The sequence below is a fragment of the Roseiflexus sp. RS-1 genome (assembly GCF_000016665.1).
In the GTDB taxonomy this organism is placed as follows: domain Bacteria; phylum Chloroflexota; class Chloroflexia; order Chloroflexales; family Roseiflexaceae; genus Roseiflexus.
Genome location: NC_009523.1, coordinates 576,542 through 807,227, shown reverse-complemented (window position 1 = coordinate 807,227; position 230,686 = coordinate 576,542). Strand labels below are relative to the sequence as shown.

At 60.9% G+C, this 230,686-nt stretch carries 199 protein-coding genes, 2 tRNA genes, 3 pseudogenes, 1 CRISPR repeat array and 1 riboswitch (2 of these 206 cut by a window edge); of the genes and pseudogenes, 98 read left to right on the top strand and 106 right to left on the bottom strand.

Translation table 11 applies throughout. The annotated features are described in order from the left end of the window. The 11 genes from ROSERS_RS03375 to ROSERS_RS03325 all read left to right on the top strand — a co-directional run. A protein-coding gene (locus ROSERS_RS03375; protein ID WP_011955427.1) for a helix-turn-helix transcriptional regulator crosses the window boundary here: on the top strand, positions 1 to 144 show its end. The gene continues 855 nt to the left of window position 1, outside the view; the window shows 144 of its 999 coding nt (coding positions 856-999); its start codon lies off the left edge, out of view; its stop codon occupies positions 142 to 144. Further along, positions 144 to 2,927, top strand: a complete 2,784-nt coding sequence (locus ROSERS_RS03370; protein WP_011955426.1) for a CRISPR-associated helicase/endonuclease Cas3 — start codon at positions 144 to 146, stop codon at positions 2,925 to 2,927. Before ROSERS_RS03375 ends, ROSERS_RS03370 begins: the two co-directional genes overlap by 1 nt. Further along, the gene (gene casA, locus ROSERS_RS03365) at positions 2,924 to 4,501 is read left to right on the top strand and encodes a type I-E CRISPR-associated protein Cse1/CasA (protein ID WP_011955425.1); all 1,578 of its coding nucleotides are present in this window, start codon (positions 2,924 to 2,926) and stop codon (positions 4,499 to 4,501) included. The genes ROSERS_RS03370 and casA overlap by 4 nt, the downstream gene beginning before the upstream one ends. Continuing rightward, a complete protein-coding gene (casB, locus tag ROSERS_RS03360; RefSeq protein ID WP_011955424.1) occupies positions 4,494 to 4,997 on the top strand; it encodes a type I-E CRISPR-associated protein Cse2/CasB in 504 nt (167 codons plus the stop codon). The genes casA and casB overlap by 8 nt, the downstream gene beginning before the upstream one ends. Positions 4,998 to 5,063: 66 nt before the next feature. After that, positions 5,064 to 6,272, top strand: a complete 1,209-nt coding sequence (cas7e, locus tag ROSERS_RS03355; protein WP_011955423.1) for a type I-E CRISPR-associated protein Cas7/Cse4/CasC — start codon at positions 5,064 to 5,066, stop codon at positions 6,270 to 6,272. After that, positions 6,269 to 7,057, top strand: coding sequence for a type I-E CRISPR-associated protein Cas5/CasD (cas5e, locus tag ROSERS_RS03350; protein WP_011955422.1), 789 nt, complete (start codon positions 6,269 to 6,271; stop codon positions 7,055 to 7,057). The genes cas7e and cas5e overlap by 4 nt, the downstream gene beginning before the upstream one ends. Position 7,058: 1 nt before the next feature. Continuing rightward, on the top strand, positions 7,059 to 7,775 hold the full coding sequence (gene cas6e, locus ROSERS_RS03345; protein ID WP_011955421.1) for a type I-E CRISPR-associated protein Cas6/Cse3/CasE: 717 nt from the start codon (positions 7,059 to 7,061) through the stop codon (positions 7,773 to 7,775). 94 nt (positions 7,776 to 7,869) lie between these two features. Then, a complete protein-coding gene (gene cas1e / locus ROSERS_RS03340; protein ID WP_011955420.1) occupies positions 7,870 to 8,817 on the top strand; it encodes a type I-E CRISPR-associated endonuclease Cas1e in 948 nt (315 codons plus the stop codon). After that, positions 8,814 to 9,089, top strand: a complete 276-nt coding sequence (gene cas2e / locus ROSERS_RS27285) for a type I-E CRISPR-associated endoribonuclease Cas2e (protein ID WP_041332919.1) — start codon at positions 8,814 to 8,816, stop codon at positions 9,087 to 9,089. The genes cas1e and cas2e overlap by 4 nt, the downstream gene beginning before the upstream one ends. A 65-nt stretch (positions 9,090 to 9,154) precedes the next feature. Further along, positions 9,155 to 10,280: direct repeats of the CRISPR family, unit length 29 nt; unit sequence ATTGTCCCCACGCCCGTGGGGGTGAACCG. 857 nt (positions 10,281 to 11,137) lie between these two features. After that, positions 11,138 to 11,554, top strand: a complete 417-nt coding sequence (locus ROSERS_RS03330) for a DUF3592 domain-containing protein (protein ID WP_011955418.1) — start codon at positions 11,138 to 11,140, stop codon at positions 11,552 to 11,554. Positions 11,555 to 11,683: 129 nt separating this feature from the next. Beyond that, positions 11,684 to 12,739, top strand: a complete 1,056-nt coding sequence (locus tag ROSERS_RS03325; RefSeq protein WP_011955417.1) for a proline racemase family protein — start codon at positions 11,684 to 11,686, stop codon at positions 12,737 to 12,739. Between the two features lie 141 nt (positions 12,740 to 12,880). Here the strand turns inward: ROSERS_RS03325 and ROSERS_RS03320 are convergent, their stop codons facing one another. Continuing rightward, on the bottom strand, positions 12,881 to 15,781 hold the full coding sequence (locus tag ROSERS_RS03320) for a tetratricopeptide repeat protein (RefSeq protein ID WP_011955416.1): 2,901 nt from the start codon (positions 15,779 to 15,781) through the stop codon (positions 12,881 to 12,883). A 372-nt stretch (positions 15,782 to 16,153) separates the two neighbouring features. Between ROSERS_RS03320 and ROSERS_RS03315 the strand changes: the two genes are divergently transcribed. Beyond that, positions 16,154 to 16,843 (top strand): zinc ribbon domain-containing protein, encoded by a 690-nt coding sequence (locus tag ROSERS_RS03315; protein WP_011955415.1) that lies wholly within the window; start codon positions 16,154 to 16,156, stop codon positions 16,841 to 16,843. A gap of 255 nt (positions 16,844 to 17,098) precedes the next feature. Then, positions 17,099 to 17,587 (top strand): hypothetical protein, encoded by a 489-nt coding sequence (locus tag ROSERS_RS24660; RefSeq protein ID WP_157040954.1) that lies wholly within the window; start codon positions 17,099 to 17,101, stop codon positions 17,585 to 17,587. Between the two features lie 45 nt (positions 17,588 to 17,632). On the opposite strand, the pseudogene ROSERS_RS26655 reads toward ROSERS_RS24660, so the two are convergent. Further along, positions 17,633 to 18,165, bottom strand: a pseudogene (locus ROSERS_RS26655) (IS5 family transposase); the annotation flags it as partial. An 83-nt stretch (positions 18,166 to 18,248) separates the two neighbouring features. On the opposite strand from ROSERS_RS26655, the gene ROSERS_RS03300 reads away from it, so the two are divergent. The 5 genes from ROSERS_RS03300 (at position 18,249) to ROSERS_RS03285 (ending at position 22,629) form a co-directional block, all read left to right on the top strand. After that, complete coding sequence (locus ROSERS_RS03300) at positions 18,249 to 18,575, top strand: hypothetical protein (RefSeq protein ID WP_011955413.1); 327 nt, start codon at positions 18,249 to 18,251, stop codon at positions 18,573 to 18,575. A gap of 131 nt (positions 18,576 to 18,706) precedes the next feature. After that, positions 18,707 to 18,898, top strand: a complete 192-nt coding sequence (locus tag ROSERS_RS25790) for a hypothetical protein (protein WP_157040953.1) — start codon at positions 18,707 to 18,709, stop codon at positions 18,896 to 18,898. 224 nt (positions 18,899 to 19,122) lie between these two features. Next, a protein-coding gene (locus ROSERS_RS24655) for an IS5-like element ISRfsp3 family transposase (protein ID WP_085979421.1) occupies positions 19,123 to 20,180 on the top strand; the annotation gives its coding sequence in 2 pieces (ribosomal slippage) (positions 19,123 to 19,654 and positions 19,654 to 20,180; 1,059 coding nt in all). Continuing rightward, positions 20,135 to 21,448 (top strand): hypothetical protein, encoded by a 1,314-nt coding sequence (locus ROSERS_RS25785; protein WP_157040952.1) that lies wholly within the window; start codon positions 20,135 to 20,137, stop codon positions 21,446 to 21,448. The genes ROSERS_RS24655 and ROSERS_RS25785 overlap by 46 nt, the downstream gene beginning before the upstream one ends. 227 nt (positions 21,449 to 21,675) lie before the next feature. Next, a complete protein-coding gene (locus ROSERS_RS03285; RefSeq protein ID WP_011955411.1) occupies positions 21,676 to 22,629 on the top strand; it encodes a fibronectin type III domain-containing protein in 954 nt (317 codons plus the stop codon). Positions 22,630 to 22,989: 360 nt separating this feature from the next. Here ROSERS_RS03285 and ROSERS_RS03275 read toward each other — a convergent pair whose 3' ends face one another. From ROSERS_RS03275 to ROSERS_RS03260, 3 genes are all read right to left on the bottom strand, one after another. Continuing rightward, a complete protein-coding gene (locus tag ROSERS_RS03275) occupies positions 22,990 to 23,184 on the bottom strand; it encodes a hypothetical protein (RefSeq protein ID WP_157040951.1) in 195 nt (64 codons plus the stop codon). A 330-nt stretch (positions 23,185 to 23,514) separates the two neighbouring features. Continuing rightward, the gene (locus ROSERS_RS03265) at positions 23,515 to 24,225 is read right to left on the bottom strand and encodes an IS630 family transposase (RefSeq protein ID WP_157040950.1); all 711 of its coding nucleotides are present in this window, start codon (positions 24,223 to 24,225) and stop codon (positions 23,515 to 23,517) included. Then, positions 24,222 to 24,644 carry a helix-turn-helix domain-containing protein gene (locus ROSERS_RS03260; RefSeq protein ID WP_011955408.1) on the bottom strand — a complete coding sequence of 141 codons (423 nt, stop codon included), beginning with the start codon at positions 24,642 to 24,644 and terminating at the stop codon, positions 24,222 to 24,224. The genes ROSERS_RS03265 and ROSERS_RS03260 overlap by 4 nt, the downstream gene beginning before the upstream one ends. Before the next feature lie 375 nt (positions 24,645 to 25,019). On the opposite strand from ROSERS_RS03260, the gene ROSERS_RS26650 reads away from it, so the two are divergent. Together ROSERS_RS26650 and ROSERS_RS03245 are read left to right on the top strand one after the other, a co-directional pair. Continuing rightward, positions 25,020 to 25,295, top strand: a complete 276-nt coding sequence (locus tag ROSERS_RS26650; RefSeq protein ID WP_041332904.1) for a helix-turn-helix domain-containing protein — start codon at positions 25,020 to 25,022, stop codon at positions 25,293 to 25,295. Continuing rightward, complete coding sequence (locus ROSERS_RS03245) at positions 25,219 to 26,184, top strand: IS630 family transposase (RefSeq protein ID WP_332249094.1); 966 nt, start codon at positions 25,219 to 25,221, stop codon at positions 26,182 to 26,184. The genes ROSERS_RS26650 and ROSERS_RS03245 overlap by 77 nt, the downstream gene beginning before the upstream one ends. Before the next feature lie 403 nt (positions 26,185 to 26,587). Here the strand turns inward: ROSERS_RS03245 and ROSERS_RS03240 are convergent, their stop codons facing one another. The 7 genes from ROSERS_RS03240 to ROSERS_RS03210 form a co-directional block, all read right to left on the bottom strand. Then, positions 26,588 to 27,811, bottom strand: coding sequence for a phenylacetate--CoA ligase family protein (locus tag ROSERS_RS03240; protein ID WP_011955406.1), 1,224 nt, complete (start codon positions 27,809 to 27,811; stop codon positions 26,588 to 26,590). A gap of 15 nt (positions 27,812 to 27,826) precedes the next feature. Beyond that, positions 27,827 to 28,618: an ABC transporter ATP-binding protein gene (locus ROSERS_RS03235; protein WP_085979444.1), complete on the bottom strand. Its 792-nt coding sequence runs from the start codon at positions 28,616 to 28,618 to the stop codon at positions 27,827 to 27,829. A 99-nt stretch (positions 28,619 to 28,717) separates the two neighbouring features. Then, entirely contained in the window at positions 28,718 to 29,950 is a 1,233-nt protein-coding gene (locus tag ROSERS_RS03230; protein ID WP_011955404.1) for an ABC transporter substrate-binding protein, read from the bottom strand. A 21-nt stretch (positions 29,951 to 29,971) separates the two neighbouring features. Beyond that, complete coding sequence (locus tag ROSERS_RS03225) at positions 29,972 to 31,030, bottom strand: branched-chain amino acid ABC transporter permease (RefSeq protein WP_011955403.1); 1,059 nt, start codon at positions 31,028 to 31,030, stop codon at positions 29,972 to 29,974. Positions 31,031 to 31,045: 15 nt separating this feature from the next. Beyond that, on the bottom strand, positions 31,046 to 31,927 hold the full coding sequence (locus ROSERS_RS03220; protein WP_011955402.1) for a branched-chain amino acid ABC transporter permease: 882 nt from the start codon (positions 31,925 to 31,927) through the stop codon (positions 31,046 to 31,048). A gap of 17 nt (positions 31,928 to 31,944) precedes the next feature. Then, the gene (locus tag ROSERS_RS03215; protein WP_011955401.1) at positions 31,945 to 33,888 is read right to left on the bottom strand and encodes a long-chain fatty acid--CoA ligase; all 1,944 of its coding nucleotides are present in this window, start codon (positions 33,886 to 33,888) and stop codon (positions 31,945 to 31,947) included. 6 nt (positions 33,889 to 33,894) lie between these two features. Next, positions 33,895 to 34,704, bottom strand: a complete 810-nt coding sequence (locus ROSERS_RS03210; protein WP_011955400.1) for an ABC transporter ATP-binding protein — start codon at positions 34,702 to 34,704, stop codon at positions 33,895 to 33,897. Between the two features lie 932 nt (positions 34,705 to 35,636). Here ROSERS_RS03210 and ROSERS_RS27110 point away from each other — a divergent pair. From ROSERS_RS27110 to ROSERS_RS25780, 8 genes are all read left to right on the top strand, one after another. Continuing rightward, entirely contained in the window at positions 35,637 to 35,765 is a 129-nt protein-coding gene (locus ROSERS_RS27110; protein WP_269627250.1) for a hypothetical protein, read from the top strand. A gap of 33 nt (positions 35,766 to 35,798) precedes the next feature. Continuing rightward, complete coding sequence (locus ROSERS_RS03205; RefSeq protein ID WP_041332897.1) at positions 35,799 to 36,038, top strand: hypothetical protein; 240 nt, start codon at positions 35,799 to 35,801, stop codon at positions 36,036 to 36,038. Beyond that, the gene (locus ROSERS_RS03200) at positions 36,026 to 36,472 is read left to right on the top strand and encodes a type II toxin-antitoxin system VapC family toxin (protein ID WP_011955399.1); all 447 of its coding nucleotides are present in this window, start codon (positions 36,026 to 36,028) and stop codon (positions 36,470 to 36,472) included. Before ROSERS_RS03205 ends, ROSERS_RS03200 begins: the two co-directional genes overlap by 13 nt. Positions 36,473 to 36,707: 235 nt before the next feature. Further along, the gene (locus ROSERS_RS03195; RefSeq protein WP_332249093.1) at positions 36,708 to 37,742 is read left to right on the top strand and encodes a CHAT domain-containing protein; all 1,035 of its coding nucleotides are present in this window, start codon (positions 36,708 to 36,710) and stop codon (positions 37,740 to 37,742) included. 167 nt (positions 37,743 to 37,909) lie between these two features. After that, positions 37,910 to 38,872 (top strand): IS110-like element ISRfsp2 family transposase, encoded by a 963-nt coding sequence (locus tag ROSERS_RS03190; protein ID WP_011955397.1) that lies wholly within the window; start codon positions 37,910 to 37,912, stop codon positions 38,870 to 38,872. Between the two features lie 19 nt (positions 38,873 to 38,891). After that, complete coding sequence (locus ROSERS_RS03185) at positions 38,892 to 40,181, top strand: tetratricopeptide repeat protein (protein ID WP_041332892.1); 1,290 nt, start codon at positions 38,892 to 38,894, stop codon at positions 40,179 to 40,181. 797 nt (positions 40,182 to 40,978) lie between these two features. Further along, positions 40,979 to 41,236, top strand: a complete 258-nt coding sequence (locus ROSERS_RS03175) for a hypothetical protein (protein ID WP_011955395.1) — start codon at positions 40,979 to 40,981, stop codon at positions 41,234 to 41,236. After that, positions 41,236 to 41,388 carry a PIN domain-containing protein gene (locus ROSERS_RS25780; RefSeq protein ID WP_157040948.1) on the top strand — a complete coding sequence of 51 codons (153 nt, stop codon included), beginning with the start codon at positions 41,236 to 41,238 and terminating at the stop codon, positions 41,386 to 41,388. The genes ROSERS_RS03175 and ROSERS_RS25780 overlap by 1 nt, the downstream gene beginning before the upstream one ends. Positions 41,389 to 41,637: 249 nt before the next feature. Here ROSERS_RS25780 and ROSERS_RS03170 read toward each other — a convergent pair whose 3' ends face one another. The 5 genes from ROSERS_RS03170 to ROSERS_RS03150 form a co-directional block, all read right to left on the bottom strand. Further along, the gene (locus tag ROSERS_RS03170) at positions 41,638 to 42,864 is read right to left on the bottom strand and encodes a M24 family metallopeptidase (protein WP_011955394.1); all 1,227 of its coding nucleotides are present in this window, start codon (positions 42,862 to 42,864) and stop codon (positions 41,638 to 41,640) included. 306 nt (positions 42,865 to 43,170) lie between these two features. Beyond that, the gene (locus tag ROSERS_RS03165) at positions 43,171 to 43,971 is read right to left on the bottom strand and encodes a DUF5679 domain-containing protein (RefSeq protein ID WP_041332887.1); all 801 of its coding nucleotides are present in this window, start codon (positions 43,969 to 43,971) and stop codon (positions 43,171 to 43,173) included. Between the two features lie 6 nt (positions 43,972 to 43,977). Continuing rightward, positions 43,978 to 44,859: a deoxyribonuclease IV gene (locus tag ROSERS_RS03160; RefSeq protein WP_011955392.1), complete on the bottom strand. Its 882-nt coding sequence runs from the start codon at positions 44,857 to 44,859 to the stop codon at positions 43,978 to 43,980. Between the two features lie 695 nt (positions 44,860 to 45,554). Next, a complete protein-coding gene (locus ROSERS_RS03155) occupies positions 45,555 to 46,982 on the bottom strand; it encodes a sensor histidine kinase (protein WP_011955391.1) in 1,428 nt (475 codons plus the stop codon). Then, positions 46,975 to 47,658, bottom strand: coding sequence for a response regulator transcription factor (locus ROSERS_RS03150; RefSeq protein ID WP_011955390.1), 684 nt, complete (start codon positions 47,656 to 47,658; stop codon positions 46,975 to 46,977). The genes ROSERS_RS03155 and ROSERS_RS03150 overlap by 8 nt, the downstream gene beginning before the upstream one ends. A 165-nt stretch (positions 47,659 to 47,823) precedes the next feature. Between ROSERS_RS03150 and ROSERS_RS03145 the strand changes: the two genes are divergently transcribed. The 5 genes from ROSERS_RS03145 to ROSERS_RS03125 all read left to right on the top strand — a co-directional run bounded on the left by ROSERS_RS03145 (position 47,824) and on the right by ROSERS_RS03125 (position 51,403). Continuing rightward, on the top strand, positions 47,824 to 48,576 hold the full coding sequence (locus ROSERS_RS03145; RefSeq protein WP_011955389.1) for a PepSY domain-containing protein: 753 nt from the start codon (positions 47,824 to 47,826) through the stop codon (positions 48,574 to 48,576). A gap of 44 nt (positions 48,577 to 48,620) precedes the next feature. Further along, positions 48,621 to 49,034 (top strand): hypothetical protein, encoded by a 414-nt coding sequence (locus tag ROSERS_RS03140; protein ID WP_041332884.1) that lies wholly within the window; start codon positions 48,621 to 48,623, stop codon positions 49,032 to 49,034. Positions 49,035 to 49,044: 10 nt separating this feature from the next. Beyond that, positions 49,045 to 49,995 carry an FAD:protein FMN transferase gene (locus ROSERS_RS03135; RefSeq protein WP_011955387.1) on the top strand — a complete coding sequence of 317 codons (951 nt, stop codon included), beginning with the start codon at positions 49,045 to 49,047 and terminating at the stop codon, positions 49,993 to 49,995. Beyond that, a complete protein-coding gene (locus tag ROSERS_RS03130) occupies positions 49,988 to 50,827 on the top strand; it encodes a ferric reductase-like transmembrane domain-containing protein (RefSeq protein WP_011955386.1) in 840 nt (279 codons plus the stop codon). Before ROSERS_RS03135 ends, ROSERS_RS03130 begins: the two co-directional genes overlap by 8 nt. A gap of 78 nt (positions 50,828 to 50,905) precedes the next feature. Beyond that, positions 50,906 to 51,403 (top strand): heme-binding domain-containing protein, encoded by a 498-nt coding sequence (locus ROSERS_RS03125; RefSeq protein WP_157040947.1) that lies wholly within the window; start codon positions 50,906 to 50,908, stop codon positions 51,401 to 51,403. A gap of 61 nt (positions 51,404 to 51,464) precedes the next feature. Here the strand turns inward: ROSERS_RS03125 and ROSERS_RS03120 are convergent, their stop codons facing one another. Beyond that, positions 51,465 to 53,147 (bottom strand): acyl--CoA ligase family protein, encoded by a 1,683-nt coding sequence (locus ROSERS_RS03120; RefSeq protein ID WP_011955384.1) that lies wholly within the window; start codon positions 53,145 to 53,147, stop codon positions 51,465 to 51,467. A gap of 538 nt (positions 53,148 to 53,685) precedes the next feature. On the opposite strand from ROSERS_RS03120, the gene ROSERS_RS03115 reads away from it, so the two are divergent. Beyond that, positions 53,686 to 54,954 (top strand): hypothetical protein, encoded by a 1,269-nt coding sequence (locus ROSERS_RS03115; RefSeq protein ID WP_011955383.1) that lies wholly within the window; start codon positions 53,686 to 53,688, stop codon positions 54,952 to 54,954. 47 nt (positions 54,955 to 55,001) lie between these two features. Here the strand turns inward: ROSERS_RS03115 and ROSERS_RS03110 are convergent, their stop codons facing one another. The 3 genes from ROSERS_RS03110 to ROSERS_RS03100 form a co-directional block, all read right to left on the bottom strand. Beyond that, on the bottom strand, positions 55,002 to 56,288 hold the full coding sequence (locus ROSERS_RS03110; RefSeq protein ID WP_011955382.1) for a PAS domain S-box protein: 1,287 nt from the start codon (positions 56,286 to 56,288) through the stop codon (positions 55,002 to 55,004). Positions 56,289 to 56,394: 106 nt separating this feature from the next. Further along, positions 56,395 to 56,595, bottom strand: coding sequence for a hypothetical protein (locus ROSERS_RS03105; protein WP_041332879.1), 201 nt, complete (start codon positions 56,593 to 56,595; stop codon positions 56,395 to 56,397). A 204-nt stretch (positions 56,596 to 56,799) separates the two neighbouring features. Further along, positions 56,800 to 57,666, bottom strand: a complete 867-nt coding sequence (locus ROSERS_RS03100; RefSeq protein ID WP_011955381.1) for a class I SAM-dependent methyltransferase — start codon at positions 57,664 to 57,666, stop codon at positions 56,800 to 56,802. A gap of 123 nt (positions 57,667 to 57,789) precedes the next feature. On the opposite strand from ROSERS_RS03100, the gene ROSERS_RS03095 reads away from it, so the two are divergent. The 4 genes from ROSERS_RS03095 (at position 57,790) to ROSERS_RS26645 (ending at position 59,548) form a co-directional block, all read left to right on the top strand. Next, complete coding sequence (locus tag ROSERS_RS03095; protein ID WP_011955380.1) at positions 57,790 to 58,023, top strand: hypothetical protein; 234 nt, start codon at positions 57,790 to 57,792, stop codon at positions 58,021 to 58,023. 23 nt (positions 58,024 to 58,046) lie between these two features. Then, positions 58,047 to 58,322 (top strand): 50S ribosomal protein L28, encoded by a 276-nt coding sequence (gene rpmB / locus ROSERS_RS03090; RefSeq protein WP_011955379.1) that lies wholly within the window; start codon positions 58,047 to 58,049, stop codon positions 58,320 to 58,322. 23 nt (positions 58,323 to 58,345) lie between these two features. Continuing rightward, positions 58,346 to 58,585 carry a 30S ribosomal protein S18 gene (gene rpsR / locus ROSERS_RS03085; protein WP_041334701.1) on the top strand — a complete coding sequence of 80 codons (240 nt, stop codon included), beginning with the start codon at positions 58,346 to 58,348 and terminating at the stop codon, positions 58,583 to 58,585. Positions 58,586 to 59,365: 780 nt separating this feature from the next. Continuing rightward, positions 59,366 to 59,548, top strand: coding sequence for a hypothetical protein (locus ROSERS_RS26645; RefSeq protein WP_232282752.1), 183 nt, complete (start codon positions 59,366 to 59,368; stop codon positions 59,546 to 59,548). Between the two features lie 700 nt (positions 59,549 to 60,248). Here the strand turns inward: ROSERS_RS26645 and ROSERS_RS27280 are convergent. The 5 genes and pseudogenes from ROSERS_RS27280 to ROSERS_RS03055 form a co-directional block, all read right to left on the bottom strand. Beyond that, positions 60,249 to 60,389 (bottom strand): annotated as a pseudogene (locus ROSERS_RS27280) (zinc-ribbon domain-containing protein); the annotation flags it as partial. Positions 60,390 to 60,654: 265 nt separating this feature from the next. Continuing rightward, a complete protein-coding gene (locus tag ROSERS_RS03070; RefSeq protein ID WP_011955375.1) occupies positions 60,655 to 61,854 on the bottom strand; it encodes a hypothetical protein in 1,200 nt (399 codons plus the stop codon). A gap of 3 nt (positions 61,855 to 61,857) precedes the next feature. Further along, a complete protein-coding gene (locus ROSERS_RS03065; RefSeq protein ID WP_011955374.1) occupies positions 61,858 to 63,264 on the bottom strand; it encodes a c-type cytochrome in 1,407 nt (468 codons plus the stop codon). A 313-nt stretch (positions 63,265 to 63,577) separates the two neighbouring features. Beyond that, on the bottom strand, positions 63,578 to 64,264 hold the full coding sequence (locus ROSERS_RS03060; protein WP_011955373.1) for a Crp/Fnr family transcriptional regulator: 687 nt from the start codon (positions 64,262 to 64,264) through the stop codon (positions 63,578 to 63,580). Between the two features lie 92 nt (positions 64,265 to 64,356). After that, on the bottom strand, positions 64,357 to 65,091 hold the full coding sequence (locus ROSERS_RS03055) for a hypothetical protein (RefSeq protein ID WP_011955372.1): 735 nt from the start codon (positions 65,089 to 65,091) through the stop codon (positions 64,357 to 64,359). A 98-nt stretch (positions 65,092 to 65,189) separates the two neighbouring features. On the opposite strand from ROSERS_RS03055, the gene ROSERS_RS03050 reads away from it, so the two are divergent. Beyond that, entirely contained in the window at positions 65,190 to 65,654 is a 465-nt protein-coding gene (locus tag ROSERS_RS03050) for a Fur family transcriptional regulator (protein ID WP_011955371.1), read from the top strand. A gap of 103 nt (positions 65,655 to 65,757) precedes the next feature. Here the strand turns inward: ROSERS_RS03050 and ROSERS_RS03045 are convergent, their stop codons facing one another. After that, the gene (locus ROSERS_RS03045) at positions 65,758 to 66,891 is read right to left on the bottom strand and encodes a permease (RefSeq protein ID WP_011955370.1); all 1,134 of its coding nucleotides are present in this window, start codon (positions 66,889 to 66,891) and stop codon (positions 65,758 to 65,760) included. Positions 66,892 to 67,143: 252 nt separating this feature from the next. Here ROSERS_RS03045 and ROSERS_RS03040 point away from each other — a divergent pair, with 252 nt between their 5' ends. Next, positions 67,144 to 67,746, top strand: a complete 603-nt coding sequence (locus tag ROSERS_RS03040) for an HAS-barrel domain-containing protein (protein WP_011955369.1) — start codon at positions 67,144 to 67,146, stop codon at positions 67,744 to 67,746. 90 nt (positions 67,747 to 67,836) lie between these two features. Here the strand turns inward: ROSERS_RS03040 and larC are convergent, their stop codons facing one another. Further along, positions 67,837 to 69,072 (bottom strand): nickel pincer cofactor biosynthesis protein LarC, encoded by a 1,236-nt coding sequence (gene larC / locus ROSERS_RS03035; RefSeq protein WP_011955368.1) that lies wholly within the window; start codon positions 69,070 to 69,072, stop codon positions 67,837 to 67,839. A gap of 7 nt (positions 69,073 to 69,079) precedes the next feature. Then, a complete protein-coding gene (locus ROSERS_RS03030; protein WP_011955367.1) occupies positions 69,080 to 69,997 on the bottom strand; it encodes a sensor domain-containing diguanylate cyclase in 918 nt (305 codons plus the stop codon). Between the two features lie 351 nt (positions 69,998 to 70,348). Between ROSERS_RS03030 and ROSERS_RS03025 the strand changes: the two genes are divergently transcribed. From ROSERS_RS03025 to ROSERS_RS03010, 4 genes are all read left to right on the top strand, one after another. Further along, positions 70,349 to 71,113: an MBL fold metallo-hydrolase gene (locus tag ROSERS_RS03025; RefSeq protein ID WP_011955366.1), complete on the top strand. Its 765-nt coding sequence runs from the start codon at positions 70,349 to 70,351 to the stop codon at positions 71,111 to 71,113. Positions 71,114 to 71,123: 10 nt separating this feature from the next. After that, positions 71,124 to 72,074: an AAA family ATPase gene (locus tag ROSERS_RS03020; protein WP_011955365.1), complete on the top strand. Its 951-nt coding sequence runs from the start codon at positions 71,124 to 71,126 to the stop codon at positions 72,072 to 72,074. Between the two features lie 64 nt (positions 72,075 to 72,138). Continuing rightward, positions 72,139 to 73,296 (top strand): DUF58 domain-containing protein, encoded by a 1,158-nt coding sequence (locus ROSERS_RS03015; RefSeq protein WP_011955364.1) that lies wholly within the window; start codon positions 72,139 to 72,141, stop codon positions 73,294 to 73,296. A 48-nt stretch (positions 73,297 to 73,344) separates the two neighbouring features. Then, positions 73,345 to 76,347, top strand: a complete 3,003-nt coding sequence (locus ROSERS_RS03010) for a hypothetical protein (RefSeq protein WP_011955363.1) — start codon at positions 73,345 to 73,347, stop codon at positions 76,345 to 76,347. 128 nt (positions 76,348 to 76,475) lie between these two features. Here ROSERS_RS03010 and ROSERS_RS03005 read toward each other — a convergent pair whose 3' ends face one another. After that, the gene (locus ROSERS_RS03005) at positions 76,476 to 77,438 is read right to left on the bottom strand and encodes an IS110-like element ISRfsp2 family transposase (RefSeq protein ID WP_011955362.1); all 963 of its coding nucleotides are present in this window, start codon (positions 77,436 to 77,438) and stop codon (positions 76,476 to 76,478) included. 1,600 nt (positions 77,439 to 79,038) lie between these two features. On the opposite strand from ROSERS_RS03005, the gene ROSERS_RS03000 reads away from it, so the two are divergent. Next, positions 79,039 to 83,028 (top strand): tetratricopeptide repeat protein, encoded by a 3,990-nt coding sequence (locus ROSERS_RS03000; protein WP_041332868.1) that lies wholly within the window; start codon positions 79,039 to 79,041, stop codon positions 83,026 to 83,028. 1,811 nt (positions 83,029 to 84,839) lie between these two features. Here the strand turns inward: ROSERS_RS03000 and ROSERS_RS02990 are convergent. Further along, positions 84,840 to 86,111 (bottom strand): S41 family peptidase, encoded by a 1,272-nt coding sequence (locus ROSERS_RS02990; protein WP_011955360.1) that lies wholly within the window; start codon positions 86,109 to 86,111, stop codon positions 84,840 to 84,842. A 583-nt stretch (positions 86,112 to 86,694) separates the two neighbouring features. On the opposite strand from ROSERS_RS02990, the gene upp reads away from it, so the two are divergent. Both upp and ROSERS_RS02980 read left to right on the top strand, forming a co-directional pair. After that, positions 86,695 to 87,321 carry a uracil phosphoribosyltransferase gene (gene upp, locus ROSERS_RS02985; RefSeq protein ID WP_011955359.1) on the top strand — a complete coding sequence of 209 codons (627 nt, stop codon included), beginning with the start codon at positions 86,695 to 86,697 and terminating at the stop codon, positions 87,319 to 87,321. Between the two features lie 41 nt (positions 87,322 to 87,362). Then, positions 87,363 to 88,490, top strand: coding sequence for a glycosyltransferase family 4 protein (locus tag ROSERS_RS02980; protein ID WP_011955358.1), 1,128 nt, complete (start codon positions 87,363 to 87,365; stop codon positions 88,488 to 88,490). Between the two features lie 3 nt (positions 88,491 to 88,493). Here ROSERS_RS02980 and ROSERS_RS02975 read toward each other — a convergent pair whose 3' ends face one another. The 37 genes from ROSERS_RS02975 to ROSERS_RS02795 form a co-directional block, all read right to left on the bottom strand. Further along, positions 88,494 to 89,048: a YbhB/YbcL family Raf kinase inhibitor-like protein gene (locus tag ROSERS_RS02975; RefSeq protein WP_011955357.1), complete on the bottom strand. Its 555-nt coding sequence runs from the start codon at positions 89,046 to 89,048 to the stop codon at positions 88,494 to 88,496. An 84-nt stretch (positions 89,049 to 89,132) separates the two neighbouring features. Beyond that, complete coding sequence (locus ROSERS_RS02970) at positions 89,133 to 90,815, bottom strand: ABC1 kinase family protein (RefSeq protein ID WP_011955356.1); 1,683 nt, start codon at positions 90,813 to 90,815, stop codon at positions 89,133 to 89,135. 63 nt (positions 90,816 to 90,878) lie between these two features. Continuing rightward, a complete protein-coding gene (locus tag ROSERS_RS02965; protein ID WP_011955355.1) occupies positions 90,879 to 92,351 on the bottom strand; it encodes a cobyric acid synthase in 1,473 nt (490 codons plus the stop codon). Beyond that, positions 92,348 to 93,421, bottom strand: coding sequence for a pyridoxal phosphate-dependent aminotransferase (locus tag ROSERS_RS02960; RefSeq protein WP_011955354.1), 1,074 nt, complete (start codon positions 93,419 to 93,421; stop codon positions 92,348 to 92,350). Before ROSERS_RS02960 ends, ROSERS_RS02965 begins: the two co-directional genes overlap by 4 nt. After that, positions 93,400 to 93,954 (bottom strand): bifunctional adenosylcobinamide kinase/adenosylcobinamide-phosphate guanylyltransferase, encoded by a 555-nt coding sequence (gene cobU / locus ROSERS_RS02955; protein WP_011955353.1) that lies wholly within the window; start codon positions 93,952 to 93,954, stop codon positions 93,400 to 93,402. Before cobU ends, ROSERS_RS02960 begins: the two co-directional genes overlap by 22 nt. Next, complete coding sequence (locus ROSERS_RS02950; protein ID WP_011955352.1) at positions 93,951 to 95,354, bottom strand: cobyrinate a,c-diamide synthase; 1,404 nt, start codon at positions 95,352 to 95,354, stop codon at positions 93,951 to 93,953. The genes cobU and ROSERS_RS02950 overlap by 4 nt, the downstream gene beginning before the upstream one ends. After that, the gene (gene cobA, locus ROSERS_RS02945) at positions 95,354 to 96,133 is read right to left on the bottom strand and encodes a uroporphyrinogen-III C-methyltransferase (protein WP_011955351.1); all 780 of its coding nucleotides are present in this window, start codon (positions 96,131 to 96,133) and stop codon (positions 95,354 to 95,356) included. The genes ROSERS_RS02950 and cobA overlap by 1 nt, the downstream gene beginning before the upstream one ends. Before the next feature lie 143 nt (positions 96,134 to 96,276). Next, positions 96,277 to 98,679 carry a precorrin-3B C(17)-methyltransferase gene (cobJ, locus tag ROSERS_RS02940; protein WP_011955350.1) on the bottom strand — a complete coding sequence of 801 codons (2,403 nt, stop codon included), beginning with the start codon at positions 98,677 to 98,679 and terminating at the stop codon, positions 96,277 to 96,279. Then, a complete protein-coding gene (cobM, locus tag ROSERS_RS02935; protein ID WP_011955349.1) occupies positions 98,676 to 99,494 on the bottom strand; it encodes a precorrin-4 C(11)-methyltransferase in 819 nt (272 codons plus the stop codon). The genes cobJ and cobM overlap by 4 nt, the downstream gene beginning before the upstream one ends. Continuing rightward, positions 99,491 to 100,219: a precorrin-2 C(20)-methyltransferase gene (gene cobI, locus ROSERS_RS02930; protein ID WP_011955348.1), complete on the bottom strand. Its 729-nt coding sequence runs from the start codon at positions 100,217 to 100,219 to the stop codon at positions 99,491 to 99,493. Before cobI ends, cobM begins: the two co-directional genes overlap by 4 nt. Then, the gene (locus ROSERS_RS02925) at positions 100,212 to 101,438 is read right to left on the bottom strand and encodes a bifunctional cobalt-precorrin-7 (C(5))-methyltransferase/cobalt-precorrin-6B (C(15))-methyltransferase (RefSeq protein WP_011955347.1); all 1,227 of its coding nucleotides are present in this window, start codon (positions 101,436 to 101,438) and stop codon (positions 100,212 to 100,214) included. Before ROSERS_RS02925 ends, cobI begins: the two co-directional genes overlap by 8 nt. Then, entirely contained in the window at positions 101,435 to 102,676 is a 1,242-nt protein-coding gene (locus ROSERS_RS02920) for a cobalt-precorrin-5B (C(1))-methyltransferase (protein ID WP_011955346.1), read from the bottom strand. Before ROSERS_RS02920 ends, ROSERS_RS02925 begins: the two co-directional genes overlap by 4 nt. Then, positions 102,676 to 103,344, bottom strand: coding sequence for a precorrin-8X methylmutase (locus ROSERS_RS02915; RefSeq protein ID WP_011955345.1), 669 nt, complete (start codon positions 103,342 to 103,344; stop codon positions 102,676 to 102,678). The genes ROSERS_RS02920 and ROSERS_RS02915 overlap by 1 nt, the downstream gene beginning before the upstream one ends. Continuing rightward, a complete protein-coding gene (locus ROSERS_RS02910; protein WP_011955344.1) occupies positions 103,344 to 103,862 on the bottom strand; it encodes an NAD(P)H-dependent oxidoreductase in 519 nt (172 codons plus the stop codon). The genes ROSERS_RS02915 and ROSERS_RS02910 overlap by 1 nt, the downstream gene beginning before the upstream one ends. A gap of 83 nt (positions 103,863 to 103,945) precedes the next feature. Next, positions 103,946 to 105,361, bottom strand: coding sequence for a sirohydrochlorin chelatase (locus tag ROSERS_RS02905; protein ID WP_011955343.1), 1,416 nt, complete (start codon positions 105,359 to 105,361; stop codon positions 103,946 to 103,948). Then, positions 105,328 to 106,332, bottom strand: coding sequence for an adenosylcobinamide-phosphate synthase CbiB (gene cbiB / locus ROSERS_RS02900; protein WP_011955342.1), 1,005 nt, complete (start codon positions 106,330 to 106,332; stop codon positions 105,328 to 105,330). The genes ROSERS_RS02905 and cbiB overlap by 34 nt, the downstream gene beginning before the upstream one ends. Positions 106,333 to 106,519: 187 nt before the next feature. After that, on the bottom strand, positions 106,520 to 107,251 hold the full coding sequence (locus tag ROSERS_RS02895) for an energy-coupling factor ABC transporter ATP-binding protein (RefSeq protein ID WP_011955341.1): 732 nt from the start codon (positions 107,249 to 107,251) through the stop codon (positions 106,520 to 106,522). Continuing rightward, a complete protein-coding gene (gene cbiQ, locus ROSERS_RS02890) occupies positions 107,248 to 108,018 on the bottom strand; it encodes a cobalt ECF transporter T component CbiQ (RefSeq protein ID WP_011955340.1) in 771 nt (256 codons plus the stop codon). The genes ROSERS_RS02895 and cbiQ overlap by 4 nt, the downstream gene beginning before the upstream one ends. Before the next feature lie 15 nt (positions 108,019 to 108,033). Further along, a complete protein-coding gene (locus tag ROSERS_RS02885; RefSeq protein WP_011955339.1) occupies positions 108,034 to 108,330 on the bottom strand; it encodes an energy-coupling factor ABC transporter substrate-binding protein in 297 nt (98 codons plus the stop codon). After that, positions 108,327 to 109,076: an energy-coupling factor ABC transporter permease gene (locus tag ROSERS_RS02880; protein WP_011955338.1), complete on the bottom strand. Its 750-nt coding sequence runs from the start codon at positions 109,074 to 109,076 to the stop codon at positions 108,327 to 108,329. The genes ROSERS_RS02885 and ROSERS_RS02880 overlap by 4 nt, the downstream gene beginning before the upstream one ends. 140 nt (positions 109,077 to 109,216) lie before the next feature. Further along, on the bottom strand, positions 109,217 to 110,278 hold the full coding sequence (gene cobT / locus ROSERS_RS02875) for a nicotinate-nucleotide--dimethylbenzimidazole phosphoribosyltransferase (RefSeq protein WP_011955337.1): 1,062 nt from the start codon (positions 110,276 to 110,278) through the stop codon (positions 109,217 to 109,219). A gap of 226 nt (positions 110,279 to 110,504) precedes the next feature. Further along, the gene (gene cobN, locus ROSERS_RS02870; protein ID WP_011955336.1) at positions 110,505 to 114,866 is read right to left on the bottom strand and encodes a cobaltochelatase subunit CobN; all 4,362 of its coding nucleotides are present in this window, start codon (positions 114,864 to 114,866) and stop codon (positions 110,505 to 110,507) included. A gap of 94 nt (positions 114,867 to 114,960) precedes the next feature. Continuing rightward, positions 114,961 to 115,641, bottom strand: a complete 681-nt coding sequence (cobO, locus tag ROSERS_RS02865) for a cob(I)yrinic acid a,c-diamide adenosyltransferase (RefSeq protein WP_011955335.1) — start codon at positions 115,639 to 115,641, stop codon at positions 114,961 to 114,963. A 217-nt stretch (positions 115,642 to 115,858) separates the two neighbouring features. Next, a riboswitch (cobalamin riboswitch) is annotated at positions 115,859 to 116,003 on the bottom strand. A gap of 235 nt (positions 116,004 to 116,238) precedes the next feature. Beyond that, positions 116,239 to 116,493 (bottom strand): FeoC-like transcriptional regulator, encoded by a 255-nt coding sequence (locus ROSERS_RS02860; RefSeq protein ID WP_011955334.1) that lies wholly within the window; start codon positions 116,491 to 116,493, stop codon positions 116,239 to 116,241. A 153-nt stretch (positions 116,494 to 116,646) separates the two neighbouring features. Next, entirely contained in the window at positions 116,647 to 118,383 is a 1,737-nt protein-coding gene (gene feoB / locus ROSERS_RS02855; protein WP_232282751.1) for a ferrous iron transport protein B, read from the bottom strand. Then, positions 118,380 to 118,910, bottom strand: coding sequence for a FeoB small GTPase domain-containing protein (locus ROSERS_RS02850; protein WP_011955332.1), 531 nt, complete (start codon positions 118,908 to 118,910; stop codon positions 118,380 to 118,382). The genes feoB and ROSERS_RS02850 overlap by 4 nt, the downstream gene beginning before the upstream one ends. Then, complete coding sequence (locus tag ROSERS_RS02845) at positions 118,907 to 119,164, bottom strand: FeoA family protein (protein WP_011955331.1); 258 nt, start codon at positions 119,162 to 119,164, stop codon at positions 118,907 to 118,909. The genes ROSERS_RS02850 and ROSERS_RS02845 overlap by 4 nt, the downstream gene beginning before the upstream one ends. Continuing rightward, complete coding sequence (locus ROSERS_RS02840; RefSeq protein WP_011955330.1) at positions 119,151 to 119,405, bottom strand: FeoA family protein; 255 nt, start codon at positions 119,403 to 119,405, stop codon at positions 119,151 to 119,153. The genes ROSERS_RS02845 and ROSERS_RS02840 overlap by 14 nt, the downstream gene beginning before the upstream one ends. A gap of 592 nt (positions 119,406 to 119,997) precedes the next feature. Continuing rightward, a complete protein-coding gene (locus tag ROSERS_RS02835) occupies positions 119,998 to 120,762 on the bottom strand; it encodes a metal-dependent transcriptional regulator (protein WP_041332858.1) in 765 nt (254 codons plus the stop codon). Between the two features lie 68 nt (positions 120,763 to 120,830). Continuing rightward, on the bottom strand, positions 120,831 to 121,331 hold the full coding sequence (locus tag ROSERS_RS02830; protein ID WP_041332856.1) for a maleylpyruvate isomerase N-terminal domain-containing protein: 501 nt from the start codon (positions 121,329 to 121,331) through the stop codon (positions 120,831 to 120,833). A gap of 60 nt (positions 121,332 to 121,391) precedes the next feature. Continuing rightward, on the bottom strand, positions 121,392 to 121,556 hold the full coding sequence (locus tag ROSERS_RS02825) for a DUF2283 domain-containing protein (RefSeq protein WP_198136349.1): 165 nt from the start codon (positions 121,554 to 121,556) through the stop codon (positions 121,392 to 121,394). 133 nt (positions 121,557 to 121,689) lie between these two features. Beyond that, a complete protein-coding gene (locus ROSERS_RS02820; RefSeq protein WP_011955326.1) occupies positions 121,690 to 122,034 on the bottom strand; it encodes a HepT-like ribonuclease domain-containing protein in 345 nt (114 codons plus the stop codon). Beyond that, positions 122,024 to 122,326, bottom strand: a complete 303-nt coding sequence (locus tag ROSERS_RS02815) for a nucleotidyltransferase family protein (RefSeq protein ID WP_011955325.1) — start codon at positions 122,324 to 122,326, stop codon at positions 122,024 to 122,026. The genes ROSERS_RS02820 and ROSERS_RS02815 overlap by 11 nt, the downstream gene beginning before the upstream one ends. Positions 122,327 to 122,409: 83 nt before the next feature. Continuing rightward, positions 122,410 to 122,673, bottom strand: coding sequence for a hypothetical protein (locus ROSERS_RS02810; protein ID WP_157040945.1), 264 nt, complete (start codon positions 122,671 to 122,673; stop codon positions 122,410 to 122,412). Between the two features lie 106 nt (positions 122,674 to 122,779). Next, positions 122,780 to 123,916: a methylmalonyl Co-A mutase-associated GTPase MeaB gene (meaB, locus tag ROSERS_RS02805; protein WP_011955324.1), complete on the bottom strand. Its 1,137-nt coding sequence runs from the start codon at positions 123,914 to 123,916 to the stop codon at positions 122,780 to 122,782. Beyond that, positions 123,913 to 126,135, bottom strand: a complete 2,223-nt coding sequence (gene scpA / locus ROSERS_RS02800; protein ID WP_011955323.1) for a methylmalonyl-CoA mutase — start codon at positions 126,133 to 126,135, stop codon at positions 123,913 to 123,915. Before scpA ends, meaB begins: the two co-directional genes overlap by 4 nt. Further along, positions 126,132 to 128,303, bottom strand: a complete 2,172-nt coding sequence (locus ROSERS_RS02795; protein WP_011955322.1) for a methylmalonyl-CoA mutase family protein — start codon at positions 128,301 to 128,303, stop codon at positions 126,132 to 126,134. The genes scpA and ROSERS_RS02795 overlap by 4 nt, the downstream gene beginning before the upstream one ends. Positions 128,304 to 128,560: 257 nt before the next feature. Between ROSERS_RS02795 and ROSERS_RS02790 the strand changes: the two genes are divergently transcribed. Beyond that, positions 128,561 to 128,636: transfer RNA gene (locus ROSERS_RS02790), tRNA-Gly, on the top strand. Positions 128,637 to 128,685: 49 nt separating this feature from the next. Further along, positions 128,686 to 129,162 (top strand): cyclic pyranopterin monophosphate synthase MoaC, encoded by a 477-nt coding sequence (gene moaC / locus ROSERS_RS02785; protein ID WP_011955321.1) that lies wholly within the window; start codon positions 128,686 to 128,688, stop codon positions 129,160 to 129,162. Here the strand turns inward: moaC and ROSERS_RS02780 are convergent. Then, entirely contained in the window at positions 129,159 to 129,887 is a 729-nt protein-coding gene (locus tag ROSERS_RS02780; protein WP_041332847.1) for an SDR family oxidoreductase, read from the bottom strand. The genes moaC and ROSERS_RS02780 overlap by 4 nt on opposite strands. A 365-nt stretch (positions 129,888 to 130,252) precedes the next feature. Next, a complete protein-coding gene (locus ROSERS_RS02775; protein WP_011955319.1) occupies positions 130,253 to 131,104 on the bottom strand; it encodes a BtpA/SgcQ family protein in 852 nt (283 codons plus the stop codon). Positions 131,105 to 131,890: 786 nt separating this feature from the next. Between ROSERS_RS02775 and tcmP the strand changes: the two genes are divergently transcribed. Further along, complete coding sequence (gene tcmP, locus ROSERS_RS02770) at positions 131,891 to 132,178, top strand: three-Cys-motif partner protein TcmP (protein ID WP_041332844.1); 288 nt, start codon at positions 131,891 to 131,893, stop codon at positions 132,176 to 132,178. A 6-nt stretch (positions 132,179 to 132,184) separates the two neighbouring features. Here the strand turns inward: tcmP and ROSERS_RS24645 are convergent. Further along, a protein-coding gene (locus tag ROSERS_RS24645; protein ID WP_085979421.1) for an IS5-like element ISRfsp3 family transposase occupies positions 132,185 to 133,242 on the bottom strand; the annotation gives its coding sequence in 2 pieces (ribosomal slippage) (positions 132,185 to 132,711 and positions 132,711 to 133,242; 1,059 coding nt in all). 60 nt (positions 133,243 to 133,302) lie between these two features. Between ROSERS_RS24645 and ROSERS_RS02755 the strand changes: the two are divergent. The 5 genes and pseudogenes from ROSERS_RS02755 to ROSERS_RS02735 form a co-directional block, all read left to right on the top strand. Next, a pseudogene (locus tag ROSERS_RS02755) lies at positions 133,303 to 133,758 on the top strand (DUF5131 family protein); the annotation flags it as partial. 412 nt (positions 133,759 to 134,170) lie between these two features. After that, positions 134,171 to 135,022, top strand: coding sequence for a metallophosphoesterase family protein (locus ROSERS_RS02750; protein WP_011955318.1), 852 nt, complete (start codon positions 134,171 to 134,173; stop codon positions 135,020 to 135,022). 14 nt (positions 135,023 to 135,036) lie between these two features. Next, entirely contained in the window at positions 135,037 to 136,017 is a 981-nt protein-coding gene (locus tag ROSERS_RS02745; protein ID WP_011955317.1) for an AAA family ATPase, read from the top strand. A gap of 12 nt (positions 136,018 to 136,029) precedes the next feature. Then, the gene (locus ROSERS_RS02740) at positions 136,030 to 137,418 is read left to right on the top strand and encodes a VWA domain-containing protein (RefSeq protein WP_011955316.1); all 1,389 of its coding nucleotides are present in this window, start codon (positions 136,030 to 136,032) and stop codon (positions 137,416 to 137,418) included. Between the two features lie 552 nt (positions 137,419 to 137,970). Further along, positions 137,971 to 139,044, top strand: a complete 1,074-nt coding sequence (locus ROSERS_RS02735) for a DUF3782 domain-containing protein (RefSeq protein WP_011955315.1) — start codon at positions 137,971 to 137,973, stop codon at positions 139,042 to 139,044. 92 nt (positions 139,045 to 139,136) lie between these two features. Here the strand turns inward: ROSERS_RS02735 and ROSERS_RS02730 are convergent, their stop codons facing one another. Next, on the bottom strand, positions 139,137 to 140,153 hold the full coding sequence (locus ROSERS_RS02730; RefSeq protein ID WP_011955314.1) for a polyprenyl synthetase family protein: 1,017 nt from the start codon (positions 140,151 to 140,153) through the stop codon (positions 139,137 to 139,139). A gap of 173 nt (positions 140,154 to 140,326) precedes the next feature. Here ROSERS_RS02730 and ROSERS_RS02725 point away from each other — a divergent pair, with 173 nt between their 5' ends. Beyond that, positions 140,327 to 140,746, top strand: coding sequence for a BlaI/MecI/CopY family transcriptional regulator (locus tag ROSERS_RS02725; RefSeq protein WP_011955313.1), 420 nt, complete (start codon positions 140,327 to 140,329; stop codon positions 140,744 to 140,746). A 58-nt stretch (positions 140,747 to 140,804) separates the two neighbouring features. Here ROSERS_RS02725 and rimO read toward each other — a convergent pair whose 3' ends face one another. The 4 genes from rimO to ROSERS_RS02705 all read right to left on the bottom strand — a co-directional run bounded on the left by rimO (position 140,805) and on the right by ROSERS_RS02705 (position 144,952). Then, positions 140,805 to 142,223 (bottom strand): 30S ribosomal protein S12 methylthiotransferase RimO, encoded by a 1,419-nt coding sequence (gene rimO / locus ROSERS_RS02720; RefSeq protein WP_011955312.1) that lies wholly within the window; start codon positions 142,221 to 142,223, stop codon positions 140,805 to 140,807. Positions 142,224 to 142,226: 3 nt separating this feature from the next. Continuing rightward, positions 142,227 to 142,724: a YajQ family cyclic di-GMP-binding protein gene (locus ROSERS_RS02715; RefSeq protein ID WP_011955311.1), complete on the bottom strand. Its 498-nt coding sequence runs from the start codon at positions 142,722 to 142,724 to the stop codon at positions 142,227 to 142,229. 15 nt (positions 142,725 to 142,739) lie between these two features. After that, positions 142,740 to 143,537: a helix-turn-helix domain-containing protein gene (locus tag ROSERS_RS02710; RefSeq protein ID WP_011955310.1), complete on the bottom strand. Its 798-nt coding sequence runs from the start codon at positions 143,535 to 143,537 to the stop codon at positions 142,740 to 142,742. A 119-nt stretch (positions 143,538 to 143,656) separates the two neighbouring features. After that, positions 143,657 to 144,952: a family 16 glycoside hydrolase gene (locus tag ROSERS_RS02705; protein ID WP_011955309.1), complete on the bottom strand. Its 1,296-nt coding sequence runs from the start codon at positions 144,950 to 144,952 to the stop codon at positions 143,657 to 143,659. 426 nt (positions 144,953 to 145,378) lie between these two features. Here ROSERS_RS02705 and ROSERS_RS02695 point away from each other — a divergent pair, with 426 nt between their 5' ends. Continuing rightward, positions 145,379 to 147,001, top strand: coding sequence for a hypothetical protein (locus tag ROSERS_RS02695; protein WP_011955308.1), 1,623 nt, complete (start codon positions 145,379 to 145,381; stop codon positions 146,999 to 147,001). A gap of 124 nt (positions 147,002 to 147,125) precedes the next feature. Here the strand turns inward: ROSERS_RS02695 and ROSERS_RS02690 are convergent, their stop codons facing one another. Genes ROSERS_RS02690 through ROSERS_RS02680 form a run of 3 tightly spaced genes read right to left on the bottom strand, consistent with a single transcriptional unit; the run spans position 147,126 to position 149,672 of the window. Further along, positions 147,126 to 147,494, bottom strand: coding sequence for a nitroreductase family deazaflavin-dependent oxidoreductase (locus ROSERS_RS02690; RefSeq protein ID WP_011955307.1), 369 nt, complete (start codon positions 147,492 to 147,494; stop codon positions 147,126 to 147,128). Between the two features lies 1 nt (position 147,495). Further along, on the bottom strand, positions 147,496 to 148,599 hold the full coding sequence (locus ROSERS_RS02685) for an ABC transporter ATP-binding protein (protein ID WP_011955306.1): 1,104 nt from the start codon (positions 148,597 to 148,599) through the stop codon (positions 147,496 to 147,498). A gap of 53 nt (positions 148,600 to 148,652) precedes the next feature. Then, positions 148,653 to 149,672: a LacI family DNA-binding transcriptional regulator gene (locus tag ROSERS_RS02680; protein WP_011955305.1), complete on the bottom strand. Its 1,020-nt coding sequence runs from the start codon at positions 149,670 to 149,672 to the stop codon at positions 148,653 to 148,655. Positions 149,673 to 149,821: 149 nt separating this feature from the next. Here ROSERS_RS02680 and ROSERS_RS02675 point away from each other — a divergent pair, with 149 nt between their 5' ends. Continuing rightward, positions 149,822 to 150,361 (top strand): VUT family protein, encoded by a 540-nt coding sequence (locus tag ROSERS_RS02675; protein WP_011955304.1) that lies wholly within the window; start codon positions 149,822 to 149,824, stop codon positions 150,359 to 150,361. A 102-nt stretch (positions 150,362 to 150,463) separates the two neighbouring features. Here the strand turns inward: ROSERS_RS02675 and ROSERS_RS02670 are convergent, their stop codons facing one another. Beyond that, positions 150,464 to 150,958 carry a PspC domain-containing protein gene (locus ROSERS_RS02670; RefSeq protein ID WP_011955303.1) on the bottom strand — a complete coding sequence of 165 codons (495 nt, stop codon included), beginning with the start codon at positions 150,956 to 150,958 and terminating at the stop codon, positions 150,464 to 150,466. Between the two features lie 158 nt (positions 150,959 to 151,116). Between ROSERS_RS02670 and ROSERS_RS02665 the strand changes: the two genes are divergently transcribed. The 31 genes from ROSERS_RS02665 to ROSERS_RS02510 all read left to right on the top strand — a co-directional run bounded on the left by ROSERS_RS02665 (position 151,117) and on the right by ROSERS_RS02510 (position 184,394). Then, complete coding sequence (locus ROSERS_RS02665) at positions 151,117 to 152,262, top strand: hypothetical protein (protein WP_011955302.1); 1,146 nt, start codon at positions 151,117 to 151,119, stop codon at positions 152,260 to 152,262. Between the two features lie 19 nt (positions 152,263 to 152,281). After that, a complete protein-coding gene (locus ROSERS_RS02660) occupies positions 152,282 to 153,952 on the top strand; it encodes a sensor histidine kinase (RefSeq protein ID WP_011955301.1) in 1,671 nt (556 codons plus the stop codon). 20 nt (positions 153,953 to 153,972) lie between these two features. After that, positions 153,973 to 154,938: a response regulator gene (locus ROSERS_RS23900; protein WP_011955300.1), complete on the top strand. Its 966-nt coding sequence runs from the start codon at positions 153,973 to 153,975 to the stop codon at positions 154,936 to 154,938. A gap of 173 nt (positions 154,939 to 155,111) precedes the next feature. Continuing rightward, positions 155,112 to 156,086, top strand: coding sequence for a F0F1 ATP synthase subunit A (gene atpB, locus ROSERS_RS02645; RefSeq protein WP_011955299.1), 975 nt, complete (start codon positions 155,112 to 155,114; stop codon positions 156,084 to 156,086). Between the two features lie 83 nt (positions 156,087 to 156,169). Continuing rightward, positions 156,170 to 156,403 carry a F0F1 ATP synthase subunit C gene (gene atpE / locus ROSERS_RS02640; RefSeq protein WP_011955298.1) on the top strand — a complete coding sequence of 78 codons (234 nt, stop codon included), beginning with the start codon at positions 156,170 to 156,172 and terminating at the stop codon, positions 156,401 to 156,403. A gap of 30 nt (positions 156,404 to 156,433) precedes the next feature. Next, a complete protein-coding gene (locus ROSERS_RS02635; RefSeq protein WP_011955297.1) occupies positions 156,434 to 156,925 on the top strand; it encodes a F0F1 ATP synthase subunit B in 492 nt (163 codons plus the stop codon). Positions 156,926 to 156,968: 43 nt separating this feature from the next. Further along, positions 156,969 to 157,445 (top strand): ATP synthase F1 subunit delta, encoded by a 477-nt coding sequence (gene atpH / locus ROSERS_RS02630; protein WP_011955296.1) that lies wholly within the window; start codon positions 156,969 to 156,971, stop codon positions 157,443 to 157,445. Between the two features lie 47 nt (positions 157,446 to 157,492). Then, a complete protein-coding gene (gene atpA, locus ROSERS_RS02625; protein ID WP_011955295.1) occupies positions 157,493 to 159,076 on the top strand; it encodes a F0F1 ATP synthase subunit alpha in 1,584 nt (527 codons plus the stop codon). Between the two features lie 30 nt (positions 159,077 to 159,106). Next, positions 159,107 to 159,979 (top strand): F0F1 ATP synthase subunit gamma, encoded by an 873-nt coding sequence (locus ROSERS_RS02620; RefSeq protein ID WP_011955294.1) that lies wholly within the window; start codon positions 159,107 to 159,109, stop codon positions 159,977 to 159,979. 29 nt (positions 159,980 to 160,008) lie between these two features. Then, positions 160,009 to 161,424: a F0F1 ATP synthase subunit beta gene (gene atpD / locus ROSERS_RS02615; protein WP_011955293.1), complete on the top strand. Its 1,416-nt coding sequence runs from the start codon at positions 160,009 to 160,011 to the stop codon at positions 161,422 to 161,424. Between the two features lie 6 nt (positions 161,425 to 161,430). Further along, positions 161,431 to 161,850, top strand: coding sequence for a F0F1 ATP synthase subunit epsilon (locus ROSERS_RS02610; RefSeq protein ID WP_011955292.1), 420 nt, complete (start codon positions 161,431 to 161,433; stop codon positions 161,848 to 161,850). 121 nt (positions 161,851 to 161,971) lie between these two features. Next, positions 161,972 to 162,982, top strand: coding sequence for a rod shape-determining protein (locus ROSERS_RS02605; RefSeq protein WP_011955291.1), 1,011 nt, complete (start codon positions 161,972 to 161,974; stop codon positions 162,980 to 162,982). 119 nt (positions 162,983 to 163,101) lie between these two features. After that, complete coding sequence (locus tag ROSERS_RS02600; RefSeq protein ID WP_011955290.1) at positions 163,102 to 163,800, top strand: methyltransferase domain-containing protein; 699 nt, start codon at positions 163,102 to 163,104, stop codon at positions 163,798 to 163,800. A 75-nt stretch (positions 163,801 to 163,875) separates the two neighbouring features. Then, entirely contained in the window at positions 163,876 to 164,358 is a 483-nt protein-coding gene (locus ROSERS_RS02595; protein ID WP_011955289.1) for a DUF402 domain-containing protein, read from the top strand. Beyond that, positions 164,355 to 165,470 (top strand): Gfo/Idh/MocA family protein, encoded by a 1,116-nt coding sequence (locus ROSERS_RS02590; RefSeq protein WP_011955288.1) that lies wholly within the window; start codon positions 164,355 to 164,357, stop codon positions 165,468 to 165,470. The genes ROSERS_RS02595 and ROSERS_RS02590 overlap by 4 nt, the downstream gene beginning before the upstream one ends. A gap of 16 nt (positions 165,471 to 165,486) precedes the next feature. Continuing rightward, the gene (locus ROSERS_RS02585) at positions 165,487 to 166,764 is read left to right on the top strand and encodes a glycosyltransferase family 4 protein (protein WP_011955287.1); all 1,278 of its coding nucleotides are present in this window, start codon (positions 165,487 to 165,489) and stop codon (positions 166,762 to 166,764) included. Between the two features lie 139 nt (positions 166,765 to 166,903). After that, a complete protein-coding gene (locus ROSERS_RS02580) occupies positions 166,904 to 167,866 on the top strand; it encodes a hypothetical protein (RefSeq protein WP_011955286.1) in 963 nt (320 codons plus the stop codon). Between the two features lie 661 nt (positions 167,867 to 168,527). Beyond that, complete coding sequence (locus ROSERS_RS02575; RefSeq protein WP_011955284.1) at positions 168,528 to 170,645, top strand: polysaccharide deacetylase family protein; 2,118 nt, start codon at positions 168,528 to 168,530, stop codon at positions 170,643 to 170,645. A 15-nt stretch (positions 170,646 to 170,660) separates the two neighbouring features. Further along, complete coding sequence (locus ROSERS_RS02570; RefSeq protein WP_011955283.1) at positions 170,661 to 170,975, top strand: XdhC family protein; 315 nt, start codon at positions 170,661 to 170,663, stop codon at positions 170,973 to 170,975. Positions 170,976 to 171,146: 171 nt separating this feature from the next. Continuing rightward, positions 171,147 to 171,881: an XdhC family protein gene (locus ROSERS_RS02565; protein ID WP_011955282.1), complete on the top strand. Its 735-nt coding sequence runs from the start codon at positions 171,147 to 171,149 to the stop codon at positions 171,879 to 171,881. Between the two features lie 12 nt (positions 171,882 to 171,893). Further along, positions 171,894 to 173,369, top strand: a complete 1,476-nt coding sequence (locus ROSERS_RS02560) for a Mur ligase family protein (RefSeq protein ID WP_011955281.1) — start codon at positions 171,894 to 171,896, stop codon at positions 173,367 to 173,369. Positions 173,370 to 173,522: 153 nt separating this feature from the next. Continuing rightward, on the top strand, positions 173,523 to 174,350 hold the full coding sequence (locus ROSERS_RS02555) for a 5-deoxy-glucuronate isomerase (RefSeq protein WP_011955280.1): 828 nt from the start codon (positions 173,523 to 173,525) through the stop codon (positions 174,348 to 174,350). An 8-nt stretch (positions 174,351 to 174,358) separates the two neighbouring features. Beyond that, positions 174,359 to 175,117: a 2-dehydro-3-deoxy-D-gluconate 5-dehydrogenase KduD gene (kduD, locus tag ROSERS_RS02550; protein ID WP_011955279.1), complete on the top strand. Its 759-nt coding sequence runs from the start codon at positions 174,359 to 174,361 to the stop codon at positions 175,115 to 175,117. 82 nt (positions 175,118 to 175,199) lie between these two features. Beyond that, on the top strand, positions 175,200 to 176,306 hold the full coding sequence (locus tag ROSERS_RS02545; RefSeq protein ID WP_011955278.1) for a hypothetical protein: 1,107 nt from the start codon (positions 175,200 to 175,202) through the stop codon (positions 176,304 to 176,306). Between the two features lie 183 nt (positions 176,307 to 176,489). Next, positions 176,490 to 176,918 (top strand): hypothetical protein, encoded by a 429-nt coding sequence (locus ROSERS_RS02540; protein ID WP_157040944.1) that lies wholly within the window; start codon positions 176,490 to 176,492, stop codon positions 176,916 to 176,918. Between the two features lie 526 nt (positions 176,919 to 177,444). Next, positions 177,445 to 179,256: an ABC transporter ATP-binding protein gene (locus ROSERS_RS02535; protein ID WP_011955276.1), complete on the top strand. Its 1,812-nt coding sequence runs from the start codon at positions 177,445 to 177,447 to the stop codon at positions 179,254 to 179,256. Positions 179,257 to 179,407: 151 nt separating this feature from the next. Beyond that, entirely contained in the window at positions 179,408 to 181,243 is a 1,836-nt protein-coding gene (locus ROSERS_RS02530) for an ABC transporter ATP-binding protein (RefSeq protein ID WP_011955275.1), read from the top strand. Positions 181,244 to 181,599: 356 nt separating this feature from the next. Continuing rightward, positions 181,600 to 182,628, top strand: a complete 1,029-nt coding sequence (locus ROSERS_RS02525; protein WP_011955274.1) for a vitamin K epoxide reductase family protein — start codon at positions 181,600 to 181,602, stop codon at positions 182,626 to 182,628. A 3-nt stretch (positions 182,629 to 182,631) separates the two neighbouring features. After that, the gene (locus ROSERS_RS02520) at positions 182,632 to 183,606 is read left to right on the top strand and encodes a zinc ribbon domain-containing protein (protein ID WP_011955273.1); all 975 of its coding nucleotides are present in this window, start codon (positions 182,632 to 182,634) and stop codon (positions 183,604 to 183,606) included. After that, positions 183,599 to 184,174 (top strand): NUDIX hydrolase, encoded by a 576-nt coding sequence (locus tag ROSERS_RS02515; protein WP_011955272.1) that lies wholly within the window; start codon positions 183,599 to 183,601, stop codon positions 184,172 to 184,174. The genes ROSERS_RS02520 and ROSERS_RS02515 overlap by 8 nt, the downstream gene beginning before the upstream one ends. A 145-nt stretch (positions 184,175 to 184,319) precedes the next feature. Continuing rightward, positions 184,320 to 184,394: transfer RNA gene (locus tag ROSERS_RS02510), tRNA-Thr, on the top strand. Between the two features lie 62 nt (positions 184,395 to 184,456). Here the strand turns inward: ROSERS_RS02510 and ROSERS_RS02505 are convergent. The 6 genes from ROSERS_RS02505 to mtnA form a co-directional block, all read right to left on the bottom strand. Further along, on the bottom strand, positions 184,457 to 185,320 hold the full coding sequence (locus tag ROSERS_RS02505) for a hypothetical protein (RefSeq protein ID WP_011955271.1): 864 nt from the start codon (positions 185,318 to 185,320) through the stop codon (positions 184,457 to 184,459). 198 nt (positions 185,321 to 185,518) lie between these two features. Continuing rightward, the gene (metK, locus tag ROSERS_RS02500; protein ID WP_011955270.1) at positions 185,519 to 186,736 is read right to left on the bottom strand and encodes a methionine adenosyltransferase; all 1,218 of its coding nucleotides are present in this window, start codon (positions 186,734 to 186,736) and stop codon (positions 185,519 to 185,521) included. Positions 186,737 to 186,747: 11 nt separating this feature from the next. Further along, positions 186,748 to 188,010, bottom strand: coding sequence for an adenosylhomocysteinase (gene ahcY, locus ROSERS_RS02495; RefSeq protein WP_041332817.1), 1,263 nt, complete (start codon positions 188,008 to 188,010; stop codon positions 186,748 to 186,750). Positions 188,011 to 188,136: 126 nt separating this feature from the next. After that, complete coding sequence (locus tag ROSERS_RS02490) at positions 188,137 to 189,120, bottom strand: carbohydrate kinase family protein (protein WP_011955268.1); 984 nt, start codon at positions 189,118 to 189,120, stop codon at positions 188,137 to 188,139. 11 nt (positions 189,121 to 189,131) lie between these two features. After that, positions 189,132 to 190,172, bottom strand: coding sequence for a hypothetical protein (locus tag ROSERS_RS02485; protein WP_011955267.1), 1,041 nt, complete (start codon positions 190,170 to 190,172; stop codon positions 189,132 to 189,134). Positions 190,173 to 190,175: 3 nt separating this feature from the next. Beyond that, a complete protein-coding gene (gene mtnA / locus ROSERS_RS02480; protein ID WP_011955266.1) occupies positions 190,176 to 191,237 on the bottom strand; it encodes an S-methyl-5-thioribose-1-phosphate isomerase in 1,062 nt (353 codons plus the stop codon). Positions 191,238 to 191,387: 150 nt separating this feature from the next. Here mtnA and ROSERS_RS02475 point away from each other — a divergent pair, with 150 nt between their 5' ends. Further along, the gene (locus tag ROSERS_RS02475; RefSeq protein WP_011955265.1) at positions 191,388 to 194,441 is read left to right on the top strand and encodes a GAF domain-containing sensor histidine kinase; all 3,054 of its coding nucleotides are present in this window, start codon (positions 191,388 to 191,390) and stop codon (positions 194,439 to 194,441) included. Positions 194,442 to 194,702: 261 nt separating this feature from the next. Here the strand turns inward: ROSERS_RS02475 and ROSERS_RS02470 are convergent, their stop codons facing one another. The 6 genes from ROSERS_RS02470 to ROSERS_RS02445 form a co-directional block, all read right to left on the bottom strand. Beyond that, positions 194,703 to 195,911 (bottom strand): hypothetical protein, encoded by a 1,209-nt coding sequence (locus tag ROSERS_RS02470; RefSeq protein WP_011955264.1) that lies wholly within the window; start codon positions 195,909 to 195,911, stop codon positions 194,703 to 194,705. Between the two features lie 148 nt (positions 195,912 to 196,059). Then, positions 196,060 to 197,037, bottom strand: a complete 978-nt coding sequence (locus ROSERS_RS02465) for a lysylphosphatidylglycerol synthase transmembrane domain-containing protein (RefSeq protein WP_011955263.1) — start codon at positions 197,035 to 197,037, stop codon at positions 196,060 to 196,062. A gap of 33 nt (positions 197,038 to 197,070) precedes the next feature. Continuing rightward, entirely contained in the window at positions 197,071 to 197,475 is a 405-nt protein-coding gene (mce, locus tag ROSERS_RS02460) for a methylmalonyl-CoA epimerase (RefSeq protein WP_011955262.1), read from the bottom strand. A gap of 67 nt (positions 197,476 to 197,542) precedes the next feature. Further along, positions 197,543 to 198,289 (bottom strand): SDR family NAD(P)-dependent oxidoreductase, encoded by a 747-nt coding sequence (locus ROSERS_RS02455; RefSeq protein ID WP_011955261.1) that lies wholly within the window; start codon positions 198,287 to 198,289, stop codon positions 197,543 to 197,545. A gap of 1 nt (position 198,290) precedes the next feature. Further along, a complete protein-coding gene (locus ROSERS_RS02450; RefSeq protein ID WP_157040943.1) occupies positions 198,291 to 199,475 on the bottom strand; it encodes an acyl-CoA dehydrogenase family protein in 1,185 nt (394 codons plus the stop codon). 104 nt (positions 199,476 to 199,579) lie between these two features. Then, on the bottom strand, positions 199,580 to 199,774 hold the full coding sequence (locus ROSERS_RS02445; protein WP_011955259.1) for a hypothetical protein: 195 nt from the start codon (positions 199,772 to 199,774) through the stop codon (positions 199,580 to 199,582). Positions 199,775 to 200,022: 248 nt separating this feature from the next. Between ROSERS_RS02445 and ROSERS_RS02440 the strand changes: the two genes are divergently transcribed. Next, positions 200,023 to 200,781, top strand: a complete 759-nt coding sequence (locus ROSERS_RS02440) for a DUF4388 domain-containing protein (protein ID WP_011955258.1) — start codon at positions 200,023 to 200,025, stop codon at positions 200,779 to 200,781. A 29-nt stretch (positions 200,782 to 200,810) separates the two neighbouring features. Here ROSERS_RS02440 and ROSERS_RS25775 read toward each other — a convergent pair whose 3' ends face one another. Further along, on the bottom strand, positions 200,811 to 201,101 hold the full coding sequence (locus ROSERS_RS25775) for a hypothetical protein (protein ID WP_157040941.1): 291 nt from the start codon (positions 201,099 to 201,101) through the stop codon (positions 200,811 to 200,813). 304 nt (positions 201,102 to 201,405) lie between these two features. Here ROSERS_RS25775 and ROSERS_RS02435 point away from each other — a divergent pair, with 304 nt between their 5' ends. Together ROSERS_RS02435 and ROSERS_RS02430 are read left to right on the top strand one after the other, a co-directional pair. After that, on the top strand, positions 201,406 to 203,259 hold the full coding sequence (locus tag ROSERS_RS02435; protein WP_011955257.1) for a hypothetical protein: 1,854 nt from the start codon (positions 201,406 to 201,408) through the stop codon (positions 203,257 to 203,259). 158 nt (positions 203,260 to 203,417) lie between these two features. Further along, positions 203,418 to 204,833, top strand: a complete 1,416-nt coding sequence (locus ROSERS_RS02430; RefSeq protein ID WP_011955256.1) for a Kelch repeat-containing protein — start codon at positions 203,418 to 203,420, stop codon at positions 204,831 to 204,833. Between the two features lie 68 nt (positions 204,834 to 204,901). Here ROSERS_RS02430 and ROSERS_RS25770 read toward each other — a convergent pair whose 3' ends face one another. The 9 genes from ROSERS_RS25770 to ROSERS_RS02390 form a co-directional block, all read right to left on the bottom strand. After that, a complete protein-coding gene (locus ROSERS_RS25770) occupies positions 204,902 to 205,735 on the bottom strand; it encodes a class I SAM-dependent methyltransferase (RefSeq protein ID WP_011955255.1) in 834 nt (277 codons plus the stop codon). Positions 205,736 to 205,750: 15 nt separating this feature from the next. Then, complete coding sequence (locus tag ROSERS_RS25765) at positions 205,751 to 206,236, bottom strand: hypothetical protein (RefSeq protein ID WP_011955254.1); 486 nt, start codon at positions 206,234 to 206,236, stop codon at positions 205,751 to 205,753. A gap of 151 nt (positions 206,237 to 206,387) precedes the next feature. Next, complete coding sequence (locus ROSERS_RS02420) at positions 206,388 to 207,923, bottom strand: hypothetical protein (RefSeq protein ID WP_011955253.1); 1,536 nt, start codon at positions 207,921 to 207,923, stop codon at positions 206,388 to 206,390. 121 nt (positions 207,924 to 208,044) lie between these two features. After that, entirely contained in the window at positions 208,045 to 209,703 is a 1,659-nt protein-coding gene (locus tag ROSERS_RS02415) for an alkaline phosphatase family protein (protein WP_041332811.1), read from the bottom strand. A 44-nt stretch (positions 209,704 to 209,747) separates the two neighbouring features. Continuing rightward, a complete protein-coding gene (locus tag ROSERS_RS02410) occupies positions 209,748 to 211,208 on the bottom strand; it encodes a flippase (protein WP_011955251.1) in 1,461 nt (486 codons plus the stop codon). A gap of 105 nt (positions 211,209 to 211,313) precedes the next feature. Further along, positions 211,314 to 211,886, bottom strand: a complete 573-nt coding sequence (locus ROSERS_RS02405) for a class I SAM-dependent methyltransferase (protein ID WP_198136348.1) — start codon at positions 211,884 to 211,886, stop codon at positions 211,314 to 211,316. 255 nt (positions 211,887 to 212,141) lie between these two features. Next, positions 212,142 to 213,071, bottom strand: coding sequence for a class I SAM-dependent methyltransferase (locus ROSERS_RS02400; protein ID WP_011955249.1), 930 nt, complete (start codon positions 213,069 to 213,071; stop codon positions 212,142 to 212,144). Then, positions 213,068 to 213,970 carry a glycosyltransferase family 2 protein gene (locus ROSERS_RS02395; RefSeq protein WP_157040940.1) on the bottom strand — a complete coding sequence of 301 codons (903 nt, stop codon included), beginning with the start codon at positions 213,968 to 213,970 and terminating at the stop codon, positions 213,068 to 213,070. Before ROSERS_RS02395 ends, ROSERS_RS02400 begins: the two co-directional genes overlap by 4 nt. Then, positions 213,967 to 215,367: an alkaline phosphatase family protein gene (locus ROSERS_RS02390; protein ID WP_011955247.1), complete on the bottom strand. Its 1,401-nt coding sequence runs from the start codon at positions 215,365 to 215,367 to the stop codon at positions 213,967 to 213,969. The genes ROSERS_RS02395 and ROSERS_RS02390 overlap by 4 nt, the downstream gene beginning before the upstream one ends. 152 nt (positions 215,368 to 215,519) lie before the next feature. Between ROSERS_RS02390 and ROSERS_RS02385 the strand changes: the two genes are divergently transcribed. From ROSERS_RS02385 to ROSERS_RS02370, 4 genes are all read left to right on the top strand, one after another. Beyond that, positions 215,520 to 216,305, top strand: a complete 786-nt coding sequence (locus ROSERS_RS02385) for a TrmB family transcriptional regulator (RefSeq protein ID WP_011955246.1) — start codon at positions 215,520 to 215,522, stop codon at positions 216,303 to 216,305. After that, positions 216,306 to 218,480 (top strand): heavy metal translocating P-type ATPase, encoded by a 2,175-nt coding sequence (locus tag ROSERS_RS02380; protein WP_011955245.1) that lies wholly within the window; start codon positions 216,306 to 216,308, stop codon positions 218,478 to 218,480. Between the two features lie 420 nt (positions 218,481 to 218,900). Beyond that, a complete protein-coding gene (locus ROSERS_RS02375; protein ID WP_011955243.1) occupies positions 218,901 to 221,861 on the top strand; it encodes a helicase-related protein in 2,961 nt (986 codons plus the stop codon). Between the two features lie 732 nt (positions 221,862 to 222,593). After that, positions 222,594 to 226,715, top strand: coding sequence for an Eco57I restriction-modification methylase domain-containing protein (locus tag ROSERS_RS02370; protein ID WP_011955242.1), 4,122 nt, complete (start codon positions 222,594 to 222,596; stop codon positions 226,713 to 226,715). A 1,476-nt stretch (positions 226,716 to 228,191) separates the two neighbouring features. Here ROSERS_RS02370 and ROSERS_RS02365 read toward each other — a convergent pair. Next, positions 228,192 to 228,965, bottom strand: coding sequence for a hypothetical protein (locus ROSERS_RS02365; RefSeq protein WP_041332807.1), 774 nt, complete (start codon positions 228,963 to 228,965; stop codon positions 228,192 to 228,194). A 403-nt stretch (positions 228,966 to 229,368) separates the two neighbouring features. Continuing rightward, positions 229,369 to 229,527, bottom strand: coding sequence for a hypothetical protein (locus ROSERS_RS25760; protein ID WP_157040939.1), 159 nt, complete (start codon positions 229,525 to 229,527; stop codon positions 229,369 to 229,371). A gap of 15 nt (positions 229,528 to 229,542) precedes the next feature. Here ROSERS_RS25760 and ROSERS_RS25755 point away from each other — a divergent pair, with 15 nt between their 5' ends. After that, complete coding sequence (locus ROSERS_RS25755; protein ID WP_011955240.1) at positions 229,543 to 230,211, top strand: hypothetical protein; 669 nt, start codon at positions 229,543 to 229,545, stop codon at positions 230,209 to 230,211. Here ROSERS_RS25755 and ROSERS_RS23895 read toward each other — a convergent pair. Together ROSERS_RS23895 and ROSERS_RS02355 are read right to left on the bottom strand one after the other, a co-directional pair. Next, positions 230,102 to 230,554: a hypothetical protein gene (locus tag ROSERS_RS23895; RefSeq protein WP_049767458.1), complete on the bottom strand. Its 453-nt coding sequence runs from the start codon at positions 230,552 to 230,554 to the stop codon at positions 230,102 to 230,104. The genes ROSERS_RS25755 and ROSERS_RS23895 overlap by 110 nt on opposite strands. Next, positions 230,539 to 230,686: the 3' portion of a hypothetical protein gene (locus ROSERS_RS02355; RefSeq protein ID WP_011955239.1), read on the bottom strand. It continues 1,241 nt past the right edge of the window; only the last 148 of its 1,389 coding nucleotides appear in the window; its start codon lies beyond the right edge, outside the window; its stop codon occupies positions 230,539 to 230,541. The genes ROSERS_RS23895 and ROSERS_RS02355 overlap by 16 nt, the downstream gene beginning before the upstream one ends.

The window sequence follows — 230,686 nt, the reverse complement described above, 5'->3', positions numbered from 1 at the left end:
ACCGTAGAAATGAAACCCTGGATCCGTCAATGGGGCGCTGCCGTGGAAGTGCTTGCTCCCGACGAACTTCGCGCCGAGATGATCGAAGAAGTCCGTGCACAGGCTCGCCTGTATGGTCTCATACCTCACAAGGAAACGCATTGATGAAAAGCATCGATCCGCTGCTCCTGCAATTCTGGGGAAAAACCCCCCGTCCAGGTACGCCGGTTACCCAATTTCATCCGGCGATCTTTCATATGCTCGATGTCGCATGTGTCGCCGAGGCGCTTCTGCGACACGGACCGCAACGGGTGCGTCAGGCGCTTCTGCATGCCTGGCGCGGCGCCGATCCAGAAGCATTGATCTCCTGGCTTCCATTTCTAATTGCGCTTCACGATCTGGGCAAACTCTCTGCTGCTTTTCAAGGGCAGGACGAAGCCCAGCGCGAACGTCTGACTCGAGCAGGGGTGCAATTTCGATCCCACTCCCCGGAGTTGCACCATGCCGCGATCAGCGCGCTCTGGATTCATGATTATCTCGCTCAGAATGAACCAGAGATCGCACAAGACCTGGTCTGGATTTTCCGTGATGCAACGGGAGGACACCACGGGCGCTTCGTTGACGAGTCGATGGAAGACCTGCGCAAGAAATTGCATTACGTGGAACGTGGCGAATCTCGCTGGCGAGACTGGCGGAAACAGGGCTACGTTCTCCTTCGCGATCTGCTGGCGCCTGAAGATAAACCGCTGCACCGCATTGGAACACCCGTCGCACCACGCCCTGCGACCGTTGCACTGACCGGACTGCTGGTCTGGAGCGACTGGATCGGTTCGAATGAACACGACTTCCCGGCTACACCCGGAATGGACATTCATTGCTACCTGTCGCTCAGTCGTCAGCGCGCGCAGAACGCCCTGACGACACATTATCTCCGGGCAAGCCGATCTCAACCGCAGTACTCGGATTTCCGCGCACTTTTCCAGGCTATCGCGCCACGTCCGTTACAGGCAGTCGTAGACCGCCTGTCCGACAATGACTTGCGGCAACCGGCGCTGGTCGTTATCGAAGCTCCCACCGGCGAGGGCAAGACAGAAGCGGCTCTGGCGCTTGCACGGCGTATCGCCGCTCTCCGAGGAATAGATGAGATCTTCTTTGCCCTGCCGACGATGGCCACCGGTAATCAGATGTTTACCCGTCTTGAACGATTCTTCCGCACCCTGTATGGCGATGGCGGCAGTGTGCGCCTGAGCCACAGTCAGGCGATTGTTGTCGAAGACGATCTGCGTCGCCGGGTGACGCTCAGCGCTGATCAGGATCGATCCGATCCTGAAGGGTGCAGCGCAGACGTGATGTTAGGGTGGTTCGTCGGACCGAAGAAGGCGATGCTTGCGCCGTTTGGCGTCGGTACGGTGGATCAGGTCGAACTCGGAGGCTTGAATGTGCGCCATTATCCGCTACGATTGTTCGGTCTGGCGAGCAAAGTGGTGATGATCGATGAGGTGCATGCCTATGATGCGTATATGAGCGTCATTCTCGAACATACCCTTGCCTGGCTGGCGACGCTGGGTTGTTCGATCATCCTCCTGTCCGCCACACTGCCGCGTCAGCGTCACGATGCATTAGCGCGCGCATTTCTTCGCGCTACAGAGCCTGCAGCCGCCCTGTCTCTTCCAGAAAAATTGCCGTATCCGGCGCTTTCACTGTATCACGCCACGGCGCAATCCCACCACACCTGTGATGTCTTCCGCGGCGAGCAGCGCTTTATCCTGCGATTCAGGAAGCAAAGCGCTCCCGAAGAGGAAGCCGGACGATTGCTGGAACTGATACGCAATGGCGGCGCAGTTGCGCGTATCTGCAACCGGGTGGATGACGCGCAGGCCATCTACCGGGCGCTGATTGCCTCCGGTGCGCGTGATGTAACGTGCGTGCTGCTCCACGCTCGCTTTCCGCTCCACGAACGGCAGCGTCGGGAGCAATGCATCAGCAATCTCGTCGGCAAAGATTCGCAGCGCACGCCTGAGCAGCGAATCATTATCGCAGGAACCCAGGTGCTGGAACAGAGCCTCGACTACGACGTTGATGTCATGGTCAGCGACTTTGCGCCGATTGATCTGCTCCTCCAACGCGCCGGTCGTCTCCATCGCCACAATCGATGCCGTCCAGACGACCATCGTGAGCCTGTGCTGGAAATCGTGATTCCATACGACGAGCAGGGCGAACCAGACTGGCGTCGCTGGCGAGCGATCTATGAGCCGTATATCCTCTGGCGCAGTCTGGCAACACTGTGTGACGGCTTAACTGACGATACACGCATCGTGACCTTACCCCGCGATTATCGAACTCTGATCGAGGCAGTCTACAGCGCGGCGCCTGTTGTCGGTCGCTACGCCGGGGAAGTTGCAAAAGCGGAGCAGGAGTATCGTAAGACCATCGATGCGCAAACTGCTAAAGCGCGCAGCCCGCTCACGCCTGATGCAATGATCCGGGCGCCGATTGTCGAACACGGCGGTCGCTCCTATATCGAAGAAGAAACGGGTGCGGAGGCTTCCTGGCAACTGGCAAAGACGCGCCTGGGCGACCGGGTGACGCTTGTGCCGGTCTACCGGGTCAATGGTGAGGTATCCCTTGATCCAGGCGGAACCTTTCGCATTCCAACCGATGTGCCGCCGACGCTGGAGCAGATGAAGGACGTGATCAACGTTGCCGTACCGGTCAGTGATCGCGCAGTTATCGCTGCCTACCGCGACGAGCATCGGGATCGCGCACTACGCTGGACCTGGAGTGTAATTCCGGCGCCGCTCCGCGGGCTGCATCCACTCCCATTGGATGTGCAGACGCACAGTATCACCATCAACAGGCGTCGCCTGCGTCTTGATAACGAACTGGGGTTGGTTATCGAGAAGGGGGATGCCGACGTGAGCGGTGATTGGTTTGAGGAGGATCTATGACAGCATCCCTGAGTTTCAATCTGTGGACTGAACCCTGGATTCGGGTCATCCGACGCGACGGGCGCGACGATGAGATCGGCATTGGCACGTGCCTGACCGACGCGCACGAACTGGCAGCGCTGAGCGACCCCTCGCCGCTGGTCGCAGGCGGGACGCATCGCTTGCTGACGGCAATTCTGCAAGCGATCCATCAACCACAAGATATAGGAGAGATAGCAGCGTTGCTGCACAACGCGAAGTTCGACATAAACCGCTTGCAAGCGTTTGAGAAGAACCATGCTGGACGCTTCGATCTCTTCGATCCTCACGCCCCGTTCCTGCAAACCGGCGATGTTCCGCTTCACAGCAATCACAACCCGCAGCCGGTCGCGCGCCTGTTTGCCGAGATACCGGTAGCAACAGAACGGGTCCACTTCACTCATGTGACCGACGACCGCCATCGCATCTGCCCAGCATGCTGCGCACGCGGGTTGGTGACAGCGCCAGCATTCGCCTCTTCTGGCGGCGCAGGCATACGTCCCTCGATTAATGGTGTACCGCCGATCTACGTCCTGCCGGCTGGCGATACGCTGTTCGAGACACTGACCCTCTCTCTGGTCAGCAGCGATTATCTGCCGCCAGGCGCCGATCCGAAGCGAGCCGATCAGGCGATCTGGAACAGCGATCCACCAGTCGTTGGCAAGAATTGCGAAGTCAGCGCGGTCGGCTACCTGGAGAGTCTTACCTTTCCTGCCCGCCGGATGCGGCTCTATCCGCAAGCAGGATCGGTGTTCTGCACGAACTGCGGGCGCCAGACCGACATTTTCGTTGCCACAATGCTTTTCGAGATGGGTCACTGGCTCAGCAAGCAGACGGGTGTCTGGGAGGATCCTTTTGTTGCGTTCCGAAAACCGTCGAAGCAGAGCAAGAATGCCGATCTCAAACCAATCCGTCCCGAAGAAGGCAAAGCCATCTGGCGCGAGTATGCTGTGTTGTTGCTGGACGAAGATGCAGCCGGTCTGCGTCCACGCATTGTGCGACAGCTGGCGCGCCTGATCGATAGAGGGACGCTCACCGGGCGCCAGCGTCTTCGCTTTCGCTGTATTGGCATTCGCACCGACGGCAAAGCCAAAATCTTCGAGTGGCTCGATGAAGCGCTTGAAGCGCCGCCAGAATTGCTCCAAGACCCCGACGCCGCCGCCTATGTCGGTGAAGCGCTCCGTCAGTCCCACGAGGTGGCAGCCATTCTCAAGAGCACCTTTGAGCGTCACTTTCGACCCGAACGCGGAACCGGCGGATCGAACGAACAGAAATTCATCCGTTTCAAAACTGTGCTCGAACGTCTGATTGCCGACTACTGGCGGCGGCTGGGACTCCATTTCCGCCAGTTTGTCAATGATTTGAGCGATGTCTGGCAGCGCGATGACACCGCACGGACATGGGTGATATTGATCATCAAGGAAGCGCAGGCATGTTTCAGAACCGCTCTCGATCAGACCGGTGACCGCGCCGATGCTTTGCGCATTCGGGTCGAAGCTCAGGCGGAATGTGAGCGTCAGCTGCATGCCAGACGAAAGGAGTGGCTGAATGAGTGAACCAACCCGACAGCAGCGCCAACAGCAGCAGGTTGATGAGTTTATCACCGCGCTCGAACGATTGGACAACGCCGGGCGCGCGCGCCTCAAACGGAACGCCGGACGGTCTTTGCACGAAGCTCGTGGTGTGCATCAGATCTTCTATCAGGCGTTGCCCTACGAGGTTGCCGGGAGATCTGAAGAAGCGATCTACTTCCTGGTCGCCACCCTCTATCCACTCGCCGACTCCCGCAATGATCAGCGCAGCCTGGGAGCGATCCTTCGCGCTGTGCGGCAAAGCCGGGCAAGCGAGAGCATCGACCGGCGGTTTCAGGCGCTGCTTGATAGCGATGGCGAAAACCTGCCCTTTCGATTGCGTCAGGCAGTACGTCTTGCTGCGGCAAGCGACCAGTCAATCGACTGGCGCCGGTTGCTGAACGATCTTCTGCATTGGGATCATCCGGATCGCTATGTCCAGTTGCAGTGGGCGCGCGATTATTTTACCGATCATTCCTGAGCGCCATCTATCATCGCAACCGAATGAAGGCACAATTCTATCCTCTAGAAGAAAGGACCCAAGACCATGCTGATCGCACTCCATCTGCTTCAGAACCATGCTCCGTCGAATCTGAACCGGGACGACAACAACGAACCGAAGGACGCGATTTTCGGCGGCGTGCGACGAGCGCGCATCTCCAGTCAGGCGATCAAGCGCAGCATCCGCTGGTCGGATCACTTTCGCGCCCCGTTTGAGACCCAGGGGTTACTGGCGATACGCACCCAACTCCTGCCTGAAAAGGTGCGTCACCATCTGGTGAATGCCGGTCTGAACGACGATGATCAACGCGCAATTGTCGAAGCAGCCGCGCGTCTCGGCAAGGGCGAGCAGAGGAGTCCCTCCGGTGAAGGCGAAGCGGGCGATGAGCGCGGTGATCAGAACCAGCCTCGCAGCAGCTCAAGGTCTCGACGCAGCAGCCGACAGAGCAACACTACCGGCGACGCAGAGAGGATCAAAACTGCCCAACTGATGTTTCTGACCGAAAACGAGATCCAACAGCTGGCTCAACGGTTGATCGAGATTGTGCGCGAGAAAGGGGCAAAGCACCTGAACGAACTTCAGGGCGATACGTTGGTTCGAGAGATCGGTGAGTATGAACCGCACTCGGTCGATATTGCCATGTTCGGACGCATGACGACCTCCAGCCCTTTCAAGGATGTGGAAGCCGCTGTTCAGGTGGCGCATGCGATCTCCACCCACGCCGTTGAGATGGAGTTCGATTTTTACACGGCAGTAGACGATATCTCCGGCGAAGCAGGCGCCGGATTCATCGGCGACACAACCTTCAACAGCGCCACCTACTATAAATATTTCTCCATCGACTGGGATGGTCTGCTCAAGAATCTGCACGGCGAGCAGAACGTCGCCCGGCAATCTGTGGAGGCGCTGATCAGAGCAGCGCTATTTGCAATTCCCAGCGGGAAACAGAACAGTTTCGCCGCGCACAACCTGCCCGACCTGGCGCTGGTCGAGGTGCGCAAGGAGAACATTGCCCTCAGTTATGCCAATGCATTTGTCAAACCCGTGCGCGCAACAGGCAAGCTCTCCCTCATCGAAGCGTCGGCGAAAGCATTGGAGGAATACATTCCCGCCATCAACGAACGCTACAATCTCAGCGCTCAGCGCGCCTTCCTGAGCACCGTTCCATTCACGCTTTCAGGAGCTGAGTGCTGCTCCGATCTGGAAAAACTGATCACCTGGCTGTCGAAGCAGATAGGGGGAGGAGTGCAATGAACACGCTCTTCCTGCGGCTGGAAGGACCGCTGCAATCGTGGGGGTTGCGAGCGCGCTGGGGCGAGCGTGACACGACTGACGCACCGACCAAATCCGGCGTCATCGGATTGCTCGGATGCGCACTGGGTCTGCGGCGCGACGATGCGCGCCTGCGCGATCTGAGCGATAACCTGCGCATGGGGGTGCGCGTGGATCTGCCAGGCATCCTCATGCGCGACTACCATACAACCGGCGGTGGACGCTATAGCACGATTGCGTCTACCGGCGGACCTCGCTACCACGACGAACCGTACATTGGCGGGGTGCTTTCAGCTGAAGTCACCAAAGGGCGCATCAAAGTCAAAATCAACCAGAAGACAGGCGAACCGGAGACCGATGTCTCCGAACGCTACTACCTGGCTGACGCTTCGTTCCTGGTTGCGCTTCAGGGTTCACCGGACTACATCGGAGAACTGGCGACTGCTATACAGTCGCCAGTCTGGCCGCTGTTTCTAGGGCGCAAAGCGTGCGTTCCTTCGACGCCAATCTTCGCTGGTACGGGGCAGTTCGACATCCTGGAAGACGCACTGAAGAACCTGCTCCTGTCGCCACGGGTTGAGACAGCATGGCAACGCTCGCGTCCCACGCAACTGCGATTACTGATCGAGACCGGACCCGGCGCCGGCAATCGTCAGTACGACAATATCGGCACACCATCCCGGCGGGTCTTTCGCGCCCGGTACGTCCGTGAAACATGGTTGCGATTAGAAGACGGTCCTGCTCCGATCAATACGATGGAGGGATGAGATGTACCTGTCACGTTTGATCCTCGACGTTCGCCAGCCACGGGTTCGACGTGATCTGAGCGATGTCTACCGGTTGCACCGCACTATTCTGAGCGCATTTCCCCAGGCGCCGGATAATGTACCGGCGCGGGCGCATTTCGGCATTCTCTATCGCATCGAACCGATCAGCGATATGCCATGGCTCGTGCGACTGCTGGTGCAATCACGCGAACAGCCCGATTGGTCACATATACCAGACCGCATGTTCGGTCCGGCGCTCGACGAACGCGGCAACCCGGCGCTACGACGGATCGATGATGAATATGCGCGCATTCGAAGCGACATGCAGTTCCTGTTTCGATTGCTCGCGAACCCGACCAGGCGACTGAGCAACCGCAGCTCTGAGCGAGATGACCGGCTTCTTGGGAAACGAGTCGCTCTCTTGCGTGAAGAAGAGCAGATTGCATGGCTTGCACACAAAGGTGAGCAGCATGGTTTTCGTCTGCTCAGCACGTCGGTCAACCCTGACGTGCCAGCCGTTCAGGCGGCAAAGCAAGCGGACGAGCACGGATGGCGGAAAGCGACGCAGACTCAGACAATGCACCTCACATTTGGCGCCGTGCTCTTCACCGGCTATCTCAAGGTCACTGATGCTGACAGATTCCGAACAGCGCTGGAGCATGGGATAGGGAGCGGCAAAGCCTTTGGGTTTGGTCTGTTATCTATCGCTGCTCAATGACCGGAAACACAGGAGAGCACTGCGCTTCTTGCCATCCGGCAGACGTGCCCATCAGCACCTTAACAACATTATTCGCTCAACAAAGGAGACGGCTATGCCAGTGCACAATCTACAAATCTTGCCCAAGGTCAGCGATAGCTGGACCTACCTGTACGTCGAGCATGCCATCATTGAGCAGGATGACAAAGCAATCGCGATTCTCAACAAGGAGGGCAAAACTCCCGTACCTTGCGCCACGCTCTCGCTCCTCATGCTGGGTCCCGGCATCAGCATCACCCATCAGGCCATCAAGACACTGGCAGAAAACGGGTGCATGGTGGCCTGGGTAGGAGAAGAAGGCGTTCGTTTTTATGCAGTTGGCATGGGAGAAACCAGATCAGCGGCCAACACACTGCGTCAGGCAGCAATGCACAGCGATCCGGATCTGCGTTTGCGAATTGTACGGCGCATGTACGAAATGCGCTTTCCTGAAAAGCTCGATCCCGGTCTCACCATTAAGCAGATTCGAGGGAAAGAGGGAGCGCGTGTTCGAGACACATATGCGCGGTGGAGCCGTGAGACCGGCGTCAAGTGGGATGGTCGATTCTACAAACAGAATGACTGGCGGCGCACCGAACCGATTAATCGGGCTATTTCGGCAGCCAACAGTTGTTTGTACGGGATCGTTCATGCTGCGATTGTCGCTGCAGGCTACTCACCTGCGCTCGGATTCATTCATACCGGCAAGATGCTCTCGTTCGTCTACGATGTCGCCGATCTTTACAAAACGGACATCGCCATTCCGGCAGCTTTTCGCTGCACAGCAGCCGGTGAGAGTCGACTAGAGAGTCGAGTGCGACATTTGTGTCGTGATCTGATCCGTGAGCAGCGCATGCTGGAACGCATTGTCGATGATCTCCACAGAATCTTTGACATCTCAACGCTCGATCAGCGCGAGTCGGAGTTGTTTGATCGATATTATGCCCGCCCTGGCAACCTGTGGGATCCGGAAGAAGGGGAGGTTGCTGGCGGCATCAATTACAGCGAAGAGGAAGTTTCATGACTGTCATCATTCTGGAGCGAGTACCTGTCGGTGTGCGCGGTGAGTTGACCCGCTGGATGCTCGAGATACATACCGGTGTTTTCGTAGGTACGCTATCGGCGCGAGTACGAGATCTCTTGTGGGATCAGGTATGCCAACATATGCGAGATGGCGCGGGTTTTCTGGTGTACCAGACCAACACTGAGCAGGGATTTGCGCTACGGAGTTGCGGACCCACAAATCGTCAACTCATACAGGTAGAGGGGCTCTTTCTGGTAAGAATACCGTCCTGATGCGGAACATGACTTCGAGGCTTGTTTTTGGAGGCGAATCGCATTAGAATGCCTGAGACGCAAGTATTGTCCCCACGCCCGTGGGGGTGAACCGTAAGCGAACACCTCCAGCGCCAAACTCGCAGCATTGTCCCCACGCCCGTGGGGGTGAACCGCCAGTGAGATGTGTAACGCAGAAGGAGCACTGATTGTCCCCACGCCCGTGGGGGTGAACCGCCAGCAGGGATGAGCGGTATATGCATGACCTGATTGTCCCCACGCCCGTGGGGGTGAACCGGCATTTCACTATATGCTGATAGCGCTCCAAACATTGTCCCCACGCCCGTGGGGGTGAACCGTCTTGTAGTGGTGGGGGTGTGCTATGGCGTTTATTGTCCCCACGCCCGTGGGGGTGAACCAGTTTTCGTTATAGCCTGCACGTGCAGGCTATATTGTCCCCACGCCCGTGGGGGTGAACCGCGGCGTTTTTATGGCGCATTGCCGGAAAACCGATTGTCCCCACGCCCGTGGGGGTGAACCGCGCGGTTGGTCGCTGCGCTCCGGCGGTTCGATATTGTCCCCACGCCCGTGGGGGTGAACCGCGCGTCGTCGGCAACGTTCTGCTGGTGGTGTAATTGTCCCCACGCCCGTGGGGGTGAACCGAGAAGCGTGTGTTGTGACAGCGGTTGCGGAACATTGTCCCCACGCCCGTGGGGGTGAACCGCGAGCCGTATCAGGAACTGGCTGAAACGCCAATTGTCCCCACGCCCGTGGGGGTGAACCGTGCGCAATCATCAGCGCGTCGATAGCGGTCAGATTGTCCCCACGCCCGTGGGGGTGAACCGTGTGATAGACCCGCCTGCTGGGATGCCCTGGTATTGTCCCCACGCCCGTGGGGGTGAACCGTGCGCAATCATCAGCACGTCGATAGCGGTCAGATTGTCCCCACGCCCGTGGGGGTGAACCGCATGCTAGTCCGGCCTGTCATCGCGTGCGCGAATTGTCCCCACGCCCGTGGGGGTGAACCGCGAGCAGCGAGCGTCACACCTAGTCGGCACGCCATTGTCCCCACGCCCGTGGGGGTGAACCGTTTCCGCAGTGTGCACGATCGCGCCAGGCGCGATTGTCCCCACGCCCGTGGGGGTGAACCGGATGTAGTCTTTCTCAAACGATGTGTCGTTGCATTGTCCCCACGCCCGTGGGGGTGAACCGTTTTACTGAAAGCATTCATGTCAGAGCATCATTTGGTCGTTCTGTCATGTTCCTGGGGCGCCGGAACCGTGCGCGTTCCTGCATCGCTTGTGTGTACGGGTGTCGTGTCCATACGCAGCGATGCGAACCATCACAGAGCGAGAGCATCTCGCCTTTGACTGCCTCGCAATGGCGGGAAGCCCTCGCTCTTCGGCAACCAGCACGGAGGGTGAACAAACTCAACGGCTCCTGTGCCATCCTCCTCCGGCAGCGCATCAATCACAACGCCGACTGCGCCGGATGCGCCAGAAGTAAGCGCCGCTGCGCCCAACCCGGAAACGCACAACACAGGACGCCACGCCGCTGCGCCAGCCAGGGAACGGGAAATCCCTGGGGTCTGGAGCCTACAGGGACAGGTTTTTTGGGAATCTCCTGCGTTCCTTCTCTCGTTTTGGGCTTCAGGACGCGCAGACTCCCCCTTCTCCCCTTGTGGGAGAAGGGGGTTGGGGGGATGAGGGGCAAAGGCGCTCACTCTCACGTGCGTTCATCAACGAACGGTCTGGCGCTTTCAGGCAACGCGGATACGATCTTGACCCGGCGCCCCAACAGTTCCGCCTCAGCGTGGCATCGCCGCAATCCTGCACCGTAGCAAACCGGAAATAATCCCGTCTTTCCGCATCCGGGTGCGCCAGCGCCCCTCTGCGTCGGCGTCACGAGCGGGAGCGATGACAGCGCTGCATCGGTTTCGTGCTTCGCCTGAATGACGACAGAACGGCGCTTGCAGCGCAGGTGTCGCCCCGGCAGTTGCGACACCCTGTATCACAAGGTACCATGTCCCTGCAACCCTGTGCTGTTGACCAACGATCAGGAGCGAAGCTATGACGGGATTACACTATATGGCTCTCTTTTTGCTGCTCATGGGCGGAGGATTTCTGGTTGGCGCCGGGTATCTCTTCTGGCAGAGTCGGCCATTTCAACACGGGATGGAATGCTCAGCCACGGTCATCGACATCGCCTCTCGACACGATGAAGATGGCCGCAGCGAGCTCTACGCGCCTGTTGTCCGATTTGTCGCCCACAATGGGCGGGAAGTGACGATTACCGGCGCTGTTTTCTCTCGTCCCTGTTCCTACGAGATCGGCCAGACCGTTACCGTTGAGTATCCGGCTCGAGCGCCGGAACAGGGCCGGATTAAGGGCGAAGACCGGTTTATGCGCACTGTTTTCGGTATCACAGGCGGTGTGATCACGGCTATTGGTCTCATCGTAGGGGTAATCGCCTTCTCGAACGGATGAAGTGCCATTCGCAGTCCGGCTGTTCCTTCGCCCGCCGGTGAAGACGAAGTACGATGTCATCACAGTGGCTGACTCTGTTACCAGCAGGCTGCGAGCCTTCGCAGTCGTACAGAAAGGGGGCAGTGTCTTATGAATCTCGATTGGGATCGGATCTCGCTACCGCCGAAAACGTTACGGCTCACTACGATAGAGGCGCATACTGCCGGTGAACCGTTGCGTATCATCACCGGCGGGTTGCCAGAAATTCCCGGCGCGACGATGCTGGAGCGACGGCGTTGTATGCGTGATCATTTTGATCACGTGCGGCAGGCATTAATGTGGGAACCACGTGGTCATTACAACATGTATGGTTGTATCATCACACCTCCCGTGAGTGCTGACGCCGATTTTGGGGTGCTGTTCATGCACAATGAAGGTTACAGCACGATGTGTGGCCACGGCGTTATTGCACTTGTCACCGTTTTGGTTGAGAGTGGAGTGGCGCCGGTGGAAGGACAGCAGGCTACCGTGACACTCGATACTCCTGCCGGATTGGTGCGCGCCACAGCACATATCGAGGATGGAAGCGTGGCGCGTGTTTCATTTCTCAACGTGCCATCATTTGTGTATGCGCGCGATCTTCAGGTGACCGTACCCGGTTATGGTCACATTGTGTGCGATATTGCCTGGGGCGGCGCATTTTATGCAGTCCTTCCGGCTTCACAGGTTGGGTTGCGGGTTGAGCCGAAACAGACCGCAGCCCTCGTTGCTGCTGGCGAAGCGATCAAGCGAGCCGTGAACGCAGTTCTGCCGATCCATCATCCCTGCGAGTCGGATCTTGGTTTTCTGTACGGAACCATCCTGACCGATCAACCGGAAGATGCCACGCATCACAGCCGCAATATCTGTGTGTTTGCAAACGCCGAAGTTGATCGCTCGCCAACGGGCACCGGAGTCTCGGCTCGTCTGGCTATTCATCACGCCAAAGGCGAAATAGAGACCGGTCAGTCTATCGTGATAGAGAGTATCCTGGGACGACGCAGCACATTTGTTGGGCGGGTCGTTGCGCACACACAGGTTGGTTCGTACCCTGCCATTATCCCTGAGGTGAGTGGTCGCGCGTTTGTGACCGGTCGGAGCGAGTTTGTTCTTGATCCGCGTGATCCTCTGGGCAGTGGCTTTCTGGTTGAACAGATCGGTTCGTAGCGATAACAATCACAACGCCGACCACGCCGGATGCGCCAGAAGGATGCGCCGCTGCGCCCGACCCGGAAACACGCGCAACGCAGGGACACAGGCCGCCGCGCCCGATCAACGTTCAAAGAGCGCGAGAGAAGAAGGGTAACGTCAGCACGCCGTAACTTGAGCCTGCCGCGCTGCCAGGGTGTACGGGTGATCGGCGCCAAGCACAGCGGTGTACACAGCAAGCGCCCGGCTCAGATAGTCACGACTGATCTCTCGTTCCCCAAGTGCAGCGCAGACCTGGCCCATGCGCAGCAGGCTGCGCGCAGTGTACGGGTGGCGCTCACCCAGGCGGGCCAGATGGCGGCGCAGCGCCGCAGCGAGCAGCGGCCGGGCCTGCCGTGGTCGTCCGGCGCTCAGCAGCAGCACGCCCAGGTGCCCCAGCGTATTGGCGGTATCGTGGTGCAGATCGCCCAGGATGCGTCGGCGAACAGCCAGCGCGGCGCGCAGGTAACGAGTGGCCATCGCGCGATCCCCAAACGCCTGGTGGAGCAACCCGAGCCGATTCATCTCGCGCGCGGTGTGGCGATGCGCAGCGCCCAGGATCCGGCGATGGATATCCAGCGCTGCTTCCAGCATCCGGCGCGCACCGGCGCGGTCGCCCATCTCCAGCGCCAGCATGCCCAGGTTGCTGAGCGCACAGGCCGTGATCGGGTGCTCGCGCCCGATGGCGGCGTCGAAGAGCCGGAGAGTTGCCTCAAGCTCCGCCCCGGCCTGCTCAAATCGCCCCTGGTAGTGGTAGACCCGCCCGATATGGTTGCGCGTGACGCCGACGAAGGAATGCATCGGACCGTAGACCTCCTCGCGGATCGCCAGCGCGCGGCGCAGGAGGGGCAGCGCCTGCCGGTATTCGCCCCGGGCCCGGTGGAGGTAGCCCAGGTTGTTGATCGCCATTGACTGGAGCGAGCGATTGGGCTGCTCATGCGCTTCCCAGATCGCCACCGCGCGCTCCGCGTAGGGTAGGGCGGCATCAAACTCGCCCATCGCGTTAAGCAAGAGCCCCAGGTTGTTGTAGAGCTCCGCCGCCCCTGGGCTATCCGGGCCGTCATGCCTGATACGGGCCGCCAGCGCCTGCTCGTAGTAGGTGCGCGCCTGCGCATAGTCGCAGACTGCATGGGCGATTTCGCCGGCGTGCAGCACGCTGGTGGCGGTATCAGGATGATCAGGCCCCAGTCGCGCGCGCCGGATCGCTAGCGCCCGCTCGTGGTACGGGCGTGCGCCGGGGTAATCGCCCAGCCAATCCAGCATCATCCCATGAAAATGCAGGTTCGCGCTGCTTGCCACGGAGTCGGCGCCGAAGATCTGATTCCGCAGGTCCAGCGAGCGCTGGTTGTAGGCAATCGCCGCTGCATACTGGTCAATCTCGCCGAGATGGCGGCTCAGTTCGTAGCTCAGGTCGGCGGCGATCGCATCGCCGCGCACGAGCGCAGCGTCGGTGACCGCGCGCAGATGCGCCTGGATGCGCAGCAGGGCCGGCTGATCGAGCGCGGCGTTGAGCATCCGCGCGTGGGCCAGCAGCGCCGTCTCGACGGCGTGCTGCGCCGCCCCATCGTTGTCGAGGCGGCGGAGAAAGGCGGCTATCAGGCGGTGCAGGCGACCGCTGTACGCTCCGGCGCTATCGAGCAGCAGGCCGATGTCCACGAGCCGCTGGAGGGCGCCGGCAAGCAGCGCAGGGTCTGGTCGGGGCGCCAGCGTGGCGCTGAGCAGCGCGCCTGGGATCGGCTCACCGGGGGCGAACCACGCGGCACGCAACAGGAGCTGGCAGGCGAGCGCGTCGATCACGCCGCCCGGATCGAGCCGCGACAGACTGAGGGCGACGACCTGTTCGAGCCGGTTATGGTGACCGGTCGGCGCTGGCAGCGGGCGGCCGCGCGGGTCGACGCCAGCCAGGGACGGGTGCTGGTCAAGCCGCGCACGCAGCTCAGCGAGGTAGCAGGTCGGCGTGAGCGTATCGGCGCCGCGCGCCAGGTGACTGCCAGCCAGGTGCAGGGCCAGCGGCAGGTCGTCGAGCTCGGCCGCGATCGCAATCAGCTCCGCATCGCTGATCTGGGGCGTCGGGCAGTAGCGACGCAGCAGCGCCAGGCTCTCGGCGCGGCTCAGCAAGCCGAGCGGCAGCGTCGCCACCGGCAGGTCGGCGTCCCAGGTGCGGCGCTGGCTGGTGATCAGCGCGCGGCAGCCGCCCCGTCGCGGCAGCCAGCGGCGGAGCAGCGCCGGGTCCTCGCAGCTGTCGAAGACCAGCAGGCGCAGCGTCTCCTCATGCCAGGCCGCCAGCACCAGTCGCACCTGCTCGTCGAGACTGAGCCGGTCGAAATCAGGACGGAGGCGCAGGCCATCCTGCCCGCCGCAGGCCGCAATCGCGGCCGGGACAGCGGCGGGGTCGGCGCAGCCCAGCCAGAAGACGCCGCCGGGGAAGGCGTGACCACAACGATGGACGATCTCAATCGCCAGCTGGGTCTTGCCGATGCCGCCGGGACCGCAGACGACGATGTGGATCGGCGCCGTGCGGCGGTGCAGATGCCCGGCGATGGTCAGCAGCTCGGCGGCGCGGCCGACAAAATGCGGGTTTGGCGCAAAGGGCGCGCGCGAGCCGGGAGGGAGCGGAACCGGCGCGGGCGAAAGGTGCGCCGGGAGCGGCGCGCCGGTGCTCGTCGAGTCAGACCTGGTGAGTTGGTAGCGCCCGGGCGTCGCACTGGCCAAAAGCTGCCCTGAGTCCAGCAACTGCCAGTCGGCGGGCTGCAGCGGCTCCCAGCCCCACTCGTGCACAAGCGTTTCCCAGACCGCAGCAAGGGTCTCACGATCGTCGGCCAGGTTGAGCGTGTGCGCGAGATAGCCGAGAAATGCGGTGCGAACGGCAGCGCGCGGCACGGCTTCGCCGCGCTCCCAGGCGCTCACCGACTCATAGGCCCGGCTGCCCTCCAGACCGCAGGCGCGGGCCATCTGCGCCAGGGTCACGCGCGCCGCTTTGCGGAGCCTGGTGAGGATGGCGAGTCGACGATGGTCGGGCATAGCACGTTCCCTCGCGCGCCGCGAGCGCGTTGCTGCGTTCGCCCGCACGGTTGCGGGCGGCGCCGGGAGGGGTCGGAGGGCGGGAATGCCGCGCGTGCAGCAGGCGCATTGCTACGTTCGATTGTGTGATTGCGGACGGCGCCGGGAGGGGTCGAAGGGCGGGCAGCCCGGGGCGGCGATGACAAATTGTTTAGCACGAATACGGGTTTTACGGGGTGACACCCCAGAGCCGCGTGTGCTACGATGAGCACCGTCACCACGAAAAACATTCTACCACACATCTTACTCCGGGCAGGGCGGCGCCGTACTGTCGTTGTTCAGGCAGGTTCAACAGAGCTATCAACATTTCTGTGAGCTGTGAGGAGGTAGTTCATGCCTGGTTATGACGCGGAGGGAACGATGAACCGGTGTAAGGCATGTGATGCAGATCTGTCGGCGGAGGCTCGCTTCTGCATGGTTTGCGGGGCGCCGGTCAGCACAGGCGACGGGTCGGCAGCCATGGTCACCCGCAGTGCGCCGCCGCAGGGCGAACTGGTGACAGCTGGCGCGGTCCAGCCAGCACGCGCCATCGTGCAGCCGCAGGGACTGGTGCGTACCATGCTGCTGGCGAGCTTCGCATTGATCTTCCTCTTCTTCTCACCCTTCGTCTCCTGCGCCAACCGCACCTTCACCGGAGTGGAGGCGTTCCAGGCATCGCTGCCATCGCAATACGAGGAACCTAAGGATGGAATCTTCCTCATTCTCTTCCCGATAGCGGGCATAGCTGGCGTACTTGTCAGCTTCCTGGCCCACGAGCGGATAAGCGCCGGTCAGTCGCTGCGCAGCGTGCGTGGCTTTGCCATCGGCGGACTCCTGAGTGGACTCATCGCACTCTGCCCGGTGGGGATTGGTATTTACGACACCGGCCGATCCGAAGGTGTGCTCAACCTGCTCTGGGGCTTCTGGTTGAGCGCGGCGGCGACCATCGTACTCGGTGGGGCATCGCTGCTCCTGCTCGTCACGCCTGAGCCGGTCACGGATTCATCACCACCACAGGCCAGCGGCCAGCCAGAAGGACCGTAGCACCGGCTTCAATCGCACAGGGGTCAAGGGCAGGCACAACTTGACGGACCCGCACCACCGGGGCATCGGTAAGCGGTGAGGCGGGAGGGATGCAGCGGTATACCTCAGACGAATGATAGGGTTTGTGAGAGCGCACGGCACAGCAATTGATTCGGTCACGGGGGAGGTACACCGATGGCTGGCTGTTCCGTATGTAAGTCCGAGTTGATGGAAGGGGCGCGGTTCTGCGTAAAGTGCGGGAATGCGGTCGGCAGCGTGATCCGAGAAACTGCAGTCGGCGACGCCGTCCAGGAGCCAGCGGCGCCGGGCCAGGCACTGAGCGCAACGACAACCGCAGTCGTCGTCAAACGCCAATCCTCCGGCCTGCTCCGCATCCTGTTGCTGATCACAGTTGTGCTGACGGTGCTGATCGCGCTGGCGTTCATCAGCGTGATCAACACCGGCGCCAGATCGGCCATCATCGGGCGCTGGCAGGCCGATCTCGGCTATGTGATGCTCTGGGGCAATGTGACGGAGAACCTTGAGTTTTTCCCGAACGGCTCAGTCACCTCGAACCGGGAGATCGCAGTTTTCACCGGCCGCTATCAGTGGCTGGATGATCAGACGCTGCGCATCGACTGGAGGGAGCAGGGGATCTTTGGTCACTCCGTCAGCGAGATCTGGCGTGTTAAGGTGAGTGGCGACACGATGGTGGTGGTGAACACGCTCTCGGGCACGACCACTGAGTACCGACGAGTGCCATAGGAGCGTCGCGGTGGCTGCGGCACGGGGCGTAAGAACCCATCCGAATAACCCGGCGGCACGCAAGGCGATCACGTCACAGGCGAAGTGGAGGAAGGCAAGATAATGCTCGGGCTTTTTCTCCCAGCGTATCAGCACGCAGCGAAACCGATTAAGCCATCTTTGTCAGCAGGGAACCGCCCAGCGCCGTGCGCGCTTGCCAGCTTCGTGCGCGATGTCTCTGGCTTCCTCGCCGCGACTGCGCATGTGCGCGGTGAGGCCAACTTCGCGCACGGTCGCGCGCACTTCTTCATCATCATAGCCTTTATCCAGGCACATGCCTTGCGGTCGCTCCTCCGTCGGCGCCGGTCGCTCCACGACGATGCGCTCGATGGTCGCAGGCGCCAGTTTCATATCGTGGCGATTGGCTCCATCAATCGCCACGCCGATGGGGACGCCATGCCCCTCGTTCAGCAACGATCACTCGATGCCCGCGTTCCCGCGGTCGGTCGGATTGGGGCCGGTTTTTTACCTCCGAGCGTCGCCCTGGTCATCGCCCCGTCTATGCTCAGCAAGTCCCAGTCAACGCCTTTCGGTTCATCAATGAGTATACCAGTTTTTCGGATAGGCTCTATAGGAATATGCTTTCGGTTAGCCAGCACTCATTGAGGGAAAGGTCGATGGCATGAACAATTCAGATTTCGGCTACACGCTGATCCATTGCATGATTGTACTCTGGGTTGGAAGTGCGCTCGCTGGCATGATCTGGATTGGGCGGAAGGGCTACTTCACGGGGATAACCTGGAACGTTGGCTGCCCGTTGTTCGTGCTGTTTGGCTGGTGGGCAATTCTACTGCTGCTGATTCTGGGGCCGATCTGGCTGCTCATCGCTGCATTTTTGAAACCGAAGCAGCGGTGCCCACACTGTAAGGAGATAATCCCCGGCGACGCCTCGCGCTGTAGCTTCTGCCAGGGCGAGGTGACCCCAGTATCAAGTCCAGAGATCCATTGAGCATCCCGACGAACGCCACGCTGGCGCTGGTTACGGTCGAGCCGGATAGCAAGGCTTCTGAGAGCGTGATCAAAAACCTGGATTTGTGGTATCGATGCTGAACATGGCGTTCTGATGCGGAGAAGGAGCGTATGCCGAAACGTGAGCGTCGATTTTATCCGACTCACGATGCGACCGATCTGACCGATGCGCAATGGGTCACCAGCGCGCCGCTCGTCACCGCTGCGTCACCGAAGGTCAGGCGCCTGACCGACGTTGATCGGCGTATGGATAAAGGCGAAAGGTTCTCTTCAGACACTGGAGTACGAGAGAGGGCAATATGATGAAAGGACAGACAAGCCGAGGTGGGCGTATCTGGACGACAATTGGTGGGTTTACTGGGCTGCTAGCAATCGTCAGTATTGTCATAGCATACCTTCAGCTTCGTCAGGCAGATAAAGCCAGTCTATCTTCAGACTTTACTCAAGCTTCAGTGATTGCAATTATTAGACATCATCAAGATTTAGTGATATACTATTTTTGTACAATCTGAAAATGGAGAAAAACGATGTGTAAGTATCGATCCATTATCGAAAATCCGGAGAAATTACGCTCTATGACCGGACTGACCGTTGAAGAGTTCCACGCGCTGGTTCCGATCTTCCACGCCGCATTTGAAGCGTATATGAAACGTCGCACGATTGATGGCCGCGTCCGATATTGTCGTCGCTACGTCTCGTATGCAAACTCGCCGCTTCCGACAACAGAAGATAAATTGCTCTTTATTTTGACCTACTTAAAACAAAACCCAACGCAAGTGATGCACGGACACCTCTTTCAAATGAGCCAATCAAACGTAAGCAAATGGGTGCATCTTTTGCACGGAGCGCTGAACTATGCGCTTTCACAGCAAAATCTCCTGCCTGCGCGCACTGCCGACGACCTGGCGAGGCGATTGCAGGAAGAACCGTCGTGTGAAGAACCGTCGTGTGAAGAACCGTCGTGTGAAGAACCGTCGTGTGAAGAACCGTCGTGTGAAGAACCGTCGTGTGAAGAACCGTCGTGTGAAGAACCGTCGCATGCGACAAAAGCGCCCCCCTTTTTATCCATGACGGCGTAGAACGTCCCATTCGCCGTCCAAGCGACAAAGTCGACCGGGAGTTGTATTACAGCGGTAAGAAGAAACGACATACGCTTAAGAACGTTCTCATCATTGATGAGTTTGGCTCTATTCACTTTTTGAGTGACACCTACGAAGGAAGGGTCCACGATAAATGTATTGCGGATGAAGCGGGATACACCCTTCCAAACGCGAGCATTCTCTATCAAGACGCCGGATTTCAAGGATTTACCCTGCCTGGCGTCCAGATTATGCAGCCAAAGAAGAAGCCGCGCAATGGAACCCTCACGCCGCAGGAAAAGGAGGAAAACCGGCGTATCTCATCCGTTCGCGTTCGTATTGAACATGTTATCGGCGATATCAAGCGGTATCGAATCATTCACGACATTATCCGCTTCAGTTGTTCCGAATTTCGGGATATGGTCATGGAAACATGTTGCGGGCTGCATAACTTCCGAATTTGGCTGAAACGCAAAAAGCAGTCCAAAAATCAAAACGAATCTTGATGAAGTCTATTAATGAACAACTTGCTGTGCAGCGTGAAATCGCAACTGCTCAAGCAAATCCTGTTCAATCCGGCCCTACGGCAACCATCGTCGCTGAGCGAATAGCACAGTTAGTGAGCACCCAAGAAGCTTTGGAGATAGCGCGCAGGCAGATTGAAGCCACACAAACGGCAATAATACGGCACGGAGTAAATACTGGTGGTTCAACACCGCAACCAACCTCACAAACTACACCTACAGTCCCTTCACAAGCATCAATTGCCACTCCCAATCCCGGACAGACTCCTGAATTGGTTCGTTGTCCCCAAAGAATTGATTTTGGCCTGACTATTCAATGTTCGATAGACGCAGCATCCGAGATCGATACGTACACTTTTGATGCTCAGGCCGACGATCGAGTTATGCTCCGGATGGCACGCGCATCAGAAACATTGCAACCCTGGATTCGTGTCTTCGCGCCAGATAAAGCGCAAGTGTGTGAATCCTATGCCGAGAGACTTGCGGATCTCCTCGATTGCCATCTACCGCGCAGTGGAACCTATTCTATCCAAGTAGCTGACTCTAGCCGAGAGAGGAAAGAAACAGGAAACTACACTCTCTATCTCCAACGGCTCAACAATCCCGGAATAACGCTGCCTATTGCCTTTGGACAGCCTCTTTCCGGCTCGATAGGACGTCCCACGCAAATCGACACCTACTCCTTCGAGGCTAATGTAGACGACAGGATACTTATTCGTATGCTGAGGGCATCAGAGACAGTCCAGCCGTGGATTCGTGTGTACGCACCTGATGGCAGGCTAACCTGTGAAGCCTATGCCGAACGCTTTGTCGAGAAGACTGATTGTATCATTCCTCGAACTGGACTCTACACGGTATTAGCCAGTGATGCAAGTCGGGCACGAACTGAAACAGGGAATTATACATTGTATATACAGCGCCTTAACAATCCAGGGAGAGCGACGTTGATTTCCCCTGGACAAGCGCTCTCTGGTACTATCGCATCACCCGCTGAGATACATACTTATACCTTCGAGGGCAGGGCCGATGACAAAGTAGTTCTCAGGATGAACCGAACATCCGAGACCATTCAACCCTGGATGAGAGTTTACGCACCCAATGGAGTATTGACCTGTGAGGGCTATAGTGAACGGCAAGCTGAGGCATATTGCACACTTCCACGAAGTGGAACCTATACTCTTTTAGTTGCGGATGCCAGTCGGGCAGGAACCGAAACAGGAGCTTATAGTTTGTCCCTGACACGCCCATAAAGCATGTGCGCACTAAACCCGTCGTGCCGTCCAACAAGCGCTTAAGGAGGGACATCGCAATCCAGAATCGATTGGAGCCTTTCTTTATCCTGGTTCTATCGCAACGCTCTATCCGAGATCATGGTTTCTGATCACGCTCTTAGAGTTGACATGCTCTGCATGCGACTTACCCGCAGGCAGTTGGGCACAACAGTTCCCAAATAGTTGAAAAAGAAAGAAGCACAGCGATGAAAGCCAGAATGTTCTCAATGTTCGCCCTCATCATTGCCTCGGCCCTTCTTCTCATTTTCACATTGACTATGGTCGCTCAAGGGGCAGAAATACAGGACCCAAGCCAGGTGGTGATGCCAGATATGGTATCTTATGGGTTGGGGGCTGACCTCTCGCAGGCTTCTCAAAACCAGGCGGGTTCAGGCTATACTTCTGAAATCACTTTCACTCCGGTCGCCGCCGCTTATCTGCCAGCAGTGTTCAGGAACTACGGGGGCTGCTCAGCAATTCCCACACTCCTTAGCCCTGCCAATGGAAGCAGTTTGAATACCATTGCCCCCTTGTTCAGGTTGGATAACGGCAATAACCCGAATGCGACGGTGTTGCGTTTGCAAGTAGCAAAGGACCCCGGTTTCACACAAGGTGTTTGGTCTTTGCGGTCTAGTCGCGCCTCTGGCGTGAGTGAATTCCGCTTTCCAAGAAACTGGAACCCCGCTGCTACTTACTACTGGCGAGCCTGGTTGATGTGTGGTGATGTCCAAGGCCCATATTCTGAAGTATGGTCTTTCACCACAGGTTCAGGGGGAACCATCTTGCCCGCTCCCACTTTGGTTGCTCCTACCAATGGGAGCACATCGCCGACCACAACGGTGAATCTGCAATGGTCACCTGTATCTGGTGCGATAGAGTACCTGGTGTATTGGCGTGAGGCTGGCGACAGGGGATACTTCTTTTGGTCGGTGAGTGCCACGCAGACCACAATTAGCCAGCTGAAAGCTAACACCACTTATGAGTGGTGGATATCTGCACGAAACGATTACGCTATCGGCACTAACTCAGAGACTTGGCGGTTCACCACACCAGCCGGGTCTTCGTCTCTCTCTCCCCAGAACCTGAACCGCAACTCTGTGGAAGAAGACGGCAGCGCAACCATTGTCTTTGAGGACAGGACAGCAAGTAATGAACGTTGAATTATAGCAGTTCCCAAATAGTTGAACGATGGTCAACTGTCGGTATGCGCACATGTGCTCTTGACCCTCGTGAACGAGTCATTGCCGCCGTCCAACAGGGGATGTCCCACCGTGCGGTGGCCGCGACCTTCGCCGTCCGTCTGTCCAGCATCAAACGCTGGCCTGGCACGGCGCGCACGGGAGCGACCCTCGCGCCAGGCCGTTCGCCACGCTTCGATCAGCACGACCCGGACGTGCTGCGCGCCCGCCTCGAAGCGGCGTGGACGCCGCACGCGACGTCCACGCCGCCTGGAGGAACCAGCCGCATCCCGACCGCCCCGTGGCACGCTCCACCCTGGATCGCGCCATCACCCGCCCTGGTTAGTCAAAAAAACGCTGCACGCCACCGAGCGTGATGATGCAGCGCGCGCCGCCGTCCGCACCCGGCGGGGCACCCGTCCCGCCGATGCATTCGTGATGGTGGACGAGTGTGGAGGGGTGCAGCGGCGCTGCGCCCTGACGCACGCCCCGGTATGCGCGCGCACTGCGCACCCAGGACGCACGTGGTTCAATCATGCTGCCCATCGCTCTCAGCAGTGAGAACGCCAGAGCCCCGCAGGGGCTTCCCCACGCTCAGGGAGGGCTTCAGCCCGACGGCGAGGGCGCATACCGGATTTATTGCTCACTCTCCATCAGCCCACAGTCTCCGCATGCGGGCGGGGACGCCCGCGCACCCAGGACGCACGTGGTTCAATCATGCTGCCCATCGCTCTCAGCAGTGAGAACGCCATAGCCCCGCAGGGGCTTCCCCGCGCTTCAGGGAGGGCTTCAGCCCGCACGAGCAGCGTCGCGCGCCCGCGCAGGCGGGCTTCGCCTCGCATAGCCGAGGGCTTATTAGTCCGTAAACTAAGTTTCCTTGTATTTTTCATTCTCGGGATGGACTTTGGTGTAGTGGCTATTGAGCTTGGTTCGAGCGGCCTGGATGGAGAACTGCCAGTTGATCTTGATCGCCTTGGCGCTGCGCTCGTTGAACAAGGCCAACACCTCCCGGCCCAAGGTCTGGATCGATGGAATGCGCCTGTTGAGGCAGAGGCGCGAGATCACTGCGAACTCGCACTCGATCATATTGAGCCAGGAGGCCGACTTGGGTGTGTAGATGAACTCGAAACGCTCTGCTAAGGCAAACGCATCTTCAGCCGGTAAATGCTCATAGAAGGCACTGGCGTTGTGGGTGTTGAGATTGTCCTGTACCAGTCGGATCTTGATCGCGTTTGGATACTGGGCGGCAAGTGCTTGGCAAAACAGCGTGTACTCTCGTTTGGTGCGCTGTGGGTGTACCTGCGCCAGGCGCTTGCCAGTCAGCGGTTCGATTGCCGCCAGCAGCGCACACGAGCCAAGCTTTTCATACTCGTAGTGCTGTTTTCGTGGCTTGCCTGGCTGCATCGCTGCCGGAACGAGGGTGTCGCCGATCAGAAAGCAGGGCCGTTCGTCATAGCAGATTACCGGATAGTGCGGGTCATACGGCAGCGCATAGAGTGCCAGAATGCGCTCCATCTGGGCCAGAAAGGCCGCAGTGAGGGCGCCAAAGCACCAGGTCTGCTGTACATGTGGCTTCAGCTCGTTTTTTTTAGAATTGTGCCAACCATAGTATGCGAGATCGTCTCACAGAAGCCAGCTTCGACGACTTTCTCAGCCAGGAGGCGCAAGGTCCAGCGGTCATGGCCTTCTGGTGCATCGCTACACGCCAATGCCGTGACTTTGGCGCGCTGAGCGCCATCAATGACAATCGGACGGCCAGAACGCGGCGCATCGTACAGACAGTCCAACCCTTTGGTGCGGTAGCCGTTGCGCCAAGCGGCGACCGTGGTGTAGGTCACATCGAGCGTTTCAGCCACCGCACGCAGGGTCTTGCCGCGATCGAGTTCGAGCAGCGCGGTCGCGCGCTTGAAAGTCTTGACCGCGAGCGTACCTTTGGCAAGCAGTCCTTCAAGCGTGGTGCGGTCGTTCTCTGTCAGAGTCAGGTGATCTTTTTTCATACCACCAGTCTATCCGATATCACCTCGGAATGCAAGAGAACTTAGTTTACGGACTACTTATGGACTTTGAATAAATAATCTGGTATAGCCCGCGCAGGCGGGCTTCGCCTCGCATAGCCGAGGGCTTTAGCCCGACGGCACAAGGCGAATACCGGATTAGCAGTTCTCACACGAGGTTGAACCTGGTGAACGAGGCTGAACACTCACGGAATCGCACCCTCCACGCGGCGACCGAAATGATGGTCTTTGAGTAAATAATCCGGTATAGCCCGCGCAGGCGGGCTTCGCCTTGGCTAGCCGAGGGCTTATGGACTTTGAATAAATATTCCGTTATACTAATATTCATCCGTGTCAAGCCTTTCTCAGGAGGTTGCGATGCTGGCACGCCGGACCCTTCACGTGTCCGTCGAGGAGCGGGAGGCCCTCGAAGACCTGCGCGATCACGCCCCCAAGCCCTATGTGCGCGAACGGGCGGCGGCATTACTGCTCATCGCGTCTGGCGTACCGCCTGCCGTCGTGGCCCGCGAACGCTTGCTGCGTCCGCGCCATCCGGAAACCGTCTATCTCTGGCTGAATCGCTGGGAAGCCGAGGGCATCGATAGCCTCCCCATCCGGGACGGACGCGGGCGCACGCCCGCTTTTTCCCCCTGACCGCCATGACCCTGAGACGGCGGCGACTGAGGTAGAGCATCTGGTCCGCCGTGACCCGCGGCCGTGCGGGCTGACCCAGACGCGCTGGACCCTGGACGCCATCCGCAGCCAGTTGGCGTGGGGGCGCGACGCCTCGCTGCGCGGGATCGCCCGTATTCTGGATCGGTTGGGCATCACCTGGCAGCGCGCCCGCAGTCATGTGCATCGCCCTGATCCCCACGATCAGGCCAAACTGCAGGAGATCGCAGACGTGGTGGAGGATGCACGCGCGCACCCCAACCAGGTGGTGACCGTGTATCTGGATGAAGTCACGGTCACCCGGCAACCGACCCTGGCCAACGGGTATGGGCGGGCGGGCGCCGATCAGGTGCGGGCGGAACGGAGTCTGGCGACCGATTGCGAACTGCGCATCGTGGGCAGTTTGGACGTTGTGACGGGCCAGGTGGTCACCCGGCGGGCGAAGACGATTGGCCTGGCGACGCTGGCGCCGTGCTTCCCGGACCGGCGCGCTGCCTATCCTGAGGCTGAGCGCATCGATGTCATTCTGGATAATTGGCCGGTCCATTTTCATCCGGATGTCCTGGTGGCGCTTGAGCCGCAAACAACCCGCTGGGCGTTTTCCCGTCCTGGCAATGGGCCGGCCACCCCCAGTGTGCGGGCCGTGCGCCGGGCTGGAGATGTCCGCCTGCCCATCCAACTGATGCCGTTGCCGACGTATGCGTCGTGGTGTAACCCGATCGAGAAGCTGTGGCGGTGGATGCGTCAGGAGGTCACCCGCGTGCATCGCTGGGCGACGGATCTCGATCAGTTGCGCAACCACCTGGATGCCTTCTTCGCGTCGTTTGCAACCGGCTCGTCAAAGCTTTTACAGTATGTCGGTCTCGGATAGCGGATTATTTATTCAAAGACCATCAGCCCCACGGCTAGCGCGGTATAGCGGAATAAATTCTCAATCTCCATAATTTCGGTCTACACTCCGCTAACGGCGGACGCCTCACGTGACAGGGCGGATAGGAACAATGGTCAACGTATCTGAGAACTGCTACAGTGCTCACTCTCCATCAGGTGCGCCCGAAGTAAGCGCCGCTGCGCCCGACCCGGAAATGCGCAACGCAGGACGCCGCGCTGCCGCGCCAACCAGGGAACGGGGAATCCCTGAGGTCTGGGGGCTGACAAGGGCGGTTTTTTGGGAGGCTCCTGCGTTCCTTCTCTCGTTTTGGGCTTCAGGACGCCCAAACTTCCCCTTCTCCCCTTGTGGGAGAAGGGGTTGGGGGGACGAGGGGCAAAAGCCCTCACTCCCACGTGCGTTCATCAACGAACGGTCTGGCGCCTTCGGGCAACGCGGATACAATCTCGACCCGGCAGTGGAGTTTGAGCGCATCGTACAGCGCCTGTTCGACAACGGTCTTCAGTTCCGTCGCATCGGCGTCAGTTGCTGGCACAATGCGGCAGATCAGGTCGTCGCGGTGGTGTTCACGAACAACGACGGCCTGGTAGCCTGCGACGCCGTTTATCCTGCGAATGGCTTCATCGACGTGCCGTGGATGAACGAAGATGCCGCGTACCTTCACGCTGTCGCCGCTGCGACCAAGCCACCCGACCAGGCGTGGCGTCGGGATGACCGTCGGTTGCCCCGGTTCCATCACTGCCGACAGATCGCCGACGGCGAAGCGCACCAGAATGTAATCGCGTCGGAACAGCGTCACCACGACTTCGCCGGTCTGTCCAGGCGGCAGCGGTTCGCCGCTGTTCAGATCGCACACCTGCACCAGCGCATCGGTCGGCAGGTGCCATCCGTGGCGCTCCGGACCGTTGTATCCCAGGTTGCCAGTTTCGGCAGTGCCGTAGCCGTCGTAGACGAGGATACCGTACTGTTCCTCGAAGAGCGCCCGCAATGAAGGGGGGAGCGGCTCGGCAGCAACGAATGCCTTGTTCAGCGACCAGGAACGCGGATCGTGCCCCTGTTCGGCGGCACGTTCCAGTAGCGCCTTCAGATAACTGGGCAACCCGGCGTATGCCGTAATCCCCAGGTGCGCCAGCGCCTCGATCTGCTGCGCCTGACCGCCAATGCCGCCCGGAATGACGGTGCATCCCACTGCCCGCGCGCCTTCCTCGAACATCACGCCGGCAGGTGTCAGGTGGTAGCCGAAGCAGTTCAGAACGAGATCGTCAGGACCGAACCCGGCGGCGCGGAATGCTGGCGCCCAACGCCACGAGTCCGGCTCATCCGGCTCCGGGTCGTAGATCGGGCCCGGCGACTGGAATATCCGTCGCAGCGCCGACAGCGGCACCGTGAGCATGCCGCCCAACCCTGGACCCTGACGCTGAATCTCCACCAGTTGCTCTTTGCGCAACACGGGCAATCTGGCAAGATCGGCGGCGGTCTGGATGGCATCCGGCGTCAGACCGGCTGCGTCCATGCGTCGCCGAAATGCGGGGGAGTGGTCGTATCCGTAGGCGACGATCTCGCGCACCTGCGCGTCGAAGCCGGCGTAGAATGTCTGGAGATCGATCATTGCTGTGTCCACGCTTTATGAGAGCCAGCGTTTGCGCCGTTTGTAGGTTTTGACCTCGCGGTAACTCTTGCGCCGCCCGACCTCGTTGAGTCCCAGATAGAACTCGCGCACGTCCGGGTTGTCCTTCAGATCGGCGGGCGATCCTTCAAGCACGATCCGACCGTTCTCCATAATGTAGGCGTAGTCGGCGGCTTCGAGCGCCAGCCGCGCATTTTGTTCCACCAGCAGGATGGTCACCCCACGATCCTGGTTGATCTGCCTGATGATGCGGAAGATCTCCTCGACCAGCAGCGGCGCCAGCCCGAGCGACGGCTCATCGAGCATGATCAGTCTGGGATGCGCCATGAGCGCCCGTCCAATTGCGAGCATCTGCTGCTCGCCGCCGCTCAGAAACCCCGAAATCTGGCGGCGGCGCTCTTTCAGGCGCGGAAAGTAGGAGTAGACCATGTCCAGGCTCTGATCGAACCCCTTCCAGCCGCTCGTATATGCTCCCGCGCGCAGATTCTCTTCGACCGTCAGATGCTCGAAGACGCGCCGCCCTTCCAGCACCTGGAAGATGCCCATGCGCACAATCTCGGCGGCATCCTTTTTGTGGATCGGTTGACCGAGGAAGCGAATCTCGCCATCGGTCACCTCACCGTTCTCCGGCTTCAGCAGACCGGAGATCGCCTTGAGCGTCGTGCTTTTGCCGGCGCCGTTGGAGCCGAGCAGAGCAACGATGCGCCCCTCCGGAACCGCGAGCGACAGTCCCTTGAGAACGAGCACCACATCGTTGTAGATCACCTCAACATTGTTGAGGGCAAGCATTGGCTGCATCTGCGTTCCATCTCCCCTGCCGTCTGCGTTGCTCCACGACAGGTGTGGTTGTGCGCATCGTCGGCACACAACCACACCGCTGTCCGGCGCCTATTTCGCGCTGATGAAGTCGGTAATCGCCACCCACTTCCCGTTCTGCACGCGGAACATCCGCAGCGACTTCACACCGGCATGGTCGGTGGTGCTGAAGACGACCGGCAGCGTCACGCCGCCGGTGTCGATCGGACCCATCGTCTCAAGCGTGGTTTTGATATTCTCGCCGGTCAACTCTTTGCCATCCTTCAGTGTTCGCTCAATGCCAGCAACCAGGATGGACATCGCCGTCCATCCCTGCACGAAGGTGCTGTCGGCGCCGCCGTAATCGATCCCCTTCTCGCGCGCGAAGTCGAGCGCCACTTTCGCGCCTTCGCCTTCCGGGCTGAACGGAACGGCGCCGACCACGCCCTCAGCATCCTGGCCGGCGAGTTTGATCAGCAGTTCATTGGCGCACCAGTTCAGGCAGACGAACTGCACGTCAAGACCCAGGCTCTTTGCATTCTTGATCGCCAGTGCTGCCGGACTCGACACATTCTGGAGGAAGACGTAATTGGCGCCAAAATCGCGGATCTGGGTCAACTGCGGCGTCAGGTCGGTGGCGCCGCGCGGCGACGGCACTTCCAGCGGCGTCTCGACGCCGTTCGCCGTGGCAAAGGCGGTGCCATCAGCCAGCGGCGACCGTCCGAAGGGGCTATCGTTGATCAGGTAGGCGAACTTCGGCGCACCGCTCTTCCCTTTCGCCTTCCAGTCGTCGAGCGCCCACTTCATGGCGATGATCAGTTGATCGGAGTAGGTAGGGGCGACCAGGAAGTTGTAAGGCGTCTCAGCCGGGTTTGCCAGCGTTGCCGAGTACGATGCCGAGATGAAGGGGATCTTATCAGCGGTGATCTTGCCCTTGAGCGCCTCGGTGTCGCCGGTGCCCCAGCCGGAGAACACCACTACCCTGTCCTGTGTGACGAACTGGGTGTAGAGTTCCTCGGCGCGCGGCACCTCATAGGCGTAATCCTGGCTGATCAGTTGCAACTGGCGACCGGCAACGCCGCCATTGGCATTCTTCCACTCGATGAAGGCAATCTGTCCTTTGGAGTAGGGTGTTCCAACGTCCGCAGTAGCGCCGGTCAGGTCGAAGATCGCGCCGATCTTGATCGGCGGTCCGCCGGATGGAGCGCCACCGCCGGTTCCGCCACCGGTGGCGGGGGGTTGCTGCTGTCCGCCGCATGCCGCCAGCAGCAGCGCCAGTGCCAGCATCAGTGCGAGCATGCTGAACCATCGTCGTTCGTTGCGCATTCCGTCCTCCTTGTCGTGAATCTAATAACTGAACGGCCATAACCGGAAATAATCCTTGACGTTGCGCCACATTTTGACAATTCCTTCAGGCTCGAAGATCAGGAAGAGGATGATCGCCAGACCAAACGCACCCTGCTGAATAAAGGGCAGATAGGAGTTGATATCCGGCACGACACCGCTTACAGAGCGCGCCAGGTTCGCCAGCATCGCTGGCAACAGCACCATGAAGGCTGCGCCGTAGATCGACCCGGACACGCTGCCCAACCCGCCGATGATGATCATCGCCAGGTAGAGAATGCTCGTATCGATGGTGAAGCGCTCCCACGAAATGACGCCGCGGTAGTGCGCTGTCAGCGCGCCGGCCAGCCCGGCGAAAAACGAGGACGTGGCGAAGGCGAGCAGTTTGTAGCGGAAGATGTCCACCCCGATAACCTGGGCGGCGATGTCCTGATCACGAATCGCCACGAATGCGCGCCCGGTACGCGAGCGGAACAGATTGCTCACAAAGACGGCTGTCAGCGCCAGGAAACCGACGGTTATCCAGTAGAAGACGAAATCATTGTTGCCGAGCGCGTTGAGCGGCACGCCAAAGAGATTATTCGTCGCAGGCGGCAGGGACAGCGATTCGCCGATGCCGAGCAATTTCCCGTGCGTGAGCAGCCAGATAATGATCTCCTGTGATGCCAGGGTTGCAATCGCCAGGTAGAGACCTTTGAGACGCGCCGACGGCAACCCGAAGAACGCGCCGACCAGCGCGGTGAACAGGCTGGCGACCGGAATGGTGATCCACATCGGCATGTCCAGGCGAACGGCGAGCAGCCCCGCAGTATACGCGCCGACCGCCAGGAATCCGCCGTGGCCGATACTGATCTGACCGGTATATCCCACCAGGATGTTGAGACCGATCGCACCGATCGCAGCGATAGCGATGGTATTCGCCAGGTTCAGCCAGTAACGGTCGGCGAACCAGGGAAAGATCAGCACGGCGATCAGCACGACGGCGATCCGCACCCGCTGCGGCCAGTAGGGTCGCAACGCCATATCGCCGGCATACGACGTATGGAAAGTTCCGCTTTGCATAGCGACGCCCCGTTTCTACACGCGCTCGATGATCCGCTGCCCGAACAGACCGTAAGGGCGCACCAGAAGTATCAGCAGGAGCACAATGAAGGGAACGACCTCGCCCATGCCGAGTTCGGGCGGCAGGTACCCGCCGGCGAACGATTGCAGCAACCCGATGATCAAACCACCGACAATCGCTCCAGGAATACTGTCGAGACCGCCCAGGATCACCACCGGGAAGACCAGCAGACCAACGCGGGCAATCTGACCGGAGACCCCGCCAAAGATGCTCATCAACAGAATACCGCCGACCGACGCGGTCACTGCTGCGATGGCCCAGGCAATCGCCCACACCCGCTTGACGCTGATCCCCATGCTCAACGCCGCCTGCTGATCGTCGGCGACGGCGCGCATAGCGATGCCTTCACGACTGTAGCGGAAGAAGAGAGTGAGCAGTGCAAAGAGAGTCAACGCCAGCGCAAACGCCCAGAGCCGGTCTACTCCGACATTCGCCCCAAACAGGGTGATCGTATCGCGGGGAAGGAACTGCGGCGCAGTTCTGGGCGTCACGCCCCAGATACCGCCGATGATCGCGCGCAGCAGCGACGACAGCCCGATGGTGACCATAATGACCGAGATGGTCGGCTCGCCGATCAGCGGGCGCAGCACCAGTTGCTCGACCAGCACGCCGACGATCGCCGCCAGCACCACGGCGATAACCACGCCGATGGGCCACCACAACCCGATCATCTCTACGGTGGTGTACGTCAGGTAAGCGCCGATCAGCAGCAACTCGCCCTGCGCAAAATTGATCACATCGCTGCTTTTGTAGATCAGGACGAAACCCAGCGCAACCAGCGCAAAGATCGCACCATTGGCGACGCCGCTCAGCGTCAGTTGGATCAATTTCTCCATACGCCTCTCCGGGAACGCTACCTGGCAAGCGCGCGCGCCATCCGACCATTGGTTTCGACCATCGCTGCTTCCTCCATGGCTTCGATGCGCAGGCGCGTTTTGATTAACGCCGTCCGACCATCCTGATAGGTGATCGTGGTCTCAACCTCGATGTCGCTCTGATCGCCGTACAACGACTCCACGATCTCGCGGTAGCGCTCGGCGATCAGGCGGCGGCGGACTTTGCGGGTGCGCGTCAGTTCGCCGTCATCCGCGTCGAGTTCCTTGTGCAGCAGGAGAAAGCGCTGGATGCGCGCTGCTGGCGGAAGATCGGCGTTCGTGCGCTCCACGTCCCTGCGGATCAGCGCGTAGACCTCCGGTTTCTGCGCCAGATCGGTGTAGGTGGTGTAGGAGATCTGCGCATTCTCAGCCCACTTCCCAACATTGGCGAAGTCGATGTTGATGATTGCGGTGACGAAGGGCCAGTTGCCGCCGAACACGACCGCTTCTTTGACATAGGGGCTGAACTTCAGTTTATTTTCGATGAACTGCGGCGAGAAGATCGTTCCATCGCTGAGTGTCATCACATCTTTCGCGCGGTCGATCACCACCAGGTGCCCGTCTTCGTCGAAGTAGCCTGCATCGCCGCTGTGCAACCAGCCATCCCGCAGCGTTTCGGCGGTCGCTTCCGGGTTCCGGTAGTACCCGATGAACACCGATGGGCCCTTGACCAGAATCTCGCCATTTGCAGCAATCCGAACCTCGGTATTGGGAAGGGGCGTGCCAACCGTCTGGAACTTGATCTGCCCGTCGCGGTGAATGACACTGAGACCGGCGCTTTCGGTCTGACCGTAGACCTGCTTCAGATTGACGCCGATGGCGTGATAGAAACGAAAGACATCAGGACCAAGCGCGGCGCCGCCGGTGTAGGCGCGCTTGATGAAGCGCAACCCCAGATGATCCTTCAGTTCCTCGAAGACGATCAGGCGCGCCAGCGCATACTTCAGGCGCAAGAGCAGACCAGGCGTCGCGCCATTGAAGCGAGCGTCCGCCATGGCGTACCCCTGCCGCAATCCCCACTCATAGACTGCTCGTTTGAGCCGTGTGCTGTCCTGGATTTTCACCTGCACCTGCGAGAGCATGTTCTCCCAGATGCGCGGCGGCGAAAACATCACCCGCGGACCGATCTCACGAATGTTCTCCTGCACTGTATCGGTCGATTCTGGGAAGTTGATCGTTAAGCCGCACTGGAGACCGGCAGCCACGGTGATCATCTGTTCGCCAACCCACGCCAGCGGCAGGAAACTCACAAACTCATCGTCCGGTCCCAGCGGATCGACCGCCAGCAGTCCGGCGCCCTGACTGATCAGGTTGCGATGGGTCAGCATCGCCAGTTTGGGCTTGCCCGTCGTGCCCGACGTGGTCGAGAGAATGGCGATGTCGTCGGGATGCCCCTGTGCCACTTCGGCCTCAAACAAACCGGGGTGCTTGCGGTCAAAGGCGCGCCCCAGTTCTTCAATGTCGGGGAAACCGGCCAGGTATGGCTCGCGGTAACTGCGCAACCCCTTCGGCTCATAGTAAATGACCTTGAGCACACCGCGCAGGTGGGACCAGATTTCGATGATTTTATCGACCTGCTCCTGATCCTCAGCCACAATCACGCGCGCATCGGACGCCTCGACCAGGTAGCGCACCTCTTCGGCGACCGAGTCCTGGTAGATGCCGATCGAGGCGCCGCCGATCGCCTGGGCGGCCAGTTCGGCGTAGAGCCACTCAGGGCGGTTGTCGCCGATAATCGCCACCTTGTCGCCACGCTCGACCCCCAGCGCGCGCAGGCCCATTGCGAATGCTCGCACATGATCGGCGAACTGCCGCCAGGTGACCGTCTGCCAGATGCCGAAATCTTTCTCACGGAGCGCAACCCGGTTGCCCAAGCGCCGGGCATTTTCGATCAACAGGCGCGGAAGCGTCGCATTGTCCATAGCACCTCATCCCTGACGAATTGCATGCTCACGTCCAAGATAGGCATCGATCACTTTCGGATCGGCGCGCACCTCTTCAGGTGTGCCGTCGGCAATCAATCGACCGAACTCCAGCACGGCCACCCGGTCGCTGATGTCCATCACCACCCCCATATCGTGTTCGATCAGCACGATGGTGGTTCCGTGCTCCTCGTTCACGTCGAGGATGAAGCGCGCCATGTCTTCCTTCTCTTCGCTGTTCATCCCGGCCATCGGTTCATCGAGCAGCAGCAGCCGTGGCGACATCGCAAGCGCGCGGCCCAGTTCGACCCGCTTCTGCAGACCGTAGGGGAGCGTCCCGACCGTTTTCTTGCGGATGGACTGAATTTCGAGCAGGTCGATCACCTGTTCCACCACCTCGCGGTGGGCGATCTCTTCACGCTGCGCACGCCCCCAGTAGAGTCCGCCGCTCAAGACGCCGCTGCGCATGTGGATGTGACGCCCCAGCATCAGGTTATCGAGAACGGTCATATGGCGGAACAGTTCGATATTCTGAAACGAGCGCGCGATGCCGAGACGGGCGATGGCGTGGGGCGCCATGCCGACAACGTTGCGCCCCTCGAAGCGAATCGCCCCGCGTTGCGGGCGGTACAACCCGCTGATACAGTTGAGCAGGCTGGTCTTACCGGCGCCATTCGGTCCGATGATGGCTTGAATAGTTCCGGGGTAGATGTTGAAGCGCACATTCGACAGAGCGCGAACCCCGCCGAAGTCAAGGCTGACGCTGTCGATCTCCAGCTGCGGTGGTGGCGGCGACGCACCATTGCCATTCGTCATACGACCCGCTCCTGACCCTGCTACGGCGGCGAAGGCTCACCCCTGAACGGGTTACCTGTCAGAACGTGCAACCGGCGAAACCAGTACACATGCCGGGCGACGACCGGCTGAGCGCGACCTGACGGGTGTTGCTGATTTGTGATGTATGCGTGACCTGGTGAACGGATGCAGAGTGACGGTTCTTTTACATTGTAGCGAGATTCATCGTTCTGGTCAATCCCGGATTCGGTGCAGCGTGCAGCGTGCCCGGTTCCCCCTGTGACCGTTCAAACCTGGGGTGACACCTCTCTCAAGGTAGATTTCTTGGGAGAGATGAGTGATGTTCTGCATTCCCGCACGCTTTTGCCCCTCATCCCCCCTGCCCCCTTCTCCCACAAGGGGAGAAGGGGGACTCTGGGCGTCCTGATGCCTGAAACGGTAGATGACACGCAGAGGCTTCCCAAAAATTCTGTAAGGGGTAACACCCTGGAAACGCGGGCGTCCCACCCGCATGCGGAGACAGCGGGCTGACGGAAAGTGAGCATTATAGCAGTTCTCAGAGACGTTGACCCTTGTCCGGATTTCTGGAGCGTTCCATCTTCGCCTCTGGCGGGCTGATGGAGATTGAGAATTTAATCCGCTCTACCGCACGAGCCGTCGGGCTAATGGAGATTGAGAATTTAATCCGCTCTACCGCGCTAGCCGTGGGGCTAAAGCCCCCGGCTATGCGAGGCGAAGCCCGCCTGCGCGGGCTATACCGGATTATTTCTTCAAAGTCCATAAGCCCTCGGCTATGGAATGCAAAGCCCGCCTGTCCGAGCGAGAGCGGATTATTTCTTCAAAGATCACAACACTTACTCCTGCCAGCGGCATTGACCACCGGCGGCACGCCGGATATACTTGCAGCAGTACGGGCACGGCATGCCGTGCCCCTCGCACCACCAGGCGCGCCGATGAACGCCGACCACGCCAGCATCGCAACCGGCGGCGACATCAGCCACAGCACTGCGCTCCAAAAGGCATTCGGGCGGATCTGCTCCCGATTGAGCACGGCATCACTGATCGGGCAGCATATGTGCTAAGCGATGGACAACGACCAGGAGAAAGGAGGATCTATGCAAGCCGCGCTCCGGCTCACTGCTCAGGTTCAGCCGGGAGGGAAGATCGAGATTGTGGACGCCCAACTCCCCGTTGGCACCCCGGTGGAAGTCATCGTCTTATTGCCCCATGCGCCTGCCGGGCCACGCCGCTCGCTCCTGGCGGTGCTGGCTGATGCGCCGGGACGCCTTGCCTTTCAGACTGCTGAAGAAGTTGATGCCTATCTGCACAGCGAACGCGACGCATGGGAACGCTAATTCTCCCTCCATCCGGCCAGGTGTATGTTGATTCAAATGCCGTGATCTACGCGATTGAGCGAATCGAGCCGTATCGAACGCTGTTGGAACCGCTCTGGCAGGCGGCACATGATGGCGGTATAGCGATCATTACGAGCGAATTGACCTGGCTCGAAACGCTTACGAAGCCGATCCGCGATCAGAACCCGCAGTTAGAAGCCCTGTTTCGAGATTTTTTGAGCGCCCAGGAGGTGACTCTTATTCCAGCCACGCTGCCAATATGGGAACAAGCGGCTCACCTGCGTGGATTGGGCTTGAAGACGCCCGACGCCCTGCATGCTGCAACCGCGCTCGCGCAGCAGTGTGCGCTGTTTATCACGAACGACCCGATCTTCCACCGCGTTCCCAACCTCCCAGTTGTGGTGCTTGCAGATATGTTGCACACCCCTGCCTGAACGGCATTGACCACCGGTGGCACGCCGGATATACTTGCAGCAGTACGGGCACGGCATGCCGTGCCCCTCGCACCACCAGGCGCGCCGATGAACGCCGACCACGCCAGCATCGCAACCGGCGGCGACATCAGCCACAGCACCCTGATCACCGGATCGCACAATGTGCTGATCCAGGCCGAGTACGGGCACGGCATGCCGTGCCCCTCGCACCACCGGGCGCGCCGAATGGCGCCGCCTGGACGCCGCCGTGCGCGACGCCCGGGCGCCCATCCTGCTGTCCCGCCTGCTGCCGCCGACCCTCGACGCGCTGCGCCGCGCCCTGTCGCCGCGCGCCTTCGATCAGCAGGCGCACCCGCACGTACTCCACGTCGCCGGGCACGCCTGGGCGCAGGGGCTGCTGCTCGAAGACGAGCACGGGCGGACGCACCGGGTGACCGCCGCCGACATCCTGGCCGCCCTGTCCCCGCCACGCTCGCTCGACCTCGTCGTGCTGAATGCGTGTGAGACGGCGGCGGACGACGCGCATGCCGCCGCGCGCGCCCTGTACGACGCCGGCATCGCCCGCGCCGTCGTCGGGCATCCCGTCCGGGTGGCGGACGACGACGCGATTAAGTTTGCCGGCGCGCTCTATGCCGACCTGTGCGACGGCGTTGCGCTGCGCGAGGCGGTCGCGCGAGCGCAACGCCATCTGGTCGGGCACGACGCGGTGCTGCTGGGAGATGGCGATCTCCGCTTTGCCGACCTGGACTGCGGCGCGCCGCTGATCCTCCCCGGCGCACCGACCGCCGACCTGCCCGGCGTGAGTGCGACGCCCTTTTTCGGGCGTGGCGCGACCCTGGTCGACCTGGCGCAGCGCCTCGCCAACCCGCCCGCCGTGATCGTGATCACCGGTCCGGCGGGGATCGGCAAGAGTCGGCTGGCGCTCGAAGCGACGCTGCGCACCGCCTGGCGCTTCCCTGGCGGCGTCGCCTATGCCCGCGTCCCCGACGACCCGCGCGCGGCGACCGCGGCGTCCCTGCTGGGCGAGCTTGCCGCCGCGCTGCGCCTCGATGCCGCGCCGACAGACGAGCGCGACCTGCGCCGCCGACTGCTGGCGCACACACGCGCCACCCCGACGCTGCTCATCCTCGACAACCTGGACGCTTTGCTGGAGCAGGACGCCGAATGCGCGGCGCTCGCCGACATCCTGCGTGACCTCGGCGCGCTCAGTGCGGCGCTGCTGACCGCTCGCCGACTGGCGGCAACGCTGGAGGAGCGCCTCCGCGCCTAGTATAATCTAACGGGACACGGTATACCGTTCTGCGCCAGGTTCACGAGATCGCCGCGGAGTGTTGGGTAGCCGTGTCCTTCAACGCGACCAAGCCGAACAGTTATCTGGGCCCTCAAACCCGCATATGCTAGCAAGGCTGGCGCCGTTTTCCTCAGGAGGTTCTGTGTATGGCTTCCCGTGAGTCGCTCTTTATCGGCATTGATGTCTCCAAACAGACGCTGGATGTGGCGTTTGGCGCCGACCCGCACGCGCCACGCGAGACGATACCGTCTACCGACGAAGGTGTCCAGCTCCTGGTCACGCGACTCCAGCGCCTGCAGCCGACCCTGATTGTGCTGGAGGCGACCGGCGGGCTGGAGCGCATGGTGTTCGCCCAACTGCTCCAGGCTGGCGTGCCGACGGCGCGGGTGCAGCCACGCCGCGTGCGCGCCCTGGCGCACGCGGAAGGACGCCAGGCGAAGACCGACCGCCTGGATGCCCGGTTGCTCGCCCGCTTTGCCGAACGGGTGCGCCCGCCGCACCACCAGGCGACGGACGAGCAGCGCGCATCCTTGCGCGACCTGCTGGTCCGGCGGGAGCAGGTGATTCAGATGCGGACGGCTGAGATCAATCGGTTGACGGCTGCCGCGCCGAACCTCCGCCCGGGCATCCAGAAGCATATTGATTGGCTGGATCAGGAGATCCGTGCGCTTGAGCAGGAACGCGACAACGAGGCGGAGCGCACCGACGAGGTGCGCCGGAAACGGGAGCTGCGCGAAAGCGTGCCCGGCATCGGCGCGATCACCGCACTGAACCTGCTGCTCCGCCTGCCCGAACTGGGGACCATCAATCGCAAGGAAGCGGCGGCCGTTGTGGGCGTTGCGCCGTATGCCAATCAGAGCGGCGCACAGCACAAACCCCGGCATATCTCCGGCGGCAGGAGGGATGTGCGCAGCGTGTTGTACATGGCGACCCTGGCGGCCACGCGGCGCCGTCTGGTCAGGCGCGCCTTCTATCAGCGCCTGTGTCAAGCTGGCAAGCCGCGCAAGGTCGCCATCGTCGCTGCGATGCGCAAGCTGCTGACTATTCTCGGCGCAATATTGCGTCAGCAAAAGCCCTGGGATCCGGCTGTGCATACGAGCGCCCCTTGACAAGCAACACAGTTACTCCGTGCTCGCGCCATGTCCGCTCCACGAGGGGCTGGAGGAACGGGCGGCGCGGGCGTTCGCCCGGACGCTGACGGCGCAGCAGCGCACGCCGCTCGCCGAGACCGATCTGGCGGCCATCGTGGAGGCGACGGACGGGCACCCGCTGCTGATCGAACGCCTGACGGCGCTGAGCCGCCTCCGCGACGGGGGTGCGCTGCTGCGCGAAGTGCGCGAGTGGAGCGGCGATGCCGCGGCGCGGTTGGAGCGGGTGTACCACTGGCACGCCGCGCAGGTGGACGCCGCCGGGGAGCGGCTCTGGGCGACCCTGCCGCTCCTCCCGGCCGGGCAGGCGCCAGAGGGGGTGCTGCAGGCGGTCGCCGGCGCCGACGGGATCGCCAATCTGCAGGCGGCGGCAGGGGTAATCGAGTTCGACCCGGAGCGGCAGGCGTGGCGCTGGCACGCCACCGTCGCCGCCTACGCCGCGCGTCGCTGGCCGCCGGACGCCGCCGCCCGCTGCGACCGGCTGGCGGGGCTGATGGACGCCTGGCGCGCCTGGCTGGCCGACGTCGATCCAGACGACGCCGAACGCCGGTTGACGGCGGAGCGGGCGAACCTGGAGTTGCTGACGGAGGAGGCGCGCAGCGTTCCGGCGGAGACCGCCCGCGCCTTCCTCGTCGCGCTGTACGCAGCGCTGCCCGCGCCCGGCCGCACGCTGGCGCTGCGCACGATCCAGGCGCCGCTCTCCCGTGCGCTGTTCGACCTGGCGCGGGACGACGGTGAACGGGCAGGGGCGTTGAACGATCTTGGCGTCGCGCTCGCCGCCCTGGGGCGGTATAACGAGGCGCTGGACGCCGCCCGGAAAGCCGCCGACCTCTATCGCGCCCTGGCGGACGAGCGCCCCGCCGCCGTCCGCCCCGACCTGGCCGCCAGCCTGCACAACCTCGGCATTCGGCTCGCCGCCCTGGGGCGCTATGACAAGGCGCTGGCGGCGACCCAGGAATCCGTCGCCATCCGCCGCGCCCTCGCCGACGCCTGCCCCGCCGCCTTCCTGCCCGACCTTGCCCGTAGTCTGAACGTCCTTGGGGATTGCTACGCGGCGCTCGATCAACACGACGCGGCGCTGGAGGCCTACGAAGCCGCCGTGCGCACATTGCTCCCCGCGTTCCAACGCCTGCTGGCAGCGTTCGCCGATCAGATGGCGTACAGCGCGCGGGATTATGCGACGGCGTGCGCACGCCTGGGGCGCGCGCCAGACGCAGCGTTGCTGGCGGCGTTGCTGGCGGCGTTGCTGGCGGCGGCGCAGCAGCAATGAGCGCCGTCTTCCGCGCAGTGCGGAACACCTGGATCGAATCGGCGCCATCGTTGCCGCGCTGCGGCAACGCCTGCGCGCCTGGTTGCGCCGGAGGAACCGGCGCCCTGCGCGCCGGTCGTTGCCATGCAGAACGGCGGCGTTGGCAAGACGACTGCGATGCCGGGCACGGTCGCGCCTGGTTGACGATGTGAACCAGGCGATGCAGATTGGCGCGTCCTGGTTCGTCTGATGAACCAGGCGATGCGTTGCAAGCGGGCTTTGCTCTGGATAGCCGATAGCCGATAACCGATAGCCGATGGTCGATAGGGGTCACCGTTGGCGTTCGAGTCCCGCGCAGGCACAGACGGGAGTCAACGTATCTGAGAACTGCTATAATTCTCAATCATCCTCAGAGCAGGTGAACTGCGACAGTGCTGTCGGCTACCCTTTGCCGTACCTGTTCAAACCTGGGGTGACACCCTGGAAGCGCGGGCGTCCCGCCCGCGTCGCGTCTCTGAGGGCAGGATGCCCTCGCTCCAGGAGAAATGTGAGCGTTTACCCTTTACCTCAACTCCTTCAGACAGCGTGCGCGTTTTCAGCCGGGCGGCAGTTTCGGTCATCGCTGGTCGGGAGCGGGCGGGGACGCCCGCGCACCCGGCAGGAACGTGGTGCAATCCTGCGGCACGTCGCTACAGAGCGAGTGGGCAACGGCGCTGCCGTTGTCCCCGCTGGCACCAGCGCCCGCAGCGCGGGGGGTTGCCGAACGTGCGCGTCTGATAGATAATGCATAGCAGATCGATGTGAGAGGAGCATGCGCAATGCGCGAGATCGTCGAAGTTGATGCACAGGGATCAATTCAGTTGCCCCGCGCCCTGCTGGACGCAGTGAAGCCGCACACCCGCTTCGTGCTTGAAGTACAGGGGGAGACGATCATCCTGCGCCGGATCACACCGTTCTGGCTGACCGCAACCCCGCAGGAGCGGGCTGAAGCTGCGCGACAATGGGCCGGGCTTGAGCGTCCGTCCGCGCCGCCTATCCCAGACGAAGCTTTGCACCGTGACCGGTTGTACGACTGATGAGCGTGTACCTCCTCGATACAAACATCTGGCTACGCGCCGTACAGCGCGAATCGCCCCATCACGCGCTCGCCGTCGATGCCCTGGCGGCGTTGCTTGCGCGTGGCGGTGAAATTGTCGTTGTTGCGCCTGCCGATGTGCTGACGGAGTAACTGTTCACACCTGGGGTGACACCCTGGGAGTGCGGGCGTCCCGCCCGCGTCGCGTCTCTGAGGGCAAGATGCCCTCGCTCCAGGAGAAATGTGAACGCTTACCCTTTACCTCCACTCCTTCAGACAGCGTGCGCGTTTTCAGCCAGGCGGCAATTTCGGTCATCTTCGGTCTGGAGCAGGCAGGGACACCCGCGCACCCGGCAGGGACGTGGTGCAATCCTGCGGCACGGAACTATCATGGCTGCGCATCTACGCAATCACCAACTCCTTCGGGAAGGGCGTCAGGCTCTCGAAGCGCCCGTCCGGTGTGCAGTAGCAGGTATCCTCGATCCGCACGCCAAACCCCCGGCTCGGATAGTACAGCCCCGGTTCGACGGTAAAGACCGCGCCGGGTTCGATGGTGTCGCCCCGGTCGACCAGCGATGAGAAACTCAGGTCTTCGTGGATCTCCAGCCCCAGCCCATGACCGAGTGAGTGGATGTACCCTTCTTCAATCGGATAAGTGCGGCGGATCGTGTCATGACCACGCTCCTCGAAGTAAGCGCACACCATATCCTGGTACGTTCTGGTCGGTGCGCCTGCCTCAAATGCGTTCATTGCCATTGTAAATGCGCCGAGCACCTCGTCGTAAGCCTGCTGGAGTTCCGGCGGGGCATACCCGATCGCAAAGGTGCGAGTCATATCGTGGAAGTACCCCCCGCCCGCTTCGCGTGGGAACATGTCGATGACAATCGCCTGCCCCGGACGCAGGGGCATGCTGTCGTCGCCGCGCGCATGCGGTAGACCGGCGTCGCGCCCCTGGGCGATGATCATGCCGGCGGGCGCTTCCAATCCAAGCGCCGCCATCTCGCGCAGCATCAACCGCCGCACATCGCCGATCGTCAGCGGCGCGCCGTCGGCGCCGCGCACGCAGTCGTCGTCGATCCGCCCTGCCCTGATGAAATCGACTGCCGCCTGCAACACTGCGCACGTCTTGCGCCCGACGGCGCGCATGCGCTCGATTTCATCCACATCTTTGGTCAACCGCGCCATCGAAATAACGTCCCGGTCGAGTTCGGCGACGATCTCCAGTCCATCGATCTGCTGCGCCAGGCGCGTCATAAGTGCGAAGAAGGGACCTGCCCTGACCGTCCCGTAAATGCCGACCCGCCCCCGGACGCCGAGATCGGCAAAGATGCGGCGGCGCTGCTCCACCCGCGCCTCCAGGCGGTCGGGAAACTGCTGGAGAATCTCGCGTATGTTCCAGCGGTTGAGCGACACGAGCGTCAGCCCGGTCTGTTCGGCTTCGTTCTGTTCCCAGGGACCGTGCAACAGCATGGCGGGTTCGCCACGCTTTTTGATGATCAGTCCGGGAATGTGTCGCCCGCCGACGAAGTAATTGTAGTCGGGATTGGCGCTCTCTAAGCCGTCGGGTCCTTCGACAACGATGGCGTCCAGGTTGCGTTCCGCCATCAATCGGTCAAGATCGCTTTTCAAGATGCCCTCCGGTGTGTTGAGAACCAAGAACCAAGAACCGAGAACCGATAGCCGATAGCCGATAGCCGAGAACTGAGCACCAGGAACTGAGAACCAGGAACTGAGAACTGAGAACCGAATCGTATCATCCAAACCTGCCGACCGATCAGGTTTCCCACCTGCCTGACGTTCAACGTTCGACGTTCAACTGAAACAGGAGCGAACGCCTTCATCAAAAACGTGACGTTCAACGTTCAACCTTCCAACCTTCAACCTTCCAACCTTCCAACCTTCAACCCTCAACCTTCGACCCTCAACCTTCAACCTTCAACCCTCCCTCTGCCCCCAGGCGACGAAGCGGGTAATGCCGGCGCCGCAGACCGGGCAGACGCCACGGGCGATGGGGCGTCCGCTGGCATTGGTTGTGTACGTTACACGCTGCATTGGATGGTGTTCACGACAGCGCGCGCACCATCCGATCAGTTCGCCGTTGCGTGTCTCCTGCGCCTCCGCTTCAGAGTCGTCCGACGCTGCAGCAGGCGCGGGGTGCTCTGCCGCTCCGATGTCCCCGTTCGCTATGGGTGGCGTCGCTTCCTCCGGTGACTCCGGCACACCGGGCGCGGCGGGCGGCGCTACGGCGGGCACGGGGTGCTCTGCCGCTCCGATGTCCCCGTTCGCTGTGGGTGGCGTCGCTTCCTCCGGCGACCCAGGCGAACCGGGCGCGGCGGGTGGCGATGCTGCGGCAGGCGCGGGTAAAGGCGGAGTGGCGGGTGGCGTCGTTTCTTCCTGCGACTCAGGTGCACCGGGAGCGGCGGGTGGCGGCGGAGCCGCGGGTGCAGGCGGCGCGGCAGGTGGCGCCAGGGGCGGTGGCGCGGGTGCAGATACTGCGCGGCGCGCTGCGATCAGCGCCTCCCGTCGCCGGGTGATTTCCCGCCACACCAGCCACAGGATCGCCACAATTGCCGCCAGGCGCAGCAGACGCCCGATGGGTGACAACCGGCGGGCGGGGGGACGCGACCGGGTTGACGGGCGCGCGGTTGCTGGCAGAGTGCGCCGCCGCCGACTGCGCCAGACCTCGCGCACGATCAGCACAGCGATGTCGATCAACAAGCCAGAAGGAACAGGCACAGCGTGTCACCTTTCGTTGTCATGCTCCGACTGCCCATTGCATAGACTGCGCAGCGTCGCCAGATTGCGCACATCATCGGCAAGGTCGTCGCCTTTGGGCGTTTCCAGCACCATCGGCAGACCGGCAAAGCGTTCGTCGTTCACCAGCGCGCGAAACCCTTCCAGCCCGATGCACCCTTCACCAATATGGGTATGGCGATCAACCCGGCTGCCCAACTCTTTCTGCGAGTCGTTAAGATGGAAAGCTTTGACGCGCGCGATACCGATCACGCGGTCGAGTTCTTCAATCGTCGCCGCGTAGGACTCAGGCGTGCGAATATCGTACCCGGCGGCAAAAATGTGGCAGGTATCGACACAGACGCCGAGACGTTCCGGGTGGCGCGAGTATTCGATAATGCGCGCCAGTTCCTCAAACCGCCGCCCCAGACTGCTCCCCTGCCCGGCGGTCGTTTCCAGCAGCACGATCACATCGCGCCCGACGCCGGTCTCGAACACCAGATCGAGCGCTGCGGCGACGCGGCGCAACCCGGCGTCTTCGCCGGAACCAACATGGGCGCCGGGATGGGTGACCAGGCAGGGGATGCCGAGCAGGGCGCAGCGTTCCAGTTCCTCGCGGAACGCCGCAATTGATTTGTGCCACAACTCATCACCCGGTGCCGCCAGGTTGATCAGATACGAATCATGTACCATAACCACCGGAACGCCTTCGGTAACCTGCGCTTCTTTGAAGCGCGCAATTTCCTCATCGGTCAGCGGTCTGGCGCGCCACTGTTGCTGGTTCTTGCTAAAAATCTGAACAACATCGCACCCCGCGCATCGTCCGCGCTCGCAGGCGGTGTGTAACCCGCCACTGATCGACATGTGCGCGCCGAACCGTCGCTGTTTCATAGATTTCCTCAATTGCGCTATGCAGGTCTGCTGGCGTCCCCACCTGCTTCCCTGAAGGAACCACGGATGGGTACGGATGATGGTCAATAACAGCTACTGTAGAGAAGGATAGCACTGTGCTCCCTGGGTACGCGGCGTCCCCCTCTCAGCGCCGCCCTGGGTACGCCTCACAGGGTAGATTTTTTGGCAAGCCCTTGTGTACCATTTCCCGTTTCATTCATCAGAACGCCCAAACTCCCCCTTCTCCCCTTGTGGGAGAAGGGGGTTGGGGGGATGAGGGGCATGGGTGCGCGGGCGTCCCCGCCCGCATCGCCGCGCCCAGGGTACGCGGGTGTCTCACTCGTATGCGCGTTCCCGCCGGTCAACCAGGCTACACTTCGCTGTATTATAAAGCAACCAGAAGATAACATCGCCTGCCGGATCGCCGTTCTGCGTCTTACCCCGGCAGGGTTCCGGCGACAGGGGAAGCGGCGATCTCACAGAGGTAGATTTTTTGGCAATCCCCTGCGTGCCATCTCCCGTTTCAGGCATCAGAACGCCCAAAATCCCCCTTCTCTCCTTGTGGGAGAAGGGGGTTGGGGGGATGAGGGGCAAAGGCGCATAAGCATGCAGAACATCGCTCATCTCTCCCAAAAACTCTACACTTGAGAGGAAGCGGCGATGGGGGCGCAGGAAGATCGCAGCTGTTCAGCGTCCTACCCCGGAATGTGTTCCGGCGACTCCGCTGGCTTGCGGTCGGGCGCGCGCGGAAGGGAGATCACGACGGTTGTACCGACACCCACCGTGCTTTCTACGGCGATACGTCCCCCCATTGCTTCTACCAACCCCTTTGCGATTGAGAGACCCAGCCCGGCGTTGCCGTTCTCCCGTCCGCGCGCCGGGTCTGCCCGGTAGAACCGATCAAAGATGTGCGGCAGGTGTTCCGGCGCAATTCCGCTGCCGGTGTCGGCGACGGTGATCTGAACCATGCGATCTGCCGGCGTTGCCGCAAGGGTGATCCGCCCGCCGGATGGCGTATGGCGCAAGGCATTGTCGAGTGCGATCAACACGACCTGCTGCAGGCGTTCGGCGTCCGCCTGCATCAGACCGCCGACATCCGCCAGTTCGACCGCCACGCCGCGCTGTTCCCCCAGACGCGCCGCCTGACGCTGAATACTGGCGAGTAAGGCGGTCAGATCGACGGTTTCCTTCGTCAACGTCAGTTGTCCGCTGTCGAGGCGGGTGAGGGTCAGCAGATCGTCAACCAGGCGGCGCATGTGGTCACTCTCCGCCAGCACATCGTGCAACAACGCGCGTTGATCGCTCTCGTCGGGCGGCAGATCGCGCAGCGCAACTTCGGCGCTGGCGCGAATGAGGGTGAGTGGAGCGCGCAGTTCGTGACTCGCGCTGGCGATGAAGCGTTGCTGTCGCTCCCACGCTTCCTGCGCCGGGCGCAACGCCCGCCCCGCCAGCCACCAACTCGTCGCGCCAACCAGCGCCATGCTGAATGTTCCCAGCGTAATCAGCCCGACAAACAACTGGTTCAACACCTGATCCTGATCGCTCAGTTCACGCACCAGTTGCAGCGCCGCCGGTCCGTCGGATCGGGTCAGGCGATAGGTCAGCAGCCGCGCCCGACGTCCATCGTCCAGCGTGATCGTGCGCAGGTCGCTGCCCTTCGCCAGCGCCGTCTGGAAGGCTTCCTGATCAGGATTCAGCGGCAGATCGAGGTTATTGGGGTTAAACAACAATCGCCCCGATGCGTCCAGCGGCAGGACGGCAATAGCTGCCAGTTCCGCTGCATCGACCGGGGTCGTCAGCGAGCGTGGACGCTCGTCGTCCTCTTCGTATGCTGTCTCCTCACGCTCTCGCCGTTCTCTCGTCGGTTCAGGCGGAACAAATGGGATCGCAACCACCTCACGCCGGATGATCGACCAGTCGCGATCGGCATGCTCCAGATCGGGCGGCAGCGGCGCGCCAAGCGCATGAAATTCGTGCGCCATTTTGTGCCGGAGCGCCAGATCGGTCACGTTGCTGAAGTAGCGCGCCACCAGCAGGTAAGCGCCGCTGCCGATCAGCAGCACAAACACGAGCGCTGCCAGCGCATAGAGCAATGTCAGGCGCAGTCGTAATCCGCTAAACACGGCTTGCCTCCAACCGATACCCCACGCCACGGACGGTTACAATCGGGTCGCGCTCGCCCGACGCATTCAGTTTGCGGCGCAGATAGGCAATGTACACATCGACCATCTGCGGTTGCACATCGTGATCGTAAGACCAGACATGGTCGAGAATCTGCTGGCGGGAAAGCGCCTGACCTGCGTTGCGCATCAGATATTCGAGCAGATTCCACTCGGTCGGCGTCAGGTCGAGCGGTCGCGTGCCACGCCGCGCGGTGTGATGGCGCAGATCGAGCACCAGATCGCCGACCCGCAGTTCGTTGCTGTCGTCGGGTTGGAGCGAGAAACGGCGCCCCAGCGCGCGCACCCGCGCCAGCAATTCTTCAAATGCGAACGGCTTCACCAGGTAGTCGTCGGCGCCGCTGTCGAAGCCGACGATCTTATCTTCGACCTGACCGCGCGCTGTAAGCAGGAGCAGCGCCGTGGGCAGGCGCGCCGCGCGCACAGCGCGACAGATCGAAGGACCGTCGCGTTCCGGCAGCATCCAGTCAATAATCGCCACCTGGTACACGCCGCGCAGCGCATACTCCAGCCCGGTATCGCCATCGTGCACCATATCGACCTGATAGTGCTCGTCGCGCAGCACCCGCGCAATCAGTCGCGCCAGACGTTGATCATCTTCTATCAGGAGAACTTTCATCGCAGCACCTCAACGGCATGCAGCATAGCGCAGAAAGATTGGAAAACGATTGGAATATTTGCCGGTGGTTTCCAAGATTCTTCCAATCAGGCAGCGGTATAACACCATCAGGACAGTACGACGTCGTTCAGCGCAAACGAGCATCATGCATCAGGAGGACAGAACATGAAACAGCATACGCTTTTGGGAATTGCTGCGGCATTGACCGCGTTTGTTCTGGTGGTGATCGGCGCACTCGTCGGGCAGATGTCACAGACCGGCGCGCCGGTCGCTGCCGATACGGTCATTGTACCAACCGAAGCGCCGGTCAGCGCACCGGTTGCACTCGATCCCACCGTGGAAGCGCTGATCCGCGAGCGTGAGGCGGCGTACCAGCAGGCGCTGGCAGAAGCGAACCGGCGGCTGGCGGAAGCGAACCGACACCTGGAAGCGGCGAATCGCCAGATCGCGCAACAGACGAACCAGCAGCAATCTGCGCCAGCGCAGCCGACATATCCGATCTCGACGGAACAGGCGCAGACCATTGCGTTGAGCCTGGCAAACGGGGCAACGCTGACAAAGCCGGCGGAACTGGTGAGGTACCAGGGGACGCCAGCATACGAAGTGATCTTTGATCGGGGCGCGGTGTACGTCGATGCGCAGAGTGGAGCGGTGATCGCCAGTACGCTGACGCAGCCGCAACCGGCGACAACGCAGCAGGGCATCACCGCCGACCAGGCGGCTCAGATCGCCATTGCCTATCGTGGAGGTGGACAGATTAAAAAGGTTAAGTTCGAGCGCGAACGTGGCATTGACGTGTACGAGGTGAAGTTCACCGATGGCGCAGAAGTCTACGTCGCCGCTTCGGATGGCGCGGTTGTCTACGCCCGCCTGGACAAGGCAAAGAAGGAAGACGACGACCACAAGGATGACGATTGATGAGCACTGGATCAGGCGCCTTCAGAAGACGACAGGAGCAAACCATGGCACAACGCAGCATTCCGTCACGCACCCCGGCGCAGGCGATCAAAGCGTTCATCAGCACGGCAGCAGTGGCTGCCACGCTGAGCGGGTGGGCGCTGCTGGCAGCCCAGAACCGGGCGGCTGCCCTCCAGAGCGATCCGTTGTTGAGCACTCTGCCGGTGGAAACGGCGCAACCAACGATCACTGCGCCGCCGCCCGCCTGGTTGATGGCGCCGCCGCCCATCCCGACGCTGCAACCGCTGATCGCGGTTGTGCAACCGCCAGCGCCGCCGGCGCCTGAAGCGGTCGTCATCAACCCGGCGCCGCCGGTGAGTGCCAATGCTCCGGCGCTGCGCGACGTCAGTGCGCCGGTGACGGTCAGCCAGCCGGTGCAACGCCCGGTTCCGGTGGTTACAACCCGCTCATCACGGTAAGGAGTTCACCATGCAGTCGATCACCTTCCGCGCCATGGGATGTCAGATGCACGCCTTTCTCGACAGTGAGACGGATGACGCAACCGCCCTGATCCAATCCGTCCCCCGCTGGTTCGCCGAATGGGAGCGCATCCTGAGTCGCTTCCGCACCGACAGCGAGTTGTCGGCGCTCAACCGGCAGGCAGGCAAAGGTTGGGTGCGCGTCAGTCCGACGCTGTGGGAAGTGGTGAACGATGCGCTGGTTGCCGCGCGCATGAGCGATGGTCTGGTCACTCCGACCGTACTCCCGGTCATGGAAATGGTCGGATACGACCGCGACTTTGCGCAGGTGAAGAATGGCGAGTTGGTCGCTGCTCCAGTTGCCGCCCCGCCCCCCGGCGACTGGCGCGCCATTCGCCTCGATCCCGGACGACGCGCCGTGATGCTGCCGCCGGGGATGCGTCTCGATCTGGGGGGCATTGCCAAGGGGTGGGCGGCTGAGCGGGCGGCGCGACAACTGGCGCGGTACGGACCGGCGCTCGTCGACGCTGGCGGCGATATTGCGGTGCGCGGCGCGCGCGTCGGCGGCGAACCGTGGATGGTTGGGGTTGACGATCCGTTGCATCCCGGCGAACATCTCGCCATCCTGCTGCTGAGCAGTGGCGGCGTTGCGACGTCGGGACGCGATCTGCGGCGCTGGCGCCAGGGAGATGTCGAGCGCCACCATATCATCGACCCGCGTACCGGCGCACCAGCGCAGACCGATATTCTTGCCGCAACCGTGGTTGCGCCCTCACTGCACGAAGCGGAAGTCGCCGCGAAAGTGGTCATGATCCTGGGGCGCCTGGCGGGAATGCAGTGGTTGAACGCCCGCCCGTGGCTCGCCGGTCTTCTCGTAACCGAAACGAATGACATCCTGCACACAGCGACGCTCGACCGGTATCGCTGGCGCGAGCGAGTTCTGGAGGTTTCACATGAGTGACGAAAAAGCGGCTCGTCTGGCTGCCATCCGCGCTGCCAATGCGTCCAGGCGCGCGGCAACCGACAGCGATGGAGCGGTTGCCGCGCCGACCGAATCAGAAATGCCGACTGCTGCGCGCAAACAAGCGCCAGCAGGATCGCAACCCGGAGATGAAGCATTTGAGGACATGCCACCGGCGATGGCGTTGCGGACCCTGATCGGCATGCTGCTGGCAGTGGCGCTGGGTGCAGGTGTAGCGGTTTTCGCACTGCCTGCCTGGTTGCCCGGTCTGAGTCAATCGCTGCTGGGGGCGGAACCGAAAGCGTACTGGTATCTTTCGCGTAGCAGCGCGTTTGTTGCATACATCCTGCTGTGGCTCTCGATGGTGTTCGGCTTGTTGATGACAAACAAACTGGCGCGTATCTGGCCCGGCGGTCCCACCGCATTCGATCTGCACCAGCACGCCAGTTTACTCGGTCTTGCGTTCGCCCTGTTCCACGCACTGATCCTGCTTGGCGACCGCTACATCCAGGCGACGCTGTTCCAGGTGCTCGTGCCGTTCCAGTACAGCGGTTATGAGCCGCTATGGGTGGGGCTGGGTCAGGCAGCGTTCTACGGTCTGGCGATTGTCGGGTTGAGTTTCTATGTCAAAGATCGCATCGGACGGCGCGCCTGGCGGCTGATCCATTTTCTCAGTTTCGCCATCTTTGTGCTGGCGCTGATGCACGGCATCTGGAGCGGGAGCGATAGCGCGACCGATCTGGCGCGTGCGGTCTACTGGGGAAGCGGCGGCAGCGTGCTGTTTCTGACCATCTACCGCGTCCTGGTGGCGAGGGTGAAGATGGAACGTTGAGGATTGCAGGAAGGGTGTGTGCGCCGAAGCGTTGCGAAGCGCCCGCATTCATACTCACAGAATGAAAGGATCACGCATATGACAGCATACACACAGCAAAGCAAGGCAACCCGCGCAGGCAGCGCGCGACGGATCGCTGCCATGGTTCTGGGAGGCTTTATAGGGGTGCTGCTGATCATCCAGTTCATTCCGTATGGCCGCGACCATACGAATCCGCCGGTGATTGCAGAACCGGCGTGGGACAGTCCGCAGACACGCACGCTCTTCTTCCGCGCCTGCGCCGACTGTCACAGCAACGAAACGAGGTGGCCCTGGTACAGCACTATCGCGCCTGCTTCGTGGCTGATCACCCGTGATGTCATGGAAGGACGCGCAGAATTCAATGTTTCGGAGTGGGGGCGACCGGACAACGAAGGCGACGATGCCGCCAAAACCGTACAGAACGGCGAAATGCCGCCCTGGTTCTACCTGCCGCTCCATCCCGAAGCCAGTCTGTCACCCGCCGAGCGGCAGCAGTTGATCAACGGTTTGCTGGCCACCTTCGGCGGCAACCTGGAACGCGGAGACGACGATTGAGGCGCAGCGTGAATACATAGAACCTTATCGCTGTGCCGCTACGGTGAAATGACATGAACGCTCAATGGATCCGCTTCTCGTAGCCCGCCCACTCCTTTTCGCGCAGGACGAACTTCTGGATCTTACCGGTCGATGTTTTGGGCAGACTCTCGACGAATTCGACGAACTTCGGGCATTTGAAATGCGCCAGCCGCTCGCGGCAGAAGGCGATGATCTCGTCGGCGGTCATCTGTGCGCCGGGCTTGAGGATGATGAATGCCTTGGGCGTTTCGCCCCATCGAATATCAGGCACGCCGATGACCGTCGCCTCCAGCACCAGCGGATGCTGATAGAGCACACGCTCGATTTCGATGGTCGAGATGTTTTCGCCGCCGCTGATGATGATGTCCTTCTTGCGGTCGCGCAGTTCGATATAACCGTCCGGGTGCATCACCCCCAGATCGCCGCTGTGGAACCACCCGCCGCGAAACGCCTGTCTGGTGGCTTCTTCGTCGCGGTAGTAGCCCTTCATCACATTGTTGCCGCGCATCACCACCTCCCCCAGCGTAGCGCCATCCGCCGGGACATCGCGCATCTCTTCGTCCACTACACGAAGTTCCGGCGCGTGCAGGTAACCGACGCCCTGGCGCGCTTTGAGGCGGGCGCGTTCTTCGAGCGACAACCCATCCCATTCGCGCTTCCACTCGCAGACCGTATGCGGTCCGTAGGTTTCGGTCAGCCCATATACGTGAATGATCGTCGCCCCCAGTTCTTCCATCCGCTGAATAATTGCCGGCGGCGGCGGGGCTGCCGCTGTCACGACGGTCAACCGGCGGGCAAAACGAAACCCCGGCGGGCATTCCATCGCCAGCGTGATCAGCACCGTCGGCGCGCCGCAGAAGTGGCTGACCTGCTCTGCCTCGATCAGGGACAGAACGCGGGCAGCCTCCACTTTCGGCAGGCAGACGTGCGTGGCGCCGATGCCGGTCACCGCCCAGGGGAAACACCAGCCGTTGCAGTGGAACATCGGCAGCGTCCACAGGTAGGTGCTGTCGGGGCGCAGACCAACCTCGATGATTTCTCCCAGCGCATTCAGATACGCCCCGCGATGGGTGTAGATCACACCTTTGGGGCGACCGGTCGTACCGCTGGTGTAGTTGATGCTGATGGGATGATCCTCGTCGTCTACCGGATACACAGAAGGTTCGGGGCTGGAGTCGCTCAAGAACTCCTCGTAATCAACACTGCCCGGCAGTGTGCTGGCGTCGGTCGGGCTGCCAGCGTGTCGGCGCGACACATCCGCGACGACGATCACCTCCAGCGCGTTGAGTTGCGTCCGGATCGGAGCGATGAGCGGCGTGAGTTCGGCATCCACAATCAGCGCTCTGGCGCCTGAGTGATCCAGAATATAAGCGATCTCATCGGACGTCAGGCGCACGTTGATCGGAACAAGGATCGCGCCGATCTGCGGAACGCCGAAATGCGCCTCAAGCATTTCGGACGCATTCCGGCACAGGATTGCAACCCGGTCGCCCGGTTCGACGCCCTGCCGACGCAGTGCGTTCGCCAGCCGATAGACCCGCGCGCCAAACGCGGCATACGTCAGTCGCCGATCACCATCCACGATACCCGTCTTCTCCGGAAAGACGCGCAGGGTACGCTCCAGGAACATCAACGGCGAGAGTATCGAGCGGTGAACGGGGAGACCGGTCCACCGCTCGTCCGACCACAACAATTGGAAGCGATCATCGGCATGCGGTTTCATGTTCTTTTCCTCCAGGGTGTCATCTCATCAAACCAATGTTGCGAAATGCTGCGATCATCTCCGTGGCGGGCGGATGGACGGCTTATTCCGGCACTATTCGGCGCACCCACAGACGTTGCGCTCCAATAGAGTCCACTGCAAAAAGGGTTGTCACCGCAGCGGCACAGCGTTCGCAGCGGACGATGCCAGAGCGAGTCGCTCCAACGCGTCACGCTTCGCCGTGCATACTCTTGTTTCTGAAGTTCTCTGCGCGCCCGGCGTCTCGGCGGTGCGTTTTTGCAGTGACGTCATTGTTGCGTATCGGCGAGAGACCGAAGGACTGTTTTCTGCCGTCTGCGTTCGCTTGCGAATTTGAAGAATTGTAGCACGGGAATGGAGCAAACCGCTTATCTCTCCCAGGAACTCTACCCCTGAGAGGAGCAAGGATGTCCCGCCATGGTGAGGACAGGATGCCCTCGCTCCCACAGGTGTGGTAAGATGTGGTCGGCCTGGTGCGCGTGTGCCTCCTGCCGCTTCATCGAACAAAAGGGAGACGAATGTGAAACATCTCCGGCAAGCGACTCTCCTTATTGCGCTGGTTGTTCTGACCGCCTGCACCGGACCTTCTGCCGCCGTGCCGACCGCCGCGCCGCCGACAGGTGCGCCAACCGCTGCACCGCTGACTGCCCCTGCCACCGCGTCCCCCGCCGAAGCGACCCCTGCGCCGCAACCGGCGCCAACGGCGCCGCAACCAACTGCTGGCATCCTGCCTGCGCCGCTCTACGTCCTTGCTGGCGGACAGATTGTGCGCATCGAGCGTGACGGGGTGACGCGCAAACAGATTACCGACGAACCGCCGCCTGCCCCCGACGCGCTGGCGATTGTGTGGTTCGATGTATCGCCGGTGGATGGAACGATCGTCTATGTCGTTCAGGGCGTTGGAGCGCCGCCCTTGCTGGTGCGCACCGCAGCCGACGGCAGCAATCGCACCGTTCTGAGCGACAACCTGTACATCACCTCGCCGCTTATCTCCCCTGATGGCACAACGATCGCAGTGGGCGTTTCCGAAGACTATGAGCGCCCTGGATCACAAACCCCTGGTATCTATGCACTGCCAATCGCTGGCGGCGCACCGCGCCTGATCCTGGCAGACATTCCGGCAACCGATCCCACGACAGAGGGAGGCGACGGACGAGGATTCACAGCGGTTGCCTGGTCGCCGGACGGCACGAAACTGCTGGCGAACGCTTACTCGCTCTCGGTTGAACTGTGTGAACTGGCAATCGTCGATGTGGCGAGCGGCGACCAGGTCTACCTGGGTGATCGCGCCGCAAACCTGAAATCTGCCTGCACCCCTGCCGCCTGGTCGCCGGATGGCAGGACCGTCTTGTTCAACACCGGCGATCCAGCATTGGCGCTTCCCGACCCCGGTATCTGGCGCTACGATGTTTCCGGTGGAAGCATCAGCAGCCTGCCGGTTGAACCGGACAACGCCATCATCTATGCACCGCACATTGCAGGCGACACACTGTACGCATTCGTTGCGTCTACTGATGGAACCAATCCCGTCTACTCACCTGCCGCTCCGGAGCCGGCACTCTCCTACACACTGAGCAGCGTTCCGCTGACCGGCGGAACCTGGACGGCGCTGCGGAACGATACGCACAGTCTGTTCAACGCACTCTGGGCGCCTGACGGCTCAGGGGTCGTTGTATTCGGGGGCGATGATCCGACCAAAACACAAGTGCTCTGGCTCGCCAGCGACGGATCACCGGCGGTCGAACTGTACACTGGAACGGATCTCTACGCGGCTCGCTGGGCGCCGTAGCGCCTTGACTGGAAAATATCCCCAGTGCGGCGCATCTGGCGCGCGTGCTACAACTGCTGCCGCTGCGCCAGCGCATACGCAATGCCCTGTTGCAGACTGCGCAGCGCGATCATGTCCTGCATTTCGGCGCCGATGTGCACCAGTGTCTGCGCGACCTCGGCGCTGATACCGCTGAGCACAACCCGTGCGCCCAGCATCCGCGCCGCCTGCGCTGCCCGGATCAGCGCGCCGGCGACCTGCGTATCGACCACTCTGACGCCCGTAATATCGAGGATGGCAATATCGGCGCTATGGGTCGCAATGCCTTCGAGCAGTGTTTCCATAATCTGCTGCGCGCGGCGGCTATCGATCGTGCCGATGATCGGCATCACCACCACCCCTTCGGCGATCGGCATCAGCGGGGTGCTCAGTTCGCGCAGCGCCAGCTGTTGCGCTTCGATCACTTCCTGTTGCAGCGCACGTTCACGAATGGCTTCCTCCGCGCGTCGTCGCAGCGTGATGTCGGTGAACGACACCATACCGTACATAATGTGCCCCTCCGCATTGCGAATCGGTGCGCCGTGGATCTCAATCAGTATCCGACCATCTGGGCGCTCGATCTCCATATCATCGACCGATGAGGTCTCCCCGTGTAACGCGCGCACCAGCGGCATGCGCTCTGTGGGGTAGAGTTGATCGGTTCCGGCGACAAAAGCGCGGTAAACCTCGGCGAGTTGACCGGTGGTGGCATCGGGCATGATACCCTTGCCGAGTATCTCAATCGCGCTGCGGTTGGCGTAGAAGGGGCGACCGTCCGGCTCAACGACGAAGACCCCGACCGGCAGCGCATCGAGAAAACGGAGCAGGCGTTGCTCACTGTCGCGCAGCGTTGCTTCGACCCTGCGACTCTCGCTCATGTCGCGCATAATAGTCGAGTAGTGGGTGACTGCTCCGGCAGCATTTTTGTGCGCAATGATAACCTGTGAGACCGGAATCTCCTGACCCTGCGGGCCGAGCACTGCCGTCTCGCCGCTCCAGACCCCGTCGCGGGCAGCCTGCGGCAATCCCTGGTTGAGGATCAGATCGGCCGCCCAGGCGGGATGAAACCGGGGAATAGGACTCTCACCCGACAGATTATCCGCTCCGCCAAGGAGACGCTGACCGGCCGGATTGATGAAGATCACCCGCCCTTCGCTGTCGGCAGTGCTGATCACGTCCGGTGTATATTCAATGATCGCCTTCAGTCGTTCGGTGACTTCATCTTCCTGCCGACGCTGCGCCAGCAATGCTTCGAGTTCGGCAACGCGATGGCGCAGATGTTCCAGTTCGTCGGCAGGATCATTCGCTGATGACATATGGGGTGCTCCTGATCGCTGTCGTTGAGCCTGTTTGGGTACTGACGCAAGTTTAAGCGATCCCGGCAAAAATGCAACCTCCTGTCTGCTACAGGGGATTGGTTTGCTACCGCGTATCAGTCCGGCTCCGCACATCGAGCGCAAACAGACGCACGCTGATCGGAGCGCCAGCGCGCGCAGGATCGGGGGTGGCAGGCGCATACCACGTCAGGACGTGCTGACCGGGAGGGAGCAGGAGGTGCAGTGAGCGCGCCAGTATGCGTCCAGAGGGAATATCGAACGTGCCCAGAGACGTGCCATCGAGCACCCAGGTGAGTGGTCGTGGATGGGCATATGCTCCCAGCCAGCATATGAGAGGATCACGCCGAGGAACGAGTAGACCGCCAGGGCGATCAGGTGGAAACGTATCCTGGTCATCGAAGTGCGCTGTGCATCCACAGGCGTGCCGGAACGAGGCGGATCGCCCGGTCGATGCCGGGGTCCGCCGGAGGCGTCACAGTCCGAGGGAACCTCACCCATCGCAGCGCTTCCGCAACGCCAGCATCACATAGAGCGGATCTGACCGGTCGAACCGTTCTTCAAGCGGATGGACCAGCCATGCCAGCAGCAGATCCTTCAGCACAAAACGCCGCCAGAACCTGGTGAGACGGGTTTCGTGATACCTTCCGTTGAGGATGCTGCGTCCAAACGCGCGTCGCTCGACGACATCGGCATGGGCCGGTTCGATATACGTTCGTTGAATATCGTCATCGGTGTAGAAGCGGAAGAACGACCCCGGTTTTCCTTCCTGCACGAACGCATTCCGGGCAACCTGTCGGAACGGTCGAATGCCAGCAAAGAACGAACGCCGTTCACAGCTGGTGAACGGCAACGTCAGCGCGACGATGCCGCCTGGAGCGAGCACGCGCCCGATTTCGCGCCCGGCTGCGACATCGTCGGGAATGTGTTCGAGCGTCGAGACCGCACTGATAAATGGCGCCGATCCATCACGGAACGGTAGTCGGGTAGCATCCGCCACGACCGGCAGCAGGTCGCCGTCGCCGGGGCGTGCCGTTGCGCGCCGTTTATCGCGCTGCCAGCGCACACGACGCGCTTCAAGCTCGACGATGACAACATTCACGCCCTCTTTTGCCAGCATATGCGGGAACGATGAGGTACCGGAGCCAATGTCGATCACCGTATCGCCGCGCCTCACGCCCAGCACCCGCGTCGCCCAGGGGTACTCGATCAGGCGCCAGAGACTGAAATCGTTGACCGTTTCCCACAGGATGCGCAGCCCGTTTAGCGCAACCTCATACCGCAAACAACGCCACGCCGATAAACTGATCGGCGCGCGGCGCACTGATGATTGTTCGACAGCAGACCCGGCAGTGACCATAACACCTATTCCTTTATACAGGGCGCTCAAGTATACCATACATCGCCTTGACAGCAATGCGATCGTCGTGTACCATCCACCATTGATTAAAACTATCAATGTTACACGGGGAGTATGCCGATCATGGCGGAGAAGAAATCGAAAACCGACGTTACTGCCCGCGATAAGACGGGTCGAGTGACCAACCGGTACTGCAACCATTGCGGGCAGCGGATTATGAATGACCGCGAGATGGTTGTGATCATGGACGGTCGGCGGCGAAACAAGACGTACTACCGACGCGACTGCTTCAACCGCCTGTTGAGCGCGGATCGTGAACTGGGGCTGGATGGTTCGCAGACCTGCCCTTTGCGCTGATATGCCTGTTGAGGGGGAACCATATGGCGAGGTGTGATCTTACCGGCAAGAAAGTTGCCTTCGGGCGCAACATTCGCCACAAAGCATCCGGTGGATGGGCGCGCCGCGCCCCCAAAACCAACCGCACTTTCCGACCGAATGTCCACCGACACACGATATACGTGCCGGAGATCGGGCGCAGTATCACGCTCAATCTTTCGACGAAGGCGCTGCGGACGATCAACAAGAAAGGGTTGATCGCCGCCGTGCGCGATCAGGGGCTGTCGGTCAAGGCATTTCTCAAGGAGCATCTTCGATGACGTATCAGGACGGATCTCGCCGTATGCGCGGACGGGGAGGACGCAAAAAAGTCTGTGAATTTTCGCGTCTCGGCATCTTGCCGGACTACAAAGACCCGGAGCGGCTCAAACGTTTTCTTGGTCCGACAGGAAAGATCCTTCCGCGTCGTCGTACCGGTCTGAGCGCAAAAATGCAGCGCAAACTGACCATTGCTATCAAACGAGCGCGGCACATGGCGCTTTTGCCATTCGTCGAGCGTAGTATCACTGACCGGCGGCGTTGAACAGCGGAAGGTAGACCGAAATTTATTTCGGTCATCGCGTGGGGCGCGCAATTCCCAGGAGCGTTCAACCTTGCCCATCAGGTTCAACTGCGGAAGGGAGACCGAAATTATGGTCTTTGAGTAAATAATCCGCTCCAGCCCGCGCAGGCGGGCTTCGCCCTGGCTAGCCGAGGGCTTCAGCCCCACGGCTAGCGCGGTAGAGCGGAATAAATTCTCAATCTCCATTATTTCGGTCATCGCGTGGGGCGCGCAATTCCCAGGAGCGTTCAACCTTGCCCATCAGGTTCAACCTTTGTGAGAACTGCTATAATCCGCAATCTTTATCAACCTCACGGCTCGAACGTTCGGCATACCGGATGAGCCGCCGGGCTACCGCGCAAATACCGGTTGCTCTGTGATTTCGGTCATCCCGTGTCGTTGTCACCACGCGGGTGACAACAACAGTTGCGCATCTCCACGTTTATGCCGACAGTCAGGCGACGTTGTTTCCCCGCTCTCTGTCCCTCGACCCTGTACGCTACTTTCCAAATCAACAGAAGTCGCCCAACCTTGATTGACACGTGCGTATCGTTCTGTATACTGGAGATGACAGACGCAGGCGCGCCGGATGAGCATGCCAGGTGGAAAGGAGCCAGAGTGATGTCGCATACGGTTCACGAACCACATCCTCTATGTCCACAGCGAGCATTGCGGGCACATTCGCGTTCTTCACGACAGGCACGTGGATTATCTGCACGATGGACATCTGCGCTACCGCATGAGGGGCACTATGATGAGCATGTGATTGCAGTCAGCGCCGATAACCCCGATATCTGCGCCCCCATTGCATGTCAGTGCGGACATGATGGATGCGAACATCCACTTGTTCCACACGGCGATCACTACGACTATCTGGTAGATGGACGTTTGCACCACCCCCACGATGATCACTGCGATGACCATGGTCCGGTGACTGTGGTGTAGGTGAATGTCAGCAGCGAAGGAGTGAGAGCCAGACCTGAGGGTGTGGAAGCCCTGATGCTGCGCATTCAGGTGCGGGTAAGAGCACGCCCCGTCTCCCCCTTCCTTACACGAGCAGGTTCTCTGACAAGCCCCTGCGTGCTATCTCCCGTTTCAGGCATCAGGACGCCCAGAGTCCCCCTTCTCCCCTTGTGGGAGAAGGGGGCAGGGGGGATGAGGGGCAAAAGCGTCCCCGAATGCAGAACATCACTCAACACCACACGTCTCGCCGCGATCATCGCAGATCGAACGTTCGCGCGCGAGGACCACGATCACTCGCCTCGACAGTGACTGAGATCTGATCGCCCTCCTGGAGCGACCGCCGCACCTGGCTGAAGAGCGATCCGTGGACATACACATCGAACTGCGGATTATCGACGCGCGCAAAGAGGAACCGCCCTGCCGGGTCGATACGCACAATCGTGGCATTGACCGGACCGGATGGGAGCGGACCGGTGTACGGCTCCCGGTCGCGCCGGGACCGTTCGCCTGACCATCCACGCGACTCACCGCGTGGTCGATCATATGAGCGCGACCAGTCATCAGAACGCCGTGGACGGGATGCGCTGCTCGCCTCGATAGCTTCGTCGGTGATGCTGCCATTCCCCGATACATCGTGGGGGCAGACACGCCCACCGGTAATATCGGTCAGACTTCGCCCTTCCTTCCGCGCCCGACGCCCGGCAGGGCAACGGGTCGGTTCGTTCGTAAAGCCTTTCTGTGCATAAAACTCCTGCTCGCCCGCCGTGAACACGAACTCGCCGCCGCAATCCTTACAGGGAATGTGCTTGTCCTTGAAACTCATAGATGGGTGTCCTTACTGTCTCCTTGTTGACCTGATAATCCCGGATGCGGTCGCCCTCCTGGAAGACGAGCGAGGTGAGGTTCGGTGCGCCTGCCATCAACCTGTCCGCGATGAGTGGATAACCGATGCCGGGGTGCAAATGATCTCGTCTATCATTTGCAGTCTCTATCATACCCGATTGAGGAAACACATGTCAAGGAAAACGTCAGAATATTGATGCAGCGCACCCATCGCTGGCGCGCTGCATCGGCGCATCAGAACGCAGCTACTTGAGGAAGAAGGTGGTATACAGCCCAACCAGGATGAAGAAGGCGAACCACGCGCCCAGCATACCGGTGGCAATTGAACCAAACCGTTCCACACGCGGCGACACGCTGCCATCGCGCTTTGTCCCGCCTGATTGATACAATACCAGCGCCAGGTATGTGACGACGGCAACGCCAATGATGGTGGTTACGCCAAAGATCAGAATCGATCCCCAATCCATGATATAGGGATACTCAGATACGCGATACCCGAACCGTTCCAGAGAGACGGCGCGAATGGCTTCCCGCACAACGCCAACCGTTATCAGCGACACGAACCAGACCAGCAGGGTGCGCGGCGCCTGCCGCATGGGTTGCTTCAGGAAGAAGAAATAGCCGGTCAGCGCCAGACCGAGAGTCGTCAGCGCAACTCCGAGCGGTATGCCGATGCCGAACTCGACACCTTCCGTCGCTGCCCACAGCAGTCCCGCCAGGGCATACAGCGGACTGACGACCAGACCAATCAATCGTCCCCGCCCGGCGACCCACTGCATGAAGGGTGCATCCTCTTCGATGCGCCGGAAATACCATGCGAACAGGGTGAGCGTCACTGCCAGGCTCAAGCCCGCCTGCAACGGCAGGAGAAACGTCAGGCGCGGGATATTCCAGGAATGGAACTCAATTCCGCGCGTGTCGATGACACCGTTCGGCGCATACCATTCCATCCAGCGCTCAGGGCGGATCGACACCGACGCCAGGACGTGCATCACCCACCCGGCGAAAAAGAGCAGCACAAACGACGCCACTGCCGACCAGAGCAGTTTCCCGTCGGCGCTCCCTTTGAGATAAAACAGATACGCCAGACTGTAGCCGCCCATCACTACAAAGATGAAACTCACCGACCAGAAACCGGTCAGGGTATTGCTGGCATACCAGATCGGGTCATAGATCGTCTGCACGAAGAGCAGCGGCGCAATTCCCGTCACAATACCGAGACCAACCGCGTTGGGCGTCAGCCGCGCCGCGATGCGCGCCAGCCGCAGGCGATGGTCGGTCGGGCGCAGGAAGCAGGTGATCGAGCAGGCGCTCGACCCCAGCGCCAGGGTGACAAAGAAGATGTGCAAGACCCACGTCACCACCAGCAATACCTGCAATGCAGGCGGATAAAACGGCGCCCCCAGCGGGTCGCGCATCCGTTCGAGCATATCGCCGATGTCCATGCTTCACCTCCTGGCTTGCGCCTGTGGTTGTGGCGCATGCTGTTGTTGAATGAAGTATTCCAGATACAGCGCCATTGCCGCCCGCTCTTCAGGTGTACCGACGAACGGGTGCATGTAGGGGAAGGCGCCAATGCCCTTCAGGTATGTCTCGATTTTCGGCGCGGTCGTCATCTTGCGCCGCTCCAGCAACTGCGCCAGTGAACGCAGCGCCAGGCGCTGATCAAAAACGGTGATCGCCGTCTGATTGCTCACATTGTGGCATGCCGCGCACTGCTGAATGACCAGGACCCGCCCCATCGCAACCTGATGGTTGGGAAAACCGGCGGGCGCTCCAACCGAAATCATCTCTGGACGCGGCAGGAATGGCAGTGAACCGAGCATGCCGGTCTCGTTCAACTGTTGCTCCTCACGCTGGACGCCACGCGCAGGAATGTCGTTGAAGACCAGTTGATTCGAGGACATATAGCCGGCAATAATATCCGGCTTGCGAATGACCTCACGGGTGCGTTCCGCGCCAAAAATGGCGGCAAACAGCACCAGCATCGCTCCCAACGCAATGATCTGATGCTGACGACGCGGCATCGCCAGCGCAAACAGCAACCCCAGAAACGTCGCAATCAGGCCGCCAATAATGATCGTAAATGTAACAGGAGGGATAGCCGGAGAGCGCAGAATAGTCTTTGCGTGATCCGGCAGCGCGGGGTAGTACCAGAAGAACCAGATGCCAAGAGCAACAACCAGCCCGCCAAGCCCCATCACTGCCGCTATACGAATGATCCGCTCACGTGCGAAATACCCCTTCGGCAAGCCCGTGACGATCAGCAGCGCCCAGGCTGCAGTGATGGTGAACATCAGGGCAAACCGCATGAACAGTTGCGGCCAGAAGGTGGGATTGAAGAAACCGTTCAGACTCTCACCAGTCGTAAACCAGAGACCTGGCGTCAACTTGAACGACAGAATGCCGACGATGATCGCCAGGGTGCCGGTGCCTCCCAACGCCAGTATCCACGCCAGCCGCAGGTGCGTGCGCGGGCTGACCCGCTCGAAGGTGTAGTAGTAGGCGATAATCCCCACGACATCGATCAGGAACATGTACCATTCCGAACCCCAGTAGAGCACAAAGTTGTGGATGAGGGTAGAGATGCCGCGCGGGTTGGCAGCGGTTGTCGTTTGCCAGATCCCCACGCCTGCCATAGCGCCGAAGACATAGGCAAACACCAGCAACCCCAGGGCGCTCCGTTTGAGGTAGACGTACAGTTCCGGGCGATTCTCGTACACTGCGCGCCGTTCCAGGTACAGGTTGAACCATGCTGCCGCAACCGTCAGGTGCGAGGCAAGGACGTGGAAGGCGGACACGATAGCGACGAACATCGCCGAATGAATGAAGAGACCTTCCCATACCGGATACATAGGCGCTCCTCGTGATTGTTCAGCGGCGATACATCGTGATACACTTCACGATCATTTGCAATAATAATCACAAAGTACCCGACTGTCGTTGCGCTGGCGCAAGTTTGCGAGGGGATCAGGGGAGGTCGTTGCACAGCGGCAACCACCCGTCTTCACCACGAGCGTGGTCTGCTATGCAAGTCGATTCCATTGTAAAAAACGCACCACAGAAGCGCAGCGAACGCAGAGCGATTGATGGAAAACGCCGTGCTCCTGACGTCTTTGCCGTGGCACGACCTTTTTATGGGAGACTCAACAGTGCAACGGCGCGATATTACGACTCGGAAGGCGTCTCCGCCCGTGTGAGCAATTGCTGGCGATCGGTCACAACCACGCACCCGCGCCGACTCTTCACCAGACCCTGCTGTTGCCAGAGATGGAGCAAGCGATTGACGGTGTAGTGACTCACGCCGATAAGATCGGCGAGATCGCGCTGCATAAGCGGTATCTTCACCTGCCCCGGCGCGCCGGTCGGCGCTCCATACTGGTCGGCGAGGCGGATCAGCGTGTGCGCCAGACGTTGCTCCACATGCTCGGTCGCCAGTTCAAGAAATTGCTGCTGAAGATGATCGCGATACTCGGAGAGCAGGCGCAAACTGTTGCTCTGGAGCATCGGGTAGAGGTCGATCAAACGATGGAGGTCGCGCGCCCGCCAGGCGAGCAACCGGCATGGCGAAATCGCCTGCGCTGCAAGGGTGTACATCCCTTCCGGCAGAACCGCGCTGATCCCGACTACGTCCGACGGACCGGACAGGCGAATGACACTCTGTCGTCCATCAACAGCGAGTTTGTAGAGACGTACCCATCCGTTTTGCACCGCGTACAGCGTCTCCGCCGGAGTATGTTCCTCGAACAGGATTGCGCCGCGTCGCGCGTGAGATACACGCGCATATGCAGCAATATCATCGAGCGCCTGCGGATCGAGACCTTCGAAGAGCCGGTAGCGTTCAAGCATGTGCATAGATTGTCCTTTTGAGGGTGACTGCAGCAGACGTGTCTCACGTCTCCCGCCGGTTACGCTGACTGACGGAGAAGAAGTGCAGGAGTGTCGCGTCACAGAGTAGATGACGCCAACAGGTGCAAGGCTACACCCGGAAAGGGCAAACCGCTGCGCGGTGGAGGGGTCAGGGGCGGCAGAGGTTGATAACGGGGGCGTTCTTGAACAACCGAAGTTGCGCTGATAGGAAGCAGCACATGCTCAATCAGCAGCAATGTCGCCAGCACGATCGGGTGCACAATCTCCGGCAGGTGGTTGCTCGATGGCGCTGGGGTATCGGAATTCAACGTCCGTTCGCCAAAATCGCAGACGAACAGCGGCAATGGCTGTATCATCAGTTGCTGCACCCACGGCATCACCTGGCAGTGAAGAATACATACCGCCGGGGCATGCAATGTGACACACCACACGAGGAACAGCACCAGCGCGCGCAGCACCACGCGCCGTGCTGTGTGTATTGGTGGATGACGAAGAAGAATCAGAGCCATCGGGCGATCGGACGAATACCGGTTTCTGTTCTCAATCTTCATTATGACTTCGCTGCAAAAACGCACCGCCGAGACGCCGGGCGCGCAGAGAACTTCAAAAACGAAAGGTACGTGCGGCGAAGCATGATGCGTTGGAACGACTCGCTCTGGCATCTTCCTCTGCGAACGCTGCACCGCTGCGGTGATATGCCCTTTTTGCAGTGGACTCCATACATGCGTCGACCCGGACGAATCGCGCGCTTCATCGATAAAGGCGACAACCGGACACACCGCTATGATAGTAGACTGTGAAAGAAAGCGCAAATCAATCGCCCTTCATTTTGCGAGACGCTATCAGTCAATACCCGGCATATGGTACAATGGGAAGGGAAACGCTGCTCTGGAGTGAGAAGGGCGATGCAATGAGTCGTTTTCTTGACGAACGCAGACACACGCTGCCGCCCGCAGTGACAACCCTCGCTGAACAACTTGCCGCCGCCGGGTACAAAGTCACCCAACCGCGCCTCGCAGTGCTCAAAGCGATTACATCGCTGCCTGGCGCCTTCAGCGTTCAGGAAGTCGAGCAGTGGCTGATCGAACGTGATGAGTCGCCGGGAATCGCCAGTATCTTTCGCACTATCCGGCTCCTCTGCGACCTTGGCATGCTCCAGCGCATCCATGGTCTGGACGAGTGCCATCGGTACTGTCTGGGTGGCGGGCACAGCCATCATCTGGTATGCACACAGTGCGGCGTTATTGAGCGCTTCGACAACTGTGGCTTGCAAGGAGTTATTTCCGGGCTTGAACAGTCCACCGGCTATCGCATCACCAGCCATGTGGTCGAACTGTTTGGTCTGTGCCCACAGTGTCAGTCGATCACAGCCTGAACCGGCGCGACATACCACGCGCACACCCGGCAACCGCCTGCAGCATGGCTCTAAAGTTGCGCAGCGGCTGGAGTGCTGCTTATCCAGCGAAGCGCAGAACAGTTTATGATCCGAACATCCAGTTGAGCAACAGTCCCAGCAGTATCACATACGCTGCATACCAGAGCACAACCTTGATGGCGTTGATGCGACCAAGCAACCGGTCGAGCATCGCCCATTCCGGGATCGATGAGACCGTGGTTGCCATCATTGCCGCTATCAATGTCCCAATCGGCACGATCTGGTGGAGCGCCACCAGGATCGGTCCCGTTGATGCAGCATTGATGTCGAGCGGCAATCCCAGCAGCGTAGCCGCGATCGGACCCCACCATACGGCGCCAGCCTGCTTGAGGTACTCGACCAGAGTGAGATTGAAATTGACCAGAATGCCCGCCAGCAATCCGCTGAACAGCACGACGCCGAATAATCGTTTGAACAGTGTCCAAGCCTCACGATGCGCACGGGTCAGGATGCTTTCTCTGACACACCCGCAACTGGCATGGTCGGGCAGGTGGTGTTGCACAAACCGCGCCGGATCGAGTCCCAGCAACGGCGCCAGATACGCCGTCGCCAGCGCCGCAGCGATCCCTGCCAGAACGTAGATGAGTGCGCCGGTCGGACCGACGATAACGAACATGAAAATGATCGCAAATTCATTCAACGCCGGGCTGGCAAATAAAAAGGCGGACGAAGCGCGCTGACTGGCGCCGCCGGCAACAAGCCCGACATACAGGTTCGTCACCGTGCACGAGCAGACCGGGGTCACCATCCCCATCAGCGTCCCGCCAGCCGCGCCGATCAGGTCGTTGCGCCCGATGGTGCGCTCGATCCACGTTGTGCTGATGCGCAGGCGGAGCAGCGCCATGCCATACGTGGTCAGAAACAGGATGATCGGCAGTTTGAACCATTCGTAGATCGTGTACGATGCAGTATATTTCACGTCGATCGGTCCGAACGGAGTGGGCACGATCCATGCTGGCATCCATTCGGTCAGCGCTTTCCCCAATGCTTTCCCGGCCTGTGCAATCGGCGCTTCAAAGACCGGCACAATACTTTTGGCTTCGGCGCCTGCCAGCCACGCGCTCGCACTCTGGAACAGCGCCATCCCGACGATCAGCGCCAGCGCTGCAAGTGAAATGATCGGCATCACGCGCTCGAACGATCCACGCGCAGCGGTCAACGTCGGACGATTGAGCATATCCCCTCCGTAAATGATAGTAAATATCATTGTTGAAGGGAGTATACTACGGTTCCTGCATTTGTCAAGATGGGTGTGAGCGGCGGAATTTCCTTCCAGATACGTGGAAGCGCTTATTGATCGATCCGCGCATCGCCCTGCGTTGGCTGCACGTACCGCTCACGAACTGAGAAGCCCCAGGGTTGACACACGTGTGCTGAGGTCATATACTGCTCTGCGAGAGAACCTTCTTGCGAGCGAGCATTGCCGGGTATGTCACAGCGTATCGCCGAAGTGATCGAAGCAACCAGCACTGAGTTCACCGCTGGCACGTATGAACTGCTGACTGCACCGCCATTTGGCGCGCTGGTGCGCGCGCAGGCGCGCGCCAATGGGATGGCGATCTACGGTCTGGTGTACAAGATCCACACTGGAAGTCGAGATATTGGCGGGCGGGCGCTGGTGCGCGGGCGTACTTACGCCGGGCGCGAGTTATACGATGCCGAAATCTACCACGAGCATCCCGATCTGGCAGAGGTGCTTCAGACCGAGTTTTCCGCCATTATCGTCGGGTTTGTGGAAGGTGATGCAATCCGCCAATTCCTGCCGCCGCAACCGCCGCCGGTCCACTACAGCGTGTACGAGTGCGGCGCCGATGAGGTGGCGCGCTTCAATCAGGCGCTCGATTATTTCCGCACAGTGCTGTTTACGCCACACATCCCCGGCGATGAGGCCCTTGCTGCAGCTGTTCGCGCGGCAGCTCGCGCTGCCGCCGATGAACGCGCATTTCTGGTGCGTGCAGGGCGTGAGATCGCCTCGTTGCTCAAAGATGATTATGACCGCCTGACGGCGATCCTGCGCCGGTTTCGACCGTGAGTTGCGTATTCGCCTGCTCCGCTTCACGTGCCCTGTTGCCCTGCTCTAACGTCTCACAGGAACAGGTTTTTCTGAACACAGGGCAATATCTCAATGCTCCGTGACAGACGATGCGTCCTCCAACCGACCCATCACCGTCTGATACACCGTCGTCAGCGGTACGCCGCGTTCGCGCGCGATCCGGGCGCAATCTTCGTACTCCGGCGCCGCACCGATCAGTTCGCCGCGCCACCACTTTCGTTTGACACGCGCCGGTCCGAGCGGCGTGGTCACCGTGATGATGTCGCGTGCGCACACATAGCGCTCAACAGCGCGCCGCCGCACTCCGAGTGTCGTCGTTTCGCGCAGCAGGATTGTGACCATCCGATCTTCCAGGTCTGCCGGTACAAGCGCTGCGATCAGGACACCAGCGCGTCCTTTTTTCATCATGATCGGCGTGCACCAGACATCGAGCGCCCCTGCTTCGCGTAGCCGCTCTGTGACATATGCGATCTGTTCGGCTGGCTGGTCGTCGATGTTCGTCTCCAGCAGCACCGGCGACGATTCGCCTGAACCGGCGTGTTCTGCTGACGTTCGATCCTGGCGATCCTGATCAACATCTGTCTCATCATCCATGTCGCCGAGCCAGACGCGCAGCGCATTCGGACGTTCCATCCGGCGCGCGCCAAAGCCGTATCCAACTGCCCGCAGGCGCATGGGTGGGCGACGGAAGGTTGCCAGCGCTGCCAGGATCGCCGCACCGGTCGGCGTCGTCAGTTCAAATGGGGTCTCATCGGCGGTCACCGGCGCTCCGACGGACGCCAGCAGCGCCAGCGTGGCCGGTGCGGGAACCGGGATGGGACCATGCGCGCTGCGGACCCATCCGGCGCCGGGCGGAATCGGTGACGCGAAGACCTGTTCAACGCCGAGGAGATCGAGACCCGCAACCACGCCGACAATATCGACAATTGCATCGAGTGCGCCGACCTCGTGGAAATGGACCTGATCGACGGTCGTCCCGTGGACGCGCGCCTCTGCCTCGGCGAGAAGGGTGAAGATGCGGATACTCCGCTCAACGACTGCCGATGGCAGGGGTGCGCCGGCGATCAGGGCGCGAATGTCGGTGAGGGTGCGGTGATGATGATCCTCTGGAGCAACGACGTGGGCGCGTGTGCCGGCGAGCGGACCGCGCACCTCGCGCGAGGCGTGCAATTCCCATCCGCCAACGCCGAGCCGTTGCAGCATCGCTCGCAGGTCATCGAGCGACACCCCGGCGTCGATCAGCGCGCCGAGCGCCATATCACCGCTGACGCCGGAAAAACAGTCGAAATAGATAACACGCGGCATGCACTCCTCAAATAAGAACAGAAGTGTCTTCTTCGACCGATACCCGATTGCGCCCGCGTTGTTTGCTGACATACAGCATCTGATCTGCCCGCCCAAGGATGCTGGCAGGCGTATCAGTCCGCCGTGCCAGCGTTGCACCCAGCGAAACTGTCACGTGAACCACCTTATCGGCAACAGGGAGTGACGACTGTTCAATGAAAACGCGCAGGCGTTCGGCAAGCGATTCCAGTGTCGCAATACTGACGTTTTGCGCAATAACGACAAACTCCTCGCCGCCCCACCGTCCCACTACATCGAACGCGCGAATGTTGTGTGCCAGGGTGCGCGCCACCATCTTCAGCACATCATCGCCAACCAGATGCCCAAACCTGTCGTTCACCGCCTTGAAGTGATCGATATCGATCAGGATGACCCCAAAGGTCCATCCATAGCGACGCAGTTCTTCCAGCCGGCTATGCGTATTGCTTTCGATGAAGCGCCGGTTGCCGATGCCGGTCAGCGGATCGAGCAACGCCAGCGCACGCAGGCGCTCGATCTCTTCCTGCGCCGCTTTCTGGCGTGAGTTGTCACTGAACACCTCGAGAGCGCCGATGATCGCGCCCTGCGCATCGCGGATCGGCGTGACGCGCACAAGCACCGGAACGCGATGCCCCTGCTTATGGTGCAGGATCACCTCAGCCTGCCGGGGTTGACCATCGTGCATGGCGGCGGCAAGCGGGCACATGCCGGTGCACAGGCGCCGTCCACACGCATCAACGTGACGCAGCAGATTATCGCCGCAGAAACGACCGATCACCTCGTCGGCGCTGTACCCGGAGATGCGCTCGGCGCCACGATTCCAGTACATAATCCTCCGCTGACGATCCACAAAGTAGACCCCGTCGTACATCTCATCGAGCAGTTTCTTGTACAGGGAGTCGTCCATAGTTCTGGCAGCGCCTCCAGATATGCAGTTGGATGCATGTCGGTTGATACAATACCCGCGCCGATGATGGACGAACGTTGCCGTGTGTACTGTTGCAATGCGCCCGGTTCCGAAATATGCTGTGCAGCGAAACTGGCATGAAGATGCCAGACGGTTTACAACAACTCGCGTGCGCTGCGTTGCGGTTTTGAGATATGTGATGGAAGAGTGGAGATGACCGACTCAAGTGAACATTTTCTTCAGTATACCATTCCTCAAGTATCACACGCATATCACACCGGTTACGACTCTGATACAATATCGATCACAATGACCGGTCTGCGGTATGAGCGGCGCAACGGAGTGGATCCTATGCACATGATTCTGCTGGGTGTCGGAACGGCGGTGCCGGATGCCGACCGCGACTATACGCATATGGTGTGGAAAGCGCCGGATGGTGCGGTGCTGATCGATGCTGGCGGCAGCACCTATCAACGTTTGTTGCGCGCCGGGGTCAATCCGCACGATCTGCGGGCGCTCATTCTCACGCATTCCCATGCTGATCATGTGAACGGTCTTCCCGGCCTCCTCTTTTCGTTGAAACTGTCGGGATACAACCGGCGCCTCGTCATCTACGGCAACGCTCCCACCCTGGCGGCGGCACAGCGGATCGTTGAAGCATTCGATCTTGGAGAGTATCAACCGGACGTCGACTGGACACCAATCGAGGCAGGCGATGAGATCGTCTTCGACGATGCGGCATACCGCATCCGCACCGCAGCGACGGTTCATTCGCGCCCATGTCTGGCATTGCGTTTCGACAGCGAGGATGGGCGCGCGCTGGTCTATTCCGCCGATACCGAGCCGTGCGATGCGGTGCGCAACCTGGCGCGCGGCGCCTCGGTGCTGATCCACGAAGCAACGACGCCGGAACCGTTTCCAGGACACACATCGCCGTACCAGGCGGGTGAAGTCGCTGCCGCTGCTGGCGTCGCCCGCCTGGTTCTCGTTCACTACAGCCCACGCTGGACGATGAGCGCTGATCGGGCAATCGCAGAAACCCGTGCCGCCGGGTTCACCGGCGAGGTCGAAATCGGGCGAGAATTCGCTTCCTACGCGCTGCCTCCTGTTCAATAAGCGTACCGTTATGACTGATCTGTCTCTTCGCGAATTTGCGACCCTGGTTCGCGCCAACATAGCGCGGGTGATCGTCGGCAAGTCTGAAACCATCGATCTGTTGCTGGTGGCGTTGCTGTGCGGCGGGCACGCGCTTATCGAGGACGTGCCGGGGGTTGGCAAGACGATGCTGGCGCGCGCGCTGGCGATTTCGCTTGGGTTGACGTTTCGCCGCCTGCAATGCACGCCGGATCTGATGCCCAACGACGTGATCGGCGTGTCGGTCTACCATCCGCGCGATGCGTCGTTCGTGTTCCAGCCGGGTCCGATCTTCACCAACATTCTGCTGGCGGACGAGATCAATCGTGCAACACCGCGCACGCAGAGCGCCCTGCTCGAAGCGATGGGCGAAGGGCAGGTGACCGTGGATGGAACCACGTATGCGCTGCAACGCCCATTCCTGGTGCTGGCGACACAAAATCCGGTTGAGTTCGAGGGAACCTTCCCATTGCCGGAAGCGCAACTCGACCGGTTTTTTGTCGAGGTGGCGCCCGGCTACCCGTCGCCAGAGGAAGAAGCAGAGATGTTGCGGATGCTCGCGGGTGAGCATCCGATTGAAACGCTCAAGCCTGTCGTGGACGGACAACAGATCCCGGCATTGCAGCGTGCGATCTGGTCGGTGCACGTCGATGATGCGGTGCGCAACTATATCATCCGCCTGGCGCATGCGACGCGCGCCCATCCCGATCTGGCGCTCGGCGCAAGCCCGCGTGCGACGCTGGCGCTCTTTCGCGCATCGCAGGCGCTGGCGGCGCTGCGGGGGCGTGACTACGTTCTTCCCGACGATGTCAAATATCTGGTGCGTCCTGTCTGGCGTCACCGCTTGCTGGCGCGCCCGGAAAGCGCACTGCGCGGGCGCACTGCTGCCGCTGCCCTCGACGCAGTGCTGGCGGAGGTGGATGTTGGCATCGGACAGATCTGATTCGGTGTATTGATGGGTCTTCGTTCATCTCCTGAGGGGCAGATTGCGGGATATTCTCTTGCCAATGATCGTTCTGTTCATTCTCGCTATCGTCCTGCGCAGCGAGTTGTTCTTCTATTTGCTCTATCTGATCGCGGGATTGCATATCGCCGCGCGCTGGTGGGTCGGGCGCAGCGCGTCCCGGTTGCGTATCCGGCGCGTGGCGCCGGAAGCGGCGTTTCCGGGCGATCCTGTGCCGGTTCTTGTCGAAGTGCAGAATACCGGTCTTCTGCCTCTTCCCTGGCTCGCCCTGCGCGAAACGCTGCCACCGGCGCTGCATTCACCGCCGATGGTGTACGAGGTGATGTCGCCTGGCGCCGCTGAACGTTGCGAGATGCGCTACACGCTTTTCAGCCGACGGCGGGGATACTATCAGATCGGTCCGCTGACGGCGCAGACCGGCGATGTGCTCGGGATCGGCGAACGCACCGTGAGCGAAGTGCCACCCGCAGCGCTGACAATCTATCCCAACGTGCTGCCGCTCGAAGACCTGGGATTGCCAGCGTCGCTCCCGTTCGGCACGCTGCCTGCAACACATCGACTGTTTACCGATCCCGCGCGTCCAATGGGCGTACGACCATATCAACCGGTCGATGGGGTGCGGCGGATCGATTGGAAGGCTACAGCGCGGCTCGGCGAACCGCAGGTGCGTCGCTATCAACCGGCGATTGCTGTCGAAACGATGATTGCGCTGGCGTTCTCGCGCGCCGAATACGGTGGCGGCTTTGCGTATGATACGATGGAACGCGCCGTGGTGGCTGCGGCGTCGATCGCTGCCCATCTGATCGAGCGGCGACAATCGGTTGGTCTGTGCACCACTGGCTTTGATGCCGCCAGTCACGCCCCCGTCGGCATTCTGCCGCCTGGATCGGGGCGAGCGCATCTCATTCAGGTCCTCGGTCTGCTGGGGCGACTCGAAGTGGCGAAAGAGGGCGATCTGGCAGTCACCCTCTCCCGTGCCACTGTCGGGTTGGGATGGGGGAGCACAGTGGTCATGATCACCGGACAGCGTGCGCGCGACATGCTGCCGCATGCGCTGGCGCTCCGGCAGCGCGGGTTGAATGTCGCACTGGTGATTGCCGAAGCGCTGACCGATGACCTTGCGCTGGCGCATCGACACGGGGTGGCGGCATACGATCTGGGGCGTGACGCGCGCCCCATACAGGCAGTGAGCACACCGTAATGCGATGAACCATGACGGTGTCATTGCTATCGTTATCCAGGAAACGCAATGATTGCCCATCAGGCTTCCACCATCATGCCGCCAGCAGTTGCGGCAGTGGCAGAGCATCCACATCTTCAGCATCAGGCGCATCGCTCGCTGATGGCGCAGATGCACCGCATCGCTGAGCGATGTGCGCTGTTCGTGCCGCATCCGGTGGCGGTAGCGCAGATCGATGCAGCCGTTGGTGAGAGCGAAGGCGGTATCGTTGCCCTCGAATGCGAAACCGGCGGTGGTGCAACGGCGCTGATCTGCTGGCTCGCTGCCACGCGCCGTTGGGCATTCTGGCTGCCCGAAGACGATGCTGGCGCAGGGCTGACCGCGCTCTGCGCCCAGGTGCTGGCGCTCTCTGATCTTCCCATTCCGCTCGTACCACCTGTCGCTGCGCGTGATGCCCTGACAATCGAACGACTGCTGGAGGAAGCCAGCGCGAAGCGTCAGTCTGGTGATCCGTTGGTTGTTGTTATTGGGCGCATACCGGACGAAACCCGCACACCGACGCCGCCGCCGCTGCCGGTGTGCGTTCCGCCTGGCGTGGTCGTGGTGATGGCTACGACTCCTGGTGAACAGCAACCGGTGATCGACGAGCGTATCACCGCACGCGTGACGCTTCAGAGCGGTGAAACCTGGCTGACAGAAATGGCTGCCCATCGGGGCGTCCATCGCCGCCTGGCGACGGTGATTGCCAGCCGAAGCCAGGGGTCGCCGCTGTATGTCCGACTGGCGCCGGGACTGGCGGCAACCCGCGTCCTGGATATTCGTCGTCTTCCGCATGGACTGTCCGCTCTCCATCAGCGCTGGTGGGAAGGGCTGGATGCACAGGGGCGCGCCCTGGCGCATATTCTCGCTGCGGCGCATCACCCGTTGCCGGTATCGCTGATTGCTGCGCTCGCAGCATGCGCCGAAGACGCCATCATTCGCCTGTTGCAACGCTGGGGTCAGTTGATCGAACGCACCGATGAGGGGGTTCGCCTTTACCATCGCGCCACGCGCGCATTTATTATGCATGCGTCGCCCGATGGAATTGCGGCAGCGCACGCGCGGTTTGTCGAACTGGTTCAAACGCGGTCGAACGGCGCACCTGAGCGATCAGGCTGGCAGGATGAGCAGACGCTGAGCCGCGAATTTGCGCGGCACATCACGCTCGGAGGCGCTGCGACGCGCAGCATGATTGATGTCATTGTTCGGCGGACGTGGGTGCGCGCTCAGGAGCGACGCACCGGTGATCTGAACGATGCTGCGAATGATGCGTTGTGGATGCTGCGCGCGACGGCGGAAGATGGACCTGCGTTGCACCTGGTGCGGGCAGCGGCGCTGGCTGGCGCGCTCACCTTTCTGTCACGCAGCCTGCCGCCCCACGCCCCTGCGGAAGTCTTTGCCGCTGCGGTTGACCGTGGTCAACCGCGCGACGCCACCATGAGGCGTATTCGCGCAATGATCGATCAACTGCCGGATGGACGTGACAAAGCGCTGGCACTGCGCCATCTCGGAGAAGTCTGTTATACATTACGCATGCGCGCACCGGCAATGCGGATGCTTTCGGAGGCGCTTGACCTGGAAGCGCCAGGACCAACCCGGCAGTGGCGCGACCAGCATGAGGAAACGCTGGTCGCCCTGGCGCGCGCTGCCATCGGCATTGGCGCTCCCGACACGGCGCTCGGCATCACCACACGCATTGTGCATACCGAACGACGCGGCATGATCGAAACCGAAGTCGTGCGCTGGCTCATCGCTCATGGACGCCGCAGTCGCGCTGAGGAGGTCGCCTATGCAATCAGTCATCCGGGCAACCACGACTGGGCGATGGCAGAAGTGGCGATTGCCCATGCACGCGCTGGCGACTACGAACGCGCCGGTCTGGTGCTCGATACGCTGCGCGCCGCTACTGCCGTTGCGTGGGTGACCGCCGAACTGGCGTGCGACGCAGCGCGGCGCGGCAACCCACGCGCAGTTGATCGGGTGATGCTCCTGCCAAACCCGGCGCTGCGTGATCGTGCTCTGGCGCAGGTGGCGCGCGCGTTGATCGTCCAGGTGGCGCCGGAAACCGCGCTCGAAGTGGCGCGCATGATCGACGACCATGAGACCCGCGCCCGCTGTCTGATCGACATGGCGCTCGACCATCCGCCGGTTGCCGCTCAGGCGCTCGACGAGGCGGCAACCGCAGCAGTGGCGGTTGAGGGCGAAGAACGAGCATCGGTCATCGCGGCGCTGGCAGCCGCCGAAGCTGCCAGTGGGCAGTTCCAGGTAGGGATGCGCATGGCGGCGCTCCTGCCGGAGGGCGAGGAGCGCGACCGCGCCCATTCGCGCATTGCCATTGCCCTGGCGCGCCGTGGAGACTACACGACCGCCGAGACGGTTGCACTCACCATTACGGACGAGGATGAACGTGGCTGGGCGCTCGACGAACTGGCGCGGATCCTGGCGGTGAACGGTCGTCATCGTGAGGCATTTGCGCTGGCAACGCAGATCGGCGATGATGCAGCGCGGGCGCGGCTGGAAGCAGACCTGGCGATTGCCTGGGCGCGTTCCGGCGCAGCGGCGGCAGCCCATGCGCGCGCCGGGCAGATCGCCGTCCCCGCCGAGCGCGCGCGCGCGCAGGCGGCAATTGCACACTCGCTGGTCGAAACCGGCGCGCGCGCGCGTGTGTTCACCGACATTGCAAGTGTCCTTCCACCTGATACACGCAGTCGTTACCTGCTTGCAGCAGCACAGGCGCTCGCCGCCCACGAATTGCCCGACGACGCCGGGGCAGTGGCGCTGCTCATTCCGCGACCGCTGGAGCGTGCGCGCGCGCTCGTTGCCACCGCGCGCGCCGCAGCCGGGGCAGGCGACCTGCAACGCGCCCGGCGCCTCCTCGGTCAGGCGTTTCTGACCATCGCACCACTTGGGCGCACGGAAACCCTTCAGTGCATCGGTTGGGCGTCCGACACCCTGGCGCTCATCGGCGGCGCCGAACTGCTCCTCACCGTCGCTGCCGCCCTCGACGAGATCGATGCGTGGCTGGTCAACTGATATTTCTGAGTCCGCCGCAAAAAGGGTATATCACCGCAGAGACGTGGCAGGCGCAGAGGCAGATCGTGGTATCGCGCCTGCGGCGGCGACGCATGCACAATTTCACCGCAGAGTAACTGTGTTGCTTGTCAAGGGGCGCTCGTATGCACAGCCGGATCCCAGGGCTTTTGCTGACGCAATATTGCGCCGAGAATAGTCAGCAGCTTGCGCATCGCAGCGACGATGGCGACCTTGCGCGGCTTGCCAGCTTGACACAGGCGCTGATCGAAGGCGCGCCTGACCAGACGGCGCCGCGTGGCCGCCAGGGTCGCCATGTACAACACGCTGCGCACATCCCTCCTGCCGCCGGAGATATGCCGGGGTTTGTGCTGTGCGCCGCTCTGATTGGCATACGGCGCAACGCCCACAACGGCCGCCGCTTCCGTGCGATTGATGGTCCCCAGTTCGGGCAGGCGGAGCAGCAGGTTCAGTGCGGTGATCGCGCCGATGCCGGGCACGCTTTCGCGCAGCTCCCGTTTCCGGCGCACCTCGTCGGTGCGCTCCGCCTCGTTGTCGCGTTCCTGCTCAAGCGCACGGATCTCCTGATCCAGCCAATCAATATGCTGCTGGATGCCCGGGCGGAGGTTCGGCGCGGCAGCCGTCAACCGATTGATCTCAGCCGTCCGCATCGGAATCACCTGCGCCCGCCGGACCAGCAGGTCGCGCAAGGATGCGCGCTGCTCGTCCGTCGCTTGGTGGTGCGGCGGGCGCACCCGTTCGGCAAAGCGGGCGAGCAACCGGGCATCCAGGCGGTCGGTCTTCGCCTGGCGTCCTTCCGCGTGCGCCAGGGCGCGCACGCGGCGTGGCTGCACCCGCGCCGTCGGCACGCCAGCCTGGAGCAGTTGGGCGAACACCATGCGCTCCAGCCCGCCGGTCGCCTCCAGCACAATCAGGGTCGGCTGCAGGCGCTGGAGTCGCGTGACCAGGAGCTGGACACCTTCGTCGGTAGACGGTATCGTCTCGCGTGGCGCGTGCGGGTCGGCGCCAAACGCCACATCCAGCGTCTGTTTGGAGACATCAATGCCGATAAAGAGCGACTCACGGGAAGCCATACACAGAACCTCCTGAGGAAAACGGCGCCAGCCTTGCTAGCATATGCGGGTTTGAGGGCCCAGATAACTGTTCGGCTTGGTCGCGTTGAAGGACACGGCTACCCAACACTCCGCGGCGATCTCGTGAACCTGGCGCAGAACGGTATACCGTGTCCCGTTAGATTATACTAGACGCAGCGGACGCAGAGGCAGATCCTATGGCTCGATTGCCGACCTGATCAATAGCAGGCAATCTCATATGGACTATACCATCACGTGAACCGTACCAATGTGGATGTTATAATTATGCCGCAGCATTGTGGTGCATTTCCTGAGCGGTTCTGGTCGGCGATGTTCAATTATGAGCAGTTCTCAGATATGCTGACCCCTGTCCGGTCCTGCCGCATTGTGCGAGATGCCCGCTTCCGGCGGAGTGTAGACCGAAGGTAACTGCTCAGGCATGCGGTTGAAACCGCGCCTGAGAGGACGCTTCGCGCCGGGCGACCGCCTATGCGGTCGCCGTGGCAGCGTCCACGCAGGTGGACGCCCGGCTAAAAGCCTTCCAGAGGCGATTTCAATCGCTGAACGCCAGGCAGCCTGAGTAGTTACGACCGAAGTTCATTTCGGTCGCCGCTTGGGGAGCGCGATGCGGAGTGTAGACCGAAGGTAACTGCTCAGGCATGCGGTTGAAACCGCGCCTGAGAGGACGCTTCGCGCCGGGCGACCGCCTACGCGGTCGCCGTGGCAGCGTCCACGCAGGTGGACGCCCGGCTAAAAGCCTTCCAGAGGCGATTTCAATCGCTGAACGCCAGGCAGCCTGAGTAGTTACGACCGAAGTTCATTTCGGTCGCCGCTCGGGGAGCGCGATGCGGAGTGTAGACCGAAGGTAACTGCTCAGGCATGCGGTTGAAACCGCGCCTGAGAGGACGCTTCGCGCCGGGCGACCGCCTACGCGGTCGCCGTGGCAGCGTCCACGCAGGTGGACGCCCGGCTAAAAGCCTTCCAGAGGCGATTTCAATCGCTGAACGCCAGGCAGCCTGAGTAGTTACGACCGAAGTTCATTTCGGTCGCCGCTTGGGGAGCGCGATGCGGAGTGTAGACCGAAATGATGGACTTTGAAGAAATAATCCGGTATAGCCCGCGCAGGCGGGCTTCGCCTTGCCTGGCCGAGGGCTTCAGCCCGACGGCTAGCGCGGGATAGCGGATGGATAGCGGTTCTCAGATACGTTGAACCCTTGACTGGATTTCTGGAACGTTCCATCTTCGCCTCCGGCGGGCTGAAGCCCTGGCTGAGGTCGGGCAAGCCCTGCGGGCTGGATCAACCCCGGTCCCCCCGGAATATGGCAAGGGTAACCGAAACGCCAGCCCCGCAGGGGCTTCCACGCGCTCAGGGAGGGCTTTAGCCCGCACGTGCTGCGGTTGTCCGAGGAGGTTCAACCTCTATGAGAACTGCTATAATGCTCAATCGCCATCACCCCGACGGCACGCGGCGCATACCGGATTATATTCTCAATCTTCATTACTCCCTGGTCGGCTCCTGGCGACCCAAGGGTTCACTCCGACGTACAATATATAGAATAGAGAGGTCGCCCTTCTGCGATTGAACTTGATGAGCGTGGACATGCACGTGCGACGGTTTCCGTTATATGTGGGAGTGGTTGCAATCGTTGCTGTCATCGCTTTCGTCGTTGCGAACGCAGTGCAACTGTTCAGCGATCCCCTTCGGGATTGGATTGTGCAGATGTACAATGCCGATCCGCTCCGCTTTATCGTCGCCAGCATCCTGATCTTCGCTTTTATTGCAGCGGGCGCGATCTGGATTGCCTACCAGCAATATCGCGGACAGCAGCCTGAGAATGCTGATCTATCCGGTTTCAAGGAAGCCTCTACCATCCGTCTTTTGCAGTTGCCTGAAAATCTCAGTGATGACCTGAAGGCTCGAGAGTTCATACCGGCGACCCGGCAGAAAGAGCAGCGGGCGCTGACAGACATGATCCTGACCGTGCCGAAACAGTCTGCGCTCAAGGCATTCCTCCATGCCATTACCTTCCGGCGGCTGTTTCGTCCGGCAAGCGTGCCAGTTGCGGTGGTGACCGGGATTGGCGGCATTGGGAAAACGTCGCTGGCACTGTTTACCAGTTATGACCGGCGGATCAGACAGGCTTACCCTGGCGGTCGTTTCTACTTTGACGCTGCGGGCATCTACCCTGAACATGCCAGTGACACAACAGCCCAGGTCTTGTTTCGCTTCCTTGTCGGCGCCGGGATTGACAACAAACAGATCAACCAGGCCCTTGGCCTGCCTGCCAGCGAAGAAGATCGAGCCAGGCAATTCGAGCGCCTGACGGCTCAAAAAGACGATCCTGATGTAACAGATTTCTTACAGAGGTTATACGTCCGGTCGCTGATCGGGAAACACCGACTGATCATTATTGACAATCCTCCTAATACGGCGGACTTAAGCGCATTTGAGCCACCAGAGGGCAATGCGCTGCTGGTCATTACCCGGCCCGAACACCCGCTTTATAAACTGCGGCGCATGCCTCAGCTTCGACTGAAACCGATGGACGAGCCGGAGTCACAGCGCATCATCAAGAAGGAGTGGCCAGCAGATCAGACGATTTCATGGAATCCTGACTCGCCCGATGGCAGATCTGTCTGTCAGCGCATTCATCGGCTTGGCAGCGGCATTCCCCTTGTGGTGCTGGTGCTCAGCCGGATGTTGAAGAATGAAGCCGAAGATGGCGGGAGTCTCGAAGCGGCTGTACGTTATCTTTCTCAACTGGAACATGACCACGCGGCCGGCGCATGGACATTCAGCGCGTTTCTCAACCGGCTGCTACAGCTGCCCTATAGTGCTGAACCCAACCGGGCAACGGTTGAAGAGGTCTTTCGCCTCAGCTATGTTCGGTTGACCGAGGATGCCCAACGAATGTTCCGGTCGCTGGCTATCTTTAGCGGCCTTCATTTCGACGAACGTCTGGCGGTCACCGTTGGGAGTGGAACTGACGAGACCTTCAGGCAACTCCTGCGGAGTGGTCTGGTGGAGCGGGCGCCTGATTCCCAACGCTTCTACCTGTACGACCCGATCGCATTATTCGCGCGCACGTTACTGCATCAATCGCCCGATGAGCCGCAAGAGGTCGTTGCGCGGTATGCCGCCTTCTTTGCCGACCTTGCCGATCAGACCGAAGCCCGTTTCCGCGCTGCGAGCGATCAGGCGGAGCGCCAGGCAATCGTCAGCGCGTTGGCGACAGAGGCGATCCACCTGCGTCGCTGCCGCGATGCGCTTCTCGAATCAACTGCTGAACAAGCGCCGGTCCTGCTCTTGCGCTTGAGCGCCTCTGTTCTTGGCATTATTCAGCACACTCCAGGTGATCACGACGCTCCCCCTGGCTCTTCTATCCTGGTAGAAACGCTCCCAACCGAACAAGCGCCGGGCCTGCGCTTGCGCTTGAGCATCTCTGTCCCTGGAATTATTCAGCAAACCCCAGGCGATCGTAACGCTCACAATGCTTCCCTCGGCTCCTCTGACGAATGGGAGCCTGTGGCCACGCGCGCCCTCGCGCAGATCATTGAGCGTCTGAGTGCGCAGGATCGGGCGCTGTATGCCGGACTCGGCATCTTTCCCGGCTCGTTCGATGTGGCGGATGCCCGTCCGGTCCTCGCGCCGATTGTGGACACGGTGGACGACGAGAAACTCGATAACCTTCGAGCAATGGGCATCCTGCGTCAGGTCGAGGCGCGTCGTTACGAGGTTCGTCCTTCAATTGTGCGCGCCCACGCGCAGGATGCCTTCCGCCAAATGCCGCCCGATCAGCAACAGGCGGTCGGTGACGCATTCGCCCGTCACTACGCGCAGAAGGCGCAGCAGTACAGCGAGGAATCAGACGTGACAGCACAGACGCTCTTCGAGCGCGATTGGGCGGCGATCAGCAAGGGCCAGGCGATAGCGCTGGAGAGGGCGCCGGATCTTGATCGTGAACTGGTTATCTATGCCAATGCACGTTTCTCATACTGGTATATCCTGTACGATGATCTTTTGCCATGGCTCGAAGCCGGGCTGGCCGCTGCGAAACGGCGCGGTGATGATGCAAACAAAGCGCTGCTGCTGGCGCTTCATCGCGCCATTGTCGCCGAGCACCAGCAGCAGTGGGCAGAGGCGGCGCAGTGGTATCGGCAGGCGCTCGATATGCCCGGCGCCGCGCCCGCGACCCGTGCGCGTGTCTGCCTCGGGCTGGGCGTTGTCGCCGAGCGGCAGCAGCAGTGGGAAGAGGCGGCGCAGTGGTATCGGCAGGCGCTCGATATGCCCGGCGCCGCGCCTGATACCCGCGCGCGTGCTTGCAACGGGCTGGGCGCTGTTGCCGTAGAACAGCAGCAGTGGGCGGAGGCGGCGCAGTGGTATCGGCAGGCGCTCGATATGCCCGGCGCCACGCCTGACACCCGCGCGCGTGCTTGCAACGGGCTGGGGTATGTCGCCGCAGAACAGCAGCAGTGGGCGGAGGCGGCGCGGTGGCGTCGGCAGGCGCTCGATATGCCCGGCGCCGCGCCTGATACCCGCGAGCGTGCCTGCCACGGGCTGGGTGTTGTCGCCGAGCGCCAGCAGCAGTGGGTGGAGGCGGCGCAGTGGTATCAGCAGGCGCTCGATATGCCCGGCGCCGCATCCGACACCCGCGCGACTGCCTGCCACGGGCTGGGCAATGTCGCCTATGCTCAGAAGAACGTTCGTGAGGCGCGACAGCACTACTCGCGCGCAATCGAGCTTCAGCCGGCAAACGCCATCGCCTACCGCAATCGCGGATTAACGTGGGCGGCCGAGAACCCTCCTGACTATGAGCGGGCGCTCGCGGATGCCCGGCGCGCGCTCGAGTTGGACTCCGCATATGAAAATGCGCGCAGGGATGTTGAGCGGTATGAGCAGGCTCTCACTGCGCCTGATACCCGTGCTCGTGCCTGTCTAGAGCAAGGCAATGTCGCCGAGCGCCAGCAGCAGTGGGCGGAGGCGGCGCAGTGGTATCAGAAAGCCTTCGACACGTCTGGCGCTGCCGATACCCGCGCTGATGCCTGCATCGGGCTGGGCGATGTCGCCGCAGCACAGCAGCAGTGGACGAAGGCAGCGGAGTGGTATGCGCAGGCGCTCGCCATTCCCGATGCCGCGCCCGCGACCCACGCTGCTGCCTGCCTCGGGCTGGGTGATGTCGCCTACGCTCAGAAGAACGTTCGTGAGGCGCGACAACACTTCTCGCGCGCAATAGAGCTTTGGCCGGCACACGCCATCGCCTACCGCAATCGCGGGTTAACGTGGGCAGCCGAGGTTCCCCCTGACTATGAGCGGGCGCTCGCGGATGCCCGGCGCGCGCTTGAATTGAGTCCCGCGTTTGACGATGCGCGCAGGGATATTGAGCGGTATGAGCAGGCTTTGAAGCAGCAGCAATTGAATCCGGCGTTTTTGTATGAGCAGGCATTGAAACGCGCCCTTGAAGATGCGCGCCGGGATGTTGTATTGAATCGCACCCTTGAAGATGCGCGCAGGGATGTTGAGCGGTCTGAGCAGGCTTCGAAGCGACGGAACCGAAATCGGCCTAATCGAAAGCGCAACCAGGGCCGATAGCCCATCTGCAGCGATCAAAGGTGATTATTCGGTCGCTATACCCAATTCTGCCATTGCGCCTGCGCCGGGCCGGACGTCCCTACTTCCCACTCTGCATTCCCCGCGCGGCGACTGAAATGATGAAGGTTGAGCATTATGGCGGTAGGAGAAGACATCCGCCATCGCCCGTCGTCAGGCGTGACTCCGCTCGTGCGGGCTGATGGAGATTGAGAAATAAATCCGCTATCCCGCGCTAGCCGTGGGGCTGAAGCCCTCGGCTAGCCAAGGCGAAGCCCGCCTGCGCGGGCTATGGCGGAATAATTACTCAAAGACCATAAGCCCTCCCTGAGCGCGTGGAAGTCCCTGCGGGGCTGGGGCGCAGCGGGCTGAAGCCCTCCCTGAGCGCGTGGAAGTCCCTGCGGGGCTGGGGCGCAGCGGGCTGAAGCCCTCCCTGAGCGCGTGGAAGCCCCTGCTGCGGGGCTGGGGCGCAGCGGGCTGAAGCCCTCCCTGAGCGCGTGGAAGTCCCTGCGGGGCTGGCGTGTCGGTTATCCTGGCCATGTGCCAGGGGAACCTGGGTTGATCCAGCCCGCAGGGCTTGCCCGACTTCAGGTAGGGCTTATAGAGATTGAGAAATAAATCCGCTATCCCGCGCTAGCCGTCGGGCTGAAGCCCTCGGCTATGCAAGGCGAAGCCCGCCTGCGCGGGCTATACCGGATTATTTCTTCAAAGACCATAATTTCGGTCTACACTCCGCCTCGCGCGCTCGACGCGGCGACCGAAATGAATTTCGGTCTACACGCCGCCTTGCGTGCCCGACGCGATGACCGAAATGATGGAGATTGAGAATTTATAGCGGTTCTCACAAAGGTTGAACCCAATGGACGACGCCTCGTGCGACATCTCTCCGTGTCCTCGGCGTCTCCGCGTGCATCAGACCGGCTCACGCGGAGGCGCGAAGGCGCGGAGACACGTACATTGTATCAGTGAAGGGCAGACCGGTTGCCTGCCATCCGTGCTCATCCGTGGGTTATTCTTCAACGCATGCGGGCGAGACGCCCGCGCTCCCAGGTTTCAGGCATGCGGGCGAGACGCCCGCGCTCCCAGGTTCCAGGCGCTCAGCGAGGGCTGATGGAGATGCTGAAGCCCTCGGCTATGCAAGGCGAAGCCCGCCTGCGCGGGCTGGAGCGGAATAATTACTCAAAGACCATAAGTCCTCGGCCATCCAGGGCAAAGCCCGCCTGCGCGGAACGCGACGTTGCTCGTGCGGGCTGAAGCCCTCCCTGAGCGCATGGAAGCCCCTGCGGGGCTGGCGTGTCGGTTATCCTGGCCATGTGCCGGAGGAACCTGGGTTGATCCAGCCCGCAGGGCTTGCCCGACTTCAGCCAGGGCTTCAGCCCGCCTGAGGTGCGCGCTACCCGCCGCATTGCTGCCATCCGGTTTGCAGCGGCACTCAAGTGTAGAGTTTTTGGGAGAGATGAGCGATGTTCTGCATTCCCGTGCGCTTTTGCCCCTCATCCCCCCTGCCCCCTTCTCCCACAAGGGGAGAAGGGGGAGTTTGGGCGTCCTGATGGCTGAAACGGAAGATGGCACGCAGGCGCTTGCCAAAAAATCCACCCCTGTGAGGGCTGCGGCGGAGGGGATACTCTTTGCCATCCGTGCGCATCCGTTATATCCGTGCCAATCCGTGTTCTCTTCCGGCTCTCCGATGCAGAGCACGCCTGCGCGCCGCGCGAACTCCAACGGTGACCCTATCGCCTATCGCCTATCGGCTATCAGTTATCGCCTATCGCCTATCGCCTATCACCTATCGCCTATCGGTTATCGGTTATCGGCTAAGAAGTTTTGCTCGCCAGCACCTCGCGTACCACCTCGATCCCGCGCACCAGTTGAACATCATTGCTGCGCAGCAGGTCGTCCAGGCTCAGCGCCGCTGCTTCAGCCGGTGTGAGCGGCGCAACTCCCGGCGCCAGCGCAATCAGTTCGTCGGGTTGAATGCCAGCCCCGCGCACCACCCTGCCTTTGGGGGTCAACCACTGCGAGGTTCCCAGGCGCACCTGGGCGCCGCCTTCCAGATCGAACGGTCGTAGAACAGTTGCGGTACCAAATGTTGCCTGACCGATGACGCGCGCGCGTCCGTTTTCCTGCAATGATCCGGCAAGGATCTCGGCGGCGCTGGCACTGTTGCCGTTCACCAGCACAACCATGGGAATATCGAGCGCCAGGCCCCCTTCGCTCGTCGTGTATGGGCGACGTGAACTATCACGCTCCTGTTCGAGCAGGACAGTGGTTCCTTCCGGCATGAACTGGCTTGCTACCGCAACCAGTTGCGTCACCAGCCCGCCGGGGTTGTTGCGCAGATCGAGAATGATCGCCTGCGCTTCCTGCGACCGTATATCGAGCAGCGCCTGTTGCAGTTCCGACCCGGTGCGCTCGGCGAAGCGGTTGATCCGGATCAAGGCGATACGGTCGGGCAACATGCGCCACGTTACACTGGGAACATTCACTTCTTCGCGCGTAATAGTGACATCGAATGGCGCGGCAATGCCGGGACGCTGAATGGTGAGAACAACCTGCGTCCCCTTCGGTCCACGCACGCGATTCCGCAATTCTTCGACCGTTACGCCGCGCACATCGTACCCATCAACACGCAGGATCAGGTCGTCCGGGCGTAATCCGGCGCGTTCGGCGGGCGACCCCTCGATTGGGGCGACGATCCGGGGCTGTCCATCGCGCACATCGATGTAGGCGCCAATCCCCTCGAACCTTCCAGAGAGCGCCTCACGTTCCCGACGGGCTTCTTCCGCATTCAGGTAGCGTGTGTGTCCCTGATCTCCCAGGCTATCGAGCATGCCATGAATGGCGCCGTCGCTCATGCGCTGCGGGTCTATCGCTTCCGGATCGACAAAATTGTCGCGCGCGAGTTGCCAGACGCGCCAGAAATTGCCAAGCGCCTCACATTCGTGCGCTTGCAGCGGACATGGATGCGTCAGCCGCAACGCAAGCAGATACCCGCCGCCGATCCCCAGCGCCAGCACGAATGCCAGCAGGGGCATCACCAGCCAGATCGGGAGTTGGAGACGCACCAGTCGTTGTAGAGCAGTCATTGGTCAATTGTTTCTTTTACATTCAAGCTATACACCGGTAATTATACGGCGATGAATGCCGTTATGGGGCGCTGAAGAAGATTGAGAACTTATAGCAGTTCTCAAATACGTTAACCCTCGTCCGGGTCTGCCGCGTTGCGCGAGGCGCCCACTTCCAGCGACGGGTGTGGGGGCACGGCATGCCGTGCCCCCCACGGCGCCGCCTCGAGGTGGCACGTGAAGCGCTCGTTTCCAGCGACGGGTGCAGCCCCGTCTGACAGACCTTGCAAGACCTGCGCGCTCTCTCCGCGCCTCCGCGTGAGCCGGTCTGATGTACACAGAGACGCGGAGCACGCGAAGGGATGGCACACAAGGCGTCTGCTTTCGATGGCGGGTGCAACCCTGCTCAACAAGACCAATCTTTGTGAGAACTGCTATAATCCGGTATGCGCCTCTTGCCGTCGGGCTGAAGCCCTCGGCTATGCAAAGCGAAGCCCGCCTGCGCGGGCTAGAGCGGAATAATCACTCAAAGACCATAAGCGCAGGTGCGGCGCGCGTATCGCGGTATAATGTCAATTGCATGGTCTGGCAATCCGGAGGCGCCATGGCACAGGTGATGATCTCTCAGCATCCGCTCGTCCAGCACAAACTGACGCTGCTGCGTCGGGCGACGACCGAACCGAAGAAGTTTCGTGAACTGGTGCGCGAACTGTCGCAATTTCTGTTGTACGAAGCCACGCTTGATCTCCCGCTCCAGGAACGGATCGTTGACACGCCGCTCGCACCCTACCACGGTCATCGGATCGCCGAGCGCGTCGGTCTGGTGCCGATTCTGCGCGCCGGGCTGGGCATGGTCGATCCGATCCTCGATCTCATACCGACTGCCCACGTCTGGCATCTGGGTCTCTACCGCGACCACGCGACGCTCAAACCGGTCACCTACTACAACAAACTTCCTCCAGAAGTGGATGTCGATCTCTGCCTGGTGCTCGATCCTATGCTTGCCACCGGCGGCTCGGCGGTGGCGGCGGTGACCGTGCTGAAAGAGTGGGGCGCGAGCCGGATTAAGTTCCTCGGTTTGATCGCTGCGCCAGAAGGGGTGCAGGCATTGCACCAGGAGCACCCCGATGTGCCGATCCATCTGGCGGCGATCGACGATTGTCTGAACGATCACGGATATATTGTCCCCGGTCTGGGGGATGCAGGTGATCGCCTGTTTGGGACGGGTTAACCTATGAGTTGTGCGCGTCCGGCATCAGTAGGCGAGGCGCTATGTCGCTCCTGACCGTGGCAGCGCTGATAAGCGCCTTTGTAATCGCTTTCGTCGTGACTGCGCTGACCGTTCCGCCGGTCATCCGGCTGTGCGAGCGACGCGGGTGGGTGCAGCATCCCGGTGGACGTCGTTCCCACGTGCGACCGACTCCCAATGTCGGCGGCATTGCGATCTACGCTGGCTTCGTGACTTCACTGCTCGCAACGTTCATATTCACCTCCGCCGAGCCGTCGTTGCAACGTTCAGAATTCGAGGTTTTGCGTATTGGGCTGCTGTTGCTTGGCGGGACGGCAATCTTCCTGGTTATGTGGGTGGACGATGTGGTTGAACTCTCGTGGCTCCCCAAGTTTGCGGCGCAAGCCGGTGCAGGGCTGATTGCGGTCGGTCCGTACCTCTGGGATCAGCGACGCTACCCTGATGCGCTGGGCTTGCCAACCGAAGCGCGCGGCATTTTGTTGACCGCCTTCAATGTGCCGTTCATCGGGCAGGTCAGCCTGTGGGATGCCAGCCCGTGGCTGGCAATCGCGGCGACGGTGTTCTGGTTGGGGTGGATGGCGAATACGATCAACTGGTCGGACGGGCTTGACGGGCTTGCGGCAGGGGTGTCGTTGATCGCAGCATTGATGCTGGCGCTGCACGCGCTGCGCCTCGATCCGCCGCAGCGAACGGTTGCGCTCGTGCCCCTTGCGCTCGCCGGGGCGTGCGCCGGATTTCTGATCTTCAATCTGCCGCCGGCGCGTATTTTTATGGGTGATAGCGGTGCAGAGTTTCTCGGTTTTCTGCTGGGCGTCAGTGCGATCATCGGCGGAGCGAAACTGGCGACGGTGCTGCTGGTGCTGGGTGTGCCGATCCTCGATGTCGCCTGGCTGATCGTGGCGCGCACTGCATCTGGCAGGCAACCTGCGCAGGGTGGGCGTGATCATCTTCACCATCGCCTGCTCGATAGCGGCATGTCAGCACGCCAGATCCTGGCACTCTACTGGGGATTGAGCGCCAGTTTCGGGTTGCTCGGAATCGCCGACATCAGCCCATCCGCCAAACTGATCGGTCTGGCGCTGCTGTTGCTGATCGGCGCCGGATTGATCGTCTACGCCACGCGTCGCGTTCCTGCGCGTTCGCCGCAGTGATCCTCACCGACGTTCGTACCTGCCCATCAGGGTGGCAGTCGCCAGCACGTGACCACGCATTGCCGCCTCGACATCGCGCCGTGCGGCGCCGGCTGGCAGGTTCAGTGAAGGAATATCCAGCGCCGACAGACGGAAGAAGTAGCGGTGGGCGCCTCTGCCACGCGGCGGGCACGGACCGCCATAGCCGCGTCTGCCAAAATCGTTGCCGCCTGCCAGCCCTGTGTCCTGTTCTCCTTCCGCCAGTTCTGTGTGCGTGCCGGGAATATCGTACAGTACCCAGTGCGTAAACGTGCCGCCTGGTGCGTCCGGATCGTCCATGATCAGCACATAACTGGCGGCTGGCGGAGCGCCCTCCCAGCGGAGCGGCGGCGAACGGTCGGCGCCGTCGCACGTGTGCTGACGCGGAATCATCGCGCCTTCTGAGAACGATGCGCTTGTCAGCGTGAATGTCATCGTACTGCCTCCTTCGGGCGGCGCTGAACCGCATGCGCAGATCGCCGCACCAATGATAATCAGCACCGATTGCCGGAATAGACGGGAAATGGTTTGTGTGGACATGATACACCCCCACGGGTGCAAGGCGCAGCGGCGCGGCGCTCCTACCAGGTGCATAGCTACCAGGAGCGCAGCAGCGCGGCGCCACTACGACGATCCGCCCGATCCGCGCGCGATGCTGATGAACAATGTTGCGCCAGCGCTGATCAGGGCGATCAGCGCGCCTGCCGCCAGGATGATCACGGGCCATCCTTCCCATCCGCCGATGGCTGCTGCGATTGCCAGACCTGCCAGTCCCAGCGTTGCCGCCAGGACGATAAGACCGAGCGCGATACGCGCTCCTGCCTGCGACAGCGCTGCGGCCAGGCGCCGCATTTCCATCTCGCGCGTCTGGATGCGGATCTCTCCTTCGTTCAACCGCTGAACCAGGGTGCTCATCTGACCCGGCAGGGCGCTGACGATCCCGCGCATTTCCTCGAGTTCGCGCAGCGCACGGCGCAACTGCGCATCGGGGCTGTTCAGTTGCGCCAGGGCGCGCATCGCGTAGGGTCGGGCGATACCGAAAACGTCGAGTTGCGGATCGATCTGGACGCCAATGCCCTCCATCATGATAATTGCCTTCAACAATAGCGCCAGCGGCGCGGGGAGGCGCAGACGGTGACGTTGCAGGAGCGTCAGCAACTCTTCGCCCATTTCCCGCGCAGACAGTTCTGCCAGCGACCGATCAACGACGTGATCGACAAAGCGACGCATATCGCGTCGCAGCGCTGGGGAGAGTTCGCGCTGTGTCAGAACGCCCAACCGCTGTAACGCCCGCAACGCTCCATCAGCGTCGCGCTCAAGCAGTGCCACCAGAAGCAGCAGCAGATCGCCGGTCATCTCACGGTCGAGCGCAATTGCCTGCCCGAAGTCCACTGCACCGATCACCTCGCCTGGAAGGGCGAACAGATTGCCCGGATGGGGATCGCCCTGGAAGAACCCATCAACGAAGATTTCTTGCAGGATCAGTTCCAGGCTGTGCCGCGCCAGGCGCTTCCGATCCATACCGGCTGCATCCATGCCTGCAATGTCGGTGATCTTGATGCCAGCGATGCGCTCGGTCGTCAGGACGCGAGTGCTGGTGTGGCTCCAGAAGACACGCGGGATGCAGACATGCGGATTGCCGGCAAAATTAGCACGAAAGCGCTCAGCGTTGCGCCCTTCGCGGCGATAGTCCAGTTCGGCGCGCAGGGTGACGCCAAACTCCCATACCAGTTCGACCAGGTCATACTGCTCGCCAAAGGCGGTATTCTGCTGCGCCAGCGCCGCCAGTTCCGACAGGATCGCCAGGTCGATCACGACGAGTTGCTGGATGTCCGGGCGCTGCACTTTGACGACCACTGGCGTGCCGTCGGGCAGTTCGGCGCCATGCACCTGCCCCAACGACGCCGCTGCCAGCGGTTCTCGCTCGAAACAGCGAAAGAGGGTGTCGATCGGTCGATGCAGTTCCGCCTCGATGGTCGCAATGGCGACATCGGCAGGAAACGGGGGTACGGTATCCTGCAGTTTGTTCAGTTCTTCGATCCACGCTGGCGGCAACAGGTCAGGGCGGGTGCTCAGCATCTGCCCCAGTTTGACGAACGTTGGACCGAGATCGGTCAACGCCAGGCGGAGGCGCTCCGGACCACTGATCGGATCAGGCGCCGGACGGCGCATGATCCGACGCGGCATCGAGAGGAGGGTTGTGAGACCTAATTGATCCAGCAGGTAGCCGAAACCATACTGCCAGAACACCTGCGCAATCTGGCGGTATCGACCAAGGTAGCGCGCCTGACGAACGAGAGGCCACATATGATTGCCTGTACGGGAGTCCCCGTAGACGCAGCGCCGCTGCGCCCCAACGGCGCTGCGCCCCTACGGCGCCTGTAACAACCGCTCCACCACTCCCTCACCCAGGGCTGCGGCGACGTGACGCGCCAGGTGATCGTAGGGGTCGGTCGGTGGCGCCGGGGCGCCGGTTGAATACCATCCGAGCGAACGTAGCCATGCACGGCGAAATTCGTCATTCGCAAAAATGCCGTGCATATAACAACCCCATATACGCCCATCAGTGCTGATATGTCCGTCACTTTCGTGCGTTGGTTGGCTACTACGGCACACAATGGTCAGAAGTGGACGTTCTTCCCTGATTGCGCGCGTTCGCCCCATGTGGATTTCGTACCCTTCCAGCAGTCCGCTGGATGCCCAGGGAGCATGCGCCTGCGCGGAGATACGAACGGTGCGCTTCTCACTGCTGAAGACCGTCTCGACCGGAAGCACTCCCAACCCCGGTTCTTCGCCGCCCTGCCCCTCAACGCCAGCCGGGTCGCTGATCCGTTCGCCGAGCAGTTGATAGCCGCCACAGATGCCGACAATCGCGCCGGGAAACCGGCGCAGCGCTGTGTCGAAACCGCGTTCGCGCAACCAGCGCCGTGCTGCCAGCGTGTGCTTTGTGCCGGGAAGGATGACGGCAGCGGCGTTCGCCATTTCATCGGGACGGGTAATGTAGCGCACGACAACGCCAGACTCGCGCGCCAGCGGATCAAAATCGTCGAAGTTGGCGATGGCTGGCAGGTGAACGACCGCAATCGTCAGTCCAGCGTTCGGGGTGTTGCTGCCGCGCTCCAGCGCAACCGCATCTTCCTCTGCTACACGCAGGTCTTCGATCCACGGAACCACGCCAAGCACCGGCAGCCCGCTACGCTGTTCCAGGATTCGCACCCCTTCCTCGAAAAGCGCCGGATCGCCACGAAAACGGTTGACGATCAACCCCCGCACCAGGGCGCGTTCCTCCGGTTCGAGCAGCATCAGGGTGCCGAGCAGTTGGGCGAAAATACCGCCGGTGTCGATGTCGCCGACGAGTACAACACGCGCCTGTGCGTAGGTTGCCACCCGCATGTTCACAATGTCGCCCGCCTTGAGGTTCAGTTCCACCGGGCTTCCCGCTCCCTCGGCGATGACCAGGTCGTAGCGGGCGCGTAGCGCGTCGAGGTTGCGGGTGACGACGTTCCACAACATCTCCTTGCGCTGCCAGAAATCGCGTGCGTCGAGGGTGCGCCAGGGGCGCCCTTCGACAATGATCTGGCTGCGCCGATGCCCCTCTGGTTTGATCAGGATCGGGTTCATCTCAACCGTCGGTTCGATCCGCGCTGCGGCAGCCTGTACCGCCGTGCTGCGCGCAATTTCGCCGCCGTCGAGGGTTACGGCGGCGTTGTTGCTCATATTCTGCGCCTTGAAGGGCGCGACGCGCAATCCGTACCATGTTGCGATGCGGCAGAGCGCCGTGACCAGCACGCTCTTGCCGACTGAGGATGCGGTGCCGAGCACCATCATGACCGGCGCTGTCATACGATCTCCTTCCAGGCGTCGATGAGACGAGCGTTCTCCTCCGGTTGGCGCGGCGCTACCCGCACCCACTCCGGTAACCCAAAAGATGCACAATCGCGCACAACGCATCCATGTTGAAGCAGGCGCATTCGCACTGCTGCGCCGTTGCTGCAATGCACGAGCATGAATGGCAACGCTGCACGCCAGACCTTCAGCCCCAACCGGCGCAACCCCGTCTCGAGGTCGTCGCTGGCTGACCATACCTGCGGGAGCGTGGCAGGCAGAAACGCAGTATCAGCCAGAGCGGCGAGACCTGCCGCCTGTGCGGCGCTGTTGACGCTCCACGCTGGCTGAAAGCGACCGATGCTCGCCACAATCGCCGGGTGCGCGATCAGGTAGCCGAGACGCAGTCCTGCCAGCGCGTAACTTTTGGTGAGTGAGTAGAGCCGGATCAGGTTTGGCGGCGATCCCTCGTCCAGTGGGTCGCGCAGATCACGCAGACCGCGCTGGAACGCATGGTACGCCCGGTCAACGACGAGAAAGCCGTCGCAGTCGGCGCACAGCCGGGCAAGGTCGCATATCGCAGCAGGTTCTACACTGACGCCGGTGGGATTGTTCGGGGCGCACAGCCAGGTCAGACGCGGATTGATACGCCGGATGGCAGCACTCAGCGTCGTGATGTCGCAACGAAACCCATCCTCCGGTTGTGTCCGCACCTCGACGATCTGCATCTGGTGCAGGCGACTGGCGTGCTCATATTCACCATAGGCAGGCGCGATGACCAGCGCCGTTGCGTGCGGTCTGGCGAGGGTGTGGGCGATCAGGTGGATCAGTTCATTCGCGCCGTTCCCCACAAGTATCCGATCCGGTTCGCATCCGTGGAGATGCGCCAGCCGCATCCGCAACCGGAGACAACTCCGGTCGGGGTATGGCGCCGGGTCGAGCGCCGAGAGTGCCGCACGCACACTGGACGGTGGACCGAACGGATTCAGGTTGCTGCTGAAATCGGTCACCTGTTCTGGCGCGATCCCCAGCGCCGCACATTCGGCGTGGTCGATGGCGCCATGCGCTACCTGGTCGAACGCGCCCATGCCGCCTCCAGCGCATACAACTCAACCGGAATGCCGCATACCACCAGGTAGACCTCGTCGGCGACGGCGGCGACCCGCTGATTGGCGCGCCCAAGCAGATCGCGGTACTGCCGTCCAAGCGGATATTCCGGTACGATACCCATACCCACTTCGTTTGTGACGATGATAAGACTCAACGCGCGTTCGTCGGCAATCTTCAGGATTGCGCTGAGTTCCTGCTCAACGAACGGCGCCGGGTCGTCTTCGTGCGCCAGCAGCAGGTTGCTGACGAGAAGCGAGAGACAGTCGAGCAGCACGACCGAACCGGGCGCAAGTGACGCCAGCGCCGCAGCAACGTTGCGCGGCGCTTCGATCGTTTTCCAGGCGGCAGGACGACGGCGACGATGGTGCGCGATCCGCTCGCGCATTTCATCGTCGCCGGCTTCGGCGGTTGCCAGGTACATCACGTGCTCGCTGAGACGCGCGGCATACTGTTCGGCGCGCATGCTCTTGCCGCTGCGTGCGCCGCCGGTGAAAAGAACAATCCGGCTCATACTGTTGCTCCGTGCCGAAAGGCGGCAGCTGCAGCGACGAACCGCTGCGCTGCGTGCGGGCACGCCAGGAAATGGATGTGGATGTACGATGCCAGCGCATTATGCACGATTGCCCCCTCCTTGAAGGTCGCCGGACGCATGGCATCCGGCAGGCAGGCGTAGAGCCAGGGCAGGTGCATGGGGCGCTCTTCCCAGATAGAATAGTGAAACTCGTGACCGCGCAACGTTTCGCCCTCCCGCCAGAGCCAGGTATCGCATCCAGCGCGCACTGTGCGATAGCCGAGGGTCAGGCGCGACGTCATCACCGAACGACCGGCGAGCGCGCCAACCATGGGATGCGTCTGTCCTGCGGCATCGATGATCGCTTCGGTCAGATACATCAAGCCGCCGCATTCGGCATACACCGGCATACCGGCAGCAATAGCGGCGCGGATGGCGTTCATCAATTCGCGGTTGGCGCTGAGCGGTTCGGCATACAGTTCGGGGAAACCGCCACACAGGTAGAGCGCTGCGGTTCCTTCCGGCAGTGCAGTATCGCGCAACGGGCTGAAGAAAGCAATCGTCGCACCCGCAGCGCGGAGCAGGTCGAGATTGTCTTCGTACAGAAAACTGAACGCCTCATCGCGCGCTACGGCGATGATCGGCGGCACACCGGCAGGTACGCTTTCAAAACGAGGAAGCGCCATGTCGTGGTCGACGAGTGGCGGCGCCGCACGCGCCAGCGCGATCAACCGGTCCAGATCGATAGTCGCTTCGACCCGTTGGCGCACCTCACTCAGCCATGCCTGCCAGCGCCCCGGCTCCGCCACCGGGATGAGTCCAAGATGTCGTTCGGGAAGGGTAAGCGCATCGTCGCGTTGCAGGTAGCCGATCACCGGCACACCGACGCTTCCTTCGACAGCTTCCTGCACCATCTGCGCGTGACGCAGGCTGCCGATGCGGTTGAGAATCACCCCTGCAATCGACAACCGCCGATCAAAGTCGCGCAACCCGGCGACGAGTGCGGCTGCGGTGCGCGCCATCGCTCGCGCATCGAGGACGATCACAACCGGGGTGGCGGTCAGACGCGCGATGTGCGCACTGCTGCCGGTGTCATCAGCGCCGGAGTAGCCGTCGAACAACCCCATCACCCCTTCAATAAGCGTCAGATCGGCGCCTGCGCTGCGCCGCGCCAGAATACCGGCGATCTGTTCCGGCGGCGTCAACCAGGCATCGAGATTGAAACAGGCGCGCCCTGACGCCAGCGCGTGATACCCCGGATCGATATAATCCGGTCCGCATTTGAACGGTGCAACTGTCAGACCGCGCGCAGTCAGCGCGGCAATCAGTCCGGCGGTGATCGTCGTTTTGCCGCTGCCGCTCATTGGCGCAGCAAGCAGCAGACGAGGCAGGGCAGGCATTATTCATCCTCCCAGAACATATGGTGTGCGGGCATGCTCGCAGGATCGAACCAGGCGAGGGTGTCGTTCAACGCCGCAACGTCGCCGACGACCAGGATGGCAGGTGGCGGAAGCATTGCGCGTTGTTGGGCATCGGGAAGAGTTGCCAGCGTTGCGCGCAGAGTTCGCTGCTGCGCCGTCGTTCCGCGGCTGATCAGGATCGCCGGTGTGAGCGGGTCGCGCCCGGCAGCGATGAGCTTCGCACAGACCACGTCGAGGCGGGTGAGCGCCATGAGTACCACCAGCGTCGGCATGGCAGCCAGGGCGCGCCAGTCGATGCCACTGGCAGTCTCCGATGCCTCATGGGCGGTCACGACTGCAAATGCCGACGCGACACCACGTTGGGTCAACGGCACGCCAGCATAGGCAGGCACACCAATTGCCGATGAGACGCCGGGGACGATTTCATACGGCAGGCCCGCCGCAGCAAGCGCCGCTGCTTCCTCGCCTGCGTGCCCGAAAACGCAGGGGTCGCCACCCTTCAACCGGACCACCTGCAACCCGTTATGCACCAGGCGCACTATCAGTTCGTTGATCCGCTCCTGCCGCAACGCATGATGCCCCGGACGCTTGCCGACGAAGATGCGCTCAGCATGCGACGGCGCTTCGTCGAGCAGTTCAGGAGCGATCAGACGATCATAGAGAACAGCGTCAGCCTGACGCAGCACGGTCAGACCTCGCATCGTGATCAGGTCGGCGCGACCAGGACCGGCGCCGACCAGGTATGCTTTGCCGGTCATAGGATTCAACCTTCAACCTTCAACCTTCAACCTTCAACGTTCATAACTCCAACATTCCAACGTTCAACGTTCAACGTTCAACCTTCCAACCTTCAACCTTCAACCTTCAACCTTCCAACCTTCAACCTTCAACCTTCCAACCTTCAACCTTCAACATCCCCCTCCCCCAGCCACTGTGCAAGCGCGTTGCGCAGGGCAACGGCGCGCGCCGGAGCAACCCCGCCACTGCTGACCGCAATCGTGATTCCGCCGGAGCGGTGGACGGCGGGAACATGGAAACTTCCCTCCTCTGGTGCGTCGGCAACGTTGCAGAGGATGCCTGCAGCGGCGGCATTGCGCGCAATCTGTGCGTTGACATCGCGCTGATCGGTGGCGGCGAAGACCAACCACACGCCTGCGAGATCGCCCGGTTCGTATTCGCGCCGGTTCCACACGATCAACCCGGCATCCGCCCAGGCTGCCAGATGGGGTGTAGCGGTCGGACTGACCAGGCGCACCGGGATGCCTGCATTCAGCAATCCGCGCACCTTGCGTTCACCCACGGCGCCGCCGCCGATCACCACGGCAGACAGATCGCCCGGATTGATCAGCGTCACCGGATAGTCTCGCTGCGTTCCGGGGATCGGTGCATCGCGCCGGTCGGCTGCCGTCTCCTCCAGAACGACCTGCCCCTTCCGCGCATATCCGCGCGGCGTCGCCATGCGGTTGCCGAGAATGTAACTCTGACTGTTTCCGATCAGCACGACGGTGAACATATCGGCGCACGACGGGTCTGCGGCTGCCAGAGTCGTCAGGGTGATGCGTTCATCGGCACGGGAGACGTTGCGCCCGAATGCGACCGGCGTCGTCGGGGGACGGTGGGTGCGCATGATGTTCAGGGCAGCGTCAAGTTGCCAGTCGCGCCCGCGCGACCGCGGATTGTACAGCGCAACGATGAAATCCGCCTGCGCCGCCGCCCGCAACCGGCGTTCAATGACATCCCAGGGTGTCAACAGATCGCTCAGGCTGATGATGCACATGTCGTGACCGATCGGTGCGCCGAGTCGCGCGGCAAGCGCCTGAAATGCGCTGATCCCTGGCACAACATCGACTGCCGGATGATCGCCAGTCCACCCTTCGTCACGCAGTATCTCGAAAACAGGCGCAGCCATGGCGTAGATGCCAATATCACCGCTGCTGATCAGCGCCACCCGGCGACCGGAACGCGCAACTGCGATTGCCTGCCGCGCACGCCCGATCTCGTCGCCCATCGCGGGGGTGACGATCACTTCCTGCCAGGGTTGCAACAGGGGACGGATCAGATCGATGTAGACACGATACCCGGCAACCACATCGGCATCGCGCAATGCTGCGTGCGCTGCATATGTGAGATGACCCAGATCGCCGGGTCCAATGCCGACGAGAGTCAGGACGCCGGAAGGATGCGCTGCTGGTGCGGTCGTCGCAACATTCGATGGCTGGTATGGCGTATCGTTCCGCAGCGCCACGGCGACGGTGCACCGCCGGAAGGCACGCTTCGGAACGAGCAGATCGCCGCCGCCTGCAATCATGGCGCACGGCTCGGCAACACCTGGCAGGTCGAAATGGGTGACGGCGGCGCTTGGGCTGAACCTTGCAGCGTCGAGGGCGGTGATCTCAGAGCGCGAGACCACGTGGAGCGGAACGTTGAGTCGACCGGCGATCTCAACCAGTCCCGGTTCGTCGGCTTTGATGTCGGCGGTGGCAAGCGCTCCCACGCACTGCTCGTCGAGACCGGCATCGGCAAGGGTTGTGCGCAGCGCGTCGTGCAATTCATCGACCGACACGCCGCGCCGACACCCGATGCCGACGATCAGGACCGGCGGCAGGTAGCGAACACTCTTCTCGCGTAGCGTTTGCCAGAGATCGTCGATCCGACGATGCGTGACCAGGAGCGCAGCCGCAAACCGGGGATCTGTCAGGCTCGCCGGATCATCGACATATTCGAGGTTCGGGCAATCCGCCCCCTGTTCGATCACCAACCGACGCGCATCGGGGAGCGCTGGATCGACAAAGCACCCCACCAGGTCGCCGTTCACCAGGCACGCCATCGTATGCGTCAGCGCCGAGTCATCGGCGATTTGCCAGCCCCTGTCGCGTCCCAGCAGGTCGAGCGCCGGAAGTCCACGCGTATCGCTGGCAGTGGTGATGGCAGCCTGTCCGCCGGTGATCGCGGCGATCCGGCGCGCCAGGTCGTTCGCGCCAGCCTGGTGCCCGCCAAGCAGGGGAATGACAAACCTGCCGCTCTCATCGAGCACAACGACTGCCGGATCGATGGTTTTGCGGGCAATGAGCGGAGCAATGGCGCGCACGGCGATGCCGCTCGCCATGATCAGCACCAGCGCACGATAGTCGCCCCAGCAGGTGCGCACTTCGTCCAGCAGTGCGGCGGTGTATGGGGTTGCATACGGCGCTTCAGCAGCGAATTTTGCCGGTACGTGCGCGGCGGCGCGCAATTCCGCCGCCAGGCGCGCCGCCAGGCGCGTTCCTGCACGGGTGACGGCAATGATGACGGTGTCTGCATTCACGCCTGATCTCCACTCTGATCTGCACGGCGAAAACGGTGCGTATACGTCCGGTCGTAGAGGCGACTCGCAGCCCGCTGTGGCGATCGTTTCAGTGCAGGATCGAGCGCCGGGCTGACCAGAATGAGCGCCTGGCGCGTGAAGCCGGCAGCTCTGACCTTCGCTGCAATATCACCCAGCGTTCCCTGGATGATCGTTTCGTCGGGCCAGGTGACGCGGTGCAGCACGACCACCGGTGTCTCGCGGGTGTATGCGCCGCCTGCCAGGAGTTCGTCCACCACGCGCTGCATGCGGGTGACGCTGAGGTAGATCGCCAGCGATGCGCCGTGCGCTGCCAGACGGTGCAGTTCTTCGCGCGGCGGCATGGGAGTGCGCCCGGCAGCACGGGTAAAAATGATGGTCTGCACCACTTCGGGGACTGTTAGTTCGACGCCGAGACGGGCGGCGGCGGCGAATGCCGCAGTAACCCCTGGAACGATCTCGTAGGGGATGCCACGTGCGTCGAGCGCTGCCATTTGCTCGTGAATGGCGCCGTAGAGTGATGGATCGCCGCTGTGGAGGCGGGCGACCACTTTCCCGGCATGCGCAGCGTCGCTCATCAGGGCAACGATCTGTTCCAGATGCATGTCCGCTGTGCCGATAATCTGGATGCCGGGGCGGGCGCAGGCAGCGGGCAGGGCGTCATCCACCAGACTGTCGGCGTAGAGGATCAGATCAGCCTGCGTCAGCAGGTCACGTCCGCGTACTGTGATCAGGTCTGGCGCGCCGGGTCCTGCACCGATGAAATAGACGGTTCCGGGAACGGCAGCGTACATCATATATGGTCTCCACGGCGAATGATCACCAGCGAAAGATAGGGGCGCCGCTGCGGGTCGATCGTGCGCAGGTCGCGCACAATCAATTCTTCTGGCATCCCGACACGCTCGGCGTACAGCGCGCGGTCGAGCAGGTCGAGTTCGGCGAGCGCCGCCACGATTGCTGGCAGCGCCGAACCCGCTTTCATCAGCACAATCGTCTCGAAGTCGGTCAACAGTCGTCGCAGCGTTGCCGCGTCCGTCTCGTAACTGGCGGGCATGATAATCATGCGCTCATCACTCATCGCCAGCGGGATGCTAGCCGTTGCTGCCGCTGCCGCAAACGATGTCACGCCGGGGATGATCGTGATCGTCACCGGCGCCTGAATTGCCGCCAGTTCGCGCCAGAGATAGACGAAGGTGCCGTAGAGCAGTGGATCGCCCAGCAGCAGATACGCTCCCCGGCGACGCCCGTTCAGTTCGGTCGCAATCGTTTCGGCGGCAGCGCGCCATGCCGGGCGCAACTGTCCGGCATCACGGGTCATCGGCAGCGGCAATGCAACGACCGTTTGACGAGCGCGGTCGATCCAGGGTTCGGCGATGCGCAACGCCAGGCTCTGATCGCCGTCGCGGCTCTGGGGAACGAAGATGACATCCGCCGCCTGGAGCGCGCGTAGCCCTTTGAGGGTGATCAATTCCGGATCGCCCGGTCCCATGCCAATGGCGATCAATGTCGCAGTTTCAGTCATGCCGGTTCTCTTTCCGCCATACAACGATAAAAACGGGGTTGAGCGCTTCGAGGCGCAGCAGCGACTGAATCGGCGTCCCGCGATTGAACTGCGCCTGAGTCAGCCGCGCGTCGGGGAGCAGCGCAGTCGCCCGATGCACGTGTTCCAGCGTGACCAGGTTCAAGACCAGGCGACCATGCGGTTTGAGGCGTTGCTGCGCCATGCTGATGATCTCCGCCAGGCGTCCGCCGCTTCCGCCAATGAAGATGGCGTGTGGATCAGGAAGACCAACGCAGGCTTCCGGCGCTTCGCCGTGGATGACCCGCAGGTTCGGCGCCGGGAAACGCCGGAGATTCTCTTGCATATGCGCAACAAATCGTTCACGTCGCTCGATGGCATACACCCGCGCAGTCGGGCAGGCGCGCGCCGCCTCGATGCCCACCGAACCGCTCCCCGCGCCAATGTCCCACAACGTCTCGCCCGGTTGCAGCGCCAGTTCCGCCAGGCTCAGCAGGCGCACTTCGCGTTTGGTGATCTGCCCGGCTTCAGTGCTGAACGATTCGTCGGGTAAACCAGGCGGCACAGCAGACGGGCGGGCGACGTCATCATTCCAGACCACGAACACATTGAGCGACGCAAAGGTTTGATCCACTGCGTCACGGAGCGTTGTGCGCACCACCCGTTGCGCAGGACCGCCCAGATGCTCGCAAATGGCGCAGCGTGTGGTTGGGGGCAGACCGGCTTCCAGCAGCACGGCTGCGATCCGGGCAGGCGTATGCTGCTGATCGGTCAGAATGGCGGCTTTCGGCGCGTGCAGTACGCCAGAAATCACCGCATCGAGCGGGCGCCCATGGGCGCTGAGAAGCGCTGCATCGTGCCAGGGTTCCGCCAGCGCCGCGAATGCCAGTTGCGCCGATGTCGGCGCCGGGATAATGTCGAGCGCATCAGGCGGCAGCGCGCGCCGCAGCGAGGCGCCGATCCCATACCACAGCGGATCGCCCGATGCGAGCACGACCGCCGACTCACCGCGTTCCCACGCAAGCTTCAGACGCTCTAGCGCCGGTTGGACCGTGGCGCCGATGACCAGTCGCTCTCCGGTGTACGCCGGGAATGCTGCCAGGTGGCGCTGCCCGCCGACGAGCAGCGTCGCCTGGACGATCCGTTCGTACAGGGCGGAAGGCAGACCCGCAGCGCCGGCATCGGTCATTCCAACCACCAGAATCGGGCGGCGCACCGTCATGACTCCTCCAGCATCTCGTCATCGTCATCGGCGTCGAACGGTGCAGCAGCGAGCCGCTCAATCAGTGGACGGGCATCGCCGACAGGGGCGATGGTGCGCAGGGGTCTGGGAACGCTGGCGCGGGCAAGCACTCTGCCGTCAAAATCAACCAGGATGGTCTCGAACCCCATCGCGCCGCCCTGCGCTTCGATAAACCGCAGGCAACTCGCCAGCGCCAGTTCGACGATGCGCTGAAGCGGCGCAGTCTGACCGTACTCCTGGCAGAGTTCCAGAAAGTGTCGCCCGGTGTTGGCATGCGCAACCGCCTCGACCAGTGCATCAGGCGCGCCAACATCACGGCAGACCTGCGCCAGGAACCCGAAATCGACCTGATTCCCCGCCACGTGGGTCTGCATATGTCCCTGAGCCGTTTTGACCATTTTGCCGATCATGCCGACAAATACGGCTTCCTCCACGCCGCATGCAACACAGGTTTTCAGCGCATCGCCGGTAAAGACGCTCAACTCGACAAATGCCAGTTCCGGCAATTCGGGGAAGATGCGCATGGCGAACTTCTCCGAGCGACCGCCGGTGCACAGCACGACTTTTGATACATGGTTGCGCGCTGCCATTTCGACCGCCTGAATGACGCTGGCGCGCCAGGAGGCAGTGCTGTATGGAAAGACCTTGCCGGTGGTGCCGAGAATGCTGATCCCGCCAACGATCCCCAGGCGCGGGTTGAGCGTTTTCTGCGCCAGACGTTCACCGTCGGGCACGCTGATGACGATCTCCAGTCCGTTGCATTCAAGGAAGGCTTCACCGTCGGGCGCGAACTCACGAACCGCGTCGCGCACATTCTCGGTGATCTGCTGGCGTGGCGCCGGATTGATCGCCGGACCGCCGACCGGCAATCCCAGACCCGGCAGCGTGACCCGTCCTACCCCAACGCCGCCGTCGATGGAAATGCCTGCACCCGGTACACGCCGCACCTGCGCGCAGATCAGGGCGCCGTGGGTGACATCCGGGTCGTCGCCAGCATCCTTGACCATGCAGCAAAAAGCCCAATCCTCGCCCTGCCGCATCTCGACCGGCGTCATGGTTGCGGTTTCGCCGATTGGCAGCGTAATGGTCACCTGTGGGGGCCACTGACCGGTCAGCAGGGCAATGGTCGCGGCTTTCGCGGCGGCGGCGGCATTGCTGCCGGTGGTGTAGCCGGTGCGGAGTCCGCGTTTGTTGCGCGGCGGAACAGTGTCACTCATCAGTAGACGGCTGTGTTATCGACCCCGGCAGCAAGACGCAGGAGTGCATTCACAATTGCAACAGCGACCGTCGAGCCACCTTTCCGCCCGATCGTTACGATCCAGTGAACATCGGAGCGCGCCATCAGCGCCTCTTTGCTCTCAACGGCATGCACAAAACCGACCGGCACACCAATGACCAGCGCCGGACGCGCACCGCCGTTGATCAGGCGCAACAGTTCATACAGCGCAGTCGGAGCATTGCCGATGGCGACGACCGCGCCGTCGAGCAGACCATTCGCATGGGCGACGCGAATACCGGCTGCACTGCGGGTCAACCCATCATCGTCGGCAATCGACAGCGCCTCACGCGAGTCGTTCAGGCAGTGCAGCGCACCGCCAAACTCGCGCACCCGTCGCTCATTGATGCCAGCACGCACCATCTGCACGTCGGCGAGCACATGGCATCCGCGACGCAGCGCTGCAACCCCGGCTTCAACGGCGCCAGGACTGGCGCGCGTAATGGTTGCAAACTCGAAATCCGCCGTGCTGTGAATGATCCGTTCGACGACCGCGTTGAGCGGCGCTTCGACATGGAAACCACGCTGCTCGAGTTCGGCGCGAATGATCGCAAACGACCGCGCAGCAATTTTCGCAGCGGTCAGCGTTTCAGCAGGAAATTCACTCATCACTCCTCCCAACCCTTCATTCGGGACGCAACACGCGCAACACGGCGACCCAGCGCACGTGCCTGCGCGAGATCCTCTTCCGTCAAAACGCCGACAGCCGTTGCGCCGTAGTACGAACCGGCGCGTTCCATCGTCGGACTCCAGGGGAGACCGACAATGATCATCCCCGAACCCAGGAACCAGTGCAGCACATTCAGCAACGTAAACTCTGTGCCGGAATGACGCCCGGCGCTGCTGGTGAATGCCGCGCCGACTTTGCCTGCCAGGCTGCCCTCTTCCCACAGATCGCCGGTGGTATCGAGCCAGCGCTTCAGCGTTCCTTTGATACCGGTCCAGTTCGGCGTTCCGATAATGATCGCGTCCGCCTCCAGCAGATCGCTCTTCTCCGCCCTGGTCGGCTGTTTGATCGTCACAGTGACGCCAGGCACGCTGGCAGCGCCCTCGGCGATGGCCTGCGCCAGCGCCGCGACCTGATTCCCGACGTCGTGCAGAATGAATACGTGACAGGAAGCAGTCATCGCCAGTCTCCTTACCTGACCCGGTACGACAGGGAAGCGTCGATTGTACAACGGGGATGATACTTCTTATTATACCGCACTGCTCATCCCAGAACATGCTCTTTCCAGTAGTGGTATGTCTTGGCGATAGCAGTGATAATGTTCTTGATCTCCCCGTCCAGCCGGAAGTCGGGTCCGGCAGGGAGATAGAGAGTCGTTCCTTCACGGCGCACACTCACATTTTCGACAACAATCGCCCGCAGCAACCAGATCGCCATCTCTTCGCTGTCGCAGACAATCCCGATCCATCCAGGCGCGCCATCGGTCACGACAGGCAACCCGGTGACCATCCGCAGACCACGGGCGAGTTCTGCGACAACGTCCCGGTACTGTTCCGGATTGGCAGTCACCGATTCGGGATGAACCGGCTCCAGGAGTGTGCCACGGTGCGGTGGACCGCCTGCCAGCGCCAGTTCACAGAATGGACTGTTCGGATCGTCCCTACCCCATACGCGATCCCATGCCACCCGCCCATCGTCATTATAGATGAGCGGCGCCGCGCCCATCGGTGCGGCGCTTACCGGCGCGCCATTCCGGTAGCGCGGCGGGAGGATTGCGGCGAGTCCCGGTGGAAGGTTGCTCGCTGTTCCTCGCAAGCCGTGGTGATGGTCGCTCGTTTGCGGTTGACCGTACTCGTCCTCGAACCCCTGCATCAACCGACGATACTTGCACAGGTCGCAGTTGACCGTCGCCCTGCCATCAAGCGCTTCTTCGTAACGCTGCACAATGGCGCGCACAACACCGTCGTGCAACCCCAGATGGTGCGCCAGCAGGATGCGTATCGCTGGATACTGTTGCCGCGCCATGTCAACCTGCTGCGTGATGCGTTGATGAATGCGCCCGGTGAAGAGCAGGTAGGGAATGACGATGATCTGATCCGCTCCCAGCGCAACGCAGTGCCGGATGGTGGTTGCAACGTCGGGGCGGGTGACGCTGTAGAAACCGTACTCAACCCACCCAAATCCGCGCCCTTCCCACAGCAGACGCGCCATGCGCGCAACATCGGAGTTGCTGTCCGGGTCGCTGCTCCCGCGCCCGATAAGCGCCAGCGCTGTCTTTTCGCGGGGAATGGTTGCGGCGACAGACGCATACGCCGCTTCGGTTCGATCTGCCACTGCCTGGAGCATCGTGTACTGAACGCCCAGCGGCGCCCCATAGCGGATGTCGAGGTCTGGATAACGCGCGCGCGCCTGATTGAGCGCCACCGGAATGTCGTTCTTCTGGTGACCGGCGGCGCCGAGGAGTAACGGCAAAGCAACAATTCGCCGGAACCCTGCGCGCACACAATCGTCGATTGCGTGTGCAATCGGCGGATCGGCAAGTTCAAGAAAACATGGTTGAACCACGGTGTTCAACCGCTCGCCAACCAGCGTCGCCATCTGGCGATACTCTGCCAGACCATCGGGATCGTCGGTGCCGTGACCGATCAGGAGAAGTGCGGTGTGATCGGAGTTGGACATGCTGACGCCTTCCTCTGTGAGAACTGCGATATAACTCTATAACGTTGAACGTAACGTTGAACGCTGAACGTTACTAGCAGAACGCCGCCCGCCAGCAGCAGCGGCACGACGCGCGCAATCCGGCGCGCCTCGCCGATCATGGCAGCGTCGGGCAGGCGGGATCCGCTTCCGAGGGTGTAGTGTCCGCGTTTGGTAAGGGTCGTGTCGAGCGCCCCCGCCATCGCCGCCATAGGCCACCCTGCATTCGGCGACGCAGTACGCCCGGCGTCACGGCGTGCAATCTGCCACGCGATCATTCCCCGTCCACACACAATCTGCGCAGCCGCAGCAATGAGCGCCGCCGTGAGACGCGCTGGCAGCAGGTTGAGTGCGTCATCGAGCCGTGCCGCTGTCTTGCCCAGGTATTCGTAGCGCTCGTTCCGATACCCCCACATCGCATCAGCCGTGTTCGACAGGCGATAGACGGCGATGGCGGGTAACCCGCCGACGAGGAGCGCCAGCGCCGGTGCAACCAGACTATCGCTCAAGTTTTCCGCCAGCGACTCAATCGCCGCGCCTGCTACTTCATCGGCGCGAAGATCGGCAGTTGGACGGCTCACCAGGTGCCATCCCAGCAGACGCCGCGCTTCTGCCAGATCGCCGCGCTCCAGCGCGGTTTGCACCTCGCCGACCGCCCGATCCAACCCGCGGTATGCCATCAGGGTCGAGGCCGCCAGTCCCCGCACGACCGGATGATCCGGCAGCAGCGCCACGACCGATCCGGTTGCCGCCGCGCCCGCCGTCAGCCACATTCCACCCCACAGCAGACGCGCCGTTGCGCCCTGGGGGGCAAACCGCTCACCCAGATGCATCCAGCGCCCCATGAGCGCCACCGGATGCCAGGCATTCGGCGGATCACCAAGCAGCGCATCAGCAATCAGCGCAATCAGGAGCGTTTGACTTCGGTGTGATATTCGGTGTGATAGATACATTGGTTTTATCACGCGACAACCTGTACGGGCGCAGCGGCGCTGCGCCCTTCCCCCGCAGCGCGGCTGCGCCCCCCGCAGCGCGGCTGCGCCCTTCCTCCGCAGCGGCGCTGCGCCCTTCCTCCGCAGCGGCGCTGCGCCCTTCCCCCGCAGCGCGGCTGCGCCCTTCCTCCGCAGCGGCGCCGCGCCCCTACAGCAGCGCCGGGCCCACCAACGCCCGCAGATCGGGATCGGCGAAAACCTGCATCGGCGGCGCGGATGCAACCACGCGCCCTTCGTGCATCACCACAACAGTATCAGCCCATTGCCGCGCCACGGTGAGATCATGGGTAGCGAGCAGCACCGTCACACCCTGTTCAACCAGTCGATCAAAGATCGCAAAGATCTGATGGCGCATCCACGGGTCCAGTCCGGATGTTGTTTCGTCCACCAGAAGAACGCGCGGCGCCATCGCCAGCACCCCCGCCAGCGCCACCAGCGATTTCTGCCCGCCGCTCAGGGCATGGGTCGGGCGGTCGAGCAGGTTGCTGATGCCGCACAGGTCAGCCGCTTCCGCCACCCGGCGACGCACGTCGGCGATGCTTAGCCCCAGGTTCATCGGACCAAAACTGATGTCCTGAAGAACACTGGCGCTGAAGAGTTGATCATCGGGGTTCTGAAAGACCAGTCCTACCTGACGACGCACACGCAACAGACCACGACGGGTATACTCCAACGGCGCGCCCTCCAGACGCACCTGTCCCTTCGCCGGGCGGAGAATGCCGTTGGCGTGCAGCAGAAGCGTGCTCTTGCCGGCGCCGTTGCGTCCTAACAGGGCGATACGCTGCCCGGTTGCGATCAATAGCGACGCACCGCGCAGCGCCGGGATAGCGCTGCCGGGAAAGGTGTAGTGCAGGTCATCGAATTCGAGCAGCGCACTCATGCAATCATTCTCACCAGCACCAGGCTGAGCGTCAGACCGACGCCGATCTGCCACATACGCGGATCACGCCGATAATCGAGCGGCAGAACCCGCAATGAACCATCAAGCCCCCGACTTTCCAGCGCCGTCTGAATCTGTTGGCTGCGCCGGTAGGCATCAAGGAACAGACAACTGCCGATCAACGCTGCGCTACGCATCGCCGTGCGCGGCGTGTGATACCCCAGGCGCGCATCCTGCGCTGTCGCCATCCGCTCCAGACTGTCCAGCAGAACAAAGATCGCACGGTAGGTAAGCGCCATGATGTCGATCAACCCTTCCGGCAGCCGCATGCGCCGAAGCATCTCGATCAGATCGATCAGCGGCGTCGTCAGGATCAGAAAATTGAGCGCGGCTGCCGACCCCAGGGCGCGTGTCAGAACATGCAGAGCCAGCATCAGCGACTCGTGCGTGGCACTTACCCAGACCGGACCGAATTGCCAGGCAAAAACCGGCGCTTCCGGCTTGCCGCCAGCAATGCTCAGGGCGATGCCGGCGACCGACAGACTCAGAAAGGCGCCTTCAGTCAGCAGCACGCTGCCAGACACGCGCAGCGGCGTGCGCGCCCGCCACGTTGTGAGCGCCAGCATCCAGATCAACGTGAGTATGCCGACCGCAGGATGATCCAGCGCCAGGCACAGGATGATCGCCAGCAACGCCAGCGCGCCTTTCTGCGACGGATCAACATCGCGCAATGCATTCCCGAACGCATACCGATCAATGACACGCATCACAATCAACGCCTGCTAATCGCGGCGGCGGCGCTCGCCATGTTTGAGACCGAAAAAGTAGCCGATCAATCCGGCGCCAAGCCCCGCCTGAAGCGCAAAAAGCAAGCTCTCCGTCTCACCGCCCGGCGGCTCGAAGATCGGCGCAAACCACGGCTCGTAATCCGGCGCAACTTCGGTGATCGCCGTTTCTGCAATCGCATCCGCACCCTCGAACTCCGAGTCGCGGACCATCAACAACGGAACAATCGCCAGCACAACGACGACCAGCAGCAGGATCAGCGATGTCGTCCACCCAAACGGTTTGCTGCTCATGCCTGCGCTCCTTTCAGTACGCCGAGCGATTGTAGTTCCGTCTGTGCGTTCGCCTGCAATGCGTTGAAGATCAGCACCGTCAGGATGCCCTCACTGATCGCCAGTGGAATCTGCGTGACGGCGAAGATCGCGCCGAACCTGGCGAACGATGCCGCAAATCCGCCGACAGCGTCGGGGTATGCCAGCGCCAGTTGCGCCGACGTGACCACATAGGTGAAGAGATCCGCCAGCGCTGCCGCAAGAAAGACCGTCAGCCAGATTGGTGCGCGATCCTTCAACCCTTTCCAGATCAACCACGCCACGAATGGACCAACGACCGCCATACTGAACGCATTCGCGCCCAGCGTTGTCAGACCGCCGTGAGCGATCAGGAGCGCCTGGAAGAGAAGAACGATGCTCCCCAGCACACTCATCACCAGCGGACCGAACAGGATCGTCCCCAGACCAGTGCCGGTCGGGTGACTGCTCGAACCGGTGACGCTTGGTATCTTCAGCGCGCTCAACACGAAGGCGAAGGCGGCGGCAAATCCGAGCAACAGGCGTGTCTCCGGCTTCCCGGCGATCAGGCGGTTGATCCGGCGCAGACCAAGCACCCAGAATGGGAGAACGACGATGAACCAGAACCCTGCCCAGACGGGGGGCAGAAAGCCTTCCATGATGTGCATGGCATATGCCGCGCGCGACTCGAAGATGATGAGCAGCGCAGCGCCGATGACAACCGGCAGCCAGCGGTGCAGTGGTTTCATACAGCACTCCTCTCTGCAATAACCTGTATTTGCCTGGCAAGGGCAGGGTTTTGCAGTCACGAAGCCCTCAAGACTTTCGCCTCGAGACACAAAGTATGCCCCGCGTCGGTTCTCAGTTCTTGGTTCTCAGTTCTTGGTTCTCAGTTCTCCACCTTCCCCGACACCCCCGCCTCGCCGAATGTCGCCATCTCGTCGAGAATCTTGCACGCTGCCTGGCAGAGCGACATGCCAAGCACCGCGCCAGTCCCTTCGCCGAGACGCATCCCAAGGTCGAAGAGCGGCACGAGATCGAGACGGGTGAAGACCGCTTCATGCCCCCGTTCGACCGAACGGTGTGCAGCGATCAGGTATGGTTGCACCGCTGGCGCCAGCGTCCAGGCGATGAGCGCCGCCGCCCCGGAGATGAACCCATCGATGACGACCGGCACGCGCCGCGCCGCAGCACCCAGCATGACCCCCGCCAACCCGCCGATCTCAAAACCGCCGACCTTCGCCAGCACGTCCAGTCCATCGTTCGGGTCGGGGCGGTGGAGCGCCAGCGCCTGCTCGATCACCGCGATCTTGCGCGCAAGACCGGCATCATCGACGCCGGCGCCGCGCCCGGTGACATCGGCGACCGGACGACCGGTGATTGCGGCAACGACCGCGCTCGATGCAGTCGTGTTGCCAATGCCCATATCGCCGGTTGCCAGAATATCAACGCCAGCATCGATGGCGTCATTTGCGCATGCGATGCCAGCCTCGACCGCCTGTTGCGCCTGTGTGCGGCTCATTGCCGGTTCGACCGAGAAATCCGCCGTGCCCATGCCCATTTTGCGGTTGATCAGTTCAGGATGCGACGGCAGGTTGGCCGCGACTCCCATATCCACCACAATCACACGCGCGCCGACGTGACGGGCAAGCACATTGATCGCCGCGCCGCCGTTGAGGAAGTTCAACACCATCTGCGCCGTGACTTCTGACGGATACGCGCTCACCCCACGACGCGCAACGCCATGATCGGCAGCCATCACAATGACTGCCGGGTTGGTCAACCGCGGACGCTGGTTGCCGGTGATCCCCGCAATCTGGACCGACAACGCCTCCAGGCGCCCCAGCGCACCCTGCGGCTTGGTCAGCACATCCTGCCGCGCCTGCGCCGCCGCTGCCGCAGCATCATCGAGTGGACCGATCCGTGCGATTGTTTCGGACAGCAGACTCATGGGTATGGTCTCCTTTCTTTTGGTTGCGGATGAATGGATTGGGGACACATAAGACGCTCAAACCGACGACCGCCGCGCGCCCCTGCGCGACGTTGGTCAATCTCGCACCTTCCAACCTTCGCACCTTCCTGTACAACAATTGGAACTTTTGCACCCTTGAGTCCGTTGCAAAAAAGGCTCTATCACCGCAGAGGCGCAGCGTGCACAGAGGAAAATGCTATAATGTTCAACGTTCAACGCCGCCACGTTCAACGCTGCCACGTTCAACCCCCTCCCGCCACGCATCACCCTGCTCCAGAAGCGCCTCCAGGGTTGCACAGGCTTCGGGAGACGGATTCGCCCACATCCCACGCCCGATCGCCTCGTACAGACGTTCAGCCATTGCCTGCAACGCCCAGGGGTTGACCTGTTCCAGCCATTGTTGTACACCCGGATCGCGCAGATAGCGTTCAGTCACCTGCTCGTACATCCAGTCATCGAGCACCTCCGCAGTCGCATCGTAGCCGAAGAGATAATCGACCGTGGCGGCGAGTTCCAGTCCGCCTTTGTAGCCGTGGCGTTGCATGCTGGCAATCCACTTCGGGTTCGTCACCCGCGCGCGGAAGACGCGACGCGCCTCCTCGCGCAGATCGCGGGTGCGCGGACGCGCCGGGTCGCTGCTGTCGCCAAAGTAGCGCGCCGGATTCTTCCCCGTAAGCGCGCGGATGGTTGCGATCATCCCGCCGTGAAATTGCAGATAGTCATCGCTGTCGAATATGTCGTGCTCGCGCGTGTCCTGGTTTTTTGTTGCAACCTGAACCTTGCTCAACGCCGCAGCAAACGCCGTTTCGGCGGGAGTTCCCTGCTCGCAGGCGGTGTAGGCATACCCGCCCCACGCAAGATACACGCGGGCGAAGTCGGTGTCGCGCTCCCAATTCTGGGCATCGATCAGCGGCAGAATGCCAGCGCCGTAACTGCCCGGCTTGCTGCTGAAAATGCGGTAGGCGGCTTCACGTTGCGCCTCCTCGACCGTCTTCCCGGCTGACTGAAGCGCCTGCGCCGTCTCCAGCGCATGTTTGCGCGGGAAATTCATCTCCGGCGGCTCGTCGAGCGCAATAACCGCCTGTACCGCCTGATCGATCAGGGCGATCAGGTGCGGAAAGGCGTCGCGGAAGAACCCGGAAATGCGGCAGACCACATCAACGCGCGGACGCCCCAACTCTTCCAGCGGTATGATGTCGATCCCGACCACGCGCCGATTCTCGCGCTGCCAGCGCGGACGCACGCCAAGCAATGCCAGCGCCTGCGCAAGATCATCGCCTGCCGTGCGAATGGCGCTCGTTCCCCAGATGCTCAACCCGACACTTTCGGGGATCTGCCCATACTCGCGTTGGTAGCGGGCGATCAGGTCACGCGCCAACCCCTCGCCAGTCTGCCACGCGGCGACGCTGGGAAGCGCACGCGGATCGACGCCGTAGAAGTTGCGTCCGGTCGGCAGCACATGCGCCATGCCGCGCGTCGGCGCGCCGCCCGGTCCCGGCGGCACAAAACGCCCCTCCAGAGCGGCGAGCAGGTGCGCGATCTCATCATGCGCACTCCGCCGCAGATTCGGCACGAGTGTATCGCACGCATACCGCAACGCCGCAGCGATGCGCGCGCCCGGTTGACCGGAATAGTGAGTCCCTAAATCGGGGATAGCCCGCGCAGGCGGGCTTTGCATTGTATAGCCGGGGGTTTCAGCCCCACGGCATGAGGACGAATACCGGTCTATATTTGCAATCACCCGCTCAATCGCTTCAGAATGCCAGTCGAGCGCTTCCAGACGTCGCAGCAACTCTTTGCTCAACGCCTCGATATGCGCAATCACGTCGGCATTCGTCTGGAATACTGCACCGGCGCCGTCTTCCGACGCACCCTCGATCCGTTCCCGCCGCGCGCCGGGACGCTCCCGCAGGGCGTTCCAGTCTTCGCCCAGCGCTGCGGCGACGCTCTCCGGCAAACTGGGGGCATCCAGGTTCGGCAAACGCAGCAGGTGATAGATCAGTTCCACCAACTGCTCACCGGCTGGCATTTCGCCGAGAATGTGCAACCCATCGCGGATCTGAGCACCGGTGAGTTCGCACAGATACCCCTCGATATCTTCCAGCAAATGCGCTACCTCACGCCCCTCCATCTCCGCCAGCATGGTCGGCGTGCCGTCTTCGAGAAAACTGCCGTCCCACTCGTGCCGGTGGTCGCCATGGTCTGCCTGCGCGATGTAGCGCAGGTCGTCATCCAGGTGCGAGCGCTGCAACACCTCCCAGATCTGGCGCTGGAGCAGCGGCAGTTTCCCCGGATCGAGATGCTCGGTGCGGTAGTATTCATCGACCAGGTGCGCCAGTTCCACCAGATCGCCATACGCCCCGGCGCTGGTCATCGGCGGGGTCAGATGATCGACAATGACGGCGTGCGCCCGGCGCTTCGCCTGCGTCCCTTCGCCGGGGTCATTGATGATGAAGGGATAGATGAGCGGCAGATCGCCGAGAAACTGATCGGGGAAGCATGTTGCGCTCAGTCCCACACCTTTGCCCGGCAACCATTCAAGCGTGCCATGCTTGCCGAGATGCACGATCGCATCCGCCTGCCACTCATCGCGCAACCAGCGGTAGAGGGCGTAGTAATTGTGCGGCGGCGGCAGATCAGGGCGATGGTAGATCGCGTTTGGATCCATGTCGTAACCGCGCGGCGGTTGCAGCGCCACGAACACATTGCCGTACTCCAGCCCGGCAAGCGCCAGATCGCCGTTGTGGACATACGCCGCGCCCGGCGGTTGACCCCACTGCCGGATCATCGCGTCCTGGAGCGCACCTGGCAGGTCGGCGAACCAGCGTGCGTACTGCGCGCCGGGAATACGGTACGCCCGGATCAGTTGTTCGGTCGTCAACCAGGTTTCATCGTAGGAACAGCGCGCAATCAGGTCGGCAATCAACCGGTCGCCAGAATCGGGCGGATCGCCTGTCCGGTAACCGGCAGCCTGCATTGCCCGGAGGATGCGCATCAGCGAAGCAGGTGCGTCAAGACCGACCGCGTTGCCGATGCGCTGCGCTTTGGCGCTGCTGTTGGTAAAAATGAAGGCGATCCGTTTCTCCGCGTTCGGTTTGTGGCGCAGCCGCGCGAGGCGACGGGCAAGCCCCGCGAGGCGCTCCATCCGCTCTTCGTCGGCGACCGAGCGCGCCGGTGCTTCACCTTGCTGCTCTTTGAATGCGACCGGCACACCGATGATCCGCCCGTCGAACTCCGGGATCGCCACATTCATCGCCGTGTCGAGCGGACCAAGCCCCCGACCGTTGCGCAGCCACTCGTCGCGTGATGTGCTGCTCACCAGCGCCTGGATCACCGGAACGTCGAGGGTCGCAAAGGGGTGAGGATCGGTTTCGCCAAGCGCAAAACTCAGCGTACTGATCACGACGTCCACCGGTCCCGCGTCGGTAAGCGCCCGCAGCGCTTCGGGACCACGACCACCAGCCGCATCCTTGAGCGATTGGGTATATACGGCGCAAACGCGCATTCCCTGGTTGTGGAGCGCTGTGATCAGCGTGTCGATAAATGCGGTATTGCCGCTCAACAGGTGCGCCCGGTAGAAGAGCACTCCGGCAACCGGACGTTTGTCATCAGGCGCATCAGCGCAGCACGACGATAAGGTCGGTGTGTAGACGCCGTGCATCGGCAGTTCCACCGGCGCCTCATACCCCCACCCGCTCAGCAGGAGGTGATCGCTGAGACACTGAAGCCCGCTGGCGAGGTTCGCCGGTCCGCCGTACTGGAAGTAGGCGCTGACGAGCAACGCAAGCGGCACGCCGACCGTCGAACGCGCCATCAGATCCGGGTCGAGCGCTTCGACGGCGGGAATACAGAGCAAAAAGCCGCCGGTTGTCGCAGCCCACTCCTGGAGTCGCTCCAGGCCATACGCAAATGCGCTGGCGCTATGGAGACGCGCGACAACGACCGCCACACCTGGCAGGGCTTCGCGCAGGAGGCGATCAACTGCCGTGTCATCCGCCAGGCGCCCGACGTGCGCCGCCCGCAGCGGTGCAAACCCATCGGGCAGCAGCGCACGCGCCTGTTCGAGCGCCAGGAGGTCGGTATCCGCCTGGCTGAGCACCAGAATCCCATCGCCGATCATGGCTGGCAGCGGCTCGTGGCGTTGCGTGAGTGAACCACCGCCATCCCAGGCGAAACCGTTGAACATCAGCGGCGCCAGCGCAGGCGGCGGCGCAAGATCATGGTCGGCGGCGAGCAGCGCCTCGATGTAATCGTAGAGCACGGGAACGAGCGCCTCATCGTTGAGCGAATGAAACCAGTAGGGGCGACCATCGAGGATCAAGAGCGCGACATTCGCAAGCGGGCACGGACCCAGACATCCGCCCTGGCTCAAATGCACCTGATTGCGCAGTTTGCGGCGCTCCCACTCATGGTGGTAGCGCCAGGTTGGAACGGGGGCGAAGCCGCGTTCGGTATGACCACAGCAGCACCCGGTTGCGCAGACGATCAGCATGCCGCGGCGCGCGCCGGCATTGACCATCCGCCCATCGATGCGCTGAACCATGTTGCGTTTGAGCCGTTCTGCCATGCGCCTTCCTTCAGCAGATCACAGGCAACAACCGGTCGGCAACGCTTCACCCGCCATAAAGACGCGACCTGTCCGGAGCGCCGCCACGCCCGTGTCAGTACTCCACGCCCTTTTGCGCCCGGATGCCCTGATCACGGAACGGATGCTTCACCTCGCGCATCTCTGTCACCAGATCGGCAAAATCGATCAGCGCCTGCGGCGCGTTCCGCCCGGTGATGATCAGGTGGAGCATCGGCGGCTTGTGCTGACGCAACCAGTCGATCACGTCGGTCGTATCAACCCAACCGTAGTTCAGCACATACGTGAATTCGTCCAGCAGGAAAATGTCATACGCACCGCTGACGATCCGCGCTTTTGCTGTTTCCCAGCCATGGACCGCCTTTGCCTGGGTTTCATCGAGATCACGGCTCGTCCAGGTGAAGCCGTCTCCCATTGGCGTCAGTTCGATCCCCATGCGCTTCAGTGCGCGCAGTTCGCCATAGTTCGCGTTTTCGTGCTTCAAGAACTGAATTCCTCCCACGCGCATATCGCGGCCCCACGCGCGCAGCAGGATGCCCAGCGCTGCGGTTGTTTTTCCCTTGCCATTCCCGGTATTGACAATGACCAGCCCCTTCTGCACACGATTGGCGCGCGCAGCCTCTCGCCGCTCCTGTGCTTCGGGCGTTGAGCCGGGACTCTGCGCCGCGCCGGTTGATGTGTCGGTCTGCTCATCACCGTTCGAAGCATCGTTTGCAGCTTCTGGGGTCTGCTGACTCAGGTGTTCTTCAGAAGTCATCGTGCAAACCTTTCAACCAATTCGCGAATTTGTGAATCCCTCAGCATACACACGAATGCGTCTCGCTGTTCTCCTGGTGCAACGCCATCACAGGGCAAGTATGCACATGTGCCATCCAACCAAAAACCCCGGCCTCTTTCGAGAACCGGGGCGACAGAGTACAATGCGATCCAAAAGGAACGCGCATTCTGTTCACCCTCCCTGGCTCGAGAAGGGCTGAACAACATACATCGCGGCAGGCATCCTGGCTTCCGGCACTACGAACCGGTTACAGTTGCGGCACAGCGCTGGACTTGCACCAGCTTCCACCTTTACGCCCTGGCATCCGGGCCCTGCGGGTCACCGCGACGGTCGTTGCATTGGACAGGTGCACATGCACTGACTCCGCCACTATGTCCGGCGAGATAGACACCGTATTGTGTTCCAGAGTCGCGTGCGGAGCTATTATAGCACAACCCGACTGCCAGGCTGTGCAACGAACGAACGCGATTCGGCTTCAAATGGGAGCGAGGGCATCTTGCCCTCGTAGCCGCGACGAGGGCGGTACGCCCTCGCTTCGCGCGTGTGTTCCCCCAGGTGTAAACAGTTACCCGCCGCTCACGAGTCGTTCAGCACAATGACGCGCGGACCGGCAGTGCTGAAGACGCAACCCTTCGGATATGCGCCGCAGGTGCACCCGCGCCTGCTGCCAGCGCATCCGCTGACCGCAGTATCCTTCAGACGACCCTTGCGCACCCAGAATGCGATCATGCCTTCGAGCGCGCCCGGTTCGATCTGCAACTGCCGACTCAATTCATCGAGCGACACTGGACCGTTTGCCGCTTCAAGCGCTTCGAGAATCTGGTAGAGCATCCTTGTTCACCTGTAACCTGCAATGTGCTCCTGGGCGCCTCGCCTCGTCCCCCTCGCCTCATCCCCTCTCGCCCCTACACGTTGTCGTCCACCGTTCAACGTGCAACGTTCAACCTTCAACCCCTCTCGCCTCGCGCCTCGCGCCTCATCCCCTCACCCCTGCATCCCCAGCAGCACCCCGCCCTGGAACACAAGGAACGCCGCGAGCCACGCGATGGCGAACTGCCCCAGCAGACTGACCAGCATCCAGGGTGTGCCAAATTCGTGCCGGTTTGCCGCGAGCGCCGCGACGCACGGGGTGTAGAGCAGCACGAAGACCAGGAATGCCAGCGCCGCCAGTGTGCTGTGGCCGCCGCTGCTCGCTGCGAAGCCGGTTCGGATGGCGGCTGCCAGTCCTTCCGCTACAGGTTCTTCCTCCGCCTCGACCAGGTTGATGCCGACGATCCCCGGCAGGGCGCGCAGCGCATCGGCGACAGCTGCACCGAAACTATTGACGATGCCGCTCAGATCATCGGCGAGCGTCGCCGGTTCGTCGCCTGGAGCGCCGTCCTCCTCCACAGCGCCGCCATAGACCTGCATCAGCGTGCCGACAACCACTTCCTTGGCGATCAGACCGGTCACCAGCGCGCCACTCGTTTCCCAGCGCCCAAAACCAAGCGGCGCAAACACCGGCGTTGCTGCGTTCGCAACGGCAGCAAACGCGCTCTGATCGACTGGCGTTTCGGCGAACGATCCCTCACCGATCGGCATGGCGAGCAACAACCAGACGACGATACTGGTTGCCAGAATAATCGTTCCCGCCTTGCGCACAAAGGACGACGTGCGCTCCCACATCTGCCGCCAGACGCCGCGCAACGTCGGCATCCGGTACGGCGGCAATTCCAGAACGAACGGCGCCTGCGGCTCGCGGCGGAACAGCGTCTGCCGCAGCAACGCGCCCATTCCAACCGCCACCACAATGCCGGTGAGATACAACCCGAAGATCACCTGACCTGCAGAGGCGGGGAAAAAGACCATCGCAATCAGCACATACACCGGCAGACGCGCGCTGCAACTCATAAACGGAACCAGCAGACCGGTCAGTATCCGGTCACGACGACTATCGAGCGTCCGGGTAGCATAGATTGCCGGCACCGAGCATCCAAACCCGACGATCATCGGCAGAAAACTCTTGCCATGCAGACCGAGCGCGCGCATCAACCGGTCCATCACGAACGCCGCGCGCGCCATGTACCCGGAGTCTTCCAGCAGCGCGAGAGCAAAATAGAGCGACAGCAGCACCGGCACGAATGCCAGCACCCCACCGACGCCAGCGATGACGCCATCGACCAGCAGCGACTCGACCCACCCGCCATCGGCGCCGACCATCGCCAGCAGCGCAACCGTCCAGCGACTGACCGGACCGCTCAACACACCGTCGAGCCAGTCCACAAACGGCGCAGCAACGTCGGTGGTCAACTTGAACACCACCCACATCACCGCCAGGAAAATCGGGATGCCCAGCCAGCGATGCGTCACCACACGGTCGATGCGATCGGAGAGAGTCACCGGCGCCTCAACCGGACGACGCACCGCCTGCGTGGCGATTGTGTGGACAAAACGATACCGCTGGTCAACAAGAGCAACATCCAGATCATCGCCGTAGATCGCGTGCAGTCGTTCCAGGCTCGCATCCAGCGCCGCAGCAACCGCAGGACCGCCAAGTTCACGGATGTCGTTCAGCAGCGACTCGTCTCCTTCAAGCGCCTGGATCGCCAGCCAGCGCGACGGATACACTGCCAGAGCAGGCGTTTGCGCGAACAGTTCCGCCAGATGGTTCAGTTCCGTCTCGATTGGCGACGGATAACGGAATGGCGCCTGATTGATAAACATCTCGACTGTTGTCATCATGCCACCTTTCGTACCGTCTGACGAACCTCCAGCCCTTCAATCAGCGTCGTCATTGCCGCTTTCAGCGCCGCCACCCCTTCGTTCTTGCTGGCGACCAGCGACACAACCGGCACACCCAATCCCCTGGCAAGGGCATCGGGGTTGAGTGTCATCCCACGCGCCGCCGCGACATCGATCATATTCAGGGCGACCAGAAGACGCGCACCGGTTTCGAGCAGTTGCGTCGTCAGATACAGGTTGCGCTCCAGATTGGCGGCATCCACGACATTGATCACGAGATCGGGGCAGTCGCGCACGATGAAATCACGTGCGATCTGCTCTTCGAGCGAACGCGCCGCCAGGCTATACGCGCCGGGAAGATCAACTATCGTCACCACACGCCCATCGAGTGCCAGTTGACCCTCTTTCCGCTCGACGGTCTTGCCGGGCCAGTTACCGACGTGCTGCCGCAAACCGGTCAGCGCATTGAAGATGGTGCTCTTGCCGACATTCGGATTACCGGCGAGCGCAACGATCACGTCCTTCATCGAGAACTCCCCTTCTCCAGGACGGCGACGAGCAATGCCTGCGCCAGTGGATACCCAAGCGCCATGCGCGTATCGCCGACGGCAACCATTAACGCGCTGCCGCTATCGGCGACGACCGACACTTCAACACCGGGAATGAAGCCAAGTTCTGCCAGGCGATGCGCCGTGCGCTGGCTGCCGTTGATGCCGACCAGTCGCGCGCGCACGCCCTGACCGACGAACATCAGAGGAATAGAGTGATTATGCAGTTGCATTGATCGGCTCCACCTGAATACAACGTGCGTCGCTCTTCCGCAGCGACAGATGATACCCTTTGACGGTCAGTTCGAGCGGATCGCCGAGCGGCGCCAGCCCTGTCAACGTCACCGTTTCACCGTGAACAAGCCCCATATCGAGCAATCGCCGCCGCAACGCACGGTCGCCGCCAATGCGCACAATGATTGCGCTGCGACCACGGGGAAGCTGGTCGAGGGTCACAGAAGTTCCATCGGACATACGCGTTTCCTTTGCCAGGAATGTTCTGGCATTCCTCATCGAAGTCGCGTGAATAGTTAGGGTACACCTTAACTTTCGTTATACAGACTCATTCTCATGACTGCAAGTGGAAAACACACAACCAGAAGGAAAGAAAAGGTGACAAGGGACGAGTAGGGGCGAGAGAGGTTGAAGGTTGACCGTTGCACGTTGAACGGCGGACGACAACGTGTAGGGGCGCAGCGCCGCTGCGCCTGTACCGGGGGCAGCGGCGGCGGCGAGGGGGACGAGGCGAGGGGCAATGTAGGGGCGTAGCGCCGCTGCGCCTGTACCGGGGGCAGCGGCGGCGGCGAGGGGCGAGGCGAGGGGCAATGTAGGGCGCAGCGCCGCTGCGCCTGTACCGGGGGCAGCGGCGGCGGCGAGGGGCGAGAGAGGTTGAAGGTTGACCGTTGCACGTTGAACGGCGGACGACAACGTGCAGGCAGGCGCCGACAGGTGCGCCCGCGCTGGGTGACTCCGCAGTACGCAGGACAACCGACCGGCGTCGTCCATGCGCCTGGCGGCGACTGTCACATCCGCCGGGATCATCAGCGCGTGTCACTTCCGCCCCCAATCACGGCGTCGCCGGTATCGAGGGGGACGATTCCAGCGAATCGTTTATCGGGCACACATGCGGTTCGCCGCGCACGCACGACCAGAAGGCGCTGCAACGTTGCCAGGCGGCGTGGCGTGCAGCGTGCAGCGCTGCGTTGTCATCAAGCGTAATGCGATTGGCAAGCGACGGCGCCAGCGCAACCTGTTGTGTCCCGATCTGGAGCAACACTGCGTGATCGGCGCCAACCGCCAGCACTTCGGCATCGGCGCCTGGCGCAATTCCCTGCCGTGCCAGGAATGTCGCCGCTGCCGGTTCAACGTCGACAGCCGCAATAACGCCGCGCGTCCCTGCGGTGCAGGCGGTGAGCGGTCGTAGCGAAGCAGAAGAAGACACCGGTTCGAGTGGCGCACGCGCATTGGGGGCGCGCTCCAGAAAGGCTTTGAGCGCCGCAACCAGACGATCCGAAGTGATGTGTTCGAGCTGGCATGCCAGATCATCAGCTTCTTCTGGATCGATGCCCAGATTCTCGACCAGAAAGATGACCCATAGCCGACGGCGCGAGAGAATGCGTTGCGCCCACTCCTCGCCATCCGGCGTGAGCGTCACACCCTTGTAGGGCTGGTACGCCAGCAACCCCCGCTCTTCCAACCGGTGGCACATTTCATTCGCTGATACCTGTGAGACGCCAAGTTTGTTCGCCAGCAACGACAGCGGCACCGGTTGATCTGGCGCACTGCGCAGGAGCGCAGTCATGACCAGGTACATTTCGACGCTTTCGCTCACACGCGCCTCCGGCAATGTTTGGGCATGCCATAAATCTACGTGTAGCATACGACGGCGAGCGCAGGCTGTCAACTGTACCCGATGCCCAACGCTTCGCCATGCTCCTGGTGGTGATCATAGGTCGTCAGGAGGATCAACGCCAGCGGCCGCCCGTCGAGCCAGGAGTATCGTGAAGGGTCGAGCAGGTTCTGTTCATTGACCCGTTCACTTATGTCGAGCAGATGAAGGAATCCTTCACGCCACTGCCGGTATACCGATGACCATGAGTGATCGCGGTGAGTTGCGTAGATGCGGGCATTGAGCCGATCCACACCGTCCTCAGTCGCAAGATCGATGTCCGTCGACCATTGGGGAAAGACCGGTTCACGGTCGGCGAGTGCGGCTTCCATGCGGGCAATCGTGCGTTGCTGCCATGCCCACAGATGGGCAACGACATCTTTTATCGTCCAGGACGATGAGGGGAGCGGGGCGGCGGACTCCCCATCGCTCAAGCGCGCGAGCACTGTATCCCACTGCTCAAACTGCTCTCGCAGCGCCGCCAGGATGTGGCGTTTCATCGATGGCGACATATCACACGTCTCTTTCTCCTGGCGTGCTGCCATGCTCTGGTGAAACCGCTTCCAGAGACGCTAAGCTCGAATCAGTCCTATATCTTCCAGAACAATACGTCGCAGGATATTTGGGTCACCGAAGCGTTTGAGCGCATCGAGAATCTCGATGCCTGCCAATCGACCTTCCTGGTCATAATCAGCAGCAATTCCTTCTGCATTTGTTTGGATAGAATCGATGCTCACGTTTCGGCATGACAGATTGCTCCCCATCAGAAAGCTATGTTCACCGTTACGATACCACAAATCCGGGTTTCTGATCGCTCTCTAAGATGACGGTGCAACATTGCGGGTCTCCTTTACGTCAGACGTTCCATCCTCATCCGCCTTCCGCAGCCAGAATCTGCCGGGTCCGATCAAGAAGTACAGGAATCCGATTCTGAACTACATCCCACAAGATATCTTCGTCCAGACCAAAATATTCGTGGGCTACGATGTCGCGCAAGCCAGCGATCTTATTCCATTCTACATCGGGATAGCGTGCTCGCATCTGGGGCGGAATGCGCTTCGCTGCTTCTCCGATGATCTCCAGATTGCGTACAATGGCATCGAAGGTCTTTTCGTCCTGCACAAACTGGTTCAGGTCCAACCCCTGGGAATAGCGCACGATCTTTTCGCAGGATTCGCGAATGTCATCCAGGTACAGTCGCGGGTCACGTGACATACAGCGCTTCCGCTTCCACCACCGGGCGCAGGCGTGGCTTGAGGGCTTTGCGCGTGACCAGGTCTACCCGGCAGCCCAATACCTGCTCCAGATAAAACTTAAGATTCATGTATCGGTCAAACGTTGCCTGGCCTTCAAATTCCACCAGGAGGTCTACATCGCTGGTCGGTCGGGCTTCATCCCTGACCACCGAGCCAAAAAGCGCCAGAGATTTGATGCCGAATTGAGCAAGTTCCTGCCGGTGATCGGTTAACCGTCGAATGACCTCTTCTTTTTTCATTGCAGCATCCATCAGGTTACATTCCTCCTCGCTCCATCGAAGACCTGCGTCAGGCATCCCATCTCGTGCCGGATGGCGGGTGGTTGGTCTGAAAATCACAATAAACCTTGCTGTGTTCTAGTATCAATGCTTTCGTTATCGACGCCTGTAGGATATCCCAGGCTTTGGGCGCCTGCATACGGGCGCAGACGCTCCCTTGCCGCTTTTCGTTGTTCGTCATCTGATCTTTGTAGTGAACCAGGTGCATGCTTGAGCAAAAATTCCATAACCCACTCTTCAGCGCTGCGTCCATACTTCTGCGCCATATGTAAACATGCTTCGTATACCTCATCGGGGACCTGTAAGGTGATAGTTTTCATGCTCTTCTCGCGTTTTCTTATTTGCCTGATCATGCCCGGTGTGCTGTTTCACAAGCTTGAGTCACGGAGTATACAGCCCATCCACAGCAGGATCATAGAACTATGTTCACCCTTGTTCCTCCCCCTGCAACGCGCTCTCAAACGCCCGGATCAGGTCCTGCACTGCGGTCGTCACCGGCAGCGTCCCTTCGACGACCGCCTTCTCGATGGCGGGCAATCGCTCCTGCACGACCGGATGCCCGAAGAAGCGGGTGCGCAGGTGATCTTCGATCAGGGTGTAGACCCAATCGCGCGCCTGATCGCGCCGTCGCGCAGCGAACACGCCCGATGCCGTTGTTTCGTCGCGGAAGCGTTCGATCTCTCGCCAGATTTCCGCGATCCCTTCGCCGGTCTGCGCCGAGCAGATATAGGCGCGCGGACGCCACCCCTCCGTGGCAGGCGTCAGGTAGCGCAAGGCATGTGTGTACTCCGCCTGCGCCGCCAGCGCGCGCGTGCGGTTGTCGCCGTCGGCTTTGGTGATCAGCAGCGCATCTGCCAGTTCGATAATTCCCTTCTTGATCCCCTGCAATTCATCGCCAGCGCCTGCCAGCATGAGGAGCAGAAAGAAATCGACCATCCCGCGCACTGCGATTTCGCTCTGACCGACGCCGACCGTCTCGACCAGGATGATGTCGAACCCGGCAGCCTCGCAGACGAGGAGTGTTTCCCGACTCTTGCGCGCCACCCCGCCCAGACTGCCACCTGTCGGCGAGGGACGGATGTAGGCGTTCGGGTGGCGCGCCAGGCGCTCCATGCGCGTTTTGTCGCCGAGGATGCTGCCGCGCGAGATACTGCTCGACGGATCGACCGCCAGCACCGCCACGCGATGCCCGCGGTCACAGAGCATTGTGCCGAGCGCCTCGATGAAGGTGCTCTTGCCAACGCCAGGCACACCGGTGATGCCCACGCGCAGTGCGCCGCCAGTGTACGGCAGCAGTTCACGGAGCACCTCCTGCGCCAGCGCCATGTGCGCCGGGGCATTGCTCTCGATCAGCGTAATTGCGCGCGCCAGGATCGAGCGGTCGCCGCTACGCACACCGGTAACATATTCCTCGACCGTGAGCAGGCGACGACGGGGCGGCGGCGCTGCCGGCGCGCTCACCTGCTGACCTGGCAACCCGTCGTGTCCACCGGTCACCCCTTCCACCACCGAAAGCGCAAAAGGCATCTCCTCAGAGGAAGCAGAGTGTTGACCGTTGCTCATGCTGCGTCTCGCGTCTGAACTGTCGGACCGGTCTCGACGCCATCACCGTGCAGTCGCCGTTCCAACTCGTGCAAGAGTTTCTCGGCAGCGACCGGGATAATCGTGCCGGGACCGAAGATCATCGCTGCGCCATGTGCGCGTAGAAAATCGTAATCCTGCGCCGGAATGATACCGCCGATCACCACCATAATGTCCTCACGTCCGAGTTTGCGCAATTCCTCAACCAGTTGTGGCAGTAACGTCTTGTGCCCGGCAGCCAGCGAACTGACGCCCACCACGTGCACATCGTTCTCGACCGCCTGACGCGCCACCTCTTCCGGCGTCTGGAAGAGCGATCCGATGTCCACGTCGAATCCGAGATCGGCGAAGGCGGTCGCTACCACTTTTGCGCCGCGATCATGCCCGTCCTGCCCGATCTTGGCGACCAGAATGCGCGGACGACGACCTTCCCGTGCTGCGAACGCATCCGCCAGCGCGCGCACGTGGTGGATCTGCTCGACATCGCTGAATTCGCTGCTGTAGACGCCCGAAACCGAGCGGATGGTCGCTTTGTAGCGCCCGAAAACTTTTTCCATTGCCATCGAAATCTCTCCCAGCGTCGCGCGCGCCCGCGCCGCTTCAACCGCTGCTTCCAGCAGATTGCCCTCACCGGTGGCAGCCACGCGAGTCAGCGCATCGAGCGCCGCCTGCGTGCGCGACTCGTCCCGCTCGGCGCGCAGTTTCTTCAATCGCTCGATCTGCGCCAGGCGCACGGCAGTATTGTCAACCTCCAGGATTTCAATCGGCGCCTCGTAGGGCAGACGATACTTATTGACCCCGACAATCGTCTCACGCCCAGAGTCGATATGCGCCTGACGACGCGCAGCGGCTTCTTCGATGCGGAGTTTCGGCAACCCGGCTTCGATCGCCTTCGCCATGCCGCCCAGTTCCTCGACTTCCTGGATGTGCATCCAGGCGCGCCGCGCCAGCGCATCGGTCAGATACTCCAGATAGTACGACCCGCCCCACGGATCGATGATCTTGCAGATGCCGGTTTCTTCTTGCAGGTACAGTTGCGTATTGCGCGCAATCCGCGCCGAGAAGTCGGTCGGCAGGGCAATCGCCTCGTCCAGCGAATTCGTGTGGAGCGACTGCGTGTGCCCCAGCGCGGCAGCCATCGCCTCGATACACGTGCGCGCCACGTTGTTGAACGGATCCTGCTCGGTCAGACTCCAGCCCGATGTCTGGCAGTGCGTGCGCAACGCCATCGACTTCGGATCTTTGGGGTCGAACTGCCTGATAATCTTTGCCCACAGCATCCGTGCGGCTCGCATCTTGGCGATCTCCATGAAGTAGTTCATCCCGATCGCCCAGAAAAACGAAATGCGCGGCGCAAACGCATCGATGGAAAGACCCGCCTTCAACCCGGCGCGCACATACTCCAGACCGTCCGCCAGGGTATACGCCAGTTCGAGGTCGGCGGTCGCACCGGCTTCCTGCATATGGTAGCCGGAAATGCTGATACTGTTGAACTTCGGCATGTGCTTCGCCGTGTAGGCGAAAATATCAGCAATGATGCGCATCGACGGTTCAGGCGGGTAAATGTACGTGTTGCGCACCATGTACTCTTTGAGAATATCGTTCTGGATCGTGCCGGTCAACTGATCCTGGCGCACCCCCTGTTCTTCGGCAGCGACGATGTAGAACGCCATGATCGGGATGACGGCGCCGTTCATCGTCATCGACACCGACATCTGATCGAGCGGGATGCCGTCGAACAGGATTTTCATATCGAGCACCGAGTCGATCGCTACCCCCGCCTTGCCCACGTCGCCAACGACGCGGGGATGGTCAGAGTCGTAGCCGCGGTGGGTCGCCAGATCGAACGCAACCGACAACCCTTTCTGCCCTGCCGCCAGGTTGCGCCGGTAGAACGCATTGCTGGCTTCCGCCGTCGAGAAGCCGGCGTACTGGCGGATCGTCCAGGGTTGGGTTACATACATGGTCGGATACGGACCGCGCAGGTAAGGCGGAATGCCAGCGGTAAAGCGCAAATGCTCAAGACCCGCAATATCTTCCGCCGTGTAGAGCGGACGAATATCGAGTTGTTCCATCGTGCGCCAGACGAGCGTGTCAAGCGGTCGTCCCGCCTCACGTTCGGCGCGTTCGCGCCACTGCTCACGATCCGGTGCAGCAGCGCCGTCACGGTAGGGAAGCGTCGTAAAATCCGGGGTTTTCACGCAGCAACTCCTTTCAACTGTTGCAACCGCACCAGGGTCTCGTAACAATTCGCGCGCAAATGGATGAACTCATCAACCCCGGCAGCTCGATAGGTCTCGATCTGATCGGTCGGATAGCCTGCCAGCACAACGGTCACATCGGGACGGCTCGATTTGATCAGACCGGTCAATGCCGGAACGATCTCCGGGTAGGTCTCGTCGGTAGAGCAGATCGTCACAATCCCTGCGCCTGATTCGAGCGCCGCCTGCGCCGCTTCTTCGACGGTGGCGAACCCGCTGTTGCCAATCACCTCGAAGCCGCCCGCCTCGAAGAAGCCGGTTGAGAAATCGGCGCGCGCTTTGTGCTGCGGTATCGGTCCCATATTGGCAAGGAAGACCTTCGGACGTGCGCCGGTACGCGCCATGTATGCCTCTGCCGTGGTCCGCAGCGTCTCGAACTGCTCCGCAGCGCGGTGGAACGGGATCGGTTCGATGGTTGGACCGGCGGCATCACTGGAAGCCAGGGCGGTCGCAAGATCGCCAAGGGTCGCACCGATGCGCGCTGCGGCGATTGCCCGTTCAACCAGACGATCCGGCGCAGCGGCAAGCGTCTGGGTCAGCGCGCCCAGCGCATCCTGACGCGCCTGTGGATCGACCGCGTGACGAACGCGCTGCACTTCGGCAGAGCGTTCTGCCTGAACCGCCGCGTGATCCACCATTCGCACCGTCAGTGGTTTCTCCTTCAGGTTCGGGTACATATTCACACCAACGATCACCTCACGGCGGTGGGCAATTGCGGAGAAGCGTTCAGCGCGCGTCGCAGCGACGAACGACTGAGGGAAACCTGCGACCAGCGCGTCAGCCATCCCTCCCTTGCGCTCGATCTCCTGGAACAGCGCCCACGCCTTCTGCGCCACCTGATCGGTCAGCGTCTCAATTGCCCAAGCGCCGCCGGGCGGATCGATCACGCGAATGAAATTGCACTCCTCCTGGAGAATAATCTGCACATTGCGCGCAATGCGACGTGAGAACTCATCGGGCAACCCAAGCGCCTCATCGAAGTGACTGACGTGCAAACTATCGATGCCGCCCATCACTCCCGCCATCGCCTCACCGGTTGCGCGCAACATGTTATTATAGGCATCGAAGCGCGCCTTTGTCCATGCCGACGTTCGACCGTGGATGCGCATCTTTTGCGCCTGCTCGTCGCCGCCGAAGGCGGAAACCACCCGCGCCCACAGCATACGCGCAGCGCGGAGACGCGCGATCTCCATAAAGAACTGCGACCCGATCGAGAAGGCGAACTGCATCCGTGGCGCGACGACATGCACATCCAGACCACGCGCCTGCATCGCGCGAATGTATGCCACACCGGTTGCCAGAGCGCACGCCAGGTCCTGCACAACCGAGGCGCCACCGTTGTGATAGACGTGCGTCGCAACCAGGATGGTGCGCAGGAGCGGCGCGTGGACATGCGCCCAGGCTGTCCACTGCGCCATCAGGTCGTAACTGCGCTCCAGCGAGAGCGGCAACGACCCCTGCACCGCCAGCGCACCGAGTGGATCGGCACCAATACACCCGCCGATCCGGTCGAATCCCACACCGGAGCGCTCGGCAGCAGCCAGGATCAGCGCCGCAACCGGCACTGCGTTCGCACCGGCTGCCACCAGCAGCGGCGTTCGATCCAGCGTCACGCCCTCCAGCAGCGTCACCGCATCGTCCACCGTCGCCAGCGACACGCCACCCGCACCGACCAGCGCCATCGGAGCGGCATCAGGATCGAGTCCTTGCAGGGTCGCCTGATCAAGCGGCAGGTTGAGTGACGTCAGTCCACGGGACAGATCGCTGCGCGCCGCCTCATTGACCTCGCGCGGCAGGGGGTAGGGCAGTTCCTGGCACACCTCCCAGCGCGCGATGACATAGCCAAGCGCCCGAGTACTTCGCACAAACGGCTCAAATCCCGGCAGCGAGTTGACCTGCGGCAGACCCGCAATGTCCTCGATGTTGTAGATCGGTTGCAGCAGGATGTTCTCATACGTTTTGGTGATCAACCGTTTCTCGAATGGCGCACCTTTGAGCGTCTTTTCCGCCACAGCGCGCCACTCCTCGTAGGTCGCAGGAGGGAACATGTCGAACAGGGGGTGTACCGCCGTATCGCCAGCCGCTGTCGTCTGCGCCTCTTCGCTCATGGCAGTGCTCCTCGCCGGCAATGATTGCTGTCTATCAGGGTAGTTGTAGTATATCAGTAAAAAGACACATCCGGTTACTCCGGCTCCTTAATGTGTGACAATCTTCCGGGAATATTTGTTATCTTCAGAGCCGGAATTGTGTCCAGGTGTAAAATTCTGCCACCTGGGTTGCAATCCGACAATCCATCCTGCCACGCTGCGCACCTTTGCCGTGTTTGCATTTTCTCCTTCTCTGTGCTATAATCATCAGCGCTGATGCGGGAGTGGCTCAGCTGGTAGAGCGATACCTTGCCAAGGTATAGGTCGCGGGTTCGAATCCCGTCTCCCGCTCCAACAAAGCCGCTCGAATGAGCGGCTTTTGAATTTCTTCTCTCCGCTGCCTATGAGTGACCTGACCCATCTCGACGAATCGGGACGCGCGCGGATGGTCGATGTCGGCGCGAAGGATGACACGCTGCGCGAGGCGGTCGCGCGCGGCGAGGTGCGCATGCGCCCTGAAACATTGCAACGCCTCGCAGCAGGCGATATGCCCAAAGGCGATGTGCTCGCCACAGCGCGGATCGCCGGTATCATGGCCGCCAAGCGCGCTCCAGACCTGATTCCGCTCTGTCATCCCCTGCTGCTCACCCACGTCGCCGTTGACGCACGTCTTGATGTCGCAACCTCGACAGTTCAGATCGAAGCAACCGTGCGCACTGTCGGCAAGACAGGCGTGGAGATGGAAGCACTGACTGCGGTGAGTGTCGCAGCGCTCACGATCTACGACATGTGCAAAGCGATCGATCGCGAGATGCAGATTGGCGCGATCCGTCTTGTGCGCAAAAGCGGCGGGCGAAGCGGTGACTTCGTGAACGATTAGTGCAAAAGATGTCCCCCATCAACCGGGAGCGTCACACCGGTTATATACCCGGCCTGTGCCAGGAAGATCACCGCATCGGCAATATCCTCAGGGCTACCGATGCGCCGCAGCAGGGTGGTGCGCGCGACCCGTTCCGCCTGTTCAGCGCCCCAATCGTCAGGAAGCAGGACTGGACCCGGCGCAATCGCGTTGACCCGAATTTCCGGCGCCAGGTCTTTTGCCAGCGCTCTGGTGAGCGTCACCACACCACCTTTGCTAATCAGGTATGGTGTGTGGTTGCGCCACGGTCGTTCAACGCCCACGTCGGCGATGTTGATGATTACGCCGTGCGATGCGCGCAGGGCATCAGCAGCGCGTTGCGCGACGAAAAACATGCTGCGCAGGTTCGTGTTCAGCAACTCATCCCAACGTTCTTCCGTCACGCTCCCAACCGGCGTTGATCCCCAGATGCCAGCGTTGTTCACCAGAAGATCAAGCCTGCCCCACTGTTCCAGCGTTGCATCCACCACGCGCTCGCAGTCGGCGACCCGGCTTAAGTCGCCGGGAATGGCGATGCACTCCACGCCATACGTGCGCATTTCTGATATCACTTCTTCCGCTGACGCTGCGGATGCGTGATAATGAATCGCAACACGCATACCAGCGCGTCCGAGGGCCAGCGCAATCGCCCGCCCCAGTCGTCGCGCACCACCGGTAACCAGCGCTGCTTTGCCGTGAAGGCTCATGGTATGTCTCGCGTCTCCTGTCGTCCGCAAGGAAACAAATGGATCAACACATGCGCCAGCGCCCAACGGTCAACCCTTGCACGTGGCGCAGGGTATGCGCACAACCTGCCGCCTTCAACGCACAACCTGCCGCCTTCTACCCCCATGCGTCGCCTGGGTATGCCTTCAACCTCTGCGTCCTTTACGCCGCTCTGGTTTTTCCATGCATTGAGTCTACCGCAAAAAGGGCGTGTCACCACAACGGCGCAGCGTTCACAGAGGAAGATGCTGAGCGAGTCGCTCCAACGCAGCGCATACATTTCGTTGTTGAAGTTCTCTGCGCACTCGGCGTCTCGGCGGTGCGTTTTTGCAGTGAAGTCATGAATTTACATCGATGATCGCGCTGCGGCAACGAACCGCCGCACCCGTTCGACATCCACCCGATTCTCGATCCGACCGTCTTCTTTAATGCTCGACCCGACGATCACACCATCCGCCACGTCCATAAAGGCGGCGATGTTGCACTCATCGGCGCCACTGCCGATCAGGAGCGGTCGATCGCCGGACAACGCTTTCGCCTGTCGCACCTTCTCCAGATCGGGCGCATCGCCGGTCATGCGCCCGGAGACAATCAGCGCATCCGCACCGAAGAAGCGCGTCCATTCGATATGGGTTGCCAGGTCGATGCCGGGGAAACGCACCGAATGCTTCTTGTCAACATCGGCGAAGATGTTGATATGTTCGGCGTGAAGTTCCTTGCGTCGGCGCATCAGGTCGGCGGCGCACCCCTCGTCCCAGGCGCCCGTATCCCAGACCCCTGCCCCGGTGAACATGCAGACGCGAATGAAACTGGCGCCGGCGGCAAGGGCGATCCCCAGGAGCGCAACACCGCCATTGTGCACCAGATTGATGCCGAGCGGCAGATCGATTGCACGGCGAACAGCATGCGCCGCGACAGCATGAGCCGCGATACTCTCCGGTTGCACATTCGGACCGGCGCGAAAGGGAATATCCCACATATTCTCGACGATCACCCCATCGACGCCGCCTTCAGCGAGAGTGTGGGCATCGTACAACGCCTGATCAATGATCGTCTGCATCCCATAGCCGGTATACCCCGGCGCACCCGGCAGGGGCCAGAGATGCACCATGCCGATGATCGGCTTCGGCGTGCGAAAGATTGCGCTCAAATCACGAATCCGCAGCGCATCGAGACGCTGTTTCCATGGAGGAGTCATCGTCTGCTGGTATAAAATCGTTTACGGATGTCGCAATGATAGCAGGCGGGGGGAGGGATGTCAATGAGCGGTTTGCGGCATTCCTGTGCGCGTTTGCCCCTCATCCTCCGACCCTCTGCTCCCACAAAGTGAGAAGGGGAAGTTTGGTCCGCCTGATGACCAAAACGAGAGAAGGAACGCGGGGGCTTCCCAAAAACCCACCCGTGGAAGCCCCGCATGCGTGGGGGACTGTGGGGCGACGCCCGCCTGCGCGGGCGAGAGTCGTGCGCCCTACTCCAGGAGCGGGAGAGACGCCACCTCAGGTGCGCGCCGGAGGCGCGCACCCCCGCAGAGACGCTCCAGCCCCGCAGGGGCTCCCACGCGCTCAGGGAGGGCTGTGAAGATTGGAGCATTAAGTTCCGGTATGTGCCGCGTGCCGTCGGAGTGAACCCCTCGGCTAAGCGGGGCGACGCCCGCTGCGCGGGCTATACCGGATTTCATTCTCACAACTCATAATGCGCCGCAACGATGCAGACGGGTTGCCCTCACCCTGATCTTCCGAGGAAATACAGAGCGCCGCCTCCGCCAGATTGATCTGGTCGTCGGGCAGTTGGGCTGTGGCGCGAAAACGACGGCGTGCAGGCGACGTTATGGTTCATCGTATGCGATGCGCAGGTGTAAGCAATCGGGTCCTCCCCGATGATACCACATAACGCCATCGAATTGAGCAACGAGTGTTGACCTGTTATACAAGTTATCGTACAATTGTTCTGGCATGCTGTCTTAACCTTGTCCTGGAGCAACGTCATGACCGACCATCGTTTCGGCGGCGACTGGACAGCCGACAAACTGGAGCGTGTGCGCAAGTACCTGAAAGCGTACATGACTATTTTCAGCGGCAATGAAAGAGCCAGGAAGTTGACGCCCATCTACGTCGACGCTTTTGCTGGCACGGGGTACCGCACACCGGCATCCGATCCACCCCCGGATAAGCCGCTTTTTCCAGAACTGGAAGAACCCGAAACCAAGGCTTTCCTCAAGGGCAGCGCCCGTATTGCGCTCGAAGCAAAATCGCCGTTCAAATTTGTTCAATAGACTTCATCAAGATTCGTTTTGATTTTTGGACTGCTTTTTGCGTTTCAGCCAAATTCGGAAGTTATGCAGCCCGCAACATGTTTCCATGACCATATCCCGAAATTCGGAACAACTGAAGCGGATAATGTCGTGAATGATTCGATACCGCTTGATATCGCCGATAACATGTTCAATACGAACGCGAACGGATGAGATACGCCGGTTTTCCTCCTTTTCCTGCGGCGTGAGGGTTCCATTGCGCGGCTTCTTCTTTGGCTGCATAATCTGGACGCCAGGCAGGGTAAATCCTTGAAATCCGGCGTCTTGATAGAGAATGCTCGCGTTTGGAAGGGTGTATCCCGCTTCATCCGCAATACATTTATCGTGGACCCTTCCTTCGTAGGTGTCACTCAAAAAGTGAATAGAGCCAAACTCATCAATGATGAGAACGTTCTTAAGCGTATGTCGTTTCTTCTTACCGCTGTAATACAACTCCCGGTCGACTTTGTCGCTTGGACGGCGAATGGGACGTTCTACGCCGTCATGGATAAAAAGGGGGGCGCTTTTGTCGCATGCGACGGTTCTTCACACGACGGTTCTTCACACGACGGTTCTTCACACGACGGTTCTTCACACGACGGTTCTTCACACGACGGTTCTTCACACGACGGTTCTTCACACGACGGTTCTTCCTGCAATCGCCTCGCCAGGTCGTCGGCAGTGCGCGCAGGCAGGAGATTTTGCTGTGAAAGCGCATAGTTCAGCGCTCCGTGCAAAAGATGCACCCATTTGCTTACGTTTGATTGGCTCATTTGAAAGAGGTGTCCGTGCATCACTTGCGTTGGGTTTTGTTTTAAGTAGGTCAAAATAAAGAGCAATTTATCTTCTGTTGTCGGAAGCGGCGAGTTTGCATACGAGACGTAGCGACGACAATATCGGACGCGGCCATCAATCGTGCGACGTTTCATATACGCTTCAAATGCGGCGTGGAAGATCGGAACCAGCGCGTGGAACTCTTCAACGGTCAGTCCGGTCATAGAGCGTAATTTCTCCGGATTTTCGATAATGGATCGATACTTACACATCGTTTTTCTCCATTTTCAGATTGTACAAAAATAGTATATCACTAAATCTTGATGATGTCTATTCAGCGTGTGTTCGCAACGATGCGCGACTGTCCGCAGCATACGTTTCAGATCCTGACCAAACGCAGCGCACGCCTGCGCGACCTGGCGCAGTATCTCGATTGGGCGCCAAATATCTGGATGGGGGTCAGCGTCGAAAACCGGCGCGTGATCCAACGGATTCACGATCTTCAAACGGTTCCTGCGCATGTGCGCTTTTTATCGTGTGAACCGTTACTGGGTCCACTAGACAACCTTCCGCTCGACGGGATCCACTGGGTGATCGTCGGCGGTGAGTCGGGTCCCGGTGCGCGCCCGATGCAGGCAGATTGGGTGCGCGCGATTCTGGAACAGTGCCGACGCGCACACGTGCCGTTCTTCTTCAAGCAGTGGGGCGGGGTGCGCAAAGACCTGACCGGTCGGGAACTGGACGGTTGCACGTATGACGAAATGCCGCTGAATGGCAGACAGCACTGAGCCTGTGCCGCTGCATGCAAGACGGTCAAGTGCGCATCGGGCGGATGTTCATCATAGAGACCAGAGACGCCAGCCGTAGCGGAACGGATCGGTTTCGGGCGGCGTGTCCGGCGCCGGGGGCGATGGACGGTCGTCCAGCGCATGAGCAGCGTCTCATGGGAAGGTGAGCGGGTCGCGCGCGAGTGGTTTGCGTTGCTGACGACGTATTGTACCACGTCTGGGGAAGAAACAGGGAAGCGGCACATACACTTTGCATCTACCAACGATCACGCGAAGACAGAAAGAAACATGGTATCATTTTCCCCATTTCACCACCGTCCATGCTATAATTTCTCGTGAAGATCCCCGCTCTTCTCTGTCCGCATAGCGTTCAGGGTTGTCGCCAGACGGCTTATTTTCGTGACCGTAGCATATGCGTATTGCCTGTACTGCCGATCTCCACGGGAACATTGCCGATTATCGTGCGTTGTTCGAGTTTGCGGCGCAGCGTCAGGCGCATGCGGTCGTTGTTGCGGGAGATCTTCTGCCGCACGCGATGCGGCGTGACGATGCACTGGAGACGCAACGCAGGTTTGTCGAGCGTGACCTTGCACCGGCGCTCCGTGTATTTCGCGCACTCCATCCGACGGTAGCCGTCTATCTGCTGCCCGGCAACGATGATTGGGCAGCGGCGTATGTCGCAGTGGAAGAACTCGCGGTTGAAGGGCTGGCGCACCCTCTCCACGAGCGGGTCTACCGGTTGAACGACGATCTCTGGATCGCAGGGTACGCCTGTGTGCCGCCGACGCCGTTCAGCATCAAGGATTTCGAGCGCTGCGACGAGGGGGCGCTGCCAGCGTTCAGTTTCGATCACGCCTTCGTCAGTCGCGGCGGTATTATTCGACCGCTCCAACGCCACGAGTTCGAAGGATTGCCCTCAATTGCAGACGATCTGGCTGCACTTGCCGGGCGCAGCGACCCACAACGAACGGTGTATGTCTGTCATACACCGCCGGTCGACACGCCGCTCGACCTGATGCCACGCGGGCGACACGTCGGCAGTCGAGCGCTCCGCACCTTTATTGAACGCTACCAACCGCCGCTCACCCTGCATGGGCACATTCACGAAGCGCCAGCGCTGAGCGGAACGTATGCAACCCGGATTGGCGCAACCTGGTGCATCAATCCGGGTCATGATCAGCGCCGTTTCCACGGCGTTCTGATCGAACTGACGGACGGCATGGTTCGCATGGAGCACACCGTCTACGGCACACAACCAGAGTAGAAAGGCTATCGGCAGTGTTCAACACGATTAGCGATGTCAAAGCGGCGCTCAGCGCCCAACGCTACATTCCTTCCGATGAAATCGCCACCACTGTGTTTCTGGCGGAGAAACTCGGCAAGCCGATCCTCGCCGAAGGTCCGGCTGGCGTGGGTAAAACCGAACTGGCAAAGGTTTGGGCGGCAGCGACCGGGCGCGACCTGATCCGTCTTCAGTGCTACGAGGGTCTTGACGAAACCAAGGCGCTCTATGAATGGGAATACGCCAAGCAACTCCTCTATACGCAGTTGCTGCGCGATAAACTCAACGATCTGCTGGCGGGCGTCACGAGCCTTGCCGAGGCTGCCGACCGACTGGCAGCCGAAGAGGATGTGTTCTTCTCCAGCCGTTTTATGCTGCCACGCCCGCTGCTGAAAGCGATCACCAGCGAGCGTCCGGTGACCCTGCTGATCGACGAGATCGACCGCGCCGACGCTGAGTTTGAAGCATTCTTGCTCGAAGTGTTGAGCGATTTTCAGGTCAGCGTACCGGAACTCGGCACCATCCGCGCCCGCCATCAACCAATGGTTCTGCTCACCAGCAACAACACCCGCGAACTGTCTGAGGCGCTCAAACGGCGCTGCCTCTATCTGCACGTCGATTATCCCACCGCAGACCAGGAGTTGCAGATCATCAATCTGAAGGTGCCGGGGCTGCCGCCCAAACTGGCGCAGCAGGCAGTTGAACTGGTGCAGCGGTTGCGCGGTATGGATCTGAAGAAACACCCCAGCGTCTCGGAGACGATCGATTGGGCGCGCGCGCTGCTCGAACTTAACGCGCGCCACCTCGACCGGGCGACGATCGAGAATACCTTGAATGTGCTGCTGAAATTTGAGGGCGATCTGCAGCGCGCGCGCCGCGCGATGGTTCGTGATGAGGGTGATCGAACACGCCGCGAACGGGATGAATTCGGGCGGTTGCGCCGCGACGACGAGAGTGGCCGCTTCCGCGGCAACTAGGGGAGGAATGGGATGGATCAACGGGTGGTTGATTTTATCCGGGCGCTGCGCGCCAGAGGTGTGCGCATCTCGCTCGCCGAAAGCATCGATGCCATGCGTTGCATCGAAATCGCCGGCGTTGCCGATAAACAGATCTTTCGCTCGGCGCTGCGTGCGTCGCTGGTGAAAGAGCCGCGCGACCTGCCAACGTTCGATGAACTCTTCCCGCGTTTCTTCGGGCTTGACACACCGCCGCCGCTCCACCAACCCGGTAGCGGGATGTCACCCGAAGAGCGCGAACAACTGGAGCGCATGCTCCAGCAGATGCTGGCGTCGTTGACGCCGGAGCAACTCCGCCGTCTGTTCGAGATGATGATGACCGGACAGGGCATGAGTGGCGGTCAGATGCGCCAGTTCCTCAGCGAGAACACCACTGCGATGCAGATGGTCACCGGCTTTCAGCCATGGGCGACACGCCGTGCGCTGCGCGAGTTGCACTTCGACCGTCTGGAGCAGTTGCTCCAGGAATTGCTCGAACGTCTGCGTCAGGCGGGGGTCAGCGAGGCGGCATTGCAGCAACTGGAGCAGGAAGCGCGCGAAAACCGCGCAGCACTGGCGCAGCAGATCGGCAAGGAGGTCGGCAACGGGTTGCAGCAGTACGAAGCCGAGGAGCGCCGCCGTCGCCCTATCGAAGACCTCCAGGATCGCCCGTTCGAGGAGTTGCAGCACCAGAACGATGATGATATGCGCGCCGTCATCAATCGCCTGGCGGCGCAGTTGCGCACCCGCGTCGCGCTCCGGCAGAAACGCGCAAGTAAAGGCGCACTCGACGCCAAAAGCACGATTCGCGCCAACCTGCGCTACAGCGGTGTCCCGCTCGATGTTCGCTATCGCCACAAGCATTTGAAGCCGCGCATTACCGTCATCTGCGATGTGTCCGGCTCGATGCGCGCCGTTACCGGCTTTATGCTCATGCTGGTCTACGCGCTCCAGGATCAGATCAGTCGCACCCGACCGTTTGTGTACTACCGCACCATCGCCGATGTGCAGGCTGATTTCCAACGGTTGCGCCCCGAAGAGGCGATCCGCGTCGTGCCGGAGCGGGTGCAGGGCGGTCCATGGCAGACAAACCTGAGTGAGTGTCTGGCAACCTTCACCCGCGATCACCTCGACGCGGTAGACCGCCGCACGACCGTGATCTTCCTCGGAGACGGGGACGATCACCTGTCGCCGCCGAACCCACGCGCGTTCGAGATCATCAAACGGCGCGCGCACCGTGTGGTGTGGTTCAACCCGGAGCCACCCTACCGCTGGGGACGCGATGATAACCATATGCACATCTACGGTCCGATGTGCGATGCGGTGCACCACGTCAGCAATCTGCGCCAGCTCGTCGCAGCGGTGGATGGGTTGTTTCCGTGAGCACCCTCAGCAGTTCTCAGATACGTTGACCATCGTCCGGGTCTGCCGTGTCGCACAAGGCGCCCGCGTCCGGCGACGGGTGCAGCCCCATCCAACGGTCCTTGTAGGAACCGCGCTCTCCATCTCCGCGCCTCCGCATGAACTGGTCTGATGCACACAGAGACGCGGAGCATGCGGAGGGATGGCGCACACGGCGTCTGCGTTCAATGGCGGGTGCAACCCTGCCCAACAAGACCAATCTTTGTGAGAACTGCTATAATCCGCCGTACACTGGTGTTCCTTCACCATCTGCGCTGTTTGCCACGAGCGACGGGTATCCTGATCGAGGACATGATGCCCTCGCTCCTGGGATAGGTCGCATCGCTGCGTGTCGGCGCGACACCCACGTACTCATGCCCCTCTGATGCCGGAACACATTTCAGCGAACTGTTCGTAAGAAATTCGATTTCGGTCGTCACGCGCACCCGCTTCGCGCCCAACAGAGCAACAAACGAGCGGATATGCTAGAATACCAGGCCATGGGTGGCACATTTCGGAAAAGACTGGTGAGCCATGCCGCTGGAGCGCGAACACGTTAAAGCCATCATTCTTCAAGAATTGCCCGCTATCCTGGAGCAGGACGCTGACGTCCGGCAACTTATCCTGCGGCTGGCGCAGCAACATTTCGCCAATCGCGGCGAAACCGAGAGCCGGTTCGACCGCGTGCTGGAAGAATTGCGCCGTGACCGGGAAGAACAACGCCGCACCTGGGACGAAAATCAGCGCGCCCTCAAAGCCATGCAAGACGAAGCCAACCGCAAATGGGAAGAACAAAACCGCAAATGGGACGAAAATCAGCGCGCCCTCAAAGCCGCGCAAGATGAAGCCCGCCGCACCTGGGACGAAAATCAGCGCGCCCTCAAAGCCGCGCAAGATGAAGCCCGCCGCACCTGGGACGAAAATCAGCGCGCCCTCAAAGCCATGCAAGACGAAGCCAACCGCAAATGGGAAGAACAAAACCGCAAATGGGACGAAAATCAGCGCGCCCTCAAAGCCGCGCAAGATGAAGCCCGCCGCACGTGGGACGAAAATCAGCGCGCCCTTAAAGCCATGCAAGATGAAGCCAACCGCAAATGGGAAGAAGATCACCGGGAAATCATGGCGATGATCCGGCGCATGGAAGCGCTGGATCGCAAATATGACTCCACTATTGGCGCTCTGGGCGCACGCTGGGGGTTGTACTCCGAACAGTCCTTCCGTAATGCTCTCAGGGGGATTCTAACCGGGTTCTTCAACATCGAAGTCATCAACGTCATTGAATATGACGATACCGGCGCCGTCTTCGGTCGTCCGGATCAGATCGAACTCGACCTGATCATCAAAAACGGGCTGTTGATCATCTGTGAAATCAAGTCCTCAGTGAGCAAAGCAGACGTCTACGCCTTTGAACGCAAGGCGCGCTGGTATGAACAGCGCCATGCGCGGCAGGCGGATCGGTTGATGATCATCTCGCCGATGATCGACGCCAGAGCGCGCGAGGCAGCGCGCCGGTTGCAGATCGACATGTACAGTTTTGCCGAAGAAGCCGGGGAAGCGCTCTCCGGAGAAGCAGAGCGCAGCGACCGCGCCACCAACGCCGATTGCTGAGACCGGCAGCATACTGCGGGCGGTAGTTACCCTTCGCTTTCAGCGCGCCTCTTTTGCCTCCACCCGCGCAGCAGGCAGGAACGTTCAAACGTTCAGGCGCGCCGTCCCAGCAGGCTGGTTGCAATCGCGCGCAATTCTTCCAGCGCCGCCGCATCACCGCGCGCGCGATCAAGCGCAGCAAACGCCTCGCCGTGGTACGCCGCAGCGGTTGCTTCCGCATACACCCGCGATCCCGCAGCATCAAGGATCGCCAGCGCCTGACGCACAGCGTCATCGTCGAGTGTCGCCTGCGCATAGAGGTTCATCAGACGCTCACGGTCGGGAGAGGTCGTCAATGCGTGAATGACGGGCAGGCTGAGTTTACGACGGTACAGATCGGCAGCGAACGGCTTACCGGTGACAGCGGGATCGCCCCAGATACCCAGCACATCATCCTCGATCTGAAACGCCAGACCGAGCGCACGCCCGAAATCGGACAGCGCCTGGATCGTCTCTTCATCGGCGCCACCGACGAGTGCGCCAAGTTCGGCAGAAGCAGCGATCAGCGCCGCTGTCTTGCGCTCGATCATCGCCAGGTAGGCGGCTTCATCGATCTCCAGGTTCCCCTCGTAGCTCAGATCAAGAAACTGACCCTCGCAAATGGTCAGGATGGTCTCATCGAACCGCCGCAGCACATCGAGGATCGTCGCCGCTGGCAGGCTGGTCAGCGCCAGGCGGTGGAGCGACAGATGCGCAACAGTAAACATGCCATCGCCGGTATTGATCCCCTGCGCCAGACCCCACAGTTTCCACACCGTCGGGCGACCGCGACGCGTATCGCTCTGATCCTGAATATCATCGTGGATCAGCGAGAAATCGTGGATTAACTGGATCGCTGCCGCCAGCGGCAGGGCATCGCGCGGGTCGCCGCCAACAGCACGACAGCTCAACAGGCAGAGGCGCGGGCGCAACAGTTTGCCTGGATCGAACGTCGCCGGACGCAATTCTTCGTCGCGCCAGCCGAGGTGATACTCCTGCATCGCATAGAAGCGCGCCACCCGTTCATCCGCCAGCGGAAACGCCGCACGCATCGCCGCCTCGATCGCTGTTCGCTCATCTGAGTGCTTCATAGGTGTCATCCTACCGTAATCTTATGTAACCGGTCAGTAATCCGCTGCTCTTGAGGTTTGCGCGCGGCGTTAGTACACTGCATATGAGTAGAGCGCACCCGATATTCCGAACATGCTGGCGCTCGTCGGTACAATCCGTAGCGCCACTAACGCCACCGAAAGGAGTAGCGTCGATGCCGCTGAACATGCGTTTTCGCTTCAGCCCCACCAAGGATGGACTGGTCAAAGTGCTCGGACCGCTCGAGACGGACATTATGCAGATCATCTGGCAGGACGAGCGCAGCACGGTCAAGAAAGTCCATCGCAAACTATCGCAGCAGCGTGAGATCGCCTATACCACGGTGATGACGACTATGAGCCGCCTCGCCGAAAAGGGTGTGTTGCGCCGCCACCGCGAAGGACTGGCATATGTGTACACACCAGCGATCAGCGAGTCCGATTTCGTCACCATGGTGGTGCAGCAGGTGCTCGACGGCTTGCTGGATGACTACAGCACAACGGCGGTCGATTATATGATCGACTACCTTGCGCGCCGGAACCCGAACGAACTGCGACGCATCCAGAAGACCATCCAGGCACGCATCGCCGCTTGAAGAGAAGACGAGGAGTGTGAACATTAAAACGGGAGTAGCGCACATAACACCGGGCACGCTACGTCCCGTTTTCACTCCTCGCATCGTCCGCAGGCGCTTCGACCATCTCACCCCACAGGTCATAGTCGAGTGCCTGCGTCACCCGCACATCAACGAATGTGCCAGTGGCGGCGGTTCCCCAGAACAACACCTGTCCATCGACTTCGGGAGCATCGCGGAAAGAGCGTCCGACGCTCAGCAGGCGCCCGTCGTCGGTCTGTCCCTGTCCCTCCACCAGCACCCGAATGACACGCCCGACCCAGCGACGGTTGCGCTGGCGCGAAATACCCTGCTGTAAGCGCATGATCGTATGCCAGCGGCGCTCAATGACTCGCTGTGGTATCTGATCCGGCAACGCTGCTGCTGGCGTGCCTGGCTCGCGTGAATAGCGAAAGACCCCTACCCGGTCGAACTGCACTTCTTCGAGAAACGCCGTCAACGCCCGAAATTCGGCACTGGTCTCCCCTGGAAAGCCGATGATGAATGTCGAGCGCAGCGCAATATCGGGCATCGCCGCGCGCAGGTCGGCAATCAGGCGTCTGGTGCGATCACTGTCGGGCGGGCGGTGCATCCGGCGCAGCGTTTCGGGATGGGCATGCTGCAACGGCATATCCAGGTAATGGCAGATCTGCGGATGGCGCGCCATCGTGGCAATCAGGCGCTCGCTGATGCCGTGGGGGTAGGCGTACATCAGGCGCACCCATCTATCCTTCGGCAACACCGCACAGAGTTCGTCGAGCAACAGCGCCAGACCGTCCTTCAACCCCAGATCGCGCCCGTAGTCGGTCAGGTGCTGCGCCACCAGCACGATCTCTTTCACCCCGGCGTCTGCCAGTTCCTGCGCTTCGCCAAGGATCGCCCCTACCGCTTTGGAGCGCATATCGCCTTTGAACGACGGAATGGTGCAGAACGCACAGCGAAGATTGCACCCATCGGAAATCTTCAGATACGCCGAGGGACCGGTAATGCGCCGACGGATCGGCGCGGTACGCCAGTCGGCGTATGCGCCAGGGACGCGCAGATCGTCGGACGAGGCGGGAGCGCTGGAGAGAGGAATGATCTCGCGCGCTGCCGAGGATGCAGCGACCGCCGGTTCACGCTGAAGGGTGTCGACCACGTCCCCGATGCGCATCCACTCGCGGGTGCTGAGCAGCGCATCGACCCCGGGCGCTGCCGCAACAAGCGCGCTGTGGCTTTCTGCCATACAACCGGCTGCGACCAGGTATTGACCAGGCGTTTTGCGGGCAGCGACTTCACGCAGCACGTCGAGGGTCTCTTCCCGCGCCGCAGCGATGAAGGAACAGGTATTCACGACGACCACATCGGCATCGTCGGCATGTGCGACCGGCGTATGCCCCTGTGCCGCCAGAATGCTGCTCATGCCCTCGCTATCAACCTGATTTTTCGGACACCCAAGGGTAATAATATGAAACTTCATCTCTTAGCGATAATTGGTAAATTGGAGCGGAATAGCGAACTCATCCTGATGTTCTTTGACCAGACGAATGACTGCCTGCAACTCATCGCGGCTTTTGCTCCCGACCCGCAGTACATCGCCCTGAATGCGCGGTTGCACTTTTGGAAAATGATCGCGAATGAGTTTCGCCAGTTTTTTCGCCACATCTTCAGGAATACCGCGCTGTAACAGCGCAACCTGACGTACACGACCGCCGCTGACTTCCTGGATCGGACCGAACTTAAAAATCTTGATCGAAAGATTGCGCCGCAGCGCCCTCGTCTGAATGAGATCGCGCACTGCGGTCAGGTGCATTTCCGATTCGGTCGTAATCGTCAATTCCTTCTCGCTTAGCACGATCTCAGTTTTCGTATCTTTCAAATCATAGCGCGTCGCCACTTCGCGCCGCGCCTGATCGACCGCATTGATCAGTTCCTGACGATCAAAATCTGAGACGATATCGAATGTGCTTTCAGCAGGCATAGCATATCCTCCCGCTTACGGCGGCCACTCGAACGTTACCACTTCACCGGGTCTCGTTCCGAGGCGGCGTTCCTGATCATTGATCACAACCGTCACAACCGCGGCATTTCCGGCGCGCACCGATACCGACCGGCGAGCGGTAAAGCGCACCGAACGTCCTGGCGCCAGCACCCGGCGAAAAACCGATTCCCCATCGGTTTTAATCTCAAGCCACGATCCAGGATTATCGCCCGGATCGATCCGCACTTCGAGCACGATCGGCGCTTCTGGCTCACGGGTGGGCGTTGGAGACGGCGCAACTTCAACGCCAGCTACGGCAGGCGTCGCCGTCTCCGGCAGCAATGGCGCGGTCGTCGCTTCGCGCGGTACGGTCGGCAATGGACTTGGCGCAGGTGGGATGGTTGCCGTTGGGATCGTCGCGAGTTGCGCATTCTCGCCGATCCGGTTGGTCGCGCTCAACACCAGGTATGTCACGCCGACCATCGCCAGCACTACGAAGAAGACACCGATCAGGCTCGGAGCAACACATCCATGCACGCGGGGATTGGATGTCGCCGGAACAACCCGGATCGGATCGGTACGCCCGCGCTCATAGCGGTACAGTTCGATCAACTCGTCCGCCGAGAGACCGAGAAACGCGGCATAGTTCCGAATAAAGCCGCGTGTGTACACATCACCGGGAAGATTCTGGTAATCGCCATCTTCAAGCGCAACAAGATACCGCTGCAGGATGCGCGTTTCGGCAGCAGCCTGCGCCAGGCTGATGCCCTGACTTTCGCGAGCCGCGCGCAGGCGCTCGCCCAGCTGGCTCATATCGTTCTCCTGGGAGCCTTGCGCTTACAGGCGCGTCTGACGCAGCGTATTATAAATGAAAGCGCGCGATACGGCAACCGCGCGCTTTCAGGCCGCGAACGATGACGTGTCGCACAATCTTATTTCAACAGCGTGACAACCACGTTGTCAAAATCCGCGCCTGCCTGGGTGTCAAAGTTTTCCAGATAGAGCGCCGCCTGTCCGGCAGCGACGCGGGTATCGGTAAAGGTCTGCAATTGAACGCCATTCACACTGAAGCTAATCCTGTTCCCCTCTGCTCTCAGCGATACCCGGTTGACCCTTCCCGGCTTGATGGCGGCATTGCTGATCGGCTCGCGCAGCGTCGTCCAGCGGTCATCGACCGAGACGAAACAGCCGTACCGGTCACGCCCATCGATCCAGCAGGCGTAGTAGTTCTTAGCATTGCCTCGACTGCCTGGGCTGTAACGCACCGCGACGCCAGCGCGCGAATTGCCGTTGATCAGCACATCCGCACTCACCTCCAGGTCGTTTGCCGGGCTGACGTCCGGCGCCGTCAGGTAGTACAGATCGGAATCGCTGAGCGTAATGCGATAGACCCCCTCTTCGATCACTGCCTGGAGACTCGCCGAGGAGTCGGTCACCCAGGCGTTGTCATCGTCGATAAAATCGAACGCAAAGCGCGTGACGGACGAATCACCCGAGAGAGGAACGGCGGGATCGATCACATACGATTGCAGGATGGCATCGAGCGGGGATTTGAGTTCGTCGAACTGTTCTCTCGGAATGCCGAACGTCAGGAGCGACACTTTATCGACATCCCGGTAGACGAATGTATTCGCCAGCAATGGCGCATCGACCCCGCCGCTCGCCTGCGCAGTGTAACTCCAGATGATCTGCACGCCGCCGCTGCGCAGTTTTTCCGGCGGGTCCATCGAGAAATCCTTCTCGTCCTTGAAGATGTTGACGAATGAAGTCGCACGCTCCACCAGATCGTCCTGCGTCAACGCTTCCTGCGACTCGGTGATGCTCAGGATGATCAGCCCGTTTTCAGCAGCATCGGTCCAGATATAGACCAGCGTGTTCGCATTCGCGTTTTCCTGCAAACTCCAGCCGACCGGCACGTCGATGCTGAACAATCGCTGCGGATGGCTGAATGTTTCCAGGCGATCAATAACAACCGGGATCAGCATTCCTGAGCCTGTCCCCGTTCCACCTGACGGACTCGTGGGCATGATCGTCGGTTGCGGTTGCGCAGTTGGCGCTGCGGTCGGGAGCGGTGTGGCAGTCGGGCGGGGTGTGGCGGTCGGGCGGGGCGTGGCGGTCGGGCGAGGTTCGGGAGTGGCGGTCGGTGGTGTGCCAAGTGAAACGCTGCATCCGGACAGAACGAGAGCGACCAGCGCCACCAGTGCGGAGAGGCGGAAAGAATGCATCATGAAAACCCTTTCTGCATGGTCAAACCGGTGGCGCGAGCGCTCGCGCTGTACAAGAAACACCGCGCCACGTGCCTGCTTCGCATTGTAGCACGTCGCCATACGCTTGAAAAGCGTGCAATGCAACCAAACATGCTTCTACTGCCAGGTGCACATATGCTGCGATTGTGCATCGTATCAGGCGAGCACAACCAGTTTGTGATGAACCTGTCATCCGGCTGTCATATACACCGCTAGGTAGTATTGCGCGCCTTCTTTAGGCTTGAAGAGAACCAAGAACTGAGAACTGAGAACCAGGAACCAGGAACCAGGAACCGCGTGCCAGAGGACAATCCGCTCGTCGCGGATCGACGGTACGCCATGCCGAAGATTCAGAGCGAGCGATGCAGGAACGTTGGATATTGCTTGCAACCAGGACGGAGATCGCTTATGAAACCACGGGGTATCTTCTATCGGGGGATCGTTTTCGTTATGCTCCTCATCGGAGTGGGCACGGTCATCTTCGCCTATCGCGCCAGCGCTGCTGCGGTGTACATCGTGCGCGGTCCGACGACGGCGCCATGCGCGCTCACCGGTCAATCGGCGCCAGCGACATTTCAGAACAGTATCTTTGGATCGGAACTGCATGGATTCCTCGATCAGGAAGGAGTGACCATCAGTTTCCAGTTCCCCGACGGTCGCATCTTCAGCCCGAACGATACCTTCTTCCTCGATGGCGTCGTCGATCTGCCGCCGCACTTTGCGTTGCCGCCCTACCGCGCCGATGTGGCGGGCGATCTCTATTTCGAGTTTCCGGTGACAAATAAATGGCCCTATGGGTGCTACAAACTGACTGCGGTCGGGCAGGGCAGCCGCCAGACGGCAGTCGGGTACCTGGTGGTGACTCCGCGCACCGGTCCGCCGCCCCCGCCCAGTCCGGCGCGTCTGGCAGTGTGGAACAACGGTACATTCAACGCATTCGCCTTCCATGATGACCTGATCAACATCCACGGCGCCAACTTCTTCCCCAACGAGGTGATCTCGATCTGGATCACCCAACCAGACGGCACTGTGCTCGACTATCCGCAACAGGTCGCCAGCGACATTGGCAACTTCCAGTCGTCATTCATTTTCACCAATGTGCATCAGACCGGCAAATATACGTTTACGGCGCTGGGCACGCTGAGCGGGTATCAGGTCTTTGCGCCGTTCGAACTGCGGGCGCGATCATCGACGCCGAGCGGATGGGCGCAACTGCGCGTCGCCTACCCGGCGCAACCATCAACCCGACAGAACGGCGGCATTGCAATCACCGGGGCGCTCTTCTCTCCCGGCGAATACGTCGGTTTGTGGATGACGCTGCCGAACAATGCAGTGCGCAGCCTGCCGACGCAGGTCGCCGATGGCAATGGCGATTTCTTCGTTGTGATCGACCTGGACGAGCGGTTACCGATCGGTCGCTACAGTATTACCGCCAAAGGAGTTTCCAGCGGGCGACTCCAGATTGCCAGTTTCGACGTGACGCCGGGGAGTTTCCAACCGGCGCCTGTGAATAATCCCGCCGGACCTGTGCCGGCAGTTGTTGAGTCGAATGTGGGGAATTCAGCGTTTAGCGCACTCACAACCGAAGGAGCGGCGCGCGTCGCTGTGACCTTCGTTGACCGATCCGGCGCAACCGATGTCGTGCGAGTCGAGGGGTCCGGGTATGCGCCTGACGAACCGATCGGCGTCTGGATGACCTTCCCCGATGGTGATGTCCTTGGTATGGCGAGTCTGAACGTTGATTCCAGTGGCGCGTTCAGCGTGGATGTCGATCTGGGGGTCGTCCTGGCAGCCGGGCGCTACCGGGTGAGCGTGCAGGGTGTCGAAAGCGGTCGCCTGGTCATCGTGACATTCGACGCGGCGAATCGCGGCGGGACGCCCGGAAGCGCTGCATCCCCGGCAGCGCCGATCCAGACGCTTGGCGGACCGACGAACCTCGGCGGTGCGGCGGGCAATCCGGGACCGGAGCAGACGCCGCGCGATCTGCAACGCTGTGCTGCACCGGAAGCGTTCTGGACGCCCGATTGTTAGACGAACAGTTCTACAGGGGCGCAGGTTCGCTGCGCCCCTTTCCGCGTCCTGGCGCACCTGCTTTCCTGAATGGGAACAACGCCTGCCTGTCACGCTGACGCTCCACCAACCCCAATGCGATCCGTCAGGACACGTGCAGATCGACCGCCACCGGGAGAGCAGTGCGCCCCCAATCGGAGAGATCCTCGCCGTAGCCGGGCTGATACTTGGCGAGGATCAGGCGACGCGCCAGCGCATCTTCCGCTTCCTGATCCACAATGCGCGCCGTGCCAACAAACGTCGCGTCGCCGATGGCAAGCGACACTGTCGGAGTGCGACGCGCATTTTTCACCCAATCGGACGCATGGTTGCCTGCAAGCAGGTAGACTGTATGGTTGTGCAGCGCAAACCAGATTTCAATCGTATGCGGCTTGCCCGATACACGCCCGCTGGTCGTCAGATAGCAGAAATCGAGGTGCGCCAGCACACTCAGGTCGTGCGGCGAATAGTGCATCTCAGATCAGCGCCTTTTCGGTATCGCGGTCGAAGATGTGCATCTTGGTCATATCGATGACCACCTCGAACGTCTCCCCGGTACGCGCTTTGGTACGCGGATCGAGACGACCAACCATCTCCTTGCCGCCGTTTTCTACATAGACGTAGACTTCCGATCCCAGTGGTTCGACGACGTTGACCGTCGTCATCAGGCGAGCAGTCTCATCGACGCCGCGCGGTACATAGTGCGCATCGTGGATGTCCTCCGGGCGAATGCCGAAGAAGATCGGCATCCCAATATGATCGGCAATCGCATCGACCCGCGATGGCGGCACCGGCAACTGGAACGGACCGAAATCCACCAGCACCTGCCCATCGCCGCGCACCAGCGTCGCCTCGAAGAAGTTCATCGCTGGCGAGCCGATGAACCCGGCGACAAACATATTCGCCGGATGGTCGTACAGGTTCTGCGGCGTATCGAGTTGCTGCAAGACGCCATCGCGCATCACGGCGATGCGCGTTCCCATGGTCATCGCCTCGGTCTGATCGTGCGTCACGTAGATGAAGGTCGTTTTCAGGCGCTGATGCAATTTCGAGATCTCGGCGCGTGTCTGCACTCGCAGTTTGGCATCCAGGTTCGAGAGCGGCTCGTCCATGAGGAAGACCGACGGATGGCGCACGATTGCGCGACCGAGCGCGACACGTTGACGCTGACCGCCAGACAGAGCTTTTGGCTTCCGATCAAGGAGGTGCCCGATATGGAGCATCTCCGCCGCTTCTTTGACGCGCCGATCAATCTCGGCTTTCGGCGTTTTGCGCAATTTCAAGCCAAACGCCATATTATCGTACACGCTCATATGCGGATAGAGCGCATAACTCTGGAACACCATCGCAATGTCGCGATCCTTGGGCGGCACATCATTGACCACCCGATCACCGATCATAATGTTGCCGTCCGTCACCTCTTCCAGCCCCGCAAGGCAACGCAGCGCGGTTGTCTTGCCGCATCCCGATGGTCCCACCAGCACCAGAAACTCCTGGTCGGCAATATCGAGGGTGAGGTCTTTGAGGGCGGCGAAATCACCGAAGCGCTTCCAGACGTGGTCGAACTTAATGGATGCCATGCGCGTGTACTCCTTTGCTTGACTCTTCAGCGTCTCCACTTGCCTGTTATCATCTACGATACAGGCGCCGGGCCGCTCGACCTGCGAACGATCAGGCGCGCGCTCAACGTTACCGTGCGCAAACTGGTATTGCGTTTCAAAATCACATCATCGAGCAGCATTGCCAGTTGTTGACCCTGCACACGCCGCGGCTGGCGCAGCGTCGTCAGCGGCGGATTCACATGCGCCGCCTGTGGAAGATCATCAAACCCGACCAGCGACACATCGCGCCCAACGATCAGACCAGCGTCGTTGAGCGCATGCATAGCGCCAAACGCCAGTTCGTCGCTTCCCGCCAGCACAGCGGTTGGCGGTTTGGGAGATGCGAGCAACTCAGTCATTGCCTGGTAGCCATCTTCCTCCGCGCGCCCCGATTCGACAACCAGCGTCGGGTCGAACGGCAGACCTGCTTCGGTCAACGCCTGCCGATACCCTTCGACAATCGGCTCACTCACCGCCAGTTCCGAAGGGGGCTGGATCAAGCCGATCCGCCGATGCCCCAGACCGAGCAGATGGCGCACGGCATCAACGGCTGCGGTGTGCATATCGATGGCAACTGAGGGGCTATCAATGCCTGCCGGAGGCGGACCGGCGCACACATGCGGAATACCTGCCCCGGCGAGCGCCTGCGCACGCGGATCATCCACCAGCATGTCAAACAACACCAGCCCATCAACCCGTCTGGTGCGCGCCAGGCTCAGGCACAATTCCGTCTCATCCTGATCCGCGCCAGCCGTTGCCAGCAGCAAAAAGTAGCCACGCAGAGCGGCGGCGTCCGCCACACCGGCTAACACCTCGGTCAGCGCCGGTTCCGCCAGACGCCCTGGCAGCGCAGACAGCGTCACGCCGAGCGTGCGACTTCGACCACGCATGCTACGCGCTGCGTGCTGCGGTTGATAGTTGAGTTCAGCGACGGCATCGAGCACCCGCTGGCGTGTTTCGTCCGTCACCACACCGGTGCCGTTGAGCACATACGACACAGTGGCAACCGATACGCCAGCCCGCTGCGCAACCTGTTTGATCGTCGCCTGCATGGTGAAACGATTAAGCGGTGAAACGATTAAGCGGAGTATACATGAACAGAGATATATTGTCAAGACACCCGGTCACACTGTCGCCGCCGACCAGGGAGCGCGTCGGCGCTCGTGTATAATGGCGACGATAAAGCCATCACAGAACGCCTATGATCGCCATCGTTCTCTACATCCTGGCAATTCTGGCGGCGAATCTGACCGCCGAGACGATTCTGACCGTCGGGTTCCTGCAATTTGCGCTGGGCACCCTGTTTTTTGGGGCGATCTTCACCCTGCGCGACATGATCCACCAGCGCTACGACAAAATGGTCGTCTATGCGACCATTCTGGCGGCAATGGGTGTCAACATTGTTGCTGCTGCGGCGGCAATGATGCCATTCCGCATCATTGTCGCTTCCGCACTTGCGCTTGTTCTCTCGGAATTGACCGATACCGAGGTGTATCACGCCCTGCGCCACCGGGTCTGGATCGTCCGCGTCCTTTCGAGCAACGCCCTTTCGGTTCCGCTTGACACAACCCTCTTTACCCTGCTCGCATTCTACGGCGTCTGGACCAACGACCTCATCGCCTCCGTCATTGTCGGCGACAGCCTGGTCAAATACGCCATTGCCACGTGCACCATCGGGGTGGGGATCAAGACCCTGCCTGCCCGGCGCAAACTCTTTGGCGCGCGTATCCTGGATCTTTAGGTCGTGGCGGAGACTCCAGGGGTACAGGAACGAAGAAAGCAGTGTGAGTGAGGGAACGGCGCGCACCCGCGCCGCTATCGTCCACCTGTGCGCATGACCCTATCACTGCCGACTGCGCATCAGTATGATCGCACCAGCGACGATCAGCGCAAGCGGAAACAGCAGTTTGCCAAATGCCGGACCAAGCACAATGCTCAACAGCACCAACACGCCGACACCGATGAGAATAATGCCCAATTGCCGGTTACGCTGCACGTGTGGCGACGATTGCGCCGGTCCGCGCTCATTCAGGTTATTGATCGGCACCTCCGACTCGGAACTGGCAGCGGCGCCGGTCATTGGATCGGAGCGAACCGCCCCGCCGCTCACGAACACCTGGCGCTGATCGCCCTGCGCCCGGTTCTGCGGCGCTTCGAGCGGCATAATGATCCAGAGCGCCGGGTAGAGCAGCACCCCCACACCAGTAAAGATCAGCGCAACAAAAACCAGACGCACAATGGTCGAATCGACCCCCAGATACTTTGCAATCCCGCCTGCCACGCCAGCAATCATCGCGTCGTGACGACTGCGCATCAATCGTGAGGTTGAGATGTCCATGATGTTCCCCCAAACGTTGCTGATGAGCGTTGTGCTTCTTTCTGCGCCATCTACTGCTCAGACGGTCGAAAACGTTCAAGAGTTGCAGGAGGTCTCATACGACACACAGGGTGTGCTATAATTTGGCTATACTTTTCAGGTCAGCGCGTGGGGGCGGTATGTCGTTGTATGTTCCTTCAGGCGCGTCGCCACTCATCCCCGGCGCTCTGGCGCGCATCGAGCGCCGGTTGCCGCATCCCGGAGAAGTTGTTGTTCGAGTCGGGCAGCGCGTCGAACCGGACGACGTGGTTGCACAGGCGTTCGTTCCTGCGGCGCCGCAGATTGTGAACCTGGCGCGCGCGTTGATGATCCCGCCATCGCGCGTCAAACGTACACTCCTCCACGAGATTGGCGCACAGGTCGCGCAGGGTGTTCCGCTTGCCCGTTCCACCCGATTTGGTGGGAGGGTCTTTCTCGCACCGGTCAATGGCGTGCTTGCCGGCGTCGATGAAACAACGGGTTATATCACCATTGCGCCGGAACCGACGCGATACGAATTGTTGGCCACGGTTCGCGGTGTGGTGATGGAGGTTATCCCATACGAAGGCGTGCGGATCGAGACGCCTGCCGCACAGGTTTATGGCATCTTCGGCATCGGCGCAAGTCAGTATGGCGTATTGCGGTTGCTGGTGACCGATCCTGCCGAGCCGATCACCGAGGAGATGATCAATCCACGAAGCGCATACGCGGTCGTTATTGGTGGCAGCGGGATCAGCGCCGCTGCGCTCCAGCGGGCAGTGCAGCAACAGGTGCGCGGCATCATCGTCGGCAGCATTGACGAAGCAGAACTGCGCGCATTTCTCGGCGCGGCGGGATACGCCGCGTGGGAGATCATTCCACCCAACTGGCAGGTTCCGGCAACCCCGCCGCCGCCTGGCGATCTGGTCGTGATCGTTACGGAAGGGTTCGGCAACCGTCCGATGTCGCAACCATTGTTTGAACTGCTTGCATCACACGATGGCAAAGAGGCGCTGGTTGAAGGATCGACGCAGTTGTGGAATGGAGCACAGCGGCCACGGGTTGTTATTCCACTTTCAACCCGCACCGCCGGGCTGTCGATCGAAGCGCCGCGCCCGGCAGTTCGTCCCGGCGCACTCGTTCGCATCCTGCATCAACCCTATCTGGGCGCCCTGGGGCAGGTGCGCACGATTTCGTCCGCACCGCAGCGGTTACCCTCACGTGTGCGCACTCCGGCTGCCGATATTGCACTTGAAGACGGGTCGATGGTGACAGCGGCGGCCATTGCCGTCGAGGCGCTGAATTGAAAGACGCTGCTGCACGGTTATGAGTCAGGCAATCGGTACTGCGGTTTCCAAAACGCCAGCCGGCGCCTCACCGCCACGTTTGCTGATCGTCGATGATGAACAGCATATGTGCGATGTATGCTCGCGCACCCTGCAACGCGCCGGCTACGACGTGCTTGCCACCAACGATCCGCTTGTCGCCATTGAGGCGCTCAACAATGGGCAGCACTTCGATCTGCTGCTGACCGATATCAAAATGCCGGCGATGAGTGGTCTCGATCTGGCGCGAATCGCGCGCGAAAAAGACCCGGAGATTGCCATTATCATCATGACCGGGTATGCGTCGCTTGAAAATCTCCACCAATCGGTGCGGCGCGGCGTGGCGGATTTTCTCGCAAAACCGTTCGAACTCGAGCAACTGCGCCTGGCGGTCGATCAGGCATTGCACAAACGCGCGATGCAGCAGGACAACCTGCGATTGCGGACGCTCGAACAACTGCTCGCGGTCAGCGAAGCGCTCAGCGCCACGCTAGAACTGTCGGAACTGGTCCATACCGTCCTCGATGCCATGATCGAACGGAGCGGGTTTCAGACCGGGTTCCTGCTGCTGGGGGATGAACCTGCAATGTTGCATCTTGCAGCAACAACACCAGAGACGGCGCACCTGACCGACGAGGGACGCGCGCTGGCTGAGCGCGCATTCACCCTCCAGCAAACACGCTATGAAGAGACTGCGTGCTACGGAACACAGCCTGATCAGACACTGCACGCAGCGCTCGCCGTGCCGCTGCGCGCTCAAGGGCGAGTCAACGGCGTGGTTGTCCTGTGCAACCAGCACTCCACCACCCTGCGACCGGGCGTCCAACAGGGGTTAATGTTGCTCGCCAACCAGGCTGGCGCCGCGTTGCGCAACGCAACCCTCTACCGTCAACTCGATGAAGCGTATCAGCGCCGACAGGAACTCGATCACCTCAAAAGCGAGTTCATCGCCATCGCCTCGCACGAACTGCGCACTCCACTCTCGATTGTACTTGGATATACTATGATGGTCCGTGATCAGGTCGAGGGAAGTCAGCGCGACTACCTTCAGCGCGTAATGGAGAGCGCCCAACGTATCAAAGCGATCGTCGATGATATGGTCAATCTGCACTACATCGATACTGGTGAGTCACAACCGCAACTCGCGCTGGTCGATCTGGGCGAGACGATCTACCAGACGGTGCAGAATCTGCGCAGTGCGGCGGAACTCGCGGGGCAAACGATCACGGTCAACCTGCCCGATGCGCTCCCGCCATTCCTGACTGATCGCGAAAAGGTGATGCTGGTGCTCAATCATCTGTTGTCCAATGCGATCAAGTTTACGCCGCAGCACGGACGGATCACGATTACGGTGAGCATACGGCAGTATCACGAACTGGAGTCGCTGCGCGAAGTATCGGTCATCACGCCTTCGGCGTCGCTTCGCGCATTACCCTGGGTTGTGACCGATGTCAGGGACACCGGGATCGGCATCCCGATGCACGAACGAACGCGGATCTTCGAACGTTTTTATCAGGTCGGCGACTCGCTTACGCGCGAGCGTGGCGGCGTCGGGCTTGGATTGGCGCTGGTGCGCGAGTTGATAGCCTCACTGGGCGGGGCGGTGTGGGTTGTCAGTCGAGAGGGTGAAGGCAGCACCTTCTCGTTTGCGCTCCCCCTCCGCCGGACTTAGCGGGAAAGTGAAGCACTCTCATGACGTACCGACTCATCGTTGTTCCAGGCGATAGTGACGAACTGCGCGCCTTGCAGAGCGCGTTCTCAGGCGATGTTACGGTGCAAACGCTCGACACGGCAAATGAGGCGTTGTGGGAAGTACGGAATGATCCGCCTGGCGTTATCATCGCAAATGTGGAACTTCCGGGAATGAGCGGCATCGATCTGGCGGAGATTCTGCCAAACTTCGGTGCGCCAACCCGTCTGGTGCTCTGGAGTCGCCGGTCGGACCCGCAGATTGCGCGGCAGGTGGCGGGGTTCGGCGTCCAGCACATCGTCAACAGTGGAATGGCAATCGGTGACCTGCGCGATCTGATCTACCGCGAACTGCGTGAAGCGGCGACCACGGTCACGCAGGCGGAAGAGCCGCCGACGGTGAGCGCACCAGAACCGCCCCCGCGCCCGGTACGCCAGCCGAAGGAAGAGCCGTCCGCCCCTGCCGAGCCGCCGCGCCCGGCGCGCCAGAAGGCAGAGCCGCCCCGCGCGGCGGAGCCGCCGCCCGCCCGCCCGGCGGAACCGGCGCACCGCCCGGCGCGACGACGCGATGGACCACTGGTGCTGACTCCCGAAGATCAGCGGGCGATACGGTTGCGCATGGAAGCGCTTGACCGCGACGTCGGCTCCAAGTGCATCATCCTCGCCGACCGGGCCGGCATGGTGCTGGCAGAGACCGGATTGACGATCGGGTTGCCGACGATGGTGCTCCTGCCGCTGCTCTCGACCAGTTTCTCAACAGCCGGACAGATCACCCAGATGTTGCGCGAGACCGAATCATCGGCATTGTATGTCCACGAAGGCAGTCATTACGATCTCTACTGCTTCGATATTGCGCAACGCCTGATGCTGGTGATTGTCTTCGATAAATCAGGGACGCCTGCGAAGATCGGGTCGGTCTGGGTGTATGCCAAACGCGCCATCCGCGATATTCAAGAGTTGCTCGGATAGTGGCGCGTTTGCACGTTCTTTTTACCTGTGCTATACTCGCCGCGTCACTTCAGGGTGCTTCACGCGCAAGCGGCGTCTGTTCAACCTCGTTCGCAGGTTGAATTTTTATGCCTGATGTGGTACATTTTATTGTGAAAGTGTTCTCAAAGTAGGGAGACAGGGAGAGCGCGTTTATGCGAAACCGCATTCTGACGGTCACTGGCATCCTGCTCGTGCTGGGGATCGTCCTGTATATCATCGGCGTTCGCTCGACCAAACTGCACATCTCTGTCGCCGCTGAACCGGTCGTTTGTCTCGGCGGCGTGCGCGCAACCCTCGAAACGTGCGCAAGTGGATTTCCCATCACCAACTCGTTGATCACGACCGTTATCGTTCTACTCATTTTCTTTATCGTCATCCTGGCTGGCACGCGCAACATGCAGGTCGTCCCGCGCGGTTTCCAGAATACGCTGGAAGTGCTGGTCGAAGCGTTCTACAACTTTGCTCAGGGCGTTGATCGCAAGAATGTTGCGAAGTTTTTCCCCTTCTGCGCTTCAGCATTCTTCTTTATGCTGGTTTCCAATATTACCGGATTGATTCCGGGCGTTGGCAGCATCGGCGTGTGTGTGCCAACTGCTAAGGAAGCGGCGATTGTTGCGCCGATCACCGATGTCACGATGGCTGAAGAGCCAGCTGGCGCAGCGGATTTCTTTGCATCGTGGCCCCTGGCATGCGAGAAAGGAACCACCCTGGTGCCTTTTCTGCGCGCGCCAACCGCCGATCTGAATATGACACTGGCGTGGGCGCTGGCGTCGGTGGCGCTTATTCAGTTCTTCGGTTTTCAGGCGCTTGGCATCGGGTATTTGACGAAGTTCTTCAATTTCCGCGAAGGCTTTATGATGGCGTTGGTCGGCATTCTCGAGTTGATCTCCGAGTTTGTGCGCATTATCGCTTTCGCCTTCCGTCTTTTCGGCAATATCTTCGCTGGCGAGGTCATTCTCGTTGTTATGGCGTTTCTGTTCCCATATCTGCTGCCCGCGCCGTTTTACGCCTTTGAACTGTTCGTTGCATTCATTCAGGCGCTGATTTTTGCGGTGTTGTCGCTTGTGTTTATGTCGCTGGCGACAGAAGCGCACGGCGGGCACCACAGCGAAACATCGGCACATTAGCAGTCAACCGCTGCGCCTGACATGCGCAGGCATTATTTCAACAGACATACGCACGTCTTTGTACTCTGAGGAGGAAACAGATCATGTCGGATGAAGGTCTGCGACTTATCGCTGCGGCGCTGGCGGTGGGCCTTGGCGCCATCGGGCCTGGCGTTGGCATCGGCGTTATCTTCAGCGGCGCGCTGCAAGCGATGGGCCGCAACCCTGAAGCTGAAGGAACCCTGCGCACCTATATGTTCCTCGGCTTTGCGCTGGTCGAAGCGTTGTTCATCTTCGCACTGGTGATCTCGCTGTTGATCGCATTCCGAATCGTGTAGTATCCGTCGGCGCTACGCAGGAGAACGACCGTGGAAAAACTGGGTATTAACTGGGGGTTGTTGATCGCGCAACTCATCAATGTCATTTTCGTGGTCTGGTTGCTGACGACGTTCCTGTACCGCCCGATTCTGAACATGCTCAATCAGCGGACGAGCCGGATCCAGGAGGGATTGCAGGACGCGGAGAAGGTGAAGGAGCAACTGGCGAACGCGAAGCGCGATTATGATGCTGAACTGGCGAAGGCGCGCCAGGAAGCGGCGGCTATTCTGGCGCAGGCGCAGGAGCGCGCCCGCGCGCAGGCTGCCGAGATTATCGCGCAGGCGCACCGCGATGCCGAGAAGATCAAGAGTGACGCGCTCGCGCAGGCGGAACAGGAACGATTGCGCATGCTCGGCGAACTCAAGGATCGCATGGCGGAACTGGTGGTTCTCACTGCCGAACGGGTGCTCGGCGAGGAGTTGAAGACCAACCACGACCGCCTGATCGAAGAGTCGCTGGCTGAGCTCGGAAAGTACAATTGAACCGCGATGCCGGGGCGCCCCGGCGCGGAGGTGAGGAAGAGTCGTGAGTGCATCTGAGGCTCAGGTTATTGCGCGGGCATTGTTCGACTCGTTGACGGGGACGGCGCTCCAGGCGTTGCGCGCCGCTGCCAGCGTCAATGGCGAGTTGACGCCGGAACGGGTGCTGGCGGCGCTCCCGGAAGATGCTCCGCGTGAAATAAGAAATCTGGTCATGGCGCTGGGCAGGGAGGGTAATCTCGACCGCCTGCCAGCCGTGGTGACCGCCTTCGAGCAGATGACGCGCCGCGGCGGCGCCCGTCCGCTGACCGGCGAGGTGATCAGCGCCGTCGAGTTGAACCCGCAACAGCGTGAACGCATCACCGCTCAACTGACAGCGCGGTACGGTCCTGACCTCGAACTGCGCTTCAGTGTCGATGAATCGTTGATCGGCGGGTTGATCATTCGGATTGGTGATCAGGTGCTCGATACCAGTTTGCGAACGCGTATGGCCGCGATCCAGCGGAATATGATGACCAGTTAGCCTCTGGGCTGAACGGGAAGCGTCGCGGCGTCAAAAGGGGAAAGACGATGGCTGTTGCAACGACCGAAGAATTGTATCAGCGCCTGCTGAGAAGTATTCGCGAGGGTGTCGATCTTCAACCGAAGATGGTCAATGTCGGCACCGTTATTCAGGTGGGTGACGGTGTGGCGCGGATCAGCGGTCTCGAGCAGGCGATGGCGTCTGAATTGCTCGAATTCCCGCCTAAAGCCGGTCGGAGTGAGCCGGTGTACGGCATTGCGCTGAACCTGGAAAAAGATTCGGTTTCGGCAATTATCCTCGGTGATTACCTTGGCATCGAGGAGGGTGATCAGGTTAATTCGACCGGGCGCGTTATTTCGGTGCCGGTCGGTCAGGCGCTGATCGGGCGCGTGGTCAATGCCCTTGGTCAGCCGATCGATGGCAAAGGACCGATCCAGACCACGACCTATCGCCCGATCGAACGGATCGCTCCGGGCGTCATCACGCGCAAGTCGGTCGATACACCGGTGCAGACGGGGATTATTGCGATCGACTCGATGATCCCGATCGGGCGCGGTCAGCGTGAGTTGATCATTGGCGACCGGCAGACCGGTAAGACGGCGGTGGCGATCGATACGATCATCAATCAAAAAGGGCAGGGGATGGTCTGCATCTATGTGGCAATCGGGCAGAAACGCGCCCAGGTCGCGCAGATCATCAATATCCTCGAGAAGTACGGCGCCCTGGACTACACCATCGTCGTCGCGGCAACGGCATCGGAGTCGGCGGCGCTCCAGTATATCGCGCCATACGCCGGTTGCGCGATGGGCGAAGAGGTGATGGAAAATGGCGTGATGATCGATGGTCGCGAGGTGCGCGATGCGCTGATCGTCTACGACGACCTCTCCAAACACGCAACCGCCTACCGCCAGGTGTCGCTGTTGCTGCGCCGACCGCCGGGACGCGAGGCGTACCCCGGCGATGTGTTCTATCTCCATTCGCGCCTGCTGGAGCGCGCTGCGCGTCTGAATGAGGACTATGGCGGCGGCAGCCTGACAGCGCTGCCGATCATCGAGACTCAGGCGAATGACGTGTCGGCGTACATTCCGACCAACGTCATTTCGATCACCGATGGTCAGATCTATCTGGAAACTGACCTGTTCAACGCCGGTATTCGCCCCGCATTGAACGTCGGCATTTCGGTGTCGCGCGTCGGCGGTGCGGCACAGACCCGCGCGATGCGGTCGGTGTCGGATCGCCTGAAGATCGATATGGCGCAGTTCCGCGATCTTGCGGCATTCGCCCAGTTCGCGTCAGACCTCGACGCAACCACGCGGGCGCAGATCGAGCGCGGTCAGCGGTTGCAGGAAGTGCTCAAACAACCGCAATTCCAGCCGATGCCGCTGGAAGAGCAGGTCGTGATCCTGTTCGCGGGTATCAATGGCTACCTCGATGATGTGCCGATCAATCAGATTGGACGGTTCAAGGCGGAACTGTTCACCTATATGCGCACGGCGCATCCAGAGGTCGGGAAGATGATCTATGACAATCGCCTCGACCGCAAGTTCCCATCGCCGGAAATCCGCTCCGCTATCGAGAACATGCTGAAGGAATTCAAGCAGATGAGCGATTTTAGCGCGGAACAGGCGTGAGCAATCTGACCCTCTTAAGACGAGGTGCATATGCCCAGTACCCGTGAAATCAGGCGGCGCATTCGCTCGGTGAAGAATCTGGCGCAGATTACACGCGCGATGGAAATGGTGTCGGCGTCGAAGATGCGCCGCGCGCAGCGCAATGTGCTCGCGACCCGCCCATATGCCGACCGTCTGCTCGATGTGATGGGCGAGTTGACCGGGCGCGCGGTCGGCATGCGGCGCGGCACGCTGCTTGAAGTGCGCCCCGTGGTGCAGGGGGTTGCCCTGATCGTTGTAACACCCGACCGCGGTCTGGCGGGGAGCCTGGTTGCCAATGTGCTGCGGCGCGCGTCACGCTTCATCCTGGATGAGCAGGAGAAAAAGCATACGGTCGAGGTGCTGGCGATTGGGAAGAAAGGGCGCGATTTCATGGTGCGCACCCATCAGAATCTCGTCGCCGAAGTGACCAAACTTGGCGATCACCCCCGTCTGACCGACATTCTCGGCATTTCGACCCATGTTATCAACGGCTTTCTGGGCGGGCGCTACGACGAAGTGTATGTGCTCTACAGCCAGTTCGTCAATACCCTGGTGCAGCGCCCGACGATCAAACGCCTGCTGCCGATTGATCCGCCCCACGAACCGGCTGAGCGGATGGTCGATTATACCTACGAGCCGAGTCAGGAAGAAGTGTTGCGTGAGTTGCTGCCGCGCTTCGTCGAAGTGCAACTCTATCAGGCGGTGCTGGAGGCGATTGCCAGTGAGCATAGCGCGCGGATGGTGGCGATGCGCAATGCGACCGACAACGCCAAAGAATTGCAACGCGACCTGACCCTTTCGTACAACAAGACGCGCCAGGCGAACATTACGAAAGAAGTTTCTGAAATTGCGTCGGGAGCGGCAGCCCTGGCGGAGATGTGATGCGATAAGATCAGGAGTGGAGGATACTCATGGCCGGAGCAACCGGTGTCGTGACTGATATTATCGGTGTGGTGCTCAACGCGAAGTTCCCGGAGGATCAGACGCCGGAAATCTACAATGCGCTGGAAATTCGGCTTGAAAATGGCAAGCGCCTGGTTGCCGAGGTGCAGCAGCAACTCGGCGGCGGCGTGGTCAAAGCCGTGGCGATGAGCAGCACCGATGGCATGCGCCGAGGCGTCAAGGCGATTGATACCGGTCGCCCGATTGCGGTGCCGGTCGGACCAGGAACGCTTGGGCGCGTGTTCGATGTGCTCGGCGACCCGATCGATGGCGAGGGTCCGGTGCAGGCGACCGAATATCGCCCGATCCATCGTCCGCCCCCCGCCCTCGAGGATCAATCGACGACGGCACAGATTTTTGAAACCGGCATCAAGGTTATCGACCTGATTGCGCCGTTTACGCGCGGCGGCAAAACCGGCATCTTCGGCGGCGCCGGCGTCGGCAAGACCGTCGTGATCCAGGAATTGATCGCCAACGTCGCCAAGGAACAGTCGGGCTTCTCGGTTTTCGCTGGCGTCGGCGAACGTTCGCGCGAGGGAAATGACCTCATCCACGAAATGAAGGAAGCCCGGATCGATGAACAGACCCGCGTCTTCGACAAGACGGTGATGGTGTTTGGCCAGATGAACGAGCCGCCGGGCGCACGTCTGCGTGTGGCGCTGACCGCCATGACGATGGCGGAATATTTCCGCGACGAAGGGCGCGACGTGCTGCTCTTCATCGATAATATCTTCCGCTTCGTTCAGGCAGGCTCCGAAGTCTCGGCGCTGCTGGGGCGCATGCCGTCACAGGTGGGATACCAGCCGACCCTCGGCACCGAAATGGGTGAATTGCAGGAACGCATCACCTCGACCAAAAAGGGGTCGATCACATCGATGCAGGCGGTCTACGTACCCGCCGACGACTACACCGACCCGGCGCCGGCAACGGTCTTCTCGCACCTTGACGCGACGATCACCCTCGAACGCAGCATTGCCGCGAAGGGCATCTACCCGGCGGTCGATCCGCTGGCATCGACCAGTCGCATTCTCGACCCCAACATCGTCGGCGCAGAGCATTACCGCGTTGCGCGCGAGGTGCAGCGGGTGCTTCAGCGCTACAAAGATTTGCAGGACATCATTGCTATCCTGGGCGTTGAGGAACTTTCGGATGACGACAAACTGACGGTGGCGCGCGCGCGCAAGATCGAGCGCTTCTTCTCGCAACCGTTCACCGTTGCGCAGCAGTTCACCGGGCGCCCTGGCAAGTATGTGCCGATTGCGGAAACGGTGAAGAGTTTTGCGCGCCTGCTGGCAGGCGAAGTCGATCATATTCCTGAGCAGTTCTTCCTGCTTCAGGGCGGACTCGATGATGTCATCCAGGCGTATGAGGCGTCACGGAGGTAAACGGCTATGCCGATCCATCTCGAGATTGTCACGGCGGAGCGCGTCGTGCTCTCCGACGATGTGGATATGATCAATGCGCCGACGAAAGATGGGCGCGTCGGCATCCTGCCGCGTCACGCGCCGCTCCTGACGATCCTTGAGGTCGGTGAACTCGATATTGTCAAGGACGGCGTGACGACGCCTTTCGCCATTTCGGGCGGGTTTATGGAAGTGCTGCCAAACCGCGTGACGATCCTGGCGGATACCGCCGAGCGCGCCGATGAAATTGATGAGGCGCGCGCTGAAGCGGCACGCCGCGCTGCTGAGCAGCGTATTGCAGAGCGCAAAAGCGCACAAGACCTTGCACTCGCCGAAGCGGAACTGCGACGCGCGCTGGTGCAGTTGAAAGTTGCGCAGTTGAAGAAAATCCGGCGTGAGCGCGACTAGTGAACCGCGTCGTCACGATGATCTGGGTTGATGTCGCAGGGTGCATGTGCAGTATCATGGATGCTGCGCCTGAACCCTGCGATATTTCGTTGTGAAGGCAAGACTTGTCGGACGGAAAGGTATGGCGAAGAAAATCGGCATCGACCTGGGCACTGCCAATGTTCTGGTGTATGTCAAAGGTCGTGGCATCGTTCTGGCTGAACCTTCGGTTGTCGCTATCTCGACAAAGGACAACCGTATCAAAGCGGTTGGCGCCGATGCGCTGGCCATGCTTGGACGCGAACCCGAAAGCATCGAGGTGATTCGTCCGTTGCGCGATGGCGTGATCGCCGATTATGACATCACCGAAGCCATGCTGCGGTACTTCATCCGCAAGGCGATGGGACCGTTCAGTTTCAGTAAACCTGATGTCATGGTCTGCATTCCGGCTGGCGTCACTACCGTCGAGATGCGCGCTGTGCGACAGGCGGCGGAGGCGGCTGGCGCCCGGCATGCCTATCTGATCCGCGAGCCGCTGGCGGCGGCGATCGGCGCAAACATTCCGGTTGCGCAACCGTCGGGCAACCTGATCATCGATATTGGCGGCGGCACAACTGAGGTGGCGGTCATTTCGCTGAACGATATTGTCGTCAGCCATTCGGTGCGGGTCGGCGGCAACAAGTTCGATGAAACCATCGCTGCCTATGTCAAGCGCAAGTACAACGTGTTGATCGGCGAGCGCACTGCCGAAAGCATCAAGATCGAAATCGGCTCCGCGCTGCCGCTCGAGCGCCCGCTGTCGATGCAGGTGCGCGGACGTGATCAGGTGGCCGGATTGCCGCGCACGATCGAGATCAATTCGAATGAAATCACCGATGCGCTGCAAGAGCCGCTGGAGGCGGTGATCGGCGCTGTCCGGCGCGTCCTCGCCGAAACCCCGCCGGAACTGTCGTCGGACATTATTGATAAGGGCATGATTATGACCGGCGGCGGTTCGATGCTGCGCCGCATCAATGAACTGCTTACCGATGTGACCGGCGTTCCCTGTTATGTCGCCGACCAACCGGCAAACTGCGTCGCCATCGGCACAGGGCTGGCGCTGGAATATATCGACATTCTACGCGATAGTCTCAGCGGCGACGATTTGAATTGAGAACCGGGAACCAGGAACTGAGAACTGAGAACCGGGAACCAGGAACCAGGAACTGAGGACAGGGGAGCGGCAGTCTATGCGACACTGCGCGAGACTGGCGGCAACCCGTCACGTGAACGATGAGACAAACATGCAATCCGCCAGCGACCGGTCTCGTCCTTGAAATCGGAAGCGGCGACAATCCGCACCCCCGCGCCGATGTATTGCTCGACCGCTATCCCGGCGCGGATAATCGCGAGCGTGGCGGCGACCTGGTGGTTGATCGCCCATTCGTTGTGGCAGATGCCCATCACCTGCCGTTCAAGGATGGGGCGTTCGCCTACACCATCTGCTCTCATATCCTGGAACATATGGACGATCCGCTGCAATTCGCCGCCGAACTGCGGCGTGTCAGCGCTGCCGGGTATATCCAAAGCCCTTCCGAAATCGCCGAGCGTTTGTTTCACTGGTCATTTCACCGCTGGTATGTGAACCTGGAGGGCGATACGCTGGTGCTCCACCCGCGTGAACCGCACGAACCGTTTGGTGAGTTGTTCGATTATTTGTATGCCTTTAATCCCGCGTACTATTTTTTCCAGCGCAGTATGCCCGATCTCTTCTGGGTCGAGCGCGAATGGCACGGCGATAATCTGAAGATCGAAGTACGCGCATCATCGCCGCTGCGCCTGCACGACCCTGCGACGCTGCGCGAGATGGTACGTCCACGCATGTCGCTGCTGCGCCTGATCGGTTTGTTTTTCGCATCGCTGATTGCGCGATCCCTGGATGCCGGTGTGCGGCAGCGGATTCGTCGCCTGCTGCGACGCAGTTATCTGTGAGAACGTTGCTGATGCAGGGCTCAGGCGAGACGCTGGTTGCATCAGAAGTCCCGCGTCTGCCGTTTGTGTAGCGCTATGTCATCGCCACGCTCGATTACGGTCAAACTTGTCAAACCGGAAAAGAACCAGGTAGTGACCTACTGCGCCAGGGTGATCCGCGCAACGCCGGAGTATGCGCTGGTGCGCGCTGTGTGGGATCATCCGCGACTCGACCTGGGATATGTGACATTCGAGCCGGGGGACGTCTTCTTCGAGCACTTCTATGCTGATCGCTGGTACAATGTGTTCGAACTGCGCAGCGCGACCGGTATGCTCAAAGGATGGTACTGCAACGTCACGCGCCCGGCGATCATCAGCAGTGAGACGATCATTTCCGAAGACCTCGATCTCGATCTGTTCGTGTCGGCGGAGCGTGATCGTGTGATGCGACTCGATGTGGAAGAGTTCGAGGCGCGCGGACTGGCGCAGCGCGACCCGCACGTCTATGCTGCTGCATGCGCCGCGCTGGAAGAACTGGAGCGACTTGCCGGCGCAGGCGCGCCCCCCTTTTGCGTATGACCACAGTGATTGGCATCGGATTGGTTGGTTATGGCGGGATCGGGCGCATGCATGCGCTCTGTTACCGGATGCTGCCGCTGGTCTACCCCGATCTGGGAATCCGCGTGCGCCTGACAGGGGTCGTCACTGCCAGCGCTGCCTCGGCGGAGCGGGCACGGCGCGAACTTGGCGATGTGCTGACAACCACGAACCTCGATGAATTGCTGGCGCTTCCTTCTGCCACCATTGTCGATTGCTGCGCGCCAACCGGCGATCATGCGCGCATCGCGGAAGCGGCGCTTGCTGCCGGGAAAGCACTCTTCTGTGAAAAACCGCTTGGCGCAACACCGGAAGAATCTGAACGCATCGTTGACCTGGCGCACACACGAGGACTGCCGGGCGGCGTGAACTTTCACCTGCGCTTTGTCCCAGCCCTTCAGGAAGCACGGCGACGCATCGATAACGGATTGATCGGCGATGTGCGCAGTTTCCACCTGCGCTACTACCGCAGCAGCAATCTGCGCCGTGATCGCGCGATCTCCTGGCGCTTCAGCGGACCGGGGAGCGGCGTGCTTGCCGATCTGGGATCGCATTTGATCGATCTGACCCACTATCTGTTCGGACCGATACATGCCGTGTCGGCGCGCACCGCCATCGTCATCGGCGAGCGACCCGGCGCTGATGGCGCGCCTGTTCCGGTCGAAGGCGATGATGTCGCCTGGCTTTCGCTCGAACTCGCCGGTGGCGGCTATGGAACTATCGAGGTCTCGAAAGTCGTTCCCGGTGCAGGCGACGACATCCGTATCGAAGCGTATGGGAGCGTCGGCGCGCTGATATTCGACACCCGCGACCCCAATGGATTGGAGATCGTCGAGGGAACAGAGGGCATCGGCGGAAGACGCATTGCTACCCTGAGTCGGATCGATCCTGCCACAGCGTTGCCCGCGCCTGAAACACCGGTTGGAACGCTCCAGTGGCATCTGGCGTCGGTGGCTGCATTCATCAGCGCCCTGATCCACGGCGCAACTCCCTGTCCGGCTTTGAGCGATGGTCTGGCGGCGGATCGTGTGATCGGCGCGGCGCGGCAGAGCGCTGTCACAGGTGGCGCCTGGATTCGGCTTGAACGGCGTTGATGCAGAGCAACGCGCTATGAGTGAACGATCCCCTTCCGATGCACTGCGCGTCGCCATGCTGGCGCGCGTCGTCTTTCCACTGCACGGATTCGGCGGCATCGAACGCCATGTCTTCCATCTGACGACCCACCTGGCGCGGCTTGGCGTGCGGGTGACGCTGTATGTGCAGACACCGGGCGCACCATCGCACAACCACACCCCTGATCGCGCCAATCCGTATGCCGATGCGCTGCCGGGCATCGAGCGCGTGATCACGCTGCGGTACGACTACACATCGCCGCTGCTGCGCCCAAACTCCATTTCAGGACGACAGATCAACTATCCCTGGTATTCCTGGCGATTGGGGCGAATGGCGGCAATCGCTGCACGACGCGGCGCATACGATGTGGTTCATGCCCAGGGATTATGTGCGTTCGGCTACGGCTGGATCCGCGTCCGCGACCCGCTGTTGCGTCGCCTGCCGTTCATCGCCAACCCGCATGGGCTGGAAGAGTATCGCACACCCGATTGGCGCAAGTGGCTGGCATATGCGCCCTTTCGAGCGCTCTACTCCTACGGCGCACGTTGTGCCGACCGTGCCATCGCAACCGATGCCTGTACACGGGACGACCTGCCACGCTATCTGGGCGTCGATCCGGAGCGGGTTGTGGTTATTCCCAGCGCCATCGACGCCGATGAATGCCTGGCGCCGGTCAACGACATCGTGCGTGCGCGGCTGCGCGAACGGCTGCGCCTCGATGACGCCGACCTGACCATCCTCAGCGTTGGGCGGCTGGAGCGCAACAAAGGGTATCACGTGCTGATCGAGGCGCTTACCCGTGTGCGCGATCATCTTCCACCGAACTGGCGCTGGCTGCTGGTGGGCGAAGGGAAAGAACGAACCGCGCTGGAACAACAGGCGCGACAGGCTGGCATTGCCGGACATATCACCTTCGTCGGGCGCCTCAACGACACCGAATTGCACAACCTCTACGAGGAGATCGATCTGGTGGTGCATCCGACCCTTTATGAAGGCTCATCGCTCGTGACCCTGGAAGCCATGATCCACCGCCGCCCCATCGTCGCATCGGCGGCAGGCGGCATTCCCGACAAAGTGTTCAACGGGCGCAACGGCTATCTGGCTCGTCCAGGCGATGCCGCCGATCTGGCGGCAAAGTTGCGCCTCGCTCTCGAACAGCGCGACCAATGGGCAGCCTGGGGCGAAGCGAGCGTCCGTCTGGTGCGCGAAACATTCGACTGGCCCATCGTTGCGCGCCGGACGAAGCAGGAGTATGAGCATCTGGTTGCAGGTTGAACCGGGCGGAAGGACGACCCTCACCCCCCTTCCTCCTCGCGCCGCCGAGGACGCTTTTGGGACGCTTCATCCCTATCATGGAAGGTGAGTCTCGAAAGACGAGGGAGACCAGTTCAATGGATGCAAAGAGGAGGATTCCATGTCAAGGGTGCATTTGACGTTCGCCCTATTAATCCTGGCGCTGGCTCTGCCGGCCTGTTCGTCCGAGAGCGGGGCGCCTGCCCAGGAGAGCAAACCGACTCCCGCCAGTGTCGCTCCGCCCACGACTCAGATCAACCCCGCCGAGCTGAGGAGTGATGCACGTTGCACCATCGTGCCACAGGAGGTGCTCACTGCTTTGCTCGGCAATTCAATCAACGATATGTACGTCCTGCCGACCGATGTAGCTGAAATTGGTTGCAATTACGAATTTGCCGGCGGAAAGAGCCTCACGGTGCGCGTCGAACTGGCCCGGTCTGGCCAACAGGCATTTCGCGCCATCATGCAGTATCAGGAAGTCTCTCAGGGTTCAGAGGATGTGTCGCTGGGCGACGTTGCTCGTATCCAGGAGACGCAACAGGATATACGTCTCTACGCTGTGCTCAACGGCTGGTATGTCACCGTCGAGTCCTACGGCGGCTTCACGCGCGAGCAGGTGTTGGCGCTGGGGCAGTGGCTATCCGCCCGCTTCGTTCCCTATCCGCAGACGGCCAGTCCGACCGCTGCGCCCCCAACCGGCGCCATGAGTGACATGCGGGTCACCATCGAACATCCCGCCCAGTTCGCCAGCGTGACCACGCTGCACGACCTCAAAGGGACGGGATTTTTGTACGAAGCGATCTGCAGCGATCCCGGCAAAATCTTGTTCCGTGTCTCCTTTGCCAGCATGCCTGGGACGTTACCGACGCCGGTGAGCTTGTTTGTGATAAGCGCCGGGCAAAACGCACCGGTGGGAACGCCGCTGCCGGTTGACATCACTATCGGCACGGGTGATGCGAGCGATGCTGACAAAACCTTCACCTGGAAGGGGCGCGCCACATACACAGGGGATGGCCTGTCTGGCGTCTTTGAGTCGGATGACGGTCAGGTCAAAGGGTCGTGGTCGTGCGCGTTTCAACGCTGAAGGGACAAGCCACAAAGACAAGCCGGCTTGCGTTGGTTTCGGTTCCGATGGTTCCGCCCGGCATGACCGCATTGGGCGGGTGCGCCTGCGTGGAGCGCCCCGCGTTCTCTGCGTGATGAGCCTTGCTCCTACCGGTGAACGCACCCCGCTGCATTGGGTGCGTTCATAAAATCAGCGCATTCCTTTGTCGGCGAAAGCTGACAGCGGAATGCGCTCCTCCTTTCTCCTTTCTGCTCACAGAGCGATATTTGAGCAGAAACGTTCTCGAATGTGACGCATGAAAGGAACGGCGATGGCGATCTCGGGTGCGATGACGTTCCATCCGCTTCCGTGTGTGAACCGTTCGTCCAGGCATCCAGGCGGCGCCCGTATCGGCAAAGGCGCCTGGGACCATCGGCGCCATTCGACCCGACTTCGTTCCCGCAGCGTTGTCCCGCTCCGCAAGCGCGCAAACTGGATTGACCGCGCACGTCGTTGTCAGGGCCATCGCAAACGTTGCTGATGCCGCCAGGTCGAACAAGAGCGTCAGGCGTCCATCCGGCGACTATGGCGCCATTGCCGACGATGACCGCATGTTGCGCTGGTACATTGATAAACAATGTACCTTGATTGCTCGTTCGGTGAAATGTACTTTTGCAGGAGACTCATGCTATGATATTGCATGAGCAGCAGACCATTGCAGCGAAAGATCATGCCAGCAGCAGCGGACAGCGCCGCCTCTCCTATCATCGTTCATATTGCCATTGGTCCCTGCGACGAGTCGGGGTATTGTCCGACTCGCGCCAGCGGGAACGGGCGTGAAGTTGCGTCAGCGTTATTTCTCTCCGAAGCGCTGATCGATCTGGGAAGGCGTGCGTTGCATGCCGGTGCGCAGCATATCGACGATGTTCAGGAGACCGGTCTGGCGCTGGGACGGGCGCTGTTTACCGCGCCGATCCGCGCGCTGCTCCTGGAAGCCGCGCACACTGCTGTGGCAAAGGGCGCCCGTGTGCAGGTGCGTCTCCAGATCAATGCCCCGGAACTCGCAGCGCTCCCCTGGGAGTATCTCACGCTGGGAAGCGTCAATGTCTGGCAACCGGCATTACGCGCAGACTATGCGCTGGTGCGCGTCGGGAGGCGCATCACGCCGCCACCGTCCCTGCCGCTGCGTCCACCGCTGCGCGTGCTGGCAGTTGCATCACCCGGCAACCATCACCATCTGGATGACCTCAATCGTGCGCTGGCGCCGCACATCCGCACTGGCGTCCTTACGCTACGGATACTGCCCGATGCCACACCGGCAACCCTCAGTCAGGCGCTGGCAGACGAAGCGCCGCATGTGCTTCACCTTATTGCGCGCACCACGCTGACGCCGGATCAGCGCCTGGAACTGGACATCGGCAACCGGTTCGACGCCGGTGATCTGATCGATCTGCTGGCGGACGCCACCGATCTGCGGTTAGTGACGCTGACCGGCGGAGAAGGACATGGCAGCACATTGAACATTGCACCTGTCGTATGTGCGGCGTTGCTGATCGATGCGCATCTGCCGGCGACCATCGGGTTCAGCATGCCGCTGCCATCGGATGCTGCTGCACGTTTTGCGGCGATCTGTTATCACCACCTGGCGCTGGGAGCGTCGGTCGATCTGGCGGTGACCATCGGGCGCGCGGCGCTGGCGCATACAGGAGCGATGTGGGGCGCGCCAGTTCTGCGGATTGTACCCGATACCGGCGTTCTGTTCCAACCGCTGCCGCGCCGCGCCGCGCGCCCGCCTTCGGTGAACCGACCACTCCCCTTCATTGCGGCAGCAGTTGTGTGTGCTGCGCTGATCCTCGGCGGGCGACTCTTTGGTACGTCAGCATATTCACCATTCAACCAGCCGAATCCGGGTCAGGTTGCGCCGCCAAAAGCACACGTTCAGGAAGCGCCAGTCGCCCGACATCCTGTGCTTCTCCCGCTGAGTCTGCCGTTCATCGAGCCATCGGCGACGCCGACCGCTGTGCCGACCCCTGCTCCCTCCCCGTTGCCTGCCCTGATCGGGTATACCGTTCACCAGGTCGCTGCCGGTGAAACGCTCGATGGCATTGCGGCGCGGTTGGGCAGTGATGCTGCATCCATCGCAACCCTGAACGCCATCGATATCGAAGCGCCGCTGCGCCCCGAACGGGCGCTGGCGATACCGTTGTTCCGCGCCGGAGAACCGGCTTATGGTTTGACCGAACCGGTGCACCGCGGCAATCCTGCATCCGGCAAGGTGGCGCTCACATTCGACATCGAAATCGATGATACGACGTTGTATGCTATCCTGGATGCGCTGCGGCAGCGCAGGGTCAAAGGGACGTTCTTTGTGACCGGTCGATGGGTCAAACGTTTCCCCGACGCTGCGCGCGCGATTGTCGCCAATGGACACGAGATCGGCAACCATTCGTTGACGCATCCCTTTTTCTCGCGGATCGGTCTCGACGGTATGGCGAATGAACTCCGCGAGACTGAGCGTATCGTGCAGGAGACCACGGGTCGCAGCACGCGACCGTACTTTCGCTTCCCTTACGGAGATTACACCACGCAGGCGGTCGTCGTAGTCACGGCAGAAGGGTATATACCGTACCACTGGAGCGCAGATGATCGCGGCATACCGGCATGGCTCGACCGTGCCGTCGCCGATCCCGCATGGGCGTCCGGCGGCATCCTCCTGCTCCACGGGCGTCCGGCGACTGCTGGCGCACTCCCCGGTATTATTGATCGGCTGCGTGCTGCCGGTCTGGAACCGACAACATTGGGTGAGACGTTGCGATAATGGTGAGGCACACATATGAAAGACGTTCTTCCTGCAATTGAGCAATGGCGCGCGCGCGGCGAGCGCGTGGCGATTGCCACTGTGGTGAAGACGCTTGGTTCTGCACCACGTGGTGTTGGAGCAAAGATGGCGGTTTCGTCGAGCGGTGCAATGGTCGGCTCGGTCAGCGGCGGCTGTATCGAGGGCGCTGTGTTCGACGCCTGTCAGGAAGCGATCAGAACCGGCAAGGCGCAATTGCTCCACTTCGGCGTTGCAGACGATGAGGCATGGGATGTCGGGCTGGCATGCGGCGGGATCATCGACGTGTTCGTTGAGCCGCTGGAGTGGTAAGCGGGCGCCTGACGCCACTGCAACTTTTGCTGCTGTTGCTGCGTCCAAGAGCGATGGTGCGACGCCAGGGCGCGTGTTCTGTTTTTCGAGCGTTCCTGTGATCCACGCGCTTTTTCAACGGCATACCACCTGTGAAGTACACAAACCCTTTTCGTTCCTGTGGGGAAAATCATGGCTACGTTATATCAGACACTCAAGGCCTGTCTCGATGCAGAGCAACCGGTCGCAGTGGCAACTATCGTCGATGGAGCGGGGCAGATCGGAACAAAAGCGCTGGTGCGCCCCGACGAAGCGTTGCTCGGCACGCTGGGCGAACCTGCACTCAATGAAGCGGTCGAACGCGATGCGCTGGCGATGCTGTTGCGCGCCGAGAGCGGAATTCGCACATATGCAACCTCTGAAGGAGAAGTGCAGGTCTTTATCGAGACCTTTCCTCCTCCCCCAACCATGTTTATCGTCGGGGCAGTGCACATCGCCATCCCGCTCGTCACCTTCGCCAAAGCACTTGGGTTTCGCACCGTTGTTATCGATGCGCGCGGCGCCTTTGCAACCCCGGAACGCTTCGCCCACGCCGATGAACTGATCCACGCCTGGCCCGATGAAGTGTTGCCGGGACGGTTGACGAGCAACAGTTTTGTGGTGCTGCTGACCCACGATCCGAAACTCGACGACCCGGCGCTCAAGGTTGCGCTGCCTTCGCCAGCGCGCTACGTCGGCGCGCTGGGGAGTCCCAAAACGCACGCCAGACGTCTCGAACGGTTGCGCGCCGATGGCGTGCCGGAAGAACAGCTGGCGCGCCTGCACGCGCCAATCGGGCTGAAGATCGGGTCCGACTCGCCGGAAGAGATCGCCGTGAGTATCATCGCCGAAGTTGTTGCAGCACGCCACGGGTTGACCGGCAGGTAACCCGGCACGCCTATGATGTTCGATGTTCGACTCTTCCTGGCAATCACAGCCGGTCAATCAGCCGGCATTGCCAGTCGCATGTTGCGGCGCGGCGGCGGCACGACGCTTCCGGGTCTCGTCGCCCGGCGGATCGATCCGCACACACTGCGGAAACTGACGGCGCGGCTGCCCCAGGGAGTGGCGCTGCTCTCCGGGACCAACGGCAAAACCACCACCACCCGCATGATTGCGGCGACACTGGCGGCAGATGGACGCGCACTGCTTCACAACCGCGCTGGCGCCAATCTGGTGAGCGGCGTCACGACAACGGCGCTGGCAGGCGCATCGCCCGACGGACGCCTCAGGGCGCAGATTGCCCTCTTCGAGACGGATGAGGCGGCTTTCCCCGATGTGGCAGCCGAAACCCATCCGCGCCTGGTGGTGCTGCATAATCTGTTCCGCGATCAACTCGACCGCTACGGCGAAGTGGATACGGTTGCGGCAGGGTGGCGGGCGGCGCTTGAACGTCTCCCCGCCACCACCACGGTTCTGCTCAACGCCGATGATCCCGCCGTGGCGGCGCTGGGTGAAGGGTTGACGGCGCAGGTGCGCTACTACGGTCTCAACGATGTCCGGCATGCGGCAGGATCAGCGGCGCAGATCGGCGATGCCCGGTTTTGCCGTCGCTGCGGTGCGCCCTACCGCTATACTGCGCTCTTCTACGCCCACGTCGGGCATTACCGGTGCGAGGCATGCGGCGCTGCACGCCCGATCCCTGTGTATGCGCTGGAACGCCTGGATCTCCACGGCGCTGACCATGCAACACTCTGCCTGACGTTTCCGGGGGGTGCGATGGAGGTGCATTTGCCGCTCCCCGGACTGTACAATGCCATCAATGCGCTCGCCGCAACTGCGGCGTGCCTGGAACTCGGCGTTGCTGCTGCGCGTATCCGCACGTCGCTCGAATGCTTCGATGCGGCATTCGGACGCATTGAACGGATCGACGCCGGTGGGCGACCGTTGCTCATCGCTCTGATCAAAAATCCGGTCGGCGCAACCGAAACCGTTCGCATGCTGACCGAAGCGCGGAAGTTCCACACGTCCACCGCGCCGGAAGTCTCTCCTGCTCCTTCACATCACGATTCCCCTCTCATCGCATCAAACACCAACCATAACCTGCACCTCTTCATTCTGATCAACGATCGTCATGCCGACGGCACGGATGTCTCATGGCTGTGGGATGCGGAATTCGAGCGTCTGACGGGGTGCGTGGCGCACGTGACGGTGAGTGGGACGCGCGCGGCAGATATGGCGGTGCGCTTGAAATATGCCGGAGTCGAGCCGGAGCGGATGACCATCGCGGACGACCCGTCGCATGCGCTTGATGCTGCGCTGAACCGACTGCCGCCCGGCGCGACGCTCTACGTGCTGCCGACCTACACTGCGATGCTCGATCTGCGCGCCGAACTGGTGCGACGGGGATGGGTGCGACCGTTTTGGGAGCACTGACAGTCACTTCGCATACCGCACGGCTATATGACACGCAGGTGTCACTGAAAAGGGGTCTGCACGCTATGGTATAGTGTGCAGGCGCATCGTCTCTCCGCGCAAACAGAACTGCCTGACACCAGCGACGCATCTCGAAACCGGAGGAGCACACGTATGATCCCCTGCTTTACCCGCGTCGGCAGCGCCCACGGGCTCAACACCCTGGATACCAATCCGTGCACGCTGCTCGATTTCAACCGATTGATCCTTGCCGATGGCGCCAGGTTCGACGGAGCGACCGGTGAACGTGAGGCGCTGCTTGTTCTTTTCGGTGGGCGCTGCACGGTGCAGATCGCCGGAAAGACCTTCGCCCGGATTGGTGAGCGTCCCAATCCTTTCGCAGGCAAACCCTTTGCGGTCTACCTGCCTGCAGGCAGTTCCTACACCATCACGGCGCACAGCGCGCTGGACGCCGGAATCTGTCTGGCGCCTTCAGACCTGCGTACCGAACCGTACCTCATCACTCCCGATATGGTGGTGCGGGTCGATGCTGGCGCCGCGAACTTCAGTCGCACGCTGTACAACATCCTGACAACCAGCAGTCAACCCGAATTGCCAGCGGCGAAGTTGCTGGTCGGCGAAACATTTGTGCCTTCGGGAAACTGGAGCACCTACCCGCCACACAGGCACGAGGTGGATAATCTTCCCCACGAAGCCTGTCACGAGGAGATGTACTACTTTCGTGTCAATCCGCCGGAAGGGTTCGGACTGTGCCGGCATTATAGCCCTGAACGCGGTTATGATCAGACATATACCATCACCGACTCGACGATTTTTATGGCGCCCCACGGCTACCATACGACGTGCAGCGCTCCAGGGTACACCAACTACTTCCTCTGGTTCCTCGCCGGAACAGGACGCACGCAGGCAGTCGCGTTCGATCCGGCGCTTGCGTGGGTGCAGAAAGCGGCGCCGTTGATCAAACAGGTGGAGCGATCGTGAGGTCTGCCATGCTGGAACTCTTTCGCCTCGATGGACGGGTTGCGCTGGTCACCGGCGGCGACAAGGGGTTGGGACAGGGGATCGCCCTGGCGCTGGCGCACGCCGGAGCGGATGTGGCAGTTGTCTCCCGCTCTGGCGATGCCGCTGCCACCCTTTCCGCCATTGTCGCCGCAGGACGGCGCGGAATTGCGTTGACCGCCGATCTGAGCACTACCGCGCCGATTGAAGGGCTTATCAACGATACTGTCGCTCAACTCGGTCGGCTCGATATTCTGGTGAACAATGCCGGAATCATCCGGCGCGCACCGGCGACCGAGTACGGCTGGAGCGACTGGCGGGCTGTGCTCGATGTGAACCTCGATGCGGTCTGGGCGCTCTGTCAATCCGCCGGACGCCTGATGATCGCACAGGGACGCGGCAAGATCATCAATGTGGCTTCTGTGCTTGCCTTTCAGGGCGGTTTGCGCGTACCTGCATACGCCGCTGCCAAACATGCGGTCGCCGGTCTGACGAAGGCGCTTGCCAACGAATGGGCGCGGTTGGGTGTGAATGTCAATGCAATTGCGCCCGGCTATATGGTTACCGACAATACCCAGGCGCTGCGCGACGATCCAGAGCGCTCCCGGCAGATCCTCGAACGCATTCCAGCCGGACGCTGGGGCGTCCCCGAAGACCTGGCAGGCGCTGCGATTTTTCTGGCGTCGTCCGCCAGCGACTATGTGCATGGTCATGTGCTTGTCGTTGATGGTGGATGGCTGGCACGGTGATGCGTGTAGCGGCAAGCCGTTTTCGGAAGTATGGTATAATCCGCCCCTGTCCGGTTGAGAAAGAGGAAAGCCACGAGGCTTCATGTACCGTGTCGTTCCGCGCCTGCGCAGGGGTGCCGTCGCATTTGCATTACTCATCGTGTGCCTTCTGGCGCTGCCGGTCCATGCCGCATCGCAACCTGCTGGCGTCGCCGATGGCATCGTTGTTGCACCCGATGGCAGCATGACGCTCGCGCGGGACGCATTTCCGGCGCCAGCCGCATTTGGCGGCGTCGGTCGTCTTGGTGTTTTCGTCAGTGAGACCATTGCCTACGCGGTTGAGTTCGACACCCTGCACATCGAGTACACGGCACTGCTTCCCCGTGGCGCTCAGGTGGCGGTTGACGTGCGTGCCAGCGTCGATGGCGTCAACTGGACGCCGTGGGTCGTCGATCTGGCGCCACAGACGCGCACGCACTTCGATCACCCGGCACGCTTTGCACAGTACCGCATTCGTATGCGGGCAATCGGATCATCGCCAACGATCCGTACCCTGCACCTGATCCCGGAGCGCGCGACACCGTCATTCAGCGCATTCGAGCAAGAGCAACCGCCAATCGCGCCCACCTTCACCGTCCACGCCACACGCCTGGGGCTGGTGGGCAGACGCACCGCTAACGGGCATCGGATCGGCAAGCGCGACCGCTTCGTTGCGCTCCCATGCGTCTGTGTCCTCTCCAGTCGCGGCGGCGATGAATACAAGGTGCGGATCACCTACCAGGGGCGCAGCGTCGTCGCGCCGGTGTATGACGTTGGTCCGTGGAACACGCGCGATAACTACTGGGACCCGCAGGACAAACGTTTCTTCAGCGATCTGCGCCAGGGGTGGCCCCAGGATCATGCCGCCTTCTTCGATGGGCACAATAACGGTCGTGCGCAGCATGGTCGGGTGCGTTTTCCCACTGCCATCGACATTGCCGACGGCATCTGGTGGGACGATTTTGGCATCAAAGGCGACCGCGCCGTGGTCGAAGTGACATTCCTCTGGATGGGACGCGATCCGCTGGAAAAGCCGGTTGAATCGCCACCCGAAGCCCCCGCACCGCCCCCCAACAGCGCGCCACCCTCCGACAACGCGCCACCTTCCGCAGACATACCGCCTCCCGCAGATGAACCCTCCTCGAACGAAGATCAGAACGCAGGAGACTGACGAACCCGCGCTACGTCCTGCAATCTCCAGCGATGATTCGCACGCGCGCTGTTGATGAGTTTCGCAAGGTATAGTCATTTCGACGAAGCATACAACCTGATGCAGCGCCGTCATCGCTCCCGCTCGTGATGCCGACGCGGCGGCGCGCTGGCGCACCCTGTTGCGGCATGACGGGATCACCTCGTGATCGCTATGGTGCAGGATTACGGCGATGCCACGCTACGGCGGAAACGTCGGGGCACAGCAGACTACGCTGCGGCGGAAACGTCGGCGCACGGCAGACCACGCTGCGGCGGAAACGTCGGCGCACGGCAGAACACGCTGTGGCGGAAACGTCGGCGCACGGCAGAACACGCTGCGGCGGAAACGTCGGCGCACGGCAGACTACGCTGCGGCGGAAACGTCGGCGCACGGCAGAACACGCTGCGGCGGAAACGTCGGCGCACGGCAGAACACGCTGCGGCGGAAACGTCGGCGCACGGCAGACTACGCTGCGGCGGAAACGTCGGCGCACGGCAGACTACGCTGCGGCGGAAACGTCGGCGCACGGCAGAACACGCTGCGGCGGAAACGTCGGCGCACGGCATGCCGTGCCCCGACGCCGGGCAGTGATCGCCTTCGACACTTGTCGGCAACTTTCACATCTATGTAGCTAATGGTCTTTGAATACATAATCCGCTCTAGCCCGCGCAGGCGGGCTTCGCCTTGGCTAGCCGAGGGCTTCAGCCCCACGGCTAGCGCAGTATAGCGGATTTATAGCAGTTCTCAAAGGGGTCTGCCATGTCGCACGAGACGCCCGCTTCCGCCGCGCTCCTGATCTCCGCGCCTTCGCGCCTCCGCGTGAGCCGGTCTGATGCACGCAGAGACGCGGAGTACGCGGAGGGATGGCGCACAAGGCGTCTGCTTTCGATGGCGGGGGTAACCCTGCCCAACAAGACCAATCTTTGTGAGAACTGCTATAATTTTCAATCTCCATTAGCTAGCACAGCATGCCGTGCCCCCGACGCCGGGCAGTGACCGCGCTGCCGAAGCGTCAGCCCGGAATGACGACATGTGCTATACTGGTAGAGTTGCGTCGCAGGTGGGTTGCCGGCGACGCTTTGGCGTCTTTATGACCTGTGCAGCCTCAAGGGGGAGAATGGTCGTGGTTCAAATCCGTCATCTGTGGCCCTTTGTACGGCGTTATCGGCATCGCCTGGCAATCGGCGCGCTGTGCGCCCTGGCAGCGACTGCTGTCGCCGCCATGATTCCGCAGATTGTGCGCTTTGCCGTCGATGATCTGAACACACGCGGCGTTCTGCTTGATCGCCTGATGACCTATGGCGGATTGCTGTTGCTCGCTGCCACCATTGAAGGAATGTTGCGCTACGGTCAGCGAACCCAGATCATCGGCACTTCGCATTTGATCGATTTCGACATGCGCGAGGCGCTGTTCGCCCGACTGCTCACCCTGGATCAGGGTTTTTTCAACGCAATGCACACCGGCGACCTGATGACGCGCGTGACGAATGATCTTTCGGCGGTGCGCATGTTCCTCGGTCCCGGCATAAGCAACCTGCTCGGTTCGACACTGCTGCTCCTCACCGCAGCAACACTCATGTTTTTTACAAATCCGCTCCTCGCGGCGATTGTTATTCTCCTGTTGCCTATGGTTGCCGTGCTGTTCGTTGTGATTGGCGAACGGATGCGTGTTATCTTTCGGAAGGTGCAGGATCAGTTCGGTGAAATCTCGACCCGCGCCCAGGAAAACTTCAGCGGCATCCGAACCATTAAGGCATATGCGCAGGAAGAAGCAGAGATCCGCGTGTTTCGCGCAGCGAACGAACGCTACCGCGCGCTCAACCTGCGCTATGTGCTGCTCAGCGGTATGCTCTGGCCCATCATCGGGTTGATGCTGGGAACGATTGGCGCTTTTGTGATACTTGTCGGCGGGCGCATGGTTGCCTCCGGCGACATGACTGTCGGTGAACTGGTGCTGTTCAATGCGTACCTGGCGCAACTGGCATGGCCCGTCATCGCACTTGGCTGGACGGTCGATCTCTACCAGCAAGGTGCAGCATCGCTGATCCGCATCAGCGAAGTGCTGCAACGTCGTCCTGCGATCACCTCGCCGCCCGATGCCCCGCGCGACTTCGTGGTGCAGGGTGAGGTCGAGTTCCGCAACGTCGGGCTGCGGTTCGACCATCACCTCCATACGAATGGACACGAATCCCCCTCCAATTCTGCGGCTCACACGACATCTGGCGCGCCGGAATGGGTGTTGCGCCATATTTCGTTCCACATTCCACGGGGCAGTTCACTGGCAATCGTTGGCGCCACCGGCACCGGCAAGACGACCCTCGTCAACCTGCTGGCGCGGGTGCGCGACCCCGACGAAGGACAGGTGCTGATCGACGGGCATGATGTGCGCACCCTGCCGCTCGACGCATTGCGACGCGGCATCGGCTACGTTCCTCAAGACACCTTCCTGTTCAGCGTTCCGATCCGCGAGAATGTTGCCTTCGGCAGACCGGACGCGACCGATGAACAGATGATGCAGGCGCTCACCGTATCGCGCCTGATCAACGATATCGAGCAGTTTCCCCAGGGTATCGACACGCTGATCGGCGAGCGTGGCGTCACCCTTTCTGGTGGACAGAAGCAGCGCGCCGCGATTGCCCGCGCTATTCTGCGCGACCCCGCTATTCTGGTGCTCGATGACGCCCTCTCCAGCGTCGATACGCACACTGCGGCTGAAATCCTTGCCGGTTTGCGCACACTGATGAAAGGGCGCACCAGCATCATTATTGCGCAGCGCATAGCGACGGTGAAAGATGCCGACCAGATCATTGTGCTGCACGATGGTATGATCGTCGAACGCGGCGCCCATCGGGAACTGCTCGAACGTGGCGGACGGTACGCCGATATGTACCGCCGGGAACTGCTCCAGGCGGAACTTGAGGAGGAGTAGGCGGTAGAGGCGCTTCCGGGAGCGATCGTTTCGCCACTGCGTTTCCATCTTCCGTTGCGGGCGTCAGAACGCCACAACCTCGCTGGATGGAGAGGGATGAAAAGCGAACAGTCACCGGAGCGATGCGGCATCCGGTGTCAGGAGATGCGACATGGCTGGCGCACAGTTCGATGATGATGAAATCCTTGGAAAGGCATACGACGCGACCCTGGTGCGTCGTCTGGGTGTCTTTGTCGCGCCGTACTGGCGTCGACTCGCACTGGCGACGGCGCTGATGTTCGGTGGCGCAGCGGTGGAACTCGCTCCGCCATTCCTGGTCAAACAGGCAATCGACGGTCCCATCGCGGCGCGCGACCCATCCGGCGTGTTGCCGATCTTCGGGGTGTACATCGTGGCGCTGCTGACTGCATTCGGCTTCCGCTACGGTCAGACCTATATTGTCCAATCGGTCGGGCAGCAGGTGATGGTCGACATCCGTACCCGTATTTTCAGCCACATCCAGCGTATGAGCCTGGCATTCTTCGACCGTAACCCGGTCGGACGATTGATCACCCGCCTGACGAACGATGTCGATGCGCTGAACGAGTTTATCACGCAGGGAACGGTGGCGCTGCTTGGTGATCTGGTGCGCTTGCTGTTCATCGTGATCACCATGCTGCTGCTGAACTGGCGGCTGGCGCTGATCAGTTTCATCATGTTTCCAGCGGTGATGCTGGCGTCCAGTGTGTTTCAACGCATCATGCGAACCATCTACCGGCGCGTCCGGCAACGTATTGCGCGGATCAATGCCTTTCTGAACGAACAGATCAGTGGGGTGCTGATCACGCAACTGTTCAACCGCGAGGAACAGAGTCGCATTCGTTTTGCGGAACTGAGCCGTGATTACCTGGCGGCGCAGTTGCAGTCGAACCGAACCTTCGCGGTCTTTTTCCCACTCATTAATTTCCTCTCGGTGACGGCAATGGCGCTGCTCCTCTACTTTGGCGGGCAGGCGGTGCTGGCAGACGTGGCGACGCTCGGTATGCTGGTTGCGTTCATTCAGTATACCGACCAGGCATTCCAGCCGATCCGCCAGATCGCTGAACGCTACAATACATTCCAGTCGGCGATGGCATCGGCGGAACGGATATTCCGGGTGCTCGACACGCCTGCAACAGTCGTTGATCCAGAGCATCCGCGCGCATTGCCGACACCGGTGCGCGGTGAGATCGCATTTAAGGATGTATGGTTCACTTACGACACCGATGCTGCCGGACCCGATGGATTCGGGTTGACGGATACCGATGACCGCTGGGTGCTGCGCGGCATCTCGTTCACCATCCCGGCAGGACAGGCAGTGGCTGTGGTGGGGGCGACCGGCGCGGGCAAAACATCGCTCGTCAGCCTGATGGCGCGCTTTTATGACATTCAGCGCGGTTCGATCACACTTGACGGGATCGATATCCGCGACCTGCGCCAGACCGACCTGCGCCGGCACGTCAGCGCGGTACCACAAGACCCGGTGTGTTTCAGCGGTTCCATCGCCTCGAATATCCGCCTGCACGACGAGAGCATCAGTGATGAACAGGTTCGCCGCGCTGCGGAGATTGCGTGCGCAGCGCCGTTTATAGAGCGGTTGCCGGGTGGCTATGATTACGAAGTGCGTGAACGCGGCAGCAATCTGTCGGTTGGACAGCGACAGTTACTGGCGTTTGCCCGCGCAATTGCGTTCAACCCCGAAGTGCTGCTCATTCTCGACGAAGCCACATCGAGCGTCGATACCGAAACGGAAGGGTTGATCCAGGAAGCGTTGGAGCGTATGATCAAGGGGCGAACCAGCATCGTCATTGCGCATCGCCTCTCGACGATCCGCCACGTGGACCGGATTCTGGTGCTGCACAAGGGGCGCCTGGCAGAAGATGGCTCGCACGACGAACTGCTGGCGAAGCGCGGTTATTACTACCGTCTGTATCAGCTCCAGTTCGCGGGGGAACTGAAAAAGAATTAAGCGGGCAATCGGTTTGCCATTGAACCGGGAAAGACGCCGACGCTTACGCGATCAACCACGCGGCGAGCACTCTTTCCGCGCACATAACGCGCCTTCGGGTGCGTCCTTCCTGGTGCGCCAATGAAGCACTAATTTTAGCGACGTGCAAAATGATTGAACCACGTGCGTGCCGGGTGCATGGTTCTTTGCATCCTCATACGCGCACAAATTTAAGTTCTCAAATCCTGGTTCCTGGTTCTCGGTTCTCGGTTCCCGGTTCCCGGTTCTCAGTTCTCAGTTCCTGGTTCTCAACACTTCTCCCCCGCACTCCGCACTTCGACGTACAATCATGCTGGCAACCAGGAAAGGAGATTGCGATGCGTCGCTTTCTGCTCACTCTCATAGTCTCCTGTATGCTGACGCTCAGTCTGTCGGTTGCATCCGCCGCCGCAACAGTGCGCGCAGTGCTGTTCTACTCTCCACGCTGCGGTCATTGCCACATGGTTATCAGCGAGCACCTGCCGCCACTCCAACAGCGATACGGCGATCAGTTGCAGATCTTGATGATTGATGTCGATCAGGCGCAGGGCGCGGCGCTCTACCGTGAGGCAATCGCTGTCTACGCTATTCCCGAAGCGCGCCGCGGCGTTCCGACCATGATCATCAGCGATACGGTGCTGGTCGGTTCTGTCGAGATCCCACAACGCCTGCCGGGTCTGATCGAAACGCTCCTGGCACGCGGCGGCAGCGACTGGCCCCCGATCCCCGGTCTGGCAGACCTGCTCGCTACTGTGCCGACGAGCGCCCCGGCGCCGCCGACGCTCCCACCCGCCACTGCCGAAACCCCACCCTTCCTGCGTGACCTGCCAGCCAATGCGCTTGCCGTTGTCGTGCTGGCCGGCATGCTGCTCACTGTGATGTGGGCTGGAATCACATGGTCACGCCCGGCTCAACCGCCCACCCGCTGGCGCGACCGATCAATTCCATTGCTGGCGATTGGCGGCATGGCGGTGGCAGCGTATCTGACCTTCATCGAAACAACCGGCGCTCCGGCGCTATGCGGACCGGTGGGCGACTGCAACGCGGTGCAGCAGAGCGAATTCGCACGGCTCTTCGGCACTATTCCGGTTGGTGCGGCAGGTGTTGCGGGATATGGCGCGATCCTGATCGTGTGGATTGTAGCGCATCTCCTGCCTGGCACATCTGGCGAGCGCGCCGCCTTGCTGTTGCCAGCGCTGGCGTTGATCGGCACGCTGTTCTCAATCTATCTCACCTTCCTCGAACCGTTCGTTATCGGAGCTACCTGCCTGTGGTGTCTGACATCGGCGGTTATCATGACCGGTCTGTTATGGCTCAGTATGCCGTACCGCCAGCGTTCGACGTCACGCGGGTATGCCCGGAGGTGAAGCATGCCCTCCTCGATGCGCACCTGCCCGTACTGTGATGCGCTCCAGTCGCCGGAAGCGCGCTTTTGCCGGTCATGCGGCAGATTATTGCCAGAAGAGTCATTTGCCAGAGAACGCTTCGCTCCAGCGCTTGCACAACCGCCATCATCTCAGGTTTCGCCAGAAATCCGCGCCTATGCCCAATCGTTCAGGCAGCCCTCCGCCGGAACGTCCCTGACTCTGGGGGCGCTGGCAGCATTGTGCATTGTTGTCGGAACAGGCGCGGCTGCCATGAGCGGCGAGAGCGCCTGTCTCTTCGCACCGGGCATGATCGGCATAACCTTCCTGTTTGCGGCGCTGTTCTTCTGGGTCGGAGGGTGGAACAATCGGCGTCGGGGGGCGGAGTTTCTGCAAAGCGATCGTGTGCTCGTGGCGTGGGTGTATACACCGGAGGAATGGCAACAGGTGCGCCAGTATTTCTATGAACGCGTGCGCAGCGACTCTCCGCCCTACGGGTGTCTGCCCATCCTGTTCGGCGGGATCGGGTTTCTCGTCGGCGTGATGGCAGGAATGACCGATAGCAGGGATTTGGTCGAGGCGGCAGTGAGTGTCCTGGTTGGAACCCTCACCGGCGCCATCGCAGGTGGTGTGCTGATTCTGCCGGTTTATCTGATCAACTGGTTCTCCATCGAACGTATGCGCCGTCCATCCCCGCCAGCATGCGTCGCGTTGGGAAGAAACGAACTGTTCTATGAGCGTGTGTATCTGGATGCAGACCGGCATCCCATCGATGCGATCTTCTTGAAGCAGAGACCGCTGCCGCATCTCAAAGTTGTCCGTCATCAGGCAGGCGGTCGCACAGAAAGAATGAGCGTCACCTCCCTCTTTCCGTCCATCATTCTGATCCCGCCACGCATGATCCCCGCCGTTGAACAGATGATCCCGCAGATCATCGCGTATAGACAGGCATCTGACAGCGATGAGGAGTCCTATGACTGAACCATCACCACCGCGCCCCTGGCAGTGCACCGCAGAGATTGTCGCCATCACATCGCCGTGGGTGCGGATGGTCGCCGAGCGCTGGATTGACGATCACGGCAAAGAACTGGACTACTGGCGCGTCGAGCGTGTGCCATCGGTGATTGTGATCCCGATCTGGCGTGGGCAGGTGCTGCTGCCGCATCCCCAGTTCCGCCCCGGCGTCGCGCGGATGACGCTCGATCTGCCAGGCGGGCGGGTTCCGACCGGGGCGACGCCACTCGACAGCGCACCACCGATCATCCGGCGCGAACTCGGCATTCCCCCAGAAGCGATTGTGACCCTGGAACCGCTCAATGAACAGGGGTGGATCATCAACAGTTCGTTCTCGAACCAGTTGCTGTTCGGCGTCATTGCCACGATCAACGATGACGCAACCATCGATCATGCGCTGATCTCTCGTTCTGTTGCCTGCACCGCGCACGAGATCGCAGCGCTGATCAACGACCTGGAGTGCCTGCAATGCCGCGCTGTGCTCCAGGAATGGATGCTGCGCCAGATCATGACAGGTGTATGGACAATCAGATGAGACGATGTGCAATTTCTGCTTCGACCATCGTTTATGCCTGTGGAAAGGAACACCATACCAGTCCAAAGGAAGGAACGATGAAGACCGGCATTTCTTGCTTGCGTCCTGATGCGCTCTATGCTACAATAGGCAGCGTTGAGAACATGCCGGTGTAGCTCAGCGGTAGAGCAGCTGTTTCGTAAACAGCAGGCCGTCGGTTCGAATCCGACCATCGGCTCCAGAGACGGGTATCAGGAAGCGGAACTCAGTAATGAGTTCCGCGCTTTCGTTTTGCCTACGTAATCACGCCCTTGGACTGAGGCGCTTGTTCGGGGGAGGCGGCGGGACGATGCGCTGCGTATAATGTCGCAACGCGCCGATGAGCAGAGTGGCGAGATACTGTAGTTCGTCACAGTACAGGAACAGGTTGGACGTCGTCGTCACGACCTGCACGGCGCGGTCGGCATGCAACTGGATATGGCGAATATCGTGCCAGTACGTTGCGTTGCCGCCCTGCGGCGCCAGCGTCATGACCCGTTTGCACGTCACTGCCAGGTAGCCGGTTCCCGAATGACGTGCGGCTGCGCTGGCTTCGATGAACGAAATCTCGCGGTAATCGTGACACACTTCGCCGTCCGGCAGGTCGATAGGCGCCGCAATAACCGGCAGTATGCCAGCCATCAATCGGGCATACGTGTGCTGCTGTTGCAAAAGGCGCTGAAGGCGCTCCTGGCGGTCCTTCGGGAGATGATACACGCCAATCTGCTCCATCAGGCGCTGGACGACCTGTTCTTCGCTCAGATACGCAGCGCGCTCGATCAGCAGATGCTCGATTTTGCGCTCGACCAGATCGTACAGGCGCACCATCGGTTCGACATCCTCCGGTAATCCCAGCCGCCGCCGCAGACGGTGCAGGTTCTGCATTTCTTCCGGCGCAATAACGCCGTCGTTCACGCTGCGCTGGATGACGCTCTGGAGGAATGCCGTCGCCTCTGGCACAACGTATGCCCGGGCTTGCGCCCAATCCAGTCCGACTTTCTGACACCACTGGTACAGCCGCTGCTGTCGATGCGGCGGATACGCGCCGTCGGAGATCAGGAACAGAAAATTGGTGCGAAAAGCCTTCAGCAAGCGCCCGGTGCGGTCTGGACGATTGAAAAGGCGCATACGCACTCCTTTGAATTGTTCCAACGTCGGGCACGGATGCGAATGTGCAGCGGCGAGTGTGGAACCCTTCTGGCGCCTGCCTGCCCCCCGGTAAAGGTCACATGGTCGCCACCAGCAGCGCCCTGTGGATGTGGCGCGTCCACATGACCGTCACTTTTTTCTCCGGGGGCAGGTGAAGGCATATCATCCCGGCGCTTCCTACAACCCCGCTGCGCGCCGCAGCGCCTCGGCGCGGTCGGTCTGCTCCCAGGGCGCATCGATGTCGTCGCGCCCGAAATGCCCGTATGCCGCCGTCGGGCGATAGATCGGGCGGCGCAGGCGCAGGTCGCGGATGATCGCACCGGGGCGCAGGTCAAAATGCTCGTTGATCAGCCTGAGAATGGTCTCTTCGGAGACCTTGTTGGTGCCGAAGCATTCGACACTGATCGACAACGGATGCGCCACGCCAATAGCGTATGCTACCTGGATCTCGAAACGATCCGCGAGACCGGCAGCCACCACGTTTTTGGCGACCCAGCGACACGCATAGGCGGCGGAACGATCAACCTTGGTCGGATCTTTGCCTGAAAATGCGCCGCCGCCGTGACGCGCCATCCCACCGTAGGTGTCGACGATGATCTTGCGACCGGTAAGACCGCTATCACCCATAGGACCGCCGATGACGAAGCGACCGGTCGGGTTGACAAAATATTTCGTCTTCTCGTCGATCAATTCCGGCGGAACGACGGCGTGGATCACCTGGTGAATAATATCGTGGCGAATCTGATCCTGGGTTACATCAGGTGCATGCTGATTGCTGACCAGCACCGTATCGACACGCACCGGACGTCCATACGAATACTCGACCGTCACCTGGCTTTTGCCATCGGGACGCAGATAGGGCAGCACGCCCTCCTTGCGCAACCGCGACAGACGCCGACCGATACGGTGCGCGAGCGCGATTGGCAGCGGCATCAACTCAGGCGTCTCATTGCAAGCAAACCCGAACATCATCCCCTGGTCGCCTGCGCCGATGGTTGCGACCTCCTCATCGGTCACGTACCCATCGCCGCGCACTTCGAGCGCCCGATCAACCCCCTGGGCAATATCAGGCGACTGACCGTGAATGGCGACCATCACGCCACAGGTATCGGCGTCAAAGCCATACGACGCATCGGTATATCCGATATCCTTGACCGTCTTGCGAACGATCTCTTCGATCGGGATATACCCCTGCTCGTAGGTTACCTCGCCGATGACCACAATCAGACCGGTGGTGGTTGCTGTTTCGCAGGCGACACGCGCGCGTGGGTCGTGCGTCAGGAAAGCGTCGAGCACCGCGTCCGACACCTGATCGCAGATTTTGTCCGGATGCCCCTCCGTCACCGACTCTGAGGTGAAGAAGAGGCGCGGCGATTTCATGAATGATGTTGACATAGGTTCCTCGTTTACGTTCCTTCCTCCCAGGAAGCCAGGTACTTCGCCTGTTCGGGGGTCAATGTATCGATGGCAATACCCATTGACGCAAGTTTGAGCGACGCAATCTCACGATCAACTTCCTTCGGCAGCGCATGCACGCCGTTCGGCAACTTCCCTTTGTGCGTCAACAGATACTCGCTCGCCAGCGCCTGATTGGCGAACGACATATCCATGACGGCGCTGGGATGCCCTTCGGCGCTCGCCAGATTGATCAACCGTCCCTCGCCAAGCAGGTTGATCCGCCGACCATCCTTGAGGATGTACTGATCGACAAATGCGCGCGGTTGGCGCTTCTCGACTGCCAGCGCTTCCAGATCGGGGATGTTGATCTCGACGTTGAAATGCCCCGAGTTGGCGACGATACACCCATCTTTCATCACCTCGAAGTCTTCCGCGTCGAGCACATTCTTATTCCCGGTTGCGGTGACCACGAAATCGGCGATTTTCACCGCTTCGCGCATTGGCATAACCCGGTAGCCGTCCATGGCGGCTTCCAGCGCTCTGATCGGATTGACTTCAGTTACAATCACATTCGCGCCCATTCCCCGCGCACGTTCTGCGATACCGCGCGAACAGTAGCCATACCCGCCGACGACGAAGGTTTTACCCGCCAGCAGCACATTGGTCGCGCGCAGAATACCGTCCAGGGTGCTCTGACCGGTGCCGTAGCGGTTGTCGAACAGGTGCTTGGTATCACTGTCGTTCACTGCAATGACCGGGAACTTCAGCACGCCATCGGCAGCCATCGCTTTGAGCCTGATGACGCCGGTTGTCGTCTCTTCAGTGCTGCCCAGCATCGCGGGGATCAGGTCGGGACGTTGTTTGAGCACGCCGGTCACCAGATCGGCGCCATCGTCCATCGTTATATGCGGATTATGATCGAGCGCAGCGGTGATATGACGGTAGTACGTTTCGTGGTCCTCGCCTTTGATGGCGTAGACCGGAATCTCATCGTGGACCACAAGCGACGCAGCGACGTCGTCCTGTGTCGAGAGGGGATTGGAAGCGCAGAGCACCACATCGGCGCCGCCAGCCGCCAGGGTGCGCATCAGGTTTGCGGTTTCCGCCGTGACGTGGAGACAGGCGGACAGGCGCACCCCTTTCAGGGGTTGCTCACGGGCGAAGCGCTCGCGGATCCGGCGCAGCACCGGCATTTCGGCTTCAGCCCAGTCGATGCGGCGGCGTCCGTAGTCTGCCAGGTTGACATCTTTGATATCGAAGTTCTTTCCCATGGTATCGATACTACTCCTGTTCCTTATTGTCATTTCGACGACTCTGCGCGCGGTGCGCCTTTGCGAATGGTATACGACAGAAGTGAACCTGATATGACGGCAGCGCCACTTCGTGTGAGCGTTGTGTCACCGCACCGTCGCTATCATGCTGAGACGCGCAAGTTCTGGCGCGCGTCCAAATACGCGCTCATAGCGCGCCACAAACTCGTCCGGCGTGTAGGAATGCTCCTGGCAGCCACGCTGTTCGATGGCATACGAGGCTGCCAGCGCCGCCACACGACCGGCGACCGGCAACGGCATCTCGCGCGCCAGTCCGAAAACAAAGCCGCCGAGATACGCATCTCCGGCGCCGGTCGGATCGACGACCTTTTCGACTGGCGCGGGCGGTACGTCGTGAACTTCATCCCGCTGCCAGTCGTAGATTGTCGAACCGTGCTCCCCGCGGGTCACCACCGTCAACGGCGCCGCTTGCAGCAGTTCTTCAACCGGGCGCCCGGTCGCCTGCGCCATCATAGCAAACTCATAGTCATTCCCGACCAGCACGGTTGCGCCGTGCATCCCCGCCAGAATCTGGTCGCCGCTCAGGCGTGGCGTCTGTTTGCCGGGATCGAAGACGAATTGCGCGCCCATGCGGCGACACTCGGCGGCGTGACGCACCATTGCATCCGGATCGGTCGGCGAGATGATGACGATATCGTCTGGTCCCAGATTCAACTGTTCAAGCGACAGGTGGCGCGAATAACTTGCTGCACCTGGATAGAATGCAACGATCTGATTATTGTTGCGATCAGTATTGATGAAGCACGACGCAGTGAAGTCTTCAGCAACTTCGACGATGCCGCTGGTATCGATCCCCCGCTGCTCCATCCAGGTGCGATACTCGCCAAAATCCTGACCCGCGCTCGCCAGCACCAGCGGACGTTCGCCAAGCAACGCCAGCGTGTAGGCGATATTCCCCGCCACTCCGCCCCGCATGCGACGCATGGAATCCACCAGAAAACTGACCGTCAACTTGTGCAGCATTTCCGGTACGATATGGTCCTGGAACGATCCGGGAAACGCCATGATGTAATCATAGGCAAGCGAGCCGGTAACAACGATACGACGCATAGGCACACCTGTCAGGTCAATGCAAACTCTTCACGGATTCGCCGCGATACCCCGGCGAGTAGCTGCAGCGCACGTTCGGCGCTGGCAATATCAAGAACGCCAAGCGATTGCTCCGGCGTTATCAATGCCTGTTGCAGGAATCGATCACGCGCGCCCCCCTGTGACTCAAGAACTCTCAGAAATGCGATAAACTCATCGAAGAGCGACTCGACCGACGCCTGAGCCAGTTGTTCCGCAGTGGCAGGGACGATCCCGACTCCGACCATGCCGCCACGATCAAGGAACGCAATCAATTCTTCGCCTTCCGATTCGCTCAGACGCCAGTATGCGGCGCTATCGGCGATCAGCAATTCAACCGACGTTTGCATCAACCGGCGCAGATCGACCGTACCACACGTGTAGAGTGCGCGGCATCCGTTGATCCCCGCCAGCACCTCTTCGATCTGTCCGACAACGCGGTCCCAATCGTGGGGGAAGAACGGTAACGTCGTCGCTTCGAGCAACGGTTCATCGATGCACATGATCGTCGTCGGCGCAATCTCGCTGAGCCGCAATTCCTGCCAGGCCACACGCAGGCGCAGCATCTGCGCAATTGCGTCGAACAGCATATCGTCATAGATCAACGGTTGCTCGTGTTCATCGGTCAGTTGCAGCGCCACACTGATCGGTCCAAGGATCTGCCCCTTGACGGCGCGCAGATCACGTCCGCCGCCGACTCGCACCATTTCGGCGAGTCCGGCGGCATCATCGGCGCCGAGCGCGGCATAACTCACTGTGTGTTCCAGGTACGCCAGCATGAGCGTGTCGATCTGACGCTCCGCCTCGTTGCGATCAACATAGACTCGATGTGCCGCTGCATCGACGACCAATCCAGGAAACCCGATCATGCTCTGCACCAGGCACTGTTCACGAAAACTGCGCTGCGGCAGTTGGGGCCATGCCAGCAGCACCCCGGCGTGCCGCCGCGATACATCGAGCGCCTGCGCTGCGCTGCGGTGCGGCAAAGCGCCAAGCAGCAACGGTAAACAAGCCGGTTGAAAGGGCAGCGGCATACGCTAATGGCGTTTCGGTCCTGAGCGCTGCAACGCCCCTGCGAACGGCGGATAGATCACACCGCACTCGGTGATGATCGCTGTCACCAGATCGGCAGGTGTGACATCAAACGCCGGATGTGCGGCAATCACGCCTTCTGGCGCGATCCTTCGCCCGAACAGCATCGTCACTTCGTCAGAACTGCGCTCCTCAATGGGAATTGCATCACCGTTTGGCAGGGAGCAATCGATCGTCGATGACGGCGCAGCCACGTAGAATGGAATACGATGCGCACGCGCCAGCACTGCCAGGCTATAGGTGCCGATCTTGTTGGCAACGTCGCCGTTGGCAACGATCCGGTCGGCGCCGACGATGACACAATCGATATCGCCGCGCTTCATAAAGTATCCTGCCATGTTATCGGTGATCAGCGTCAATGGGATACGTTCCTGGATCAATTCCCATGCGGTCAGGCGCGCGCCTTGCAGAAACGGACGGGTCTCATCGACGTACACATGGATCGGGCGACCCTGTTCGTGTGCAGTGCGCACAGGCGCCAGCGCGGTGCCGTACCCGGCAGTCGCCAGCCCGCCAGCGTTGCAGTGCGTCAGCACGTGACCTCGCGGCGGGATCAACGCGACGCCGTGACGCCCGATCGCGTGGCACATCGCCAGATCCTCCGCCAGGATGGCATGCGCTTCTTCGAGCACACGCTGTGCGACGTCATGGGGGGAGGGGTCGTTCAGGCTTTGAGCGCGCTCCAGGACGCGTCGCGTCGCCCAACTGAGATTGACCGCTGTTGGGCGCTGTGCATCGAGCAGCGCCTTCGCTTCCGCCAGACGTGCGTAGATGCGCGCAACATCACCGACGGCATCGTGTGCCGCGCTGCATGCAGCAAGCGCCATACCATACGCAGCCGCACATCCAATCGCAGGTGCGCCGCGGATCTGCATTGTGCGGATGGCATAGGCGACATCTTCGACGGCGGCGCAGCGCACAATTCTCGTTTCATTCGGCAGCAAACGCTGATCGATCAGGCAGACCTGACCCGCTTCCCACCAGACTGTACGAAATGCGCTGCTCATGGTTCATCACAAGACTGTCTTCATACCACAATGCGTGAGTATAGCATGCATACGACATACGTGCAAAGGAGGAGACTTCGTTGCCCTTAGCGTCGCTCTCTGGTAAAATAGCGGTAAATACAGACGTGCATGGATATGAAATAGCCGCTCATGAACCAGACGCTCGCACTTGATATTGGCGGTGCAGATATCATTCAACGACTCTGCGTTGATCTGTCTCAGGCAACAAATCTTGAGGCGGGCATTCTGAGCGTTGTCACCACTATCGAGCGAAGCCTGGCGCCGCGCGATTGCCAGGTCACGCTTCTGCTGGCAGGCGAGCCGCGTTTGTTGCGCGGCGTCGGACCGGTGCGCATACCCGATGATACCCAACGCGCCGCGCTGCGTGAAGGAGAGATCGTCGTTGTACCGCAGAGCGAAGCGGGTATGATCTGTTTTGCCCCGCTACGCGCGCGTCGCGCCTTGATCGGCTGGATCTGCCTGATCGACCCGACATGGTCACCGGAACACGAATCGTTGTTGCGGATGATTGCCGGGCAGTCGGGTCCTGCCCTTGCGCTGCTGGGCAATATCGGCCGGCGCGACGATCAGGCGGCGCAGTTGCAAACGCTGAACGAGATCGGGCGGTTGATCAGCAGCGCCTTCGATCTCACCCAACTGTTCACCGCCATCCACGCAGTGGTGCAGCGTGTCGTCGAAGCCCCGACCTTTCTGATTGCGCTGTACGATGCACAGACTGAGGAACTCGAACCGGTTTATTTGATCCACGAAGGACGCCCACAACCCACGAATGAGCGATGGTCAAAAGATGTCGGACTTGCAGGAGTGGTGGTTCGGGAACGACAACCGCTCTGCGTCAGCGATTACGCGAAAGAGTGCGAACGGCGCGGCGTGCAACCGCAGATGCTCGACGGTCGGATCCCCGGTCCGGCATGGGTTGGTGTGCCCCTCATTGCGCACGACCGGTTGATCGGCGTCATTGTGCTGGCGAGTTCGCGCGCAGGGTATGTCTATCGCCAGGAACACGTAAACCTGCTGATGACGATAGCAGCGCATGCCGCCGTTGCGCTCGACCGCGCCTGGCTGTATGAGCGCGCTGAGCGTCAGGCGCAGCAACTGCTGGTGCTGAACCGCATCGGTCGCATCATCACATCGTCGATCGACCCGCAGCAGGTGCCGGACATTATTCTGCGGCAGGTGACCGAACTGCTGGACGCCGAGGAGAGTTCGTTGCTCCTGACCGACGATCATACCGGCGAAATGGTGTTCGCCTATACGACCGGTCAGGTGGGGAAGCGGATCCTTGGTCAACGGTTGCCGCGCGGCGTCGGTATTGCCGGGTATGTCGCCGCCACCGGGCAATCGGTGATCGTCAATGATGTGCAGTCAGATGAGCGCTTCTACCGGTCGATGGATCTTTCGACCGGATATACGACCCGCACACTGCTGGCTGTACCGTTGCGCGGCGTCGGGGGGGTGGAAGGGGTCATTGAAGTGCTCAACCGGCGCGATCTGCGACCGTTTACGGTCGAGGATCAGCGTCTGCTCGAGGCGCTGGCGGATTACGCCGTTATTGCCCTGGAAAACGCCCGCCAGTTCCAGAAGATCGACCAGGCGCTGGCGCGACGCGCTCAGGAACTGGCGCGCACCAACGAGCAACTGCAACAGCACCTGCGCAGCCTGACGGCGCTCAATGCGTTCGGTATGGCGATCAACACGACACTGCGCAGCCCGCACGAAATACTGAGCATGACGGCGCGCGGCATCGCCGAGATGACCGGCGCCATCGGTGCAATGGCGCTGCTTCCCGATGGCGAGATCATGCGGCCGGTTGTCTCGATTGGCTTGCGCATGCCGCTCGATGAACGCATGCTGAACGTCGTTCACCGGGTTATCGCTACCGGTCGTCCTGATACGCTGCCGCCCGACCCGGAAGCGCCGGGGCGCGCGCCGCGTTGTGTCGTGCTGATCGTCCCATTACGCGCAACGCAGCGCACCCTCGGCTGTGTCTGCGTGGCCTATACCAATGCCCTGCCCGAACCTTCTGACCGTGAAACGGTGATCCTGTTCGCCTCCCAGGCGGCGGTCGCTATCGAAAGCATCGATCTCTTCATGGCGGTCCGCACAGCGCGTGACCAGATGGCGTCAATTCTGGCATCGACGCGCGAAGGTATTCTGTTGATCGACACGGATGGCACCGTCGCTGTGGCGAATGCTGCCCTCTCCGATCTGACAACACTCGATGCCAGCATCATCCATGGATTGCCGATCGATGCGTTCCTGTCGCGCTGGTTCGAGGCAGCAGCATATGAAACCGAAGAATGTGCGGCGCTTCAGCGCGGTATTGATGATGTGCTGACCGGTACCGCGCAGTTCGTTGCTGGCGAATTGAGTGGTAGATCCGGTCAATTACGTCACCTGGAATGGTCGGTGCTTCGCGCACAGAGCAGCGGTGATAGTCACGGCGGCGTGCTGCTCGTCTTGCGCGACATTACTGCCACAAAAGAAGCAGAACGCATGCGCCATGATCTGACCCACATGATCGTCCATGATCTGCGCAGCCCGCTCTCTGGCGTTATGGCCTCGATCGAACTGATGATGCGCGGCGTGCCGGGCAAACTGAACGATCAGCAGCGGCATGTGTTGCAGATCGCCAGCACCAGTGCAGCGAATATGCTGGATATGATTAACACGCTGCTCGATATCAGTCGACTCGAAGCAGGACGCATGCCGATCGAGCGCTGTATCGGCAACATACGCGACATTATTCACGACTCCGTCCAGCGTCTGGCATCACTTGCACTGGATCGCGCGATCACCATCCGCACTGAGGTCGAAGAAGACGTTCCTGACATTTATGCCGATCTCGGATTGATAAGTCGCATCATCCAGAATCTGGTCAGTAATGCGATCAAGTTCAGTCATCGCGGCGGGTTGGTCACTGTGCGGGCAGCGGTAGAGACAGCCGATGATGGTCAACCCAAAGTCATCGTCTCGGTCAGCGATCAGGGGGTCGGCATTGCACCTGGCGATCGTGAGCGAATCTTTGCCAAGTTCAGTCAGGTGGGCGAGCGACGCGGCGGTACCGGGCTTGGGCTTGCCTTCTGCCGTCAGGCAATTGAGGCGCACGGTGAGCGCATCTGGGTCAATAGCGAACTGGGGCGCGGTTCGACGTTCTTTTTCACCATTCCTGTCGCGTCGTAATGGCTATCAGCCACTGCCTGGCTCGTGATCTGGCACAGAATGACGTCGTTTCCGGCAAGGGTCGCCACCACCAGGGCCGGGCGCTTCTTCGCCGCGCGCAAGTCCGAAAACGGAAATGGGGTTACTACCACTTTACGCCAGGATCGACACGGTACAGTCCGGTGGAGACACAAACGGTGCTGAAACCGGGCGCTTGTGTCAATAGCCGCCACTGAACGGGCGCTGATGGCGGTACCACGTCGTCCGACGACCCCCAGGCGTTCAAAACCCGACGTTGATGATCGTTCGTCCGGTGCGATCCTGGAAGAAGCCCACGCCATCCTGAATCAAGCCGACATAAAACCCCATCTTCGTCTCAGGCTGACGAATGCGGATCCGTCCGATGATCTCCGCTTCTTCGCCAGGCATCAGCAGGTCTTCCTCAAACGGAACACGCCACTGTTCCGGCGGTCGCGGCGATAGCGCCCACCGGTAGGGGTAGCGTTTGGCAGCGCCGCCGCTATTCGCATCCCAGTCGACGCCAACGCGCCAGAATCCGCCGGAACGCGAAACATATGCGCCATCCTCAATTGACGAGAAGACCTGATCGGTGTCATACTCGTATCCTGATGGTGGTCCGTAGGTGCGGATCGGAACCTTCCCCGTATTGCGGACACGCACCGTCACCGTGATCACGTCGCCGAGCATCACAGACTGTGGCGCCATATAACTGTAGGTGATCAACGCTTCGGGTTGACCGCCGCCGGAGATGGTGATCGGATTGCGCCGTTCGACCAGATTGCCGAAGCGATCCTGTGCGCGAATGACCAGTGTGTACACACCATCGGGAAGCAACGTTCCATCAACTGTGCGCCCGTTCCAGACATGCTTCTGCAATGCCGGTTCTTCTTCCGCAGCCGTGACGAACGGATAGGTTTCTCTGCCGTCAGGCGATACGATCACAATATCCACCGTTGCTGTCGTCGGCAACTGGTAGGTTATTTCAGCCACGTCATCGATGGCATCGGCGTTCGGAGAAATTGTGTCGGGATAAATGACCAGATTCTCGATCAGCGGGAGTGGCGCCTCCTGTCCGATGATCGTCAGCGGTTGTTCTGCCGTCTGGCGAACGCCATCGTCGCCGACCGCTTCAACTATCACCGCATATGTACCACCAGGAAGCATCCGTCGCAGCAGCACGGGATCATCGGTCGGCGCCGTGCCATCGAAACGCAGCACATACGGCTCATCGGAAGGGAGACGTGGCTCATTGCGGCGGATCACATAGCGCTCTCCCTGATCACGAACCAGCGCAACCGTCACCCGCGCGGGGCGACCGATGGCATAAGCGATGGTTACTGTCTCTCCTGCACCGGTCGGTCGCAACTCGGACGCCGACAGGCGCACGTCGCTGAGGAGCGGACGGTTGGCGCACGAGGAGAGGAGCAAAAGTGCTGTGAGTGTGAGAAGAAGGGCGATAATCCGTTGCATATGGAGAACTGAGAACTGAGAACCAGGAACCAGGAACTGAGAACTGAGAACCAGCAACCAGGAACTGAGAACTGAGAACCAGGAACCAGGAACCGGGTTCAACCTTCAACCTTCAACGTTCAACCTGCAACCTGCAACCATTCCCCCACTACGCCACTCGCGGCGTTTCGGCAACCGGCGCGCCATATCGTCGGCTGAACAACGCCAGCGCGACCACCCCCAGACTGACGCCGAACCAGAGGGTGCAGAAACGGATAATGATGGTTGCAGTCGTCGCCGGACCTGCCGCCATCGGCACGAGCAAGACCAGCAACCCGGTGCTTGACGCTTCCGACACCCCCAGACCGCCGGGGAGAAACGACACCAGACCGAACAGGGTCGATGCGGCAAAGACAAACGTGGCTTTCAGCAACAGCGCCTCGCCGGTAATTCCAAGACCGATCAGCACATAATACATTGCGGCGCATTCGCCAAACCACGATACCACACTGATAACCGTTGAGACGAACAGCAACCGCCACGAGAGGAGTTGTCGGCTACTTTCATATGCAGTTGCCACGCGCGGCGCCGCTTTGCCGGCAAACGGCAACCGCGCCAGTATTGTCAGCGCGCGCCGCATCAGTGATTGCGACTGAACCAGCAGCAACCCGGCCACTGTCAGAACCAGCAGCGCCACAAACGCCGGGCGCGCTGGCGGATACAACGTCAACCCTGCACCCATGAGCAGCAGCATCGCAAGACCGTCGGTGATGCGCTCTGCCAGCACGATGGGCGCAGAGGCGGCAATTGGAGTGCCGTTGATCCGTTTCAGCAGCGCTGATTTCAGCACCTCGCCGACCTTGGCGGGCGTCACTGCCATCACCATGCCACTGGTGAAGAGCAATGCGCTGTCGTAATACCCGACACCATCGCCCATGCCCATGCGACGCAGATAATAATCCCACTTCAACCAGCGCAGCACATAGTTGAAGAGCGTCAACCCCAGCACTGCTGGCAGCACCCCCCAGTCGAACGCGCCAAAACTGGACGCCACAGCGCGGATGTCGCTGATAAGCCCCAGCGCAATCGCCACGAACAGACCGAGGGCGAGCGAAACAAGAATGCTGCGACGCAGATGTTCAGGCACAGACCCCTCGTTGATGGATTGTCATGTTCAATGTCAGTGGCGATGCTGCACCAGTTCGACCAGCACACCCTGGCAACTCTTCGGATGGAGGAAGGCGACCAGCGTATCGTGCAGCCCTGGACGGGGCGTTTCATCGATCAACTGCACCCCGCGCGCCTTGATCTCCGCCAGAGCAGCCACGATGTCGTTCACCCGATAGGCGATGTGATGCATGCCAGGACCACGCTCGTTCAGATATTTCGCAAACGCCGCTTCGTCCGAGGTCGGAGCGATCAGTTCAAGCAGCATATCACCCATGCGTGTTGCAGCGACCTCCATGTGGCGCTCTGGCATAGGGATGCGTTCCCACTCGCTGATGCCGAACGTCTGGCTGTAGAAGGCGATAGCGCTATCAATGTCGCGTACAGCAAAACCGATGTGATCCACCTTTTCAAACATACGTTCCTCCCTCAATCACAGGTGATGCGCACGGCGCAAGTGTAGCATCTGGAGCGCGGCGCGTCAATCAACGCATGTCTCGTCCGCCGTTGACATCGAGGGTCGCGCCGGTCACAAAACTGGCAGCCGGGCTGGCAAGAAAGACGATGCAGCGCGCGATTTCTTCCGGTTCCGCGTAGCGTTGCAGCGCCAGTTTCTCGCGGGCGTAATCGGGGGGCAGGTTGGCGACGGTTTCGCGTCCCATTGGCGTGAGCGCGATACCTGGAGCGACACAGTTGACGCGGATCCGCGGCGCCAGCGCTCGCGCTGCGCTTTTGGTCAGGTTCACCAGACCCGCCTTCGCTGCTGCATAGTGCGCGTGGTGTGGCGCGCCGGTCGCTGCGGCAACGCTCGCCACTGTCACGACTGCCGCGCCATCGCGCAGGAACGGTATGGCGGCGCGCAGGGTGTGGAATGCTCCACTCAAATTGATACTGATGACTGTATCCCACTCGTCAGGGGTTACATCGGCAAAAGGGGTGACAATGTTGTGACCGGCGCAGATCACCAGAACATCGAAACCGCCAGTCTGCTCGCCAACCGCGCGAATGGCGGCAGCAACCGCAGCAGCATCGGCGACATCGAAACCGCACAGCCAGGCGCGCCGTCCAACCGCCTCGATCAACGTCGCTATCTGGCGCGCCCCGGCTTCGTTATGTCCAAATGCGACCACAACATCGGCGCCCTCCTCCGCCAGCAGGCGCGCCGTTGCTGCGCCAATGCCGCTCGACGCCCCGGTGACCAGCGCCACGCGCCCGTGCAATCCAAGATCCACGCTACACTCCCAGCAGATGTTTGCCGATCAACTCCAGCGCAGCGTCATCATTCGGCGGATGGGTCAGTCCTGCACGGGCATCACGAAAATAACGCTCCAGCGGCAGAGAGCGCGTCAGCCCAAAACCTCCGGCAATCCGCAGCGCCTGATCAGTTGCATCACACGCCGCATTGGTACAGAGATATTTCGCCGTGGCGATGTGCGGCGTCATTGCAGCACGTTCAGCAGGAAACTCCTCCCACGCCCGCGCCGTCTGATACAGCGTGTTGCGCGCGGCGCTCAGCACTGCCTGGATCGCGCCGACTCGCCGCTGAATGTTGGGAAGGGTAGCAATCGGTCGTCCAAGCGCCGTCGGTGATCGTTCACGCGCATAGGCGCACACTGCATCACAGGCTGCCTGACCGATACCCAGATAGACGGCAGCGAGGGTCAGGGCAAACCACGCCATCTGGGTTGGAGCGCCGGGACGGGGCGGCTCGCCGACCGGCACACGTTCCACCAGACGTTCCACCGGTACGAACACATCATCGAGGGTCAGATCGTAACTGGCGCTGGCGCGCAGACTCAACGCATCACCCCAGGAATCCTCCAACCGCATTCCTGGCGAACCCGCTTCGATCAGAAAACTGCCGACTGCTCCCTGCGGCGTTTCGTCATCTGGTGGCAGCGTCGCGCTCACAAGAAACCAGCGTAGAGCAGGCGCCATGCTGACGAACAGTTTGCGACCGGTCACACGCCACCCGCCAGCAACCGGTCGTGCGCGCGTTGCCGGCAATCCACCGCGCGAAGGGCTGCCCAGGTCCGCCTCGGTTGCCGCCGAGTTGATCAAGGCGCCCTCGTCAACAACCGACCGACAGACCATACCGAAGAGCGGCTCGGGCCACGGTGCAGTTTCAGCCAGACGACCGATCAGATGGATCGTCATATCGACCGCCATCGCCGTCGAGCCGCACCCTTGCGCCAGACGCTCCTGCGCCAGCACCATCTCGAACAGACTCGCACCCTCACCACCATAGATTCGCGGGACAACCAGCCGCAGGTAACCGGACTCGCGCAGATCGGCAAGGTTGGCAAACGGAAATCCCCCTTCGCGGTCATACTGATCGGCGCGCCTGGCAAAGCGCAACGCAAGATCGTCCGCCAGCGCAACAATGCGACGCTGACGGTCAGTCAGTTCAAGGTTCATTGGCATCCATCAGACGACGCGGGTGTCTTTCGCCACGCCGCATAGCAGCAATTCAGACATGCGCCATGATATACGAAAAACGAGCGGATCGAGAGGTACAGGGATTAGCGCTTTCCGCCGAATGCGCGATGAACCAGATAATCGATCGCCAGGAACAGGATCACTCCGATCAACACCAGCACCCACCAGGGGGTTTGAACCCAAATAACGATCCAGACGCGTCTGAGGATGATTGAGAGGATCCAGAGGAAGATGATCACGGTCACGAGCGACGCTATTCGTTGTCCAACAGTGCGCATAGCATAGATTCCTTGTGCTTGTCGGGCTTCTGTGACCATCTACGCAGGTAGTGCATTCGGGGTTTCGGTCGACGACGAGCGGCATGCGTCGGATGCTGGCGATATTGTTCTGTACACGGATGCAGCATCGGATATAATTGAGGAGTAATGGTGGAACTACGGGAACCGATCCCGTTCCGACCAGACGCAAAGGAACAAGGCAGGCAGAAGCGCCAGACGACACCATCCGCTTCGCAAGGGGATGCGACGTGCAACTCGAAGGCTCGCTGGAACAGTTTCCATTGCGTGAACTGATCGAAATGGCAGTGTACAGTTCGGTCAGCGGCGTGCTGGAAGTGCAGGTTGGACCGGACGCCGGTCGCATCTTCTTCCGCGACGGTCTACCGCAGCATGCCGAACTTTCGGGGCTGCACGGCGTCGATGCCATTGGGCGCATGTTTGCCGAGCGCAACGCGCCATTCCGTTTTGTTGCCGACAGCACGCCGGTCACGCCGACGCTCTGGATGGACCCATGGGAAATCATCGAACTGGCGGAGCACCAGGCGCGAACCTGGAGTATGGTGCGCGACTATGTGCCGGTTCCGCAGATGATCCCCATCCTGCGAGTTCCTGGACCCACCGCTGCATCGCTGGCAGGTGAAGAGACTCGCCCGCTTCTGGCGGCAATCGACGGGAGACGAACCATCCTCGACATTGCCCATGATCTCTCGATTGCCCCGATCGACGTGTGCGTCGGTATTGCCAGCCTGGTTCAGCAGCACATCATCACCCTTGCTGCGCCGCAGCAATCATCGACGGAAGCGGCAGAGGCGCCGATCAGAGAAGTAGAAAAGCGCGATGGATTTTTTGAGCGGCTCATCGCCCGCGCGATCGAAGAAGAACGGCGCAAATCCGAACCGCGTCAATCCGAGCCGCGCCAGTCCGAGCCGCGTCAATCTGAGCCGCGCCAGTCTGAGCCGCGGCAGTCCGAACCGCGGCAGTCGAGAGGGCGTCATACGAGGGGATAAATCGAAGAGGACAAAAGGCGAGATTATGTTCAAGACTTCCTTTTACTCACAAAACGAGCGATACGAGTGATTGCATTCCTGACACGATGAAAGCCATTATCATCGCCAAAAGACCATGATCCAGTAAATAGACTTTCCTTGATGCCGAAGACCTGACGGTAATCAACTTTACTCCAGTGTTGATGATTTTCTAGTCGTCTTTCCGCGACACAACCCCACCATATCCAGTTTTTATTGGGTAGAACCTCTTCAACAAAATCTTGATAAGTAACCTCGAAACCTTCCCCTTTCAAAACAGAAATCACGAATGATGGTGTCATCGCCCATATCCATGCAGAAACGTTGACACGATAGGGGTCGAATGCGTTAAAAACGTCATTTCGATGGTAATTCGGATGGAGTTCCTTTATATCAGTACTACCCGGAAGGTAGATGAGTGTGATGGTTCTCTGTTGCTATGCCTCTGTTGCTCACAACGATCAAGCGTCTTTCCTGGACGCCGTGACTGCAATTGCGATATGCTCAGAGGGTAGCGCGTGGATTATATCACGAAGGACGCAGATAGACAAAACACCGTCGCAGCGATTATTTTCTGTCCCTTCGTGATATGATACAGGCAATGCCATGGAACCCATGACTGGAGTCGTGTTTATCACTTTCACTACGCTGATTCTTTCCGGGCTGGCGCTGCTGTTGCAGATTGCACCAATCATTGGTATCTCGGCGCTCGAACGATTGACGCTGGCAGTCGGGCTGAGTCTGAGCCTGGTACCAGTCCTGTACCTGTGGGGCGCGTGGTTGGGGATCGTCATCGAAGCTTCTCACATTCGTGCATTTCTTTTCATCTGCCTGCTTACGGTAATCCTTTTGCACCATCGTGTGTCTGTGACCGTTCCATCCTGGAAACGCGACAGCGTGATCTGGCATCTGGTCATCGCCGGTGGTACGGCGCTGACCTTCTGGCTCCGCTTCGAGCAGATCCGTGATCTGGCACTGCCTGCCTGGGTCGACTCCGTTCACCATGCATTGTTGATCCGTGTGAGCATCGAGCACGGCGCAGCGCCTCTTTCTCTCCGTCCATACCTGCCGGTCGACGAGTTGACGTACCACTGGGGGTATCACGTCACCATGGCAACGCTGGCACAGATGGCGGGCATGGATAGACCGGAGAAACTGCCAGCACTGATGCTCTGGAGCGGTCAGACGATGAGTGCGTTGATGGTTCCGGCATATGCTGCGCTGGCAGTACGCCTCTGGCGGCGCCCCATCGCTGGCGCTGCGGCAGGTCTAGTGGTTGGTCTGGCGTCAGTGATGCCAGCATACTACGTCAGTTGGGGACGATACACCCTGCTGACCGGCATGCTCATGCTGCCTGCCGCGCTCATTGCCCTGGATACGGTGCGACGCAACCCTGGACTGGCATCAGCGGCGCTGCTGGCGGTCCTGCTCGCAGGACTCAGTCTGGTCCACTTTGTGGTCTTTGCGCTGACGCTGGCGGCATGCGCCGCATTGCTTCTCACTACGACACACGGATCGTTCTGGCGACGCACTGCCATCTGGATGGGAGTGGCGCTTGCCGGGGCGCTGACGATCACCGCGCCCTGGATCGTTCTGCTGGCGAGTCGCGCATTGCCGGGGACTGGAAGTTCCGCTATGCACATCGCTGGCAATGCCGGGTATAACGCATTACCGCTGGAGTTGCTCCGGGCAGGGACGAATCAAATCCTGCTGGCACTCGGCGGTATTGGTGCGCTGCTGACGCTCTGGCAGCGACAACGCGCTGCCATATGGCTGATCATCTGGTGTGCAACCGCAGTTCTCCTGGCGAACCCGGTCGTCGTCGGGCTACCGTACCTCTCGTTTATCACCAACGAAATGTTGACCATCACAATGTTCGCTCCGTTGGCGATGCTGATAGCAGGCGGGGCGGCAGCCATCGACGCACGCGCGCCGCGTGGCGGTTGGCGCAGGTTCGCCTGGCATCTGGGCGCCGTTGCGCTTGCGGCAGGCGTCATGCTGTGGGGCGTGAATCAGTGGCGCACCATTGTCCGCCCGGACACTGTGCTTGCCGGGCGCGCCGATCTGGAAGCCATCACGTGGGCGGCGCGCGCTACCCCGCCCGACGCGCGCTTCGTGACGGGCGCAGTCGGCTGGCTCTACGACGTTGATCGCGGGGCGGACGGCGGATGGTGGCTCTTGCCGCTGGCAGGGCGGCAGGTCAGCACGCCGCCGGTCATCTACAACTACGGTGCACCAGCGGATGTCGCCGCCATCAAGCGCGACACATTGTGGTTGCGCGACCGCAGCGCATCCGCAAGCGCGGAAGAACTTGCCGCCTTTATGCGCGAACGGGGGTATACCTATGTATATGCTGGCGAACGCCCCGGCGCCATTCGTGCGGATGCACTGCGCACTTCACCAATGTTCGAGCATGTGTACGAGCATGAAGGCATCGTCATTTTTCACCTGCGTGAATGAACCCGACAACGAAGGAAAGAGACGAAGGCGCGCCTTTCATCTCCCGGCAACCGAAATATTGCATCTTGTTCAACGATTCGATCATCCTATGAACAGTAAGCATCGGCTATAATAATGGCAGGAGAAATCCATCGACGCAGTATTCAGAAGCAGACGATATGTCGAATGACACCCTGCCACAACTGAGCGAACGTGAGCGCGAGATTCTGCGTCTGGTCGCTACCGGCGCCACCAATCAACAGATCGCCGCCCAACTCAACATCAGCGCCAACACGGTCAAGGTGCATTTGCGCAATATCTTCGGCAAGATTGGTGTCGCATCGCGGACTGAAGCAACGATGTATGCGGTGCGGAATGGATTACTCGATATTGACATCGAAAAAGAACCTTCCCTTGTCGCATCATCACCTCCGGCATCGCAGTCCGATACATCCCAGGAAACAACTTCTGAACAGGCGGTTGCAGCGAATGGTATTTCCACATCGTTTTCCAGTCCAGAACCAACGCGGGACATCCGCCATTCTCTACCGGGTGCGCTCCTCAGAGGAGGAGTGGTTGGGTTCATTATCATTGTTGCGATTCTTGCAACCTTCATCGCAATCGAACGCAACAATCGTCCTGAACCAACATCTATTGTCCAACCATCAGGCATTGCACCCCCTCCGATCGAATCACGATGGCGATTACTCGCGCCTCTACCATCGCCACAGGCTGGATTTGCACTGGTTACCTACAGTTATGAGGGACGACAATATCTGTACGCCATCGGTGGGGAGACTCCGGCAGGAGTGAGCAATGCAGTTTTGCGTTTCGATATACAAACAAACACCTGGGTGCGCCTGAGCAGCAAGCCGGTGGCTGTAACTGATGTCCATGCCGTTGTTGTTGGTGATCGGCTCTATGTGCCAGGCGGGAGAACAGCATCTGGCACAATCAGCAATCAACTGGATGTATACGAACCCCGGCGCGACCGCTGGATCACACTGGCGCCGTTACCCGCACCACGCAGCGGCTATGCACTTGCCACAGTCGAAGGGAAGATCTACCTGTTTGGCGGATGGGATGGTCAGTCATACCGTGCAGACGTATGGCAGTACAATCCCGATAATGATACCTGGACAGAACGGACGCCTCTGACAAAACCTCGCGCATTTGCAAGTGCAGCAACCGTTGAGGATCGCATTTACATCATCGGTGGCGAAGACGAGAGTGGACCGCTAACACTCAACGAAATCTACACGGCATCAGACGATGTCCAGCAAAGTGATCCCTGGTCCACCCGATCACCATTGCCGGAGGCGCGCCGCCATCTGGCAGCAGTTACCGCGAGCGGTTTCATCTTTGTCGTGGGAGGATCGGACATCGAAAGTTCCGCCCTGATATACAACGTCAATCTGGACGCATGGGAGCCCCTCCTCCTTCCTATTGCCCCCCGTTTGCGCGATGCACGCGTTCAGGCGCTCAACAACTATATCTACATCACAGGGGGAAGCGACCAAAACGGCGCTGTGGATCACGTGTACGCATATCAGGCGTTCTACAGCGTATTCCTGCCGCTGGTACCGAATGACTAAGCCCGACTCAGGTCTTCTCTCCAAAGTACTATTCTAGGTTTTTGATTCGACAAACCCGACTTCACACGTCATTGTCGGGGTGTTGGATATATTCCATCGGATGGAGATAACAATCGACGCAATTTTCGTCGAACCCACATTCCCATTTTTACGTATGGATGTTCTTCGATTTCCTCCAATCTGCGCTTGCATACCAGCAACGCTTGCTGTAATTGGACTGGATTTTGTGCAAGCGATCCTACTACCGTTTCGTTTCCCGGACGAACGAACACTATCCAGGACAAACCGTGTGGATGTGGCCAATAGATTGGTATCATTTTCAATCCATATTCAGCACCAAATTGCTCCATTGACTGAGGAGTAAATGTCACCCCACCCGGATACACCCAATCATCACCCTCGTAATCTTGTTCGCCAATCGCATAATTAGCCACAAAAAGTGACGAGGCGGACATAACCTTGATGGCTTCTGCGAGGCAGCGACGAATTTGCGCCTTTGAGGTATGTGAGAAAATAGACTGTGCCAGAATGAAATCGAACTGACGATCAAAGATGCTGAGTGTAAAGAAATTGTCGTTACTAAACGTTGGACGTTTTAGCCGGATAAGGTCATGACCAAGTTCTCTGGTAATACCTTCCTCGATAAGCCATTGCTCTGGCTCAATACCAAAATAATTTCCAGGAAGCAGGTAAGGAATGAACAGTTTGCCGCTACGCAAGGAGCCACAGCCAATATCGAGCAGCGTATGATGTTCACGAAGCCCAAGAGCAATCAGTAAACTAAACTGAAGGGCGCCAACAACATCATATGTTGCTGGCGGACCGACAAACGCCCGGTAATGATGAGCGCCTGAAGGTAGGCTACGTCCAAGAGCGTCGAACTCTGCATCAGAAGATTGCATTGTCGTTGGTAATGGTCACTCAACAAGGATACTGGTAAATATGATACCAATAAACGGAATATCCTGGTACCCTGGTCCACTCAGAAAATCCTCCCGATTAAACCGCGTCCCCCGAACATCACCAAGCATAATACCAATCCGATCACCGGATGAAACTTTGCCTGCGATTGTCGCACTGAATCGACCATCATCACCGATCGTAACTGTGGCGATTTCCTCGGCGCCACGGGTAATATTAACAATTCGAATAGGAACTCCTGCAGGACCGCTGCCGTGGACCAGCCCCTCAGCAGCAGTCACCGGTCCGTCAATCGTAAATGGAGGTCCCTGGCGCAATTCTGCAGGCGGATAGGCCCCCGTAGCAGGAGGAGCGGGGTAGGGATATGGGTTGGGTGTCGTTTGGATGGAGGATGTTGGGGATGGCACAGGTGAAGCGGGCTGAGAGCCACATGATGCCAGAACTGTCAAACAAAGCACCATGACAACGAAGAAATGTTTCATAGCACTCCATATATCTCTCAAATCCTGTCCACAAACTCGAGAACCCCGTGAGCATACCGACAGGCAGGCGATCATGGACGTAGAGTACACGAAGAATCGCAGAGGAGCAAATTGCTCCTCTGCGCCAGAGCTATTCAGAAGGCGGTGGCTACTATGGCAGGTTAAAGCCTTCGTAGTTCTTGGTATCCAGAAGATTCGCAGGGCTTGACCCGGCAAAGTCCGACGTTTCCTGAACGACGGCGATGATCTTATTGCCAGAGCCGGCATCGAGCGTCACAGCACAGAGCACACCGTCGGGAATGCCCGGTGGATTGAAGAAGGTGTGCGCCTGACCCGGACTCAGCGACGGACTGATCAACGATGGTGTCGTAGATGGCGTATAGGTCTGATTGTCGCTACAGACATAGGTTGCACTCACCTGGAAAGAGCCACTTGTATTCACATTCTGCACCGTTGGACCAGAGGTGCTCCCACCCAGATTCTTCTTGACCAGCGGCGCTGCCACTTTCTGCGTTGCAGATTGCTCACTGAAGCAGGTATACGTCGTCGACTTGATAGGATTACCGCCAGGGTTCGATTCATTGACGACGGCAATAATCGAGTTGGGGGCGCTTGATGTCACCTTTGCTGAAGCAAGCGTTCCATCAGGCATTCCACCAAGATTGCCATCGAACTTTGAGAAGTTGACTGAACTCTTGGCAGGGATTGTCGCACTCGAATTGTACTGCGTGCCTGCACCGCCCGGACCGATAGATACGGTAAACACAACATTGACCGTCACGGGATTGCTCGTCACGTTGGCAACCGTCATACCGGTCGTTCGATTCTGAGCCAGCGTGTACGAAGCCTTGATGGTTGGGCAGAAGAGGGTCTGGGCAGCATCATTCGACGTAAACATCGCCGCCGACTGAACTTCTTTCGCTGGCGACTGACCGACACGGTACTCAATCGCAGTACCAGCGAGCGTGCCGCCGGTCGCCGTCACCTCAATCGAACCGAAGCACGGAGAGGTGTTGACATTCGTTCCACAGTTTGTACTCGGCATCGGCGGGTTGAAATCAGAAGGACCGAGGATGAGCGACCGGTTAGCGTCGATTGTGCCGCTCTTCGTATGAGTGGCGCCACTGTTACTGGTGATCGTTGCTGTATAGTTGACGTTACCACCGACTGCCTGAATAGCGAACACAGTCGTCTTACCCGCCCAATTGTTTTTGACAACCGGGTAGGAGATCGTAGCTGCGCTCGTGAGCGCGCCGCGATAGAAAGCGTTTGCATACCCGCCAGCAGTTCCCAATGAAGGAAATCCCTGCGGTACATTGTTCCCCAACTGCCCAATTGCGACGACCTGCTTATCGGCAAGAACGACCGCAGACCCACTAAAAGGACCAGACAGTTGAGGGCTTACGTCGAACACTGTTTGCGTACCTGCACCCGTCTGACCACTGCCAGGAATGAAAACCTTGTTCCCTCCAGACGGGATGCTCACCGTTGCCGATGAGGTTTGAGGAGACTGACCCTGACCCGAATAGACTTGTAGTGTTACGCTTGCAGTACCGGTATCCACATTCTGGATCGTGGTCGTCGTGAACCAACCACTGCCCGGCAACTGGCTCTGCGCACTTACAACCGCAGTGATGCTTAGCAGGAGTGCGAGAGCCGTGGCGATACGAAAGAACTGTTTGATCATGCGATCTACTCCTTGGTTGTATGGAACGGCACCATCGATTTGGGTATTAAGATACATCTTCTCTGTGTCAGCACAATACTCCCTTCGGGTTAATTGGTATGTCTGTTTAGATTACCACCTACTATTCGAGATACCCCAATTCGCGCAAGCGTGTCAGCACCTCTTGCTCTTGCCTGCTATCGGTCCACGTTGCACGTGGCGCCAGTGGACCGGTTACCTGCTCAACATGAATGAATGTTGGTGATCCCAGGCGATGATCCTGCACAAACTCCTCGAGAGGGCGACCATCGACATCATCAGGGATGGGCAGACCAGAAAGCCACATTAATGTCGGAGCAACATCGACGATCTGCACTTCGGGTTGCGCACCCAGAGCGGCGATTGGCGGTCCACTGAGCGCCAGCATTCCCAAAGGCCGGTGAATACCCGTGTAGTGCGTGCCTGAGATGCTAAAGATCTGATGACCTGCCGCTTCACGCCATGACTGCGTCACATAGGTCATGCCGCGCATGATGATGTTGAGATCCGGGCCATAACCAGCATACGGACCGGTGTAGAGATCGCGCCCTCGATATACGGCGTCTACAACAGGCTGCCCCTCGTCAGTGAGCGCATATAGCGCCTCCGTTATCTCGTCCAGCAACCGTTCATACTCGGCGCCTGGTTCGACGATGCCTTGTGGCTCACGTCCGCGCAGATTGACATATATCTGACCAATATTGCCAAAACTGTAGGCTCGCGTTCGCGACCAGTCAACCACGTCTGCCAGTGTCACCGACGATTCGGGCACCAACGCATGCTGCAGGCGTTGAGGTATAAGATTACGAATCCGCCATGCCAGCGGGAAATCAAGCATCGGCGCCAGATGATCGCTGGTCAGGTGAAGGCGACGCATGACATTCTTACGCCACTCATTCAGAGGATGCGTGCGCCGTCGCACTAACCATCCCTGTTGTTCGAGCCAGACATTGAGAAAGACTTCCTTATACACTGGACCGCCGCCATGATCCGATGCAAGCACAATGATCGTATCATCACCGACTACCTCCAGCAGCCGCCCAATCTCTTCGTCCAGCAACCGATGAACTTTAAGAATTGCCGATCCGTACATCTTCGCCTTCTCAGGATCGTGCTGCGGATGGGTGGGATCCATATGATGCCAGAAATACGTCTCCACCTCATCAATTGCTCGATAGACCAGCATCGCAAGATCCCATGGCTCACGCTTGAGCAACCGCAGCATAGCATCGGTTTGCGAGCGGGTCACATTCTGAAGATCAGCAATCCATTCCTGCTCTTTACCAGGAGCAAAGACAACATCTATATCGCGGCGATATTCCCATACGTGAAGTTCTTTTTCCAACTCGCCTGGATGCGCGAAACGCCCCTGACGTGGCGCACCAAGACCAGAAATCATGATCCCGCGCACCGGCGCCGGTGGGTAGGTGATAGGAATATTAACTGCAAGAACATAGCGACCATAAGCACTGGCATGATCGAAGATGGTCCGGTATGTTGTTTGATCGCGCCGGGTACTATATAGCCGATAACTTCCAGGCAATAGACGCACAAAATCGTAGACGCCATGCTTTCCGGGATTCAAGCCAGTGATCAGAGACGTCCATGCTGGCGGCGACATAACTGGAATAGTGGAACGCATTGGCGCATACGCACCGGTGCGAAGGATATGCGCAATATGAGGCAGATACCCCGCAGCTATCCATGGCTCAATCAGATCCAGCCCTGCTGCGTCGAGTCCAATAACAAGAATGCGATACATATGCTTTTCCATTCTGAACATACGGGAGATTGCCAGAGATTGTATCAGGGAGGTGTCAGTTGCGCAATCCGCTGCAACAGAAGATCGCGTAAACGTCGTAGCTCAGTCGCACTTACGGCACGCAATGTCACAAGCGCGCCAGCATAAACCGACCAGCTAATGATCAGAGCAACTATCCAGTGCATGCCCACCCAGCGCAAACCTGCATTAACCACAAGCATAACCAGGATTGCGTTGAGAGGTCCAATGAGAACAGGCGCTACGTTCCAGCGATAGATAGCACGTTGCACGTACACAAATGAAAGCACCAGCATCAGGGCAGAAGATGCCACACGTGCAATTGCGGCGCCCTTCGCGCCAAGTGCGGGTTGAAGTATAAGATTGAGTACAATATTCAGGCTAAGGCTTCCAATAAGCAGAGGAACGAAAGCTGACTGTTGTCCTGCCGCAAGTATCAGACGTCCTCCAGGAACAAGCAGCGTTGTGAACACGAATGACCAGATAAGAATTTGCAGAACGGGGATAGTAGCCGAGAAATAATCACTATAGATGATTGGAACAATTTTATCAGCATTTATAGTCAGTGACGCACTTAAGAGCAAAGTTATTATTAATAGCGTTCTTACCGATTGTCTGTAGATATCAAAGGCTTTCTCTTTCTGATTAATATATTGCGTCGTTATTAAGGGAAGAACAATCTGACGAAATGCAGTTGGAACAATCATCAGAGCATTCAAGAAAAGAGCAGAAGCCGCATAGACACCTACTTCCAGCGGACCGAATCGACGTGATAGCATAATAGCATCAATAGTACCCTCTAGAGTTGTCAATATTGCGATAATCAGTAAAGGCAACTCTGATCGGGCATTTACGAAAATAAAGTCGCGCTCAAAACTTATTGATAACCTGGTAAATCGACGAATGACTAAAAGCGAATGGAGTATCAAAGAAAAGATACTCGTTATCAGAATAATAAATGCGACAAACAGAGCGCTTCCACCTGAAATCACCACCAAAAACCCCAGAACAAGCTTAGTTATACCGGTAATCGCACCAAACAACGTAACATATGCAACTCGATTTTTTGCGACTAAAAACGCCTGAAACAAGACTGTCAAGCTATCAGGAACAAAAGTAGCCCCAACAATCAAAACAATCTGATTTGTCGCTCGATCATAACCAAATGGACCAATAATCCATAAAATAAATACAATATAGAGCAAGGCCGAACTAAGAAATCTTACCAGGAGAAATGTTCCTAAAAAGACATCGCTGCGCTCCGGCGCCTTTGTCACTTCACGGGTCAGTAGTTGATCTATCCCACCCAGAGAGAACTGGATCAGGAAAAGGGCAAATGTAAATCCTAATGTATATCGACTCGCTTCGATTTCACCGAGGCGCCAGGTAAGGAGCACAAAGAGAATACTGTTGGCGATCCGCGCCAGTACTTCAGCAAGTACGATCAGTATGGTATTGCGTGCGGCCTGTAGCGCCCAGTGTGTCATAACAAGCGTTTCTTTATGTAAACATACCCTCTCAGGGCTATGTGCTCAAAGTGTCCGACGTTTTGTCACTAACGCCTTTCGTATGGTCGACTCATCCTGCGCTGCTCAGGTCAACGGCGGATACAGGCGCACTTGATGATACATACCATCGGGATAGGCTGCCTGAAGTGGGCGCGAGGCGGTAGCAAGCAGCACAATATAATCTCGCCGCCTGTACAACGGCGGTAACGCAACGCTCGTGATCACCTGCGCCGCAATTGCCAGCAATCGCGGCAGGGGTGAGTCCGGCAACGATGCCAGGTTGAGAAACTCAAAGCGCTTGATCCGAAAGCCACATCCCGAGATCAGTGCATCAATTTCCTGAGGCGCAATACTGCGTTGACGACGAGCATATACTCCACGAGCAGTAAATGGATCGGCATCGACAATCCCCCCTATCAACCAGAGTAAGCGACGCAAGCTCAACCCGTTCGGCATCGTGAGCAACAGAAGACCATCGGGGCGCAACACTCGACGCAGCTCATAGAACATCCTGGTTGGGTGGTAACCAAGATACTGCACAACATCCATGCACAGCGCAGCATCGAAATAACCATTCGCATAGGGCAACGAATCCCGCTCAACATTGAGGAGCGTCACCGGAACCCGGCGCTTCCGTTCGTGTATCTGAAGATCCACACAAACATACTGAGGGGAGGGCATTTCACCGGGCCAGATGTATGGCGGCACGCTCACACAGTGGACATCCCAATCGAATGTTTCAAGGAGACGGGCTGTGAACACATATGGCTCTGCGCCAATTTCCAAAACCCTGAGTGGACTCTGCGTTCGTTCCCACGCCTGTAAGAAGGTAAGCGCGCTATCGTGAATTAACCGATACATTGCAGCATATCGCGCCAGAATGTTGTCCGGTGCTGGCAAAAGCTTCCTCCCTCAAACTGGCAGGCGCTGTGGAAACGCCGTCGGATCATCGTAAAGTTGGGACGGGTATCCCAACCGTGGTTCACCGATCGGTGTTGCCAAAGCAATGATCAACTCGCGGCGCTTGCGGGCATATGCTATTGGCAGACGTAAAAATCCGTGCAACAAGGCTGCCAGCACTCTGCCCGGCAGCGTCATAGCGGGTTCCCATGGCCAGACAATTTCAACATCAAGATAATCAATACGATAGTTACAAGCCTCCAGTAATATCTTCATTTCATCATACGTCAATTCACGTTGATGACGCCCTTGTATACCGGTACCTACATAGGGAAAATCGTCGGGTCGGCCGAGTGCAACCTGAAGGATTCGCTGAGATCGCAGGTAGTTTGGCACTGTTATCAATATTTTCCCACCAGGACGCAAAACACGGTGCGCTTCAGCAAGAGTGTGCGATGGACAGTATGTGAGATGTTCCATCACTTCCATGCACAAGACAAGATCGAACGAAGCACTGGCAAAGGGAAATGGGTCTTTTTCGATATTGAACGTCCACGTTTGAAAATGAAAGCGCTGCTGATCACGACCATACGCCAGAACCACAGGGTACGGACGGATATCCAGTGGTTCACCGGGCCAGGTCAACGCCGGGAGTGTCGAGGCAACAATCTCGCATGGAATATGATGAGCCAGCAGAGCCGTAAAAAAATAAGGAGATGCGCCAAGCTCGAGAACACGCAACGGGCGATCGATCACCGGAAACACTCGCCGAATGACATGAAGCGCACGCAACCATGTTCGCGTATGGATGAGACGATAATGGGATAATTCCCGGGGTGCAGAACTGCGAATCTCCTGATCGACGCCGTCTTCTATGATGCGCACCTGATCAAGAAATTGTAGCGCCTGATTCGGTGTAAAGATCGTCCATACATCCTTCATACCTTGCCGACCACGTTTGTATGCTGCTGCATCTGAAGAGTTGTTGCCGCGCCATGGTACCACGCGAGCGATGCCAGCAACAGTGCAGGAGTAGCATCCAGATAGCGCCATAGATAGGGCCAGCGGATCAGACGTTCGACACAATCAAAGGCAGCAAGCGCTGGACCAAGCAAACGCAGTGCGCCTGGAAAGGCGATGCTCGCACGCATTCGTCGCCAGACACCAAGAAGATCCGGGTAGTGGGGATAGATCTCAGCATACACTTTGCCGTACATATAGAGATGACGCCACAAATCACCAGGAGATGCGCGCATATGACGATGCACAACAACCGCTTGCGGTTCGAACCAGAGTGTATAACCTGCGCGTCGCAACCGAAAGCACAGGTCGGTATCCTCGCCGGAAGCAAACGTGAATCGTTCGTCAAAACCGCCAAACTTCATCAACAATGCACGGCGAATACTCAAATTGAGACTGGGCAGGTATGGACGAGGACCGGGAGGACTCACCGAAAGAAATGGGGCGAATGCAGCGAGATTGTCGCAATACTGCCAGTAATGGGTGCGCTCAACCAGAATACTACCGCCGACGATCTCAGCGCCGCGAGCATGGTGCGCTAGAAGCTGCCTGGTCCAGTCAGGAGCAGCAATACAATCTGCATCGATATAACAGATGACATCTCCGTGTGCGCTGCGTGCACCCAGATTCCTCGCCTGTGCAGGGCTGACCGGCCTGCCAGTTGAGATTAACCGTACCTGAGCGTCCTCTTTGACCAAACCTGCTCTATCCAGACCAACGACCAGAATCTCATCCGGCGGTGTATTCTGCGTGCGAAGCGCAGCAAGCACCTGGTCGATCATCAGAGAGTTGAGACTGGGAATAACGACAGAAACGCTCAAGCCCACAGATCCCGCACCTTTCCTATCATACTGGATGGCGCCTGCATATCAAGAAGGTGAAGCAAGGTTGGCGCAACATCGTAAATGCTCATGGTGTCGATATAACGTCCACCACCCGCTTGCCGCGGGTCGTAGAGGATAAAGATGCCATATTGTGCATGATTAGCATCGTCAGGACCAGTGTCGTTCTCAAAAGTGTATAATGTTTTCCCTCCGATGCTTCCTACTGATCGCCAGTTCAGATCACCAAAATAGATAATAAGATCGGGAGCAAAACCTCGAACTTCATGATAGATCGCTTCGGGCCAAAATACACGTGTTCCCATTATCGTTCCGTTATGATCGAGCAATGACTCCAGTTTTGTCGTAATTTCACTACGCAATCGATCTGCATCGCCCGGTGCAACAATACCATCTGGATCACGGCCCGCAATGTTGAGGAAAAGACGACCATAATATCCACCTGCACCCCATGCATGTGTATGCGACCAGTCTACGCGACATTGTTCAAGTGACATCGGGGTATCGGGATATTCAGTCAGTACCAGATAACCTTCATTAATAAGCCATTCGTTCAAACAAAAACCACCTTTCATCGCTTTCGCGCCATGATCAGAGACAATAAGCACAATAGTATCGTCATCAACCAGTCTTAATAGTTCTGCAATCTTTTCGTCGACAAAACGATAATAATCGCGAATAGCATACGCAAACGAACTTTCTGGGATGTACTTGGGATGTCGAGGGTCCATATGTTTCCAAAAGGCATGGTGGATTCTATCTACTCCCATATCAACCGTCATAAACAAATCGTACCGCTTTCGCTCCAACAACCTCCTGCAAACAGTAAAATGCTGATCCGTCATTCGATAGATATTCTTGAGGATGGATTCCTTGTCTTCAGACCGAAAATTCGGCACATCCATCAAGAATTCGCCCTCAATCCAGCGAGCAATATCGTGCTTGAGGGATAGCGGATATGTAAACTGCACTTGTGCATTGGGCGTCAGAAAACAACTGACCAGGTCGCCATTAACAGATGTGACGGGATAGGTCTGAGGAACGCCAACCACACCAACACGGCGCCCCACCCTGCCGAGTATATCCCACAGACGCGGAACAGTGATCGAACGAGAGTTTGCTACGCTCATTCGAGCATAACTGTGATCGGCACGATTGCGAAAACCGTAGATACCTAGTTGCCCCGGATCATGGCTACTCATCATACAGGCCCAGGCGGGTACCGTGATAGCCGGAATGCAGCTCTCCAGACGTGTGTAGACACCCTGCCGCATGAGACTATCTATCGTTGACAGTTCGTTGCGCCATTTGTCGAACACCAGTTCGGGTTCAGCACAATCGAGGCCGATGATCAGTATGCGTCGATGTACGGGCATTGTTCCCTATATGTGTGACTATCCAGAAAACCGGGGTACAAGTATAGCAACTCAACAAGGATACGTCAATCACACCTCCTTGCTAAAACTCCCCCCTTGACATCTCTCAATAGTCGTTTATAATCTAACTACTAGTAAGGAAACAAACGACTATGGACGTGATCGAACAATTGACGGCGCTTGGTTTCACCGAGTACGAGGCGAAGGTCTACCTGGCGCTGCTCCACGAACATCCGGTCACCGGCTATCAGGTCGGGAAACTGGCCGGCGTGCCGCGTTCGATGGTCTATGAGGCGCTGGGACGCCTCGAGGCGCGCGGCGCGGTGCTGAAGAGTTTCGATGAGAAAGCCACACTCTATCGCCCGGTGTCGCCCGATATGCTGCTCGACCGGTATGAGCAGGGGCTGCGTCAGCGCGTCGCCGAACTGCGCGCCAGCCTGGTGCCGCTCTACCGCCCGCGCGACGAAGGCAGGCTGTGGAATTTTAGCGGTCGCCGGGAGGCGTTGCACTATGCTCGCGAAATGATCGAACGCGCGCAGGTGGAACTGATGCTGGTGCTGACCGACGACGACGTTACTGAACTGCGTGCGGCGCTGACCGACGCGCACGCGCGCGGGGTGCGACTTGGCGTCATCCTGACCGGAAACGCGGCTTTTGATCTCGGTCAGGTGGTGCGGCATCCGCACCTCGAAACCACGCTGCATCAGATGGAAGAAACGCTGATTATCGTGGCGGATGACCGTGAGTGCCTGATTGCCAGCGGTCATGCCACGACGTCGGCAACGGTCACGACCAACCCGAATATGGTCTCGCTTGCCCATCAGTTCGTCTGGATGGAACTGTTCGCTCAACGGATTTTTGCGCGCCTGGGAGATGACCTGCTGGCGCGCCTGGACCCTGAAGATCGTCGTGTCCTTCAACAGGAGGGGGATGCATAGATGTCAACCCAAGAACTCATCACCCAACTTCGCACCCGCCCTGGGGTGCTTGCCGTTCATTACGACGAGCAGGAACGTGTGTTGACCTTGCGGTATGACGGCGGTCGCGTCAATGTAGCAGATATCGAGGCGCTCGCCCGCAGCGCCGGTGCGACGCTGCGCATGCTGCCCGCCGAAACCCGCCCGTTGACGCCGGAAGAGGCGGAACTGGCGGCGTTGCCCTGGATGATCCGCCTGACCACGCTGACCCTGGTGATGGTCATTGTCGGCTGGGTCGTCGAGGATTTCACGACGCTGCCACGATGGGTCGCCTGGCTGTCGTATGCCGTTGCGTATGCCAGCGGCGGGTTCTACAGCATCCAGGAGGCCTGGGAAACGCTGCGCAAGCGTCAGTTCGATGTCAACTTTTTGATGATTGTTGCAGCGGTTGGCGCCGCGATTGTCGGGCAACCCCGCGAGGGCGCTATTCTGATGTTCCTGTTTTCGCTCTCTGGTACGCTCGAAACATATGCGATGGGGCGCACCCACGCTTCCATCCGTGCACTGCTCGATATGACGCCGAAAGAAGCGGAGGTGTACCGCGATGGAACTCTCGTTCGCGTGCCGGTCGAGGAGGTGCAGGTCGGCGAGATTGTGCTGGTGCGCCCCGGTGCGCAGGTCCCCGCTGATGGCGTGGTTGTGCGCGGCGAGTCGGCGCTGAACGAAGCGTCGATCACCGGCGAGTCGATGCCGGTTGAGAAACGACCCGGTGCGAAGGTGTTTGCCGGGACGATCAACGGGCAGGGCGCACTTGAGGTGCGCGTAACGACTTCCGTCGAAAACTCGACGCTGGCGCGGATCGTGCAGGTGGTGCGCGAGGCGCGTGAACAGAAGGCGAAGAGTCAGGATTTCACCGACCGGGTGATCGGTCAGTACTATGCCTATGCGGTGGTCGGGCTGACGCTGCTGGCGATCATTGTTCCGCTGCTGTTCCTGGGATGGGATCTGAAGACAACCCTCTACCGTGCGATGACGTTGATGGTCGTGGCGTCGCCGTGCGCCCTGGTCATTTCAATCCCGGCGGCGCTCCTCTCTGCGCTTGCTTCCGCAGCCCGCGGCGGCGTTCTGTTCAAAGGCGGGCGGCACCTGGAAGCAGCAGCGCAGGTGCGGGTCGTGGCGTTCGACAAAACCGGCACCCTCACCACCGGACGCCCTGGCGTCGTGGCGGTCATTCCGGTCGATGGCGCCCCTGCCAGCCTGGAAGAGGCGTTTATCGGCGTCGATGCACCAGAACATCCGGCGCAAGCGATCCCTGATGACCAGATCGGACCGTTGACACCCGAACAGCGCTGGTTGCTGGCGCTGGCAGCCGCCATCGAACGCCCGTCGGAGCACCCGCTGGCGCGGGCTATTGTGCGCGGCGCCGATGAGCGCGGTCTGCCGGTGATCGAGGCGTCGGGCTTCGAGGCGTTGACCGGCGCCGGCGCGGCGGCAACCATCCACGGGCAGCGCCTGACGATTGGACGCCCGATGCTGTTCGACCTGTCGCCAGACCTGATGGAGCAGATCGCTACACAGCAGGAACTGGGGCGAACGGTCGTGGCGTTGGGAAGCGGGCGCACAGTGTGGGGCATCATTGCAATCGCCGACACAGTGCGCCCCGAAGCAGCGGCGGCAGTCGCCCGGTTGAAGCGCACCGGCATCGAGCGGGTGGTGCTGCTGACCGGCGACAATCATCAGGTGGCGCAGGCGATCGGGCAGGCGCTCGGTGTGGACGAGGTGCACGCTGAGTTGCTCCCGGAGCAGAAAGTCGCCGTGCTGCGCGAACTTGAGCAACGCTACGGACCGGTCGCCATGATCGGCGATGGCGTCAATGACGCGCCTGCGCTGGCAAGCGCGACGCTCGGCGTGGCTATGGGCGCTGCCGGGACCGATGTGGCGCTGGAGAGCGCCGACATGCTGTTGATGAGCGACGATCTGAGTCGTCTGCCGGGGGCATTGCGGCTGGCGCGGCGCGCGCGGGCCATCGTGCGCCAGAACCTGGCATTCGCTTTTACCGTGATAGCGGTGCTGATGGTCTTCGCCATGTTCGGCGCCATTCCTCTGACCCTTGGCGTTATCGGGCACGAGGGGAGCACACTGATCGTCGTGGCGAATGGTCTGCGGTTGCTGGCGGAACGAATTCAACACGGATGAAAGAGAACACAGATTGGCACGGATGCGACGGAGCGGCGCCGGGTTTTTCCTGGCAGCATCCGTGTCCATCCGTCATATCCGTGCTCATCCGTCGTTTCTTCAGATATATTTTACCGCAGCGGCGCAAAGTTCGCAGAGAAAAATTGTCTGTTGCCTGGCGCAGCGAACTGCGTTTCATTTTTGGCGTTCTCTGCGCGCTCCGCGTCTCTGCGGTGCACTTATGCACAGAAGTCAAGAGGGTATTTCACCGCAGCGGCACAGCGTTCACAGGGTTCAACCCTGTTCAACAGGTTCGACCTCTGTGAGAACTGCTATAATTCAACCACGGATGGGCAGGTATGCGACCGATCGGCATGGGTTCTTCTAACCACATTCGTTGCGACGATCCGTGGTTTCTAAAACAGAACAGGCTTCAGGAGTATGCCCCGGTTTGCAGTCGGTTCACTGGTACGCTGTCGCGAACGCGAATGGGTGGTGCTCCCCTCGCAGGACGATGACCTGCTGCTGTTGCGTCCGCTCGGCGGGCGCGCATCCGGGGTATGCGGCGTCTTCCTGCCGCTCGAAGAGCACGATGTGCGCCCGGCGTCGTTTGCGCCGCCCGACCCGGCTGCGATGGGGGATTTCGAGGGTGGGGCGCTGCTGCGCGATGCGGCGCGCCTGAGCCTGCGCAGCGGCGCCGGTCCTTTCCGCTGTATGGGGCGGTTGGGGTTTCGTCCGCGTCCCTATCAGATTGTGCCGCTGTTGATGGCGCTGCGTCTCGACCCGGTGCGCCTGTTGATCGCCGATGATGTGGGGATCGGGAAGACGATTGAAGCGGCGCTGATCGCCCGTGAACTGTTCGACCGCGGTGAGATTGCGCGGATGGCGGTGATCTGCCCGCCCCATCTGTGCGATCAGTGGCAGCGTGAGTTGCAGCATAAGTTTGCGCTCGAAGCCACGGTGGTGCGCGCCAGTACCGCCGCTGCGCTTGAACGTCGCCTGCCGCGCGGCGATGTGAGCATCTGGGAACATTTCCCGTTCACGATTGTCAGTATCGATTATGTCAAAAATGAGCGCCGCCGGGATAGTTTCCTGCGCGCCGCGCCCGAACTGATCATTGTCGATGAGGCGCACGCCGCCATCGGCATGGGGGACGGCGCGCAACAGCAACGCTATGCGCTGGTGCGCGATCTTGCCGCGCGCTCCGACCGGCATCTGATCCTGTTGACGGCGACGCCGCACTCCGGTGTGGAGCACGCCTTTGCCCGCCTGATCGGGTTGATCGATCCGGAGTTCGCTGCGTTCGACCTCGACCAGTTGCGCGATGCGGAACGCGACCGGCTGGCGCGCCACTTTGTGCAGCGCCGCCGCGCCGATGTGCAACGCTGGCTCGGCAGCAATGATGTGACTCCCTTCCCGCAACGCGAGTCGACCGAGGTGACGTATGCTCTGCCGCGCGCTTCGGCGTACCGCGCGCTGTTCGATGATGTGTTCGCGTTTACCCGCGAACAGGTGCGCGCCGACCATGCATCACCGGCTGCCGGACGCGCTTCCGATGCGCAATTGCGCTGGCGACGCCGGGCGCGCTATTGGGCGGCGCTCGCCTTGCTGCGGTGCGTGATGAGCAGTCCGGCTGCCGCCGAACGCGCATTGCGCCTGCGCGCTGCGGATGTCGCTGCGCCGCTGCGCCTGACCGATGCCGACGACGAGCGGTTCGACGCCGATCTCATCCGCCCCTTCGTGATCGATCCGACCGACCAGGAGCAGGCGCACGACCTGGAGCCAGCACAGACGGCAGACCTGCTCGCCGAAACGGATTCCAGTCCATCCCGCAGCGAGCGCGCCCGCCTGGAACGCTTCGCGGCGCGCGCTGCCGCCCTGCGCGGCGCTGAAGACCCCAAACTCCAGCGGTTGATCCCGCTGATCCAGACGCTGATCGATGATGGGTTCAATCCGATCATCTACTGCCGCTATATCGCCACTGCCGATTATGTTGCGGCGGAACTGGCGCGGCAGTTCGAGCGCATTCCCGCTGTGCGGGTGATGTCGGTCACCGGCGAACGCTCCGAGGAGGAGCGCGACATGATGATTGCCGAACTGGAACGCAGTCCCCGGCGCATCCTGGTGGCGACCGATTGCCTCAGCGAGGGGATCAATCTGCAACATAGTTTCGATGCGGTGGTGCATTACGACCTGCCGTGGAACCCCAACCGCCTGGAACAGCGCGAGGGGCGGGTGGACCGCTATGGGCAGCGCAGCGCCGTTGTGCGCACGGTGTTGATCTACGGGCAGGACAACCCCATGGACGAGGCGGTGATGAAGGTGTTGCTGCGCAAGGCGGTGCGCATTCATAAGACGCTCGGCATCAGCGTGCCGTTGCCGGTGGATAGCGGCACGGTCGTTGAGGCGCTGATCGCGGCACTGTTCCAACCGGCAGTCGATCAACTCACCCTCTTCGATAGTGACCGGCAGGCGGCGCTGCTCGACGAATCGCAGGAGTTGCAGCGGATCGAACTGGCGTGGGATCGGGCGACGCGCCGGGAGCAGGAGAGCCGCACCCGTTTTGCGCAGCGGCGCATCAAGCCGGAAGAGGTGGCGCGTGAACTGGAAGAGAGCGATGCCGCGCTTGGCGATCCGGCGGCTGTCGAACGTTTCGTCATTGCGGCATGCGCCCGCCTGAATGCGGCGCTGACGCCGGTGAGCGGCATTCGTGGTGCGACGGCGCCGGTGTTCGCTGTGCCGCTGGCGCGCCTGCCCGCCCCGGTGCGTGAACCGGTTGCGCACCTGGCTGACGCCGACCGGAACCTGCTGGTGACCTTTACCGAACCGGCGCCCGCAGGGGTCGAGGCGCTCGAACGCAACCATCCGCTGGTCGTGGCGCTCACCGATTATCTGCTCGAAACTGCGCTGATCCCCGCCGGGATGATGCCTGCCGATGCCATGCCGGTTGCCGCTCGATCAGGGGTGATCCGCACCCGCGCAGTGACGAAACGCACCTGCCTGTTGCTGCTGCGGGTGCGGATGCTGATCGAGCATGGGCATCAGCGCGATACGCAGCCGCTCCTTGCCGAAGAACTGATCGTGACCGGCTTTCGCGGCAGCCCCGCCAGCCTGACCTGGCTCGATCAGGCGGAGGCGCTGGCGTTGCTCGAAACAGCGCAACCCGCCGAAAATCTGCCCCGCGATGCGCGCCTGATCGCGCTGCGCGCCGTCCTCGACGCATTGCCCGCGCTCGACGCCGCGCTCGACCAGATCAGCCGCGAACGCGCGCTGCGCCTGCGTGAATCTCATATGCGCGTCTGGTCGCAGATCGGCGGGACGCAACGACGCTGTGCCTGTACGCCTGCCGGACCGCCCGACATCCTGGGGGTGTATGTGCTGTTGCCGGTGCTGGCGACCTGATTATAGCAGTTCTCATATGAGGTTGAACCTCCCTGGACGACCGCAGCGCGTGCGGGCTAAAGCCCTTCCTGAATGCGTGGAAGCCCCTGCGGGGCTGGCGTGTCCGTCACCCTTCCCTCTGCCGAGGGGTCGTCGGGTTGATCCAGCCCGCAGGGCTTGCCTGACCTCAGATAGGGCTTCAGCCCGCCTGAGGCGCACGAAGAAGGGTCAACGTATCTGAGAACTGCTATAATCCGCTATCCCGCGCTAGCCGTGGGGCTGAAGCCCTCGGCTAGCCAGGGCGAAGCCCGCCTGCGCGGGCTATGGCGGATTATTTATTCAAAGACCATAAGCCCCCGGCTAGCCAGGGCGAAGCCCGCCTGCGCCGGCGAGCGCGGATTATTTATTCAAAGACCATAAGCCCCCGGCTAGCCAGGGCGAAGCCCGCCTGCGCGGGCTATGGCGGATTATTTATTCAAAGACCATAAGCCCCCGGCTAGCCAGGGCGAAGCCCGCCTGCGCCGGCGAGCGCAGTGTGACGCATCAGGACGACCAACCCCCCTTCTCCCCGTGTGGGAGAAGGGGGCGGGGGGGATGCGCACAGGGGGAGATGTTTTGGCAAGCCCCTGCGTGCCATCTTCCGTTTCAGCCATCAGAACGCCCAAACTCCCCCTTCTCCCCGTGTGGGAGAAGGGGCGCGGGGGGATGAGGGGCAAAAGGCGCGGGAATGCAAATGCAGTAGACTTACAGGATATGAACGCCATCATCACCGAGGGCGGGTTGTTGCCCGCCGACATCCTGGACGCGATTGCCGCCGGCGCGGTGGACGGGCAGCGTCCCGAAGATTTCGGCATGGAGCGGACGCGCACCCTCTCCGACCGTATTTCGACCGCCTGGCAGGCGGCGCGCGCGCAGTGGGCGCTCTTTCAGACGCACCTCGCCGATCTGCCGCCCCACGATTCGACCGCCGCCGCGCTCACCCGCGACTACTGGGCGATCCCCCTCCTCCGCATCCTCGGCTATACCCTGGAGCGCAACCGCCAGGCGTTCGTCGTCGCCGGGCGCACGTATGCCATTTCGCACCGCGCCGGCGACGCCGACGACGCGCCGCCGATCCATATCACCGGCGTGCGCGTCAGCCTCGATGTGCGCCCGCCCTCACCCCCCCGAACCCCCCCGCGCGCGGAGGGGACTGGGGGGGTGCGCCTGTCGCCCCACGCGCTGGTGCAGGAGTACCTCAATGCGACCGACCACCTGTGGGGGATCGTGACCAATGGCGTGCGCCTGCGCCTGCTGCGCGAATCGGCGCGTTTCACCCGCCCGACGTATGTCGAGTTCGACCTCCAGGCGATGCTGGAGGGGGAACGGTTCAGCGATTTCGCCCTGCTCTATCGCCTGCTCCACCGTTCGCGCCTGCCGCAGCGCGCCGCCGATGCGCCGGAGTGCTGGCTCGAACGCTACCATCAGCAGGCGCTGGCACAGGGCGGACGGGTGCGCGACCGCCTGCGCGACGGGGTGGAGCAGGCGCTGAAGACGCTGGCCAACGGCTTGCTGCGCCACCCCGCCAATGAGCGCCTGCGCCGCGCCCTCGCCAGCGGCGACCTGACCCCGCAGGCGTTCTACCGCCAGGTGTTGCGCCTGGTCTACCGCCTCCTCTTCCTGATGGTCGCCGAGGAGCGCGCCCTGATCGCCGCCGCACCCCCCCAGTCCCCCCCGCGTGCGGGGGGGTTCGGGGGGGTGGAAGGTGACGCCGACCGCGCGCTCGCCATCTACCACGCGCACTACAGTATGGCGCGGTTGCGTCGGCTGGCGGAACATGCCGGCGTCGCAGCGTCGGCGGGCGAGGGCGGGTACGGCGACCTCTGGATCGGACTGCTCGCCGCCTTCCGTATCTTTGAGGGGAGCGTCAGCCATCGCTTCCCGATCGCGCCGCTCGATGGCGACCTCTTCAGCGAAACGGCATGCCCCCACCTGACGGCGGAGACCCGCATGGCGAACGCCGACCTGCTCGCCGCCATCCGCGCCCTCGCGCTCTACCACGACCCGGAGAGCCGGACGCTGCGCCGGGTGAACTACGGCGCGCTCGATGTCGAAGAACTCGGCAGCGTCTACGAGGCGCTGCTCGACTATCGCCCGGTGATCGCCCACGCCCCGGCGGGATCACCCGACGTGCGCTTCGACCTGATCCCCGGAACGGAACGCAAGACGACCGGCAGTTACTACACCCGCCCGGAACTGGTGCAGGAACTGATCGCCAGCGCGCTGGAACCGGTGCTGGCGCAGCGCCTGGCGTCCGCCGGACGCGACGCTGCTGCGCGCGAAGCGGCGCTGCTCTCCATCCGCGTCTGCGACCCGGCGTGCGGATCGGGGCATTTTCTGCTCGCCGCCGCCCGGCGCCTGGGGCGCGAACTGGCGCGCATCCGCGCTGGCGATGATGAGCCGTCGCCGGCGCAGTTTCGCCACGCCGTGCGCGACGTGATCCGGCGCTGCATCTTTGGCGTTGATCTCAACCCGCTGGCGGTCGACCTGTGCAAACTGGCGCTGTGGATCGAAGGGCACGCCGCCGGGTTGCCGCTCAGTTTCCTCGACCACCACATCCGCTGCGGCAACGCGCTCGTCGGCGCCACGCGCGCCCTGGTGGCGCAGGGCATCCCCGACGAGGCGTACCGCCCGATCCACGGCGACGAGAAGGGGATCGCTGCGGAGCTGCGCAAACGCAACCGCGCGGAGCGCGATGCGTACACCCGCGACCGCGCCGTGCAGGAGCGCATGTTCGCCGACGAACCGACCGACACGCCCCTGGCGCGCGCGCTGGCGGCGCTTGACGACCTGCCGGACGAGAGTGTGGCGGCGGTGCGCGCCCGCGCCGCGCGTTACGCCGACCTGCGCCGGGCGCACCTGCGGGAGCGCGCCCGCTACGACCTGTGGACGGCGGCGTTCTTCCAGCCGTTGACGCGCGCCAATGCGCCGTGGGTTCCGACGAGCGCCGATGTCATCGACGCCGATCCGACCAGCCAGAAGGCGCTGCTGGCAGGGGGACTGGCACAGGAGATCGGCTTCTTCCACTGGGAGCTGGAGTTCGCCCAGGTCTTCGCCGACCGCGGCGGGTTCGACGTGGTGCTGGGCAACCCGCCGTGGGAGATGCTTAATCTCATTGAGCGCGAGCACTTCGTGGATATTCCGGCGATCCGCGATGCACCAACTGGGGATGCCCGCAAAAAACAGATCGCCGCCTGGCGGCGGGGAACGCCGGAGCAGCAGCGGCGCATCGCGCAGTACGACGCGGCGCTCTACCGTGCTGAGGCGGAGAGTCGATTCATCCACAATAGCGGGCGCTTCTCACTTACGGCAGTTGGGCGGCTAAACACCTACGCGCTCTTCGCCGAACTGAGCCGCACCCTGCTCGCGCCTGACGGGCGGGCGGGGATCATCGTGCCGACCGGCATTGCCACCGACGACGGCGCCAAAGCCTTCTTCGGCGACCTGATCGCCCGCCAGCAGATCATCAGCCTGTACGACTTCGAGAACCGCGAGAAACTCTTCGCCGATGTGGATAGTCGCTACAAATTCAGCCTGCTGACGATCGGCGCGGCGCAGGCAGCCCCGCGCTTCGTCTTCTTCGCCACGCGCGTGGCGCACCTGCGCGACGAACGGCGCGTCTTCTCGCTCACCCCTACCGACCTGGCGCGCATCAACCCCAACACCCGCACCGCGCCGCTCTTCCGCACCCGCCGCGACGCCGACCTGACCGCCGCAATCTACGCCCGCGTCCCGGTGCTGATCAACGAAACGACCGGAGAGAGTCCATGGGGAGTTACCTTCCGTCAGGGGTTGTTCAATATGACCAGCGACAGCCACCTGTTCCGTCCGGTTCCCGCGCCGGCGGAAGCGAGGGCGGGATGGGGCGATCACCTGCCGCTCTACGAAGCCAAGCTGCTGCACCAGTTCACCCACCGCTGGGCGACCTACGACGGCGGCGCGCCGCGCGAGGCGACCGCCGCCGAACTCGCCGACCCGACGTGGACGATCACGCCGCGCTACCTGGTTCCCGCCGCCGAGGTCGAGGCGCGCCTGGCGGGGCGCTGGGAACGGCGCTGGCTGCTGGGGTGGCGCGATATTACCAATGCCACGAATGAGCGCACCGCCATTTTCAGCCTGCTGCCGCGCGTGGGGGTGGGGCATACCGTGCCGCTTATGCTGTTCCAGACGCTGCGCGCTGATCTGGCAGCCTGCTTCCTGGCAGTCGTCAACAGTCTCATCTTTGACTGGATCACCAGGCAGAAGATCGGCGGCACGCATCTCACCTACACCTATCTGACCCAACTCCCCGTACTGCCGCCGGAGGCGTTCAGCGCGGCGGACATCGCCTTCATCGTGCCGCGGGTGGTGGAACTGGTCTCCACCGCGTGGGACGTGCAGCCCTTCGCGGCGGATGTCTGGGCGGAGGCGGATGCGGGGCTGCGGGCGGCGATCCTGGCGCAGCACGCGGAGAACCTGCGCGCCTGCGCTGCGCGCACGCCGCCGGAGATTGCCGCCGCCGTCGTTGCGGCGACGGCGGACGACGCCGCGCCGCCGCCGCCGTTCATCTGGAACGACGACCGGCGCGCGCGCATCCGCGCCGAGCTCGATGCGCGCATCGCGCGGTTGTACGGCGTCTCCCGCGACGACCTGCGCTACATCCTTGACCCGCACGACGTGGAAGGACCCGACTTCCCCGGCGAGACGTTTCGGGTGTTGAAGGAGAAGGAACTGCGGCAGTACGGCGAGTACCGCACCCGGCGGCTGGTGCTGGAGGCGTTTTCCCCCTCATCCCCCCTGCCCCCCTCGCCCGCACGCGGGCAAGGGGGGAGTGTGGGGCGGGCGGAGGAAGATTGAGCATTAAATCCGCTATGCACCGCGTGCCGTCGGGCTGAAGCCCTCGGCTATCCAGGGCGAAGCCCGCCTGCGCGGGCTATGGCGTTCTCACCGCCTGGAGCGATGGGCGGAATGATTGAAGCACGTGCGTCCTGGGTGCGCGGTCGTCCTGGGTGCGCGGGCGTCTCGCCTGCGTACCGTCGGGCTGATGGAGATTGAGCATTAAATCCGCTATGCACCGCGTGCCGTCGGGCTGAAGCCCTCGGCTATCCAGGGCGAAGCCCGCCTGCGCGGGCTGTGGCGTTCTCACCGCCTGGAGCGATGGGCGGAATGATTGAAGCACGTGCGTCCTGGGTGCGCGGGCGTCCTCGCCCGCGTGCCGTCGGGCTGATGGAGATTGAGCATTAAATCCGCTATGCACCGCGTGCCGTCGGGCTGAAGCCCTCGGCTATCCAGGGCGAAGCCCGCCTGCGCGGGCTATGGCGTTCTCACCGCCTGGAGCGATGGGCGGAATGATTGAAGCACGTGCGTCCTGGGTGCGCGGGCGTCCCCGCCCGCGTGCGGCGACGGCGGGCGGAGGAAGATTGAGCATTTATAGCAGTTCTCAGATACGTTGACCCTTGCCTGGCTGGAGCGTTCCATCGTTGTGCGCCTCCAGCGGGCTGATGGAGATTGAAAATTAAATCCGCTATACTGCGCTAGCCGTGGGGCTGAAGCCCTCGGCTAACCAGGGCAAAGCCCGCCTGCGCGGGCTATGGCGGAATAATTACTCAAAGACCATAAGCCCTCGGCTAACCAGGGCAAAGCCCGCCTGCGCGGGCTATGGCGGAATAATTACTCAAAGACCATAAGCCCTATCTGAGGTCGGGCAAGCCCTGCGGGCTGGATCAACCCGGCGCCCCTCCCGGCAGAGGGAAGGGTGACAGACATGCCAGCCCCGCAGGGGCTTCCATACGCTCAGGGAGGGCTTGAGCCCGCACAAGCGGAGTCGCGCGCTTGACGACGGACGATGGCGGATGGCTGCTCTCCGACCGCCACGCAAGGTGGTCGTCACACGAGGAGCGCACGTGACTGCGTTTGTCCGAAGAGGTTCAATCGCTATGAAAACTGCGCTCTTTCGGCGCAGCGCAGCGCTCACAGGACATCGAACGCTCCGCTGGAAGCAGCGGTCTCGTGCGACCGATCTCCGTGCGCGCTGCGCCGTCGCATGCGTTCGACCGTCTCACGCGGCGGTGCGGAGACGCGGAGGAGAGGGAGCGACGGCGGCGACGCTGCGCCGTGCGATCCCGGTCATCAGTCGGGGCACGGCATGCCGTGCCCCAACCCGACACACTGACACCGACGATCATTGCCTATCGCGTAATGAGCGGCAGACGCACGCGCTTCGTGGCAGGCGTCTCTGGCGCGACACAGGCGACGGCAACGACGCCGCACTGTGCAATCACGGCGCGCGCCGGGTCCGCACGACGTGGGTCGCTCCAGGGGGAAAACCTGCGCCTACCGCACGATCAGCGGCAGGTACGCCTTCTTGAGCAGCGATGCGCGTCCAATGCCATCGGCGTTCGGGTTGCCGCCTGCGTCGGTGAACCAGCCGCCGACGTAGAGGTCCGTCCCGCTCACGGCGATGGCGTTCACCGTACCGTTCACCCCGTCGCCGAGCGCATGCCACGCACTGCCGTCCCAGCGGGCGATGCGGTCGGCGTTCGGGTTGCCGCCTGCGTCGGTGAACCAGCCGCCGACGTAGAGGTCCGTCCCGCTCACGGCGATGGCGTTCACCGTACCGTTCACTCCGTCGCCGAGCGCATGCCACGCACTGCCGTCCCAGCGGGCGATGCGGTCGGCATTCGGGTTGCCGCCTGCGTCGGTGAAGCCGCCGCCGACATAGACGTTCCCTCCGCTCACGGCGATGGCGCGAACCGCTTCGTTCACCCCGCCGCCGAGCGGATGCCACGCACTGCCGTCCCAGCGGGCGATGTAATCGGCGTTCGGGTTGCCGCCTGCGTCGGTGAAGCCGCCGCCGACATACACGTCGCTCCCGCTCACAGCGACGGCGTAAACGGCGTTGTTGAGCGCGCCCGGTCGCGTTCCCAGATGTTCCCACGTGAACGACTGTGGATGGAAGACCGGTCCGATCTCCGGATCGAGGGTTACGTGCCAGCCGCTGAGGTCCACCACGCCGGTGACTGCGCCATCCAGGCGCAGCGTGCCGTCCGGAGCGAGCAATTCGTCTGCCGGAATCGTCTGCGGCGCATCGTCGTCCTCATCGTCCATCGTTGCAACAATGGCGGCGCCAACGTCTGACGAATCGGGCGGAACCGATGGCGTAGGAACGTCCGTCGGCGCGGGGGGGTCGGCGTGCGCTGCGGAGCGCCGGTCAGCGCGGCGTCGGCGGCCAGCAGCAGCGCGACAAGCATGAGAAGCGGACGAAGGCGAGTCATGGATAATCTCCTGAACGTTGTGTGCGGATATCCTGTGAGCAGCTTGCTCCGAGGGGAACGTCTTCCGTTGCGAACGAGCACGAAACACTGGAAAGCGATGCACGACTTGCGTTGGGGCGAAGCGTGCGGTCGCTGCGACCAGGCGATTCACGGCGGAGAATGTGCGACACCGTTGCTATTATAGCAAACCTGGTTCGATGGCGACAATAGGACGTTGGTATCAAGCAAGGATAGGACTATCGGGCAATGCGCTGGAGAAGCGCGGCGAGCGCCGCCTGCGCCATCCCTCTGCGCGCGCTGCGTCTCGGCGTGCGATCGACCGGCGCACGCGGAGGTGCGAAGGCGCGGAGCGCGGGAGCGACGGCAGCGACGCTGCGTCGTGCAATCCCGGTCATCAGTCGGGGCACGGCATGCCGTGCCCCAACACTGACACACCGACGCCGACGATCATCGCCTATCGCGGCATCAGTCGGAGCGCGGCATGCCGTGCCCCAACACTGCGCCCCAACACCGACACACCGACACCGACGATCATCGCCTATCGCGGCATCAGTCGGAGCGCGGCATGCCGTGCCCCAACACTGCGCCCCAACACCGACACACCGACACCGACGATCATCGCCTATCGCGGCATCAGTCGGAGCGCGGCATGCCGTGCCCCAACACTGTGCCCCAACACCGACACACCGACACCGACGATCATCGCCTATCGCGGCATCAGTCGGGGCACGGCATGCCGTGCCCCAACACTGCGCCCCAACACCGACACACCGACACCGACGATCATCGCCTATCGCGGCATCAGTCGGGGCGCGGCATGCCGTGCCCCAACACTGCGCCCCAACACCGACACACCGACACCGACGATCATCGCCTATCGCGGCATCAGTCGGGGCGCGGCATGCCGTGCCCCAACACTGCGCCCCAACACTGACACACCGACACCGACGATCATTGCCTATCGCGGCATCAGCATGTTGGTGTCCTTCGTCGGCGCGGCATGCGCCGTGCCAGTGCGCGGCGACAGCGACGCGCAGCAGCGGCGCGCAGCACCACCACGGCAGCATCGCAAGCGATGAGCGCCGCATTGGCGACGATACCAGCAGCGGCGCGGGCGGCAACGTGCGCGGATGGTTCGCCAGCGGCGGCGTTCATCGCGTCGCCCGCAGCGTCTGCGGCCGCTTCGGCGGCCAGCGTCGCGGCGTCGGTCACGACGTCCGTCGCTACTGCTACGCCGGAGCGGTCGGTTATGCGTTGCGCCAGCGCCGTCGTCCGACGCGCCAGGTCTGCGACCGCCTCGGCGCAGTGTTGGGCGGCGTGGGCGGCGCTGACGGCGTCCGCCGTTCCTGCGATGCAGAGGTGCGCCGCATGCTGTGCGGCGCGCTGAGTGACGCGCAGGGCGACTATCAGGGAATGAACCATGATCGGCTCCTTTCCCGTCGGTCCGTGCAGCGCTCCAGCGCTGTGAGCAGCGCCGCATCCACGCCCGCAAGGTCGGTGATTGTGACGCCGAACGTCTCACCCAGGTGCGCCAGGTGGTCGGCGCCCATACCG

What these genes read in the sequence shown, in the direction of transcription:
- meaB (WP_011955324.1), bottom strand. Translation starts at nt 123,916, where the DNA reads ATGAGCAACGGTCAACACTCTGCTTCCTCTGAGGAGATGCCTTTTGCG.
- ROSERS_RS02525 (WP_011955274.1), top strand. Translation starts at nt 181,600, where the DNA reads ATGCGTCGCTTTCTGCTCACTCTCATAGTCTCCTGTATGCTGACGCTC.
- cbiQ (WP_011955340.1), bottom strand. Translation starts at nt 108,018, where the DNA reads ATGCGTGTCATTGATCGGTATGCGTTCGGGAATGCATTGCGCGATGTT.
- ROSERS_RS02410 (WP_011955251.1), bottom strand. Translation starts at nt 211,208, where the DNA reads ATGACACACTGGGCGCTACAGGCCGCACGCAATACCATACTGATCGTA.
- ROSERS_RS02450 (WP_157040943.1), bottom strand. Translation starts at nt 199,475, where the DNA reads ATGAACCTTGAACTGACTGACCGTCAGCGTCGCATTGTTGCGCTGGCG.
- ROSERS_RS02830 (WP_041332856.1), bottom strand. Translation starts at nt 121,331, where the DNA reads ATGTCGCCATCGATGAAACGCCACATCCTGGCGGCGCTGCGAGAGCAG.
- ROSERS_RS02980 (WP_011955358.1), top strand. Translation starts at nt 87,363, where the DNA reads ATGTCGCTCCTGACCGTGGCAGCGCTGATAAGCGCCTTTGTAATCGCT.
- ROSERS_RS02670 (WP_011955303.1), bottom strand. Translation starts at nt 150,958, where the DNA reads ATGGACATCTCAACCTCACGATTGATGCGCAGTCGTCACGACGCGATG.
- ROSERS_RS02820 (WP_011955326.1), bottom strand. Translation starts at nt 122,034, where the DNA reads ATGTCACGTGACCCGCGACTGTACCTGGATGACATTCGCGAATCCTGC.
- ROSERS_RS03045 (WP_011955370.1), bottom strand. Translation starts at nt 66,891, where the DNA reads ATGCTCAATCGTCCGACGTTGACCGCTGCGCGTGGATCGTTCGAGCGC.
- ROSERS_RS02520 (WP_011955273.1), top strand. Translation starts at nt 182,632, where the DNA reads ATGCCCTCCTCGATGCGCACCTGCCCGTACTGTGATGCGCTCCAGTCG.
- cobO (WP_011955335.1), bottom strand. Translation starts at nt 115,641, where the DNA reads ATGACTTCTGAAGAACACCTGAGTCAGCAGACCCCAGAAGCTGCAAAC.
- ROSERS_RS03125 (WP_157040947.1), top strand. Translation starts at nt 50,906, where the DNA reads ATGACAGCATACACACAGCAAAGCAAGGCAACCCGCGCAGGCAGCGCG.
- ROSERS_RS03325 (WP_011955417.1), top strand. Translation starts at nt 11,684, where the DNA reads ATGAATCTCGATTGGGATCGGATCTCGCTACCGCCGAAAACGTTACGG.
- rimO (WP_011955312.1), bottom strand. Translation starts at nt 142,223, where the DNA reads ATGAAGTTTCATATTATTACCCTTGGGTGTCCGAAAAATCAGGTTGAT.
- ROSERS_RS02815 (WP_011955325.1), bottom strand. Translation starts at nt 122,326, where the DNA reads ATGGATGCTGCAATGAAAAAAGAAGAGGTCATTCGACGGTTAACCGAT.
- cas6e (WP_011955421.1), top strand. Translation starts at nt 7,059, where the DNA reads ATGTACCTGTCACGTTTGATCCTCGACGTTCGCCAGCCACGGGTTCGA.
- cobA (WP_011955351.1), bottom strand. Translation starts at nt 96,133, where the DNA reads ATGACCGGCAAAGCATACCTGGTCGGCGCCGGTCCTGGTCGCGCCGAC.
- ROSERS_RS02780 (WP_041332847.1), bottom strand. Translation starts at nt 129,887, where the DNA reads ATGAGCCTTCACGGCAAAGCAGCGCTGGTTACCGGTGGTGCGCGACGA.
- cobT (WP_011955337.1), bottom strand. Translation starts at nt 110,278, where the DNA reads ATGAGTCTGCTGTCCGAAACAATCGCACGGATCGGTCCACTCGATGAT.
- ROSERS_RS03060 (WP_011955373.1), bottom strand. Translation starts at nt 64,264, where the DNA reads ATGCACATGCTTGAACGCTACCGGCTCTTCGAAGGTCTCGATCCGCAG.
- ROSERS_RS03120 (WP_011955384.1), bottom strand. Translation starts at nt 53,147, where the DNA reads ATGAAACCGCATGCCGATGATCGCTTCCAATTGTTGTGGTCGGACGAG.
- ROSERS_RS02775 (WP_011955319.1), bottom strand. Translation starts at nt 131,104, where the DNA reads ATGACTCCTCCATGGAAACAGCGTCTCGATGCGCTGCGGATTCGTGAT.
- larC (WP_011955368.1), bottom strand. Translation starts at nt 69,072, where the DNA reads ATGCCGCGTGTTATCTATTTCGACTGTTTTTCCGGCGTCAGCGGTGAT.
- ROSERS_RS03040 (WP_011955369.1), top strand. Translation starts at nt 67,144, where the DNA reads ATGTCACAGCGTATCGCCGAAGTGATCGAAGCAACCAGCACTGAGTTC.
- ROSERS_RS03025 (WP_011955366.1), top strand. Translation starts at nt 70,349, where the DNA reads ATGCACATGATTCTGCTGGGTGTCGGAACGGCGGTGCCGGATGCCGAC.
- ROSERS_RS03230 (WP_011955404.1), bottom strand. Translation starts at nt 29,950, where the DNA reads ATGCGCAACGAACGACGATGGTTCAGCATGCTCGCACTGATGCTGGCA.
- ROSERS_RS02710 (WP_011955310.1), bottom strand. Translation starts at nt 143,537, where the DNA reads ATGAGCCAGCTGGGCGAGCGCCTGCGCGCGGCTCGCGAAAGTCAGGGC.
- ROSERS_RS02910 (WP_011955344.1), bottom strand. Translation starts at nt 103,862, where the DNA reads ATGACTGCTTCCTGTCACGTATTCATTCTGCACGACGTCGGGAATCAG.
- ROSERS_RS02730 (WP_011955314.1), bottom strand. Translation starts at nt 140,153, where the DNA reads ATGAAGCACTCAGATGAGCGAACAGCGATCGAGGCGGCGATGCGTGCG.
- ROSERS_RS02530 (WP_011955275.1), top strand. Translation starts at nt 179,408, where the DNA reads ATGGCTGGCGCACAGTTCGATGATGATGAAATCCTTGGAAAGGCATAC.
- ROSERS_RS02490 (WP_011955268.1), bottom strand. Translation starts at nt 189,120, where the DNA reads ATGCGTCGTATCGTTGTTACCGGCTCGCTTGCCTATGATTACATCATG.
- ROSERS_RS02725 (WP_011955313.1), top strand. Translation starts at nt 140,327, where the DNA reads ATGCCGCTGAACATGCGTTTTCGCTTCAGCCCCACCAAGGATGGACTG.
- ROSERS_RS03370 (WP_011955426.1), top strand. Translation starts at nt 144, where the DNA reads ATGAAAAGCATCGATCCGCTGCTCCTGCAATTCTGGGGAAAAACCCCC.
- ROSERS_RS02960 (WP_011955354.1), bottom strand. Translation starts at nt 93,421, where the DNA reads ATGGGCGCGTTCGACCAGGTAGCGCATGGCGCCATCGACCACGCCGAA.
- ROSERS_RS02365 (WP_041332807.1), bottom strand. Translation starts at nt 228,965, where the DNA reads ATGGACGATGAGGACGACGATGCGCCGCAGACGATTCCGGCAGACGAA.
- cbiB (WP_011955342.1), bottom strand. Translation starts at nt 106,332, where the DNA reads ATGTATCTATCACACCGAATATCACACCGAAGTCAAACGCTCCTGATT.
- ROSERS_RS02860 (WP_011955334.1), bottom strand. Translation starts at nt 116,493, where the DNA reads ATGCTCTACCAGATTCTCGAAGCGCTTGAAGCGGCAAACGGTCCAGTG.
- ROSERS_RS02675 (WP_011955304.1), top strand. Translation starts at nt 149,822, where the DNA reads ATGATCGCCATCGTTCTCTACATCCTGGCAATTCTGGCGGCGAATCTG.
- ROSERS_RS03160 (WP_011955392.1), bottom strand. Translation starts at nt 44,859, where the DNA reads ATGAAACAGCGACGGTTCGGCGCGCACATGTCGATCAGTGGCGGGTTA.
- ROSERS_RS03050 (WP_011955371.1), top strand. Translation starts at nt 65,190, where the DNA reads ATGAGTCGTTTTCTTGACGAACGCAGACACACGCTGCCGCCCGCAGTG.
- atpB (WP_011955299.1), top strand. Translation starts at nt 155,112, where the DNA reads ATGCGAAACCGCATTCTGACGGTCACTGGCATCCTGCTCGTGCTGGGG.
- ROSERS_RS03010 (WP_011955363.1), top strand. Translation starts at nt 73,345, where the DNA reads ATGATTGCCCATCAGGCTTCCACCATCATGCCGCCAGCAGTTGCGGCA.
- ROSERS_RS03200 (WP_011955399.1), top strand. Translation starts at nt 36,026, where the DNA reads ATGGGAACGCTAATTCTCCCTCCATCCGGCCAGGTGTATGTTGATTCA.
- ROSERS_RS02740 (WP_011955316.1), top strand. Translation starts at nt 136,030, where the DNA reads ATGGATCAACGGGTGGTTGATTTTATCCGGGCGCTGCGCGCCAGAGGT.
- ROSERS_RS02925 (WP_011955347.1), bottom strand. Translation starts at nt 101,438, where the DNA reads ATGACGGTGCGCCGCCCGATTCTGGTGGTTGGAATGACCGATGCCGGC.
- ROSERS_RS03100 (WP_011955381.1), bottom strand. Translation starts at nt 57,666, where the DNA reads ATGGTCACTGCCGGGTCTGCTGTCGAACAATCATCAGTGCGCCGCGCG.
- atpD (WP_011955293.1), top strand. Translation starts at nt 160,009, where the DNA reads ATGGCCGGAGCAACCGGTGTCGTGACTGATATTATCGGTGTGGTGCTC.
- ROSERS_RS02905 (WP_011955343.1), bottom strand. Translation starts at nt 105,361, where the DNA reads ATGTCCAACTCCGATCACACCGCACTTCTCCTGATCGGTCACGGCACC.
- ROSERS_RS02565 (WP_011955282.1), top strand. Translation starts at nt 171,147, where the DNA reads ATGGCTACGTTATATCAGACACTCAAGGCCTGTCTCGATGCAGAGCAA.
- ROSERS_RS02920 (WP_011955346.1), bottom strand. Translation starts at nt 102,676, where the DNA reads ATGAGTGACACTGTTCCGCCGCGCAACAAACGCGGACTCCGCACCGGC.
- ROSERS_RS02605 (WP_011955291.1), top strand. Translation starts at nt 161,972, where the DNA reads ATGGCGAAGAAAATCGGCATCGACCTGGGCACTGCCAATGTTCTGGTG.
- ROSERS_RS02600 (WP_011955290.1), top strand. Translation starts at nt 163,102, where the DNA reads ATGAGACAAACATGCAATCCGCCAGCGACCGGTCTCGTCCTTGAAATC.
- ROSERS_RS03065 (WP_011955374.1), bottom strand. Translation starts at nt 63,264, where the DNA reads ATGTATCCGGTATGGGAAGGTCTCTTCATTCATTCGGCGATGTTCGTC.
- ROSERS_RS25770 (WP_011955255.1), bottom strand. Translation starts at nt 205,735, where the DNA reads ATGCAATCTTCTGATGCAGAGTTCGACGCTCTTGGACGTAGCCTACCT.
- ROSERS_RS02560 (WP_011955281.1), top strand. Translation starts at nt 171,894, where the DNA reads ATGATGTTCGATGTTCGACTCTTCCTGGCAATCACAGCCGGTCAATCA.
- atpA (WP_011955295.1), top strand. Translation starts at nt 157,493, where the DNA reads ATGGCTGTTGCAACGACCGAAGAATTGTATCAGCGCCTGCTGAGAAGT.
- mce (WP_011955262.1), bottom strand. Translation starts at nt 197,475, where the DNA reads ATGTTTGAAAAGGTGGATCACATCGGTTTTGCTGTACGCGACATTGAT.
- kduD (WP_011955279.1), top strand. Translation starts at nt 174,359, where the DNA reads ATGCTGGAACTCTTTCGCCTCGATGGACGGGTTGCGCTGGTCACCGGC.
- ROSERS_RS02680 (WP_011955305.1), bottom strand. Translation starts at nt 149,672, where the DNA reads ATGCAGGCGACGATCAAACAGGTTGCGCAGCGGGCTGGCGTATCGGTT.
- casA (WP_011955425.1), top strand. Translation starts at nt 2,924, where the DNA reads ATGACAGCATCCCTGAGTTTCAATCTGTGGACTGAACCCTGGATTCGG.
- ROSERS_RS03235 (WP_085979444.1), bottom strand. Translation starts at nt 28,618, where the DNA reads ATGCTTGCCCTCAACAATGTTGAGGTGATCTACAACGATGTGGTGCTC.
- rpmB (WP_011955379.1), top strand. Translation starts at nt 58,047, where the DNA reads ATGGCGAGGTGTGATCTTACCGGCAAGAAAGTTGCCTTCGGGCGCAAC.
- ROSERS_RS02570 (WP_011955283.1), top strand. Translation starts at nt 170,661, where the DNA reads ATGAAAGACGTTCTTCCTGCAATTGAGCAATGGCGCGCGCGCGGCGAG.
- ROSERS_RS02810 (WP_157040945.1), bottom strand. Translation starts at nt 122,673, where the DNA reads ATGAAAACTATCACCTTACAGGTCCCCGATGAGGTATACGAAGCATGT.
- ROSERS_RS02990 (WP_011955360.1), bottom strand. Translation starts at nt 86,111, where the DNA reads ATGACTGCTCTACAACGACTGGTGCGTCTCCAACTCCCGATCTGGCTG.
- ROSERS_RS02970 (WP_011955356.1), bottom strand. Translation starts at nt 90,815, where the DNA reads ATGTGGCCTCTCGTTCGTCAGGCGCGCTACCTTGGTCGATACCGCCAG.
- upp (WP_011955359.1), top strand. Translation starts at nt 86,695, where the DNA reads ATGGCACAGGTGATGATCTCTCAGCATCCGCTCGTCCAGCACAAACTG.
- ROSERS_RS03205 (WP_041332897.1), top strand. Translation starts at nt 35,799, where the DNA reads ATGCAAGCCGCGCTCCGGCTCACTGCTCAGGTTCAGCCGGGAGGGAAG.
- cas7e (WP_011955423.1), top strand. Translation starts at nt 5,064, where the DNA reads ATGCTGATCGCACTCCATCTGCTTCAGAACCATGCTCCGTCGAATCTG.
- ROSERS_RS02575 (WP_011955284.1), top strand. Translation starts at nt 168,528, where the DNA reads ATGAGCAGCAGACCATTGCAGCGAAAGATCATGCCAGCAGCAGCGGAC.
- ROSERS_RS02435 (WP_011955257.1), top strand. Translation starts at nt 201,406, where the DNA reads ATGGAACCCATGACTGGAGTCGTGTTTATCACTTTCACTACGCTGATT.
- ROSERS_RS25755 (WP_011955240.1), top strand. Translation starts at nt 229,543, where the DNA reads ATGCCGTGCCCCAACACTGACACACCGACGCCGACGATCATCGCCTAT.
- ROSERS_RS02735 (WP_011955315.1), top strand. Translation starts at nt 137,971, where the DNA reads ATGCCGCTGGAGCGCGAACACGTTAAAGCCATCATTCTTCAAGAATTG.
- cobM (WP_011955349.1), bottom strand. Translation starts at nt 99,494, where the DNA reads ATGATGTACGCTGCCGTTCCCGGAACCGTCTATTTCATCGGTGCAGGA.
- ROSERS_RS03110 (WP_011955382.1), bottom strand. Translation starts at nt 56,288, where the DNA reads ATGTCATCAGCGAATGATCCTGCCGACGAACTGGAACATCTGCGCCAT.
- ROSERS_RS02415 (WP_041332811.1), bottom strand. Translation starts at nt 209,703, where the DNA reads ATGTATCGCATTCTTGTTATTGGACTCGACGCAGCAGGGCTGGATCTG.
- ROSERS_RS03275 (WP_157040951.1), bottom strand. Translation starts at nt 23,184, where the DNA reads ATGATTGAACCACGTGCGTCCTGGGTGCGCAGTGCGCGCGCATACCGG.
- ROSERS_RS02470 (WP_011955264.1), bottom strand. Translation starts at nt 195,911, where the DNA reads ATGCAACGGATTATCGCCCTTCTTCTCACACTCACAGCACTTTTGCTC.
- ROSERS_RS02580 (WP_011955286.1), top strand. Translation starts at nt 166,904, where the DNA reads ATGTCAAGGGTGCATTTGACGTTCGCCCTATTAATCCTGGCGCTGGCT.
- ROSERS_RS25780 (WP_157040948.1), top strand. Translation starts at nt 41,236, where the DNA reads ATGAGCGTGTACCTCCTCGATACAAACATCTGGCTACGCGCCGTACAG.
- casB (WP_011955424.1), top strand. Translation starts at nt 4,494, where the DNA reads ATGAGTGAACCAACCCGACAGCAGCGCCAACAGCAGCAGGTTGATGAG.
- ROSERS_RS02390 (WP_011955247.1), bottom strand. Translation starts at nt 215,367, where the DNA reads ATGCCCGTACATCGACGCATACTGATCATCGGCCTCGATTGTGCTGAA.
- ROSERS_RS02590 (WP_011955288.1), top strand. Translation starts at nt 164,355, where the DNA reads ATGACCACAGTGATTGGCATCGGATTGGTTGGTTATGGCGGGATCGGG.
- ROSERS_RS02545 (WP_011955278.1), top strand. Translation starts at nt 175,200, where the DNA reads ATGTACCGTGTCGTTCCGCGCCTGCGCAGGGGTGCCGTCGCATTTGCA.
- cobI (WP_011955348.1), bottom strand. Translation starts at nt 100,219, where the DNA reads ATGACTGAAACTGCGACATTGATCGCCATTGGCATGGGACCGGGCGAT.
- ROSERS_RS03145 (WP_011955389.1), top strand. Translation starts at nt 47,824, where the DNA reads ATGAAACAGCATACGCTTTTGGGAATTGCTGCGGCATTGACCGCGTTT.
- tcmP (WP_041332844.1), top strand. Translation starts at nt 131,891, where the DNA reads ATGACCGACCATCGTTTCGGCGGCGACTGGACAGCCGACAAACTGGAG.
- ROSERS_RS02380 (WP_011955245.1), top strand. Translation starts at nt 216,306, where the DNA reads ATGTCAACCCAAGAACTCATCACCCAACTTCGCACCCGCCCTGGGGTG.
- ROSERS_RS02705 (WP_011955309.1), bottom strand. Translation starts at nt 144,952, where the DNA reads ATGATGCATTCTTTCCGCCTCTCCGCACTGGTGGCGCTGGTCGCTCTC.
- feoB (WP_232282751.1), bottom strand. Translation starts at nt 118,383, where the DNA reads ATGATGACAACAGTCGAGATGTTTATCAATCAGGCGCCATTCCGTTAT.
- ROSERS_RS03320 (WP_011955416.1), bottom strand. Translation starts at nt 15,781, where the DNA reads ATGCCCGACCATCGTCGACTCGCCATCCTCACCAGGCTCCGCAAAGCG.
- ROSERS_RS25765 (WP_011955254.1), bottom strand. Translation starts at nt 206,236, where the DNA reads ATGAAACATTTCTTCGTTGTCATGGTGCTTTGTTTGACAGTTCTGGCA.
- ROSERS_RS25775 (WP_157040941.1), bottom strand. Translation starts at nt 201,101, where the DNA reads ATGACACCATCATTCGTGATTTCTGTTTTGAAAGGGGAAGGTTTCGAG.
- ROSERS_RS23895 (WP_049767458.1), bottom strand. Translation starts at nt 230,554, where the DNA reads ATGGTTCATTCCCTGATAGTCGCCCTGCGCGTCACTCAGCGCGCCGCA.
- ROSERS_RS02420 (WP_011955253.1), bottom strand. Translation starts at nt 207,923, where the DNA reads ATGATCAAACAGTTCTTTCGTATCGCCACGGCTCTCGCACTCCTGCTA.
- metK (WP_011955270.1), bottom strand. Translation starts at nt 186,736, where the DNA reads ATGTCAACATCATTCATGAAATCGCCGCGCCTCTTCTTCACCTCAGAG.
- atpE (WP_011955298.1), top strand. Translation starts at nt 156,170, where the DNA reads ATGTCGGATGAAGGTCTGCGACTTATCGCTGCGGCGCTGGCGGTGGGC.
- ROSERS_RS02895 (WP_011955341.1), bottom strand. Translation starts at nt 107,251, where the DNA reads ATGAGTGCGCTGCTCGAATTCGATGACCTGCACTACACCTTTCCCGGC.
- ROSERS_RS03300 (WP_011955413.1), top strand. Translation starts at nt 18,249, where the DNA reads ATGAACAATTCAGATTTCGGCTACACGCTGATCCATTGCATGATTGTA.
- ROSERS_RS03260 (WP_011955408.1), bottom strand. Translation starts at nt 24,644, where the DNA reads ATGAAAAAAGATCACCTGACTCTGACAGAGAACGACCGCACCACGCTT.
- ROSERS_RS03285 (WP_011955411.1), top strand. Translation starts at nt 21,676, where the DNA reads ATGAAAGCCAGAATGTTCTCAATGTTCGCCCTCATCATTGCCTCGGCC.
- ROSERS_RS03130 (WP_011955386.1), top strand. Translation starts at nt 49,988, where the DNA reads ATGAGTGACGAAAAAGCGGCTCGTCTGGCTGCCATCCGCGCTGCCAAT.
- ROSERS_RS02880 (WP_011955338.1), bottom strand. Translation starts at nt 109,076, where the DNA reads ATGAAACCACTGCACCGCTGGCTGCCGGTTGTCATCGGCGCTGCGCTG.
- ROSERS_RS03070 (WP_011955375.1), bottom strand. Translation starts at nt 61,854, where the DNA reads ATGGACATCGGCGATATGCTCGAACGGATGCGCGACCCGCTGGGGGCG.
- ROSERS_RS03210 (WP_011955400.1), bottom strand. Translation starts at nt 34,704, where the DNA reads ATGACGAATGGCAATGGTGCGTCGCCGCCACCACCGCAGCTGGAGATC.
- ROSERS_RS02475 (WP_011955265.1), top strand. Translation starts at nt 191,388, where the DNA reads ATGAACCAGACGCTCGCACTTGATATTGGCGGTGCAGATATCATTCAA.
- ROSERS_RS03330 (WP_011955418.1), top strand. Translation starts at nt 11,138, where the DNA reads ATGACGGGATTACACTATATGGCTCTCTTTTTGCTGCTCATGGGCGGA.
- ROSERS_RS02885 (WP_011955339.1), bottom strand. Translation starts at nt 108,330, where the DNA reads ATGAGCAGCAAACCGTTTGGGTGGACGACATCGCTGATCCTGCTGCTG.
- ROSERS_RS03315 (WP_011955415.1), top strand. Translation starts at nt 16,154, where the DNA reads ATGCCTGGTTATGACGCGGAGGGAACGATGAACCGGTGTAAGGCATGT.
- ROSERS_RS03000 (WP_041332868.1), top strand. Translation starts at nt 79,039, where the DNA reads ATGCACGTGCGACGGTTTCCGTTATATGTGGGAGTGGTTGCAATCGTT.
- ROSERS_RS03240 (WP_011955406.1), bottom strand. Translation starts at nt 27,811, where the DNA reads ATGATCGATCTCCAGACATTCTACGCCGGCTTCGACGCGCAGGTGCGC.
- ROSERS_RS02485 (WP_011955267.1), bottom strand. Translation starts at nt 190,172, where the DNA reads ATGCCGCTGCCCTTTCAACCGGCTTGTTTACCGTTGCTGCTTGGCGCT.
- ROSERS_RS02845 (WP_011955331.1), bottom strand. Translation starts at nt 119,164, where the DNA reads ATGCAACTGCATAATCACTCTATTCCTCTGATGTTCGTCGGTCAGGGC.
- ROSERS_RS02430 (WP_011955256.1), top strand. Translation starts at nt 203,418, where the DNA reads ATGTCGAATGACACCCTGCCACAACTGAGCGAACGTGAGCGCGAGATT.
- ROSERS_RS02850 (WP_011955332.1), bottom strand. Translation starts at nt 118,910, where the DNA reads ATGAAGGACGTGATCGTTGCGCTCGCCGGTAATCCGAATGTCGGCAAG.
- ROSERS_RS02965 (WP_011955355.1), bottom strand. Translation starts at nt 92,351, where the DNA reads ATGACAGCGCCGGTCATGATGGTGCTCGGCACCGCATCCTCAGTCGGC.
- ROSERS_RS02595 (WP_011955289.1), top strand. Translation starts at nt 163,876, where the DNA reads ATGTCATCGCCACGCTCGATTACGGTCAAACTTGTCAAACCGGAAAAG.
- ROSERS_RS26650 (WP_041332904.1), top strand. Translation starts at nt 25,020, where the DNA reads ATGCTGGCACGCCGGACCCTTCACGTGTCCGTCGAGGAGCGGGAGGCC.
- ROSERS_RS03135 (WP_011955387.1), top strand. Translation starts at nt 49,045, where the DNA reads ATGCAGTCGATCACCTTCCGCGCCATGGGATGTCAGATGCACGCCTTT.
- ROSERS_RS02665 (WP_011955302.1), top strand. Translation starts at nt 151,117, where the DNA reads ATGTCGTTGTATGTTCCTTCAGGCGCGTCGCCACTCATCCCCGGCGCT.
- ROSERS_RS02975 (WP_011955357.1), bottom strand. Translation starts at nt 89,048, where the DNA reads ATGTCCACACAAACCATTTCCCGTCTATTCCGGCAATCGGTGCTGATT.
- ROSERS_RS02690 (WP_011955307.1), bottom strand. Translation starts at nt 147,494, where the DNA reads ATGCACTATTCGCCGCACGACCTGAGTGTGCTGGCGCACCTCGATTTC.
- ROSERS_RS02950 (WP_011955352.1), bottom strand. Translation starts at nt 95,354, where the DNA reads ATGCCTGCCCTGCCTCGTCTGCTGCTTGCTGCGCCAATGAGCGGCAGC.
- ROSERS_RS03015 (WP_011955364.1), top strand. Translation starts at nt 72,139, where the DNA reads ATGATCGTTCTGTTCATTCTCGCTATCGTCCTGCGCAGCGAGTTGTTC.
- ROSERS_RS02750 (WP_011955318.1), top strand. Translation starts at nt 134,171, where the DNA reads ATGCGTATTGCCTGTACTGCCGATCTCCACGGGAACATTGCCGATTAT.
- mtnA (WP_011955266.1), bottom strand. Translation starts at nt 191,237, where the DNA reads ATGAGCAGCGCATTTCGTACAGTCTGGTGGGAAGCGGGTCAGGTCTGC.
- ROSERS_RS02620 (WP_011955294.1), top strand. Translation starts at nt 159,107, where the DNA reads ATGCCCAGTACCCGTGAAATCAGGCGGCGCATTCGCTCGGTGAAGAAT.
- ROSERS_RS02610 (WP_011955292.1), top strand. Translation starts at nt 161,431, where the DNA reads ATGCCGATCCATCTCGAGATTGTCACGGCGGAGCGCGTCGTGCTCTCC.
- ROSERS_RS03225 (WP_011955403.1), bottom strand. Translation starts at nt 31,030, where the DNA reads ATGCAAAGCGGAACTTTCCATACGTCGTATGCCGGCGATATGGCGTTG.
- ROSERS_RS02795 (WP_011955322.1), bottom strand. Translation starts at nt 128,303, where the DNA reads ATGAGCGAAGAGGCGCAGACGACAGCGGCTGGCGATACGGCGGTACAC.
- ROSERS_RS02400 (WP_011955249.1), bottom strand. Translation starts at nt 213,071, where the DNA reads ATGAAGGATGTATGGACGATCTTTACACCGAATCAGGCGCTACAATTT.
- ROSERS_RS02660 (WP_011955301.1), top strand. Translation starts at nt 152,282, where the DNA reads ATGAGTCAGGCAATCGGTACTGCGGTTTCCAAAACGCCAGCCGGCGCC.
- ROSERS_RS03175 (WP_011955395.1), top strand. Translation starts at nt 40,979, where the DNA reads ATGCGCGAGATCGTCGAAGTTGATGCACAGGGATCAATTCAGTTGCCC.
- ROSERS_RS02685 (WP_011955306.1), bottom strand. Translation starts at nt 148,599, where the DNA reads ATGGCATCCATTAAGTTCGACCACGTCTGGAAGCGCTTCGGTGATTTC.
- ROSERS_RS02445 (WP_011955259.1), bottom strand. Translation starts at nt 199,774, where the DNA reads ATGCGCACTGTTGGACAACGAATAGCGTCGCTCGTGACCGTGATCATC.
- ROSERS_RS03020 (WP_011955365.1), top strand. Translation starts at nt 71,124, where the DNA reads ATGACTGATCTGTCTCTTCGCGAATTTGCGACCCTGGTTCGCGCCAAC.
- ROSERS_RS25790 (WP_157040953.1), top strand. Translation starts at nt 18,707, where the DNA reads ATGCCGAAACGTGAGCGTCGATTTTATCCGACTCACGATGCGACCGAT.
- ROSERS_RS03190 (WP_011955397.1), top strand. Translation starts at nt 37,910, where the DNA reads ATGGCTTCCCGTGAGTCGCTCTTTATCGGCATTGATGTCTCCAAACAG.
- ROSERS_RS25760 (WP_157040939.1), bottom strand. Translation starts at nt 229,527, where the DNA reads ATGACCGGGATTGCACGACGCAGCGTCGCTGCCGTCGCTCCCGCGCTC.
- ROSERS_RS03215 (WP_011955401.1), bottom strand. Translation starts at nt 33,888, where the DNA reads ATGGACAATGCGACGCTTCCGCGCCTGTTGATCGAAAATGCCCGGCGC.
- moaC (WP_011955321.1), top strand. Translation starts at nt 128,686, where the DNA reads ATGAGTGACCTGACCCATCTCGACGAATCGGGACGCGCGCGGATGGTC.
- ROSERS_RS03030 (WP_011955367.1), bottom strand. Translation starts at nt 69,997, where the DNA reads ATGGACGACTCCCTGTACAAGAAACTGCTCGATGAGATGTACGACGGG.
- ROSERS_RS02715 (WP_011955311.1), bottom strand. Translation starts at nt 142,724, where the DNA reads ATGCCTGCTGAAAGCACATTCGATATCGTCTCAGATTTTGATCGTCAG.
- ROSERS_RS02840 (WP_011955330.1), bottom strand. Translation starts at nt 119,405, where the DNA reads ATGTCCGATGGAACTTCTGTGACCCTCGACCAGCTTCCCCGTGGTCGC.
- ROSERS_RS03140 (WP_041332884.1), top strand. Translation starts at nt 48,621, where the DNA reads ATGGCACAACGCAGCATTCCGTCACGCACCCCGGCGCAGGCGATCAAA.
- ROSERS_RS27110 (WP_269627250.1), top strand. Translation starts at nt 35,637, where the DNA reads ATGAACGCCGACCACGCCAGCATCGCAACCGGCGGCGACATCAGCCAC.
- ROSERS_RS03095 (WP_011955380.1), top strand. Translation starts at nt 57,790, where the DNA reads ATGGCGGAGAAGAAATCGAAAACCGACGTTACTGCCCGCGATAAGACG.
- ROSERS_RS03220 (WP_011955402.1), bottom strand. Translation starts at nt 31,927, where the DNA reads ATGGAGAAATTGATCCAACTGACGCTGAGCGGCGTCGCCAATGGTGCG.
- ROSERS_RS02535 (WP_011955276.1), top strand. Translation starts at nt 177,445, where the DNA reads ATGGTCGTGGTTCAAATCCGTCATCTGTGGCCCTTTGTACGGCGTTAT.
- ROSERS_RS02385 (WP_011955246.1), top strand. Translation starts at nt 215,520, where the DNA reads ATGGACGTGATCGAACAATTGACGGCGCTTGGTTTCACCGAGTACGAG.
- ROSERS_RS02555 (WP_011955280.1), top strand. Translation starts at nt 173,523, where the DNA reads ATGATCCCCTGCTTTACCCGCGTCGGCAGCGCCCACGGGCTCAACACC.
- ROSERS_RS02585 (WP_011955287.1), top strand. Translation starts at nt 165,487, where the DNA reads ATGAGTGAACGATCCCCTTCCGATGCACTGCGCGTCGCCATGCTGGCG.
- ROSERS_RS02375 (WP_011955243.1), top strand. Translation starts at nt 218,901, where the DNA reads ATGCCCCGGTTTGCAGTCGGTTCACTGGTACGCTGTCGCGAACGCGAA.
- ROSERS_RS03005 (WP_011955362.1), bottom strand. Translation starts at nt 77,438, where the DNA reads ATGGCTTCCCGTGAGTCGCTCTTTATCGGCATTGATGTCTCCAAACAG.
- ROSERS_RS02370 (WP_011955242.1), top strand. Translation starts at nt 222,594, where the DNA reads ATGAACGCCATCATCACCGAGGGCGGGTTGTTGCCCGCCGACATCCTG.
- ROSERS_RS23900 (WP_011955300.1), top strand. Translation starts at nt 153,973, where the DNA reads ATGACGTACCGACTCATCGTTGTTCCAGGCGATAGTGACGAACTGCGC.
- ROSERS_RS02695 (WP_011955308.1), top strand. Translation starts at nt 145,379, where the DNA reads ATGAAACCACGGGGTATCTTCTATCGGGGGATCGTTTTCGTTATGCTC.
- cas5e (WP_011955422.1), top strand. Translation starts at nt 6,269, where the DNA reads ATGAACACGCTCTTCCTGCGGCTGGAAGGACCGCTGCAATCGTGGGGG.
- ahcY (WP_041332817.1), bottom strand. Translation starts at nt 188,010, where the DNA reads ATGGGAAAGAACTTCGATATCAAAGATGTCAACCTGGCAGACTACGGA.
- rpsR (WP_041334701.1), top strand. Translation starts at nt 58,346, where the DNA reads ATGCGCGGACGGGGAGGACGCAAAAAAGTCTGTGAATTTTCGCGTCTC.
- cas1e (WP_011955420.1), top strand. Translation starts at nt 7,870, where the DNA reads ATGCCAGTGCACAATCTACAAATCTTGCCCAAGGTCAGCGATAGCTGG.
- cas2e (WP_041332919.1), top strand. Translation starts at nt 8,814, where the DNA reads ATGACTGTCATCATTCTGGAGCGAGTACCTGTCGGTGTGCGCGGTGAG.
- cobN (WP_011955336.1), bottom strand. Translation starts at nt 114,866, where the DNA reads ATGGCAGAACGGCTCAAACGCAACATGGTTCAGCGCATCGATGGGCGG.
- cobU (WP_011955353.1), bottom strand. Translation starts at nt 93,954, where the DNA reads ATGAGCCGGATTGTTCTTTTCACCGGCGGCGCACGCAGCGGCAAGAGC.
- ROSERS_RS02915 (WP_011955345.1), bottom strand. Translation starts at nt 103,344, where the DNA reads ATGAGTGAATTTCCTGCTGAAACGCTGACCGCTGCGAAAATTGCTGCG.
- ROSERS_RS02515 (WP_011955272.1), top strand. Translation starts at nt 183,599, where the DNA reads ATGACTGAACCATCACCACCGCGCCCCTGGCAGTGCACCGCAGAGATT.
- ROSERS_RS03150 (WP_011955390.1), bottom strand. Translation starts at nt 47,658, where the DNA reads ATGAAAGTTCTCCTGATAGAAGATGATCAACGTCTGGCGCGACTGATT.
- ROSERS_RS02505 (WP_011955271.1), bottom strand. Translation starts at nt 185,320, where the DNA reads ATGCGCCTTTTCAATCGTCCAGACCGCACCGGGCGCTTGCTGAAGGCT.